Genomic DNA, 229,905 nt, shown 5'->3' on the forward strand with positions numbered 1-229,905 from the left:
GGCCGAGCAATGGCCCCATCCTGGGCGAGCGGCTCTTCGGCTCGCTACCGGGCTACACGGAGCAGGTCGTGAGCTTCAACTCCGGGGGGAACTCCGTGGTGGAGGTGTATGGCGGGCTATGGGCCAATGGGGACACGTGGCTCCAACTCGATGACGTGAGCCTGACTCGGGGGGCGAACCTCGTGGGCCATGCGGGCTTCGAGCAGCAGGCGTCCGCGAGCGCGTCTTCACCGTGGTACGCGGAGGGCAACGCGGGCATCGACCGGGGCCTCGGGTTCGCGAGGACGGGGGCGAACAATGCGTGGGCCCGGAACACGGAGGGGTGGAACGCCATCAAGCAGGAGGTCGGCGTGACTCCGAACACGAGCTACACGCTCAAGGGCTGGGTGAAGACGTCCGGCGCGCACAGTGAAGGCTACTTCGGTGCGCGCATGCTCGGCGGTGGCCCCATCCTCGGTGAGGTCCTCTTCGCCCAGCCGCTGGGCAGCTACACGCTGCTGACGGTGACGTTCAACTCCGGCGCGAACCACAGCGTGGAGCTGTTCGCCGGGATGTGGGCCCACGACACGGATACGTGGATTCAGGTGGATGACGTGAGCCTGACGCGGAACTGAGTGACGCGGCCCGCCCTCATGAGCTTGCTGCCGCGGAGCGCGCGGCAACCGGTGACGCTCGGCATCCGTCAGCTTCAATTCTCCGCCCTGGCGAGGCACTCGCCGTTCCTTTCTCACAACAGCAGGAGCGGCAACTCTGCCTGACAAGACTTAGAGCCCTGACAGAAGCCCTCGCTTGGGTCAGGCGCTCTAAACAACCAGGAAGAGTGGATCATGATGAGCGTCCCACGGTTTCACGGAATCGCGACGGTGGCCTGCGCACTCGGCGTTGCCACCTCGGCACTGGCAATCAGCCCGAACACGCGCGGAGCGGAGGCTGAGCCTCTGGACCGCGCGGGGGTGGCCGCCCGCAAACCGTACAAGCACGAGGCCTTGCTGGCCTCGCCCGCCGAGACGGACTTGTCCGAGAGCACCTCGCCGGAGCTCCAGGCCGAGCTGAGGCGCCTGCCGGCTGCCTATGACATGGACCGCCTGCCAGTCATCTACGACAAGAGCGGCAAGCTGCGCGTCGTGGAGCATACGGCCGCTCCGAAGGGCAACCCGGAGCTCAACCTCAGCAGCTCGAACCGGGTCTCCTTCAGGGTGGGTTTCGATGACTTGAACACCTACCATTGTTGGAACTTCACGCTGCCGAGCTACATGACCGACGTCGACGGTGGAACGATCCGGCTCATCATGCAGCACGAGATCGACGGGCTCGACCAGGTCCGGGTCATCGACGAGCACATCGGTACCGAGTACCACAACAACGACTACGGAAACCGCGGTCGCTTCCATGGTCGGTATGGCTGGACCCGGCAATCGGGCGGAGGCGAGTGGTCCTGGATCCTCGGTGATGGGTCACCCAGCAATCTCGCTGCGGCCTGGGACTGGGCGTGGATCGTGGATTACGGGTTTCCGTTTCACACGGGCGTGCTCGGCGGGGACAACATCCGGATCTGCTCACACCCTCACGTGACCACCCGCGTGAGCCTCATGGACTGATGGGAGTTGAGCGCCGGCCGGCACGCCGGATTCACTGAGGTGTCTTCAGCGAGTCCGGCGTGGTGCGGAAACCGGGAGTCGCTCAGTTCCGTGGCGCTCCCGCACTTCGTGTGGTGGGTAGGCTTCGACGGTGAGCAGCCGTCGCTCATTTGCCGTGGAGTGTGCCGCGGAGAATGCTGACGTTCCGGGTCAGTACACGCGCGGCGCCTTCTTCGCCCACGGGCTCTTCTTGTAGTGCTCGTGCAGATAGCGGAAGGCCTCCTTCGCTTCGGCCGTGCCCTGGCGGCAGCCGCGCCTGCTGGCCCGCACCACGCGGTACAGCGCCTTGGGCGAGCGAGGGTCCTCGGGATGCGCCTTCGCCCAGTCGAGCGCCACGCGCGCGAAGTACGGCACCGAGTCTCCCGCGTCGATGAGCGCCTTCCACTCGGCGGCGGCGGCCTTCTGCTCCGCTTCGCTCGCGAAGGCGAACGGCTGCATGGGCTCGCCCGGCTTGGGCGCGCACCACCAGTTCCTCGCGCCGGCCATGTCCTGCGTCAGGTCGAGCTTCGGGTCCTCGAGCGTCAGCCGCGAGCCACCGGGCTCCAGTCGCGCCGACACCGTGGGCAAGCCCATGAGCAGCACCTGCGCCTCGAACCGGCGCTCCTCGGGCGTCGGCCGCCCGTCGATGACGAGCAGCTCCGCCTTCGCCGCGGGCTCCATCGCCGCGAGCGCCTTCGCCGTGGCCCGCAGCGTCTCGTCGTCGCCCACCACGGTGGCGCGGGCAAAGGCCGTCCAGCTCACCCACCGGCGCAGCGCGGGGGACAGGGCCTCGCTCGCGGCCAGTTGCGCCATCCGCCGCGCCGTCAGCCGGGGCTCCAGGACGGGGAGGACTTCCTCACCAAACGACACCGGCCGTGCCTCGGGTGGCGAGTCCAGCGCATCGCTGAAGCTCTCACTGCTCTGGAGGCCCGCCTGGCGGCGCGTCGAGTCGCGGAACAGCTCCTCCCAGCTCCGGGCCAGCGCGAAGCGCTCCGCGCGCAGCAGGTTGTCCGTGGAGACCTGGTCCCGCGTCAGCTCCAGCGGCACCGCCGCGAGCCGCGCCTGGGCCGCCTTCGTGTCACCCCGCTCGCGCAGCAGGTGCGCGGAGCGGTACGCCAGCGTCACGCCGGCCGGCGACGCGGGAGGCACCTTCGCCGCATCCGTCAGCAGCGCGGCGAGCCCGGCGGAGTCCGGCCGCGCCTTGAGCAGCGCCGTGACGAGCCAGGGCAGGTGCGCCGTCTTCTTCCACCGCACCATCGCCGTGGCATACGCCTCGCGGAGTGCGTCCTCTTCTGTCTGCCCGAGCTGGGTGATTCCTCGGGTGAGGCGGAGCCACTCGCCGAGCTCGGCCGCGGGGGCGGGGAGTCCGGTGCAGCGCTCCGCCCTCCAGCCCAGCAGGTCCAGGTCACCGAGCTCCGCGCCCAGTGATGAGCCCGTGCCCGGCTGGAGCACCCGCCCGAGCAGCTCGCAGCTCCAGGTGTCCGGCCGCAGGCGGACTCGCACGAGGCTCTGGAGTCGCCGCGCCGGGCCATGTACCGGGGCCAGCTTCGGTGTGGCGAGCACGGTGTCGAGCACCCCGTCCGCCTTCGTGAGCCGCGTGAGGAACTCGGGGTCCGTGGAGGTCTCGGCGAGGAAGGAGGTCTCCTTCCGGCTGAACAGCGCCTGGCGCACGTGGCTGCGCGCCACGAGGTAGGCGCCGAGCCCCTGGTACGGACTGTCCGCCGAGGCGGCGATGTCCTGGAAGGCCGCAGCCGCTTCCTCGAAGGCGCCGCAGTAGAAGGAGGACGCGGCGCGCTGGTAGTCGTGCTCGGCCTTCCGCCGCGCCTTCTCCGCCGGCTTCAGGCCCTCGTCGAGCTTCGGGTCCAGCTCCTGCACGATGGCACAGGGACCGAACACCACGTCCTGGTTGCGCACCCACTCCTCCACCAGGGCCGGATGCGCCTTCCACTCCCGCGCGAGCGTGCGCGCGGTGTCCGCGGCCTTCAGGAAGGCATCGCCCTGGATGCGCGCGTATTGGGAGTAGTCCTCCTCTCCGACGGCCAGCGGCGAGGACGCGGGCAGCGCCGGAGCCACCTCTGTCCGCGCGGCGAGCCAGCGCTTCAGCTCTTCCTCCGCGCCAGCACCGGAGACGTCGCCCTGCATGCGCGCCCACGTGTCCACGAGGTGCCGCTGCTCGTCGGCCGTGGTGGGCACGCCCATCATCGAGCGGAAGGCGTAGGCGAGGTACATCGGCCGGTACTTCTCTCGCAGCACGCCCAGGCGTCCGGCGGCGAAGGCCGCGAAGGGACGGTCGGGATGGGTCCTGTGGACGAAGATGGGCGAGCCATCATCGAAGGCACAGGCCTCCGCGGAGGACGTCGGCAGGAGGAGCGCGAGGCCGAGGAGGCCGGAGAGGAACGTCTTCATGGCTTCATTCCCGCCACCGCTCGAGCGAACGCCTCGGGCGTCCACGGGCGGGGGCTGAAGAGGTAGAGGGTGGAGACGCCGGGAGGCACGGCCTGCCACTCATCGAGCGCGAGGCCCACGCTTCCCTTGCACGGACGCGGGAGCCCGCGTGCGAACCGGGTGCGGAAGGCGGGCGCCTCCGGGCCCATGCGGAAGAGCTGCGGAACGACCTCGTCCACTGGCGCGCGTTCCAACCAGCTCCCTGGTGCGCACCAGGAGGCCAGCGCGGTGATGGACAGGGGCATTGCTTGAGGCAGCAGCTCGCGGGTGCGCTGGAGCAGCGTGAGGTATGCATCCTGCTCCGACTCGCGCGCGTCGAAGTCGAGCTGTAGCGCCGTCACGTCGGGGCGGTGGGCGAGGGCAGCGAGGCGCTCGGCGAGGCCGTGAAGGCGCTCGGGTGGGAAGTCCGCGAGCGAGGCTCCCCGGTGCATCTCCAGCCGCACGGTGGCTTTCAGCGACACGCCCGGCGGGAGGCGCAGTGGCTGGCGGCGCGGGTGTTCGAGCACGTCCGTCCCGGTCAGCTCCAGCGTCGACAGCAGGAAGGCCACGTCGGCCGGGTGGCCCGCGAGGAAGCGGAGGTCCTCCGGCCGCTCCCAGGCCCACAGGATGAGGCGCGGAGGCTCGGCGGCGGGAGTGCAGGACAGGAGGGTGCCCAGCAGCAGCGCGGCCCGACGGACACCGCGCGGCGGGGCCGACCCGGGGGAGCGCGGGCCACGAGCGGCGCGGAGCGGCGGGGCTGCCTCGGGCTGCAAGGGACGCTCCGGGAACATGGGGTTGTCGGGCCGCACCTCGCTGGTGGCCCGGGCTTCACGGCGGCATTGTGCAATGCAGGCGCCAGGGATTCATCCCCAGGGGCCACGAGCCGGTGGGGTGCGAACGTCCCCAGCCGTGCGGTGTGGGTCCGGTCGCCGGTGCGTGGGTGTGCCGCCGCCCGGTGGCTCCGGAATAGAGTCCCGCGCATGAGCAAGGATGAATCCCGGAAGCACCTGCTCGCCCGTGTCGAGTGCGCCGTGCGAGGCGGCTTCGAGGGCGAGGAGGAGCTCCTCGAAGGCCTGGAGCAGTGGGTGGAGGACGAGCTGGGCGAGGTCGACGGCGAGCTGGTCGAGGAGCTGGGCGCCCGCGCCCGGAAGCTGCTCCAGGAGCAGCGTGTCCTGGAGGCGAGCTGGAGCGAGCCGACGCTGAATGACGCCCTCGACAGCGCCTTCGAGGAGCTGAACGCGAATGGCATCGTCGCGCTGGAGAACGCGGGCTACACGATGTCCGACGGCTGGTCCGACGTGAATGAGGTCGCCAGCTATCAGGACACTCCGCCGCGAGGCGCGGTCTTCTACCATGGCCAGGACCTGGAGCGCGGCGTCGCCGGCCAGGGGCTGATGCTGGCCTTCGGCGCCTACGAGAGCAACTCCGCGAAGCACGAGGCGGCGAGCCTCGCGATTGCGCGCGAGGTCTGTGACACGCTCGAACGTCACGGTGTGAAGACGGAGTGGAACGGCTCCCTCGAGGAGCGCATCCGCATTCCACCCTTCGAGTGGCGCAAGCGCCGGTGGACCGAGGTGGCGCGGGCGTAGCCGGCCACACGGGGCGGAGTCACCCGTGCTTCGCCCAGCGCTCCGCCCACTCGACGAGCGGCAGGAAGCGCTCCAGCAGCTCCTGGCCGAGCGGCGTGAGCGCGTAGCCGTCCGTCTCGTCGAGGGCCACCAGCTCCCCCTCGCGCAGCTCCTTGAGGCGCGTGTTGAGGACCGTGGGGCTCATGTCCCCGCACGCCTCCCGCAGGGCGCGGAAGGTCAGGGGGCCGCCCCGCAGCTCCCAGATGATGCGCAGCGCCCAGCGCCGGCCCAGCAGGTCCAGCAGCACCATGATGGGCCGGCCGGTGCGGGAGCCTCGGACGGCGGAGCCTGCTCTGGGCGCTCGTGCCACGGTGTCTTCCTTGCGCTACGGAAAACGTAGCATTAGAGATGTGCTGCTACGGAATACGTAGCACCATCGAACGAAGGAGGCGAGACATGACCGGGGCCCGCGTCGCACCCATGGAACCGCCGTACTCGGAGGCCGTCACGGCGGCGCTCGCGCGCATCATGCCGGAGGGGGTTCCACCGCTCGTGCTCTTCCGCACGCTGGCGGGGAACGAGCGCGTCTTCAGCCGGTTGATGGCGGGTGGGCTGCTCGACAAGGGCAGCGTGAGCCTGCGAGAGCGGGAGCTGGTCATCGACCGGACCTGCTGGCGCTGCGGCTCCGAGTACGAGTGGGGCGTGCACGTGGCCTTCTTCGGCGAGCGCGTGCGCCTGACGCCCGAGGAGGTCCGCGGCCTGTGCACGGACGACCCGGAGGCCACGCCCTTCAGCCCCCGCGAGCGGTTGCTGCTGCGGCTGTGCGACGCGCTGCACGCGAGCGCCACCGTGTCGGACGCGCTCTGGACGGAGCTGGCGCGGGAGTGGACGTCGCCGCAGCTCCTGGAGCTGCTCGTGCTGGCGGGCTACTACCACGCCATCTCGTTCCTCACGAACGCGCTGCGTCTGCCGCTGGAGTCCTTCGGGGCGCGCTTCCCGTCGCCCTGAGCGCTACCGCGGCGTCTCGCTCTTCCCCTCGCGGCGCCGCAGCCAGTTCTTGAGGAAGGCCTTCACCTCCGGGTGCTGGGACTTGCGGAACTGCTCGGGCGGGCCGTACTCGACGATGAGCCCCTCGTGCATGAGGGCGAGGGCGTCGGCCATGCCGAAGGCGGACGCCACGTCCGGCGTAATCACCAGCGACGTGGCGCCGAGCTGCTGCTTGCCGGTGAAGATGATTTCGTTGACCGCGGCGGTGGTGAGCGGGTCCAGACCTGCGGTGGGGTCGTCGTAGAGGAGGATTTTCGGCTGGAGGATGGTGGCGCGCGCGAAGCCCACGCGCTTCTGCATGCCGCCGGACAGCTCGCCCGGGAAGCGCGTGGTGGCGTGCGACAGGCCCACCTTGGCCAGCGTCTTGTCCACCGTCTCCTTGATTTCGGCCTCGGACATGGACGTGCGCTCGCGCAGCGGGAAGGCCACGTTGTCGAAGACGTTGAGCGAGTCGAAGAGGGCGTTGGCCTGGAAGAGGATGCCCTGGTGGCGCCGCATCTGGTCCAGCGCGGCCTCTTTCATCTTCGCCACGTCCTGGCCTTCCACCAGCACCGTGCCCCGGTCCGGCTGAAGCAGGCCCATGATGTGCTTCATCAGCACCGTCTTGCCGGAGCCGGACACCCCCATCAGCACGCAGGTGGTGCCCTCGGGCACCACGAGGCTCACGCCCCGCAGCGCCTCCGTGGCACCGAAAGACTTGTAGAGGTCCTTCACCTCGATGGCCAGCTTGCGCGCCGGCTCGCCGCTCGTGTCGCTCATCTCCCCGACACCATACGCGCGGTGGCCCCGCTCCGCTCCCAGAAGACGCGCGCCTCTTCCGCCCCCCCCATGTCCGGCTGCTTGTCTCACGGCGCGTGTGTGGGGCTGCCCGGTCCGTCAACGGGACGACACCCGCCCGCCTCCCGACGGGGACGCGCTTCATCGTCCGCCTGCCTGCAAGGGGGCACGGCGGGCGGTAGCCACGAGACAGGTGGGCGGGCGCGTGTGGCCATCCGCGTTGACCGGCGGTCCGGTGTGAGGCTGGTGTAAGACGTGGTGACAGCCAGCGCGGGAGCTCATCGTGAGGACAGGCGCCGACACCCAGGAAGACACCGGGCCCGGCTCGGAACGCACGGAAGGTGCGAAGCCGCCGAGGCCGGGGCTCGTCGTCATCTTCTCCGGAGGCACGCCGCTGCTGCGTCCGGTGGGGCTGGACGGTGGGCGGGTCATGCTGGGGCGCGAGGACGTGGGCGGACAGCCGCTGCCGGATGACCGCGTGTCCCGGCTCCATGCGGAGGTGGGGCGCGACCCTGGCGGGTGGAGCGTGACGGACCTGAACAGCCGCAACGGCACGTGGGTGGATGGCGTGCAGGTGACGGGGCGGCGCACGTTCACCGCGCCGCGCACGTTGCGGGTGGGCAACACGGTGGCCCTGTTCACCGAGGATGTGCGGCGCTTCGAGGTGTCGGGCGTGACGACCGGACCCGAGGGCGTGCGGGGCCCGGCACTGCGGGCCGTGCTGGAGCGGGTGGCGCTGGCCGCCGCCGCGAACGAGGGCGTGCTCATCACCGGAGAGAGTGGGACGGGGAAGGAGCTGGCGGCGCGGGCGTACCACCGGGCGGGGCCGCATGCGCGCGGGCGCTTCGTGGCCATCCACTGCGCGGCCGTGCCCGCGGCGGTGGTGGAGCGGCTGCTGTTCGGCTCGAAGCGCGGCGCGGAGGCGGGCGTGGAGGGGTATCTCCAGGCTGCGGACCGGGGCGTGCTGTTCCTCGACGAGGTGGGCGGGATGGCGCCCGAGGTCCAGGCGAAGCTGCTGCGGGTGCTGGAGACGGGGGAGGTGCTGGCGCTCGGCGCCTCGCTGCCGCGGCCGGTGGACGTGCGCGTGTGCGCGGCCTCGCTGCGGGACTTGAGCGGGGCCGTTGCCGCGGGGCAGCTTCGCGCGGACCTCTACGCTCGGCTGGCGCGGTGCGAGGTGCACCTGCCCCCGCTGCGCGAGCGACTGGAGGAGGTGCCCTGGTTGCTGGCGCAGGCGATGGACGCGGGAGCGCCGGAGATGCATGCCAGCTTCGTGGAGGCCTGCCTCGCGCGGCCCTGGCCCGGCAACGTGCGAGAGCTGCTGGGCGAGGCGAAGCGGGCGGTGCGCGAGGCCCAGGCGCGGGGTGCCGGCACGCTGCGGGCCGAGCACCTCGCCCTCGGTGCGGGGTTTCCGCTGTCCTCGGAGGATGTGACTCCGTTCATCGGCTTCCGGGGGGCGCCGGTTTCGGTGGAGCTGGACCTGGCAGGCGTGATGCCGGACCGGGCGGCGGTGGAGGCCGCGCTGGCGTCGCAGGAGGGCCGCGTCAGCGAGGCGGCCCGGATGCTCGGGCTGGACCGCGCGCAGCTGTCCCGGTTGATGCGGCGCTGGGGGATGGCGTCCGATTCGGAGGAGTAGGAGGCACGGCGCCGCACTTCCGCCGGGAGTCACGACGGCTGGCTTGAGAGCGCTACTCCTGCTCAAGGTCGCTGAGGGGCGGAGGCCTGCGCTGCCGGGATTCATGGCCTCAGGAGAGCGCTGCTCCTGGTGGCTGTCGCGGAGGGCCGGGGCCTCCGCGGTGAGCTGGCGCGCGGACGGCGGCAGCGGGCCTCCTGTCCACGGGTGCACGGCGGCGTGAGGGAGTGCTTGCCGTGGATGCTGGAGCAGGGGCGATGCTCCGGGCCTATGTGGAAGGTGGACTCATTGAGGCGGTGTCGCGCGTGCCAGGCCCGGTGTCCGGGCTTCGGGGAGGCATAGCGCGTGGCGACCGTGTCCCTGGAGGACGTGCGCAAGGTGTACCGGGGCGGAGTGACCGCGGTGAAGGGCGTGACGCTGGACATCGCGGACGGCGAGTTCGTGTCGCTGGTGGGGCCATCCGGCTGCGGCAAGTCCACGACGCTGAACCTCATTGCCGGGCTGGAGGAGCTGTCGGGCGGCACGCTGCGCATCGACGGCGCGGTGGTGAATGGGATGTCCCCGCGCGAGCGCGACATCGCCATGGTGTTCCAGAGCTACGCGCTCTATCCGCACATGAGCGTGGCGAGGAACCTGGCGTTTCCGCTGGAGGTCTCCGGGTTGGGGCGGGCGGACATCGACGCGCGGGTGCGCGAGGTGGCCTCGGTGCTGGGACTGGAAGCGCTGCTGGAGCGGCGGCCGAAGGAGCTGTCCGGTGGGCAGCGCCAGCGCGTGGCGCTGGGGCGAGCGCTGGTGCGCCGGCCGAAGGTATTCCTGTTCGACGAGCCGCTGTCGAACCTGGACGCGGCGCTGCGCTCGCAGATGCGTGGCGAAATCAAGAAGCTGCATGAGCAGCTCAAGGCCACGTTCATCTACGTCACGCACGACCAGGCCGAGGCGATGACGTTGTCGGACCGGGTGGTGGTGATGAGCCAGGGCGAGGTGCAGCAGGTGGCTCCGCCGCGCCAGCTGTATGACGCGCCAGCAAATCTCTTCGTGGCGGGCTTCTTCGGCTCGCCGCGCATCAACCTGGTGAAGCCGAAGACGCTGGGCCGGCCCGAGGAGAACACGGTGCTGGGCCTGCGTCCCGAGCACCTGGAGGTGGGGCAGGGCGCGGCACCCCCGGGGGCCCTGGAGGGCCGCGTGTACCTGGTGGAGCCGATGGGCGCGGAGAGCTGGGTGACGGTGGAGGTGGCCGGAGAGCGCATGGTGGCGCGCGCGGCCGGAGACTTCCACGCGCCCACCGGCAGTCCCGTGTGGCTGCGGTACGAGGTGGCACGCCTGCGGCGGTTCGACGCGGAATCAGGCAGGGCCATGACTGTCGCCCACCCGTGACAGGTGGCGACAGTCTGGCGGTATCAGGCGTACACCTGATTCCCTTCGAGCGTCATCTCCAGCCGCCGGTTCAGCGCCTCCATCCGGTCATACCTCTCGCGCAGCATGTCGCGAAAGGCGCGCTGGTCGGCATGGGCAATCTCGTCCAGGAGCACGCGCAGCGCCGACTCCAGCGCCTGCTTCAGCTCGCGCGCTTCCACCGAGGACAGTTCCAGCAGCATGAAGCACCTCCTGCGTTGAACGTTAGGCACCGTCGGAAGGGCCGACTCCCCGCGCCTGCTCGGGGCCCGCGACGCCAGCCCGCCTGTCGCAGCGTCCCTTCCTGCCTCCCCGGGGGCGGAACGGAGCGCCTCTCCTCCTGCTCCGGTGCGCGGAGCGCACATGACTCCTCACGGTGCGACGTGCGCGAAGTGGAGGGAAGGAGTCCGGCCGCGGGCCCGTGTCCGTGGCAGGCGGTGACGGCGAGCGCTCCTCTGCCCGGCTTCCGGGCGCTGCCGTCCGCTCGGCGAGCCCGCACTGTTGTGGATGGGGCCCGGATGTCCCGTGCGCCCCGAGCCCGAGGAGGCCCAGATGGTTCAGGCGGAGGAGGTGCGCGAGGGGATGACGGTGCGGACCGCGGACGGGCGCGTGGTGGGCCGCGTGGCCGCGGTGGGCGACATCCACTTCGAGTTGGAGCAGGGGCTCGTGCCCATTCCGCGGCGCGACTACCTGGTCGAGTACAGCGACGTGGACTTCATCCGCGACCAGGACGTGTACCTGGCGAACGCGGACCATCCGCTGCTCACCCTGGAGGAAGACGACGACGGCGGCGCCCTGCCACCGCGCCACTGCGAGGGCATGGACGCCGAGCCGGTGAACGCCGCGCCCGCGACGGAGGGGGAGCCTGTCCGCCACTGACTGACGCGGAGCGCCAGGGTGCCTGGCGCTCCCCACCCCCACGGTCCCGGTTTACAGGAATTCTGACCCATGGGGCGGTGTAAGCGTCGGGAATCACTCAGGTGGGACAAAACAGGAATGTCAGACCGTCAGGGTACATGAGCTCTCTTCGACCAGCCATCCAGGTGGGCTCATGCGACGGTTCTCGACATCCTGCGTCACCATGGCGCTCTTCGTGCTGGTGTTCTCGTGCAGCTCCGGTCCCCGGGCTGAGGAGGGCGGCGCGAACACGGTGGGACAGCCGCTGACGCTGTCCGCGCCGCGCAAGCTGCTGTCCTTCGTCACCCTGGAGGACGGGCGCGTGCTGGCCGTGGGTGGGCATGACGGGCACCGCACGCTCGCGAGCTGTGAGCTGTTCGAGCCCGCCTCCGGCGCGTGGCGTGTGACGGGCGCCCTGCGCACGGCGCGGCGCAACCACGCGGCGGTGCGGCTGGCGGACGGGCGCGTGCTGGTGGTGGGCGGAACGAATGGCGTGGCGCTGGGCGCGCTCGCGAGCGCGGAGGTCTACGACGCGGCGACGGGCACGTGGGCGGAGGCGCGGCCCATGGCCGAGGCGCGCAATGACCCGGCGGCGGTGCTGCTGCGGGACGGGCGCGTGCTGGTGGCGGGCGGCACGGACGTGGACCGGCGGCCGCTGCGCTCGGCGGAGCTGTTCGACCCGATGACGGGCACGTGGAGCGCGGCGGAGGCGCCCGGCTTCGCGCGTGGCGGTGCGCGCACGGCGGTGGTGCTGGCCAGCGGCAAGGCGCTCTTCGTGAGCGGACTGCAGGCGGAGCTGTATGACGCGACGACGGGCCACTGGGAGAAGGCGGGGCTGGCGGGCGGCGCGGCGGGGACGCACCGGCTGGCGCACACGGTGACGTTGCTGCCGGACGGGCGCGTGCTGGTGGTGGGCGGCACGACGGCGCGCGCGGCGGGCACGGCGGAGGTGTATGCGCCGGAGACGGGGGAGTGGACGCTGGTGGCGGCGCCGGCGGTGGCTCGCGAGCACCACGCGGCGGTGGTGACGCCGGACGGCGCGGTGTGGGTGCTGGGCGGCGCGCACTACACGACAGGGGCGCTCGCGTCGGTGGAGCGCTTCGACCCGGCGACGGGGAGGTGGGTGTCGGCGCCCGCGTTGGGGGAGCCGCGCGGGAAGGCCGGCGCGGGGGTGCTGCCGGATGGCGCGGTGCTGGTGATGGGCGGGGAGAACGAGGTGGAGGGGATGCTGTCCGTGAGCGAGCGGTATGTGCCGGGTGACTGCGTGCCGGCGGTGTGCTCGGCGCGTGACGGCATGTGCGGGCCGGTGGCGGACGGGTGTGGTGGGGCGCTCGACTGCGGGCCGTGTGGGGCCGAGGTCTGCGGGGCGGGGGAGTGCCGCGCGGAGGGTGTGCGTGGGCAGTGAGCGGGCGGGCATGTGGCGTCGCGGATGACGGCGGCGCCGCGCCCGGGTGAGATGCGGGCATGGGACGGCTGAAGGAAGTGCTGGTGGTGGGCGCGCTGCTCGCGGGCTGTGGAGGCACGGAGGAGGCGCAGGTCAGCTACACCGAGGTGGCGGAGCGCACGGCCTCGGTGATGTGCACGTACTCGGAGCGGTGCGGCGGGAGCACGGTGCCGTATGAGGAGTGCGTGGCGGAGGTCCTCGCGGCGTACGCGGCGGTGGAGCCGGAGCTCAACGCCGCGGTGGCTGGCGCGAAGTCTGGATGCGTACAGTGCATGCGCATCCGCACCGACGAGCTGGAGGCGTCGCTCGAGAGCGACTGTCAGCGGCCTCCGGATGAAGCGCGGGTGCGCGCGGTGTGCGGCGTCGAAGACGCGGCTTGCGCGGGGGCTCCGTGAGGTGTGAAGCCAGGAGAAAGTCGTTCATCCGGGATGTGCGGTGGGGACACGACACCTCTGCACGCATCGCAGCGGCGCCCCGCCCTCGTGCGTGACAGACTGCGCGCCCATGCGCACCCGCACCCTTCTCGTCGCACCGCTGCTCCTCTCCACCGCCTGTGCCACCGCGCCCGCCGCGCCTCCGGCGGAGCCACTGGCCGTCACTGCCACCCGTGCCCCCGCCCCCGAGCGCCCCTTCGGCACCCTGCGTGAGCAGGCCCAGCGCCAGCAGGCGTGGCTCAACGAGCGCATGGAAAAGGCCCTGCCGCAGCTCATGCGCCAGTACGGCATCGAGCTGTGGGTCGTCCCCATGCGCGAGTACAACGAGGACCCCGTCTTCACCGCGCTGGCCGCCCCCACCACCTTCGCCGCCCGCCGCCGCACCATCTACGTGTTCCATGACCGCGGCCACGAGAAGGGCGTGGAGCGGCTGGCCCTCGGCGGCGGCTCGCAGGGCGGCGTCTTCACCCCGCGTCGCGCGCAGCGCCAGGTCGACGGCGGCGGCGTGAATCGCGAGGCCGAGCTGTGGGGCCCCGAGCAGTGGCAGGTCCTCAAGCAGGTGCTGGAGGAGCGCAAGCCGAAGGTCATCGGCATCAACGTGTCGCGCACCTTCGCCTTCGCCGACGGCCTCACCCACGGCGAGTACGAGGGCATGGCCGAGGCGCTCGGCCCCGACTGGGTGAAGCGCTTCAAGCCCGCCGAGGGGCTCGCCGTGGACCTCATCGCCTGGCGCTCCGCCGACGAGGTCCGCTTCTACGAGGAGGTGACGAAGCTCGCCTGGAACATCATCGAGCGCGCCTTCTCCAGCGACGTCATCACCCCCGGCGTCACCCGCACCCGCGACGTGGAGTGGTGGATGCGGCAGCGGCTGGCGGACCTCGGCCTGGACACGTGGTTCCACCCCTCCGTGGACGTGCAGCGCCAGGGCGTCACCGAGGCGCAGCTCGGCGAGGACCCCGTCATCCAGCGCGGCGACGTGCTCCACTGCGACTACGGCATCACCGCGCTGCGGCTGAACACCGACACCCAGCACATGGGCTACGTGCTGCGCGAGGGCGAGAAGGACGTGCCCGAGGGCCTCAAGGCCGCGCTCAAGGTGTCCAACCGCCTGCAGGACATCGTCTTCGAGGAGCTGCGCCCCGGCCGCACGGGCAACGAAATCCTTCGCGCCTCACGCGAGCGGATGAAGGGCGAGGGCATCGACGGCACCATCTACTCGCACGCCATCGGCCTGCACGGGCACGGCGCCGGGCCGCTCGTGGGCCTGTGGGACCGTCAGGAAGGCGTCCCCGGCAATGGCGACCACAAGGTGATTCCCAACATGTGGTACTCCATCGAGCTCCAGGCGACGAGCCCCGTGCCGGAGTGGAACGGCCAGCCCGTCCGCTCGGCGCAGGAGGAGGACATCACCATCGACGCCGAGGGCAAGGTGCACTGGGCCTGGAAGCGCCAGACGGCGTTCCACCTGGTGCGCTGAGCGGCGGCGGCTCGACGGGGCTCCCATTCACCGGGAGCCCCGGACTCCAACCACGCTCCGACTCAGCGCGCCGCGCCCGTCATCGACTTCAGCAGCTCCACCAGCGCCCGCTTCTCCTCGTCCGACAAGTCCAGCGGGACGATGGTGTCCGTCCGCTTGCCCACGAACGAGCCCGCCGGGTCTCCGCCTTCGTTGTAGAAGTCGATGACGTCCTCCAGCGTGGCCTGCGCTCCGGTGTGCATGTACGGCGCCGTCAGCGCCACGTTGCGCAGCGACGGCGTGCGGAAGGCCCCGTCCAGCTCCTCCTGCTTCGCCTGCGTGCGCAGGGTGTTCAGCCTCCGGGCGTCCGTCCCCGACGGCGCGTCGCTGTACGGGCCCGCGGCGTTGAAGTCCCAGCCCAGCAGCGACTCCAGCACGGCCCACTGCCCGCCGGAGCCGTCCCCGGTGTCCTCCACTCCGATGTTGTGGAACAGGTCATCGCTCAGCGAGGGGCTCTTGTGGCACACGGCGCACTGGCCCTTGCGCACGAAGGTCTTCAGTCCCAGGTACGCCGGGTCCTCCTCCGCCTGTCCGGCCTCCGCCGCCGCGATGAAGCGCTTCACGTCCTCGTCGAAGGGCGCGTCGATGCGCACCAGCGTCCGCTCGTACGCCGCCAGCACCTTGCCCACGTTGGTCATCAGCACGGGGCCCGGCTCCTCCTCCGGCCACTTGCCGAAGAGGGCCTGGTACTCGCCGCGGTACTCGGTGTCGTCCAGCCGCGCCGCCACCACCGTCGCGTCCGAGTCCATCTCCACCGGGTTCGTCAGCGGCAGCGTGGCCTGAGACCAGAGCCGGTCCGCCCGCCCGTCCCACATGAACCAGCGGCTGTAGGCCACGTTCAGCACGGTGGGCGGGTTGCGCACCGTGCGATTGCCGCCGCAGCCCTCCGCCGTCGCCGTGTCCACCGTGCGGCCGTCGCCGCCGTGGCAGCTCTGGCAGGACACCGTCCCACAGCGCGACAGCGCGGGGTCATGGAAGAGCAAATCCCCCAGCTGCTCCGCCCGTGCGACTCCGTCCACCCGGTTGGTGAGGTCCTTCGGCGGCTGTCGCGGCAGGGTGTGCAGGCTGCGGAGCTGGTCCAGCTCGTCGAGGTTGGGAAACGCCTCCTCGGAATCACATGCCAGCCCGAGCCCGCCCAGGGCCAGGGCGAGCGCGGCGGCGCGCAAGCGGTACGGGGTCATCAACAGGTCTTCCTTCTTCACGTCCACGGCGGCCCGGCTCGGCCGGTGCTTCGCGCCACCGCTGGACTGGAGCCCGTCAGCTTCGCGTTCCCACCGGCGCGAATCAATCCCCGCGTCCCCCCTTGACGGCGGAGGGGACGCGAGCACCGGGGCGCCTCAGCTGCCGCAGCTCAGCTCGAAGTCCCGGTTCACCGTGGCGTAGCTGCGCAGCTTCACCGCCGACGGGGCCGGGGAGACGGTGGGCGCGGCCCCGCTCTCACACTTCAGGCCCGAGTCCACTGCCAGTGCCACCTGCAGGTCCAGCTCGCTGGGCAGGCCCGACACGGTGAACGAGCAGCGGCCGCCGCGGCTCGGCTTCACCATGGCCCGGCCCAGCGCGTCCGTCGGGGCGCTCGGCGGAGACACCACCACCTTCAGCTGCTCGCAGGCGTCGCCGGTCTGCATGCCGCTCTGGGGCAGGCGCACCACGCCGGCCACGGTGGCATTGCCCTCGCGGCTTCCACCGCCACCCATGGTGGCGCAACCGGTGGCGGCAAGGACGAGGGCGGCAACGGCAATCCGATACATGAATTCCTCACTTCGTGGGGGAAAGAGCTGGCGGTTCGGCCGCCGTGCAGGCGACCTACGGCGCGGGCCAGATACAATTGCGATGGGAATTCATTCCGATTCTTTTGTTTCACCGCGCTGACGCGGGGATTCGGTAATTCTCCAGGAATTCCGAGCAGTTCCCGACGCCATGTCCGTCCTGCGGACGCACGGGGCGTCACGGAATCAGCGCGCTTCATCGGTGCAATCAAAGACAGACATGACGCGCCGCGGTCGTCCCGGGAATGAACAGGCATGTCCCATTTCCGGGAGTCTTGGAACCTGAGTCCAGGAACTGGGAAGCGGGGCGGGAAGCGCGGCGGCGAGGAGCATGCGGCCGGGACGATGGCCTGCCGCCTGCTGCCAGTCGCCCGGAGCGCCCCCACGGTGAAGCCAGGAGAGGAGACGCGCATGTCGATGCAGAAGCAGGATCAGACCCAGTCCTGGTCGGGGCTGGGGGTGGGGACGGACCGGAAGTCCTTCCTGGACAAGGTGTCGGCGCAGCTTCCGGACTACGAGGCCGAGCAGGCCGCGGAGGCGGTGTTCTGTGCGCTGTCGGAGCGGTTGTCCGGCGGCCTGGTGCAGCAGCTCCGGGACCAGCTCTCCCCGGACGTGAGGGAGTTGCTGAATGCGTGCCACCGGCACCGGGGCGAGGAGCCCGCGCCCCTGGACCGTGACGACTTCTACCTCATGGTCGCCAACCACCTGAACGCCGAGCCGGAGAACGTGCGGCTCGTCCTTCATGGCGTGTTCGCCGCGCTGCACTCGCAAATCGTCGAGGCGGAGGCCCAGAAAATCGAGGGCCAGCTCCCCAAGTGGCTCCAGGGCACCTGGGCCGCGGCGCGCATGCATGTGGACCGGCCGGCCTGAGCCTTCCCGGGCCGGGGAGACTGATAGCGTCCTCCCGGCCCGGTCGCCCGCTTCCAGGGCTCAGTAGGTGCCACCCAGCGACAGCAGGAACGAGACGCGGCCGTCGCCCACGCCCGGGTCGAGCGTGGTGGGGACGAAGTCCTGGTCGAACAGGATGTTGTAGTTCGCGCGCGCGTCGGCGGTGATGAGCTTGCCCACCTGGTAGCGCATGCCGATGCCGGCCGGGACATAGCCGCTGGTGTCGTCGCTGAAGCCGAGAGTCTCTCCCCGGAGGTCGTCCCGGACGTTGAAGGTCTCGATGCCGATGCCGGTGAGCACGTAGGGCTGCAGCCGGGTGTCGGTGAAGCTGCCCACGACGACGGCCTGGCCGCCGTTGCGGATGAGGTCCGCGCCGTCGGAGATGCCGCCGTCACCGCCCGGGTCGATGTCACTCAACCCGCCGCTGTAGCCCAGCTCGACGCCGAAGTAGCCCGAGGGCCGCAGGCCCAGGGTGGCGCCGTAGGACAGGCCGGGGTTGACCGAGGGGGCGAGCTGCCCGGTGTAGGCCTCCGCGCCGCCGCCCACCAGGGCGTAGATGCCGGTGTCGGCCCGGTTCTCCCGGGTGTCCAGCTCCACCGTCTCCACCTCCATTCCGGGCGGTGGGTAGTCCTCCTGGGCTCCCGCCACACCTCCCCAGAGGGCTGCCATGCACAAGCCGCTGAACACGAGTGCCTTCATCTCTCGGACTCCTTTCCTTCGTCCGAGAGGCAACGTGGCCCGCGCGAGAAGTCCCGGCAACGTCCCGCCGCCGGGGCCCTGGTGCTCCTTGTGCCCGCCCTTCCCGCCCCGCGGGACGGGTTGCGGAGGGCGTCACCGCTCACGGCAGCTTCGACAGGGCCTCCAGCGCCTTCTTCGCCTGCACCAGCCCGTGGCCGTAGCCCTCGTCGTAGCCCGCCGTGCCCAGGTCCAGCGCGGTGGTCAGCATGGCGGACCTCACCTGGCCCGGCGTGGCGGACGGGCGGGCGCTGAACAGCAGCGCCGCCACCGCGCTCACGTGCGGCGTGGCCATGGAGGTGCCGGACATGTACGCGTAGTCCGTCGGCTCCACCTTGACGCGCACGCTGTACGTGAGCATCCCGTGCAGCACGGTGCTGCCGGCCTGGTTGACGGTGATGGCGGGCACCCAGTGGCCCCGCTGCGGCAGTGAGAGGATTTCCACGCCGCCCTCCGTCACCTCGTTGACGAAGATGACGGCCGTGGCCCCCTGCATCATCACGTTCACCATGGCCTGGTCGATGGGGACGCGGCCGGGGCGCACGTAGGCGATGAAGCCGTTGCACGTGCTGCCCGCGCACGAGTCCTTCGTCTCCGCCCCGCCACAGTCCACCAGCGTGCGGTTTTGTGCGCCCGACGGCCCGTACAGCAGCGAGCGCGACAGCGGCTGCGTGTCGCGCACGTCCAGCGTGGAGAAGGCGCCGTGGCCGGTGGGGAAGGTGGACAGCACGTCCACGCCCGGGGCCACCAGCGCCAGCCCGTCGCCGCCAGCGGAGAAGTCCGCCCGCCGGTCCTGCGCGTCCACCGCGCCCACCGACAGCACGGATGGGTCCGACGCGGGGTAGGACACCAGCCTGCCGCCGTCGTTGCCCGACGCGGCCACCACCAGCATTCCGCTCTCGTACGCGGCCCGGAAGGCCTGCAGCGTGGTGCGCGACGCGAAGCCGCCACCCAGCGACAGCGAGGCCACCTTCGCGCCCTGGCTCGCGCAGTACTCCAGCGCCTCCAGCACCAGGCTCATCTGCGTGCGGCCGTGCACGTCCAGCACCCGGGCGATGACGAGCTGCGCCTCGGGCGCCACGCCCACCACGCCGCGCCCCGACACCAGCACGTTGCCGCCCCGTCCGCCCCCGCCCGGCCGCGCGGCGATGATGCCCGCCACGTGCGTGCCATGGCCGCTGCCCCACGCGCCGGGGCTGCCGTCACCCGGCGCGTCGTCACCGTCCAGGAAGTCGCGCCCGGCCACCACCGCGTCCTTCAGCTCCGGGTGCTGGAGGTCCAGGCCGCTGTCGATGATGCACACCTTCACGCCCCGGCCGGTGGCCTGCTCCGGCTCCGGCAGGCCGTCCCCGTTCGTGTCCCAGACCTCGTTCGCCTGCACCCGGCGCACCCCGTCGGTGTACTCGCCGGAGACGCTGCCCCGCGTCGCCGCGCCCGCGAAGGCCAGGGCGGGCAGCCGCGACGGCCCCAGCGAGTGCCACACCTGGTCCGGTTCGATGCTCTCCACGCGCGAGTCTTTCGCCAGCTCGTGGCGCTCCTGCTCCGTCAGGCGCGCGGCCACGGCGGGCACGCTGCTGTAGGTGGCCGTCACCCGGCCGCCCAGCCGGTGCACGCGCGAGGCAGCCGACACCCCGTCGTCCCGGTACCGGACGATGAAGGACTCGCGCCCGTCCGCGTCCCGTCCGCCCGGCACGTCCCCCAGGGCCTGGGGTGCGGCCTCCAGCATTCCGGCCGAGACACCAGGGCACGCGCCACCCTGGGCGTCCGTGTACGACGTGTTCTCCGGCGCGCATGCCACCATCGCCACGAGCCCGACGAATCCCCAGCGCTTCATGAGCCACTCCTTCCGTCACCGCCACCTGGCGACACCCACGCGCTTCAGGCAGGACTGCTCCCTGCCAGCCGAGCGCGCATGCCCTGAGGGAGTGCATCCCCTTCCGCCTCCGCAACGGCTTGCGGGAGGCTCCGCGTCGGGAGGTGCGCGGGTTCACATCGCGTGTGTTGGGGGCCGGAACCGGCGCTTCCGACCCTGGTTGCCCCCAGGGCACACCCCTCCGTTACCCCCATGGGCGCACATCCCGTCCGAGGGGGTGGGCCCGTGACTCACTCGTGGAAGCTCTCAACGACTTGAATCCCGGGACGTATTGGCCGTTTCACGGACAGTTGTGCCTCGGGGGTCTGACACCCTCCCCGGGGAACGACCTTTCTGTTCAGGTCGTCAGAGGTGTCCATTGGGAGGAAGTCCGGTCGGTTGCTTGATTCGCCCAGGGCCGGGTGCTTCGCTGCCAGGAGAAGCCATGAGCACCGCACCTACAGAGTCCCCACGCTTTCTCGGGCGTTACGAGCTCGTCCACCCCCTGGGCCAGGGCGGCATGGGCGAGGTCTTCCTGGCGAAGATCAGCGGCGCGGCCGGCTTCGAGAAGCCGTGCATCGTCAAGACGATTCTTCCAGCGCTGCTGAAGGACCGGCAGTTCCTGGACCGGTTCCATCACGAGGCCAAGGTGCTGGTGCACCTCGTCCACTCGTCGATTGCCCAGGTGTACGACATGGGCGAGACGGACGGCACCTACTACATGGCGCTGGAGTACGTGGCCGGCGTGGACCTGGCGTACCTGCTGGAGCAGGCGCGGGCGCAGGGCGTACAGGTGCCGGCGCCGGTGGCGCTGTTCCTCGGCCAGCGCATCGCCGAGGGGCTGGGCTACGCGCACCGCAAGACGGGGCCGGACGGCACGCCGCTGGGCATCGTCCACCGCGACGTGTCCCCGCACAACGTCATGGTGTCGTACGACGGCGAGGTGAAGGTCATCGACTTCGGCCTCGCCAAGTCCGCGGCGCGCAGCAAGTACACGCTGCCGGCCACGGTGATGGGGAAGCTGGGGTACATGTCCCCGGAGCAGGTGCGCGCGGAGCCCCTGGACCACCGCAGCGACATCTACTCGTGCGGCGTGGTGGTGTGGGAGATGCTCGCGGGCCGCTCGCTGATTCCCCACGGGACGGTGGGGGAGATGATGGCCGCCATGTCGCAGCCGGTGGTGCCCGCGCTGCACGAGGCCCGGCCGGACGTGGACGCCGCGCTGGACGCCGTCGTGCGCCGCGCGCTGGAGGCGAAGCCGGACGGGCGCTATGCGCGCTCGGATGACCTGGCCCGCGCGCTCAACGGGGAATTGGTGCGCTCGGGCGCCGCGGTAGGCGCCGAGGAGGTGGGCCAGTTCGTCCGCACGCTGTGCCCTGAGGCCTTCGCCGCGCAGCGCAAGCTCGTCTCCAAGGTGAGCTCGTCCTCCAGCCACCACCGCACCCCCACGCCGGGCACCGGCACGGGCCAGTTCGGCACCGGCCCGCAGCCCGCCGCGCCCGAGGGCGACGTTTCCGGTTACGGCTCCACGGTGGTGCGCACCGCGAGCGACGTTCAGCCGACGAAGCCCCGCTCCGGCGGCGTGGCCCGCCCCGATGCCGTCTACGCGGAGGACGAGGAGACGGACACCGGGGCCACTTCGGTGCGCCAGCCTTCCGGCGGCCAGCCTTCTGGCGGCCAGCCTTCCGGCGCCGTGCTGGCCCCGCGCCCTGGCAGTGGTGGCCATGGTGCGCGCAAGCCGTCGCGCCCGGTGCCGGCGGTGGAGGTGGACGCGGATGCCGCGGATGCCGCGGAGGCCGCGGAGGCCGCGCTGGAGGAGCGCGCGGCCCGCCGGCGGCCCATGGGGTTGTACGCCGCCATCGCCGTGTTGCTGGTGATTGCCACCGCCGCCGTCACCGCGCTGTTCGTCCGCCAGCCGGCGGGCCCGGCGCCCGTGACGACCACGCCTGGGGCCACCGTGGCCACGGGGAAGGACGTCCAGGCTCCCGTCACGGGCGCGCCGGGCGACAAGCCGGGCACGGTGGTCACGGGGACTGCCGCGACGGGGACTCCGGGCACGGAGACGGGGACTGTCGCGACGGGGACTCCGGGCACGGAGACGGGGACTGTCGCGGCGGCGACTCCGGGCACTTCACTGGCGGACGCCGGGGTGGCGAACACGACGGAGACGGCGGCGGTGCCGGCCGGTGGCCAGGGCACTCCGGCGGCGGCGGCCGTGCCGTCCGCAGGCAGCGTCGTCGCGGGCAGCGTGACGCCCGACAAGCCGGCGGCGACGGAGGACCCGCGCCCGGCTACGGCGAAGGCGCCCGGGAAGAAGAAGCCCGTCACCGCGCCGGCTCCCGCGCCGACGGTCCAGTATGTCTCCCCTGCGGCGGTGCTGCCGGTGGTCGAAGAGGACGGGAAGTACTACGTCGAGCGGGGACGGGGCGCGGGGCTGCGGCCGGGCATGGAGGTGCAGGTGTTGGGGTCTGCGAAGAATGGCCAGCGTCCCGTGCTCGGGCAGGCCACGGTGCAGGGGCTTCCCAAGGCGCTGCTGAAGAAGTTCCAGGGCAGGGTGTACCTGGATCTCGACCACGAGGTCCTCGGCTCCTCGGGTGATATCTACGTGCCCGTGATGGGGCGCCTGTCGGCCGCTCCCGGGAAGACCGAGGACACCGGGACGGAGACGGAGGAGGAGCAGGCCGACGAGGAGCCTGTGAAGCCCGAAAAGAAGGTCCTGTACGGCACTGCGTCGAGGCAGACGGGCTTTGCGAGCCTCACCGGCGCGGGCATCAAGGTCCGCAACCTGGGCACCACGCCGTGGACGCAGTGCACGGTGGTGAAGAACGGGCGCTATGCGGCCTGGCTCGGCAACGTCCAGCCCCACGAGGAGCGCTCGGTCGACAAGGATCGTTTCAAGGTGAACGTGAAGTTCGACGTGGGTTCCAGCAAGGTGGGCGTCTTCTGCAACGAGGGTGAGCTCGTCGTGGAGCTGAGGTAGCCGGGCTCCTCCGCCAGGGCCCGCCCGTCCCGCTCGGGCCCTTCCCTCACTCCCCCAGGCGCTTCGCGGCCACGGGGCAGTCGGCCACCAGCGTCCGCACCGCCGGGTCGCCGCCGCGCGCGCTTCGTACCGCCCGGTCCAGCGAGCGCTGGCACCCCCACGTCATGTCCCTTGTGCCGTGGCAGCAGTGCCAGCCGGTCAGCGTCTTCCCCAGGTAGTCCAGCGTCTCCACCTTCGTGGGCGTGACGAGCAGCCACAGGGCTCCGGCCAGCACCGCCAGCCACGGGAGCTGCGCGGCCACGCCCTTCAGCCGCGGGCCCGCGCCCGGCTTCACCGGCTCGGCGTGCACGCCCAGCTTGTGGTCCAGGGGCCGCCGATGCAGCACCGCCGTCATCAGCAGCTCCAGCGGCGCGGTGAAGGCGCGCGCCAGTCCGACGGGCAGGCCTGGTGCTTGCTCGCCCCGAACCAGCCTCACGCCGGCCACCTGACGCCACAGCGTCCGGCCGGTGAGCGCGCCCACCACGGAAGCGACGAGCCACGCCAGCGCCATGGCGAGCAGCAGCAGTCCCGGCGTGCGCTCCACCTCCAGCGCTCGCAGCGCGGCCCAGCCCACCAGGGCCGCCGTCGTCAGGTCCAGCAGGTCCGCCAGCCAGAGGTTCCACTGGTACCGGGACTCGGGGGTCACCGAGTCCGTCGAGAACAACACCCCGTCGCTCATCCACCCTCTTTTCGGGAGCGGCAGCATAGACCGGCCGGCCCGGTCGGGTTGAACGGACCTTCACGCGTGACGTGCGGGGAACATCCCCTCCGTTCGCCGCGCGCGCTTCGCGCTGACGCCCCCGCACCCTGGCGGGGCCTTGGTGGAGCGCGGCGGGTGCGCCGCCGCTCCGGCCTCGCCCCGCACCCGAGCGTCCCATGGGACCCGGGGCCGATGCCGGAGGGCCTGCAAGGGCCCACCCTCCCGCCCTCGACGGGAGGCCTGCCCATGGAGGCAGCCCCGGGTGAGCGAGACGACGGGCGCCTTGTGACTCGCCAGGTTCGACCGCGGGACATGCCTCGTGTCGCCTTCCCGCAGTGGCGTCGGCGGGGCACGGCTCTCATCTTCAGCCCAGCGCGATGCGGCGAGGCCTCCGTCACCACCCGGGCCTCGTGACTGGAAGCGCGGTGGCCATGGCCAGAGGGAGTCGGGGGGACGCTCCCGACGTGGTGGGTGGTGGCGGACGAGGCGGCAGCGGCGGGAGAGGTTGGGGGGCATTCCGGGGATGGAGGTCGCTCCCCGCCGCTGCCGCCAAGGCTGTACCACTCAACGTTCCACCCTGGGTGAAACATACCGTGTTTGTCCTCATGGCCGGTTCTGCCGGACACTGGGGGGGACATGCACACGCCGGGGTACAGAAGCCGGGCCGGGTGGCGCCGGCTCGTCGGGCTTTTTTTCCTCGCGGGACTCGTCCTGGCGAGGCCGGGCATGGCCCTGGACCCGTCGCGCCGCGTCTCGCAGTTCAGCCAGGACTCCTGGCGCAGTGACGACGGGCTTCCGCAGAACAGCCTGCTGTCGATGGCGCAGACGCGCGACGGCTACCTGTGGCTGGGCACGTGGGAGGGGCTGGTGCGCTTCGACGGGGCGCGCTTCCTCGTCTTCGACAAGCGCAACACGCCGGCGCTGCGCAACCACACCATCAAGGCGCTCGCGGAGGACGCGTCGGGCACGCTGTGGGTGGGCACCGAGAGCGGCCTGGTGGCGTACCGCGACGGCCGCTTCGAGCGGGCCCCGGGCGCGGCGGCGCCGCTGGACGGACCGAAGGTGGAGCGGTTGCTGGTGGGCGAGGGCGTGCTGTGGGTCGGCTCGTCCATCGGCCTGTGGCAGGTGCCGCTGAGCGGCGGCGGGGCGACGCGCCAGTACACCATGGAGAACGGCCTGCCGAACCCGTACGTCACCGCGCTGACGCACGGCGAGGGCGGCGCGCTGTGGGTGGGCACGAAGGCGGGGCTGGCGCGGGTGACGGACGGAGAGGTGGAGCCGAGCCCCTTCGCCATTCCGGGACCGACGCCCCGGCCGGAGGTGATGGCGCTGAGCCGGGACTCCGCGGGCCTGCTGTGGGTGGCGACGCCCGTGGGCCTCATCTCCTGGAATGGGACGCTCGCCCGGCGCTACTCGACGGAGGATGGGCTGCCGGCGGCATACGTCACCGCGCTGTACACGGACCTCCAGGGCAACCTGTGGGTGGGCATGCGTCGCGGCGGCCTGGTGCGGCACAACGCGGAGGGCTTCAGTCCGCCGGTGCCCGGCACGGGGCTGATGGAGGCCGAGGTCCTGTCCCTGCTGGAGGACCGGGACGGGCACCTCTGGGTGGGCACGTACTCGGGGCTGTTCCGCCTGCGCGACGGGCCCTTCTCCACCTACGGGCTGCAGGAGGGGCTGGGCCAGGAGGGGACGGTCAGCGCGGTGATGGAGGACCGGCGCGGCACGCTGTGGGTGGGCACGGTGGGTGCCGGGCTGTACCGGCTGGAGCAAGGCACCTTCCGCCCGGTAGGCGCGGAAGAGGGGCTGCCGGAGAAGGTCATCCCCGCGATGCACGAGGCCCCCGACGGGACGCTGTGGGTGGCCACCGGCAGTGGCGTGTACCGGCATGACGGCACGCGCTTCACCCGGATGTCGCGCGAGCAGGGCGGGCCCCAGGAGGTGGTGACGGCCCTCCTGGTGGACTCGCGAGGCGATGCGTGGCTGGGGACGCAGACGACCCTGATTCACCTGCGCGACGGTGTCGCCACCGTGTACGGCCCGAAGCAGGGCATCACCCATCCCATCATCGTCATGGCCGAGGACCCGAAGGGCCGGGTGTGGTTCGGCACGGAGACGGGGCTGCTGCGCTGGGAGGAGGACAAGAAGGGCCTGCGCCGCTTCACGCAGAAGGACGGGCTGCCCGGAGACCTGGTGCTGGCGCTGCTGATGGACGAGGACGGCACGGTGTGGGTGGGCACGGAGACGGGGCTGGGGCGGTGGCGCGACGACACGTGGGCCCGCTTCACGGTGCAGCAGGGGCTGCACGACGACGCGGTGTTCAGCCTGGTGCCGGACGCCGACGGGCACCTGTGGATGAGCAGCAACAAGGGCGTGTCCCGCGTGTCGCGGCGCGAACTGGACGCCGTGGCCCGGGGCGACCCCGAGCACCCGCGCCTGAAGCCCGTGCACTTCGACCAGCGCGACGGCATGCGCAGCGCGGAGTGCAACGGCAACACGCAGCCTTCCGGCTGGCGGGCGAAGGACGGGCGGCTGTGGTTCGCCAACTTCAGCGGCGCGATTGTGGTGGACCCGGTGCGGGTGCGCGCCAGCCGCCAGTCGCCCGAGGTGCGGATTGAAGAGATACGGGTGCAGGGGCAGCCGGTGCCGGTGGAGGGCCGGGTGGAGCTGCCGCCGGGAGGCTCGCGGCTGGAAATCCGCTTCACGGCCTTCGCGCCGGTGGACGCGGCGCGGCTGCCCTTCCGCTACCGGCTGAAGGGCCATGACGACGGCTGGGTGAACACGGAAGTGCGGATGGCCACGTACACGGGGCTTCGTCCGGGCACCTACACCTTCGAGGTAGAGGCGGAGGCCCGCGACGGCTCGTGGTCTTCGCCGGTGACGCTGGAGGTGGTGCTGGAGCCGAAGCTCTGGCAGCGCACGGGCGTGTGGCTGCTGTTCGTGCTGGGGCTGGGGTTGCTGGGCATGAGTGCGTACCTGCTGCGCGTGGGGCAGTTGAAGGCGCGCGAGCGGTGGCTGGCGGAGCGGGTGCAGGACCGGACGCGGGCGCTGGCGCGGGCGAACGAGGAGCTGGAATCGCACATGCGCACGCTGCGGCAGACGCAGGCGCAGCTCGTCCAGGCGGGGAGGATGGCGGCGGTGGGGCAGCTCGCGGCGGGGGTGGGGCACGAAATCAACAACCCGCTGGCGTACATCGTGTCCAACCTGGAGCACGCGAGCGAGGAGGCGGACCTGCTCTCGCGCGAGCTGACGGACGTGCGGGGCGCGGGGCCGAGGCTGCGTGAGGTGAGTCAGGCGCTGCGCGAGGCGTTGCACGGGGCGGACCGGGTGCGGCGCATCGTCCGGGACTTGAAGACCTTCTCGCGGCCGGACGACGAGAAGCAGGGGCCGGTGGAGCTGCACGCGGTGCTGGACTCGGCGGCGAAGATTGCGATGGCCGAGCTGCGTCCGCGCGCGAAGCTGGTGAAGGACTACGGCGACGTGCCGAGGGTGGAGGGCAACGAGGCGCGGCTGGCGCAGGTGTTCCTCAACCTGCTCATCAACGCGGCGCAGGCGCTGCCGGAGGGCCGGGCGGAGCAGAACGAGGTCCGGCTCGTCACGCGCGTGGCGCCGGATGGAATGGTGGTGGCGGAGGTGCGCGACACGGGCGTCGGCATTTCGCCGGAGTCGCTCGCGCGCATCTTCGACCCGTTCTACACGACGAAGCCGCTGGGCGTGGGCACGGGGCTGGGGCTGTCGCTGTGCCATGCGTACGTGACGGCGATGGGCGGCAACATCACCGTGGAGAGCGAGCCGGGGCAGGGCGCGGTGTTCCGCGTGACGCTGAAGCGCGCGGCCCGTGAGTCGGGGGCCATGCCCGCGCTGCCCACGCAGGAGTGGCGTGGCCCGCGCGAGCCCGGGGCAGTGCAGGCCCAGGGAGGCACCCGCGAGCCGAGGCCGATGCCCACGGTGCAGGAGTGGGGCCCGGCGCGCGATTTGATGTCGACGCCCGCCGTGCAGCCACAGGGCACGGGCCGGATATCCATGTCGACGCCCACCGTGCAGCCACAGGGCACGGGCCGGATATCCATGTCGACGCCCACCGTGCAGCCACAGGGCACGGGCCGGATATCCATGTCGACGCCTACCGTGCAGCCACAGGGCACGGGCCGGATATCCATGTCGACGCCCGCGATACCGGTGAATGAGCGGGGTGGCGCGGTGCTCCCGGGTGCGGAGACGGCGCGCACGTCGGGTCCGGCGGCGTTGCACCCGGAGGCGGTACCTCCGGGCGTGGCGTCCCGCTCGCAGGCGGATGGGGCGCGGGTCGGCCTGCCGGTCACCGCCGTTCCAACGGGTGGCCTGGAAGCAGGGGTGGCCCCGCGAGGTCCGGAAGGAACGTTCGTTCCGGCGAGCAGTGCGGAGGCGAGGTCTGCCCCGCGAAGCCCGGAAGGAACGTTCGTTCCAGCGAGCAGCACGGAGGGCCGGGCGCCGCCCCGGGAGCCGGAAGGAACGTTCGTTCCACCTGGCAGCCCGGGCCCATCGCAGCTCACGTCGAGAAGCCAGGCGCCCGTGGCTGCCCCCGTGGCCGTGGCGGCTCAAGCCAGCGAGCCGTCCCGGGCCGTTGAAGCCAGCACCCCTGCCGCGAAGCCGCAGGCACTCGGAGAGGAAGCCGGTGCGCAGGCGCACGACGAGAGCACGGTGCCCGTGCGTGGACGGGTGCTGGTGGTGGACGACGATGCGCTGGTGAGCGGAGCCATCCGCCGCACGCTGTCGCGCGAGAACGACGTCGAGGTGCTGGTGAGCGCACGGCAGGCGCTGGCGCAGCTGAGCGCGCCGGAGCTGCGCTACGACGTGGTGCTCTGCGACCTGATGATGCCGGAGATGACCGGCATGGACCTGTTCGAGGCGCTCCAGAAGTCGGCACCAAGGGTGGCGGAGCGGGTGGTCTTCATCACCGGAGGGGCCTTCACCCCGGCGGCACGCACGTTCCTGGACCGGGTGGAGAACCCCCGGGTGGAGAAGCCCTTCGACCCGGAGGCACTGCGCACGCTGATCCGCGCCGAGGTGGCCCGCGTGCGCCGCGCGGCCTCCGAGCGGGCCGCATAGTCACCGGGCCCCGGGTTCCGGACTCGGGGGCCCGAGCGGCTACAAGTCCAGCACGAGCCGCTTGGAGCGGGCGCGAGACACGCAGACGAGCATGCGCTTGTCGCCCGCGGGCTCCTGCTGGAAGAAGGTGTCCCGGTGCTCGGGCTGGCCGTCGCAGACGCGGGTGAGACAGGTTCCGCACGAGCCGGCCTCGCAATCGCTGGCCACGCGCACCCCGTTGCGGCGGAGCACGTTGAGCACGGACTGGCCGGCGGGCACCTTGAGCACCTGGCCGGTGCTGCGAAGGGTCACCTCGAAGTCGGTGTCCTCCAGGCCGGTGGCGGCGTTGGTGCCCTCGGCGGTGAAGGACTCGAAGTGCACCTTCTCCCAGGGCCACCGGTGGTGGGTGGCGGCATCGCGCACCACCTTCATCAGTCCCCCGGGGCCGCAGCAGTAGAGCCGTGCGCCGGGACCCCGCGTGGCCAGCAGCGCCTTCACGTCCAGACCCTTCGTCGGGTCTCCGCCGTCGAAGTAGAAGTGCACGCGGTCCGCGAAGGGCGCGGCGGAGAGCAGCTCGCGGAAGGCGGTGCGCTCGGGCGTGCGCGAGCAGTAGTGCAGCGTGTAGTTCGCGCCGGTGCGCTCGAGCAGCCGCACCATGGCCAGCATGGGGGTGATGCCGATGCCGCCCGCCACCAGCACGTAGCTGCGCGCGAACAGCAGGGGGAAGTTGTTGTTGGGCGGGCCGACTTCCAGCACGTCACCCACGTGCACGCGCTCGTGCATGGCGCGCGAGCCGCCGCGGCCCTTGTCATCGCGGTGCACGGCGATGACGTAGCGGTGCGTCTCCTCCGGGTCGTTGCAGAGCGAGTACGAGCGGACGTAGTCCCCCGGGCCCGGCACGCGGACCTGCAGGTGGGCCCCGGCCTCGAACGCGGGCAGGGCGCCGCCCTCCTCGGAGACCAGCTCGTACGACAAGATGTCCTCGGCCTCGCGGTTGATGCTCGCGACCCGAACACGCAGGGTGTCATTCACCATGGTGGTTCCCCTTCCCCTTGCTCGCCGCCGGCAGGACGCCCCCATCCCGGTGACATTGGCCCGGACATTGGGCAGCAGCCGGCCGGCCGGTGATTGCACCGGAGTACAGGGTGTCTGTCGGCTTCAAGTTGGCGCAACCTCGCGGAGGCTCGTGAAATGGAGTGAAAACCCCGCCTCCTCCGCAACTCGGAGGTGACTTCGTCACGGTGCCGCGACACCGGGGCCTCCCGGCGGGGCAGGGCGATCGGCACCGCGGGCCGATGGGTGACTGAAGCCGGGGACGCACGGCTGCCTGCCGGGCGTGCGGGGCAGCGAGCCATTCCCGAGCCCCTCCAGCATCCGGTTGGGGCCGTCCCCACCATGGAGGACGTGCCGCGCTGCGCCAGGAGCCACGGGCTCGGGAGCGGCGAGTGCGCGGCCCCACGACCTCAGGGAGGTGAATTCATGGATGCCATCGCGTTGCTGAAGACGGACCACAAGACGGTGGAGCAGCTCTTTCGCAAGTACGAGAAGGCGGGCCCCAACGCCCACAAGCTGAAGCGGAAGCTGGTGGACCAGCTGGTGCACGAGCTGTCCGTGCATGCCGCCATCGAGGAGCAGGTCTTCTACCCGGCGGTGCGTGCGCGCGCGGAGGAGCTGGGCGACGACGTGCTGAACGCGCTGGAGGAGCACCATGTGGTGAAGCTGGTGCTGGCGGAGCTGGACGCGATGCCGCCGGAGGCGGAGCGCTTCGATGCGAAGGTGCACGTGCTGATGGAGAACGTGCGCGCGCACGTGCTGGAGGAGGAGACCGAGCTGTTCCCGGCGGTGAAGAAGGCCTTCCGGCCGCAGGAGCTGCGGACGATGGCGGACGTGCTGGAGATGGCGAAGAAGGCGGCGCCGACGCGGCCGCACCCGGCGGCGCCGGACACGCCTCCTGGCAACCTGGTGGCGGGCGCGGTGTCGGCGGTGATGGACATCGGCCGGGATGCGCTGCGGGCCGCGCGCCGGAAGGCGACGACCAAGGTTCGCTCGGTGGCCGGGCTCCGCCCGAGCCCGCGGCAGGGCACTCCGGCGTACGAAGCGGGTGGCGACGCGGCGAGCCCGTGACACTGCCGGGCCGGAGTGCCTGAGGTGCGAGAGGCCGGCGAGAGGAAGGCGAGCGGCCCCTGAACAGCGGAATGAATGCTGCGGGGGTCCTCGCCGTCCCAGGGGGTAAGGACGTCGCAACCCGACCCCCGTAGCTCTGGATTCGCCCGAGGAGGCGCCATGCTCCACCCCCGACCTGTTCGTCCCTGGATTCTCACCGCGCTGTTGCTCACCGGCATGGTGGCCGCGGCCCAGCCCGCGCCTGTGTCCGCGCCGCGTCCGCAGGTGGACCCGACGGCGCGGACGATTCGCGTGGAGGGCACGGGCGAGGTGAAGGCGCAGCCGGACGAGGCCTTCATCGACCTGGCGGTGGAGACGCTGGCGCCGACCGCGAAGGCGGCGAGCGAGCAGAACGCGAAGCGGATGGAGAAGGTGATTGCGGCGCTGACGTCCGCGGGGATTGCGCGGCGGGAAATCCAGACGCGCAACTACGCGGTGTATCCGGACTACGGGCCGCCGGCGCCCAACGAGACGGAGCCGAAGCTGCGGGGCTACCGGGTGAGCAACGTGGTGAGTGTCCACGTGACGGAGCTGTCGCGAGTGGGGAGCCTACTCGACCAGGCGTTGGCGGCGGGAGCGAACCGGGTGGACCAGGTGCGCTTCGGGCTGAGCCGTCAGGACGCGGTGCAGGGCGAGGCGCTCCGGCAGGCGGTGGCGCGAGCGCGCAAGTCGGCGGAGGTGCTGGCGGCGGCGCTGAACGTGAAGCTCGGCGCGGTGCTGGACGCGAGCACGGTGACGGAGCCGCCGAGGCTGTACCCGGCGAACTTCGCCATGGCGGAGATGGCGGATGCCCGCGCGACGACGACACCCATCCAGCCCGAGGAGCAGACGGTGCAGGCGAAGGTGACGCTCATCTTCCTCATCGAGGCCGCGAAGTAGTCCACCGCGGGCCCACCCCTCCGTGTTCTGCCTGCGGAGCAGGGGGCCTGTCCTCCGCTGCCCGCCTGCTCCACCTCCCGGTCGGGGGCGCATGGGTTCTCGGGCGCCTGCACCGTCCGCATGTTGATGGGGAGGGAGCACTTCTTCTCCACGGGCGGGAGGGCACGAGACGATGACAGGCGCACGCGGCTGGACGTTCCTGGCACTCGTGGTGGGAAGCCTGTGCCTCGGTTGTCGCGAGCAGGGCCCTGCGCCGGTAGGTCCCTCGGCGGGCGAGCGGGAAGGGCGCTCCGAGGTGCTGCGGAACCTCATGGCGTCGAAGGAGCAGGCGCCGGACCCGGAAGCGCTGAAGGGGCCCACCGCTTCGGTGCCGGAGGCGGTGCCGCCAGAGCCACCGGGGCAGGGAGGCTCGGGGCGTCCCGAGCAGACCCAGAGCGTGCAGGGCCGCGTGTCCTGGGTCGGAGACGATGAGCTGCTCCTCCTCGACGCTAGCGGAGAGGAGCGAGACCTCGAGGTGACTCCGCGCACGCGGCTCTTGAAGAACGGCGACTCCGTGAGCCTGCGCGCGCTGTACCAGGGCGACGAGGTTCGCGTGAGCTACGAGGAAGGCCCGGGAGGCTGGGTGGCGCACCAGGTGGAGGTGCTGCCAGAGCCGGAGCTCCTCCCTGACTTGAGCACCCGTCCCCGCCAGGGCCGCGCGCCGGAGGGTGGTTCGTCCGCGCCGCTCCGCTGAGCCGGGAGGACGCTCGCGCCGGCTGCCTTCACCCACGCGCCGGGGTCAGCGGCCCCTGCAAGCCCCACCTCAGAAGGTGCCGCCATCCGCGCGCCGGCCCGGTGATGACAGGAGCCCCGAGTTGAGCACGGTGTGGAGGACGAAGCCGGCATCCGGTACGGCCTCGGGCATCCGGTTGATGGACACCCGGTCCACGGTGCTGGTGTAGCTCACCGAGTCCACGACGCCGCCATCCGGAGCCCGGAGGTTGGGCGTGTCGGAGTCGTTGTTGAGCCCGAGCTGTCCGGTGGAGGCGGCCAGGGTATTGGGCGTGCCGACCGGAAAGCCCCGGGGGCCGCCGAAGACGACGAAGGCCTGGCCCGCGGCCAGCGACGTTCCCGAGGGGAAGACGTGTCGCACGACGGCCGAGTCCCACAGACTCCAGCCGGACAGGTCCGCGTGGGTGGCGCCGATGTTGACCACCTCGATGAACTCGTAATCGGTGTCCACCACGCCGCCATCGACGGCGGGCTCGTTGGCGAGCACCTCGTTGATGAGGAGGTCCGGAGCGGGCAGGGGGCCCGCGCCGCCTCCGCCAAGGTCATATTTGCTGACGACGGGGTAGTGGTCGCTGACGACGTTGCCGTAGTCGGGAATCCAGCTGTCGGGGCGCAGCACGCGGACGGAGCCGGACAGGTAGTTGTCGGCCAGCTCGTTGGTGGCGAGCGTGTGGTCGATGGCCTCGCGGTAGTTGACGGTGGTGCGCTCACCAGCGAGCGACAGCGGCCGGGTGATGAAGGTGTACTGCGAGGAGTCGAGCACGAAGGACTCGAAGGGGCTGGCCAGGTAGTTACCATCACCGCCACGGCTGATGGAGCGGTCGACGTCATCGTTCCAATCGCCGATGACGAGCACGCGCTCGGACGCCATGAGCGTGTCGAGGTGGTCCTTGAGCGCGTCGCTGGCGCGTTGCCGCTGGCCATAGGAGACCTCGTCCTCGAACGCCTTCATGTGGAGGACGATGACGACGAGTGACACATCCGCGCCCTGGACGCGCAGGGTGAAGTCCACGCGGAGGGGAGGCCGTCCGCCGAAGTCCGCGGCCTGGGCGGTGAGGATGAGCTGGGCGCTGCGGAATGTGAGGGAGTTGTCGTAGAGGATGCCGGGCTTCTGCTCCCCGTTGCTGTACCAGGACGAGCCGCCGGGGACGAAGGACACGTCATTGGCGAGGAAGCCGCTGTAGCCGGGAAGCTGGGCCTTGAGGGTGGCGAAGTCCTGGGAGTCCACCATCTCCACGAGTCCCCACACGTTGACCCCCGCGTCGCCGAGGATGTCGCGCGCGTAGGCAATCTGCAGGTCATCGCTGGTGCCGCCATCGGAGGTGGAGTTCGGAGGCCCCTGGTTGGCCGCGCCGAACCACTCGAGGTTCCAGTGGCCCACGGTGAGCGGGGCGCTCGCGCTGCGCACGTTGAGCGACAGGACGCGAGAGTCCTGACGTGTCTCGGCATCGCGGACGGTGACGGTGAAGCTCGCGGAACCAGTCGCCGTGGGAGTCCCGGAGAAGACGCCCGAGGAGGACAGCGACAGCCCCGCGGGCAGTGAGCCCGTGTGGCTCCAGGACAGCGGGGCCCGTCCGCCAGTGGCGGAGAGCGAGGCGCTGTAGGGCTGACCGAGGAAGGCGTCGGGGAGCGAGGCCGTCGTCACGCGAGGAGGCACGTAGACGGGCAGCGTGAAGGTGCGCTCGCCGATGCGGCCATTGGCGTCGGAGACGCGCGCGGTGAAGGACGTGGTGCCGCTGTCAGGCGTGCCGCTGAGGTTTCCCGAGGACGACAGGGTGAGCCCCGAGGGGAGCGAGCCCGAGGCGACGCTCCAGAGCAGCGGAGGCTTGCCGCCGGAGGCGAGCAGCGAGGTGGAGTAGGGCTCGCCGCTGCGGGCCTCGGGAAGCGGGTTGGCGGTGATGGAGGGGTACGTGTACGTGGAGAGCGAGAAGCTCCGCGAGTGGGTGCGGCCATTGGCGTCGGAGACGATGACCTGCCCGGAAGTCGTGCCCGTGGACGGAGGCAGCCCGGAGAGCTGGCCGCTGCCGGAGAGTGTCAGCCACGCGGGCAGGACCTCCGGCGTGAAGAAGGAGTAGGGCGCTTTCCCGCCGGTGACGACGTACGTGGCGCTGAAGGGCTCGGACACATAGCCCTCGAGCTGGAGCGCCGGGCCCGAGAGGACAGGCGGCCGATACACCGCGAGGGAGAGCGCGCGGGTGGAGGTGCGCCCGCCGCTGTCGGTGACGCGGACCGTGAACGACGAGGACGCAGCGCTGGCCCCGGGAGTACCGGCGAGGGTATTGCCGCCAGACACCAGGGCAAGGCCCGGAGGCAGTGTGCCCGAGTCGATGGACCAGGAGTGCGGCGCGCGTCCGCCGGTGGCGGTGAGGCTGCCGACATAGGACAGGCCCACGTACGCATCGGGAAGCGAGGTGGTGGTGACGGTGGGCGGCCCGTAGATGGTGAGCGACAGGAGGCGGCTGTCCGTCCTGCCGCCGCCATCGGTGACGCGAACGGTGAAGGAGGCAGCGCCGATGGCGGAGGGAGTCCCGCTCAGCGTGCCATCCGAGGCCAGGAGCAGCCCCGAGGGAGGGGTGCCGGAGGCGAGGGACCAGGTGAGCGGGCTCCGGCCGCCCGAGACGGAGAGGCGGGTGCTGTAGGGCAGGCCCGGGTCTCCATCCGGAAGCGAGGTGGTGGTGATGGAGGGAGGCGCGTGGACGGTGAAGGAGACGGAGCGCGCCACGGAGCGGCCGTTGGCGTCACGCGCGATGACGTCGAACGCGAAGAGTCCTGCCTGGGTGGGGCTGCCATGGAGGAGCCCTTCCTCTGCGAGCGTGAGTCCCGGTGGAAGCTGTCCCGAAGCGGTGAAGCGCAGGGGCGCCTTGCCACCGGAGGGAGAGAAGGGGAGCACGACGTTGGCACCGGCGTAGACGCTCTGCGCGGACACGGCGGCGAGCGAGGGCGGTGCATACGTGGTGAGAGACACCTCGCGCGTATCGGTGTCGAGCTCGGCGTCGGTGACGCGCACGGTGAAGGCGGTGGTGCCGACGGTGGACGAAGTGCCGTCGAGCGCGCCCGAGTCGAGGAGCCGGAGTCCGGCGGGCACGGAGCCCTCCGTGAGCGCCCAGGTGTATGGAGGCTGTCCGCCCGCGGCGGAGAGCCCGTGTCCATAGGCGGCATCGGTGTACGCGTCTGGCAGGGTGGTGGGAGTGACGGTGAGCCCGTCCCGGACGGTGAGCAGGAAGGATGCGGAGGCGCTGCGGTCGTTGACGTCCTGGACCTCGACGGTGAAGAACGCGGCGCCCGCGGCGGTGGGAGTGCCGAGCACGGAGCTGCCCTCCAGCCGGAGCCCCGAGGGCAGCGAGCCCGAGGCGATGCGGAGGGAGAGCGGGGCCCGGCCGCCCGTGGCGTGCAGGGAGGCCGAGTAGGGCACGCCAACGACGGCGAGGTCGAGCGAGGTGCTGGAGAAGGCCGGAGGCGCGAAGACGGAGAGCGTGAAGTCGCGCTGGGCGGAGAGGCCGGAGGCGTCCTGGACGCGGAGGGTGAAGGCGAAGGTGCCGGCGCCCACGGGTGCACCGGAGAAGCGACCATTCGCGCCCAGCCGCACGCCCGAGGGCAGTGAGCCGCTGGCCAGCACCCAGGTATAGGGGAGCGTGCCGCCGGAAGCGGCGAGCAGAGAGGTGTACTCGCTGCCGAGATACGCATCCGGAAGCGCCGAGGTGATGAAGTCAAAGCCAGCACCGAGGACTTCAATGCCAAGCGTTCCACGAGCGGACCGTCCGGCCGAGTCACGGACCTCGACGGTGAAGGAGACCGTGCCCGGGGCGGAGGGAGTGCCGGCGATTTCGCCCGAGCTGGAGAACGTCAGGCCCACGGGCAGGGCGCCCTCGACGAGGTGCCACGAGTACGCGGGGGAGCCGCCGGAAGCGGCCAGGGTGGCGCGGTAGGGCTGGGCGACGGTGGCGGCCGGGAGCGCCTCGGTGGACAGGGTGAGGGAGGAGTCCCCCCCGTCCGTGGAGTCCGTCCCCGCGTCCGTGAAGGGAACGAGCGGAGCGACGGGCGTTGAGCCAGGACACGCGGTCAGCAGCAGGGCGAGCAGCAGCGAAAGGGCGCGGGGGAACCGCATGAAGACTCCGGCCCACCAGTGCAGGGCCCACGGAAGAAAGTGCCCGACACTGTAGTGCCTCCCTGTGAACAGTGGGCACGGGTCCCTACTCACCCACCCACAAAAGAAAAGGGCCGCGGTTCCCTGGGGAACCGCGGCCCGGATGCTTCAACCGTGGGAACTCAGTCCCACAGCGCAGTCTTCACTACGGAGCCCCGGTGCCCGGCGTGGAGGGCAGGAACGCGAAGTCGTAGTCGTTGTTGTTGGTGTCGCCGCCATTCGGGACGCGCTGGAGCGAACCGGCCACCGTGTTCGAGTCCGACGCCGACGTACGGGTGCCCTCCAGGAAGTTGAGCAGCCTGTCGCCAGCACCGGTCGCGATGGTGAACTGAGGGTTCTGGGCGCCGGGCTCATAGAACACGGAGTCGATGAGCGTACCCGTCGTGTTCTGCACAAGGCCAACGCCATCACCGCTGCCGTTCTGGATGATGTCTGTCTGTCCCGTGCCCGTGGCCCCCGCTCCAATGACGAGCCGCAGCACCCCCGCAGGCGGGGGGGTCGCGGTGAAGTAGGTCGTCGAGGCCGCGATGATGTAGCCACCCGCAGGCAGCGAGGTGGTGGCCGTGCCGGCCGCGTCCGTCACGGCGCTCAGCGGGAACTTCAGGTACTCACGACGGGGCTGGGCTGCAGCGGCATCGCCGTTGACGAGCACCAGCACCACGTCTGTCAGGTCCGCTGCCGCACCACCCCGGTTGTAGATCTCGATGTACTCCGCGTTGTCCGTGCCCACCGTGTCGTAATCAACCTCGTTGATGACGAGCGCGGCCCCAGCGGGGGGAGGCGTCACACCAAAGAACACCGCGGTATCAGCCGTGTCGTTGATGGGCTTGCCAGCGAGGTCCGTCACCTCTCCAGACACCGTCACGGTGTACTCCGTGCTCGCGGTCTGCTCGGAAGTCGTGAGTGTCACCTGAGAGCCGTTCACCGTGGCCCCCGTGACGGTGAGGGTAGCGATGGTGAAGTCGGTTGCCTGCACCGAAGCGGTAGCAATCCTTCGGTCGAAGGTGAGCCGGACCTCGGTGGTGCTCAGCGCACGCGCCACCAGGAGCTTGGGCGCGGGGCAGTTCGAGATGGTGAGCTGGTTGGGGTCGAAGACAGACACCTGGCTCTGGGTGGTGAAGCGCCAGACCGCACCTGCCTGCACCGTGACCTCGCACGTGTCGACGAGGTCCCGCTCCGAGGCAATGCCAGTAGGAACCCGGAGCCGCAGATTGTTGCTCGGCGTCTGCGTGCCCGTGGTCCTGAGCTGGTAGGCCATGAAGCCGACGCCGCCACTACCCATGGCGCTGACCGTGCCACTGACGGTGACAATCTCGTTCTCGAGCGCAACCGACCTGCTGGTGGCGAAGTCCAGGCTCGAGATGTCGACCTTCAAGCCGGCCGGGGCAAGCGCCTGCACCGGATGGCCCTGGCTGATGGGCGTGAAACCCGTGACGGTGCTTGCAATCCGCTGCTGGTTGTTCGTGGCGGGGTCAAGCTTCCCAGTGACGGACAGGCTCACTCGGTTACCCACGGCAACCTGACCGAAGGCTGCCGCATCCGTCACGAAAATCGCGGGCCCGTCGGACTGGGCCTGGAGGAAGAAGCCAGCGGGCTCGCTGCTCCCGGCAACCGCAGGCTTGATGTAGGTGACGAACGCGCCGTCGATGGGAAGCGCAGGATTGATTGTGGTGCCGGGAGCATCCAGGACGGCCTGGATCTGTGCGCTGGTCTGCTCCGGAGTCGTGGAAACGGTCGAGTTCTCACAGGTGTTCGTGGCGTTGCACACCTGGGTCAGCGAGCAGTTGGCGTTGGTGACGCACTGGACGCAGGCCGTCCGGTTGTTGCAGATGGGGCGGTTCGGGTCGAGGTCCGCGCAGTTGGCATCCGTGACGCACACCTCGCACTGGCCGCGACCGTTGTTGGCCACGGTGTCGCAGAAGTCGCGGTTGCTGTCCGGCGCATCGGCGCACTGCGTGTTGGAGGAGCAGCCGCAGAAGTTGTCGTTGCAGGCAGGCTTGCTCGCGTCACAGCGGGCGTTGCTGGTGCCGGTGCACTCGACGCAGCTGGTCGGCAGCGGGTCCAGGCGGCAGACCGGGGTCTCCGGAGCGCAAGAGGTGTCATCCGCGCAGCCCTCGCAGGCCGTACCGGCGGCGTTGCAGGTCTGGCTACCCTGGCAACCGACCGTGGTGCCATCGGTCGTCGTGCAGACCTTGCACTCGCCGCCAGCCACGGTGGTGTCGCAGATGTTGGTGGGGGAGGCGCAGCCCTGGTCCAGCGCGTTGCCCTGGGCCGAGTCGACGCACACCTTGCACGCGCCGCCAGCCACGGTGGTGTCACAGACGGGCGCCGAGGCCTCGCAGCCCGTCGCCGTGCCAGTGCCCTGGGCAGGGGGGATGCACACCTTGCACGTGCCATCCGTCGTGTCGCAGACGGGGGTCTGCACGGAGCAGCCCTGGTCCTGGCCACTACCGGCGGCAGTGTCGGTGCACGTCACGCCCGCGTCCGTGCCGGCATCCGTGCCCGCGTCGGTCCCCGCGTCCGTGCCGGCATCCGTGCCCGCGTCGGTTCCCGCATCTTCCCCGGTGCCCGCGTCCGTGCCCGCGTCCACAGGCGGGGGCTGGGTGACGTCGCGCTCCTCGCACGTGCCGTCGTTGCAGGTCCACTCCTTGCCCGAGGCCGGCTGACCCTTCTCAGCGCGACAGTCGAACGCGTCTACGCACTCGTCTCCACAGCCCGTGCCCACCGTGACCAACACGGCAGTCAAAAGAGCCGGAAGCCAATTCCGTCTCAGCATGCGTTCCCCTCCAAGGGATTCAGGTTCTGGCCTCCCTTACACCCGAAGCCGGAGGGGGTCCATTGTGCTACTCCCGAGTCACGGGTATTTCACTCGGGATTGGCCTGAATTGTCAGGTGTTCAAGGACTGGCGCGGGGGGCCCGCGCCGCCGGGCCCGCATAGAGGTCGATGACCTCGGAAATCGCGCTCTGACACACCGCGCAGAACGGCACCCTGTCTCTGGTAAACATCACACAGTCGAGCTGGGGTCGGTAATACCCACGCGGCTCATACATCGCGCCCTCGAAGGCACCCACCCGGCCTGAGTACTTTTGAGAGGATAGGAATTTCTCCTCCCAGTCCCGCTGGGCCACGAACAGGGCGTCCATGTCCGACTCCGGCTTCCGCTGGGAGCGAATCTGGCGGCGCTGCTTCTGCACGGTGGTGGAGTGATTCTCGTAGCCCTCCTTGTTCCACGGCGTGGGGAGGGGCGTCCCCGGCGTCACCAGGTGCTTCCACTTCAACTGCTCCGGAGCATGGAGCGCGGTGACGTTCTTCTCCCAGGGCTCCAGGCGCTCGGCGGCGGGCGCGTAGACGGACTCAGAGGTGTAGTACTCGTCGGCCAGGCCCGCGAAGTGGTGGCCGAACTCGTGGACGAAGACGTACGGCGCCCACAGGCTGTCCGCGGCCACGGTGCCGTAGAGGCCGAAGATGCCTCCACCGCCATAGGTGTTGCCGTTGGCCAGGATTTCCACGAACTCGTAGGGCGCGAAGGCGGCGGCCTCCCGGAAGGCCTTGTTGTCGAACGTGAGGACATAGCGTTCGCTACCGAACGCGTCATAGGTGGCGCCCACGGGCGAGCGCCGGTGGATGCCGGTGGACGGACGGGAGATTCCGGACTGCACGGCAGCGGGGACGAGCCCCCAGACGTTGAAGTCCGCCTTGCGCTCCTTGAAGGGGGAGAAGGTGAAGAGGATGTCCACCATGCGGCGGGCGTCCTTCTCGAACTTGGGGCGCTCGGCCTCGGTGTAGCCGTCGCCGAGGATGAGCAGGTCCACCTTCTGCTCCGGCGGCCCGTTCTCCAGCAGCTTCAAGAGCGGACCGGGCGCGGGCGGCGAGGACGTGTCCACGAACATGTCCTTCGGGTCCACCACCAGCGACCACACCTCGCGGAAGGCGTTCTGCGCGTCGCGCTTCTTGAGGAGGACCTGGACGGGGCGCTCCGGCGCGGGGAAGCGCAGCGACTCGTGGAAGGTGCGGTTCGCGCTCTTCGCCTCGGCCGTGATTTCCCACTCACCGTAGATGGAGGCGAAGCCGCGTGAGAACACGAGGCGATTGGTGTCCCTGTCTCGCACCTCGAAGAGGTACTTGCCCAGGTTCGTCTCATCCACGGCGCGAGCGGGATGGCCGGGCCAGGGCAACGGCTCGACAACCAGCCGGTCGAGGCTGAAGCGCTCCTCGGTGGCATTGCCGGTGTGGAAGTAGTCGACGCGGAAGGTACGGGGGGCCGCGGCGGAGGCGCTCGTGGCCAACAGCAGGACGAGGAGGGCACGCATCATGGGCGCACTCTACGCGCCCGGTGGGGCCTGTGCGGTGCCCTTCCCTGCGCCGTAGCGCCCCGAGGTGTCCTGGCGAAACTGGCGAGGGCCGAGTTCGCCAGGACGCGTCACGGTGGGCGCCTCGGGGTTGATGGAGGCAGAGCCCTGTTGTCAGAAGGAGCCGGACAGGGTGGCCGACGCGCCGTCACCGTCGGCGGCGATGCCCACGGAGACCGGCGGTGGAGTGGTCGATGACGGAGACAGGAGGAAGAGCACCGCGCCGGTGGCAACCGCGGCGCCTCCTCCAACGAGCAGCCCTGTCAGGACATTGCCCTTCTGGGCCAGCGAGTCCCGAAGCACCAGCGCTTCCCTATCGCTGGAGAGGATGCGGCCATTGTCGAGCCTCGCCTCCAATTCATTCAGGTCCTTCTGGGCCATGAGCCGCACCACGCCCGCTCCGCCCAGTGCCGCCGCACCCACCCCGAGCGCCACGTAGGACGCCACGCGCAGTCCCGAAGTAGAGCCGGGGGCCCCCGCAGTCTCCTCGCCTTCCGAGAGGCGGTTGGGTGCGCTGAGGTCCATTCCGCCCTGCGAGCCACCCGACCTGTCCACGCCGCCGGCTTGCTCCCACGGAGCCTTGCCGTTGGCGTTGTTCATCACCACGAGGTTCGACGGGGAGCGGCCGGTGGTGACGAAGTCCACCAGGGCGGACAGCGCCTCGCCTGGGGCATCCAGACCCTGTGTCTTGAAGCCACCCTCGCGCAGCTTCTGGCCACCCTCGACGTTGAGCACCGTGGCGGCGAACCACTTCGGTCCGCTGCTTGGCCGCTCCAGTCGGACGACGATGACCTCCTCCACGCCGAGTGTGCCGCCGAGGCGGACAGCATGGCTGAGCGTCCGCTCGTCGTTGCCATTCCGAGAGGCGAGGCACGGAAAGGGACTGGCGGACACGGAGCCTTCGTAGGCCACGTCGATGAGCAGGGGCATGTCCGTACCCTGGACCTGGACCTGACGCGGGAAGCTGGTGGTGGTGCCCTTCGCCAGGGTGATGTCGTAGGTCCCGGCAACCACCTCCACGGTCAGCGGCGTCTGCCCGACCTTGAACCCGTCGAGGTACACATCCGCTGTGGGCTGCGTGGACTTCACGGACAGCTTGACCTTGCGTGCCTGCTCCAACTCGCGCCGCAGCTTGTCGAAGCCCTGCCGGACGGAGGGCGCGAACTGGTCCGGGTCGAGCTCGTAGTCGGGCTGGAGCCGCAGCACGTTGCGGAACGCTGTGTCGCTCTCCTTCGCCTTGCCCAGGGCTCGGTAGTTCAAGCCATGGAGCAACTGGGCGTCCACGTAGAGCTTCCAGCGCGGGTCGCCCACGGGGAGGCGGGTGATTTGCTGGAGGGCTTCGTCGATGACCTGGGCAGCCTTGCTGTTCCGGCCTTCGTAGAAGTGGTCCTGGGCGGCTTCGAGCTGCCGCTGCAGGTCCTCGAAGCTCTTGGAGGACTGGGGGAATAGCCGTTCACCGAACTCGGTGGCGCTCAGGGCGTCCTGCTCGGGGCGGGACGTAAGTGTGTCCAGGAACGCCTTGGTCTGGCCGCCCAGTTCCGCGTCCGTGCAGTCGCCGCTGGCCACCACCATGCGGCGGGGCGCGGCATGAGCCAGTATGGAAACGAGACATACTGCTATTGTGATTGGGGCTTTCAAGTTCGGGTCTCTTTGGTGCGGAATGGTTGCAATGGGCGGCTTGGTGCCGTTAGCGGTTCATGCGGTATGTGACAATTTCTTGTTGTCCAGATCTCTGTGCGGTCCAGGCAAGGGCGATGTTGCCGCGGGGGTCCGCATCCATGGATGGATGAGAAATATAGAGGCCGTCATTGCTGAGGGCCTTGTCCGAATTCCATACTTGTATCCATGTCTCTGCCGTTCGGCGGTATGCGCGGATCGTGCTCTTTGTATCGTCGAATTCATACCAGGCGGCGAGAAGGTCCTCATTGGAGTCGAGGCAGGCAGCGGGGTTGGCTGTGCCTACGGAGCCTGTGCTTGAGGGGGCATCAAGGGATATCCATTCGCTGCCATTCCAGGCGCTGGCAAGTAGGCCCTGTTTTCCGGTGTTGGTGTTTCTGTCGACCCAGAAGGTGATTGGTTGCCCGTTGCGAGCAAGAATCAGGGAGACGGCTTCTATGGTGTGGAAGTCTTTGCGTGGGTTGACGGGGCTTGCGAGGTTGTGCCAGTTGTTGTTGGTCCAGCGCCAGGCATGGATTTTCTTCCAGTCCTGTTGGCGGAATGCGACGGTGGGATTGTCGTTTGCATCCAGCGCCAGCACCGGGGTTGATGCACTCGCTGAAGCGTCGCCGTAAACGGAGGAGCCGACTGGCTCCCACTCAGTCTGATTCCAGCGGTACACCAGTACATGTCCGCCGCTGTAGGCGTCCTCGTAGTCCATGTTGAAGGCCACGACGGGCCGACCGTTTTGGGTGAGGGCTAGCGAGACTCCAAGCGCGTGTGGCCGATTCGGCAGAATGCCTTGGTCGCCACCAAGTCGCTCCCACGTCGTGCCTGTCCACCGAGCGACGTAGATGTGGTTGTCGAACTCGGTGCCAACTCCCTCCTGCCACGCGACGATAGGATTGTCGTCGGGGGCAATTTGGATGGAGGGGGAATTCACTTCGAAGTTTGCAGGGCTCTTCTTCAGCCCGCCTCCAAGATTTTCCCAGGCGGCTCCGGTCCAGCGGGAGACGAATAGGTTGACGGACTGGCCATCAAACTCCCGAACCAGAACGACGGGATTGCCACTCTTGTTGAGCCGGAGATGGACCTCTCTGCCGTGGAGGGGCTCTGTAGGCTTGCTGGAGTGCAGCGGGTACGGAACGAACTCCGGCACAGCCCAAGTCCAGTTGCCGGAAGGCATGGATGCTTTATTTCCTGCCAGGTCTGTCACTCCATCCGTCATGGCCAAGGTCAGCAAATCGGGGGCGACCACTGCTGTCGTGGGCTCCACCGTCACCGTCCTACCATCCGCCGACAGTGACACCGTGCGCGCCACTTCCACGGTGCCCACCGTCAGGCGCACGGACGCCTCGTTCAGCGTGCTCGCCTTCACCGGCTCGGAGAACACGGCCTGAATCGGGCTCTTCACCCAGACATCCTGAGCCCCCGGCTCCGGCGTCCGAGACACCACCTGCGGCGGCGTCCGGTCCACCACCACCTCCCGGGCCTCGCTGGCGAAGACCACCTCCCCGAACACCGCCCGCGCCACCAACTGGTGCGTCCCTTCCGCCACCCCCACCGTGTCCCACGCGTACGTGTACGGTGCCTCCAACTCCGCCAGCACCTCGCCGTCCTGGAGCAGCTCGACCCGGTCAGGCACATGGCCCGTCACCGAGAGCCGGACCTCCAGGACTCCATTCGTGTACGCCACCCCCTCCGGCGAGGTGATGCGCACCTCCGCCTTCGCGGGCTCGATGTCCGGCACTTTGATGCACGCCGGTGAAGACAGCAGGACGACAGCCACCCAGGGCAGCAGCAGGAAGAAAGGTCTTGGGGAGTTCATGGCTCGGAGCCGGTGCAGGGAGCGTTCCGTCTGCTAGCCGACAGTCGACCGCACATACCAAGCCCGCCCACCTTCCTCCAAACCGCCTCCCCTCCTGAAAACCTGAGTCCTTTCCACCCCTTGGCCGCCCACACCGCTGCGTCCACTCCCACTGGAACCGACTCCGCAACCCCAACCCCCGTCCCGACCCTGGACCCCCCGTCCCGCCCGGGAGCCCGTCCCCTCCTCTATAGGGTCGCTCCCCCGCCTGCCCCCCAGCCGAGCTTGCGATGGCCGGGTGCGTCGCAGCGTGCCATCCCCATCTTGGCGGAGGGCTGGGGCCATGGGGGCTGGGGCTCGGCCCGGCAAGGAGACCGTGGCTTATGAAGCGTGCTTGGAAGGACCGGGTCATCGTCATCACCGGCGCATCCAGTGGCATCGGCCGCGCCACCGCACTGGCCCTGGCGAAGAAGGGCGCCCACGTCGTACTGGCCGCCCGCCGCGAAGACCCCCTGGATGACCTGGCCCGCGAGTGCGAGGCCTTCGGCGTGCGCGCCCTCGTCGTCCCCACCGACGTCTCGGACGCCGCCGCCGTGCACCACCTCGGCGAGGAGGTCCTCGCCGCCTTCGGCCACTTCGACGCGTGGATCAACAACGCCGGCGTCTACCTCATGGGCCGCCTCGAGGAGACTCCCGACGACGCCTTCCGCCAGCTCATGGAGACCAACTTCTTCGGCACCGTCACCGGCACCCGCGTCGCCGTGACGCAGTTCCGCCGCCAGGGCTACGGCACCCTCGTCAACGTCTCCTCCACCTTCGGCACCGTCGCCGCGCCCTACGTCAGCGCCTACGTCGCCTCCAAGCACGCCGTGCGAGGCTTCTCCTCCTCCGTCCGCCAGGAATTGCTCAACACCGGCATCGACGTGTGCACCGTGCTGCCCGCCGCCATCGACACGCCGCTGTGGCAGCACACCGCCAACTACACCGGCTGGCGCATCCGCCCCGTGGAGCCCATCTACACCCCCGAGCGCGTCGCCCGCGCCATCCTCCGCGTCCTGCGCAGCCCCAGGCACGAAATCCTGGTCGGCCCCGCCGCCCGAGGCTTCGCCGCCATGCACGGCCTGATGCCGGCCACCTTCGAGCGCACCATGCGCGGCGTCACCGAGGCCCAGCACTTCGAGAAGGTGCGCCAGAAGCCCACCTCCGGCAGTCTCTTCCGCCCCATGGCCGAGGGCACCGGCACCTCGGGTGGCTACCACTCGGCCGGCAAGCAGTGGCTGCGCCGCCTGCTCTTCGCGGGAGGCCTGGCCGCGGCGGCCGTGTCCTTCCGGAAGGGAGGCACCGGACGAAGACTTGGAGTGCGTGTGGCCCACGCGCTCACGAGCTGAAGCGTCGATTTCGCGTCACGCCCGCCCCCGGTTGCAGGGCTGTGACGGGGCCATGACACAGCCTGGGGAGAGTCCGCGTGCCATGACCGACATCGCCGTCCTCGTGAATCTGCGCGCCCGTCGAGGCACCGAAGGAGTGGGAGGCCTCGTGGAGCGCTTCCTGCCCCGCGCCCGCGTCGCGCTGACCCGCTCCCTCGAGGAGGCGCGGGAATGGATTTCCGGCACGCTCCGGCCCAATCCGCCCTCGCTGCTGCTCGCCGGAGGAGGGGACGGCACGATTACCGGGCTCCTCAATGAGCTGCGCACGGCGGGTGTGGCCCTGCCGGCCATTGGCGTGCTGCCGCTGGGCACCGGCAACGCCTGGGCCCGCGTCACCGGCGCCCCCCGGGCCGCGGTGGCGCTGAAGCAGATTGCCGCGGTGGGCGAGCGCCTGCCTCCCCTGCGCCCCTTCTCCCTGGTGCGCGTGGAGGGCAAGGTGGCCCCCTTCGCCGGCACGGGCTGGGACGCGGAGATGATTCAGGACTTCAAGAACCAGCTCTCCGCCGCCGGACCGCTGGCCAGCACGCAGGCCGGCCTGCGGGGGTACCTGGGCGCCATGTTCACCCGGACGGTGCCCCGGCATGTCTTCGGCGAGGGCAACCCGCAGGTGTCCGTCTACAACATGGGCGACCCCGCGCTCACGGTGGATGCACGGGGCTCGGTGCAGCCGGTGAGCCATGCGGACAAGGGCGCGCTGCTGTACCGCGGGCCCGCGGGCGTGGCCGGCGCGGCCACCACGCCCGAGTGGGGCTTCGGCTTCAAGGCCTTCCCCTTCGCGCAGGCGGTGCCCCACCGGCTGTCCGTGCGCGTCTACGGCGCCAGCGTGATGGAGGCCACGCGCAACATGTTCAAGCTGTGGCGGGGCGAGCACCCCATGCCTCGCATGCACGACTGGTTCGTCCAGCGCGTCCGCATGGAGTTCGACCGCGAGGTGCCCTTCCAGATGGGCGGCGACGTCATCGGCATGCGCCGCACGCTGGAGTTCGACCTGGCCGAGGAGAGCGTCCAGCTCGTCGACTGGCGCCAGCTGTCGCGCATGGTGAGGGTGTAGGACTCTGGCCCAATCCGTGGCCCCGGCTTGACCCGGGTGTGCGCAGGACACTATGCGTGCGCCCGGAGCGAGCCCGCGAACGGATGGAGCTGTGAGCCACACCTACGAGTACCCAAGGCCGGCGTTGACGGTGGACTGCGTCGTCTTCGGCCAGGATGACGAAGATTTGAAGGTGCTGCTCATCCAGCGGGGCGTGGAGCCCTATGCGGGGCGCTGGGCGCTGCCTGGAGGCTTCGTGCGGATGGACGAGGCCCTGGACGTCGCCGCCCGCCGCGAGCTGGAGGAAGAGGCCGGCATCCGCCCCGTGCACATGGAGCAGCTCTACACCTTCGGCGAGCCGGGAAGAGACCCGCGCGGGCGCGTCATCACCGTGGCGTACTTCGCGCTGGTGAAGCTCAGCGACCACAAGCTGCACGCGGCCACGGATGCGCGCGAGGCGGCGTGGTTCTCCGTCTGGGACACGCCGAAGCTGGCGTTCGACCACGCGGACATCCTCGCCACCGCGCTGCAGCGGCTCAAGGGCAAGGTCCGCTACCAGCCCATCGGCTTCGAGCTGCTGCCGCCCAAGTTCACCCTCACGCAGCTCCAGCGGCTGTACGAAATCATCCTGGAGCGGCCGCTCGACAAGCGGAACTTCCGCAAGAAGATTCTGGCCATGGACCTGCTGGAGGAGCTGGACGAGGTGGAGCAGGACGTCTCCCACCGCGCTGCGCGCCTCTATCGGTTCGACCACAAGAAGTACAAGCAGCTGGAGAAGGCTGGCTTCAACTTCGAGCTTTGAGTACGGCTCAGCCCAGGTCCTTCGAGAGCACCCAGGCATCCTCGGCGGGCACGTGGACGTCGCGCGACTGTTCGGGCTCGCCTGAGCTCACCTCGAGCGGGTAGGTGTCCCAGGCGCGCATCACGAACGCGGGCAGCCGCACCCGCCGCGCCGGTCCATGGAGGGGAATGAGGACCTCGTCCGCGCCCGCGGCCATCCGTGCCGCCGCCTCGACTCCCGCGTGGACGACGTCATCCTCCACGACCTCATCGAGCTCTCCGTGCCCGTTCGCGAACAGCAGCCCCGGCTCGGTCACCGCGCCGTCACTCAGCGCCCGGAACATCCGGTCGAACCAGCGCGTGCGCCAGAGGGCAAAGTACTTCTCCTCATCCATCCATCCCGGAGGCGCTTCGCCTGACTCATCCTCACGGATTTCAGACCACCTGCTGACCGAGGCCCTGAAGGGGGAGGGCCCGCCGATGCGATGGACCCACAGCATGCTCGAGTGCCGCGTATACCCGGCCAGCCAGTAGCCGTACCCGTGGGCCGTGAGCACCCGGCGCGCACGGACGTCCAGCGGAGCCATTCTCGCCCGCTGCTCGACGGCCAGCTCCGCGAGCGTCCGCTCATCGGCCGCGAGGTTGAAACAGGAGGACAGTCCCAGGTCGGCCATCTCCCGGTCCTGGGCTTCCAGCTCGGCGCGCTCTTCCTCGGGTAGCTGGATGCCGGCTTCGCTCCGCACCTCGGGTGGGAGTGCGCGCACGTCGGCCAGGGCCAGGTCTCTCTTCCAATCATCCATCGGCTGGGACTCGGGAAACCCCGCGTCAGGTCCGATGAGCACGTGTACCGACCCGTTGAGGGGGATGCCGTGCGGGTCCCGTACCCCGATGATTCCTGGCACGGCCAGGCGGCGGCCAACGATGCGAAGGGGACGGATGGCGGGCTCCTCGTGACTCACCGCCATCCTACGCGCGGCGAGTGGCCAGGCTACAGGCCAGGCCCCGCTTCCAGGACACCGGCCTACGGCCCCGCTGAGGGCAGGCCATGCCGGAGTGTGCACGGGCCCACGCTGGCCCAGCCCTCCAGGGCAGATACCCCCGATTGAGTTGACATGGTGTCGTTCGGACACTATGTTGGTGTCGTAGAAACACGAACCTGAAGCGAGGCACCGCCCGCCGCGCCACGAGAGGAGAGGCGCGCTCGCGGCGCCCGCTTCAGGGAGCGTGAGGCGGCCGCCGTCCGTGGGGAGTCCACGGACGAGGCGCGCCGCCCTGTGCGTCGTCCCGCCGTCCGTGCCCGCAGAGGGCCACGGGAGAGTCATGTCCGCGCTGCCCTTCGACATCGCCGCCGCCTCGGTGCAGGGCCGGGAGCACGCTCGGGCGGGGCGCAACAACCAGGATGCGCTGTGCCTCCGCGTCAGCGAGCACGGGCTGGTGGCCGTCGTCGCGGACGGGTGTGGCAGCCAGCCCTGCAGTGAGCTGGGCGCACAGCTCGGCGTGCGCAGGTTGGTGCAGGCGGCGCAGCAGCGGCTCGCGGAGGGCGAGCGCGTGGACGAGGGCAACTTCCTCCCAGGCCTGCGTGAGGACGTGCTGTGCCTGCTGGGCGAGCTTCGGGGGGAGCTGGGCCGGGACGCGGTGGGGGACTTCCTCTTCACGCTGGTGGGCGCGGTGGTGACGCCCTCGAAGACGCTCATCTTCTCCGCGGGGGACGGAGTGTGGGCGCTCAACGGTGAGGTGCACCCGCTCGGGCCCTTCCCGGGGAATGCGCCGCCGTACCTGGCCTACGCGATTCTGGGCGGAGCCGACGTGCCGTTGACGGCGCAGGCGCTGGTGCCCACGGAGGACGTGCATGCGTTGATGCTCGGGACGGATGGGGTGGCGGACCTGGCGCGGCTCGCCTCGGCGCGAGTCCCGGAGAAGGACGAGCCGGTGGGCCCGCTGTCGCAGCTCTGGACGGACGACCGCTACTTCACCAACCCCGATGCGCTGCGGCGCCGCCTGTCGCTGCTCAACCGCGAGTCCGTGCGCGCCGACTTCGAGGCGCGCCGCGTGGTGCGCACGCCAGGACTGCTGCCAGACGACACGACGGTGGTGGTGCTGCGCCGCCGCATGGGGAGGGCGTGACGCCATGGACGTATGGCTCGAGGGGAAGAAGGTGCGGGTGGACCCGGCGAAGGCGCTGGGCAAGGGCGGCGAGGCGGATGTCTTTGATTTGGGCGATGGCCGCGCCCTGAAGCTGTTCAAGCCGCCCGAGCACCCCGACTACACGGGGCTGCCCGCGGAGCAGACCGCCGCGCGCATCCGCCTGGACGAGCACCAGAGCAAGCTGCGCGCCTTCCCCGTGGGAATGCCCGGCCGCGTGGTGGTGCCGCAGGTGCTCGCCACGGACAAGAAGGGCAAGTCGGTGCTGGGCTACGCCATGCGCAAGCTGGACGCGGTGGAGCCGCTGCGCCGCTTCGCGGAGCCGTCGTTCCGCCGCGCTGGCGCCACGTCCGCGCGAGTGGTGGACGTGCTGCGCGGGCTGCACCGCACGCTCGACGCCGTGCATGCGTCGGGCGTGGTGGTGGGGGACTTCAACGACCTCAACGTGCTGGTGGCGGGTGTGGCTGACGCGTACCTCATCGACGCGGACAGCTTCCAGTTCGGCGCCTACCTCTGCCCGGTGTTCACCGAGCGGTTCCTGGACCCGCTGCGACTCGCGAACGGCGGTGCGGGGGGCCTGGTGCCCGCTCGGCCCGCGTCGGTGGAGAGTGATTGGTATGGCTTCGCGGTGACGGTGATGCAGGGGCTGCTGTGCGTGGGGCCTCATGGGGGCGTCCACCGTCCGAAGACTCCGGCGGGGAGGACGACGCCCGCGGGCCGGGTGCTCCAGCGCGTCACAGTCTTCCACCCGGAGGTGCAGTACCCCAAGCCCGCGCTGCCGCTAGCCACGCTGCCGGACGACGTGCTGCACCACCTGCACCGCGTCTTCGTGGAGGACCTGCGCGGAGCCTTCCCCCTCCCGCTGCTGGACGGGCTGCGCTTCACCGCGTGCGCCTCGTGCGGCGTGGAGCATGCGCGCGGGACGTGCCCCACGTGCCAGCCGAACGCCACGGCGGCGGCCACGCCCGTCACGTCGGCGCGCGGGCAGGTGACGGCGACGCGGCTGTTCTCCACGCGCGGAGTGCTGGTGCACGCCAGCGCCGAGGACGGCGTCCTGCGCTGGCTGTACCACGCGGACGGTGCGTACCGGCGCGAGGACGGGCGCGTCGTGCTGCGCGGGCCGTTGGACCCGTCGCTGCACTGGGCGCTCCAGGGGGACGTGACACTGGTGGGGCGAGGCGGGGAGGTGGCGGTGCTGGTGCAGGGACGGACGCCGGAGCGCGTGGGGGTGGACGCGCCCGAGGGGAAGCCCGCCTTCGCCGCCAACGCGCGACACCGCTACCAGGCCGTGGGGGGCGGCCTGTGGCGGGACGGGGCGTATGGGCCGGAGCGCATTGGCGACGTGCTCGAAGGGCAGACGCGGCTGTTCGTGGGGCCTCGCTTCGGGCTGGGCTTCCACCGGGCGGGCGGGCTGCGCGGGGCGTTCGTCTTCGATGCGGTGCGCTCGGGGTTGAAGGACGGGCTCGCGCTGCCATGGCCGTCGGGACAGCTCGTGGATGCGGACTGTGTCTTCGACGGGCCGAACGCGTGGCTGTTCCTGGTGGAGCAGGCCGGTGGGCGCACGGTGCACCACTGCGTGGTGGTGGGCTCGGACGGGACGGTTCGTGCGAGCGCGGTGGCGGACGCGGGGGACGGCTCGTGGCTGGGCAGCGGGACGCGAGGCCGGTGCGCCGCGGGGGACGCGCTGTTCTGTGCGACGGACGCGGGGCTCACGCGGGTGGAGTTGCGGCAGGGGCGGCTGGAGGCGGTGAGGGAGTTTCCGGATGCCGAGCCCTTCGTGGACTCGGGCAGCCACCTCTTCCTGGTGAAGCAGGGGCTGGCGGTGGTGGGGCGGAAGGACATCGCCGTGCTGCGGATGTCTTGAGCGGAATGAACGTTCCTTTCAACGCGCGCGGGCCGGGGGCCCTCGCGCCACACAGGGGGTAGGACGATGAGGACGCAAATCAAGGAGCTGCCGCTGCCGGGGTTCTACAAGGCGGACCACGCGGCGCAGTACGGCTACGGGCCGAACGCCGGGAAGCTGCAGGAGGCCGCGGTCAACTGGCGGGCGGCGAATGACCTCTCCGTGGCGGCGACGGACAAGTTCAACCTGCACCTGCTCCTCATCGACGTGCAGAAGGACTTCTGCTTCCCGGAGGGCTCGCTCTACGTGGCGGGGCGCAGCGGGCGCGGGGCGGTGGACGACAGCCGCCGCATCGCCGAGTTCATCTACCGCAACCTCGGCGCGCTGACGAACGTGACGACGACGCTCGACACCCACTTCGCGTACCAGATTTTCTTCCCGTCCTTCTGGGTGGACCAGGACGACAAGCCGCTGACGGCGTACCGCGAGGTGACTCGCGAGCAGATTGAGCGCGGGCAGGCGCGGCCGAACCCGGCGATGGCGAAGTGGCTGTGCGGAGGCAACTACCCGTGGCTCCTGAAGCAGGTGAAGTACTACTGCGAGGAATTGGAGCGGGCGGGGAAGTACACGCTGTACCTGTGGCCGCCGCACTGCCTGCTGGGCAGCGACGGGCACGCGCTGGCGGGCGTGGTGCAGGAGGCGCGGCTGTTCCACTCCTTCGCGCGCGGCATGCAGTCGTGGGCCGAGGTGAAGGGCGGCAACCCGCTGACGGAGAACTACTCGGTGATGAGGCCGGAGGTGCTGTCGCGGCATGACGGGCAGCCCCTGGCGCAGCGGAACACCCAGTTCCTCAAGACGTTGCTGACGGCGGACGCGGTGGTGATTGCCGGCCAGGCGGCGAGCCACTGCGTGAAGAGCTCCATCGATGACTTGCTGGGGGAGATTGTCGCGCAGGACGCGGCGCTGGCTCGCAAGGTGTACCTGCTCACGGACTGCATGTCGGCGGTGACGGTGCCGGACGGGAAGGGCGGCTTCGCGGCGGACTTCACGCCGCAGGCGGATGCGGCGCTGAAGCGCTTCGCGGACGCGGGCATGCACCTGGTGAGGTCCACGGACCCGCTGGCGAGCTGGCCGGACCTGCGCATCGCCTGAGCGGAGCCTGACGTCAACCGAGTGAATGCGGGACCTGCTCCCTCGCGGGAGCGGGAACGGCGGAGCCATGCCCTCGGGGAGAGGGCGAAGGAGCGAGGGACATGGGAAGCAAGGCGAGCGGTGGGCACGGCACGAGCATCCAGAAGCTCTTCGATGACGCGCACGCGGAGGGAGTGCTGAGCCCGGCGGGGTTGCAGGCGCTGACGGTGGTGGATTTGGGGGCGCAGATTCAGGCGGGGCTCGGCGTGTGCGTGGAGGACGTGCAGGCCAGCGAGGTGGTGCTGGTGACGGTGATGCCGGATGACTCGGGGAGCATCTCCAGCGCTGGGCAGGAGAAGACGGTGTGTGATGGGCACAACCTGGTGCTCGACGCGCTGCTGGCGAGCAAGCAGAAGGACGGCGTGCTGTTCCATACGCGGTACCTGAATGGGAATGCGCTGAACCCGTTCCGGGCGCTGGAGGACGTGGTGCGGATGCACCCGGGGAACTACCGGGCGGACCAGGGGACTCCGCTGTACGACCAGACGGTGGTGCTGCTGGGCACGGTGCTGGCGAAGGCACAGGAGTTCAGCAGCAACGGCGTGCCGGTGCGGACGGTGACGCTGTTGATTACGGACGGCGCGGACATGCACTCGCAGAAGGCGAGGGCGAAGGACGTGGCGGCGCTGGTGAAGGACCTTCAGCGGGCGGAGAACCACATCATCGCGGCGATGGGGATTGATGACGGGAGCACCGACTTCCGCCGCGTGTTCCGGGAGATGGGCATCGAGGACAAGTGGATTCTCACGCCGGGACAGAATGCGCAGGAGATTCGGGCGGCGTTCCAGGTGTTCAGCCAGAGCGCGGTGCGGGTGAGCCAGGGGGCGGCGAGCTTCAGCCGCACGGCGCTGGGCGGATTCGGGCGGTAGGTGCGGCCTGATGCTGCTGGGCGCGCTATCTTGTCGGGGTGGACGACTACCTCAAGGTGTTGCTGCTGGTGGGTGCCCGGCTTGAGCAGGCGGGCATCCCGTACATGTTGAGCGGCTCCACGGCGATGAACTTCTACGCGCGGCCCCGCATGACCCGGGATGTCGACATCGTCGTTGAGTTGGGGAATGCGGATGTGGAGCGGGTGGTGACGCTCTTCCAGGAAGACTTTTCGGTCGATGAGCAGGAGATTCGTGAGGCGCTTGCTCGCCCGTCCCTCTTCAACCTCATCCACTACGACACCGTGGTGAAGGTCGACTGCATCATCCGCAAGAAGACTGCTTACCGGCAGGAAGAGTTCAAGCGACGGCGAACAACGGAGGTCAAGGGCCAACGCATCTGGCTTGTATCCGCAGAGGATCTCATTCTCTCCAAGCTCCACTGGGCACGTGACAGCCTCTCCGAGATGCAGTTGGGCGATGTGCGCAATATCCTGGATGCGGTGCCTGACCTCGACTGGGCGTATATGGAGTATTGGGCCCGGGACCTCGGAGTCGAGCCTCTGCTGGAAAAGGTGAAGCGATGAACGACACCCTTCCTCGTGCCGAAGCGCTCGTTCGCACGTTGCTGCTCCGGCGCTCCGGAGAAGAGCGGCTCACGATGGGCGCGGACATGTTCTCCGCTTCTCGCGCACTCATCGCCGCGTCTCTGCGGGAGGAAGGACTGGTGCCAGGCTCGGTCGAGTGGAAGCTCCGGTTGCTCGACCGGACCTACGGCTCAGAAATCTCGCCTGCTCAGCGTCAGCGGTTGCTGGAGCGTTGGCGCTCGGAGTCGGCCGGCCCGAGAGTTCATCGGTAACTGATGGTCCACGCTCCGTCTGGGCGCGGGAGAGGGCATTGAGGGCGAGCAGAACTTGACGACCGGCAACGTGCCCAAGCGCTGCGCTCGGCGTTCCAGGTATTCAGCGATTGGGCTGCGCACGTAAGCGTTGATTTTCCGCAGAGCGGGAAGCTGGCCTCGAACGCTCCGAGACCAGCCTCCATAAGGCATGAACATCAGCCATGCCATGCTTATGTCTCGGCCCTATTCGTGGGCGGGAAAGGTCACCAATCTTCGGGAACCTCGAAGCAGGGCGGCGGAATAGGCTCCTCGTACAAGCTCGAAGACGAAGTCATGAAGCTTGAAGAAGGGCTCGATTCAGAGCTCAGCGGGTAGTAGCTGAGGCATTCACAATTGGGTTCATCTGTAGCTGCATCACAATCATTGTTGATGCCGTCGTTGCAGACCTCAGTGTACCCAGGGTAGGCCCTCTTGCTCCCGTCGTTGCAGTCGGTGTTCGTGGCAACGTATCCGGAGGGTTTCGAGCAGGCTTGGATTGGGGTGCCTCTGCCGTATCCATCGCCATCCGCATCGCGATACCAATTCGAGCCGACACCGTCGTCCACTGCCCCATTGCAATTGTTGTCCACGGAATCGCAGACTTCTGAAGCTCCAGGCCGGACGGCCGCGCTGGAGTCGTTGCAGTCGCTCGCGTTGGTCACATAGCCGCTGGGCTGGCCGCAGGCAGAGACCGGCGAGTTCGCGTTGCCGTCCCCGTCCCCGTCCGCGTCACGGTAGAAGGTCGACTGCACGCCTTCGTCGACTCCTCCAGCGCAGTTGTTGTCGATGCCGTCGCACACCTCCGTGACTCCCGGCCTGACGCTCGCATTGGCATCATTGCAATCCGTGGTGTTCGACACGTAGCCGCTCGGCTGTGAGCACGCCTGCGTCGACTGACCTGCGCTGCCGTAACCGTCACTGTCCGCGTCACGGTAGAAGGTCGACTTGACGCCCTCATCCGTCAAGCCGTTACAGTTGTTGTCCACCCCATCGCAGCTCTCCGATCCGCCGGGTCGGATGCTCGAGCTGGAGTCGTTGCAGTCGCTGGCGTTCGACACGTAGCCACCGGGCTGCGAACACGCAACCGCCGGTTGGCTCGCGTTGCCATAGCCGTCGCCGTCCGCATCGCGGTAGTACGTGGAGCCCACGCCCTCATCCGTCGTGCCATTGCAGTTGTTGTCGGCGTTGTCGCAGACCTCTGTCCCTCCGGGCCGGATGTTCGCGTTCGCGTCGTTGCAGTCCGTGCTGTTCGACGCATAGCCGCCGGGCTGTGAGCACGCGTGGGCCGGTAGACCCACGTTGCCGTAACCGTCGCCGTCCGCATCGCGGTAGTACATAGAGCCCACGCCCTCATCCGTCGTGCCATTGCAGTTGTTGTCGGCCCCGTCGCAGACCTCCGCCACACCGGGCTTGATGCCCGCGCTGGAGTCATTGCAGTCGCTGGCATTCGATACGTAGCCAGCGGGTTGGCTGCACTTCTGCAGGGTGTTGGTCGAGGTGCCGTAGGTGTCCCCGTCCGCGTCGCGGTACCAGGTCAGGGTCGCGAGGCCCTCGTCCACCGCGCCGCTGCAGTTGTTGTCCACCGAGTCGCACACCTCCGTCGCTCCAGGCTTGATGGCCACGTCGGCGTCATTGCAGTCGGTGCCGCTCGCGACGAAGCCCGCAGGCTGCGCGCAGGCCTGGGTCGACTGTCCGCTGCCGAAGCCATCCCCGTCCGCGTCGCGGAACCACGCGTTCATCAGCCCTTCGTCCACCTGCATGTCACAGTCGTTGTCCACGGCGTCGCAGACCTCCGCCGCGCCAGGCTTGATGGCCGCGCTGGTGTCATTGCAGTCGCTCGCCACCGAGACGTAGCCCGCGGGCTGCAGGCAGTTCTGGACGGACTGGCTCGCGCTGCCGAAGCCGTCGCCGTCCGCGTCGCGATACCACGCCTGGGTGGGCAGGCCCTCGTCCACCTGGGAATCGCAGTCGTTGTCCACGCCGTCGCAGGACTCCGGGGCCCCCGGGTGGAGGCTTGCCTGGGCGTCATTGCAGTCCCCGGGATTCAGAGCGTGCCCTGCAGGCTGCATACACTCCTGCACCGCCTGGGCCGTCAGGCCGTAGTTGTCGCCGTCCTGGTCGCGGTACCACGTCTGGAACGTCAAGCCGTCATCCGGCTGCCCGTTGCAATCGTTGTCCTTGCTGTCGCACACCTCCGCCGAGGACGGCTCCTTCTGCACGCACTCGATGGCGCCGTGGGTGCAGTACGTCACGCCCTCGCCGCACACGCCCTGCTGCCCGGTGGAGCACGTCTCCAGGCCGCCCGGGTTGCCGTCGTCCACCTCTCCGTCACAGTCATTGTCGAGGCTGTCGCACTCCTCTGCGGACGCGGCCTCGTTCTGCTGGCAGACCACGCTGCCGTCAGCACAAGCCGTGGTGCCCGCGGCGCAGATGCCCTGCTGCCCCGTCGCGCAGTTCTCACCACCGCTCGGGTTGCCGTCGTCCACGACTCCGTCGCAACTGTCGTCTATGCCGTTGCACTGCTCCGGTGCACCTGGATACGTCGTCGGCATGTAGTCGTCGCAGTCGAACTCCTCCACGAAACCGGGAGACGGGTCGCAGGCCAGCTCGGAGATGTACTCGTCTCCAAAGCCGTCCATGTCGCCGTCGAAGTAGAACGTGTTGATGAGCAGGGTGGATGCCGCAGCCGTCACAGGCGTGCTGGAGGTGCTGCCCAGACCGAGCTGTCCCTGGCCGTTGTTGCCCCAGGCCCATACGGGACAGCCAGGGCGCAGCGCCAGTGCGTGCTGGGCGCCCGCCGCGATGGCCTTCGCATCCGCGAGCCCCGTCACATTCACGGGCGAGGCGCTGTTCACCGTGGACCCATTGCCGAGCTGGCCGAAGGCGTTGTGCCCCCAGGCCTTCACCAGGCCGTTGCCCATGATGACCAGCGAGCTGTTGTGTCCCGCCGTGATGGCCGTGGCCGCGAACACGCTGCCCACGGGAGTGGGGGACAGCACGGGCGTGCTGCTGGTGCTGCCCGTGCCCACCTGCCCGAAGGTGTTCTGACCCCAGGCCCACACGTTGCCGAACTGCTCATCGATGATGAGCGAGTGACCCACACCCGCCGCAATGGCCTTGGCCTGCGGCAGCCCCACCACCTGCACCGGCGACAGCACCGTGGTGCTGGTGCTCCCGGTACCCACCTGGCCGAAGGTATTCATGCCCCAGCCCCACGCCTTCCCAGCCGCGTCCAGCGCCAGCGCGTGATTCACACCGGCGGCCATGGAGCGAATCGTGGGCAGGCCCGCCACCACCGTGGGATTGGGCACCGAGGCGCTGGTCGCGCCCGTGCCCACCTGCCCGGAGGCGTTCTGTCCCCAGGCCCACAGCCGGCCATCCGTGCCGAGCGCGAGCGAGTAGTTCCCGTTGGCCGCGATGGCCTGGATGCCGGACAGTGCCGCCACCTTCGTCGGAACCAGCACCGTGCCACCGGCAGTACCGATACCCGCCTGTCCGGAGGCATTCTGCCCCCACGCCCACACGTTGCCGCTGACATCCAGCGCCAGCGAGTGGCCGACACCCGCGGCAATCGCCTTGATGGCGGGGAGCCCGCTCACCGGAGACGGCTGCGGCAGGGGCGTGCTGCTGGTGCTGCCCGTGCCCAGCTGCCCGGCCACGTTCTGGCCCCAGGCCCAGACCTCTCCATCCTTCCTCAGGAACAGCGAGTGATAGGCCCCCGAGGCGACCGTCTGCGGCACCCGTACCGAGGTGAGCCCCTGACGCGCCGTCGCGGTGTCGACCTCAACGTCAGCCGCTGTAGGCGGCTCTCCACAGCCCATGGACACAAAGAGGAGGACGGCCGCACAACCCGTGAGCCTGTTCCTCAGTCCTGCCAAGCCTTGTCTTCTCAAGTCACTGCTCCTGCGGTCATCCAATCGCCCTGCCTCTCTCGGGCTGGTGGATGACGTTTCAGTCGGGGGGTTCCCCTCATGGGCAGTGGGTCACTGATGCTGTCCCGGTGGGTTGAGTCCAACCCATGGGATGGCTGTCCATGGCTCCGGTCCAGGAGGGAAACGAGAGGCGGAGCCTTTGTCGTCCTGGACGGATTTCTTGGGACAATTGCCACGAATTTGTTTTCTGTGACCTGCTTGCAAGAGCTTCACGTTTCAAAATACAAGAAGGCCATTCGCCGCGTGTCTGGGGAAGGACGACGGAGCTCCGGTCGACCACGGGCACATGGCTCAATGCGCCCCGGCCCCGGCGTCCCGGAATCCAGTCATGCCATCACGACCCACGCGGCTCACGCCGCAGGTAGGGGCATGTCCTCCGTCCGAGGCTCGGCATTGGCCGGCTGTCTCGGGCGCGGACCTCAGTGCGCTCTATCGCCATCACGGGCGTGCGCTCCAGCAGCGGGCAAGGGCCCTGCTCGGAAGCACGGACGAGGCCGAGGACGTACTGCAGGAGGTCTTCCTGGCCATGCTGGCCAGCCCAGGGATGTACCGTGGCGAGGCCTCCGTCTTCACGCTGCTGTACCAGATGGTCACCCACAAGGCCCTGGACCGGTGCCGCGCGCGGGCGCGCAGGCGGGGCTGGCTCGAACAATTGCGCAGGGGAATGGCCGAGCCTGTGGCGGGCGGAGGGCAGGGAAGCATCGAGAGCGTCGAGGCGGCCCGGGACCTGGGGCGGATGGCACGCGCGGAAGCCCCTCGGGTGCTCACCGCGGCCCTGCTGCACTTCGTGGACGGCCACACGCAGGGCGAAGTCGCCCAGGTGCTGGGCGTGTCGCGGAAGACGGTGGTGCGCATGCTCGGGCAGCTCACGGTGAGGGCGCGCGGCTGCTCCACGCAGCGTCATTGATGAGAAGATAGGGGGCGCTCAGGGTCGGACCCTGGGAGTCGACCCTCTGCCGGAGAAGGTGAAGCGATGGACGACACCCTGCCTCGTGCCGAAGCACTCGTTCGCACGTTGCTGCTCCAGCGCTCCGGAGAAGAGCGCCTCAAGATGGGGGCGGGCATGTTCTCCGCTTCTCGCGCGCTCATCGCCGCGTCGCTGCGGGAGGAAGGGCTGGTTCCGGGCTCGGTCGAGTGGAAGCTCCGGCTGTTGGACCGGACCTACGGCTCGGAAGTCTCGCCTGCCCAGCGTCAGAGGTTGCTCGAACGCTGGCGCTCCGACTCCGCGCCATCGATGAACACGGCCCCCGGTAAAGACGAGCTCCCTGCGTCGTGAGCCCCAGCCCAGTCGGCCCCGATGCCCGGAGGGCTCCGCCGCGCCCGAGTCACTCGGGCCGGTAGACGTTCGCGACAGCTCCCTTGTCGAACCGGGTTGAGTTCACCAGTCGCAGGTTCAGCGGCTGCTCGCGCTCCGGGAACAGGCGGAGCCCGCTACCAAGCACTACGGGGTGGATGAGGAGTCGGTACTCGTCGATGAGCCCGTGCTTCACGAGGGACTGCACGAGCCGCGCGCCTCCGTGGACCAGGAGGTTCTTGCCTGGCTCCCGCTTCAGGCGGGCCACCTCGTCCGCGAGGTCTCCGCTGGCCACCCTCGAATCCGTCCAGGTCGCTTCCTTCAGCGTCTTCGAGAACACGACCTTGGGAATCTCGTTCATCGGCGCTGCATACGGCTCGGTCGACGTGGGCCAGTGGGCTTCAATGAGGATGGCTGGGATCGACACGCCGGGAGATTCGCCGGCAAGTGCCCGGAATCGTTACGGCCGGGTGTTCTACCCGGGGAGCAATCCGCTGCTCCCCGGGCACCTCCACCCCGCTCAGTGCACGCGGGCAGGCGGCAGGTTGGACGGCGCCAGCTCACCCGACTTGAGCTGCGTGGCCGAGGGGCAGACCAGGGCCTTCAGGTCCGCCGCGCGGCGGCCCAGGTCGTCGAACACTCGCGTCGACCGCGTCACCGGGTCTGTCACCGTCGTCCCCTTCAGGTAGGGCGACAGCACCGCCACCCGGCCCGCCGCTCGCGGCGCCACGTGGACGAACTCTGTCTGCGTCTCCCCCGCGTGGCACCCGCTGCACGTGTTGATGGAGAACTTGTGCCGTGCCTCCGTCGACACGCCCGGTGCACGCCAGAAGAAGTCCAGCGGCGTCGCCGCCATCGCTCCCAGGAAGGGCACCCCGCCCAGGCTGTTCGGCACCGTGTGCCGCTCCGCGATGATGTCCGCCTGGTTCTGCTGGATGAAGCTCGCCAGCGTGGCCGTGTTCTCGAAGTGCATCGCGGGCGTCAACTTCACCGTCTCGGGCATCAGCCCCTGGGCCGTGAGCACGAACTCACGCATCTCCCACGGCTCCGCCAGCTCGATTTCATTCGTCCGAATCTGGTTCAGCGCGCTGCCCGCCTGCCGGCCCGTCATCACTCCCGCCTTCGCGAACCGGTCCGTCAGCGCCTGGAGCTTCGCGTTGTAGCCCGTGTTCCCCACCTTCAGCTTGCCCAGCTCGTGCCAGTCCGTCGCCCATTTCTGGATGGCTTCCGGCGTGCCGCCCGGCAGCGCGTACTCCAGGATGACCGTGAACTCGAGCGGCGCTCCGTTCGCATCCACCACGCCGAAGACGAAGCGGCCCTCTCCCGCGTGGGCGCCCGGCTGGCGCAGGTCCATGCGGTTGACGATGGCCAGCAGCCGGAACGGCGCCTTGCTGAAGTCCAGCGGCTTGCCCGCTCCACCGCTGCGCGCCTCCCACGGCCCCAGCACCCGCGTCTGCATCTCCTGGCGCGCCGGCAGGTTCAGCCCGTTGACCACCTGCTTCGTCAGCCACGTCTTCAGCCACGCCCGCGCCAGCGGCGAGGGGTCCTGGCCGCCCGCCATCTCCCGCAGCAGCGTGCCGATGTGCCAGGCGCCTCCGGGCGCCGTGCGCACCGGGTCCTCCACCACCGACAGCGCCGTCACCATCAGCTCGCTCGGGCGGTCGATGGTGCACGTCGTCGCCTGGCACGCATACGTGGACTCGCAGCCGTTGGCCGTGTTGCCGTCGCAGTCGTAGTAGCCCGGCTGGCAGGTGTTGCCACACGTCGCCGCCGTGCACACGCCCTGCGCATAGGGCCCGTCCTGGCACGTCGTGCCGCAGGCACCGCAGTGGTCCTCGTCCGTCGTCAGGTTCACCTCGCAGCCGTTGGTCGAGTTGCCGTCACAGTCCGCCGTGCCCGCGGGGCAGCGAATCTCGTACGCGGGCCCCTCCGTGCAGGTGGACTCGTTGGCCAGCGCGTCCCTCGCCGCGACGAACACCCGGTGGCTGCTGCCCGCGCCGAACGGCATCGTCGCGCTGAAGCGGCCTTCCGCATCCGCCTGCACCGTCCGCACCGGAATCCCCATGCACGCGACGTCGATGAAGATGCCCACCGTGGCGCGGGGCTCCGCCGTGCCCGTCACCGTGAGCTGACGGCCGGTGCTCGTGTACTGCCACTTCGTGTCCGTGACGACCGGTGGCGGAGGCGGCGTGTTGTCGTTCTGGTACTCCACGGAGTTGGAGCAGCCGGACGTCGTCTGGCCGTAGCCGCTCGAGTCCTTCGCCTGGGCGGACACCGTCACCTTCGCGTCCTTCGCCACGCTCGTCTGGTAGGAGAAGGCGCCCACGGCGTCCGTCGTCAGCACCGTGTCCACCGGACCCTCGCAGTTCGCCTGCTTGAAGATTTCCACGGTGACGCGCGGCCTGGCGCGCCCGTCGAAGATGGGCTGCTGGCTGAGCCCCGGCGAGCCGGGCCGCGTGCCCAGCAACACCGGCGCCATCAGCGTGTCGCCCGTGCCGCCACCGTACGGGTACTCCAGCGTCGGGCTGCACTGAGAGGGATTGCCGGCCGTGTCATACGCGCGCACGGAGTACGTGCCACCCGGGGCGCTCGACGGCCCGCTGATGGGCACGTCGCAGTGGTAGCTCGACCCCACCTCCGTGGTCGACACCACGCTGCCGTTGCAGTCCGGGCCGTTGTAGACGTGCACCGTGGCGCCGGACTCCGCTTCGACGGTGAGGCCCCGGCCCTGCGTCGAGCCCTCCTCGCCCCACGAGGGCACCGGTGTCGTCGGCGCGGTGCGGTCCACGATGACGAACGCACCCAGGCGGAGGTTGTTGCTCTCGCTCGTCTCGAGGACCTCGTCGTCCGCGTCCACCTGGGCGGCCAGTTGGTAGCTGCCCTCGGGCATGGGCGGCGCGGTGACCCAGGCGCTCACGTCCTTGCACTCTCCCGGCAGCAGCACGGCGCTGGGGCTCTGCGAGAGCCTCCAGTCCTTTCCGTTGATGACGCCGTCCGCGGACAGGAAGAAGGCCACCTCCGTTATCCCGTAGTCCGTGCCCGTGTTGCAGACGCGCGCCTGCACCCTCCGCGAGCCCGCGCCCAGGTCCGTCGGGCCCGTCAGCGATTCGAGCCGGAAGTCGAGCGTGCCGGTGGTGGTGTCGGGCCACTCCGAGGTGGGGGGCCGGTCGACATCCCAGTCCATTTCATCGCCGGGAGGCTCGATGACACAGCCCATGAGGGTTCCCGCGAGCGTGAGTGCCCACCAGCGCCTTGCGTGCATGTGCGTTGCCTCGGGGAGCCAGGGGAGATCCGGCCTTGGGGTTGATGCGATAGCTCCGCCGTGCCTCTGGACGGGGGGGCGTGGGGTTTATTCACGGAAAGGAGCGCCTTCACCGCACCCCCCGTCCTCCACCCGAGACCGGCGCCCCTGGCCCGCGTGCGCCAAGGTAGGTTTACGCACCCATGGCCACCCATCCCCGCGTCCTCCTCCTCGCCGAGCGCTTCCCTCCGGACATTGGCGGCCTGGCCCGCAGTGGCGCGCGGACGGCGGGCTCGCTGGTGAAGCTGGGGGCGCAGGTGGACGTGCTCGCGTGGACGCGGACGGCGGCCCCCGGCTCCCTTCAGACGGTGGACGACGCGGGGAGCGTCACCCCCTTCGCGCGGGGCGTCACCCTGCACCGGCTGGGGCTGTTCGGCAGCCTGGACCTGTCGATGCAGCACACTCTCGACGTACTCGGGTACCTGCATGCGAAGCGGCGGTATGACCTGGTGTGGGGCCACTACCTGTCGCCGCCCGGGTTCCTCGCCGTCGTCTTCGCGGAGTCCGCGGGCATCGCCTCCACCGTCAGCGCCCGGGGCAATGACGTGGACCAGCTCATGTTCCCTCCCGGGGACTTCGCCAGGCTGCTGTGGACGCTCCAGCGCGCGGACGTGCTCACCGCCGCGTCCGCGGACCTGGGGCGGAAGATGGCGATGCTGCTCGGGAAGGACCCGGGCGTCGAAGTGATTCCCAATGCCGTGGACACCGAGGTCTTCTCTCCGGGGCCCGCGGACCCGGCGCTCCGCGCGCGCCTGGGGATTGCGGACGGGGAGGTGGTGCTCGGGTTCTCCGGCGAGCTGCGCCACAAGAAGGGGCTGCCGTTCCTGCTCTCCGCGCTCACGGAGGTGCGGCGTGCGCGGCCGGCGTGCCTGCTCGTCATCGGTGAGGTCCGGCCTCGTGACGCCGAGCACCTCGTCGCCTTCCGCGCCGAGCACCCCGAGGATGCCGCGCGCATCCTCATCTCCGGGCCGCTCGACACGCCCGAGGCCATTGCCGCGCACCTGCGGCTCTGCGACGTGTATCTCCAGCCGTCACTCTGGGAGGGCATGCCCAATGCGTTGCTGGAGGCGATGGCGTGCGCGCGTCCCGTCATCGCCAGTGACGCCGGGGGGATTCCCGAGGCGGTGGACCATGCGCGCAGTGGCTTCATCGTGCCCAAAGCGCTGCTCAACCACCTGGGGCAGGCGTGCCTGGATGTGTTGTCGCTTCCTCCCGAGCACCGGGCCGCGCTCGGCACCGCCGCGCGCCAGCGAATCGAGGCGGGCTTTCAGGCCGATGCCGAGGCCGAGGTGCTCCGGCGTGTGCTGGCTCGTGCCCTGCCGGAGGGGCGACGCTCTTCCTGAGCGCGCCTCGCGTTCTAGCAGGGCCCCGGAACCACGGGTGGGTTCCGGGGCTCTTGCTGCTCACCCCCGTCAGGGGACCGAAGGCTCCTTCAAGCAACAACCCGAGGGCGGGTTAAAAACAGGCGGGAAGTCCTTCGTCTGCCACCCAGTTACAGTTGTTGTCCAGGCCGTCGCACACTTCGATTCCGCCTGGGTACATGTTGGCGTACGAGTCATTGCAGTCCGTGTTGTCCGTGACATGGTTGGGAGGGGGGCGGCAGTCCTGATGAGGATGACGGCTGACGGGGTTGCCGAATCCATCGCCGTCACCGTCGTGGTAGTACCAGTTCTGGGGCGTGCCTTCGTCCGCCTGCCCGTCGCAGTCGTTGTCCAGCCCATCGCAGACCTCGGGGGCTCCGGGATGGATGCTCGAATTGCCATCGTGGCAGTCGGCGCCATTGCTGCTGTCCCTGTAGCCCCCTGGGCTCGAGCAGGCATACAGCGCCTGGCCCGCGTGGTCATAGCCATCGTTGTCGAAGTCCTTGTACCAGAGGCGGGGCTGGCCGGTGTTCGCGTCGCTGTCGTTGCAGTCGCTGGCGTTCACCACGTAGCCGGCAGGCTGAAAGCAGGCGTAGGTCGGCCGCTGGCCGTTGCCCCAGCCGTCGCCGTCCGCATCGCGATAGAAGACCTGGCTGCCGTTCTCGTCCGCCGCGCCATTGCAGTTGTTGTCCACCCCGTCGCAGACCTCGGCGGCACCAGGACGGATGCTGGCGTTGGAGTCGTTGCAGTCTCTGTCGTCCGAGACGTAGCCCGAGGGCTGCGAGCAGCGGTCCCGGGAGTTGCTCGGATTGCCGTAGCCATCTCCGTCCTGGTCCCGGTACCACGTCGAGCCCACGCCCTCGTCCGCCGCGCCGTTGCAGTTGTTGTCCGCTCCGTCGCAGACCTCGGAGGCGCCGGGACGGATGCTGGCGTTGGAGTCGTTGCAGTCACCGGCGACCGTGACGTGGCCGGACGGCTGCTGGCAGCTCTGCATGGCGGTGGCGGCGTTGCCGTAGCCATCCCCGTCCTGGTCCTGGTACCACGTCTGACTCACCTGCCCGTCGTCCACCGCGCCATCGCAGTTGTTGTCGAGCCCGTCGCAGATGTCGGAAGCGCCGGGCCTGACGGCCGCGTTGGAGTCGTTGCAGTCGCCAGCGTCGGACAGGTGGTCGGCGGGCTGTGCACAGCTGCTCGTCGCCAGGTACTCGATGTCGCTCCCGAAGCCGTCCCCGTCCGCGTCCCGATGATAGATTTTGAGGAGGCCCGCCACCGGAGCCGTCGTCGGCGCGGAGGCGGTATTGCCAGTCGCGAGCTGGCCCTGGGTGTTGTCGCCCCATCCCCAGACTGGAGGCTTCGCGGGGTCGAACGGTGACGGCGGCTCGCAGTCGTCATGCAGCACGAACGCGTGATTCGCGCCGGCGAAGAGGGCCTTCCCGTACGCCAGCTGGTTCCCACCCACCAGCACATTCACCGGATTGGGACTGTCCACGGTGTCGCCAGCCCCCAGCTGTCCCTCCGCGTTCCGGCCCCACGCCTTCACGAAGCCGACATCCGCCATGATGAGCAGGGAGAAGGACTCCCCCGCGGCGATGTCCGTGACGACGAACACGTTGTTGCTCACCCATGCGGGCTGCAGCACGGGAGCGGCGCTGGCGACGCCGTTGCCCACCTGCCCGTAGTCGTTCCGGCCCCAGGCCCACAGGCGGCTGTCGGGGCCGTCGTCGGCAATCAGCAGGGAGTGTCCTCCGCCCGCTGCAATGGCCTTGGCCAGCGGGGCGCTCGCCATCAGGGTGGGGGACACCACCGGAGAGCTCGTATTGCCAGTGCCGACCTGGCCGTAGGTGTTCTGACCCCAGCCCCAGATTCGCCCGTCCGTCCCCAGCGCGAGCACGTGGTTCCGGCCCGCGGAGACGGAGCGGATGACGGACAGCCCCGCCACGAGGCCAGGAGAAGCGACAGCGGCGCTGGTTCCGCCATTGCCCAGCTGTCCTTCCGTGTTCTGTCCCCAGGCCCACACCCGCCCGTCCGTTCCCAGCGCGAGCGAGGTGTGGCCTCCCGCCGCGATGGCCCGGATGCCGGAGAGGAGGGGCACCTGGATGGGGGCCAGCACGGCGGCCCCCACCTGCCCGTTGCCCACCTGTCCGGAGCCATTCGCACCCCAGGCCCACACCCGGCCATTCACGTCCAATGCCAGCGAGTGGGCGGCGCCCGCTGCCGCCATCCGGATGGCGGGAAGCCCTCGCACCTTCCGGGGCAGGGGAACGGGAGTCGTGCTGGAGGCTCCGGTGCCCAGCTGTCCCTGCGTGTTCTGGCCCGAGGCCCAGACCTCGCCATTCGTTCGCACGAACAGCGAGTGGTGGTCGCCCGCGCCCACCGACATCCGGTCATTCACCGGAGCCAGTGTCTGGCTTGTGCTGGTCAGTGCTGACCCATCCTCGGCCTTCAGGCTGGACTCGCTGCAGCTCATGACCGCCAGCGACACGGCCACCACGTAACAGGGGAAGTAGCGCTGCCCCGCGTTGGGACTTCGTTTTCTCACGGCACGGCTCCTGGGGACATCCCCGGACCCGGCCTCTCCCGGATGGGGATGCGGTGGGGGGACAGACTCCCTCTTGCTCACGCGGTGGCAGGAGTTACCCGTGTACGGATTGACTCATGTGGTTGAGTCGCGTGGTTCAAACGCCCCGGCTCGGGTGGAGTGAGAGGCTGCGCCCTTGTCGGGCGAGCCGGATTCTCAGACATCTTCCCGGTGCAAGTCATTTGTAATCGTGTTGAAGATGACCCGGTGATGCTGAAGTACCTCTCACTACGAAGGGCGGGGAGTGCTCAGCCCGCCGCCCAGCCGGGGCTGTCCTGGAGCGGCGTCTTCCGCGTCAGCCCGAAAGCCTGCTCATAGGCGCTCACCAGCGCGTCCTGCGCCCGGCCCCAGGGGAAGTCGCGCTCCACTCGCGCTCTTGCCCTCGCGCTCAGTGCAGGCCCGAGCGCCGCATCCGCTCGCAGCGCCTTCACCGCCTCGGCAATCGCCTTCGCCGAGCCCGGGCGGATGAGCAGCACCTCCTCCGGCCCGGCCAGCGTACGCACCACGGGGAGGTTGCTGGCCACCACGGGGGTGCCCGTCGCCATCGCCTCCAGCAGCTTCAGCGGGCAGCAGCCCTGCTCGCAGTTGCGGTCGTTCACCGGCAGCGGCACCAGCACCACGTCACACGCGTGGTGCAGCCGCGCCAGCTCCGCCTGCGGCAGGGGCTCCAGCAATTCCACCGCGCCCTCCAGCAGCAGGTCTCCGCAGCGCTCCAGCAGTGCGCGCCGCCCGTTCCTCCGCAGCGGGCCCACCAGCGTCAGCACCGTGGGCAGCTCGCGCCGCAGCAGCCGGCACGCCTCGATGGCGTGGTGCACGCCCTGCCACGACGTCATCGTCCCGCTGTACAGCAGCCGCACCGGCCGGCCTGCCTCCTGCGCTCGCGGCGGCGCGTAGCGGAACACCTCCAGGTCCACCCCGTTCGGAATCACCCGCACGCGGCTCGCGTCCGCGCCTCGCTTCACGAGGTACTCCGCCGTCACCTCGCTCGGCGTCACCAGCAGGTCCGCGCGCGCGAGGCACAGGTCCTCCTGCGCCACCAGCTTGCGCAGCAGCTCCATGTCCTCCGCCACGTCCGGGTGGTGGTACTTCAGCTCAATCGACGGCAGCCCGTTCACCTCGAAGACCAGCGCGTCCGTCAGCGACTCCTTCCTCCGGGCCACCGGGTAGCCCTCGAAGATGGAGCGCACGTGCACCACCGCCGCCCTCGGCCTCTCGCGCCACCAAGCCGCCAGGTGCGAGCGGAAGGACAGCGCCTGCTCCACCAGGTTCCTGCCCCGTGCCTCCAGCGGGTGGTACGTCACGCCCTCGGAGAGTGCGAGCGGGCCCGCGCTCGCGGTGCTTCCGTCCCGGAGCGCCAGCAGGTCCACCCCGCCGAACGCCGCGCCCAGCGCCTCCACGAAGGCGCGGATGTGCACCGCCGCCCCTTTCGGCGCGGGGAAGCGGTCGAACGATGCGTAGACGATGCCGGTGCCGGGCGGGGTGGGGGAGGACACGCACGGTTGCTACCGCGCTCCACCCCCGGCGGGCAAACGGGGGCGTTTGACCCTCGCGGCGGCGCGCCCGTACGCTCCCTGCTCTTCCGTCGCTCCGAGGGGGAGCTTCACACCGTGGCCTTCGACTTCGACCGTTTCCGCTCCGAGCAGGTCTATCGCAGCAGCGCTCCGGTGCGGATGGTGATGGCCGACCTCGGCCGGCTGAAGCTCTTCGACGCGGAGCTGGACCGGCGGCGGGCCCTGTGGAGCAAGGGCTCCCTCTACAGCGGAATCGCCGCGGGCGTGGCCTTCGTCGGGACCTTTCTGCTCGCGCCCGTGGGAATCGGCCTCCTGGGCTTTGGCCTGGTCCCGGTCTTCCTCGTGGCATGGCTTGTCTGCAGTCTCATGTCCTCGCGCTACCGTCGGCTGGACCTCCAGGACCGGCGCTACGAGCTGGTGGCGCACCTCCTCCAGCGGCTGCGCAAGGACATCGCCCCGGACGAGCCCGTGACGCTGGAGCTGGACTTCCACCTCCCGGAGCACGAGCGCAACCTGACGGGCCGGGGCACGGTGGGCCCGTGGAAGACCGAGTCCTTCGTGCAGCGGTGGCTGTCCCTTCAGGTGCGGTTGATGGACGGCACGCACCTGCGGCTCGGCATGGACGAGCGACTCCAAGTGCGGCGCCGCACGAAGATGAACCCCCGGGGCAAGCTCAAGAGCAAGCTCAAGCGGAAGGGCTCGACGCTCCTCCACGTCCAGCTCCGGGTGAAGCCGGAGCGGCACCCCCAGCTCGCCCAGCTCGGCTCCCGGGCGAGGACGGCGGTGCGGCTGCCCAAGGCCTTGAAGCTCGGGCGGCTGGACGTGGCGGCGGACCGCCTGTCGATGCGGGCCGTCACGGCGTCCGACTGGAAGGTGACGGTGGCGCAGGGTGAGCCGTCGTTGGATGCTTCCCGCGCCTACCTGATGATGCTGCTCAGTCTCTACCAGGTGCTCAACTACTCCACCTCCCTGCGCAAGCGGGATGCTGCGAGGATTGCTTCATGATGGCTCGGCTCCTCCTTCTCTCCGTGCTGGTGCTCATCGGGAATGCCGGGTGCTCGCGCCAGGAGTCCTCCGAGGCACAGGCGCCTCGCGCCCAGCAGACGACCACCGTCCCGGGTGAAGAGGCCGCCGCTCCCAACAAGCTCAAGTTCAAGGATGCCGACGACCGCGAGCGTTTCTCGCTCAAGCCCAAGGACGATGGCGCCAAGCTGGTGGACGGCGAGGACCGCGAGCTGGCGCGGTACAAGTGGAAGGGCGTGGCGCTCAAGGTCTCCGGCCCGGACGATGCCGTGCTGGGCCATGTCGTCAGCTCGGCGGGCGGAGCGCTCGCCGTGCGAGATGCCGAGCAGCGGCAGATTCTCTTCACCTTCGCGCGCCAGGGCACGGGCTGGCGCCTCAACGATGCGAAGGGCACGCTCCTCTATGCGGTGTCGCCGGACGACGAGGGCGCCAGCATCCAGGACGCCACCGGCACCGAGGTGGCCCGGGTGAAGGTGCGCGAGGGCAAGGTGTCCGTGCGGGACGCGACGGGACGCACGCTGCTGGCCACGAAGTCGCTGGTGCGCGCCGATGCCGCCGCCTGCCTCGCCTTCGAGCGGATGGAGTTGCCGCTGCGCATGGGGCTGCTCTTCCACCTCCAGTCCTCGCCCGGCGAGGGCCGTCAGCCATGAGCCCCTCGCCCATGTCCGAGGGGCTGTGTCAGGAGAGCACCGGGTTCCTCTTCTCGCACGAGTGCGGCCTGCCCGCGGGGGCGGGGTGCCCGCGGTGCGGGAAGCGAGTCTGCGACGCACACCTCACCTCGGCGGGCGGGGAGCTGGTCTGCGCCACGTGCGCCGAGGACACCGAGGAGGGCGACGAGTCGGACTCCGACTCGGACTCCGACTCGGGCCCGGATTCGGACTCGTCCCCGGCCGAGGACGACCCGAGCTACTACTACAAGGACTATGGCTACTACGGCCCCGGCTCGTCATGGGCCGGGAGCGGAGCGAAGGACCCGAACGACTTCACCGAGGCCGACGGTGAGAGCCTCCGCCACGAAGGGGACTCCTCCTTCGAGGAGGACCTGGGCGGGAGCTGATGGCCGCGCTTCGCTGGCTCATCTATGCGCTTGGCGGTGGGATGGGGCACCTCACCCGCGCCAGTGCGCTCGCCCGGCGGGCCGCGCGCAGTGGCCACTCCGTGTCCCTGCTCACCAACAGCCCGTTCGCTCCCGGCCTGCCGCTGGAGGACGTGCTGGGGCCGGGCGTCCACGTGCGGCGACTGGAGGCGACGCTGAGCAAGCGCGCGGTGCGCGACGTCGTGGAGCGGTGGCTCGCCGACGAGCGCCCGGACGTGCTCGTCGTGGACACCTTCCCTCGCGGACTGGGCGGTGAGCTGGTGGCGCTGCTGCCGGAGCTTCGCGCCCGGAAGGTGCTCGTCCACCGAGACTTGAATCCCGTCTACGTGGCGCGGTTCGACGTGGCGCGCGCGGTGGAGGCGTTCGACCTGCTGCTCGTCCCCGGTGAGGACGCTCCCTTCGCCGCGCATCCCCGGGCCGTCCGGACGGCGCCGTGGTTGTTGCTGGAGCCCGGGGAGCTGCTGCCGCGCGCGCGGGCCCGGGCCCTGCTCGGCGTACCGGTGGAGGAGTCGCGGCCGGTGGTGGCGGTGATGGGGTGTGGCCAGGCCTCGGAGGTGGAGGAGGCGGGGGCCATCGCCGCGCGGCTTCACCCGGTGCTGGGCGACGCGGCCCTGGTGCGGTGGTTGGTGCCTCCGGTGGCCGGGGCTTCACCCCCAAAGGCCAGGGGCGCGCGGCGCGGCGCGTTTCCCGGAGTGCTTCGCGTGCCGGTGTGGCCGGCGCTGGCCGTGCTCCCGGGCGTGGACGTGCTGGTGGGGGCGGGCGGGTACAACACCGTCCAGGAGGCGCGCGCGACGGGCACTCCGCTGGTGGCCCTGGCGCGCCCCCGGCTGTACGACAGGCAGGCGCTGCGGCTGCGTCCGGAGGAGCTGGCGGGCTCCGTGGCGGAGTTGGTGGAGCGGGCCGTCCTGCTCGCCCGGGCCCGTCCCGTCGGAGGCCCCGTGCCCTACGCCGGTGGCGCCTGTGACGCGGTGGCGCTCATCGAGGGCGTCCTGCTCAGTGCTTGAGGTCCTTGTGGCCCGGCGCCGGGTCGATGCCGTGCGCCATGACGAAGTGGTAGAGCACCTGCGGGTCTTCCTTCGGTCCGCCCATCAGCTCCACCAGGATGTGTCCCTGGGTGCCCGTGTCCGGGTCCGGCGCCACGTTCACCTCGGTGACTTCGCGGCCCGCCATCACCAGCTCGCCCACCAGCACCTTGCCCTTGAGGACCTGCACCACGTACTGGCGCTCCTCTTCCAGCAGCGCCCAGTGGAAGTCGTCGTGGTCATAGAGCATGGCGTCGACGGAGCCACACCGCAGGATGCAGTGCGTGTGTTCCTGGAGCCAGCGCCAGAAGCCATCGAATTTCAGGGTGCGTACCGGCTGGGAGATGATGTCCATGGAGACCTCGCACGTGGCGCTGGCGCTTGCCTGCCACTTGCGTCCTCCCTAGCACGCCCGGAGCCGGTCGGCGCTGGCGCCGTGCAGGGAACCTCTCCCCGAGCCTGCCTGCTGTCCAATCCGTGAATCCCTCCCGTGGCGGGCTTGTTCCTCCACTCAGGAGGAGGCGCGGCTGTGGACCGGCCCGTCCTCCGGGAGGAGCGCACGTGAGATTCCCGTCCGATGGCCTGGTGTCTCACGGCCCCCCTGCGCCAGCGCGGGAGGCCGCATGAGCCTCCGTGCGTGGCTCGCTGCCACCATGGGCCTGCTGGCCCTGCTGACGCTGATGGCCGCCACCTCGCTCGTGGTGCTGACGGGCGTGCTGGACCGCTCCGCGGCCACGCTCGGCAACTCCGTGGAGGGCGTGCGGCTGGCGGAGGAGGTGGAGGTCCGCCTGCTCTCCCATGACCGGCTGCTCCGGGAGAGTCTCCTCTCGGTGCCCATGGACACCGGCCGCGCCTCGCGAGCGCAGCTGGAGGCGACGCTGCTGCCGCACCTCGACGAGATCTGGCACATCGCCGCCTCCGATGCCGAGCGGGCGCTGGTGGACGCGATTCGCGGCCACATCGAAACCTACCTCGCGGAGCGGCGGGTCCGGTCCCAGGGGAAGGTCGGGCCCTCGCTCGAGGCCGCGCTGGATGGGCTGGAGCAGGTCATCGAAATCAACGTGGCCGAGGCCCGGGCCGCGCGCGAGGAGGCGGCGCGGTGGAACAGCCTGGCCAACACGGTGGGGCTGGCGTTCTGTGTGCTGCTGCTGGCGGGCGTGGTGGCCGGCACCTTCCTGCTGAGAGGCATCGCCCTGCAGCCCCTGCGCGACATCAGCCAGGCCATGCGCCGCTTCGGCTCCGGCCGCAAGCGCACCCGCGCGCCCGAGGCGGGGCCGACGGAGCTGCGCGACATGGCGCGCACCTTCAACGAGATGGCCAACAGCCTGGCCCACCAGCAGGAGCAGCAGCTGGCCTTCCTCGCCGGGGTGGCCCACGAGCTGCGCAACCCGCTGTCCGCCCTCAAGCTGTCCACCGCCCTGCCGGGCCGGGGCGGCGCCCCGCTCACGCCGGAGCGCATGGAGCGCACCCTGGCGCTGGTGGGCCGGCAGGTGGACAGGCTGGACCGCATGGTGGGGGATTTGCTCGACTCCACGCGCATCGAGGCCGGCAAGCTGGAGCTGCGGCCGGAGGTGCGTGACGCGCGGGAGCTGGCGCGGGAGGTGGTGGAGCTCTACCGCTCGGGGGCCAGCGGGCATGTCCTCCAGCTCTCCCTGCCGGACACGCCGGTGCTGGTGCGCGGGGACCCGGCGCGGTTGGAGCAGGTGCTGCACAACCTGGTCAGCAATGCGCTGAAGTACTCGCCAGGGGGAAGCCGCGTGGACGTGGCCGTGCTCCGCGTGGGGGAAGAGGTGCTCCTGTCGGTGAGGGACGAGGGCATCGGCATCTCCGAGGACGAGAAGCGCCTGCTCTTCGCTCCGTTCCAGCGCGCGGGGAACGCGAAGCAGCGGGCGCCCGGGGTGGGGCTCGGGCTGTCCGTGGCCCGCCGCATCGTCGAGGCGCATGGGGGGTACATCGAGGTGGACAGCCAGCCCGGCACCGGCTCCGTGTTCAGGGTGCGCCTGCCGCTCGCCTCCGCGGAGGTCCGGCTCCCCGAGGGGATTCCCGGTCCGTCCAGCCCGCAGCCTCCGGAGGGGACGCTGCACTGAGGCGGGGTGGCCCAGGAAGCGTTGCCTGACGCGCGTCGGCCCGTGGATGCAGGATGCGTCCTTGCATGCCCCGACGTACCTTCGGGTCCACACCATGGGAGTTTCCCGGAATATGAAGACCCTGCGCCGAGTCGCGTCGCTCGCCGCCCTGCTGGCCCTCGGGGGCCTGGGGGCGTGTGCCTCCCGTCAGCAGGCGCCGACCGCCTCCACCCCGCCCGCGCCCACCCAGGACGCGGCCTCTGTCGTCCAGTCCACGGAGGGTGGCTTCTCCGTCTCCATTCCAGGCCCCGTGAGTGAGGAGCGCCGCACGCAGACCACCGAGGTCGGCGAGGTGACACTCCACACCTTCATCGCCGTGCGCCCGGAGGCGGACACCGCCTACTACGTCTCCTACACGGACTTCCCCGCCGCCGCCGTGGCCCAGGCCGACCCGCGCGACGTGGTCGCCCGCGCCAGCCATGGCGCCCTGGAGGCCCTGGGCGCCACCGGCCTCTCCTCGCGCCCGCTGATGATGGACGGCTTCCCCGGCTGGGAGGTGGAGGGCGTCTCCGGCCCGCGCCACCTGCGCGGCCGCTTCTTCCTCGTCGGCCCACGCCTGTACCAGCAGCTCCTGCTGCACCCGGACGGCAAGCCGCCCCACGACGCGGACCGCTTCTTCGAGTCCTTCAAGCTGGACCCTCAAGTCACCGCGATGCTCACGGGCGCGCGCCGCTCCTGACGTCCCAGCGCGCCGCTACCGCGACGCCAGGTGCAGCGGCAGCCGCACGGTGAAGGTGGTTCCTTCCTCCCCGGCGGAGCGCACGGCGAGACCTCCGCCGTGCGCACGCACGATTTCGTGGGCGATATAGAGCCCCAGGCCCAGCCCCCGCCGTCCCGGCGTGTGCTCGCCGCGGCGGAAGGGCTCGAAGAGGTGCGCGCGCAGCTCCGGAGGAATCGCGGCGCCCTCGTTGTGGACCTCCAGCACCGCCAGGGAGCCCTCGGCCCGCGTCGTGACGGTGACCGGCGTGCCCTCCGGGCTGTGCTGGAGCGCGTTGCCCACCAGGTTGGACACCACCTGGGTGAGCCGGTTCCGGTCCCACCGCCCCGGAGGCATCGGCGCGAGCAGGCCGCGCAGCTCGCGCGCGGGCCAGGCCACCTCCAGCTCTTCGAGCACCTCCAGGCACAGCGCGTCCAGGTGCGTGGGCACCGGCTCCAGCGGGAAGCCGCCTCCCAGCCGCACGCGGGTGAAGTCCAGCAGATCGGCAATCATGCGCTCCATGCCGGCGGCGCTCCGGGCGATGCGGGCCACCACGCGGCCCTGGCGCTCGTCCAGCGTGCCCGCGTGCAGCAGCGCGTTGGCCCCGAGGAGGATGGCGCTCAGCGGGTTGCGCAAATCGTGGCTCACCACGCCGAGGAAGTGCTCCCGGAAGCGCGAGGTGCGCTCGCGCTCCTCCTCCGCGCGGATGCGCTCGGTGACGTCCAGCACGGTGCTGACGTAGCCCGCGACGTAGCCGTCCGGCTGCACGTGCGGCACATAGGTGGCGTTGATGCAGCGCGTGCCGCCGCTGTAGGGCACGGGCCGCTCGAAGTGGACGCGCTGGCCCGCGAGCGCGACGTGCACGGCGGGGCGCAGCAGCTCGTAGGCCGCGTCTCCCACCACCTCGCGCACGGTGCGGCCGAGCATCGCCTCGCGGGGGAGGTTGAACCACGCCGCATAGGCCGTGTTGGCGTAGAGGTAGCGCTCCGCCGCGTCCACGTACGCCAGCATCACCGGCGCCGCGTCCGCGACCACGCGCAGCCGCTGCGCGAAGGTCTCCAGGTCCTCGGCGGGCGGTGGCGGAAGTGGGGGGCGCAACACATTCCGGCCGTAACATGGCCGCAAGTCCAATGCTCACGGCCGGGTCCGGAAGTCCAAATCCAGACGCTCCGGGCGTAGGGCAGAGGTCAGTCCGGTGTAGGCTGTCTTCCGGCGGGCAACGCGCAGGCGCGCCACGGCGAGACGACGACGCTCAGGCGGCCCGTAGCAGGGGCAGGCCCGCTCGAAGACGGGCGACGATGCGCCGCTCCGAGAGGCTCCCTTCGTCGTCGAACAGCGAAGCATCGAGGACGCGGCGGCGCTCCTCGTCGTTCATGCCCTTCAGCGCCGCCACCCGCACCTCCACCCCTCCGTGGGCGGAGACGACGTTGCTCAGCGAGAGGGCGGCCTCTCCCGACAGGCGTCCCAGCGTCTCGAAGAAGTGCCCCTTCTCCAGCAGGCACCGCGCGGTGAGGTTCCCCTTCACCACGCACACCTCGTTGGAGAACGAGTTGCCGTACAGGTCTCCGACCACCATGTCACCCAGCACGACGAGCTTCCCCATCGTGAGCACGGCCCCGGCGCGCAGCGAGCCGGTGACGATGAGGCTCGTGTGCGGAGGGTTGACCAGCAGCCCGTCCACCTGGAGGTCTCCGAGGATGAGGCGGGACTCGAACTCGGGCTGCTCGAAGTCGGGCAGGTGCACCGGCCCCGGGACGACGGGCACTCCCTCCGGGACGGGACCGAAGTAGTCCCCGAACTGGGAGGGAATGCTGGCATTGAGGCTCGCGGCTTCATCGGCGGACAACGGGCGCGGGGTGGGGAGGCTCATGGGCGCCGCTCTATAACACCTGCTATTGAGTGACGTAGAGGTACGCGAGACACATCTCGTCTTCCGTGCCCTCGCCCCAGCGCACTGTGCGCTGCGTGAGGTTGTCCCAGACGCAGGTGAGCTGCAGCCGGGAGCGGCCCGACTTGAACTTCACGGGCTCCTCGTAGAAGTACATCTGCTGCCAGTGGAAGTCCCAGGCGGGAATGTCGATGAGCGTGTCCGCCTCCCGCTGCAGGACGATGCGCCGCCCCAGCGTGTGCATGTGCGGAATGACGCCCCACAGCGTGCCCGCATTCACAATCTGCTGGAAGGTGTACCGGTAGCCCTGCCCACCCGGTGGAATCGAGAAGCCGTCACCCGCCACGAGCAGCAGCGCGGCGGGGTTCGGCACCGGCTCGCGCGCGAACTGCAGGTCCACCGAGGTGCGGTCTGCCACGCGGGGGCCGTTGTTCAGGTTGTAGTGCACCTGCATCACCACCACACTCCCCGGCTGCACGCGCACGCCCGTGCCCTCCGGGTAGCGGGTGGGCGGAGTGCCTGGCGCCCACGCGCCCAGCACCGTCTGGTTCTCCACGCCGGAGTCTCCGAAGCACGTCCACCCCGGCCCGGGCTCGCTGGCGTCGGCCTGGCGCGCGTCCGCCTCGGGCACGTTGAAGAGCAGCACGTGGTGCACCTGGTGCGTCGTCCCCGGCAGCACCTCGAAGCCGATGACGTCTCGCGCAGTGGTGAAGCCCGGCTCCAGCAGGAAGCAGTGGTAGTCGTCCTGCTGGCTGCCATTGGGGGTGTACGCGTTGGCGGGCTCCAGGCGCGTGTCCACCCAGGACAGTCCTTGCGGCGCGGGCGCGGGCGGCGGCGCGGTGGCCGGGTCTCCCTCCGGCGCTCCCTGCGCGGACCACGCGGCCAGGAGGTCCACCTCTCCCCGCGTCAGCCGGCGCGAGTCCTGGAAGCGGTGCTCGCCCGGCGCGGGCATCCACGGCGGCATGCGCAACTGCGTCACCGCGCGGGCCACCTCCCCGTGCCGGACGGACGCCTGCGAGTACGCGCCCAGCGCGAAGGGCGCCATGCCGTCCTCGGCGTGGCAGCCCTGGCAGCGGCGCTGGACGATGGGCGCCACGTCGCGATGCCACGTCACCGGGCCTCCACTGTAGCTGGGGCCTCCCTCCTCGGGCTCGGGGGCACGCCCCTCGGGAAGCGGGAAGGCGTCGGAGTCCTCGCTGTCATCCTCCTTGTTACAGCCCACGGCTCCCAGTGCCACGGCGCCCGCAAGCAGCCCCATCCACAGTCGATTCATCCTTGAATCCTCCTCGTCCGGCGTCCGGCCCCGCGTGTCACGTCACCCTGACAGCGACGCGCTCCGCGCACATCCGTCCCCGGGTGGAGGCGGTTGCCCGCCTGGGGACGGAGGCCCCGCACCTCCTCTCGTGACTGGGGCTCCGCGGGTCGGCTCCCGAGAGGACTCAGTCTGGAGGCGGAGGGGGCGCTCCGCCTCCAGACGGTGGAGCCACGGGGGCGGGCGTGCCAACCTCCGCTGCATCCATGCGTCCCTTGCGTCCCTGGCAGCGGTTGCAGTGGCGGCTCACGCTCGCCTGCGTGGGCGCCACGCTGGGCCTCGCGTTGCTGCTCGTCGGGGTGCTGCTGGCTTTGGCCGGCAACTACCTGCTCCGCTCGCAGGGCATGGCGGTGGACGTGGCGGCGGAGGTGCTCGGCAAGGGGATGGTGCTGGCTCCGGCGCTGGCGGCGACGCCCCCGGACGTGGGCGCGATGGAGCGCATCCTCTTCCGCGAGCTGGCCCAGGAGGATTCGTCTTCGGTTGCGCAGGAGAACGCGGTGGAGGTGGAGATTCGCCTCGGCGGCCCCAGCGCGGGCACCGTGGGCGTGCTCGATGCGAAGGGCACGCCCTTGCTGGCGGTGGACTTCTCCCGCGCGGGCGTGTCGCGCGCGGAGGCCTTCCGTCCGTCGGCGGAGGAGGCGGTGCTCATCGGCCGGGCGCTGTCCGGCGTCACGGCGCCGGAGTCCCTGGGGCTGCGCGGTGAGAATGGGGGCCTGGTGGCGGCGGTGCCGGTGCGGGGAGCGGGCGGCCAGGTGCTGGGCGCGGTGGTGGCGCGGATGACGCCGCCGATGCGGCCGAGGGACTTCGTGGGCTCGGTGCTCGGGTTCGTCCTCGCGCTGGGCGTGCCGCTGGTGCTGCTGGGCACGGCCGTGGGGCTGGTGGTGGGTGCGCTCAGCGCGCGCCGGCTGCTGGCGGGGCTGCGGCCCCTGACGTCCGCCGCGGATGCGTGGGCGCGGGGGGAGCTGGACGTGGTGGCGTCCGTGCCGCCCGGGGACGAGCTGGCCGTGCTGGCCGACAGGCTCAACCAGATGGCCGGGCAGCTGCGCGCCGTGGTGGGGCTGCGGCAGGAGCTGGCCGCCCGAGAGGAGCGGGACAGGCTGGCGAGGGACCTGCACGACACGGTGAAGCAGCACCTGTTCGCGGCGGCGATGCAGCTGGGCGCGGCGAAGGCGCATCTGCCGCGCCAGCCCGAGCGCGCCGAGGCCTGCCTCACCGAGGCCAGTGAGCTGGTGGGCACCTCGCAGCGCGAGCTGGTGTCCCTGCTGCAGGAGCTGCGGCCCCGCTCGCTGGAGGGCCCGTGGCCCGAGTCGCTCCGTCAGCAGGTGGAGGCGTGGTCCGCGCGCACGGGGATTTCCGCCGACGTGCGGCTGGACGCGGGGGCGCTGCCGCCGCCTGTCGCGGAGGCGCTGCTGCGCATCCTTCAAGAGGCGCTGGCGAACGTGGGGCGGCACAGCGGCGCGAGCCGGGTGCGCGTGTGGCTGGGGAGCACCGGGCCGTCACGCCAGGCGCTCGTGGTGGAGGATGACGGGCGCGGGCTGCCGGCCGAGCGCCGTGGCGGCATGGGCCTGGACATCATGCGCGAGCGCGCGGAGGCCCTGCCGGGCGGGCACTTCCGGCTGGGGCCGGGTGAGGCCCTGCCGGGGCTGCGCCTCGAGGCGGCCTTCACCGCGCACACCGGACCTCAGAGGGGGGCGTGAGCCGTATGACCCAGGCATGACTGTTAATTCATGAATTTCCGGATATAAACCCAGACGCGCAATGAAGCGCTGGCGCTCAACGCTTCCTCCGGGAAGCCGAACCGGGAGCACGTCATGGTTGAGATGAGAATGCAGTGGAAGGCCGGACTGGCCGCGCTGCTCGCGGTGGTGGCCCTTGCCGTTCCTGTCCCGGTCATGGCGAAGCCCTCGGACGGCTCCATCGCCGCGGCTCGTCAGCAGCCCCTGGGCACCACCGTGACGGTGGTGGGGGTGGCGACGTCATTCACGGGAGGCTTCTTCCCCAATGACAACGGCTTCGCCATCCAGGACAAGAAGGTCGGCATCTACATCCTCGACTCGCTCGCGGCGAACATCGAGGTCGGCCAGGTGGTCCGTGTGACGGGCACGCTGACCAACTCCTTCGGGCAGGTGCTCAGCGTGGTACCGACGTCCATCGAGGTGCTGGGAGAGGCGCACGAGCCCCGACCCCACCCCGTGAAGACAGGCGACGTGAGCGAGGAGACCGAGGGCCGCCTCGTCCGCATCAAGGGCACCATCGTCAGCGACATCGAGGATGACTTCCCCTACGGGTTCAAGTTCGAGGTGGATGACGGCACCGGCCCCACCGTCGTGTTCATCAATACCGGCACGGGCATCGACGTGAGCGGGCTGGAGCAGGGCCAGCGTGTCGTCATCCAGGGCTTCAGCGGCCAGTTCCTGGACCACTACGAGGTGGACCCCGTGTTCCCTGAGGACATCCGCGTCCTCCCCTGACCGGGAGGGCTTCGCGAGACGACATGCCGCCACTCACCGTCCTCATCACCGATGACCACACGCTGGTCCGCCAGGGCATCCGCGCGCTGCTGGCGGCGCAGTCCGACATCGAAGTGGTGGGCGACGCGGCCACGGGCGAGGCCGCCGTGGAGCTGGCGCGCGAGCACGCTCCGGACGTGGCGCTCGTGGACGTGCTGATGCCGGGCATGGGAGGCATCGAGACCACGCGGCGGCTGAAGGAGGCCAGCCCCCGCACCCAGGTGTTGATGCTCACGTCCTCGCACGACGCGGAGCACATCGTCCCCGCGCTGCGTGCCGGTGCGCTCTCCTACCTCCTCAAGGACGCGAGCGCCGAGGAGCTGGTGCAGGCCGTGCGCCGCGCGGCGGCGGGTGAGGCCACCCTGCACCCGCGCGTCGCCGGCCAGGTGGTGCGCCTGCTGCGCGAGCCCTCACGGGAGCGGCCTCCCGCGCACTCGGAGCTGAGTGAGCGTGAGCGCGAGGTGCTGCTGCTCATCGCCGACGGCGCCTCCAACGCGGACATCGCCACGCGGCTGGGCGTGTCCGAGAAGACGGTGAAGTCCCACGTGAGCAACATCCTGGGCAAGCTGCACCTGGATGACCGCACCCAGGCCGCCGTCTTCGCCTGGCGCGAGGGCCTGAAGCAGCGCTGAGCCTCTCGCGCACCGGCCAGGCACGCGCAGGTGGCGCAGCGGCCGTCCAGGCTCCGGCTCAGCTCACCGCCGACGGCCCGTGTGACGAGTCGTTGGCCCCGGTGATGTTTCATGAGGTATGGAATCACCCCCATGAATCTCTCGGCGGTGGACCTGAACCTCTTCCTCGTCCTCCACGCGGTGCTGGAGACGGGCAGCGCCACGGGGGCGGCGCGACAGCTCCACGTCACGCAGTCGGCCGTGAGCAATGCGCTGGCGCGGCTGCGGGACGTGCTGGGGGACCCGCTCCTGGTGCGCAGCGGGCGCGGGCTCGTGCCCACGCCCCGGTGCGAGGCGCTGCGGCCCCTCATCGCCTCCGCGGTGAGTCAGCTCCAGATGGCGGTGGACGACAACCGCTTCGAACCCTCCGAGAGCACGCGTCAGTTCACCCTCTCCTGCGGTGACAACCAGGACCTGTGCGACTTGCCGCTCATCGTCGAGGCCTTCTCCCGGCGCATGCCCAGGGCGCGGCTGCGCGTGGTGAGCATCGACTACGTCGTCGCGACGGACGGCGTGGCCACGGGGGACGTGGACGTCGCACTGGGCCCGGTGCAGGTCGCCTCACGCGAGGGCTTCTTCGCCGAGCCCCTCTACCTGGATGAGGTGGCGTTCGTCGCCCGGAAGGACCACCCGCGCCTGCGCGGGACGACGCTGACGAAGGAGGCCTTCTGCGCCGTCCAGCACGTGGACATGAACATCGCCGGGGGACGCCCGGGCGTGGGCCACCGCCTCTTCGCGGAGCTCATGAAGGAGCGCGGCCTCACCCGGCACGTGGCGCTCTCCGTGTCCCACTTCATCGCCGCGGGCATCGCCGCCAGCCGGACGGACTACGTGGCGGGAATGCCCGGACGCACGGCGGACGCACTCTGCGCCATGCTGCCGCTGAAGCGGCTGGAGCTGACTCCCAAGGTGCCGCCGATGGTCATGGCGCTCATCTGGCACACCCGCACGCACGAGGACCCGGGCGCCCGCTGCTTCCGGGAGCTGGTCATCGACACGCTCAGGGATGGCAGTGTGCAGCGACCGCCGCCAGCAGCTCGTCCATCTCGAAGGGCTTCTTGATGATGGTCTTCACGCCCGGGAACATGCCCCGCCCGCTCGCGGTGACGAGGATGACGGGCAGCTCGGCCAGGGCCGGAACCTTCTGGAGGTGCCCGACGAGCTCCTCTCCGTCCATCACCGGCATCATCAAATCCAGGAGGATGATACAGGGGCGCAGCGGCGGCTCGCTGCTCAACAGCGCCAGCGCCTCCCGGCCGTTGTCGGCCTGCACCACCCCGTAGCCCTCGAAGGAGAGGATGTCCTGGACGGCTTCCCGGATGTCGGGGTCGTCGTCCACCACCAGGACGGGGTTCGATGCGGGGCTCACGCGGGCATTCTCGTGAGAATGCCGGGAATGGGAAGAGGGAACGCCCGAGAATGTCTCAGGGCACGCGGTGCTCCCGGAAGGTGACACGCAGCGTGTATCCCCCGGGGGCGGACTCCACCCGGACGAAGTCGCGAGGCTGGGGTGTCTCCAGGCGCAGCATGCCGCCTTCGCTGTCGCGCTCCCAGGCCACCACCGCCAGGTCGTCCATGGCGAACAGGCCCACCCCCCTGGCGGGTGGAGCGCTACGGAGTGACAGCTGCAAAGCCCATGGCGCGTTGTAGAGGTCCGGCCGCGCGGGGGCCGTGGGGAACGTCAGGTCCGTGTCCACCTGCGTCCAGTCGAACGTCCCGCCCGGATGCCGCAACACCTCCTGCTCGCCGAGTACTTTGTAGAACTGGATGGGTTGGTACTGGACGGTGACGTGGAACGCGCCGGCGCCGGTGCCCCTCAGCCAGCCCACCACCGTCAGCGACTGGCGGGGCCGGCCCTCCGCGAAGCCCGGCAGGCGGAGCCGGTTGCGCAGGTCCACCACCGCCGGCTTGCGCTCACTGGCGGCGCGCGTCTGGCAGAGCGCCGCGGCCCCCCGGTGCGGTGAGTCCTGGCACACGAAGCCCGCTCCGCCCTCCAACTCCCAGCGCACGGCCTCGTTGGCGTCGCCGTCCACGTCGTGGTCCTCGAAGTCGCCGTGCAACAGCACGTCCCGCCCGGCGCGCAGCCGGCGGACATCCACGCGCTGGCCACCCGAGTCCACCACTTCCACCACCGCCAGGGACTCGCCCTCGCGACGGAAGGGGCGCAGGTCCACCGTCGCCCTGCCGCTCGCGTCCACCGTCACCGGCACGTCCACCTTGCGCTCGGCCACGGCTGCCTCGGTGCCCTCGGGCAGCAGCTCTCCGGAGGCCAGGTGCGGCACCAGCGTCACGTCACCCTCGCGTGACAGCTCGGAGAGGTTGCGCAGCGTGAGCTCCGCCAGCTCTCCCGTGACGGGGCGGGGACGGTAGTCCTCGAGGTAGACGGGCAGGGCGCGCGCACGGGACACGGTGGCGCCGCGCAGCTCCACCTCCGTCAGCAGGCCCACCATGGTCTCCAGGCGGTCCTGGTCGAAGGCGAGGTTGCCCAGGGACTGGGCCACCAGCACGCCCCGGTAGCGCAGGAAGCCCTGCGGCGTGTGCGGGTGGTGCGCGATGACGAGCGCCGCGCCCTGGTCCACCGCGTTGCGGAGTTGATGCTTCGTGAAGCCGGCGGGCCGCTCGCTGTACTCGGTGCCCGTGTGCAGCTGGGCGATGGGCACCCGTCCCGCGGCACGCTCGCCGCCAAGCGTCGCCGCCACGCGCGCGCTGTCCCGCAGGTCCGCCGCGCCGCCCTGGGTGGCCGTGGCCACGTAGGTGTGCTCGTGGTCGCTGCCGCTGATGGAGCACATGGACACGAAGCTGTAGGGCGCTCCCGCCAGGCTGGTGCGCCACGGACGGAAGGCCTCGTCCGGCGTGCGCCCCGCGCCGCTGTGCGAGAAGCCCGCCGCCGTGACGTGGCGGAGCGTGTCCTCCAGGCCCGAGGCGAGGTAGTCGTAGACGTGGTTGTTGCCCAGGCTCACGTAGTCCACGCCCAGCCACTTCAGCGCGGGCAGCGAGCCGGGCAGGGTGAAGAAGGCGAAGTCCTTCGAGCCGTGGGGCGTCTTCGGCGCGTCCGTCACCGGCGTCTCCAGATTCACGACGCGGAACTCCGCCACCTGGAAGAAGGGCCGGATGTGCGTGAAGACCTCCTTCGTGCCGGGCAGCGGGTCCGACGCGCGGATGAGGGCGTCCGGGTGGTCCTCGGGGACGCGGTCCCTGGGCGTCTGCTCCGACGGGTCCAGGAAGCGGCGGCCGAGGGAGACGTCTCCGCCGAAGAGCATCCGCACGCCGCCATCCTTCGGCGTCAGCCGCAGCGGAGGCAGGCTCACCTTCGTCTCGGGCAGCCCGCGCCGCAGCTCCACCGCGACGATGGAGGGACGGAAGCCCTCCGCCTCCACCTGGAGGAGCGCGTTGTGCCGGGCGAGCACGCGGAAGCGGAAGCGTCCGTCCGTGCCGGTGCGCTCGGTGGCTTCACCCAGGCGCACCGTCGCGCTGGCCACGGGGGCTCCCGTGGTGGAGAGCACTGCGCCTTCCAGTGCTATCGCGGTGCAGGCGTAGGCCTTGCGTGCCTCGCGCTCGGCCTGGGGCACGGAGGCGGAGTCTCCGGTCGGCTCGGGAGCGCAGGTGGTCAGGGCCGGCGTGTCCTCGGGCGGGACTTCTTCAGGCGTCGGGTCAGGCGTCGGCTCGGGCGTGGGATTCGGGAAGGGGCTGGGCGCCGGGGCCGGCGGCGAGCCCGCGTCGGGCTCCTCCACGGAGGGGGCCGTTGTCCCCGGAGCCTGAGGTGCACCGGGCTCACTCGAGCAGGCCACCAGACACAGCGCGAGCCCTCCGGCGGACAGCCACCGATGCCACATCTCCGTCCCCTCCCTTGCACGCCTGACCCTCCCCAGGGTGTGGGCCGCGGCAGGCAGGTGCCAGGAACGTTCAGTCTTCGGGGGCTGGTTGCCTGCTCTGCGGTCGGACCGACATCGTGCGTTGGTTAGAGTGGAGGCATGACCGCTCGCCTCCTCCTGCTCCTCGTCGCGCTGCTACCCGCCGTCGCTTCGGCCCAGGCGCCGAAGCTTCACAACTACGACATCATCATCGTCGGCGGTGGGAAGACCGAGGCGGAAGCGCAGGCCGTGTTGGACCGGCTGAAGGCGAAGGTGCTCTGGGTGCGCCTGACGACGGGAAGCTGGGACTACCCCGGCGTGAAGAAGTCCGACGACTACCCCGGCCTCAACAAGGGGCTGTACATCGCCGTCCTCGGGCTGTGCAGCCGCGGCAAGGAGTCCGGGAGCAGGCACCTCCTGAAGGCGGTGAAGGCGCTGGAGCCGGGCGCGTACTCCAAGCACATCCGGGGCCAGTATGGAAACCCGTGCCCGCCGGTTGGCGCCTTCACCCCGCCGGATGCCGAGGAGAAGAAGCACCTGGACCGCATCGCGAAGGAGCCCCGCTCGGCGGATGCGTTCTACGCCTATGGCCTGTACCTCAAGGAGGGGGGACGCCTGGAGGAGGCGCGCATCGTCACCGACGAGGCGGTGGAGATTGATCCGAACCATGCCGAGGCGAAGGTGCTGGCCCAGACGCTCATGGTGCTGCTGACGGACTGAGCTGCGGCGGGGTGCCAGGAAGTCCTTCTGTTGCGCTCATCTAACGGTGAGCGACCGTTAGTCGCTTGCGTATGTTCATGCTGTTAGGCCCCCGAGAATTCTTTCCATATCCACTGTAGATCGGTGGGGCTTAGGGGGGATTTCTTGGGGAGGCTATTCCTCCAGTCGCCCTCGCTAAGGTCTCCTACCCAGCTACGTAAGTCATCGAATGATTGAGGGGCTCGCCCAGTGCGAGTTTTCCACAAACGCCCTAGTCCTTCAGCCACCACACGCGGAACCCCGACCATTCGGAACCAGACTGCCTCTTTGTGGCTAACCCCGAAGTAGAGCATAGAGGGGACATGTTCCGCTTCTTCCCGGCCAGCGTCTGTCGTCCCAGCAAGACAAATAGACTCTAGTGCCCCAATGCCCCACGATGCTCGGCCTAGGAGCTTTGAGAAGAGATATTTTGAGAATTCGGAGAGTTCCTTGTCTGGATCTTTGACGATTCCCGGTGTTTCTCTGACATGGCGCCGCGCAATAGCGTCTAGTGGCTCCCCCCGAACCCAGTCGCGTAGAATAGATGCTACACGCCTTGCATCAAAAGGCCCGACGTCGTCGCTACCAAGCTGGATTTCGGGCAGGGAAGCAATGGCAGAAATGCGCGATGTGAGTGGCGCTAGGTCCTCACCGAAAAGCCGGGTGGGCATCCATTCAGAGGCCTTCTGAAACTCAGGAGTCCCGCGCTTTCGTTGCAATAGGTTGAGAACGCTTGGAGTGGCGAAGCCAGTCTGATCAGCTAGGACCAGAGTGCCTCTGGGCAATCCTCGAACCTGTTCTAGATAAGCGCGGCAGAGCGCAATAAGACGCTGTACTGCCGGTTCACTCTGGGCACGAACTTGGTGGTAGACGAGGCTTGAACGCAGGATGTCCTCTACCTCGTCAACATGTGCGGCAAAATCGTCACTGCCTGAGACACGTAGCGCATGCGCCAAGAACTGGAGTAGCGGAGAGAGTTCCGGCACATTGAAAAGTGTGTTGATGTCAAACTTTGTGCCTATCTCATCGATGCGCTTGATGAGGATGGCGAGTTGGCTGGAGATGGCAGAGGCTTCGCCTTTTAGAAAATCAGAGAACTTTGTTACAGCCGCCGTCGTTGGGGCTGGGAACGCTACAAGCCCCACTGGATCTACCAATGTTCGTCCTGCGCGCCCCGCGATATTCCAAAACTCAGAGTAAGTAAGGTCATCATTTCCCTTCTGTAGAGTCTCAATGATGACCGTTGAAATAGGGAAATTGACACCTTGAGCCAAGGTCGTAGTCCCACATACGACCTTGATATGACCTCGACGAATAAGTCCTTCAAGGAGGGAACGAGCTTCTAGCGAGAGGCCGGCATGGTGGTAGACGACCCCATGACGGATGCACTCGGAGAGTGCCGATTTCCTGCCGATTTCTGCCTCAAGATAATGGGAAACAGACTCGCATTCGGGGGTTAAGGGGACCTCTGGAAGTACCTTTGCGAGTTCTCGCGCTCGGGTGACCGCAGTGCCTGGGCCTCGGCAGAGAACAAGTGTTGAACCCTTGGTGCTCAATGCCTCTACGGCTTCGCGGACCAATGAGCGGATCGATGCTTGACCTGACGTGCCATTTTTTCTGGCAAGGGTAATCTTCAGTCCAGCGCGAACGTCAACGTTATCTGCCGCCGATAGGGTTTCCAGTATGAGTTTCTGAGTCCCCTTTTTCTTCTCTGCGCGGAGCGCGCCTACTACGCGGCGGGACGGTCGCCAGTTAACTCTAATGGGAGGAATGGTGCGCTCATCGCCCAGCCACGTGAGCAGGTCCTGGGACTCCGGAATGAATGGGGAGAGAAGAAGGAAACGTACGCCAGGCTTGTCTCGCTTGATTGTTCCAAGGAGAAGCTCAAGTCGTGGCCCTCGATGTCGCTCCGCAATGCTGTGTGCCTCATCTGCTATCACTAGTGCTAGGTTCTTAGTGATAACGTGATCCTTCCGGACTAGGAGGTCGAGCTTCTCAGGGGTCGTGACAAGAATGTCAGTACCACTTTGGAGAAGACGATCCTCGGTAGGATCCAGTTCGAAGGCTGGAACTGCCTGTTCAACTCGCAGCTTTAGGTCGCGGAAGTCTGCTCGGAGTTCGAGAGTAACCTGGTTGACTAGTGCACGAGTGGGAACGATATATGCAATGGTTCCATGGCTCAGTGCTCGCGTCTGGACAATGGCAAACTTTGCAAGCAGCGTCTTGCCAGCGCTTGTAGGCATTTCAACAGCGATAGCGCGAGGGTAGGGATCAAGAAGGCGATCCCGAAGGGCGGTTTGCTGCGCTGGCCAGAGTTCGATTACAGGCCGCTCCGCTCCGCGGCGAGCTAAGTGACTTGCAAGCTCCTTCGCAGGCTCACCTAAGCCCTCCACCTGTGCCCAAATGCAGTTTTGGACAAGTTCTCTGCAGCCTAAGTGGAGGAGACGCGCGAGGTGCGCAGAAGGTTGGTCTCCCACTGATTCGAACGCTGTCGTTGCTTGATCTTGATGCCGTTCAAGGCGAGTCAGAGTTCGGCTTGCCGCATCCTTGCCAGTGCTAAGGTAGTCGCCACATAGGGTGACAAGTTGGGCGAGATGGTAGAGACCCACCAGTGAGAGGGCGGCCTGTACAGAGGTGCTATTGTCGTCAGATTGTTTGAGCCAAGTGTCCTCGAACTGCGCTTGTAGTTGGCGTAGCTCAGCTATGGATTGGAGGGCGTCGTCAATATCTTTCCATCCACCTTGTTTCCGAACAAGGAAAACAAAGGCACGAAAAACATTTGATGCAACGTGATTTTTCCAGTCGCGAGGGCCTGGTATGTCCGAAAACGTGAACCGGCAGAGATCCAGACGCGCCTCTGCAGAACGGCCGCAAGCAATGCTCGCAACTCCAAGGTGAAGAGCTAGGGCGAGTTCGGGCGAAATCAATGCCTCTGGCATCTCGATGGCCATCAAACTCTTCCCTTGGGTTGAGACTATTCGAGAGGACCCTTTGATATCCTCTTCGCTTGGTAGGCCTATTAGCCCGCGCCAACAGGCAGAAGCCATGCCGAAGGCTGCCTGAGCGGACGCACGATCAGAGACGGATTTTCGTGCGGTCCATTTGCGGTAAGCGCCAAGGCCTTGAATCTCATATAGAAAACCTAGCCGTGGCAGTCGCTCAGGCTGAACTGGGATGGTGGCCGAAGTGGGCTCGGATGCCAACGTCGCCGCTATCGTGGCTTCGACTACTTGCTGTATGTCATCGGCAGCTCCCGTCTCTCTCAGGATTGCTGTGAGATCGACGTGGTTCATGCTGCCTCCACCGAGATGCAGTGCTTGTACCAAGCGTCAACCGTTGGATCGATTTCATCTGGAGTACATACAATCCAGAAGCGGACTTGAGAGGGTTGGAAAGCCCCTGGCTTTTTTAGGAACTTTCCGAAGTCGGTTTTCTTATGGCAGTGTTTTGGTCGGACCAGCACGCAGTATGAGATGATTTGCAGACGGTCCCATTGCTCTTTATCTAAGAGGAGTGCAGCTGCGAAGAGGTAGTTTCGGATATCTTCATCGCGGACGTGTCTCGCTAGGTCGAACAGTTTATTGCGTGTCACTTTGAGTTCGGTGCGATGGAAGAGTTGTTGTTTGTGTAGCGAGTCGTTTGACTTTTCGACCACCTGCGGGGGGGAGACATTCTCTCCAGATACTTTGGTTTCACCAAGCACTAGTGTGAGAACCGGTCCCAGCTCTACTCCCACAAGATCAATGCCCCTACCCGGTAGACTCACGAGTTCACGGTCGCGGATGCTGCGATACCCGAAACGAGTGGCATACTCTTGCTCTAGGAGCATGTATGCGATGGTTTCGCCGAAATCGCTGCGAGTGACATCAAACGTGTCGCCCGTGCGCTTAGGAATGCAGGCCGTTGATAGTCTCGCCTTTAGGCCCGCGACATCGAGGATCTGGATGCCGTCCAGTTGCACCTCTGACAACGGCAGCGCTGTCTCTGTGCGCAGACGACAGTATTCCTTGGCAACAGCCTGCAGGAACGACTCTGGATCCTGCGGGGTCACGACTCGGAAATGATGGCTCCCGTTGTCGTAGTTGGCCACCTGTGTCAACACGATGCTCATAGTGGGGCGTGCTCACCGAGAGGTAGGCTGTTGGATGGAACGTTCTGGCCTCGACTAAGGCGCACTTTAGCACACTGCGAGGCCTGCTATTGAGTTTAGCCATGTTCTCTGCTTAGAGCGGCCTCCAATCGTTGCGGCCACGTCCATCCTGAGGTGTCAGGGCCGACCGCGATACTCGTCCTCCAGACAGTCCCGGAGGTGGCAGCCCATGTCGAGCCCGATGACCGGTGTTCACGCCGCGCAGGTCCTCACCCCGCCGCACCGCCCCGAGCTGGCACCCCAGGCTCCGGTGGATACGCAGGGTGCGTCGAGGTTCGACGGCGTCCTCGCGGACAAGGCCCGCGCCGCCAGCGAGGTCCAGGCCACGCCCGCTGCTCAAGCCGTGCACACGGTGGAGGCGGTCGCCCCGACGGAGCGGCCCGTGCTCAACGCCGTCTCCCACGTCGTGCGCGCGCTGGAGCAGGGGCAGCGTGATTTGGACCGCATCATCCAGGAGGCCAGCTCCGGCAAGCCGTTCTCCAACGCCGAGCTGCTGTCCCTCCAGGCCTCCATGTACCGCTACACGCAGGAGCTGGACCTGGTGAGTCGCGTCGTGGAGAAGGCCACCACGGGCCTGAAGGACGTGGTCAAGACGCAGGTGTAATCGGTGCCGCGCGAGGTCGCTGCGCGGCGCTGAGCCCGAGGCCCAGCAGCACGCCGGCCGTGTAGCAGACGAGGTCGCTCCACAGGAACCCCGCGCCCAGCACCAGCCGCCCGGGGAGCGTCCTTCGCACCGCGTTCAGCCAGGGCGCTTGATAGAGCTGGCTGCACTCCACCGCGAACGAGAAGGCCAGCGCCGCACCCGCGACGTGGAGCACCGGGCGCGCGGGCGCCACGAAGCGCAGCAGCAGGAACACCAGCAGCGCCCACAGCGTGTCCCCCGCGTAGGCCGCGAAGAACGGCGGCCACGGCAGCGCCTTCGAGCGCGAGGCCAGTCCCAGCGCCAGCACGAGCACCGCCAGCACCAGCGAGGTGAGGCGCACCCAGCGCGTCGAGGGGGGAGGGGCGGAAGGAACGTTCATTCCACCCAGGTCTACACGGTGGCCGGCGCGGTGGGGAGCGGCCCGTACGTCCTGGTTCCCGGGCCGCGGGGAGGCCGAGGCCGCGGGAGTCCGAGGCTCCGGTGGTTCTGACCTCTATCTGTCCACGCTTCACGCGTCCGGTGCCTCCGGGCTCCGGCGCGGGTTGGCGCGAATCCTCACTCGGGGTGCTAGGGTACCCACCGGTTTCGCGCCGGAGGTGCCGAATGGGGACCCCCTCCCTGCATCTGAACTCTCACGAGCAGGGGCTCGTGCTGGAGATGGTGGAGGCCCTGGGCAGCTCGCTCAAGCTGGGCGAGGTGCTCGACCAGGCGTATGGGCTGCTGGCGCGGCTGCTGCCCGCGGACTGCGCGGCCATGTGCGTGTCCCAGCCGGAGCTGCCCGGCGGCTACGACTGGGTGGTGACCCAGATGCCGGAGGCCTTCGTCACCCACTACGGCGAGCTGTCCGCCGTGGACTTCGTGCGCGAGGCCGTCGTCCACCAGCCCAATGTCGTGCTGCGCGACTCGGAGATGGTGGCGCCCAGGGCGCTGGAGCGCACCGCGCTGTACCAGCGCTGCCATGAGATTGGCTTCCCCATGGAGCACGTCATGTCCGTGCTGCTGGACCCGCGCGGCGACTGGCATGGCGGCCTCACGCTGTACCGCGAGCGGCAGCGGCCCTTCTCCGACAAGGACCGCGCCCTGCTCCAGCGGCTGACGCCGCTGCTCGTCAACACGGTGCGCAACTGCCGGCTGCTCGGCCACGAGTCGCGCCGGGCCACCCTGCTGGACACCCTCTTCCACCACCAGGGCGCCGAGTGCGTGGTGCTGGCGGCTCCCGGCCGAGAGGTGATGCGCACCGAGCACGTCACCCCGCTGCTGGAGCGGTGGTTCTCTCCGCTGGAGCGCGCACCGGGCGGACTGCCCCTGGCCCTGCTGGCACCCCTGACCCGGCCCTCCAGCGCCATGGGGCTGGAGGCGCCTCCGCCTCCGCCGGCCTGGCTGCGCGAGGGCCCGGTGATGGACCTGCGCGTCACCTACGTACCCCTGCCACCGGATGGCCAGGGCCGGCGTGAGTGGGCGCTGCTGCTGCGGGAGACTCCGCACGGCACACCGCTGCCCGACGCGTGGCGGGAGCGCCTCACGCCTCGCGAGATGGAGGTGGTGGCGGGCGTGCTGCGCGGTTGGGACAACCAGCTCATCGCGGACGACTTGAAGTGCTCGCTGGGCACGGTGAAGAAGCACCTCCAGCACGTCTTCGACAAGCTGGGTGTGTCCAGCCGCGCCGCGCTCCTGCACCACGCCGCGCGGAAGCGGTGAGCGTCGTCAGTGTTCCTCGAACATGGCCTGGATGACCCTCCAGGCTCGCTGCACGTCCCGTCCCGAGCGGTGGGCCAGGAAGTCGCAGACCTCCGCCACGGCGTCGGTGCGCTCGCGCTCGAAGCCCTGGAAGAGCGTCTTGAGCGACACGTCCAGGCCCACTGCCAGCTTGCCCAGGGTGTCCAGCGAGGGTGAGAACGAGCCGCGCTCGATTCGGCGGATGCCGTCAACGGAAAGGTCGCTGCGTTCGGCCAGGGTCTCCTGGGTCAGCTCGCGAGAGTTTCTCAGCTTGCGTATGTGGTCGCCGAACCGGCGATGCAGCCGCGTCCAGTTCGCTACCCTGTTCTTTGGTTTCTCCATAAGTCGCGGCGGATAATTTGGGGCCTGGGTGCCCCAAGTGAAGGGAGGATGTTCGGGGCTTGACCTTGCATGTTTGCAGGGCTCCTTCTCGTAGGTTTGGGTTGTTCGGGAGCGGGCGAAGCAAGGGCTACCCGGTTGCGAAAAGCACCGCGCCCGGGGTGAGGACGCCAGCGGGCAGGGGAGCACGGTCGCCGGCCGGGAACATGCGTGGGCGGGGGCTTTCGTCTACGCTCCCGGCCGCATGACGTCTTCGGAAGTCCGGTGGAGTGGACGGCGGGCCTGGCTCCCCGTTCTGGCCTGTGGCCTGCTGACCGCCTGTGAGATTGGGTCAGACCCACGGCGCCTCACGCCCACATCCATCCTCCCAGCGGTGCCCGCCACGCCTCGGGAGGCTCCCGTCGCCCCCCAGGCTCTGCCCGCCGTGCGGGAGCTTCCGCTCGCACCCGCGTCCGGCCGGGTGATGCCTGCCCGGCCGCCCCGCACCCAGGCGCTCCAGGAACTGGCGGAGCGGCTCGGTGCGCCCGGCGCGCGGGTGGATGACCCCTGCGTGGCCCCGGCCGGCAGCGGCTGCGCGCGCACGGCGCTGGCTCCCTTCTTCGACTCGCTGGACTCGCTGGCGGTGGGCAGGGCGTCCAGCCCCACCGTCATCGAGGCCTTCGGCAACTCGCTGATCGCCGGCGACCGCATCGTCGACGTCATCCGCGAGGACCTGGACACGGCCTTCGGGAGCGCGGGCCGGGGCCTGCTACTGGTGGACCGCATGGCGCCCTACGGGGGACGGGGCCGCGCCAGCCAGAGCGCCAGCGGGTGGCAGCCGCGCACGCTGGGAGAGCTGCGCGCGCCGCCGCTGTCCTTCGGCATCACCGGCGTGTACCACGTGGCCACCACCGCGAAGGCCCGTGGCCGCTTCCGCCTGGACGGGGAGTCCCGGGGCACGCTGTGGTGGCTGGACGTGCCGCAGGCGGGCGCGCTCACCGTGTCCAGCGGCGGCCAGGTGCTGGCGCGGACCGAGCCCGCGGGAGACGGCGCGCCGCGCGCCACCCGCTTCGAGCTCCCCAAGGACGCCACGTCGGTGGACGTCATCGCGGAGGGCAAGGGCGCGGTGGTGCAGGGCGTGGTGCTCCAGCATGCGCGGCCCGGCATCGTCCTGGACATGCTGGGGGTGCCCTCGGCGGACGCGGGGCTGTACGCGCGCGTGGACGACGCCGCGCTCCGGACGCAGCTCGCCGAGCGCGAGCCCCGGCTGATGCTCTTCTTCCTGGGCGGCAACGAGTCGAAGCGAATCGAGTGGAAGCGCATGGACCTGGAGAAGCTGCGGACGGACCTCCAGGCTCTGCTGCGCCGCGCGCGCGCGGCCGCCCCGGCCAGCGCCTGCATGGTGGTGGGGCCCATGGACGCCGTGAGCGGCAAGCCCGGCCAGAGCCCGACGCTGAAGCAGCGCCCCTTCCTGGAGGCCGTCGTCGCCGCCGAGCGCGAGGTCGCCACGGCGGAGGGCTGTGCCTTCTTCGATACCTTCACCGCCATGGGCGGCCGGGGCTCGCTGGCGCGCTTCTACAAGGCGGGCTTCATGCACGACGACCTCGTCCACCCGCGCGGGCAGGGGTTGGACCTGCTCGGCCACCTCGTCACGGACGCGCTGCTGCGCGCCTGGGTGGAGACGCCACCTCCGTCCGGCAGGGTGGCCTCCCTGAGCCCCGGGACGGATTCCCGGGCTCCCTCGCCCGCCCCCACCGCGGAGGCCGCGCCATGAGCGCCTCATCCTCGAAGTCCCTGGTCGCCGCCTTCCTGCTGCTGCTCGGGCCCGTCACGTCGCTGGCGGCGCCGCGCGGCGCTCCGGTGTGCGAGCCCGTCAACGCGGAGGCCGGTGCCGAAGCGCCTGGGACTCCGAGCCAGCTTTCGCGCGAGTTCCCTCCCGAGGTGCAGCGCGCGCTGGACGGCATCGTCCGCTCCGAGCTGTCCGTGGGGCCCGTCGCCGGCATGTCCGTGGGCATCACCCGGGGCGAGCAGCGCTGGGTGTGCGCCTACGGGCACAGGGACTTGACGCGCAAGCTGCCGGCGACGCCTCGCACCACCTACCGCATGGCGTCCGTCACCAAGTCCTTCACGGCGGTGGCGGTGCTCCAGTTGGCGGAGCAGGGGAAGCTGGACCTGGACGCGGACATCAGCACGCTGGTGCCGACCTTCCCGCGCAAGCAGTGGCCCGTCACCGTGCGGGACTTGCTGGGCCACCTGAGCGGCGTGCCCACGTATGACGGCGTGGCGTCCACCCACAACGTGAAGCCGGTGAGCACGACGGAGGCGCTGGCCGTCTTCGCGGACAAGTCCCTCACCTTCGAGCCGCGCAGCCGCTACCTGTACACGACGTGGGGCTACAACCTGCTGGGCGCCGCGGTGGAGGCGGCGTCCGGCCAGTCCTACCGTGACTACCTGCGCGAGCACGTCTTCAAGCCCGCGGGCATGGCGCACGCCGACCTGGACATCACCGCCACGCGCGACGAGCACCAGGCGGCGGGCTACCGCGTGCTGGGCGGGGTGCTGAAGCCGTCGCGCTTCCTGGACGTGTCCAGCCGCTTCGGCGGCGGCGGCACCCGCGCCACCGTGGGAGACATGCTCGGCTTCGGCCGCGCGGTGCTGGCGCACACGCTGGTGTCGCGCGAGACGATGGGCCGCATGCAGTCGTCCATGGCCACCAGCGACGGGCGCCTCACCGACTACGGCATGGGCTTCGCCACCTATCCGCTGCGCGGCCACTACCTGGTGGCGCACGCGGGCGGACAGAACGAGACGACGACGCTGCTGGTGATGTTCCCCGCCGAGGACACGGTGATTGCCCTGGCCACCAACGTGGAGGGCGAGGCGAAGCGGCTGCGGCGCCTGTCCATCCGGCTGATGGAGCAGGTGCTGGAGGACGGCGTCACCCGCCGCGACGCGCACCTGGCGGACGCGGTGGATTCGGTGGTGTACGAGGGCCTGGGCCGCATCGCCAGCTACGGGCTGGCGTACCACCAGTGGGCCACGCGCGGGCCGGGCTCGCTGCCCGCCGACGCGGACCTGCCGGGCGCCTTCGCTCGCGTCTCCGAATTGCTGGACCGCAAGGAGATTGCCCGCGACGCACGCGCGGCGCTGGAGCGCATCAAGGGAGCGCATGACCCGCGCCTGGGCTCCGTCTTCATCCGCGTGGGCGCGCACATGGCCCGCACGCTGGAGAAGACGCACGGCGCCGCGCGGCTGCGCACCTACCCCGCCGAGGGGCCGCTGTCCTTCTTCGCGGACTACCTGGCCGCGTGCGATGAGCAGGGCCTGCCCGACACGGAGCGCTTCGGCGGGCCGCTGCGCGAGGACCTGCTGCGCTTCGTCGCGAGCTGGAAGCGCGCGGAGGTGCCCGCGCTGCGCCGCCTGCGGCTGGATGAAATCAAGGACGCGGAGCGCCACTGGCCCGCGCTGCGCGAGGCGGCGGCCCGGGCTCCCGAGGTGCGGCCGGACTACTCGGACGAACTGCTGCGCATCGCCGAGGGCCATGCGCTGAAGAAGCAGACGCCAGCACGACTGCGCTGGCTGGAACGCGCGGTGGAGTTGCAGCCACGCAGCGTGGACTCGCAGGTGGCGCTGGCGCAGGCGCTGCTGGTGGCGAAGCGGGACGCGGAGGTGCTGCCGCACCTGCGCGAGGCGCTGGCCACGCCCCAGGGGGCCCTGACGCTGACACCCGCGGGGCTGATGAAGCGCGCGGGCGAGGCGGAGTCTCCGCAGGTGGGCCTGGGCCTGCTGCGCGCGGGCGTGGCATTGCACCCGGACTCGCCCGAGTTGTGGGAGGCGCTGGCGAAGCGCGAGGGCGCGCAGGGGCACAAGACGCAGGCGAAGGCCGCGCTCCGCCAGGCCCGCCGCGCGCGTGAGGCCCCGCCCGCGCCCACGTCTTCCGCGAGCCGTGGTGGTGGAGAGCGGAGCTCCAGCGGCCCGGTGCCGGATGACCACGGGCTCGTGAAGCCGCGCCAGCAGGCGCCCTGAAGCGCTCGCCCGGGCCGCGATGTCCGGAGGGTTTCCTGCGCTGGGCGTGCGGGCACCATTGCCCCTGAGTGCCACCGCCCGGGGGCTGGAGACACCCGGCGCCCGCGAGGGCGGCTCCGTGCGAGGATGCGCTCGCTCATGGCCCTTTCCTGTCCCCATTGTCCGGCCTTCGTCGTCCCCGGTGCTCATTCCTGCGGCATGTGTGGCGCCTCGCTGCTGACGGAGGCAGTCCCCGGCTCCGGAGAGGCCGTGTGCGCTGTCCACCCGGAGCTGCGGAGCCTGCACTCGTGCAGCCGCTGCGGCAGCTTCGCGTGCGCGCAGTGCCTGCGGCAGAGCGAGCGGGGCGAGCTGCTCTGCGCCACGTGCCACGCGCGCACTCCGGTGGGACTGGTGGCGTGGGACCGACGTGAGGAGCTGGGGACGCCGAGGGCGTTCTGGGACACGTGCATGGACATCATCCTCCGCCCGGAGGCCACCTTCGAGCGCATCCAGCCCTCGGGAACGGTGGGCAGCTCGCTCGGCTTCGCGGCGCTGTGCTCGTTCGTCGGCATCTTCACCACCGCGTTCATCTACATGGGCATCATGGCCGTGACGCCCGGGGCATCACCGGCCATGGAGGGCGACGGCGTGAATCCGGGGGCGGCCCGCGCCATTGGCGTCGGAGTCTTCGGCACGTGGATTGTCATGGCTCCCATCGTGGGGCTGTGCTCCACGCTGCTCGTCTCCGGCGTGGACCACCTCATCCTCCGCGTGGCGGGCAACACCGAGCACCCCTTCGCGGTGACGCTGCGGGGCAATGCCCTCTCGCAGGCGCCGTACCTGCTGGGGCTGATTCCCTTCTGCAGCATGTATGTGGTTCCGTTCTGGGCCATCGGACTGCGCGTCATCGCCTACCGGAACCTGCACGGCCTGAGCTGGGGTCTGGCGGCGCTCGGCGCGCTCGCGGGGCCCATGCTCTCCTGCTTCGTGTGCGGCGGTGGGTACCTTGCGCTCATCCTGGGCATGGCGACGCTCGCGGGGAAGAGCTGACGCGGGAGCGACGCGCAATGCCACGCCGTCAGACGACCGAGGCCGACTACCAGCGAAGGCTCCTGCGCGCCCAGCAGCTCCTTCAGGAGCGCCTGGACGAACCGCTGGAGCCCACCACCCTGGCCCGGGCGGCGCATTTCTCCCTGCACCACTTCCACCGCATCTTCCGCGCGCAGATGGGAGAGACGGTCATGGAGCACGTGCGCCGCCTGCGTCTGGAGCGGGCAGCGCGAAGGCTCCGCGCCACGGACGTGCGCCTGCTCGACCTCGCGCTCGAGGCCGGCTACGAGTCCCACGAGGCCTTCACGCGGGCCTTCATCTCCCGGTTCGGCGTGCCCCCGTCCGAGTTCCGCGAGCAGCCCTCATCGCGAGTCCTCGCCTGGAGCCAGGCGCAGTCCCGCGCGCCCGGAGTAGACGTCCAGGTGCGCGACTGCCCGGCGCTGCGCGTGGCCTTCATGCGCCACCGGGGCAGCTACGCGGGCGTCGGGCCCTTCTGGGAGCGGATGATGGACTGGGCCACGCGCCACGGGCTCCTCGGTGCGGAGCCCGTCCTGTATGGCGTGTGCCCCGACGACCCCGAGGTCACCGCGGAGGAGTTGCTGCGCTTCGATGCCTGTGTCGCTGTCGGTCAGGCGTTCGTCGCCGATGACGCGGTGGGCATCATGGACCTCCCCGCCGGTACGTATGCCGTCGGGCTGCATCGCGGCTCCTACGCGCGGCTCAACGAGACGTACCTCGAGGTCATCGGACGTTGGTTCCCCACGAGTGGGTACGAGCTGGCCCCGGATGCAGTCGTGGAGCACTACCTCAACGACCCCGCGCGGACTCCCGAGGAGGAGCTGCTCACCGAGGTCCGCGTCCGCGTCGCCGACTGAGGACCCATGGATGCCCTGCTGGCGCACGCGCGATACAGCGCGGCGTGCCTCATGCGGGAAGGATGCGCTGCCCATGATTCAGCCATGATGTGACTGGAGGCGGACCTTGCCATCATCACGCAACATGCGCTCCCGTTCCTGCTCGCTGCTGGCTTTGCTGCTCCTCTGCGGCTGCTCCCATCCCTCCATCACATCGCCGAAGACTGGAGGGGAGGGCACGCCTGCCGTCGCGGCCCGGCCCCCGGAGGGTCCGCTGTCCAAGGCCGCGCTCGAAGCCGTGCGCAAACGCGCGATGTACATCGTGGACGCAGAGCGCGCCGCCATCCGTGCCACAGACCTCCTGCTGGAGATGAAGGAGCACGACAAGTCGAAGCTGGGGAGCTTCCTTACCGTGCCGCGAGGCGACAGCTGGTACGGCATGTTCGGAAAGCTGGATGACAAGGGCACCTTCGTGCCCGCGTATGCCTTTCACTCGCCGCGCGCGGTGCCCGAGAAGATGGAGCCGTTGCCCCTGAGCGCGCTGCCCGGGGACTTCAGCGCCGAGGCGCGCGCGGTGGCGACGGCCTTGAAGCGGGCCTATGCCGCCCATGGCAGGCCGCGGCTCAATCCGGTGGTCCATGCGGAGGACGGGGGCCTCTCCGTCTACGTGCTGCAGGGCTTCAACGAGCGAGGGCTGTACATGCTCGGCGGTGACTTTCGCTTCGACTTCAGCCGGGATGGGCGCAAGGTCCTCAAGGAGGTCGCCCTGCACAAGAGCCTCATCCAGGTGGACCTCCGCGAGGATTCGGAGGAGCAGCGCACCGAGGCCTCCTTGCACTCGCACATCCTGTTCCCCGGGCCGGTGGAGACCGAGTGGGCCCTGCTGATGCTCTACCCGGAGCTCAAGACGCTGTACGTGGCCGCCCAGGGCTCGCGCTGGATGTACGCGATGCACCCGGACGGTAGGGTCCGAATCATCGATACGAAGGAGGAGAAGACGGTCGACCCGGAGTGAGCCCGGGACGATGCACGGATGCGCTGGAGCCTCTTCGTGGCGTCGCTCGTCACGACGCGATTGCAATCCCCTGACTTGTCGTGGGGCGAGCTTCAGGAAGGCCGCGGCGTCTTGCGGCCTGGGGTTTCACCCACCTGTCAGGCGCTCCCGGACAGGCCCACCACCACCTCGGCTTCGACGAGGCCCTGGCCCAGGGAAGCCAGCGCGTATCGCTCGTAGTCGGCGGCGTAGCGCCGCTCTCCGCGCCGCTCCCACGCCTCCCCCACGTGGGCCCAGGTCCGCCAGAGCGCCTGGGCCGGGTCCCCCCGGGCCATGAACCGCGCGTAGTTGCCACGGGGGATGACCACCTTGCGCATCCCCTCGGGGACGGGCGCCGTCGCGTCGGCCTGGACGCCGAGGAGCATCGTGTAGGCGCCGCGGTAGTCACTCTCGTAGTCGCAATAGACGGCGTAGACGTCGCGCGCGCCCGGCAGCGCCGGCAGGGACTCCTGCATGAACCGCTGCCAGAACGCGGGGATGTCCCGGGCGGCCTGCTCGGGCGAGGTGCGCAGCGCCGGACCGAGGATGACGAGGTCTTCGTCCTGCTTCAGGTACTCCGCATGCATCTTCGCTTCTCCGCGCTCGTGTGGAACGACGCGGAGGAAGGTAGCGGGAGCGTCCGGAGCCCATTTGATGGCCCGTGCTTTTTTCACACGGGCGGGCCCCCGGCCCTCTCAGCGGCTACTGCGCGGAGGCCGCGTCGGACGGCGCCGCGGCGGTGACGGTGCGCTGCTTCGGCCAGAAGCGCGCGGCATGCACTCCGTCCAGCGCGAAGACGCGCGCCTTCGTCTTGGCGTCGTACACGCGCACGGCCTTTTCGGCGGAGACCAGCAGCAAGGGCCCGCGCATCCGCAACTCCACCGCCGACGCGGGAGCCACGGACAGCGACTCCGGCTCCGCGAGCCGGTCCTGCACCTCCCAGCGCAGCGGAGGCATCAGCGTGGACAGCTCGCCGGTGGCGCGCCACGCGTACAGGGGGCCACCGTCCGTCTCGACAGACACCCACTCGCCGTACTTCGCGTGGCCCTTGTCCTCCACCACCGCGTCGAGCCGGGCCGCGTCCTCGCTGCCTTCCGGTAGCTCGGTCGCCGTGGGAGCGTCCGGGTCCACCCCCGACGTGGAGGACACCAGCAGGCCCGTGGTGGCCAGCGCGCGCGTGCCAGCCGCCGCGTCCGACTCATAGACGGTGGCCACCGTCTCGAGTCGCTTCCACGTGTCGCCCTCGCGGCGGAAGGCGTGCGCCAGCCCGGGGCCGCCCTCCGGCTCGGCGATGGGGATGCGCTGGCCCTCGAAGAGGAAGTACTCCGCGCTGCCCTCGGACTTGCGGACCAGGTCCTCCACCTGGGACACCAGCGCGACGGCTCGACCCGCTGCGTCGAAGCCGACCGCGTCCGTGCTGCCCGCCTCCGGTAGCACGAGCACGGCGCCCTGGCCCGCCTGGAGGTCCACCAGCCACGCGCGCGGCTTCACGGCGCCGCTGCCCCGGTCCACCATGGCGCCCCGCCGGCCGTCCGGGCTCCACGCCAGGCGAAGCCGCTCGCACGCCGCGTCCACGGTGAAGAGGGGCTTCTTCGCACCGGCGGTGTCCTCGCGCGTCCACGTGCAGCCCGAGGGCTTCGCGTCCTGGAGGTAGGAGAGGGTGAACGCGGGCACGGGCGCCACGGCCTTCACCTCCACCGGAGCCGGGGAGGGGGGCACGGGGGCGGGGTCCTGGGACTTCTTGCAGGCACCGAGCAACAGCGCGGAACCAATGAAGAACGCGGGGCCGAGACGGCGGTCCATGAAGCTCTCCGGGGGAGGTACGACTCCACCATGGCAGAACGGTGGGAGTGGGAGGAAGTCACGCACGGAGTAGCCGGTGGTACACAAAACTTTTGCCCACCTGGCCCGTTGAACCCGCCTGCCTGCCCTGTTCCCCTGCTGGAGGCGCCGTTCCCATGTCACTCGCCCGTACCCTGCGCGCCGCGCTCGTCGGCGTGCTCTGCCTTGCTTTGCCCGCGCTCGCCGAGGGCCCGCTGGGCGACCCGAAGATGTCCACGGCCAACAAGGCCGCGGCCAAGGTGCTCAAGGCCCGCATGCAGGAGGAGCGGCCGGAGGACTACGCCGTCCTCCAGAAGGTGGAGGCCGCCGAGGTGGTGGTGGTGTCCGGCGAGTACGACCGCGTCCAGGACGTGCTGCGCGAGGTGGGCGTGCCCCATGTCGTCGTGTCACCCACGCAGCTGGCGCGCACGCCGCTCAACGCGAAGCAGCTCCTCATCATCAACTGCTCGGGCAGCCTGGGGCCCCGGGGCATCGAGAAGGTGCGCCGGTTCGTCAACGCGGGCGGCTTCCTCTACACCACGGACTGGGCGCTCACCCGCGTGGTGGAGAAGGCCTTCCCCGGCTTCATTGCCTTCAACGGCCGCGAGACGGGGGACGATGTGGTGGAGGTGCAGGTGAAGGAGTCCAGCGGCAGCAACCTGCTCAAGCACCTGCACCTGGCCAACGCGAATCCCAAGTGGTGGCTGGAGGGCTCGTCCTACCCCATCCGCGTCCTCAAGCCGGACGCGGTGGAGGTGCTGGTGGAGAGCAAGGAGATGAAGCGCAAGTACGGCGCCGCGCCCATTGCCGTGCTGTTCCGCTACGGCGACGGCAAGGTGATGCACATCGCCAGCCACTTCTACCTGCAGCGCAACCAGGTGCGCTCGGTGGCCGAGGCGAAGAAGGGCGGCGCGTACCTGAAGGAGGACGCGAAGCTGTCGAAGAAGGCGGCCGAGGCGCTCGCCAATGACGTGGATGTGAAGAACTCCCAGGCGGGAGACATCCAGAGCGCTTATGCGGCACAGCAGATGACGAGCAACCTGGTCATCGAGCGGAAGAAGGACCAGGCGCGCATCGACCAGATTTACAGCAGCACGCTGGCGGCGCCGGCTCCGGCGGCCCGGGGGCGGGGGGCGCTGGACCTGGGGACGCGCGTGAAGGTGGTGGAGAAGAAGGAGGGGAAGGTGAAGGTGCGCTCCATGGAAGGCGAGGAGGCCTGGGTGGACGCGGCGGCGGTGAAGTAGCAGCCTCGCGGTCCATGGCTTTCGAGCTGACCGCACCCGAGGTAACCGAAGAAGTCATCTCCCTGGGCACGATCATCGTGGACCTGGTGGGCGTGTTCGCGGGCGCGGTGCTGGGCGCGTTGCAGGCCGAGCGCCGGAAGATGGACCTGATGGGCTTCCTGGTGCTGGGGCTCGTCTCCGGTGTCGGGGGCGGCGTCATCCGCGACACGCTGTTGCAGGCGGGGCCCCCGCTGGCGCTGGTGCGGCCGAGCTACCTGTCCGTGGCGCTGCTCGGCTCGTTCGCGGCCTTCCTCTTCGAGCTGCGGCGTGGGCCGGGCGTGCGGCTGCTGGCGACGCTGGACGCGCTGACGCTGGGGGCCTTCGCGGTGGCGGGGACGCAGCGGACGCTGGAGGTGGGGCTGCACCCCGGCACGGCGCTGTTGATGGGCGTCATCACCGCGGCGGGAGGCGGCGTCGTCCGCGACGTGCTCACCCGGCAGACACCGACGCTGATGCGGGCCGTGCCCGGGTACTACGCGACAGCGGCCCTGGCGGCGAGCATCGTCTGCCTCGCGCTCTCCAGTGCCGGGCATCCCAAGCTGGCGCTGCTGGCGGGGATGCTGGTGGGTGGGGCGCTGCGGCTCGTGTCGCTGCGCTTCGGGTGGAGGCTGCCCGTCAAGCGGACGCGGACGCCGGAGTCGCGGGAGGCGGAGCGCCGGGAGCCTCCGCCGTAGCGAGGGCTGGCGCTGTTCGCGCTCAGATGATGCAGCGAAAGGTCAGGCTCATCCGAGGAGGCGCGGTGGGCTCGGGCGGTAACGCGTGCTGCCATGCGTCCTGGATGTGTTGCTGCATCACCAGGAGCGAGCCACTGCCGAGCCGCAGGTCCACGAGGTGCTCCCTCGCGTCCTTCCTCCGGAAGCGGAGGGTCCTTGGCCCGCCCAGGCTGATGATGGACACCGTGGTGCCGGGCTCGAGGTGCTCGTAGGAGTCGGAGTGGAACCCCATCGAGGAGGCACCCTCCGGGTAGAAGTTGATGAGGCAGTTGGTGATGCGGTGCCGCGCCACGCCTTCAACCGCTTGCGCCATTGCGCGGAGGTCCGGCGGCATGGGAACGGGCGGGTAGGTGATACCCGAGTAGTCATAGGGTGCGCCGAAGCTCGCGGTGAGGCGCGCACGCATGCGGGTGTCCCAGGCGATGTTGCGCTGGAAGTGCTCCAGGAGCCGGGAGGACTCGGGGGTGAAGTCCTCGATGAGCTCGACGCCTTCAATCGGTGAAGTGGGCATGGGGGCTGAGTACGGCACCACGGGGCCAGACAGGTCAAAGCGGAAGAGCAGCTCCCAGGGGCCAAGGTGCGCGGAAGGAACCGTCATTCCACCTGCCTGCTATCCGGGCGAGGGGCTTCCGCGTGAGCGGAAGGGAAGACGCCCGGTCACCGTCACCCACGGGTTGCGAGCACGAGGAGTGCACCCGTCGAGAGGAGAGTCCACACCGCGAGCGGGCCGTAGCGTCGCGACCGACGCGCTCGCATTCCGAGGCGGAAGAGCACGAGCCCCAGCACGGCGGCAGCGAGCCCGTTCGCCGCGCGGAGGACCCACGGCGCCGCGTCCTGCGCGATGCTCGCTCCGAGTCCGAACGCGGACAGATAGACCGCAATACATACCGGGCACTTGGGCAGCAGCGCGGCCACGAGCGTCGGCAGAAGAGCGGCGCCCGCGAGCGGGGTACTTCTTGGGAGATGCCAGGTCCGCATGCTCGCCTCCGGGGATGTTCAATCCATAGCCACGGGCGCAGCCCCCGGGGAGTAACAAGCGCGGCGCGAATCCCCGGGGCGGAGGTAGCGTTCAGGGATGGACTCCCTGATTGCCGCGGCCGCGCGGGCACTGTCCGCCGGCGACGCGCTCGGTGCCTTGAAGCGCGTCGCCCTTCGAGACGATGCCCCGGCGCTCGCGCTGCGCGGGATCGCCATGGCCCAGCTCGGTGAGCACACGCGGGCTCGCGAACTGCTGCGGCGCGCTGCTCGCGCCTTCGGCACGAACGAGGAGCTTGCTCGCTCTCGCTGCAAGGTGGCCGAGGCGGAGGTGGCCCTGGCCGTTCGCGACCTGACCTGGTCACCGCGCGCGCTGGACTCGGCACTCCTGACGCTCGAGGCCCACGGGGACCGGGTGAATGCACTGCATGCCCGATTGATTGCCATCCGCCGGCTGCTGCTGCTCGGGCGCATCGACGAGGCCGGGAGTGCGCTCGCACGGCTGGATACGCGTGGCATGCCGCCCTCGTTGGTCGCCATTGCCGAGCTGGCCTCGGCGGAAGTCTCGCTGCGGTTGATTCGGACGCGCCCCGCGCGTGAGGCGCTCGAACGGGCTCACGAGGCCGCGCGGCGGGCTCGCATTCCTCCACTGCTGGCCGAGGTGGAGCAGGCCCGCGCGGTGCTCGACCGCCCCGCAGCGCGGTGGATTCGCGCCGGCTCCGAGCGGGTGCTCCTGCTGGAAGAGGTGGAGGCCGTGCTCGCCTCGGGCGAGCTCGTCATCGACGCCTGCCATCGCACGCTGCGAAGCGGCACCCAGGGGGTGTCGCTGGCCAGGAGGCCGGTCCTCTTCGCCCTGGCGCGTGCGCTCGGCGAGTCCTGGCCGGACGGCGTTGCGCGCGAGGTCTTGATTGCACGTGCCTTCGGAGTGCGCCGCGTGAACGAGTCGCATCGAGTCCGCCTGCGAGTGGAGGTGGGCCGCCTTCGCGCGGTGCTCGCGCCCCTGGCCCAGGTCGAGGCGACGAAGACCGGCTTCGTGCTCACTCCGCGCCCCGCCCGTCCTGTCACCGTGCTCCTGCCGCCCATCGAGGGGGATGCGGCTTCGCTGCTGGCGCTGCTCTCAGACGGAGAAGCCTGGTCGACCTCGGCCCTCGCGCTCGCGCTGGGCGAGAGTCAGCGCAGCGTCCAGCGGGCGCTCGCTGAGCTCGAAGCCTCGGGACGGGTGCAGGCGCTCGGGCGTGCCCGGGCGCGGCGCTGGCTCTCTCCGCCGCTGACGGGATTCACGACGACGTTGTTACTCCCCGCGTCCGCGCCCGGTGGGTACTAGTTGTCCTGGATGGCGCGACGCAGCGCCCGAAGAGGAGCCACGATATGAGCCACACCCAAACCCAGGCAGCGAAGCCGAAAAGGCCGGCACGTGTGCAGGCCGCCGAGGTCGTCCGGGAGTACGGCCCGTTCCCGGGCGCCGAGAGCGTGCACGGCGTCACGCACGACGGCAGCCGCGTCTGGGCCGCCACCGGCACGAAGCTCATCGCCTTCGACCCCACGAGCGGCGAGCCCGTGCGGACGCTGGACGCCGCGTCGGACGCGGGGACCGCCTTCGACGGCAAGCACCTGTTCCAGCTCGCGGAGAGCCGCATCGACAAGATTGACCCGGAGACGGGGCGCGTCGTCTCGTCGATACCGGCTCCCGGCAACGGTCGCGACTCGGGACTCACCTGGGCCGAGGGCACGCTCTGGGTGGGCCAGTACCGAGACCGCAAGATTCATCAAATCGACCCGGAGACGGGCGCCATCCTCCGCACCATCGAGTCGAACCGCTTCGTCACCGGGGTGACGTGGGTCGATGGTGAGCTGTGGCACGGCACCTGGGAAGAGGACGTGAGCGATATCCGCCACATCGACCCGGACTCGGGCGAGGTGCTCGAGCGGCTGGAGATGCCGCGCGGAGCCGGCGTGAGCGGGCTCGAGTCGGACGGCGGGGAGCTGTTCTTCTGCGGAGGCGGACCCGCGGGGAAGGTCCGCGCCGTGCGCCGACCGAAGGGAGCGACGCCATGACCTCCCACAAAATCGTTTCACGGGAAGAGTGGCTGGAGGCCCGCAAGCGCTTGCTGGCCAGGGAGAAGGAGTTCACCCACCAGCGCGATGCGCTGAGCCAGGAGCGACGCGAGCTCCCGTGGGTCAGGGTGGAGAAGAACTACGTCTTCCAGGGGCCCAACGGTGCGGAGACGCTGTCGGACCTCTTCGCGGGGAGAAGCCAGCTCGTCGTCTACCACTTCATGTTCGCCCCGGAGTGGGACGCCGGCTGCAAGAGCTGCTCGTTCTGGGCCGACAACTTCAATGGAATCACCACCCACCTGGAGCACCGGGACGTGACGCTGGTGGCGATTGCCCGCGCACCGTTTCCGAAGCTCCAGGCGTACGAGCGCCGCATGGGGTGGAGCTTCAAGTGGCTGTCCTCCTTCGAGAGCGACTTCAACTTCGACTTCGGCGTCTCGTTCAAGCCCGAGGACCTCGCCCAGAAGCGCGCGACCTACAACTACGGGCCGCTGGAGAACTCCATGACGGACATGCAGGGCATCAGCACGTTCTTCAAGGACTCCGACGGCGCGCTGTTCCACACGTACTCCTGCTACTCGCGGGGCGTCGACATGATGAACACGGCCTACCAGTACCTGGACCTCGTGCCCAAGGGACGCGACGAGCAGGGATTCTCCTTCTCGATGGAGTGGCTCAGGCGCAGGGATGAGTACGCCTGATACCGGCAAGCCGTGGCTCAGCCCACCTGCGGCGGCTTGAAGCACAGCCGCACCACGTCACCGCGCTTCAGCGGCGCGAGGTACTCGGGCAGCTCGCCCTGCACGCGGAAGGACTTCACGTAGTAGCTGCCGCTGTCCACCACCGGCAGCCCGCGCTCCGCGAGCCACGAGCCCACCCAGGCGCGGCGCTCCTCGTCCACCGCCTGCATCCGCTCCAGGTCCACCGCCAGGAAGGCCCGGGCCGCCAGCGCGTTGAAGAAGTACGTGTGCCAGTTCCACTGCGTCTCGAAGCGCTTCCGGTACGGGTGGTCCTTGTGCACCAGCGCCACGCCGAGCTGCGACGCAGTCAGCCCGAAGCCCCGGCTGAAGCTGATGGACAGCACCGACTTCGGCAGCAGCGGGAGTAGCTGGCCCGCTATCTCCGTCCGGTCCGTGGCGGACATCGTCGGGTAGAGGTTCAGGTTCAGCAGGCAGTGCGACGACGCCCCGAGGAAGCCCAGCATCTCCTCCGTGACGTGGCCATTGCGCACCGAGGGGATGCACAGACACGCCAGCGCTCCGGGGGACTCCGCGTCCCAGCGGATGCCCTCCTGCTGCGTGCAACCCACCGAGAAGCCGTGCCAGTCCCCGGGGTACAGACGCACCGGCTCCCGGGCCGCCACCGCTTCCACCAGGTGGCTCATGAAGTCGCAGTCACTGCCCGCCGCGAAGGCCACGTAGTCGTCGAGCCGCCACACGCCGCCGCTCAGCGCGCTCAGCCGGGCCTTCACCTTCGGCACCAGCTCGTCGTGGAAGAAGCGCAGGCCCCGCGTGTAGTGCTGCGTCAGGTCGTCCGCTGTCAGGCCCTCCGCCGCTCGGCGATACGCCTCCGCTCCCGCCGCGTACCCCACGGGCAGCAGCGGGCGGAACGTCTCCACCATTTCTGGAGGCACCGCCTTCGCTAGCTGGTCAGCCGATACAACAGGCTCCGCGAGTCCTCCAGTGACGCGTACACGCTCCCGTCCGACAACAGATTCAGCGAGCGGCACAGCCCGTTCTCCTGCTCCCAGTGCGGCGTCGGCTCCCGGTAGTAACAAACCTGCACCTCCTCGATTCTGCGAATGACCGGGCCCCACGGCAGGCGTCCCACCACCTGGCCCTGGCCCTCGAAGACGTCTTCTTCCACCTGGTGCTCGCGCGCCCACCTGTCCGCCGGGGACTCGCGGAACACCGACTGCTCGTAGGCCACGTACGTGTGCTTGAAGGTGAACTCGCGGACTCCGAGTGGCTCCAGCGCTCGGATGTAGCGCCACGCTTCTCGCGGCCCGTCCACGTGGCCTCTGGCCATGACACAGGTGGCCCGGACCTTGAGCGGCTTCGCGGCGTCCAGGAAGGACTCGCGCAGGGGGGCCTGCTTGCCCATCAGCGCGCGGTTGTCCGCGTCGTCCACAGCGTGACGGGACCAGCAGACGTAGGTGAGGCCCGCGTCCGCCAGTTCCTCCGCCAGCGCACGGGTGAGGAACGTGCCGTTGGTGAAGAGGGCGACCTCGTTGAAGACGCGGCGGCCCTCGCGCACCAGGTGCACCACTGTCTCCGGGCGGAGGAGGGGCTCTCCGCCTCCGGTGATGACGAGACGCGTGGCCCCGCGCTCGCTCGCGTCGCGGTAGTAGCGCGCTACGTCGAGGTGCAGGAGGTCCGATTTCTCGTGCTGGAGCGCGCTGATGGACGAGCGCGAGAAACAGAACGGGCAGCGCAGGTTGCACGCCAGCCGCACGGGCAGCACGCTGCACGTGAGGGCGCGGCAGGACTCCCAGGGGAATACCGTGGGCAGAGGCTTCGCGGCGCTCATGTCAGCGAGCCTCCTTCGAGGACCCACGCCAGCTCCAGCGCTCGTGGCAGGATTCCCATTCCTTTGGGCGGAGGCTTCACGGCGCTCATGTCAGCGAGCCTCCCCAACAACTCTCGCCAGCTCCAGCCGGGGCAGGGCTTCCTTCAACATCGCGCGGCGCTCTCGCGGCAGGTGGTGCCACGCGGCGCACAGGTCGTTCTCCTGCACGCCCAGCCGCTCGAGTTCCTCGCGCGCCCGCAGCCGCACGTCGCGCTGGTGTGACTGGAGCGCCCGCCGCAGTGGCTCCGCTCGCGTCTCCGCCGCCTCCAGGTCCGCGACCAGTCCGTCCAGCGCGTGCAGCGCCCCCTCCACCTTCACGTCGTAGTCACGCCCGCCGAGCGCCTCGCGCAATTCGGCCGCGTCCTTCACCTCGCGCGCCAGCGGCTCCACCGCCTCCAGCGGAATGGAGCCCGGGCAGTACGCCACCGTCTTTATATCTACCGGCCTTGTGGCCCTCGCCACGAAGACTCCGGGCACTCCCGAGCGCCACGGCTGCACTTGCAGCGGCCTCAGGAAGACGAGCCGGCCCGTGTTCTCGTAGTCCGTGTACGGCTCGCGGAAGTCCACCGTGCGCATGTAGAGCAGCGGCGTCAGCGGGCCCGCGAGCCTGGGCAGCGTGCCTCGCAGGTGACGGCGCAGGGCGGCCGGGCCCAAGTCCCGGTACAGCACCGGGCATGGCTCATCCGGCCTCAGCGCGGACAGCGCCGCCCCGGTGTGGAACTGGTAGCGGCGCAGGTCCTCGGCCGGGTACGCCGTGCCGGCGCTCGCGGGCGTCTCGAGCATGGCTACCACTTCCCCCGATTCGCGAGCCTGGCGTCCTGCTCCTCGCGCAGCTTCTTCAGCTTCTCCTGCCGCGCCTCCGCTGCCCGCTTCGCCCGGTCCGCCTCCTTCAGCAGCTTCGCGTAGTCCAGCCGCGCCAGCCGCTGCGCGCTCTCCTCGTCCGACTCGCCCTGGAAGCCCGCGCCCAGCGCCTGGGCCCAGCGGCGCGCCAGCTCCTCCAGTCGCAGCGGACTCTGGCCGAGCAGCTCCAGCGTCAGCAGCCGCGCCTCCCGCGCGAAGTCCGCGAAGCCCTCGCGCACCAGCGGCAGCACCCCTCGCGTCCTCGCCACGGAGACCACCACCGGCCCCACCGCGCCCTCCTCAAGCACGCCCGTCACCAGCGCGAGCCTCCGCCAGCCTTCGGCGTCCAGGGACTCGCACAGCGTGGTGAAGGTGTCCGGGGGCACCGGCTCCAGCCCGTGGTCTCTATGAAAGTCCGCCAGCCGCGCGCGGACGAGCAGGGGCTCCACGTCCTTGCGCTCCAGCGCGGGACGCCGCCGGGTCAGGGCCTCGCACAGCGGGGCCAGCTCCAGCCGCGGTTGCTCATCGTTGGGCACGCCCTTGCGGCCGAACAGGCGCTCAAAGCGCGACATGGCGCTCCTCCTGGAAGAGGGCGTGCGCGAGCGCCGCCGCCACCTTCGGAAAGTCCTCCAGCTCCATCACCTCGGCCACGCGGGCACCCTGCCTCCGGTACTTCGTCACCCGCTCGGGGTCGGGCTGGTGCAGCAGCAGCACCAGTGGCGCCGAGGTCTCGGCAGCTTCGGAGAATACGCGCGCGTGGCCCGGTTGGGAGTCGTGGTTTTCGTCGAAGTCCCGGTCGGTGATGACGACGCGGGTGGGCTGCCGGCCCCGCTGCTCGCGCACGGAGTCCGCCAGCCGCTCGAAGGGGAACTCCGTGCCTCCGCCGATGTAGTGCATGAGGAAGCGCGACATCTCCCGCTCGGAGCGACACCACGTCCAGTACTCCACCGTGTTCGTCGAGTAGAGCAGCGCCCGCACCCAGCCTCCCGCGCGCACCGCGCCCACGCAGAGAATCTGCGCGGCCAGCGTCATCGCGTTGAGCGTGGTGCGCGGGTCCGGCATGGAGCCCGAGACGTCCAGGTAGATTTCCACGCGCGGCTGCCACAGCGGCACGTCCTGGCCCTCGTAGTCGGCGATGCGCTCGCGCTTCAGCGGCAGCACCGCGCCCAGCTTGTCGCCGCGCAGCGCCAGCGTGGCCAGCCAGTCGACCGAGGGCAGCGCGTCTCCCAGCTCCCAGTCGTCCAGCGTCGTGGGCACCACCGCCTCGCCCAGGTGCAGCCGGTCCGGAGGGCGCAGCAGGTGACGCTCCGCCTCCTGCCGGTAGTACGCGGCCATCACCTCCGGCACGCCCTCCGCGTTCGCCGTTCCCTGCCCCGGCAGGCCGGCGATGCGTCGCTCCCGCGACTCCTTGCCCACGAGCCGGTCCGCGTCCTTGTCATCGAGCCAGCCTTCCGCCAGCGCGCGGCGCACCGCTTCCTTCTCCCGTGCTCCCGGGGTGAGCGCCTCCGCCCAGTCCTCCGGGCGCGGCTCGTCCTTGCAGCAGGCCTGCGGGTCCGTGCTCTCCGGCATCTCGCCCTTCAGCGGCTGCACGTAGCGCGTGCAGATGGAGAGGAAGTAGAGGAACTGCGTGTAGACGTTGGGGCCCAGGTGGAAGAGGTTCTGCGCCACCAACTGCGCGTCCGCGCGCGCGGAGGGGAAGCGCTTCGTGAAGCCCGGGGACCCCGGCCCCAGCAGGTGCCCCGGCTCCAGTCGCCACAGCTCCTCGTAGACGCAGAGGTAGAAGAAGAAGGCCGGGTCCTGCTTCCAGCGGTAGCCCTTCTGGAAGGCGCGGTAGATGGCGATGAGCTGCGGGCGGAGGGCCTCGTCGGCGCCGAGCTGCTCGTTGATGAGCAGGTCGTAGAAGACGTTGAGCAGCGAGTAGTCCCCCAGCGGCAGCAGCGTCTTCTCCATCATCCGCAGGCGCGCGGAGACGCCCAGGCTGCCGGGGTAGCGCACGTGGTGCCCCACCTCGTGCGCGAGCACCGCCTCCAGGCTGCCGAGCAGCTGCTTCTCGCGCAGCTCGCGGGCGTTGAACCAGACCTGCCGGGTGATGAGGTTGATGTGCGCCAGCGCGCAGCCCTGCTTCGCCGCGCGCGGCTCGCCCAGCAGCAGGAAGTGCGACCAGTGCCCCCGCGCGAGCTGCCAGCACGCGTCCACCTGCCGCTGGAGTTCGGGCTCCAGGGCCTCGGGCACGGGCTCCTGCTTGAGGGCCGCGTCCGTCATGGCGTGTCCAGCACCCACAGCCGCTGCGAGTCCACCGCGCTGGCCACCACGAAGCCGCTGCTCGCCACGAGCGTCCGGTGGGGCGTGCCCAGCAGCGGCAGCGGGGCCTCGCGCCCGTTCACCCGCACCGCGTTCGTCCCCAGCTCCAGCGCGGGCGCCTTCTCCTCCGGCCCGGAGCCGAGACAGGGCTGGAGGCCGAGGAAGCGCGCTCCACCCTCGGGCGCGAGGAAGATGCCCACCTTCACGTCCTCGGAGCGCCGGTCATGCACGCAGAGGACGGACGGCGCCGCGAGGTGCATGTCCCCCGGGAGGAACTCGTCCGTCAGCTTGCGCGTGTCCAGCATCGCCAGCGTGAAGGGCCCGGTGAAGGTCGCCGCCCGTGCCGGCGCGAGGGCCGGGGCCAGCGTGGTGGCGAGGAACTCGTCCAGCTTCTCCAGCGCCGGAGCCTCCGCCGCCGCCGAGGCGACATAGCGGTTGAGCCACAGGGGCTGCGTCGCCAGCCCTTCGCACAGGTTCCAGGTGCGCGCGAGCAGGGACACCGCGCGCTCCGCCGGGTACGCGGGGAGCTGCGCGGGCGCGAGCTGCAGCAGGCAGCGCCCCACCAGGGTCAGCGACTCCGGCACCGGCCCCTTGCGGTTGAGGAGGTGCTTCGCGCTGGCCCGGTCGAGCTGGCCCAGTCCCACCGCTTCCGCCACCAGCTTCAGCCAGGCGCCCATCACCTTGTCGCGGCGCGGCTCGGCGTTGAGCGCATGGCGCAGCGCCGTGGCGGGGCCCTTCACCAGCGCGTGGAAGAGCTCCGCGTCCCAGTCCGAGTGCTGGCGCGGGCCCTGCGTGGCCAGCTCCTGCACGAGGGCTTCCCAGGCGTCGCTCATACGCCCCCCACCTTGCCCCGCCGCTCCAGGCTTCGCAGGTACGCGCCATAGCGCCCATGCAGGTTCTTGAGGAGGACGAGGTCCTCGTGGACGGGGCCGTTCAGCTCCTGCTTCTGGAGCACCTGCTCCATCACCTGCTGGATGTCACTCATCCGCCGGCGGACCTCTCCCGCGTCGAGGCCGGCGGGGCCCGCCTCGGCCTGGACCTTCAGCCGGGCCACCGGTTCGCGCACCTTGGCGTAGGCCGCCTGCTGCACCACCGCGGCGTCGAAGAGCTGGCGCACCCAGCCCACGCGGTCCAGCAGGTGCACCGCGTGCTCGGGCTTCTGGAAGAAGGCGCTCTGCGGGTTGGGACGGAGCTTCTCGTGCAGCGCCCAGGGGAGCACCTGACGCAGGTCCTCCACCGTGACTTCCTCCACGCCCCGGAAGTACGCCAGCGCCTTGGCGAAGAGGAGCACTGCCTGGTACGCGCGGGCGGAGACGCCGTTCTCCGTCTGGGTGCAGAGGTTGACGCTCTTGTCGAGCGGGCAGTCCTCCGTGCACACGTGCGACACGCGGCGCCCGGCGAGGTGCAGCGTGTCCTTCAGCATGTACTCGAGCTGCCCGGACGCGCGCTGGCAGAACTCGAGCTGCCCGGCGAAGAAGCCCAGCAGCTCCAGCACGGTGGACGGCACGGGCACGGCGCGCACCTCGCGCTCCAGCGCGTCCAGCTCCTCGGAGGTGAAGACGAGGTCCGTGGGGACGAATTGCCCCGGCGCCGTGCCCTCGGCCACGCGCTTCGCGAGCGTCTCCAGGTGGTGCGAGTGGAAGGGCATGCTGCGCACCACGAGGTCGATGCGGTCCTTCAGCGCCTCGATGACGGGGAAGGTGCCGCCGCCCTGGTCGTCGTTCGCGGTGAGGAACCACGCCGAGCGGCCGCACTCCACCACCTGCTCGAACATCTCCGCGTAGCCCTCCGCCATGAGGGACAGCAGCGCGGACTGGGTCTTGGTGGGGATGCGGTTGTACTCGTCGACAATCTTCACGCGCTGGGTGAGCCAGCGGCGCCACGCGACGCGGATGCGGCTGGCGTCCTCGGCGCGGATCAGCTCACTGGGCAGCGGGCTGCCGAGCAAATCCGTCAGCGTGAGCTGCGGGTGGCCATGCTGCACGGAGCGGCGCACCTCGTCCGGAGCGCCTCCGGCGATGAGCGCCACCAGCGTGGCCATGGTCGTCTTGCCGCGTCCGGGCGCGCCGATGAAGAGCAGGCGCTGCGAGGTGGCGAGGTTGAGCAGCGGCAGGAGCACGTAGGCCGAGTAGCCCACCGGGCCCAGCTCCACGCGCGTGCCGCCGCCGTTGAGGACGACGGGGTCCCCGAACTGCACGTCATGGTACGGGCTGACGAGCGCCTGGGTGGCAATCCACGTGTACGCGCGCCGGAGCTTGGCGGCGAGGGCGGACACCGTGCGGGGCGCGAGCCGGAGCTCCAAATCTGGACCGAGGGACGCACGGCCCTGGAGCCATGAGGCGACGAGCTGGGAGGATTCCATGTGGGACGCGCGCGAGTAGAGCACGCGGCCGGGGATGGGGACCAGATGGGCGCCCCCGTCCCACGGGGAGGGCTCTACGGCGCGTGCGGGTTCCCGCCCCTCCCTCGTGTACGGACGGGCGGGAACCCGGAATCAGCGGTGACTCAGGGCTCGGTGAAGAGCTCGGCGGAGGAGTACCACTCGGGCTCCTCCTGGCTGGTGCCGCCCACGACGAGCACCTGACCGGATGGGAGCAGCGTCGCCGTGTGGCCCGTGGTGGGCTGGTCCTGGCCCACGACGTACATTCCATTGTCATTCGGGTCGAACAGCTCCGTGCTGCCGCCCACCTGGTTGCGTGTACCGCGCGCGACGAGCACCCGGCCCGAGGAGGGCAGCAGCGTCAGCGAGTGGCCCCGGCGGCGCGTCTCGTTGGCGTAGGCGACGTACTCCCAATAGTCGTCCTCCGGCCAGTACAGCCACGCGCCGCTCTCGTACTGGAAGTTCTCCTGGCCCGTGGCCAGCACCGCGCCCGAGTCCAGCTTCACCGCCGCATGCCCGAAGAAGGCCGGTGGGGCCGACGCTTGCGTCCACGTGCCGCTGGACGGGCTGTACACCTCGGCGGCGGCCACGGCGCCGTCGTCATTGACGACGAGCACCCGACCATCATCGAGCACCGTGGCGGTGACTCTTCCCGAGGCAACCGACAGCGAGCCCGTGGCCGTCCACTGGCCGGTGGAGGGGGTGTAGAGCTCGGCGCTCTTCAGGGCGCTGTTATACGAGGTGGTGCCGTAGCCGGCGACGACGAGCACCTGGCCTGTATGCAGCAGCACCGCCTGGTGGTTGCGGCGCGCCGTCACCAGGGCGCCCTTGGCGGTGAAGGTGTTGGTGTAGTGGTTGTACTCCTCCGCGCTCGCGTGGACCGTGGTGGTGTTGCTACCGCCCGCGATGAGCACCCGGCCCGACGGCAGCCGTGTCGCGGTGTGGCCCGAGCGGGACACGCTCAGGTTCGCGGACGCAGCCCACGTGTTGGTGGCCGGGGTGTACGTCTCGGTCGTCGCCGTCGGCCCGCCCGAGCTGCCACCGCCGGTGATGAGCACCTTGCCCGAGGGCAGCAGCGTGGCGGTGTGCGAGTAGCGGTAACGGCTCATCGACGCGGCCGGGCTCCAGCCCGACGCGGCCGCCAGGGTGCTCCACAGGGTGAGTCCGAGCCAGAGCCACGTCTTCGTTGCGGATACTCGTGTCATACGGTCCTCGTGGTGGGGGAGGCCCGCATTGTGGAGGCAGAGGCCGACAGCGTGCGCGTCCTTCGCGTCAACACCGTGTGACGGTGTGGGTGCGGTGGCTCGGTTTTGCATTGATATTGCAGTTGTACCTCCAGAAGTGGATGGCGCGGGGCGCCGGTGGCGCGAGCGCCAGCCTTCATCGGCCTCGCGTCGCCGTGGCAGTCTGTCCCGCGTGAGTGAACCCCTCTTCGATGACTTGCTCGGCCTCGCGTGCTTCGCGCGCGTCGTGGAGCTCCGCTCGTTCACCCAGGCCGCCACGGCGCTCGGCGTGTCGAAGTCCGTCGTCAGCTCTCGCGTGGCCCGGCTGGAGTCGCGCGTGGGCGAGCGGCTGCTCATCCGCACCACGCGCAAGCTGACCGTCACCGACGCGGGCCTGGGCGTGTATGCGCACTGCGCGCGGATGCTCCAGGAGGCAGGGGCGGCCACTCGCGGCGCTTCCGATGCGGGCCGGGGCACGCTGCGCCTCAATGTGCCCGTCAGCTTCGCGCAGCTCTACCTCGCCGCGCCGCTGGCCCGGTTCCTCACCCTGCACCCGGACACCACGGTGGACGTCGTCCTGAGTGACCGGCTGGTGGACCTCGTCGAGGAGCGTGTGGACGTGGCGTTGCGGATTACCCGCCTGCGGGACTCCAGCCTCGTGGCCCGCAAGCTGGCCACCACGTCGCTGCACGTGTGCGCGGCGCCCACGTACCTGGCGCGCAGGGGGACTCCCGAGCGGCCCGAGGACCTCATCCACCACGACTGCCTGCGCTATACGCACCTGCGCACCGAGGACGAGTGGCGCTTCTATGGCCCGGAGGGCCGCATCCGCGTGCCGGTGTCCGGCTCGCTGGCCACGGGCAACGGCACCATGCTCCGCGAGGCGGCGGCCCAGGGCATTGGCCTTGCCATGCTGCCGCGCTTCATGGTGGACGCGGACCTGCGCTCGGGACGGCTCGTCACCGTGCTGGAGGACTTCGCTCCCAGGCCCCTGGGCATCTATGCCGTCCATGCGTCCGGACGGACTCCCGCTCCGCGCCTGCGGGCCCTGCTCGATGTGCTCGCCGCGGAGTTCCGTTCCCCGAAGTGGGGATGATTGTTCGGCTGGCAGAACGATTCGTTCGCGAGCGGTACCTTCCGAATGAGCCGTGAGGACGGCATTCCATGGAGCGTCCGAGGGGCAATCGTTCCTCTCGTGCTTCCAGGAGTCACCGTCATGAGCCGCATCGAAACCGCTCTGTCCTCCTCCGTTGCCCGGGAGGCGGGCGCCACCGTGCTTCGCGTTGCCCTGGGCGCGGTGTTCCTCGCGCACGCGGGGGCCAAGGCGTTCATCTTCACCTTCGCGGGTACAGCGCAATTCTTCGAGGCGCACGGCTTCCCCGGGTGGACCGCGCTGCCGGTGTTCTTCGCGGAGTTGCTCGGTGGGCTCGCGCTGCTGGCGGGGTTCCGCACGCGCCTCGTGGCGCTCGGGCTGGTGCCGGTGATGCTGGGCGCGCTCAAGCCTCACATGGCCAACGGGTGGATGTTCACCAACTCCGGCGGCGGCTGGGAGTACGTGGCCTTCCTCATCCTCGCGCTGGTGACGCAGGCGCTGATTGGCAGTGGGGCGTTCGCGCTGGACCGCCGTTCAGCTTTGGGACGCGGGGCAAGCCAACACATCCGGCAAGCTCTGGTTGGCGGCGCCACCGCTTCCAGCGAGGATGCTCGGGGCCGGGGCCCACAACACAGATAGGTATGTCGATGCGCAAGCTGGCGCTGTTGCTGCTCGTGGGAGCGTGGCTGGGCTGCAGTGGGACTGACTCCAAGGACGGCACAAAGGATGCGGGGCCAGGGGATGGCGGTCCGGTGTCAGTGGAGTGCGTGGCGGCCGAGAAGCCCACATGCTGCGAGGGGTGTGGAGACATCCTGTTGCAGCCGGTGTGCACGGAGGGGAGCTGGAGCTGCCCGGCGGGCTCGACGGACCAACGTCAGTGTCCGAACGCCACCTGCTCGCTGCCCCTGCACCCCCAGGAGACGTACACGTATCCGGGGTGCGCCAACGAGGACTACCACTGCCCTCGCCTGAAGACGGTGTTCTGCGCGCTGGAGAGCCTGCGCACGGAGCGCGACAGCTGCCAGCAGGACAGTGACTGCGTGGCGGCCACCGTCAACGGCCGGTGCGCGAGCTATGGGCAGTGTCCCCCGGCCATGGTGAACTCCGCCGGCCGAGCGGACTTCCAGACGAAGGCCAACGCGGAGCTGCTGCGCTACTGCAGCGAGTCTCCCATCTGCGCCAGCATCGGCCAGTGTGCCGTCCCGTCCTTCGTGCCCCGCTGCAAGCAGGGACACTGCGTGGCGGAGGCGGCCGACGCCGGTTCCTAGGCGCTGCGCGTTCCTGGCGTCAGCGGAGCCCGGGCGGCGTCATGCCTCCATCTGGAGGTGATGATGACGGAACCGTGAGCAACGGGCGGGCGCCGCGTGGCACATATCTCCCATGCGCGCGCTACTCCCGAGGGGGTCGGGAGGCGGTCCAGCGGGCACTGCTGTGTCACCCCGGTTCCCGTGCCGCGCCCCAGGACCTTGGAGCTGGGGCCGCTGGCACGTCCGGACGTGAGGCAGCAGTGCCCGCCTGGCCCGTTCAGGCAGGGGCGGCGTCGGGCCGTGGGCTCAGGTGCGCGCGAACAGGTTCGCCTCGGGCGCGGAGGACGCTCCCCCGCGCAGGTGCACCGCCATCCGGCCCACCAGGACGATGAAGCGCACCGTGCCGACGAGCGCGCCGAGCCACGCCACGGCGGCGAGGACTCGCAGGACGCCCTGCTCCGTGTCGAAGAACACGAGGGGAATGGCGACACCTCCGGACACCGCGAGCAGGCGCCCCACCTGGAACGCGCTCCGGGCGAGCTCCGCCGCCTGGCTCGCCGTGGCCGCGTGGTGGAAGGACGCCAGGAGGAAGAGCACCGCGACGAAGCTGAGCGCCCCGGCCACCCCCGTGCTCAACATGGGGCCCGACATCGGCCCGTGCTCGAACCCGCGGAAGGACTGGAGGCTGTTCGTGAGGAGCAGCGTCGCCGCCACCAGCATGAAGCCGAGCGCCATCTGGGAATGGGTGGCGGCGCCGGGCACCTCCAGCCGGAGCGAGTACCGCACGAGGCCGGCGACCATCAGCATGAAGCACGGGAGCGCCGCCATCGCGATGAGTCCTCCGAGCAGCTCGCCGGCGCCGTACATGTGGAAGGCGGAGAAGAGCCAGGGAGTGGCCACGCTCAGGATGGCCACGGCGATGCGGCCGCGCAGGCCCCAGTTGTAGAGGGAGAGCCCGCTCGCGGCCGACGTCCACGACGGGCTCGTGGCCGGGGCGTCCTCGGGGCGGACGAGCGCGGTGTGCAGCTGGAAGAAGAGCCCGGCGATGGCGGCCTGGAGCGTGAGGCTCACCGCGCTGCGCAGGTTGTTCACCGTGCTGGCGAGCGCGGAGCTCGAGTTCATCAGCTCCCGGCTCAGGTCGCTTCCCGGAGCCAGGACGAAGAAGCCCGCCAGGTCCACCACCCACGCGCCCGTGGCGAAGAGGAGCAGTCCCCGCGCGTGATGCGCCCGCAGCGCCCTGCCCGCCAGCCACCCCATCAGGAGCAGCGCGGCGAAGCTGAGCTTCAGGACGAGGCCGGGGAGCATGCGGACCCAGGCGTCCACCGACATGGGGTTCCACCCCATCAATGGAAGGACCTGCAGGCCCGCCACTCCGACCAGGCCCAGGCCCCGGAGGCCACCGGCGACGTACCCCCAGGGCCGGACCCGGGCGTCCGCCAGGGCGGCGGCGAACCGTGGCAGGCCGAACGCGAGGACACCCATGGGAACGAGGTTCACCATGACGAGCACCGTCATCGCCGTCCGGAAGGACTCGCGGCTGTCGCTGGAGCCGAGGGCGGAGTGGAGGTCCCTGACCACCTGGGAGACGGTGGAGAGGCCGAGCAGGGCGACCTGGGCCCACAGCAGCAGCTTCATCGCGGCGGCGGCGCGGGCGTGGGAAGGCGGTGTACCGCGGTCGTCGGTCATGGAATGGGTCCCCCCAGGGATGCTGGAGCGGGGAGTGTATGCCGGGGAGAAGGCACGTTCCCAGGGCGCCCCCGCGTGGCCCTCGCGGACGCGGCCCGTGGGCGCGGTGGGACGGGGGCGGCTGCCTCCCTGCTCCGCACCCAATGACAGACGCACGCGCGCCGTCTGTGTGGCTTCCACGCGTGGGACGGGTCGAGGCTGTCACTTGTCACGCAGACATGGGCTCGCATAGAAGGCCACGCATGCTTCGCAAGCCTTTGCTCTCCCTGTTGCTGCTGCTCGGCGCGCCTGTCTTTCTCGCCGCGTGCTCCGACTCCGACGAACAGAAGCCGGACCCGGCCGTGCTCATCATCGACCGGCCGTCGCTCGACTTCGGTGAGCTGGAGGTGGGCCAGTCTTCGCCCGAGTACCTCTTCACCGTGCGCAATGCCTCCGCGTATGCCGTGGAGTCGGTCTCCGTCGTGGTGGAGGGCAGCGGGTTCTCCATCGCCACCAACACCTGCGAGCGCTTCCTGGACGCGGGCCTGGAGTGCGAGGTGCGGGTGAAGTTCACGCCCCGGCTGGCGGGGCCGAACGAGGCTCGCCTCAAGGTGCAGGGCGCGCCCGACGTGGACGAGGCGGTCCTCACGGGAATGGCCGTGGCCTGGGTGGACGTGCAGGACCTGCCCGGCGGCGGGGCGCGCGTGGTGGCCGAGGCGGGCGAGGCGGACGAGTGGTCCTGCGGCCAGCCGTGCAGGATGGCCGTCCGCAAGCCGCAGCTGACCCTCCGGGCCGCGCCGACGGGGTTCCCCACCTGGGGTGGGGACTGCACCGTGGCGGCGGGCGGCGGCTGCTCGCTCGTCATGGACGGGACGAAGGTCGTCTCCCTCCAGGAGATTGCCTCCGCCATCCGGTGGGAGGTGCGGCGGGAGGCCCATCCGCGGAGCGTGGCGGTCGCGACCGACGGTGACATCCTCGTCCAGGAGGTCGGACAGCTGCTGAGGTTCAGCAGCACCGGACAGGTGCGCTGGTCGGTTCCCCTGAGCGGCGGGGGGCAGATGGCCGTGGACGGCCAGGGCCACATCTACGTGGCGGACTTCTACGGGCAGGTGACCCGGTACGACGCGAACGGGCAGGCGCAGTGGGTCTCTTCACGGCCTGGCGAGAGTTCCAGCTGGAATGGCCTCGCGGTGAGCGCCAGCGGGCATGTCTACGTGCTGGTGAGCCTGGGCCAGTCCGAGACTTCGCGTCAGTTCAAGCTCATCGCCCTCTCGCCGGAGGGCGGCGAGCGCTGGAGCGTGCTCTTCGATGAGGGCCACTTCAACTACTCCTACGGGATGGGGGTGGACGCCCGGGGTGAGGTCTTTGTGTCCGGCGGCGCGTACAACCGGACCGCGACACCGGGGGAGAGGGTGTTCGTGAAGAACTACTACCGGAAGTACAGCGCCGAGGGCGCCCTTCGGTGGGAGACGCCGGAGTCCTGGGGCAACTTCGCCGTCAACGCGGAGGGCGCGACGAGCGTCGTGTCCTACAACCCCCAGTCCCCTGGAGGCTTCTCCCAGTGGTGGATTGGCGCGAGTGGGACGCTCCAGTGGAACTCGACGGTGCCGAGCTCGCCGGGCGTCATCGCCCTGCAGACCTTCTCGTCCTCGGGCGCGCTGCTCATCGGCGGGCACGAGACGTCCGCCGGCAGCACGGAGAATGGCAGGGGCTGGTTCGCGGCGATGAACCTCACGACTCGCGCTTTGGGTCAGGCGGTCTACGTCGAGGCGCCCACGGGGGGCCCTGTCCGTATCAGTGGTCTCACGCTCACCCCGACGGGAAATATCGCGGTGATTGGCGGCTTCGGCTCCCTCTCGGGCCAGGGCGAGGGCTACCTCCGGATGTACGATTCGCGCGTGCTGACGACGAACCCGGGCGCGCGGTAGCGCCCTCACGGCTCGGGGGACCACTCCTCCAGCTGTCGCTCGCGCGCCCGCTCCAGCTCCTTGCCCAGCTTCACCGGGTACGGCGGCCGTGCGGGCGCCAGTGCCCGGACCTCGGGCGGGAGGCGTGCCACCTCGCGCCTCGCGTAGTCCCTCACGGCCACCAGCGGCGGGGAGGCCCCGGGCAGCCGCTTCCCCGCGCGCATCACCGGCCGGAGCAGCGGCCTTCCGCGCACCACGTCCCCGCGCCGCGTGAGCACGTCCCCGCACGTCACGCCGTCCTCCTCCCGCCGGTACACCTGCTTGGCTCCCGGCAGGAGCACCTTGCCCTCGGACAGCTTCACCCGCTCGCGCCCCGCGTACTCCACCAGCTTGTAGGCCATGTCCAGCGAGGGCGCGTCCGCGGACACGCCCATGGCCGTGCCCACGCCGAAGCTGTCTATCGGCGCGCCCCCGGCCACCAGCCGCGCCACCGCGTCCTCGTCCAGCCCACCGCTCGCGTACAGCCGCACCCGCTGCAGGCCCGCCGCGTCCAGCATGTCGCGCGCGGTGCGGGACAGCGCGAGCAAATCGCCCGAGTCCAGCCGCAGCGCGCGCACCCGGAAGGCCTCGCCCTGCTCGCGCGCCAGCCGTATCGCGTGCTGCACGCCGTGCAGCGTGTCGTAGGTGTCCACCAGCAGCGTGGCGTCCGGGTACACGCGCGTGAAGGCACGGAAGGCCGTCAGCTCATCGTCGTGCGCCTGCACGTAGCTGTGCGCCATGGTGCCCGCCGCCGGAATCCCGTACCGCTTCGCCGCCAGCACGTTGGACGTGGAGTCCACCCCCGCGAGGTACGCCGCGCGCGCCACCTTCATCCCCGCGTCCGTGCCGTGGATGCGCCGCAGGCCGAACTCCATCACCGGGCGCCCTGCCGCGGCCTCCACCACCCGCGCCGCCTTCGAGGCCGCGAGAGTCTGGAGGTGCAACTGGTTGAGGAGGTACGTCTCCACCAATTGCGCTTCCGGCAGCGGCGCGCGTACCTCCAGCAGCGGCTCGCCGGCGAAGACGGGCGTGCCTTCGGGCATCGCATCCACGTCCCCGGTGAAGCGGAAGCGCTCCAGCCAGCCGAGCAGCCGGTCCGAGAAGCGCCCCTGCGACGCGAGCCAGGCCAGGTCCTCCGCGCCGAAGCGCAGGTGCTCCAGCAGGTGCAGCGCGTCCTCCAGCCCCGCCGCCAGCAGGTAGTTGCGCCGCTCCGGGAGGCGCCGCGTGAAGAGGCTGAACACCGCCTCGTCCCCGAGCTCCTCGTCGAGGTACGCCTCCGCCATCGTCAACTGGTAGAGGTCCGTCAGCAGCGCCGCGCCTTCCTCCATGACGTGCCTCCTCGCGAGCCGTGGCCGCGCGCCGGGTGGCTCACGCGGTGGCGCCCGCGCCTCCCTGGGCCAGGGAGTTCATCACCCACCGCTCCAGCTCCGCGCGGGGCAGGACGCCGCTGCGCCGCGCCACCTCGCGTCCGCCCGCGAACACCACGAAGGTGGGGATGCCCTGCACCCGCAGCCGGCTGGAAGCCTCCGGGTGCTGGTCCGTGTTCAGCTTCAGCACGAGCAGCCGTCCCGCCTGCGCCCGGCCCACCGCGTCCAGGATGGGTGCCGCCGTCCGGCACGGCGCGCACCAGGGCGCCCACAAGTCCAGCAGCACCGGCACCGGCGAGCCGAGGATGGCCCGGTCCAGCGCCTCGCCATCCACCTCCTGCGGCGCCCCGGAGACCTCCAGCACTCCGTGGCACCGGCCGCACTCGGGGGTGCCCTGGGGGCGCGGCTCTCGCACGCGGTTGAACGCTCCACACGTGGCACAGCGGAACATGGCACCTCCCGTCGCGACGTCCTGTCCTCAAGGTAGGCGCCGCCCTGTTCCCGCGCCCCGAAATGGTTCTTCGCAAGCTCGCTTCCTGGCCGTCCGGCGCCCGGCCGGCGCGCAGCTTTTGCCGACCCCACCCGGCGTGCGCAGCTTTTGCGCGGCCCGTGAGAACCCCGGGGGAAGGGCGGTGTGGAGCGAGCATTGCAGTGACACCGGCCATGCCCGGCGGGCCTTGCAGCCGGGCAGGGGAGCAGACATGCGGCTGGCCGTCTTCGACACACACCGGTATGACCGCGACGCGCTGGAGAAGGCCAACGCGCGCTTCGGGCACTCGCTGACCTTCTTCGAGGCCCGGCTGACACCGCAGACGGCGCGGCTGGCGGATGGCTTCCCGGCGGTGTGCTCCTTCGTCAACGACAAGGTGGACGCGGCCACGCTGGCGGCGCTGCAGGTGGGCGGGGTGCGGCTCGTGGCCGCGCGCTCGGCCGGCTACAACCACGTGGACCTGGAGGCCGCGCGCCGGCTGGGCATCCGCGTGACGCGCGTGCCCGAGTACTCGCCGCACGCGGTGGCCGAGCACGCGGTGGCGCTGGTGCTCTCCCTCAACCGCCACATCCACCGCGCCTTCGCGCGCGTGCGCGACTGGAACTTCTCCCTCGATGGGCTGGTGGGCTTCGACCTCGCCGGGAAGACGGTGGGAATCGTCGGCACGGGCCGCATCGGCCGCGTGGCCGCCCGCATCTTCCACGGCTTCGGCTGCCGGGTGCTCTGCTACGACGTGCAGCCGGACCCCGCCTTCGAGCGGGAGCTGGGCGTGCGCTACGTCCCGCTGGAAGAGCTGTTCTCCGCCTCCGACGTCATCTCCCTCCACGTGCCGCTCACGCCGGGCACACGCCACCTGGTGGACGCGGCGGCGCTGGCGCGGATGAAGCAGGGCATGCTGCTCATCAACACCGGCCGCGGGGCGCTCATCGACAGCCGGGCCCTGCTCGAGGCGCTGAAGTCAGGCCGCATCGGCGGCGCCGGCCTGGACGTGTACGAGGAGGAGGAGGGCATCTTCTTCCAGGACCTCTCCGGCCAGGTGCTCCAGGACGATGTGCTGGCGCGGCTGCTCACCTTTCCCAACGTGCTCGTCACCTCGCACCAGGCCTTCCTCACCCACGAAGCGCTCGCGAACATCGCCGAGTCGACGCTGGCCAGCGTCCAGGCCTTCGAGCGCGGCGAGCCCCTGGTGAACGAGGTGCGCGCCGAGCAGGTGATTCGTCCGCCCACCGCCGAGCGGTGAGTGCTGGCACGCAAGGTGAAGAGGAACCGGGCTCGAAGCCGAGTCCCATACTGAGTCCAGGAGCCGCCATGTCGATTGTCTGCGCCACGAACTTCTCTGATGCCGCGCTGCGCGCGTCCACCCTGGCCGCGGAGCTCGCCCGGAAGACAGGGGAGCCGCTGCGCCTGGTGCACGTGCTGAACGCGGACTCCGCGCGGGCCTTCGGGCGGGCGCTGACGGACGCCGCCCAGGCCGCCCTGGCCGACGAGGTGAAGCGCCTGACGAAGCTGGGCGCGAAGGTGGAGCCCGCGCTGCTCACGGGGGAGCCCGCGACAGTCCTGGACGCCTATGTCCGGGAGCAGCGGGCCTCGCTGGTGGTGACGGCCGCGCCGACGTACGAGGCGCCCTTCCTGGGCGTGGGTGGGATGGTGGACCGGCTGGCGCAGATGCTGGGAGTGCCGCTGCTGGCGGTGCGCGAGGGGGCGTCGCTGGAGGCGTGGGCCCGGGGGGAGCGGCCGCTGAAGGTGATGCTGGGCGTGGACCGCTCGCTGCCCTTCGAGGCGGCGCGCGAGTGGGTGCGCACGCTGCGCCGCTGGGGTGCGGTGGAGGCGGTGGGCGCGCGCGTGTACTGGGCGGAGGAGGAGTACCAGCGGCTGGGGCTGGCGCGGCCACCGGCCTTCGGAGAAATCACCGATGAGCTGAAGCAGGCGCTGGAGAAGGAGACGGCCGCGCTGATGGCACCGCTGGCGTCCGCGGAGGGGCAGGGGGCTCGCATCCACGTGGAGGCGGGCGTGGGCCGCATCGCCGACAACCTGGTGGACCTGGCCGCGCGGGAGAAGGTGGACCTGCTGGTGGTGGGTTCGCACCACCGCCGCGCCCTGGGCCGCCTCTGGAGCGTGTCGCACCACGCGCTGCGGCTGGCGAGCATGTCCGTGGCGTGCGTGCCGGCCCAGGCGACAGCTGCCCCGGCGGACGTGGCACTGCCAGCGTTCCGCGAGGTGCTGGTGGCCACGGACTTCTCGGAGACGGGCAACCGCGCGGTGGCCCACGCCTGCGCGCTGACGCCCCCGGAGGGCACGGTGCACCTCGTCCACGTGGCGGAGGGCAGCCTCTCGGCGGCGGAGGAGGCCGGGCTGCGCACGCGGTTGCTGGCCCTGGTGCCGAAGGCGGCGGAGTCCGGCGGGAGGCGCGTCCAGGTGGAGGTGCTCGCGCAAGGCGGCAAGGACGTGGTGACGACGCTGGTGCAGGCGTCGGAGCGGCTTGGCGTGGATGCCATCGTCATGGGGACGCACGGGCGCTCGGGGCTGAAGCGCGCGGTGCTCGGCTCGGTGACGCAGGCCCTGTTGCTTCGCACGGACCGGCCCGTGCTGGTGGTCCGGCCGCCCCAGGCGTGACGGGCCAGGGCTCGGGAAGGCCCGGGGCGCTCGGGTACACTGGGGAGGTGAGTGAGACCCTGAATGACCTTCTCCGACGCGCGTGCGAGGCGTTCGAGCGCCACGCGGAGGAGGAGGCCCTGGTGCGCCTGCTCGAGGCCTGGCGCGAGGCGCGTACCGAGGAACTGGCCACGCTGGTGGAGCGGCTGTCGAAGCGACTCACGCAGGGGCTGTCTCCGCTGGAGTGCGAGCCCGGCTCCCTGACGATGCGGGAGTGCCGGCCGTTGGATCTGCCCCGGCTGCTCGTCAGCGTGCGCGAGGGTGCAGAGCGGGGCTACGCCGGCTCCGTGCGCCGGTCGCTGCTGGGACTCCAGCAGTGGCCCGTGGATCCGCGCTTCACGCCCGTGCTGCTGGACATTGCCCGCATGCCCATCTCCGGCGACGTGGGTGTCCCCGAGGTGCTCTTCGCGCTGCTGGAGCAGGTGGGGGACCCTCGCGCGCTGGAGCCCCTGCGGGAGCTGCGCCGGGAGCTCGCTTCGGGCGTGGCGCGGGCCGCGCGGCTCGACGCCATCCTCCAGCGAATCCCCCATCCGGGCCCTCCGCTGGAGGCGAGCGCTTCCAGCCGGTGCACGGAGCTGGACGAGGCCCTCACCGAGCGTGAGGCCACGGAGGCCCGGAACGCGCCCCTGCGCGATGCGCTCCTGGCCCGCGTGTACGCGGACCCGGACGATGACGCCGCGCGCATGGTGCTGGCCGACCACCTGCTGGAGCAGGGTGACCCGCTGGGCGAGTTCATCACCCTGCAGTGCCTGCCCCGGCCCGAGGTAGCGCGCATCGAGCAACTGCTGGAGGCGCACCGGGCTCGGTGGGAGGCCCCGCTCGGCCCCTACGTGGTCCAGGGCATCACCCGCTTCGAGCGTGGCTTCCCGGCGGTCGTCCAGCTCGACAGGTGGTGGCGCGAGCTGCTGCCGGAGCCCGGGCCGTGCTGGTCCACGGTGCGCGAGATTGACTGGGCCGCCGCGATGTTCCCGGACGTGCCGGCCTGGCTCTCACACCCGCACCTGCGCCACGTGACGGTGCTGCAGCGCCTGGACGCGGAATTGGCGCGCGGGCTGGGCGCGCGCGGGCTGGGGCTGAGGAGGCTGGGCCTGCTGGGCTCCGTGTCTCGGAAGTGCCCCGACTTGTTCAGCCGGCTGGCCGGGCTGACCCATCTGAAGCACGTGCGCGTGGAGGACGCCGACGCGAAGGACGTGGCGCTGTGCGCGACGTCGCCGCTGGCCTCGCGGCTGGAGCGCTTCGACGCGGGGAACGAGGGCGGGTGGGCGCTCACCGTCAGGCCCGAGCGGCCCATGCCCGTCCAGGCGACGCTGGAGCACGAGGACAGCGCCACCGCGCTCGCGGAGGCACTTCACGGAGCGCTGCGCTTCGGCGCCCGGGCCGGGCTCCACCTGCGGGTGGAGCATGACACCGAGGTGTCACGGCGGGTGCTGGAGGCGGCGGCGAAAGGCTACGAGCGCGTAGAGTGGAGCTGAGATGGCGATTCCCACCCTGAACGTGCTCCTCGGCTTCGCGCTCGAGGCCTTCGACCGTCACGAGGAGGCCGAGGTGCTCACGCACCTGCTGGGGGCGTGGCGCCAGTCGCGCGCCGAGCCCATCGCGCTGCTCATCGAGCGGCTGTCGAAGCGACTGACGGGGGGAATGCCACCGCTTCAGGTCGAGACACACGCGGACCTCTTTCAGAGACCCCGGCCGCTGGACCTGCCCCGGTTCCTGCCCCGGTTCCTGGCCCACCTCGTGGTACTGGCGGACCAGCGGCATTGGGACACCGTGATCTACGTACTGGGCGCGTTCCGCCAGCAGCCCGCGGACCCCCGCTTCACCGCGCCGCTGCTGGACCTGATGCAGCGGCCCGCCGCCTTCGAGAAGCGGGTCTTCATGGCGTTCTGCGGAGTGTTCTCGGCCATGTGGGACCCGCGCGCGCTGGAGCCGCTGCGCGCGCTGCGAAAGACGCTGTCTCCCGGCTCCGCCCAGGCCGAGTGGCTGGACATGACGCTGCTGTCCTTCGTTCCCGAGCTACCCCTGGGCGCGGAGGACGCCGCCACGTGCGCGGCCCTGGAGCGGACGCTCTCCGCGCGCGAGGCCGCCGAGACGTATCGCTCCCCCACCCATGAAGCGCTGCTGGCCCGCGTGTACGCGGACCCCGGGGACGTGGCCGCGCGCATGGTGCTGGCCGACCACCTGCTGGAGCAGGGCCACCTGCTGGGTGAGCTCATCATGCTCCAGTGCTCGCCCGCCGCGGATGAACCCCGAGTCTCCCGGCTGGTGGAGGAGCATGGGTGGCGGTGGGCGTCGGCGCTCGGACCTCACGTGGACGCCGGGGCCACCCGCTTCGAGCGGGGCTTCCCCGCCGCCGTCCGGCTGAGCCCCCGGTGGCGGGAGCCGTTGCCCGAGCCCGGGCCCGAGTGGGCGACGGTGCGCGAGGTGGACGTGGCCGGAGCCCTGTTTCCGGAGCTGGCGGCGTGGCTCGCTCACCCGAGACTGCGGGGAGTGACGGTGCTGAAGCGCGTGGAGCCGACGCTCGCGTGGGGCTTTGGAGCGCGGGAACTCGGGGTGCGGCGGCTTGGCTTGCTGGGGCCCGTCTCACAGAAGGCGCCCCTGCTGTTCGCCGAGCTGGAGCGGCTGCCGCACCTGGCGCGACTGCTCCTCCACGATGCGGACCCGGAGGACGTGCAGCTGTGCGCGGCGTCCCGCCTGGCGTCGCGGCTGGAGCGCTTCGAGGCTCGCGGCGTGGAGAAGGCCTGGGCGCTCGTGGCCGCTACGGCGAAGGAGGCGCCCCTCAGAGCGACGCTGCTGCGCGAGGCCGGGGTCGAGCCGCTCGCCCGCATCCTTCGTGGCGCGGTGGGCTTCGGGAGGCGGGCGCTGCGCGTCCGTGTGACTCACTCCGCTACTCCCGAGGCACTGCGACTGCTGCGGGCCGCGGCGTCCCCCTACTCGCGGGTGGAGTGGTCCTGAGATGGCGGAGAGTGTCCTGAACGGTCCCCTGGCGCGCGCGCTCGCGGCCTTCGAGCAACGCGAAGAGGAGGAGGCATTGCTGCGCCTGCTGGAGGTCTGGCGGGAGTCGCGCTCGGAGCGCATCGCCGCGCTCGTGGAGAGGGTGTCGGACCGGCTCATCGCCGGGATGCCACGGCTCCCATGCCAGCCCTTCTCTCCCGCCATGCAGCAGCAGCGGCCCATCGACCTGCCGCGGATGCTCGATGGGCTTCTGGAGACGGCGAAACAAGGGCTCGTGGAGCCGTTGTGCCGCCAGCTCGAGGGCTTCCGCAAGTGGCCCGCGGACCCCCGGCTCACGCCCGCGCTGGCGGCCATTGCACGGCTCAACGTCACGTATCACCGTCAGGTCCTCCAGGACCTCTGCGGGCTCTTCATGTACCTGAGGGATTCGCGCTCCCTCGAGGCCCTCCGGCGTCTGGGTGCACGCCAGGGCGCGGAGGACCGGCACGGCGGGCAGTTCGAGGGCGTCATCGAGCTCATCACCCTGCAGGAGCTTCCGCCGCTGGACGCGGAGACACGGGCCCTGGTCGACGCGCTGGAGGAGGCCATTGGCGCGCGGGCCGAAGCCGAGGCGCGGAGCGCTCCTGTCCGCGAGGCGCTCCTGGCGCGCGTCTATGCCCATCCGGAGGACGACAGCGCGCGGCTCGTGCTGGCGGACCACCTGCTGGAGCAGGGCGACCCGCTGGGGGACTTCATCATGCTCCAGTGCGCGTCCCAGCCCGACGAGGCCCGGGTCCGCGCGCTGCTGGGAAAGTACGCGGTGCCGTGGCAGGCCCCGTTGGGGCCGCTCATCGCCCCGTCGCAGACCCGCTTCGAGCGCGGCTTCCCCGTCGCGGTCCAGATGGCCGTCGAGCGCCGGCAGCCGCTGCCTCCTCCCGGGCCGGCCTGGGGCACGGTGGAGGCCATCGATTGGAACTGGTCGGGTCCACCGGAAGGCGCGGCCTGGCTCGCGGACCCGCACCTGCATGCCGTGACGCAGTTGAGCCGGACGCGGGCCGCCATTGGCCGGCGGCTGGGCGCGCATGCACTGCGGTTGCGGAGCCTGGAGCTGCAGGGGAGGCTCACCGTCGAGGCGCCGGAGATATTCACCGCGCTGGCCGCGCTGCCCCACCTGACCCGGGTGGACCTTCCCGACGCGGACCCTCGCGACGTGAGCCTGTGCGCCAATTCACCCCTGGCCCGAAGGCTGGAGCGCTTCACTGCCTCGGTGCTCGGCGCCTGGACCCTGGCTGCGACACCCTCGGAAGAGGTGACGGTGGCGGTGACGCTGCTGAGCAGTGAGCGCTTCGGGCAGCTCGCCGCGGTCATCCGCGACGCGGTGGGCTTCGGCACCCGGGGCCTGCGCCTGCACTCCCCGCACCCGCTCGACAGTCAGGCGCTCGCAATGCTGGAAGGCGCGGCAGCCGCCTACGCGCATGTCGAGTGGGTGTGAGTCCTCACCCCGAGGAGTCGACGTCCACGTAGGCGCGCTTCGCCAGCACCGACACGAGGCGGCCCTCCGGCAGCACGTACGCCGACAGCCGGCCGCCGTACACGCAGCCCGAGTCCAGGCCCAGCGCATGCGGGTGCCGCTGAATCCCGCGCATGGCGTCATGGCCGAAGATGACCAGCTCCGGCCCCTTCCAGTGGCTGCCCCACGGCTCACCGCCGTCCACGCGCTTGGAGGGCGTGCCTTCCGCGGTGATGCTGCGCAGGTTGAGCAGCTCGTCTTCCTTCTGATGTTCCAGCGGCACGCCCGGCACCAGCCCGCCGTGCACGGCCACCACGTTCAGCTCCGGGAAGCGCCGGTAGAGCGGCTGGGCCTCCAGCCACGCCCAGTCCTCGGCGCACAGCGTGTCCAGCACGTGCTGGTGCTCGGGCTTGAGCTTCTTGCCCTTGGGCCCCCGGCCCGCGTGCCAGCGCAGCACGTGCGCGTCATGGTTGCCCCGCACCGCGAGGAAGCCGCGCTCGCGGGCCCGGCGCACCACGCCCGCCGAGTCCGGCCCCTTCGCCACCAGGTCGCCCACCAGCACCACGCGGTCGCCCGGCTGCCAGCCGCACTCGGCGAGCAGGGCTTCCAGCTCCTCCACGCACCCGTGTACGTCCCCGATGAAGAGCGTTCGCATCCCGCTCCTCCTTTAATGCGCTTTACCCATGTGCGGGAACCCCACCGCACGGCTTTCGTCATCCGCCGTGTGGACTAACGGGCGCTGGCGGCGGGGACCTGGGCTGGCAGGGGCAGGCGGGCCCGCCACGCGTCCAGCTGGGCCAGCGGCTTCACGTAGCGCTCTCCCATGCCGGCGAACATCTCCCGCGCCTCCCCGGCCAGCTGCAGGGCGCGGGGCCGGTCCAGGTTCCCATCCCACAGCGCCTGGGCGAGGTAGAAGCGGGAGTAGGCCCGCTCCCCTGGCGTCTGCTTCGAGTCCGGCCGGCCCGCCACCGCCCGCTCCAGCACCTCGGCGGCCTTGCGAGGCTGCTTCAGCTCCATCCACACGCGGCCCAGGTCAATCCACGTGCCCGTCAGGTAGCCATACGGGTCATCCTGGCGCGACTCGAGGATGGTCCGCGCGCGCTGCAGGTAGGGCAGGGCCTCCTTGTAGCGCTTCAGGTCCGTGTGGATGTTGCCGCACGCGCGAATGGCCAGCGCCAGGAAGGGGTGCTGGGGCCCGAGCCGCTGCTCCAGGGGGGCGATGGTGGACTTGTAGCGAGAGAGGGCCTCCTCGTGGCGCCCCATCCGCGCCAGCAGCGTGGCCAGGTTGCCCATGGTGATTTGCGTGCCGGCGCTCTCCAGGCCCTCCGCCTGGATGGTGATGTCCAGCGCGCGCTCCTGCAGACGCAGGGCCTCCTCGCCCCGGCCCAGGCGCTCCACGACGGCCGCCAGCATGTTGAGCGCGGAGGCCACCGCGGGGTGCCCGGGGCCCAGCGCTCGCTCGAACACGGCCAGCGCCTTGCGCGACAGCTCCTCCACCTGCGCATGGTTGCGCTGCCGCCAGTGGACATAGGCCACGTCCAGCTGGGCGCGCGCCACGTCGGGGTGGTCCGGGCCCAGCGACTGGCGCCGCGTCTCCAGCGCCTGCTCGAAGAGCTTCAGCCCCTCCTCGGGGCGGTGCTGGGCCAGGCGCGTGGCGCCGAGCCCCAGCCGGACGTCCGTCGCCTCCAGGCTGTCCAGCCCATACGTCTGCTCCAGCCGCGCGAGCGCCGCCTCCTGCTGCTCGGCGGCCTCCTTGTAGCGGCCCTGTACGAAGAGGAGCGCGCCCGTGCGGACCTGGAGGTGCGCGCTCAGCACCGCGTCTCCGCCCAGTCGCTCAATCGCCGCCTCGGCGCGCTCGCTCCAGCGCCACGCGAGGGCGTGCTGCTCCAGCACCTCGCCGGAGATGCGCACCAGCTCCGTCCACGCGCGCGCGGCCGCCACGTCGTTGCGTCCGGCCTCCGCGGCCCACACCGCCTCGAAGAGCGTCGTCTCCGCCTTGCGCGAGTCGCCAGCGTCCTCGCGCAGCTCGCCCAGCAGCAGCAGCACGTCCGCGGCGCCGTAGCGGTCTCCCGTGTCCTTCGCCGTCTTCGCCAGGGGCTCCAGCAGCGCCACCGCCTCGGTGTACTTGCCGGCCGCCTTCAGCGCGCGGGCCCGGACCAGCGTCTGGCGCAGCGCCTCCGTCCGGGCGCGGGCCTCGGCGTCCACGGGCTCGGGCTCGCGCGCCGCCAGCGCCGACAGGTCCGAGCAGCGCTGCAGGGGGGGCAGCGCCTCGGCGGCGCGCGCGGCCAGTTCCACGGTGCCCGCGTCGGCGCGGGCGAAGAGCTGCGTGAGGGCGGCGACTTCCGCGAGCCGGCCGTCCAGGCAGTGCATGCGCCGGGCGAGCACCTCCTCGGGCTGCTCTCGCCGCACGCGCGTGGCCTCGCAGGCCGTGGTGCGCGTCGTCACCCACTCGGCGGTGTACACGTCCAGCGTGCGGCGCACGCGCTTCCACGCCGCCGCCGCGAAGGGCTTGCCCGTGGCGAGGAAGGCGGACTCGATGGACGCCTGCTGCGCCGGCCCCCACACCGTGGCGAGCGACTCCTCCGCGCCCGCGCAGACCTGCTCGCGGCGCGAGTGCACCGCGTGGGTGATGCCCACCGCCGCCAGCAGCAGCGCCACGCTGCCGGCCACCTGGAGCCGCCGCGTCCAGCGCGCCGCCGGGTCATGCTGGAGCGCGGCGAGCAGCGCCTCCATGGAGCCATGCCGGTCCATGGGGCTGACGGACAGGCCCCGCACCACCACGCGCCGCAGCCACGGAGGCACCGGCGAGCCCCGGGGCGCGGGCTTCACCCGCCCGGCGCGAATGTCCGCAAGCAGCTCGCGCACCGTGGACGCGGGGAAGGGGCGCTCGCCATGGAGCGCCTCGTACAGCGCCACGCAGAAGGCGAACTGGTCGCTGCGCGCGTCCGGATGCGCGTCCGGGTCCAGCTGCTCCGGCGCCATGTACGCGGGCGTGCCGCCCGCCACGGGCGTGCCGGGCGTCTCCGCGCCTGGCGGGTTGGCGCTGCGCGCGAGGCCGAAGTCGGTGACGCGCACGCGGCCGTCTCGGCCGACGAGGAGGTTCTCCGGCTTGAAGTCGCCGTGCACCACGCCCGCCGCGTGCGCCGCGGCCAGCCCCCGGCCCGCGTCCAGGAAGAGGGAGAGCACCTGGCGCCACGGGCGCGCCGCGGCCTTCAGCCACTGGCGCAGCGTCTGCGCCTCCACCAGCTCCATGGCCAGGAAGATGTGCTCGCCGAAGGTGCCCACGTCGTAGACGGGCACCACGTGCGGGTGCGACACGCGGGCCATGGCCTGGGCCTCGCGCAGCAGGTGGGCGCGGCCTTCCTCCGCCTCCAGGCCCAGCACGCCCGCGCGCAGCAGCTTGAGGGCCACGCGCCGGTCCAGCTCCGGGTCATACGCGCTGTAGACGACGCCCATGCCTCCGGCGCCCAGCCGCTCCAGCACGAGGTAGCGGCCCACGGCGGTGCCCTTCTCCAGCAGCGCCTCCTCGGCGCGGGCGGGGCGGGGCGGCGTCAGCGCGGTGATTTCGCCGGGCAGGCCCTCGTCGGGCGTCTGCGCGCGCAGGCCGTCCGCGACGAGGCGCCGGCACGAGGCGCACGTGTCCAGGTGCGCATCCACCTCCGCGGCGCGCGCGGGAGGCAGGCCGCCCACCAGCAGCTCGACGAAGGTGCTCTCGTCCAGACAGGCCACGGCGAGGGGCTTTCGTCAGTCCAGCCGCGAGCGCAGCAGGCGGCTGAGGCTCACGTCGAGCTGGCTGGAGATGAGGCGCAGCACGCTGTCGAGCTGCGAGCGGGTGAGGCGCAGCCGCTCGGTGAGCAGCTTTCGCGTTTCCAGGAGCAGCGCCTCCTGCGCGCCCACCACCCAGCGCGCCGCCGTGGAGCGGTGCACGCCGTACAGCGCGCCGAGCTGGTCGATGCTCAGCCCGTCCAGGTACTTCAGGCGCAGGAAGTTGCGCTGGCGTGGCTCCAGGGCCGCGAGCGCCGCGGCGAAGGACGCGTTGAACTCGGCACGGTACGTGTTCTTGAGGTACGCCAGCTCCGGGTCGTCCCCGGGCGCCATGAGGACGGACAGGTCCGCGTCATCCGCCTGTATCTGCCCGCTGCGCTGGCGCTGCCAGTCGAGGGCGAGCCAGAGCGCCGCCGCGCGCACCCAGCCGCTCAGCGGGCCGGTGCCCGGGTAGGCGGCCAGCCGGGCGGGCGCGTCCGCGCTGCCCACGAGCATGCGCTGGCGCAGCAATTGGCGCACCTCGTCCAGGCCGGACGGAGGCAGCTTCAGCCGCGCCACCGCCGCGTCGACTTCGGGGAGGAAGCGCGCCTCGAAGGCCTGGAGCGCGGAGGGCAGCCCGTCCGCCGCCGCGCGGGCGAGGTACACGTCCGGGAGGTTGAGCTTCTCCACGTCCTCGGGAGGGGCCTCTCCGGCGAGCAGCCGCGCCAGGTGGCCGACGAAGCGCGGGCCTTCCAGCGCCACGTCGGGCCACGACGCGCGCGCGGACTGCAGCACGCGCGTCAGTCGCTCCTGCAAGGAGGACAGCGCCTCCGGAGGCAGGGTGCCTCCGCGCGCCGCCACGAAGGCCTGGGCCAGGGAAACGTCCGGTGTGGACACGGCCGGGAAGATACCACCCCCATCTGAAATCCGGTTTCAACCGTTTCGCTGTGAAGTGCTTGCACGCCTCCCCAGCGGCCTTCAGAGGAGGGAGTCCGGTGTGGGGGGCGGGCGCAGTGGAGCCCACGCCGGCTCCCGTCCGCCTGCCCCGCGCGCGGGCGCGTGTGGCCGGGGTGCCGCACACCCCCTGGCCCGCGCATTGCTGGTAAGGGACGCGGAAGTGGAGGTGGACGTGGAGTTGGAGTCAATCGGTGGTGGGCCGGGAGACGCGGCCCATGCCTCGTGGTTGGAGCTGAGCGCGTCGGCGCTGAAGCACAACGTGGCGGTGTTCCGGGCCCTGGAGGGGCAGGGGGCTCCGCCGCGCTGCCTGGGCGTGGTGCTGAAGGGCAACGCGTACGGGCACGGGCTGGCGCAGGTGCTGCCGCTGGTGCACGGGCAGGTGGACGTCCTCTACTTCATCGCCCCGCAGGACGCGCTGAAGGTGCGCGAGCACGAGCGGGCGCACGGGCTGCCGCCGCGGCAGGTGGTGGTGTTGGGGGCGGTGGGGCCGCGCGAGGCGGTGGTGCTGGCGCGCGAGGGCGTGGAGGTGGTGGTGGCGGACCGTGGCTGGGCGGACGCGGTGCCGGTGCTGCGCGCGGCGAAGCTGGAGAAGCCGCTGCGGGTGCACGTGCACATCGACACGGGCCTGGGGCGCGAGGGCTTCACGCTGGACGTGCTGCCGCGCGAGTCGCACTTCCTGGTGGAGTCGCGGGACGTGCTCGAGGTGGTGGGGGCGCTGAGCCACTTCGCGAACACGGAGGACGTGACGGAGCAGGGGTACGCGCTGGCGCAGGTGGACGCGTTCGAGTCGGGGTTGGCGTTCCTGGAGTCGCAGTTGAAGCCGGCGAAGCCGCTGCAGCGGCACATCGCCGCGAGCGCCGCGACGCTGGTGCTGCCGAGGGCGCGCTACGAGGCGCTGCGGGTGGGGATTTCGCTGTATGGGCTGTGGCCCTCGCCGGAGACGCGGCTGTCGGCGCGGCTGGTGCTGGGCGAGGTGCCGGTGCTCAAGCCGGTGCTGACGTGGAAGTGCCGCAGCCAGGTGGTGAAGTGGCTGCCGGCGGGCAGCTACGTGGGCTACGGCTGCACGTACCGGTGCCCGGAGCCCACGCGCATCGCCGTGCTGCCGGTGGGGTACTACGACGGCTACCCGAGGCTGGCGTCAGGCAAGGCGCACGTGCTGGTGAACGGGCGGCGGTGCCCGGTGCTGGGCCGGGTGATGATGAACCACCTGATTGTCGACGTGACGCGCGCCACGTCCGACGAGCGTCCCGTGACGGCGACGCTGCTCGGCAAGGACGGCGAGGAGGCTGTGTCCGCGGAGTCGCTGGCGAGCTGGGCGCAGACGATTCACTACGAAGTCGTCACGCGGCTGGGCTCGCACCTGAAGCGGGTGGTGGTGGAGTAGGTTGGGGATGTTGCTCCGCGGACACGCCCGCTGACGCGAGAGCCAGAGGGTAGGGCGCGGGGTGCGGAACCGGGTGATGCTGTGCCCCGGGCCGGTGGCGATACCGGCCGGGAGGGCGCATGCGACCTTGTGCCGCCGTTCTGACGCTGCTGCTTGGGTGGTGTGTGCTCGGCGCGCTGGGCTCAGGCTGCGCGGCCGGCGTTGCCGGGCGGATTCCTCCTGCTGCGTTCCAGTTCCACGAGGTGGTTTCCCGGAGCGGTCGTGGAGGCGGAGGATGGAAGGTTGCGCAGACCACCATCACCCTCACTCGTGTTTCGCACACCCAACCCGTCCAGGCGCAGTGTGATGTCGAGATAGGCGTCCCTCTCAAGAACAAGAAGGGGATTGTCTCCGACGTCGTCGCTCAAGGGGCGGCAGCCATGGCAGCTGATGAGGCCGCCCGTCTTGCCCTGGGCAGGCGGCCGGCAACAAGCGCTGAACTCTGTCTGCTGTTCCTGGCTCACATGCGCAGCCTCTTGGAGACGAAGGTTCCAGGAGTCAGGGTCCGTCGCTTCATCGAGCCCGGGATTCCTCAAACGAAGTTCGTGCCCGAGTAGCCGAGTGTCTCTGCGTCAGTCCGCATCGCCACTGGCCTCACGCGTGCCTATCTTCGAGCAAGCAGGGAGTCATCCTCATGAGCCAGCCCCTCACCGCAGAGTCCCTCCTCCGACTTGTCCATCGGTACTACCCGGCAGGCATCTCTGAGTATGAGCCGCGATACGAATCAACAGAGGAGTTCAAGCGGCTCGACAAGCTCCGGCGCGCTGCCGTGGACGACGCCACTGCGTGGAACGCTTTCCTCGACCGCGTCGAGAGGGAACTGCCGGAGTGCAGCGTGTGGGACTATCCCAACATCCGCTACGACCCTGCCTATTCAGTTCGGTTGACGCTGCCGGACTATCCCGTTGGCGCTCCGGAGCACAAGGAGGTGGTGCTGATGGTCTGCATCCTGGCGCCCGTGCACATCATCTATGCGGACCACAGCAAGCACATGGGCGGCAGCTCAGAGGTCATCACCTACCAGCCGCCGCTCCCCGCGGAGTTCCAGCCGTTCGCGGAGAAGCTGGAGACCCTCGGCATCGAAGCGTTCGGAACCACGCGGCTGGCCCAGGATGTGCTCTCCATTCCCGTGCCAGACCTTCAAGTGGGTACGACCGGATTCGGCGAGGTAACCCTCGCCGACTGCCTCTTCGGCGACCACCGCTGGTAGCCCGCGCTCAGCCCTTCGCTTCGAGCGCCGCCGCCGCGCTGCCCGGCGCCACCGCCGGCTCCGGCTGGTACTTCCACCGCCGGTGCAGCCACATCCACTGCTCCGGATACTTCCGGATGCAGCGCTCCATGGCGGCCGTCACCCGCGCGGTGTGCTCCGTGAGCGGGTCTTCCGACTCACCCGGCGCGGGCGGAAGAATCGGCCCCTCCACCTCGAGCCTCAACCGCGCCCCGCCGCGCCCGTTGCGCACGCCCATCACCACGAACACCGGCGCGCCCGTGCGCTTCGCCGCCACCGCCATGGCCGGCGTCGTGGACGCCAGCTTCCCGAAGAAGGGCACGAACACGGCCGCCTTCGCCGGCAGCGCCTGGTCCAGCAGCATGAACGGGGACTCGCCCCGCTTCACCGCGGCGATGATTTCCTGGATGGCTCCGCGCGGGTAGATGAGCCCCGCGCCGCAGCCCACGCGGTTCACCGCGATGCGCGTGTTGAGCGCACCCTTCAGCGGCCGCACCAGCGCGTCCAGCGGAATGCCCCAGCGGATGAGCATGTCCCCCAGCAATTCCCAGTTGCCGAAGTGCGCCGTCACCATCAGCGCGCCCTGGCCCGTGGCCACGTGCGCCTTCAGTGCCTCCCACGCCTCCCCGCCCTCCACGCCCTGCTCGGCCCAGTCCGCTGGCAGCCGGTCGCCGCCGGGCAGCGACTCAATCACCACGCGCGACATGTTGATGTAGGCCCCGCGCGCGATTTCCCGCCGCTCCGCCTCGCTCTTCTCCGGCATCGCCATGGCCAGGTTCTCCATCGCCACGCGGCGGCGGATGCCCAGCGTGTAGGCCAGGTTGCCCACGAAGCGGGCCAGTGCGTCACGCGACTCCGGCGACAGCCAGGTGATGAACGCCCACACGAAGCGCGTGAGGAAGCCCACCACCCTGCCGGGTGGCGTGCCGACGATGCGGAGGAGGTGCTCGGCGGAGTGCTTCGGCTTCACGGGCAGTGGGGCCTGGGGGACGGGGGCGGTCTGGGACACGGGCGGCACTCCACCCTGAAGCCGCCGTGACGGCAAGAGCACACACCCTCGCTCCGCGCTACCTCGCCTGCCCGCCATGGGACACACTGCGCGCCATGCCCAACCTGCTCCGTCCGGCGGCCCTGGCCGTCGTCACCCTCCTCAGCGCGTGCGGCGCCCGGCAGAGTCCCCCCGCCGAGCCGCCCGCCGCCGCCGCCGCGGCCCCGCAGGCCGCGGCCCCTGCTCCCACCCCGCCCGACCTGCGCCTCCCCGGCGACGTGCGCCCCACCGGCTACGCGGTGGAGCTCACCCTGGACCCGAAGGTCTCCGCCTTCCAGGGCGTCGCCGACATCAACCTGGAGGTGGTGAAGCCCACCTCCGTCGTGTGGCTCCACGGCAAGAGCCTCACCGTGAAGGAGGCCACCTTCACCCAGTCGGGTGCCACCGTCGCCGCGAAGCCCGTGAAGGGCGGCACCGACTTCCTCGGCTTCGCGATGGAGAAGCCGCTGGCCTTCGGCACCGCGAAGCTGCACGTCGTGTACGAGGGCATCGCCTCCGAGAAGGAGACGGACGGCGCCTTCCGCGTCAACGAGGGCGGTGACTGGTACATCTACACCCAGTTCGAGCCCATCGACGCCCGCCGCGTCTTCCCCTCCTTCGACGAGCCCGGCTTCAAGGTGCCCTGGCAGCTCACCTTCAACGTGCCCGCCGGCAACGTGGTCGTCACCAACACGCCGCAGGAGTCCGAGGAGGCCCGCCCGGACGGCGGCCGCACCTTCCGCTTCGCGCGCACGCAGCCGCTCCCCAGCTACCTCATCGCCTTCGGCGTGGGGCCCTTCGACTTCCTCCCGGCCGCGGACTCCGGTCAGAAGAAGGTGAAGACGCGCATCATCACCCCGCGCGGCCGAGCCGCCGAGGGCGCCTACGCCGCCGAGACGACGCCGCAACTCCTCGCCGCGCTGGAGGACTACTTCGGCATTCCCTACGCGTACGAGAAGCTGGACGTCATCGCCGTGCCGCTGCTCGGCGGCGCCATGGAGCACCCGGGCCTGGTGACGTTCAACTCGCGCCTCCTCCTCTCCAAGCCGGAGGAGGACACGCTGGGCCGCCAGCGCGGCTTCGCCCGCACGCAGGTGCACGAATTGGCGCACCAGTGGTTCGGCAACCTCGTCACCATGGCGTGGTGGGACGACCTCTGGCTCAACGAGGCCTTCGCCACGTGGATGACGCCGCGAATCGTGGAGACGTGGCGGCCCGCGTGGGACGCACCGGTGGAGCGCGTGGATGACCGCAGCCAGGCCCTGGACGCCGACAGCCTCCTGTCCGCGCGCCGCATCCGCCAGCCGATTGAGAGCGCCAACGACATCCTCAACTCCTTCGACGGGATTACCTACGGCAAGGGCTCCTCGGTGCTCTCCATGACGGAGGAGTGGCTGGGCCGCGAGGTGTTCCGCAAGGGCATCCAGCGCCACCTGCGCCAGCACGCGCACGGCAACGCCACCGCGAAGGACTTCCTGGACGCCCTGGACGCGGAGTCCGGCAAGGACGTGACGGGGATGATGGGCACCTTCCTGGACCAGGGCGGCGCGCCGCTCGTCACCGCGTCGCTGGAGTGCGGCGCGCAGGGCGCGAAGGTGGTGCTCACCCAGCAGCGCTACCTGCGGCTGGGCACGAAGTCGCCGGGCCCGCAGTCCTGGCGCGTGCCGGTGTGCGTGGACTACCCGGTGGGCAAGAAGGAGTCCCGCGCGTGCACCCTCATGGAGGGCGAGCGCACGGAGCTGGCGCTGACGGACGCGAAGACGTGCCCGGCCTGGGTGTTCCCCAACGCGGAGGGCGCGGGCTACTTCCGCATGCAGCTCACCGGCGAGGCGGCGGCGAAGCTCACGAAGTCGGGCCTGGACAAGCTGTCGCGCGCCGAGCGCGTGGCGCTGCTCGGCGACGTGCGCGCGCTGGCCATGGCGGGCGCGCTGCCCGCCGGAGAGGCGCTGGCGCTGGCGGCCCGCACGGCCAATGACCCGGACCGCATCATCACCGAGGCCTCGCTGGAGCTGCTGGAGCTGGCCAGCGCGCGGCTGGTTCCGGAGGCGCAGCAGGAGGCGCGCGCCCGCTTCCTGCGCGAGACGTATGGCCCTCGCGCGCGCAAGCTCGGCTTCACCCCGCGCAAGGGCGAGGACGAGGACACGCGCCTGCTGCGCCCGCGGCTGGTGCGGCTGGCCGGCCGGGACGGCGCCGACCCGAAGCTCGTCGCCGAGGCGCGCGCGCTCGCGAGCGCGTGGCTGAAGGACAAGCGCGCGGTGGCCCCGGAGATGGTGGACACGGTGCTCTCCATCGCCGCCGGCCACGGGGACGCGGCCTTCCAGCAGCAGCTCGCCACCGCGGTGCGCGCGGAGAAGGAGCGCAAGCCGCGGCAGCAGCTGCTCGGCGCGCTGGGCAGCTTCACGGACCCGGGGCTGGCGAAGCAGAGCCTGGCGCTGGTGTTCGACAAGAACCTGGACCCGCGCGAGTCGATGTTCATGCTGTACGCCGCCTCGCAGAACCCGAAGACCCAGGGCGTGGCCTTCGACTTCGTGAAGGAGAACTACGAGAAGCTGGTGGGGGACTCGCCCGACGCGCTCCTGCCCGTGGAGGTCGCATCGCGCATGTCCTTCGTGGGCGCCGGCTTCTGCGGCGCGGAACAGCGCCAGCAGGTGGCCGACTTCTTCACCGAGCGCAGCGCGCGCGCCCCCGGCGGGCCTCGCATCCTCGCCCAGGTGCTGGAGCGCGTGGACCAGTGCACCACGCTGAAGGAGGCGCAGGCCCAGAGCATCCAGTCCTTCCTCGACCCGCGCGCTCCCCGCTCGCCGAAGGCGCCGACCTCGCGCTGAGGCACGGATGAACGAAGGGCCCGGCGCCGTGCTTCCGGCGTCCGGGCCCTGTATCCCACCCGCGCCTACTTCTTGGCTCCGCGGGCCATGAAGGCCATGAAGGCCTCCTGGGCCTCGGTGGACTGGAGGCGCTGGACGAACTCGGCGCCCTCGCGGACCAGGGCGGCGTGGACCTCGGCGCGGAGCGGGTCTCTCACCAGGCGCTTCGTCACGCGCACTGCCTCGGCGGGACGGGAGGCCAGGGCGGTTGCCCGCTCGGTGGCCACTTCCAGGAGGTTGGCGGGCGGCACCACCTTGTTGACGATGCCCGCGCGCAGCGCGGTGGCCGCGTCGAAGGGCTCGCCGAACAGCAGCAGCTCGCTGGCCAGCGCCGTGCCCGCCATCCTCGGCAGCAGCAGGCTGCTCGCGCCTTCCGCGCACAGCCCCAGCTGCACGAAGGGCATGTTGAAGCGCACGCGCTCGCTGGCCACGACATAGTCACAGTGCAGCAACATCGTCGTGCCAATGCCCACCGCCGGCCCGTCCACCGCCGCGAGCACCGGCTTGGACGCGTCCACCAGGGCGCGCAGGAAGCGGAACACCGCGCTGTCCTCGCCCGTGGGCGGGTTCTCCATGAAGTCGCCAATGTCGTTGCCCGCGGTGAAGACGCCACCCGCTCCGGTGAGCAGCACCACGCGGACGTTGGCGTCGGCTTCGGCCTGCCGCAGCGCGTTGGCGGCCGCCTCGTACATGGCGACGGTGAAGGCGTTCTTCTTCTCGGGGCGGTTGAAGGTGACGGTGAGGACCCCGGACTCCAGCTTCGTGAGCAACGTGTCGGACATGACCCGGAAGCCTAGCCCAGTCCCCGGGGGCAGGAGGGGGAATGGCAACTTCCGCGCCTGAGCTGCGACAATCCCGCATACCGATTTTAGCGAGGCAGCCCATGAGCGTCCGCAGCGCCACCGCCAGTGCCCCTTCCTTCCGTACGGCCGAGGCCCCTCCGCGCTTCGATGGCAGCAAGCCGGCTCCCGGCACCACCAACACGAACGCCGCCCAGGTCACCAACCCGCCGCTCAAGGGTGACCCGAAGAACCGCAACGCCGACACCTACAACCAGGTCATCAACCAGTTCGGGGTGGGTTCGAACCCGCGCTACACCCCGCGTGACTCCAGCGGCGACGGCGTCCGGGACACCTTCTGCAACATCTTCCTGTGGGACGTGACGCGCGCCATGGGCGCGGAGATTCCCCACTGGGTGGACACCAACGGCAACTCCGTCGCCCCGGGCAAGGGCCGGGAGATGAACGCCAACTCCACCGTGGACTGGATGCACAAGCACGGGGAGCGCAACGGCTGGCGGAAGGCGACGCCCGAGGAGGCGCAGAAGATGGCCAACGCGGGCCACCCCTCCGTCGCGCTGTGGAAGAACCCGCGCGGCATCGGCCACGTGGCGGTGGTGCGCCCCGGTGAAGTCACGTCGCAGGGGCCGTCCTCGGCCCAGGCCGGCGGGAAGAACTTCAACAACAAGCACATCAAGGACGGCTTCGGCGGCGCCCAGCCCGAGTACTGGGTGAACGACAGCGGCAAGGCCACCGGCAAGCCGCCCACCGAGCCCACGAAGCCGCCCACCACGCCTTCCAAGCCTCCCTCCACGGGGAATGTGAGCGTCCCGAAGACGAACCTGCGGCGCGAGGCGGAGGGCCCCGAGGTCCTCAAGCTGCAGAACGCGCTCGTCAAGCTGGGCTACATGACGCAGGCCCAGGTGAACACCGGCCCGGGCATCTTCGGCCCGAAGACGGAGGCGGCCGTCGCGAAGTTCCAGAAGGACCAGGGCATCAGCCCCAACTCCGGCATCTTCGGCCCGAAGACGCGCACGGCGATGACCGAGGCGCTCAACGGCAAGGGCGGCACGGAGAAGCCGGGCGGCCCCGGCCCCGTCACCGGCCCGACGAAGCCCACGGGCTCGGACGCGACGAAGGCGGCGAACATCGACAAGATTCTCAAGGGCACGGGCCTGGCCGGCCAGGGCGCCCACATCGTGGCGATGTCGAAGAAGTACAACGTGCCCCCGGAGCTGGCGCTGGCCATGTTCCGCAAGGAAGCGTCCTTCATGACGGCCGGCTCGGCCGTGAAGAACAACAACCCGGGCAACCTGCGCTTCGCGGAGTGGGAGAAGCAGTTCGGCGGCAAGCCCAACGGCAACTTCGCGCACTTCCCCGACGTGAAGAGCGGCGTGGAGGCCTACTTCCGGCTGCTCGGCGGCCCCGCGTACCGCGGCTTCATCGACAGCGGCGACTACAAGGGCCTCATCAACAAGTACGCGCCGCCGACGGAGAACGACAGCGGGCTGTACCACAAGCAGGTGCTCCAGTGGATGCAGGAGTACAAGGCGAAGGTCGGCTGAGTTCCGGACACGTCTGGCTTTAGCGGAGGGGTGGAGGGCGCTCGGCGGCCTTCCGCCCCTCTGTCGTTGCGGGGTGCACGGCCGCGCTACCGCCGCAAACCCCTCACGGCCGCAGCGCGCGGGCCACCAGCGGCGCGAGCGTCACCACCTCCTGCGGGAAGGGCAGTCCCGCGTGCGGCTCCACGCTGTCGGTGCTCACCAGCCGCGTCAGCGGCAGCGTGCGCAGGCGCTCCACGGCGGGGCCCACGAGCAGCGCGTGCGACGTCACCACCGTGAAGTCCTCCGCGCAGCCCGCCTCGCGCAGCGTGCCCGCCGCCGCCGCCAGCGTGCCGCCGGTGGACACCATGTCGTCCACCAGGATGGGCCGCCGGCCCCGCACCTCGCCCATCAGCCCGCTGGCGTGGACCTCGTCGCCGCTCAGCCGCACCTTGTGAATCACCGCCCACGGGCAGCCCAAGAGCCGCGCCAGCGCCTCCGCGCGCTTCACCGCTCCCAGGTCCGGCGCCACCACCACCGACGTGTCCGTCACGCTCGCCCGCAGCGCGTCCGCCAGCAGCGGCAGCGCGGTGAGGTGCTCGAGCGGCGCGCCGAAGCAGCCCTCCAGCGCGGGGCTGTGCAGGTCCACCACCAGCACCCGCGCGAAGCGCCCCTGCGACAGCAGGTCCGCCACGAGCCGTCCACCCAGCGGCTCGCCCGGCCGCCCGCGCCGGTCCTGACGGGCGTAGCCCAGGTACGGCACCACCGCCTCCAGCCGGGCGGCCCCGGCCCGCCAGCACGCATCCGCCATGAGGAGCAGCTCCAGCAGGTGCTCGCCGGTGGGCGGCGTGGTGGCTTGCACGATGACAGCGGTGCGGCCCCGTACCGAAGCCGGCACCTCGAGGTGCATCTCCCCATCCGGGAAGCGCTCGAAGTGGCAGTCGGAGGGAGCCACGCCCAGCGCGGCGCCCAGGGCGCGGCCCAGGTGGGGACTGGCGGTGCCTACAAGGAGGACAGGGTCCATGCCCTCCAGCCTAGCGCGCCTTCCCGCCCCGGGGCGCGGGGCCGGTGCTCCCCCCGGAGGCAATCCAGCGGGAGGGCCTCTGCCCGTGCCTTCGCCGCCACCCGGGCCCGGCGTGCTTCACCTTGGGAGGTGGAGGACGACTCATGCGGTTTCGGGACCGAGCGGATGCGGGCCGCCAGCTGGCGACGCGGCTATTGCCCTACCGGAGCACGGGCGTGCGCGTGCTGGGCCTGGCGCGCGGCGGGCTGCGCGTGGCCTTCGAGGTGGCACGGGCCCTGGAGGCCCCCCTGGACGTCTGGGTGGCACGGCGGGTGGGCATCCCAGGGAGGATGACGACGCTGGGCGCCGTGTCCGAGGGCGGCGGCCTGTACCTGGACCCCGAGGCCCTCCAGCTGGTGCCGGAGGTGGAGCTGCGCTCCATGGCGCGCGAGGAGGCCGTCGAGCTGGAGGAGCAGGTGCAGCGGCTGCGCGGGCGGCCCACTCCGGACCTGGGCGGCTGTCTGGTGTTGCTGGTGGACGACGGGCTGGTGACGGGCTCCACCGCCGCCGCCGCGCTCCAGGCCCTGCGGCGGCAGCGGCCAGGCCGGCTGGTGCTGGGCGCCGGGGTGGCCACGCCGCACGCGCTGGACGTGGTGCGCGGCCTGGCGGACGCGGTGCACTGCGTGTCCACCCAGGAGGGCCTGCGCACGGTGTCCGAGGCCTACGACGACTTCCGCCCCCTGCCGGACGCGGACGTGCGGCAGTTGCTGGAGCGCGCGCGCGAGCCGGGGCTCCCGCGCGAGGTGCTGGAGTCCACGGACACGGGTGGTTTCTGGATGTGAGACGAGGAGGCATGGACACATGAGGCCTGGGAGGCACACGGACCCGGACGTACGAGAGGTGAAGGTGGAGGCGGGGAGCACGGAGCTGGGCGGCAGCCTGGGGCTGCCTCCCGGGGCGCGGGGGCTGGTCATCTTCGCGCACGGCAGTGGCAGCAGCCGCTTCAGCCCGCGCAACCGCGCCGTGGCGCGAGCGCTGCGTGACGCGGGGCTGGGCACGCTGCTGTTCGACCTGCTGAGCGAGGAAGAAGAGGCGCGCGACGAGCGCACCGGCGAGCTGCGCTTCGACATTCCCTTCCTCGCGCGGCGGCTGGCGGCGGTGACGGAGTGGGCGCGCCTGCAGGACGAGCTGGCGGGGCTGCGCTTCGGCTACTTCGGCTCCAGCACGGGCGCGGCGGCGGCGCTGGTGGCGGCGGCGCTGCACCCGGACCTCATCCACGCGGTGGTGTCTCGCGGCGGGCGGCCGGACCTGGCCGGACCGGTGCTGGCGCGGGTGCAGGCGCCCACGCTGCTGCTCGTCGGAGGCAACGACGTCGGCGTGCTGGAGATGAACGAGGACGCGCTGGCGCGGCTGGAGGGACTGAAGGACATCCGCATCATCCGCGGCGCCACGCACCTCTTCGAGGAGCCCGGCGCGCTGGAGGAGGTGTCGCGCCTGGCGGCGGAGTGGTTCACCCGCTACCTCGGCGCCGCCGGGCCGGAGGTGCATGCATGAGCCTGGGCACCCGGGGCGGCACGGACACGCCACGAAGTACCGAAGAAGGAGGAACGATGGAGACTGGACTCGCGCCCGGAACGGGGGCCGCGCCCCCCCACTGGGAGCACCTCACCCGGGGCACGGAGCAGCGGGTGCGCGGCAACGGCCGCACGCCGGACGAGGCGCTGGAGCAGGCCGCGGTGGCGCTGTGCGCGCTGGTGGCGGACCCGGCGGCGGTGGAGGTGCGCGAGGAGGTGGAGGTGGAGTGCGACGCGCATGATTTGGACTCGCTGCTGGCGAACTGGCTGCGCTCCATCGTCCACAACATGGCCGCCCGGCGCCTGCGCTTCCGCTGCTTCGCGGTGCGGCTGGACGGCTGGCACCTGTTCGGCCTCGCCTACGGCGAGCACCTGGACCCGGAGCGGCACCAGGGCGCCCTGGGGCTGCGCGGCGTGTCGCTCGTCGAGCCCACGGTGCGCAGGACGGAGGACGGGCGGTGGACGGCGGAGTGCAAGGTGGAGGTCCGGCCCCAGCGAGACGCGTGAGAGGAGCAGCACATGGGGAGCCGGGCGGTGGAGCTGCGGGGCGGCGGTGGAAGTCCGGTGACGGCGAAGCTGGAGCTGCCACCCGGAAGGCCCGTGGCCAGCGCGGTGCTGGTGTCGTGCTTCGCGTGCCTGGGCCAGTCACCCGGGCCGGCGCGGCTGTGCCATGCGCTGGTGTCCCGGGGCTTCGCCGTGCTGAAGCTCGACTTCACCGCGCCCCCCACGGGTGACGACGGCGCCGAGGCCCGGCCGGACACGGTGCCCTCGGTGGACGCGGTGGTGGAGGCGGCGGCGTGGCTGCGCGAGCGCTACCCTCCGGCCCGCCTGCTCTTGGGGCACAGCCTGGGAGGCACGGCCGCGGTGGCGGCGCTGCCCCGGCTGCCCGAGGTCGCCGCGCTGGTGCTGGTGAACGCGCCCTCCGGGCCGGAGCCCATCCTCGAGCGGCTGACGGCCGCCGAGCGCGAGGCGGGTGAGGGCGAGGTGGCGCTGGGCCCCGGCCGGCTGCGCGTGCTGCGCGGCTTCGTGCACGACATCGCCCCGGCGCGGGTGGCCCAGGCGCTGGGCGGCTTCCCAGGCGCGGTGCTGGTGTTGCAAGCGCCGGAGGACCGGTACGTGGCGCTGGAGCACGCGCGGCGACTGGTGGCGGCGGCGCGGCGCCCGGCCAGCCTGATGCTGCTGGACGGCGCGGACCACTTCCTGTCACGCGAGGCGGACGCGGGCTTCGCGGCCGATGTGCTGGGCGCATGGGCCGGTCGGCACGTGACGCCGGTGACGGAGCGCGAGGCGCCGCTGCCCCCGGGCGTGGTGGAGGTCCACGAGTCGGGCGAGGGCCGCTTCGCCCAGGACGTCCGCGTGGGCCGGCACCGGCTGCGCGCGGATGAGCCGCTGAGCGTGGGCGGCGAGGACTCGGGCCCCACACCCTATGGCCTGCTCACGGCCGCACTGGGAGCGTGTACGGCCATGACGCTGCGCATGTACGCGGAGCGCAAGGGCTGGCCGCTGGAGCACGTCCACGTGCGGCTGAGCCACGACAAGGTGTACGCGAAGGACTGCGCGGAGTGCGAGACGAAGAAGAGCCGGGTGGACCAGCTCAAGCGCTCCGTGAAGCTGGTGGGCCCCCTGACGCAGGAGCAGCGCGCGAGCCTGACGGCCATCGCGGACCGCTGCCCGGTGCACCAGACGCTGGAGTCCGAGGTGGATGTCGTGACGGTGCTGGAGGAATGAAGGTCCCGCCCGGGCGCGGGACTGGTAGGGTCGCCCCATGATTTCGCGTGAGCAGCGCTTCGTCTGGTTGGACCTGGAGATGACGGGGTTGGACCCGGAGACGTGCGCCATTATTGAGATTGGTGTCGTCATCACCGGGCCGGATTTGCGGCCGATTGCGGAGATGGACCGTGTCATCTGGCAGCCGGAGGAGGTGCTCCTGCGCATGGAGCCCGTCGTCCGGGAGATGCACACCCGCAACGGGCTGCTGGACAAGGTGCGCGCGTCCACCACGTCCCTGCGGGTGGCCGAGCGCGACATCACCGCGCTCATCTCCGAGCACTGCGCGCTGGGCGAGGGCGTGCTCGCCGGCAACTCCATCCACACGGACCGGCGCTTCCTCTTCCGCTACATGCCCATGCTGGAGCGCTACCTCCATTACCGCATGGTGGACGTGACGAGCCTCAAGGTGCTCGTGCGCGCCTGGTACCCGAACCTCGTCGAGCCCCGCAAGCCGCCCGCCGGGCACACCGCGCTGGCGGACGTGCGCTCCAGCATCGCGGAGCTCCAGTACTACCGGGACATCCTCTTCCGCGCCACGCCGGGCTGAGCGCGAGCGTCCCCGCCTTCCGCTCCGGAAGCTCCGGTGCGGAAGACGCGTCCTCGCTTCAGTGCGGGCGCTCCGTGTCTTCCGACTCGGAGCGCGGGTCGCCGAGCAGCTCGGAGATGGTGTCGAGCAGCAGGTCCAGCTCGAAGGGCTTGGCGAGGAAGCGCGCGCTGGAGCGGCGCTCCTCGTCGGAGATGCGGCCGGCGCTCATCACCACCACGGGGATGGAGAGCAGCGCCGGGTTCTCGCGCATGCGGCGCAGCATCTCCCGGCCGTCCATGACGGGCATCATCAAGTCCAACAGCACCAGGTCCGGCTTCGCCGCCGCCATGCGCTCCAGGCCCTCCGCCCCGTTGAAGGCGGTGACGATGTCGTAGCCCTCCACGGAGAGGATGTCCTGGAGCGCCTCGACGATGGCGAGCTCGTCGTCGACGATGAGGAGCCGCTTCATGCGCCGCCCCTCCTGCGCCGCAGGAGGCCCCTGCGCTTGCCGGGCTTGTCCGCCTTCTTCTTCACCGACGACACCAGCGGCCGTGCCTGGCCGGTGAGGATGGCCTCGGCGCTCTCGAAGGTCTCCGCCACGTCGATGCCCTCGGCGGTGATGGAGAACAGGCGCAGGGCCGGGTCATTGTCGCTCTCGCGCATCTTCAGCACGGACAGCATGCGGTACAGCTGCGAGCGCAGCTCCACGAAGCGCAGGAGGAGGATGTTGTCGATGATGGCCTCCACCCGCTCCAGCGGCGCATTCAGCTCCGGGCCGAAGAGGGTGTTGGTCTGCTGCGTGGCCAGGGTGGTGACGCCCAGGGCGCGCAGCGCGTTGGTCATCGCGGTGAGGAAGCGCGGGGTGCGGTGCGGGTCCGTGGACTCCTGGATGAAGGGCTCCAGCCCGTCCAGCACCAGGCGCTGGATGCCGAGCTTCTTCACCAGGCCGAACAGCTCCTGCACCAGCGCGTCGGGCAGCGACTCCACCGCCAAGCGCGACTCCAGCTTCACCAGGCCCGCGTTCGCGTACTTGCGCAGGTCCAGGCCCACCAGGTCCGCCTTGTTGAGCAGGCGCTGCGCCGTCTCCACGAAGCTGAAGTAGAGGCCCGGCTCGCCCCGGCGCGCGCCCTCCGCGAGGAAGTGCAGGCACAGCAGCGTCTTGCCGCTGCCCGGTGAACCGAAGACGAGCGTGGACGAGTAGCGCACCAGCCCGCCGTAGAGCATCTCGTCCAGCCGGGGAATGCCGAAGGCCAGCCGCTGCTTCAGCTCCGGCACGCGCTCCGTCGCCTCCGAGTAGAGGGCCTCGGTGCGCGGATAGACGACGACTCCGTCATCGGTGATTGCGAAGCTGTGCCTGCCGACCAGCTGCGAGCCGCCGCGGAACTTGGCCACCTCGAGGGAGCGGACGGACTTCACGCCCAGCGTCTCCATGGCCAGCAGGACGACGCCGTCCACCATGGCGAACTGCGGGTCGGCCGGGTCATCGCGCTTGCCGGTGAGCAGCAGCGTGGTGCAGCCCGCCAGCGCGTTGTGGACGCACAGGCCATGGAGGAACTCACGGAAGGCCAGGCGTGACTCGGCGCTCTCCTCCACGGCGGACAGGCCGTCCACCACCAGCGCGGTGGCGCCGTGCTCGCGCACCGCGCGGAAGATGAGCCGGCTCAGGCCCGTGAGGCCTTCCGACTTGAGGGGGGAGTAGCCGCTCTCGTAGAGCAGCGTGCGGCCGACCTCTTCCTTTCGGAAGAAGCTCATGCCCTGCAGGTGCAGCACCATGCGCGCGTGCGACTCGGCGAGCACGGTGAGGTAGATGGCCTTCCCACCCTGCGCGACGGTGGCGAAGCAGAACTGGTTGCCGAGGATGGTCTTCCCCGTCCCAGGGACGCCGGTGATGATGTAGGTGCCGCCGCGCAGCCAGCCGCCGCGCAGGAGGGTGTCCAACCCTGGCACGCCGGTAGGGACCCGTGGGCTGGGTTCGGCCGGCAGGTCAGAGGTGTCCGTCACGGGTCCGCGTTCCTCCCTCGCTCGCGAAGGTAGGCCAGGGCGGGGCGCCAGCCACGGAATTGAATTCGCTGTGTTCGGAATCCTGCGATGGACGTGGAGGACCGAGCCGTGGAGTGCACGGAAGGGCCTCACCTGCGAGAGCGAGGGGCAAGCGCCTCGGGAGAAGCGAAGCCGGCGAAGAGCTCGCCGGTGACATAGGCGCGGTGCTTGCGGGACGCGCGGCGGAGGTAGTCGTTGAGCACCTCGCGGTTGGCGCGGGCGCGGTGGGTGGCGGGCCAGCGCAGGTGCATGCGTGCGCGGACGATGCCCTTGCTGCCCCGGTGGACGAAGGTGACGAGGCCACCGGGGGACACGCGCTCGACGACGCCGACGTGGGTGAGCCCGTCATCGCGGCGCCCGTCGTTGTCCCTGTCATACGTCTCGCGGAAGAAGACGAGGTCTCCCGGGCGCGGCTTCGTCCGGTGGAGGGCGCCCTGGCGACGCACGGCGCGGTAGATGTGGGTGACGCCGTTCTCACCCTTGCGGCCCGGGCCCGACATGAGGTCGATGCCGGCGCTCGTGTAGGCCAGCCGCGCCAGGCCCGTGCAGTCATCTGGCACGGTGTTGCTCACGGTGCGCAGGGAGGTGACACCGACGAGGCCGGTGGCCTTCTTGGCGATGCGCTCGCCCACGCGCGGGCGGGGTGGGGACGTGGCGCGGGAAGGCTTCGACTTGCGGCCGGTGGACGCGGGCTCCGCCTGCTTGCCCTGCGCCGGCTTCACCGCCGCGGGATGTGCTGACACGGGCGCCGCGGTGCGCGTGGCGGCGTGTGCGCTACCGCAGGCCAGCGGCCCGAGTACTGCTGCGACGACCAGGAGGACGTGACGGAGCATTGCTCCGCCGGACGTGGCCCTCCGGGCGGTTATTCACTTCGGGCCCGGGCGACTTTCCCGGGCCGGAGCCCCGCGCCGCCACCCGGGCGGCACGGTTGCTCGGGCACCGAGCAAGCTCACTCGGGGACTAGGCGATGATGGGGCGCAGGTAGCGCAGGCGCTCGGGGTCCAGCGCGTTGTCGCGCACCTTGTTCACGAGCCGGTCCACATCGCGGCGGACCTGATTCACGTCGCCCTTGTACTCGGCCAGCTTCTCGTCCGCGAAGTCCTTCGTCCCGGCGCCAATCTCCAGGCTGCCGCCGTTGCCGCCCGCGCCGACGCTCAGCCCGCCCTCGATGCCGGTGGTGCGGAAGCGCTCCAGCGAGGCCTCCACCACGAGCCCGCCCTTGTCCGAGGGCACCCGTCCCAGCTTGTCCAGCGCGCCGTCGAAGTTGCCGCGCAGGATTTCGCCGCCCGCGCCGCTCTCCAGGATGGCCTGGGGGTTGCCCTTGACGGAGGCGGTGGCCTTCACGCCCTCGCCCTGGTTGAGGCTGGCCTCCACCGGCCCGCTCGTCACGCCCACCGCGCGGCCACCCTGCAGCTCCGCCTCGAAGGTGACCTTCGCCTCGGCGTCCTTGACGAGCCTGCCGCGGCCCTCGCTCGTGGCCAGGTCGCTGAGCTGGAAGTCCTTCGGAATGTTGAACCGCTCCTCCACCTCGATGCTGCCGCTCACCCCGCCGTTGACCTCGCCGCTCACGCCGCCGCCGGTGCTGACCGCGCCCTCGGCGTTGCCGGAAATCTTCTGCTTGAGGACCACCGCGCTGGGCTGACCGTTCTCGAACTCCACCCGGGCCGTGTGCTGCGCCTGGACGTCGGCGCTGCCGCTCAGCCCCTGCAGGCTGGTGCCGCCCTCGGCCGAGATTTCCGCCGCGATGTTGCCCTGCACCTCCACCGCGCTGATGTTGTCGCGCAGCTTGCCCAGGTCGCCGGGCGAGGCGCCGAAGATGTGGTCGATGACGCCCAGCTGGTCCGCCGCGGCGCCAGCCGGTCCGGCGGCGGCCGTGGCCGCGGTGGCCATCATGGTGTCCACCGCCTCCTTCGCTTCCTTGGCGCTGCCGAACTTCAGCTCCACCTTGCCGCCCACGTTGGCGGTGGCGCTGCCGCTCAGCTCACCCTTGGTGCCCTGGGTGAGGATGCCGCCGATGCCGCCGCCCACCTGGGCATCCACGCTGACGGTGTACTCGTCCTTGCCGCTGTCGTCCTTGCCGCGGGAAATCTCGATGTTGCCCTCGGCCTTGCCCGTGAGGCCCGCGCCGCTGACGCTGCCTCCGACGTGCAGGGTGTGCGAGTCGCCGTCACCGAGCCCGTCGATGGCGCTCCGGTATTGCCCCACCTGCTTGACGGCCTCCACCGTCTCCGGCAGGTCCTGGATGCTCTGGCCGGAGGTGCGCAGCAGGTCCGCCGAGTTGAGCACCGGCCCCAGCGGCGTGAAGGTGGTTGCATTGCGGATGGGCTCGGGGATGTGGTCCGTCACCGTGCCAATGGCGTCGCCGGTGCCCTCGATGATGCCGCCGCCCTTGTCAGCGGCCTGCTCGAGGAAGCCGGGGCGGCCGTTCGTCGCCTCGTCCACGGCCTGGCGGATGTTGTCCTTGGCGTCGGAGCTCTTGTCCATCGCCTCCAGGTTGTTGGCCAGCTGCGTGCCGAAGTCCGGCGGCGCGCCGTCTTCAATCTGCTGGCGCAGCGCTCCGCCGAACTGGTCATTGTCGTCCACGTCGGTGAAGCGGTCGCCCTGGTGGAGCGCGAAGCTCTGGGCGATGGCGGCGCCGCCCTCGGGGCCCGCGGCGCGAGTGGCGTAGGACAGGTCGCGCAGGGTGTTGTTGAGGTCCGTCTCACCGGGCCGGTCGTCGTAGTTGTTGACGGCCTGGCTCATGCGCTCCACCTGCGGCGCGGCGGTGCGCGCGATGTTGGCGCGCTGCGCGGGGTCGCTGGTGAGCTCCAGCTGGCGGCGCAGCTCGGCGGCGCCCTGGGCGGGGCCCGCGTCGGTGGCCGCCTGGATGCGGCGGGTGCTCTCGATGGCGGCGTCCTGGGCGGACACGGGGCCCGGGCCACCGAAGAGGCGGGCCTGCTCCTGCGGGTTCAGGTTGCCGGCCTCGTAGGCGTCGCGTACGCGGTCCGCGGCCGCGAAGGGCGCGGGCTTGCCGGCGGCCTCGGCGGTGCGGTTGGCGGTGCGCGCGGCCTCCAGGGACTTGTTGGCCTCGTCGATGGAGCGCTGGCGCTCGTGCTGGGCGGTGGCCTCGGTGCGGCCGGCAGTCGTGTCCAGGCGCTTCGCGCGAGCCTCGGCCTGGTCGATGGCCTGCTCCTGGGCCTGGCTGGGATTGGGGCCCGCCTTCTTCTGGACCTGCTGCGCCTGCTGCTGGGCCTCGTTGGCCTGTGCGCGTGCCTTCGCGGCGGCCTCCGCCTGCGCCTGGGCGGCTTTGCGAGCGGCCTCGGCGGCCTCCGCTGCGCGACGGGCGGCCTCCGCGGCACGACGGGCGGCCTCTGCGGCACCACTGTTACTCACCGGGGGCGGGGGCATGCGGGAGTCCTTGAGGGGGGTGTGGGAGACGCCGGCCCCAGACGCAGGGGCGCGATCATCGTGAGGACGTCTCCATTTTCCGCCCCGGGCCCGCGCGGGTTGCGTGGCTGTGACACATTTTTCGCGATTCTTGAGAGTCCAAACGGACACCCGTGTGCCTGTGCAGGTCCGGGTGGGCCCTGGGCCGCGTGTCGCCGGCTAGGGAGCCTTGTCCCGGAGCTGCTGGGCGTAGCGCGCGACGGAGCGGTTGTAGCGAGGCAGGTATTTCGAAAGGGCCGTGAGGGCCACGGCCACCGCCTCCCGCTCGCGTCCGAGGTCGACGAGCACCAGGGCCATGAAGGTCGCCACCGCGCCATCGAGCGCATCGGACGCGGCGTCGGCTTCGGTGGTCAGGAGCTTCAACGCGTCCTGTGGCTTCCCAAGGTTGCGGAGCGAGCTGGCCAACTGGATGACAGCCCGCCGGCGGCGCTCACCCGCCAGGCCCGCGTCGAGCGCGGCCGAGTACAGCTCAACCGCCCGCGCGGGGTGGCCGGTGGAGTCAAACGCCGAGCCTCGCTCGAACAGTCCAATCGCGTTTCCCGGTGGGAGCTCGGCGACCAGCGCCTCCATGCGGCCAACGAATGCGTCCGCGTCATGGCCATCCATCCCGGCCCACAGCTCCGAGACACACTTCTCCCAATCGGCACTCGGGACAGTCATGGGCGGAGTATGGCCGACGGCCACGGGGCCCATTCCGGGGATGCGTGGGCGTAGGCCGGCTGACTCCGGATGCTTCCCGATGGGACGCAGTCGTGTTTCCTGAAGACGCAGCCGCGCGGAAGTCGCTCTGCGTCACGACACGTGCTGCAGGTATGAGTGATTCATACGCGAAGTGGCTCGCCGCTTGCTGGGGCCGCCGCCCGGTGGCCGACCGGCCCCGAGTCCAACGCAACGCAAGAAAGGCAGCGATGAGGAACTCCCATCCTGACGCACGAAGTGTATCGAGGCTTCTCACGGTACTCGTGGCACTCGCCACGAGCCTGGGAGGGATGTCCGCCCACGGGCAGACGCCACAGAGCCAGACCTTCAACTACACGGGCGGAACCCAGACCTTCACGGTACCCGCCAACGTGAGCGTGCTGACCATCAATGCCGTGGGAGCTCGCGGCGGAAACGCCTTCAACAACTCCACGGCGGGCCTGGGTGCCTCACTGCAAGGCAGCTTCGCGGTGACGCCCGGAGAGCAGCTCACGCTGCTCGTGGGCGGCCGGGGCGCGGACGGCACCAACGGTGGTGGCGGTGGTGGCACCTTCGTGTGGCGGGGCACAGGAGCTGCGTCCACGTCGGCGCTGCTGGTGGCCGCGGGCGGTGGCGGTGGAGCGGGCTGCAACGGCTTCAATGGCATCGGCGCCTCGCTGAGCAGCAGCGGCACGTCCGGTAACGGCAGCCCGGGTGCCGGTGGCGGAGCCAGCGCCGGAGGAGGAGGCGGTGGTGCGGCCGGCTTCCACGGTGGCGGCGGCGGCGGTGCGGGCCTGACGCAGTCGGGCGGCGCCGGAGTCAACGGCGCCGGCTCGGGTGGTGGCGGTGGAGGTAGCGCCATCAGCAGCGGCGGTGGTGGTGGCGGTGGCACCCTCAACGGCAACGGCGGCTTCGGTGGCGGAGGCGGCGCGGCGGGCGCGGCCGGCGGTGCGGGTGGCTACAGCGGCGGCGGTGCCGGTGGCGCGTCCTCCAACTGTGGCGGTGGTGGTGGCGGTGGCTCTGCCAACGGCGGCGCCAACCCCGTCAACCAGGCCAATGTCGGCGGTGGCAACGGCCAGGTCGTTCTCAACTACCTCCAGTAGCTCTGACAACGGGCCTCCGCCCGGCGAAGTCGTGACCTGGGGAGGATCCGCGAGTGCCTGCGGATCCTCCCCGCATCTTGAGTTTCCAGGGCGTGCGCTCCAAGGTGCCGGCTCCACTGAAGGGAGTCCGCCATGAAGAAGCTGCTTGGAAGCCTGTCCGCCGCCCTGTTCCTCCTGCTGCCGGCCGTGGCCGCCGCGGAGACGACGTGGGTCATGAGCGCGAGCGTGCCCGTGGTGGGCGCGGGAGGCGGTTACGTCTTCTACCAATTCCAGCTCACCACCGGCGTCTGGCCCGTGGCCCCGGGGCACACCGCGGGCGTCGTCTACACCTGGGACAACTGGCAGACCACGCAGTCGGCCACGCTCGCGTGGCAGAGCAACCAGCCCAACGCCTACGGCAGCCAGGACGAAGTATGGAACGGCCGCTTCAACATCCCGCCGTACATCTCGTTCAGCGCCGTGCAGTACGCCATCTACGTGGATGACGCGTCCGGCAACCGCACCTGGAACAACAACAGCGGGCAGAACTTCGTCGTCGCGAAGTAGCCGTAGCGAAGCCCCCGAGGGAGAAATTCCCGGAAAAATCAGCAGGGGGAAGATCTCCCGAGCCCCTCGTTCACTGTCTGCCGCAAGCCACCAAGGGGCATTGAACACATGCGTCAGCGAGCAATCGGAATGCGCTCCCACGTGCTGGGAGCGCTGCTGGGGAGTCTTGTCTTCGCATCAGGCTGTGGGCCCGCCGAGCAGCAGGAGCCGCGGGAGCTGGACCCGGCCTCCCTGCCCGGCAAGGAGTCCAAGCCCGACGAGGAGCTGGGCACGCGCAGGGACTCGGTGGTGTATGGCGTCGACAACCGCCAGGACGTGAACCTTCACACGGACGCGTACCTGCGGGCGCGCGCGCACCAGTCCACGGTGGCGCTGATGCGCCCGACGGCCATCAACGCGACCAACCCCGACAACGTTACCTTCACCGGCAACACGCTGCAGGTGGACAACAACCTCTGCGCCACCGAGCGCTTCCTGAGTGACCCGAGCCCGGCCTTCTGCTCGGGCACGCTCATCGACGACGACCTGGTGCTGACCGCGGGCCACTGCATCACCGCCGCGAACTGCGCCAACACCCGCTTCGTCTTCAACTTCTACCGTGCGACGCCGCTCGCGCTGCAGACCGTGACGACGCAGGACATCTTCAGTTGCTCGTCCGTGGTGGCGCGGCAGCTGGCGGTGGTGAACGGGCAGAACCTGGACTTCGCCGTCGTCCGGTTGGACAGGTCCGCCGTGCCGCGCTTCACCCCGGCGCCGGTGCGCTCGGAGAACGCGGCCCTGCCAGTGGGCCAGGGCGTGGCCGTCATCGGCTCGGGCAGCGGCATCCCCTACAAGATTGACTCTGGCGGCTCGGTGCGTGACTCGCGCACGGCCACGCTGGACTTCTTCGTGGCCAACACGGACACCTTCGGCGGCAACTCCGGCTCGGGTGTCTATGACCTGCTCTGGCAGTCGGTGGTGGGCATCCTCGTGCGCGGCGAGACGGACTACGTCGCCAACGGGAGCTGCAACATCGTCAACGTCTGCTCGGAGACGGGCTGCCGTGGCGAGGACATCACCTACGTGCGCCCGGCCCTGGACGCCTACTGTGCCGTGGCCACCAGCCGTCGGCTGTGTGGTGAGACGTCCCTGGCCAACGCGCTGACCTATGACCGCACCAACACCAGCTCCGCCTCGGTGAACGCGGCCACCGCCACGCTCTCGCTGGTGGAAGGGCAGACGGTCCATATCGGCACCTGCGGGCTGCCGGGCGCCGCCTACGCGGGTGACACCTACCTGCGGCTGACCAACGCGGCGAGCACGCTCGTGGCCGTCAGCGACGACGCCTTCGGCACCTACTGCTCGAACATCAAGTACACCGTCCCCGCGGGCGGTGGCGGCAACTACCAGCTCAGCGCTGGCTGCTACCTGAACCGGAGCTGCCGTGGCACCGCCGTCTGGAGCGTGAGCGCCGGCACCTATGCCGCCGCCAACACCACCTCCGCCACCATCAACACCGTCAACCGTCGCTTCGCCCTCACCGAGGGCCAGGTGCTCAACGTGGGCACCTGCGGCGTGACGGGCGCGTCCTTCACCGGTGACACCCTCCTGCGGCTGTACGACGCGGCGGGCGCCCAGGTGACGGCGAGCGATGACGCCTGCGGCGGCACCGGCTCCAACATCAAGTACACCGTGCCCGTGGGCAAGGGTGGCATCTACGAGCTGCGCGCCGGCTGCTACTCCAGCACCGCGTGCAGCGGCAACCTGGCGTGGGGCACCAGCGGCGGCAGCGGCTCCGTCGTCTACACCGCCACGAACACCGCCAGCGCCACCACGGGCACCGTGAACCATGACCTCATCCTGTCCGCGGGCCAGGTCCTGACGGTGGGCACGTGCGGCACGCCCAACGCCTACACGCCGTCGGACACCTTCCTGCGGCTGGTGAACGCGGGCGGCACTGAGGTGGCCCTCAGTGACGACGCCTGCGGCAGCGGCTCGCGCATCACCTATACGGCGCCCGCGGACGGCATCTACCAGCTGCGCGCCGGCTGCTACTCCGCCAACGCGTGCAGCGGCACGGCGTCCTACCGCACCAACTGACGCGCGGGCTTCTGGCCCTCGCGCACCTCCGCCTCCTCCGGGCTGGTTCCCGGGGGAGGCGGTTTCGTTTCGCGCCGGGAGGCCATCCGGGCCTCGAACGCGGAGCCCGGGTGTCTGCCTGCGTGCCAGGCAGCGCGCCAGCCGCAGAAGGTGCGTGGCTGTCTGGCTGTTCCGACGTGGGGCCGGACGGCACGAACGAGATTGATATCGAGTTCGCGAAGTGGAGAGGCAGTCAGTGGGACGTACTCCACGCACCGCTTCAAGTGGTCGTCGAATCAGGCGTAGGCGTCAGGCGCGAGTTGCACGGAGCTGAGCTTCGACCCGGAGCGGGAGGGTGCGCTAACCTGGGGCCGTGGCCATCCAACGCTCCATCCTGCTCATCGCGGACATCGGTGGGTACACCCGTTTCATGCGCACCCACCGCATGTCGCTTGCCCACGCTCAAGAGGTGGTGGCGACGCTGCTCGAGGCCGTCATCGACGCGTCCAGGCCGCTCAAGCTGGCGAAGCTGGAGGGGGACGCGGCGTTCCTCTACGTCCCGCTCGAGAGCGAAGCCCAGCTCGCCTCCGTCGGACAGACGGTGGCCGACATCCGCCGCGCGTTCCTCGCCCGGCAGCAGGACATCGTGGCCAACCGGTTGTGCACCTGCCACGGGTGCATGGAGGTCGAGAGCCTCAACCTCAAGTTCGTCGCCCACGTGGGTGACGTCGCCTTCCAGAAGGTGAAGCGCCACAAGGAGCTGGCGGGCATGGACGTCATCCTCCTGCACCGCATGCTGAAGAATGAGGTGCCGGCGCGCGAGTACCTGTTGATGACCGACGAGCTGCTGGGGAGCCTGGAGCCCACCCTCGGCCGGTCCGCGCGCGCCCTCCTGCACGACTTCGAGGGCATCGGCCCGACGCAGACCCACTACATCGACCTGGCGGAGCTGGCCGCGGACCTGCCGCCCGCCCTGGTCAAGAGCCTGCCCGTGCGCTGGTGGGACCGCATCGTGATGAACGTGAAGGTGCTTCACTACTACTTCGGCATCAAGGAGCCGTGCCAGGACTTCCGCAACGTCGAGAAGACCTGAGCGTCACGCCGCGAAGGCGTCGCGGCCCTGGAGAGCAGGGGCCGTGGACGCCCCGCCGCTCACGGTGCCATCAACTTGTCGCGCAGCAGGTGCTTCTGCACCTTGCCGAGCGCATTGCGAGGCAGCGCCTCCACGAAGACCACGCGGCGCGGCTTCTTGAAGCTGGCGAGCCGGTCCTTGCACCAGTCGACCAGCGCCTGGGCCTCGGGCGCGGATGCACCGGCGGGCGGCACCACCACGGCCACCACCTGCTCGCCGAAGTCCGCGTCCGGCAGGCCGAGCACCGCCACCTCCGCGACGCCGGGGTGTGAGGCGAGCACCTCCTCCACCTCGCGCGGGTACACGTTGAAGCCGCCGCTGATGATGAGCTCGCGTGCGCGGCCGGTGATGCGCAGGTAGCCGTCCGCGTCGTGCTCGCCCAGGTCTCCGGTGCGGAACCAGCCCTCCGAGTCGAAGGACTCGGCGGTGGCCTCCGGACGGCGCCAGTAGCCGGAGAAGACGTGGGGGCCACGCACTTCAATCTCGCCCGTCTCCCCGCGAGGCAGCACCCGCCGCGAGCGCACGTCCACCACGCGCGCCTCCTGGCCGGGGTAGGGGAAGCCCACCGTGCCGGCGCGGCGCTCACCGTCATACGGGTTGGTGGTGTTCATGATGGTCTCCGTCATCCCGTACCGCTCCAGGATGCGCGCGCCGAGCTCGGCCTCGATGTCGCCAAAGAGCTGCGGGCTCAGGGGCGCCGACCCGGACACCCACAGCCGCAGCGAGCGAGGCTTCATCCCCGTGCGGCGCGACTCCTCCAGCAGGCGCCCGTACATGGTGGGCACGCCGAAGAACATCGTGAGCGAGGCGTCGTCGCGCAGCGCCTCCAGCGCCTCCGAGGCCACGAAGCGTCGGCGCAGGTCCACGCTGGCGCCGGTGTAGAGCGTGCCGTGCAGGCCCACCATGAGGCCGTGCGTATGGAACAGCGGCAGCGCGAGCAGCAGCCGGTCGGCCTCCGTCCACCGCCACGCCTCGGTGACGGCCTTCACGTTCGCCAGCAGGTTGCGGTGCAGCAGCATGGCGCCCTTGGAGCGGCCCGTGGTGCCGGACGTGTAGCCGAGCACCGCCAGCTCCTCGGGGCGCGGCAGCTCCAGCGGCTCGGAGGACGCCGCTGCGCCGCGCGAGAGCAGTCCGTCGAACGGCACCACCGTGAGGGACGCGGGAAGCGCGGTGGCCGGAGGCTCCACGGTGACGAGCCACTGAAGGGACGGAAGCTGCTCGCGCAGCGGCGCCAGCTCCGAGGCCCCCGAGGCGCCGGTGACGCACGTGCGCACCTCCGAGTCGGAGAGGATGTGCGCCAGCTCCATCTGCCGGTACGCGGTGTTGACGAGCACCACCGCGCCGCCCGCGTGCTGCACGCCGAGGTAGGCGATGGCGAACTCGGGGCTGTTCTCCAGGAAGAGCGCCACGCGCTCGCCGCGCTGAAGCCCGAGGTGCCTCAGGCCGCGAGCGAAGTCGGCGACGCGCCCGGCGAGCGCACCATAGGTGTACGCGCTGCCCTCGAAGGTGAGCAGGGGCCGGGAAGGAGTGCGGTGGGCGTGGTCCAGGAAGGCTTCGAGCAGGGAAGACGGCATGGCGGGCGCAGCCTACTTCCGGCACCCCGAACGGAGGCACCTCAACCGGCCCTGCTCCAGTAATAAATGGATAACCTGAATATCAAGTTCCTGGCTAGGGTCGCCGACGGCCCCGTGGGCATGCCGCCTCGGGCCATTCCACGTTCTCTCTGGGAGCCTTCCCATGACTTTGGAGTTCCGCCGGTGGAGCCGGGCCCTGCGCCTGGCGCTCGCAGCCGTCCTGTCTCTCGCGGTGCTGGTGCCCGAGGTGGCGTCGGCGAACCTGCCGTACCCCACGCGAAGCGCGTACCGCCTCAAGGGCGTCCAGCCGGACTTCTGGCCCAGCTACGACGAGTTGGTGGGCAACAACACGGGCGGCGTGGCGATGAACCTCGTGTGGGCGCAGTGGGAGCCATCGGTGCAGGCGCCGCCGTGCACGGGCGGCCGGGTGGAGTACGGCGGGCGCTGCTTCGCGGTGGACGGGGCGGTGGACGCGGCCATCCGTGAATGGACGGCGCGCGGCGTGGTGGTGACGGCGGTGGTGTACGGAGTGCCCGCGTGGGCGCGAGCGGGACGGGTCTGTACGCCCGCGGCGCCAGGCTTCGAAATCTTCTGCGCACCCAACAACGCGGCGGACTACGGGCGCTTCGTGGGCCTGCTGTCGCAGCGCTACAACGGGCAGAACGGCCATGGCCGCATCGCGGACTTCGTCATCCACAACGAGGTCAACTCCAACGACTGGTTCGACATCGGCTGTGGGCAGGGCGCGGGGGCGTGCAACGTCACGGCGTGGCTGGACACGTACGCGGCCAACTACAACGCGGCCTATGACCAGGTGGTGGCGTGGCAGCCCGCGGCGAAGGTGCTCATCTCGCTGACGCACCACTTCGGCACGGAGTTCGACCAGCCCTCGGCCCACAGCCCGCTGCTGTCCGCCATCACCGTCATCAACGGCGTCGCCGCGCGGGCGGGCTCGCGTGCATGGCGGGTGGCGTATCACCCGTACGCGCCGGACCTCTTCAAGCCCCAGTTCTCCGCGGACGACTACCCGCGCGTGACGTTCGGCAACCTGGGTGTGCTGGCGGGCTGGCTGCGCAAGACGTTCCCCGGCCGGCCGCACGCGTGGGAAATCCAGCTCACGGAGAATGGCATCAACTCGACCAGCCCGCAGTCCTCCGAGGCCGCGCAGCAGGCGGCGGTCTGCGACACGTTCCGCAACGTGCTCGGGACGCCGGGCATCGAGAGCTACATCTACCACCGCATGCAGGACAACGCGGCGGAGGGCGGGCTGGGGCTCGGGCTGCGCCGGACGGATGGCAGCGCGAAGCCGGCGTGGTCCACGTGGGCGCTGGCGAACCGCAATGACCTGAACCCGAAGCAGCTCTCCTGCGGCTTCGAGGACCTGCCGTACACGCGCCTGCGCCGGGCGTATCTGTCTTCGCGGGGCCACTGGGCCTCGTCGCGGCTGCCGCCTCCGGGCTTCCGGGTGGAGAACTCGTGGCGCCTGCTGCGCGACGCGGCGCCGGGCACGCGGATGCTCTACGAGTGCCGCGTGGGTAACCACAACCTCATCTCGCCGGATGTGAACTGCGAGGGGCTGCTCGCGATGGGGCCGGTGGGCTACATCTACACCTCGCAGGTGGCGGGCACGGTGCCGCTGTACCGGTGCCGCATCGGCCAGGGGCAGGACCACTTCATCTCCGGCGCCTCCAACTGCGAGGGCCAGGTGACGGAGCAGCTCCTCGGCTACGCCGTTCCGTAGCGGGCACACGCGTTTCAAGGAGTCCCCTGTCATCCATTCACGGCCCTCGGAGCACGGACCAGGGGCAGGGGACTCGCCGCATGACGCTGGAACTCCGTGGCGCAGTGCGCGGAGAACACGCTCACCTCGGCCGAGTGGTTCCGCACCAGCTCCCGCAGCCGAGCCTGGTTCGCCACCCGCGCCGCGTTGTCCGCCGAGCGGAGTCGCTGGAACAGCGCCAGTCCGAGCGGGCTGCTCGGGGCCACCGGGGCGACTTCGCGGTGGCTGAAGTACGCATCGCCCGCGTGGAGCAGCCAGCGTCCCCCGCTCTTCACCGCGACGCCGCAGTGCCCCTCTGAGTGGCCCACGAGCGGAACGAGCAGCACCTCGTCGCCGAGTCCCGGAAGCGGGCGCACCGCCTCGAAGCCGAACCAGCGCTCACCGTCCACGGCATGCGGTGTCCACCGGGGCTCATGTGCCCACTGCCGGGGCCGGTAGCCGTACTTCTTGCTGCGTCCGGTGGGGTTCATCGCCGCCTCGTACTCGTCGCGGAACACGTGCACCTCGGCGGAGGGGAAGTCCGACAGTCCGCCGGCATGGTCCAGGTCCAGGTGCGTGGGGAGGATGTGGCGCACGTCCTCGCGCTTGAAGCCAAGCTGCTCCACCTGGGCAACGGCCGTCTCCCGCGAGTCCAGCCGGGGAGCGTTGCGGCGGATGAAGCGCCGGCCCAGGCGGGAAGGGTCCTGGAGGTCCTGCGTGCCCAGGCCGGTATCGACGAGCACGAGCCCCTGCCGCGTCTCCAGCACCAGGCAATGACAGACCATCCGGGCGCGAGCGAAGAGGCTGCCCTCGCCCAGCACGAGCCAGGCTCCGGCGGGGCACAGGGTTCCGCAGTTGATGTGGTGAACGCGCATGGTCAGCTCCTGGCCCTGAGGTGGCGGGCCTGTGTGGTTTCCATGCGCCACAAGTAGAGGAGCGCCCCCGGAGGCGATTGGAGGAATCGGCCATCTCGCGTGGGCCCCCGGCGCCGATGGGTTGAAGCCGGTACGCCCGTGCCCCATGCTTGGCGTGTGACTGTGTCTGCCATCCACCTCGCGCCGACGCGGGAGCTCGCGCGCTTCGTGAAGTCCTTCCGCGTCGTCACGCGCGGGCCTGACGCGGACCCGTACGTCCAGCTACCGGATGGCGAGGTGGACCTCGTCGTCCGAATCTCCTCCAGCCTGGGCGAGGTGCACGCCATCGGCACGCGGCTGCGTCCGCTGCGCAAGACGGTCGATGTCCAGCGGACCCTCGCCGTGCGGTTCAAGCCCGGGGGCGCCTACCCGTTCTTCGGCGTGCCCATGTCCGAGCTCACCAACCGCATCGTGTCCATCGACACGCTCTGGGGTGCGGACGGCGCGCGCCTGCGAGAAGCGCTCTCGGAGGCCCCCTCGGTGGCCGCGAGGCTGCAGGTGCTGGAGGAAGCGCTCACCGAGCGGCTCCACCGGGGAGACCTCTTCGAGCCGGCGGGAGCCTACGTCGTGAGGCGCGCCGTCCGGCTCATCACCGACTCCACCGAGCTGCCCCGGGTGGAGGGGCTCGCGCGCGAGCTGGGCATCAGCACGAGGCACCTGCGCCGGGCCTTCGAGGACGTGGTGGGCGTGGGCCCCAAGGAGTTCGCGCGCATCATCCGGTTCCAGCGCGCGGTACGTGCCTCCGAGCGCACCGCCGCGCCGGACTGGGGTGCCATCGCGGCGGCGGTGGGCTACTACGACCAGTCCCACCTCATCACCGAGTTCAAGGCGCTGACGGGCGCCACGCCGCGCGCCCTCGTGCGCCCACGGACGCTCAGCGCGTCTCCTGCTGATACGTCTTCACCAGCGCGTTGATGCGTCGCCCGGTGGGGTCCTCCTTGCGAGGGTCGGAGATGACGAGCACCGTCTTGCCCGAGACGACCGCGGAGCCGACGGCGTTGCCGACGAGCTTCCAGCCGGCCTCCTCGGCCTGCTGGGCCTTCTCGGCACCGTCGAAGACGCACACCGTGGCCTCCAGGCCACTCACCTTGCCGGCCTGGCACTTGCCACCGGGCAGCTTCTCGCCCGCGTCGGTGAACGCGGAGGGCGACTCGCCCGCGGCCTTCCACGCATCAATCACGTCGTCCGCGCCGCTGGAGCAGCCCGCCATCAGCAGGGCCATCAGCGGATATGCCGCGCGCCGCATCATCAGTCCCGGTCCTTGTGCTTCTTGTGCTTGTGCTTCTTGTGCTTCCCGTGGCCGTGGTGCCCGCAGTGGTCATCGTGGTCGTGGTGCTCATGGACGACGCGCTCCTCGCGGATGATGACCACCTCCCGCTCGGGCGGCGGAGGCGGAGCGCCCACCGTTACCTCCACGCGCGGTACCGGGAGGTTGAGGCTCACCTGGAAGATGGGGCCGTGGTACTCGGGCGGAGGGGCCACTCGCACGACAGGGCGCGGGGCGCTCCAGTTGCGGTAGACGGTGTTGACGCGCACCAGCTTCGGGTTCTCCTGCTTGTACTCCTCGGGGTACTCGCCCGCGTAGTAGGAGACGTCTTCCTTCTCCACGAACTCCTGGCGCGGCGGCGGCTCATAGGCGTGGTAGTGCGGCCCGTCGTGGTAGCAGTACTCCACCACGTCCACGTCGACCTCGATGTGGATGAGCACGTTGAGGACCACGGGGTGGTGCCCGTAGTAGGCGTGCCGGGGGCCTTCGTAGCCGAAGGGCGTGGGGTCTCCGATGAAGACGTAGACGTTGTCGCGCGTGCGGTAGAGCACGTCGGCGTGCAGCGGCGCGGCGGTGTGCACGTGGGTCGTCTCGATGTGGCACAGCCCATCCGCGGGCGTTCCAGTGCGCGGGTGCAGGCCCGCGTACTTCCACTGCTTCGCCTCGGCCACACCGGTGGCGGTGAGCAACAGCACCGCGGACAGGCCGGCCAGCTTCATCAGTCGTGACATGGTGGGGTTCTTCCTCGGGATGCGGACGCCATCCCAGACCCCGCCAGTGTGGGGTTGGGCACACCCGGGAGCGCGGCTCCCACTCTCGGTGTCTGCCTGCCTGCTCCGGGAGCGACCCACGGACAGCCGGCGCGAAACATTTCGACCCCGCGACACGCAGAGCCCGGTTCAGCCCTGTCAGTGGGACGAGGCCCTTGCTGCCCTACGCGCTCGCTCCATGACGTGCGCCCGCCCTGGCGGGTGTCACACCACGGACCGGCGCCAGGAGCGAGAGACGTGCGTGAGGCCGTCCTGGTTGAAGCGCCGCACCAGCTCGTCCCGCCCTGTCTTCCCGTGCTCCACGAGGTAGGCCACTTTCGCGGGCATGAGCGCCTTGACGGTGAACAGCCGCACCTGGCCTGAGGGCACGGTGAAGTGGTGAGGCAGCGTGCGCGTCTCCACACCCAGCAACACGCCCACCCGGCCTTCCTTCGTGACGAGGGGCTCGGGCAGGCCCTTTCCGGAGACCTCCATGGACAGCGAGCCCGTCATCAACCGCTCGCGCAGGTGCGGGTGCGAGGCCACCTCGTTGGAGACGCGCTCCAGGAGAAGCGGGGGCCAGCTCTTCGCGATGTCTCCGAGAGGTTCGTTCGTCTCCAGGGCGAGCTCCAGGCCGAAGCCGACGGAGGGCTCGGGCCGCAGGTAGAGCGGGTCGGAGAGTCCGTCCGTGACCAGCAGGGTGTGTCCGTCGGGACGGTGGATGACGCGCCATGCCTGCCGTTTGCTCGGCCAGTCACCGCCGACGACGAGGGGAATGAAGTCCTCGGCTTCCACCTTCCCAAGGCCAGACCATACTGCTTCACGCGCGGCGTGGGCCTGGTCCCACAGTTCGCGGAACTTCCGGTCCCGCTCACGTTCCTCGGGACTGATGGCGCTTGGACCGGTGACTTCCTCGAACCGCGTGCCCGTGATGCCCTCGCGCTCCAGGGCAGCCTTGATGTCCTCGGAGACGATGAGCGCGATGCTCCATCCCCAGGTGCGGAACACCTTGGCATCGCCCACCTTCGTCGGGTCGATGCGCATGCCATAGACCACTCTGTACCTACCGACCTTGTCCGGCCGGCCATCCTCCGGCTTCCAGTAACGCACCTCTTCGGAGGACTCGTCGTCGATGCATCTGATGGTGCGCACAGCGTTGACGAGGAAGTACGGCTCGGACTCCGAGCCGACCGTCACGGGGAAGAGCTGAACGTCATTGGGTGCCAGGCGGGTGAGGATGGACGCCACCCTGGCGTGGACAACGGGCGTGGCGCCGACACCGGCCATGGAGAAGTCCAGCGGCCTGCCTGGATGTTGGAAGGGGATGCGCAAGGACTCATCAATTCGAACTGGCTCTCCCCTTCTGAACATCCACGGGTTGTCGACTTCCCTACCGCTTTCGTCGGTCGGGTCGCTCAGGTGCCAGCGTCCGGGGACGTAGACATCGTCGGACAGGTCGAAGTAGCGCATCGGCATGAAGGAACTCCAGCGCGCCTAGGTCCGGGTGACCAGCTTGTTGAGTCTGGTGCCCGAAGTGGAAATCTCCCCAGCAAGGTCTTGGAGTGCGCGGGTGAGTGACTCACGGCACTGTTGGATGCTGCTACAGTCCTTCATGGCTTCATTCAAGCGCCTGAATACCTCGCGATGGTACCCCTCGGGGTGGGGTCCCTTATGGCCCGTAATGCGAACCTTGTTCGCAGGGTCGTCCAGGGACATGCCTGCTCTGTCAAAGAGCTTCTGAAACTTGGGCGACCACGGACCACCCTGGTTCGTGGACTCCCACCACTTGTTGGTGGCGATGTGGTGCTCATGCCCCTCGGGCTGCACCGGCGCCGACGTAGCGTCGCTCGGGCCCTGGGCCACTACGGCCACCGCTTCCGGGGCCAGCGCGATGGTCACCACGCCGCCCGAGGACACCGCTACGGCGTTCACCTGTCCGGCCGCCGAGAGCCGGAAGCCTCCCTGGCTCGCGCCCACCAGTGACGCCTGCGCGGAGCCGGGCAGGGTAGGAATCCTCCCGGCGAGGGTGTGCGCCGTGCCGCCCAGCGCGGCCATGGTCAGCATGACGAAGGCCCGTGCGGCGTTCTTCCCCATTACCTCGCCGTACTTCTCGCCCGCGTCGCGTAGCTCGTCGAACGTGGTCGCCGTCTTCACCTCCGCCGCCAGCACCCGCCAGCCCTGGACGAGGCTCCACACCGTGTCCCATCCCAGGTAGGCGATGAGGGCCACCGTCAGCGTCGCGGCGATGCCCTTGGACAGCAGCGGCTCCGGTATCAACCACAGCCCCAGGTAGACGGCGCCAGTCGTGGCGAGCATCGTCACCATGGCTTCCCTGTCCGTCAGTTCCTCCAGGGCCTCGGCCGTTTCGTCCCAGACCGAGTCCAGGGCCAGACGGAAGGCCAGAGTGCGCTTGCCCTCCTCGTCCAGCGTGAGGCCTTCGTCCAGCAGGTGCAGGCAGTCACCGGGCAGCTGCTTGCGCTGACACCAGCGTCCGTAGGCGCTCGCCAGCTTCGTGTCCGTCTCCGGCTCGTCAGGGACGAGAAGCCGGCCCCGCTCAGGGTCTTCGACGGAGACCAGTCCCAGGCGGCCGCGCGCCTGCGAATACGCCCGCGAATTCCCCGAGCCGAAAAGCCGGAGCGCCGCTTCTCTCGGCTGCGAGGAGACAGGTGCTGTGGGCGCGAGTTGCCGGACGGCTTGCTCGAACTCCCTGCCGCTCAGCACCACGGGCTCCACGTCCGTCCGTGGCGTGAAGACGAAGGGCCGGCCCTCGCCCGTGTCCAGGTGCACCACACGCGAGGTCGCGCAGCCCGTCCCCAGCAGCAACAGCAGCATGGCCACCTGGCGCAGCGTCATGTCCGCCTCCGCATCAGCGCTCGTGGCTCGCAGGGCGTGGCGCGTGAAGTATCACGCGCGGCCTGTCACCCCACGGCCCGCCTCCAGGAACGGGACACGTCCCTTCCATAGGCCCCTCCTCCGCCCTCGTCCTCCACCGCTGCCAGCTCCACGGGCCCCAGGGTCCGCGGCAACTGCAGCAGGACCTGCAGGGGGTGGAGCTGCTCTCTCGAGCGCATGCGCGCCGCACCTTGCGACCCCGCGTCCTCCCACGACAAGACCTCTCGCGCCTGCCCTCCCGCCCCTCCCGCACCCGGGGTGACAGGCGCCTGTTGATCCGCCCCCAACCCACTGTCCGCTTCTGGGACGCCACTTTCCGCAACCGGGCACCGCCCCTGGGACAGCCCCCCACATCCCGAACAAATCCAGGGCTTTGAGCGGCGAAAAGCAATTGGCACGAGGCTCGCTCTTAGAGAGCCCGTGGACATCCCCAAAGCCAAGAAGAAGACCCGCAAGCCCTGGGTCCTCGCCATCGCCGGAGCCTCCGCGCTCCTTCTCGTGACGGTGGGCCTGTCCCGGCTGCGCCCCGCGGCGCCTTCGGTGGAGCGGGCGTCGGTGTGGCTCGACACGGTGAAGCGCGGGCCCATGGTGCGGCAGGTGAAGGGCGCGGGCACGCTGGTGCCCGAGTACATCCGCTGGCTCACGGCCGACACGGCGGGCCGCGTGGAGCGCATCCACGTCCGGCCCGGCGCCACGGTGACGGCGGACACGCTGCTCATGGAACTGGCAAACCCGGACGTGCAGCTCCAAGCGCTGGAGGCGGAGCGTCAGCTCGCCAGCGCGCAGGCGGACCTCATCAAGCTGCGCATGGAGCTGGAGACGCTGCGGCTGGGGCAGGAGGCCACGGTGGCCACGCTCACCTCCGAGTCCGCGGACGCCGTCCGCCGCGCCGAGGCCAGCCACGCCCTGCACCAGAAGGAGCTCATCGGCGACCTCGAGGTGAAGCAGACCCGCGAGAAGGCCGGTGAGCTGTCCCGCCGCCTGGAGCTGGAGCGCAAGCGGCTCAACGTCGTGGCGTCCAGCATGAAGGACCAGCTCGTCGCGCAGCAGGGCCAGGTGGAGCGCTTGAAAGCGGTCGCCCAGTTCCGACGTAACCAGGTGGAGTCGATGAAGGTGCGCGCCGGGGAGGACGGGGTGCTTCAGGACCTGCCGCTGGAGCTGGGACAGTGGGTGACGCCGGGCGTGCTGCTGGCGAAGGTCGTCAAGCCCGAGCGGCTGAAGGCGGAGCTGCGAATCGCTGAGACGCAGGCGCGCGACATCCAGCCCGGCCAGAAGGCGCTGATCGACACGCGCAACGGAGTGGTGGAGGGCACGGTGGCGCGGGTGGCGCCGGCGGCGAGCCAGGGCACGGTGCGGGTGGAGGTGTCGCTGCCCGAGGAGCTGCCCCGGGGCGCGCGGCCCGACTTGACGGTGGAGGGGACGGTGGAGCTGGAGCGGCTGGGCAACGTGCTCTCCGTGGGGCGCCCCGCGGGCGCGCAGCCGAACGGAACGATGTCCCTCTTCCGGCTGGTGTCGGGGGGCGACGAAGCGATTCGGGTGCCGGTGCAGCTCGGCCGGGGCTCGGTGAACGCCGTGGAGGTCGTGCAGGGTCTTCAGGAAGGCGACCAGGTAGTGCTCTCGGACATGGCCGCGTGGGACGCGGTCGAGCGGGTGATCTTGCGATGATGACGACGAACAATGTGGATGCGCCCGCTTCGACCGAAGAGGGGGTGCTGGCCGGTGGACCGAAGACGGACGCGGGCAAGTCCCTCATCCAGCTCGAAGGACTGACGAAGGTCTTCGAGACGGAGGAGGTGGAGACGCACGCGCTCTCCAACATCCACCTCAACATCCGCCAGGGCGAGTGGGTGGCGATTGTCGGCCCCTCGGGCTCCGGAAAGTCCACGCTGCTGGCGGTGCTGGGGTTGCTCGACACGGCCTCGCGCGGCGCGTACCTGCTGGACGGGCGCAGCGTGCTGGAGCTGTCGCCGTCGGACCGGGCGCTGGTGCGCAACCGGCACATCGGCTTCATCTTCCAGAGCTTCAACCTCATCGGCGACCTGACGGTGTTCGAGAACGTGGAGCTGCCCCTGACGTACCGGGGCATGCCCGCGGCCGAGCGCAAGCAGCGGGTGGAGCGCGCGCTGGAGAAGGTGGGCATGGCGCACCGGGCGCGGCACATGCCGGGCCAGCTCTCCGGCGGTCAGCAGCAGCGCGTGGCGGTGGCGCGCGCGGTGGCGGGCGACCCGCTCATCCTCCTGGCCGACGAGCCCACGGGTAACCTCGACTCGAAGAACGGCGAGGCGGTGATGCAGCTGCTCTCCGAGCTGCACAAGGGCGGCGCCACCATCTGCATGGTGACGCACGACCCGGCGCACGCGCGCACCGCCACGCGCACGGTGAGCCTCTTCGACGGCCGCATCGTCCAGGACGAGCAGCGCCGCTAGTCCCCGCCTTCACGCTCCGTCCCGCTCTGCCCCTGAAGAGGCGCGGAGGCTGGCCGGAGTGCGCCCGTGCCCTTCACCCCCTGTCGTTCTGGAAACCCCATGGAAACCCTCCTGCAGGATGTCCGCTACGCGCTGCGCACGCTGGGCCGCAGCCCCGGCTTCACGCTGGTGGCGGTGCTCGCGCTGGCGCTGGGCATCGGCGCCAACAGCGCGGTGTTCAGCGTGGTGAACGGCGTGCTGCTCAAGGCGCCGCCCTTCGCCGAGCCGTCGCAACTGGTCCACCTCTGGGGCAACTTCTTCAAGGCGGACCTCAAGGACATCTCGGTGTCGGTGCCGGAGTACCGGGACTACCGCGAGCTGCCGCGCGTCTTCGCGTCGGTGGCGGCCTACGACACCGACGATGCGACGCTCACCGGAGGAGACGTGCCGGAGCGGCTCAGCGTGACGACCTCCACGGCCTCCTTCTTCGCCACGATGGGCGTGTCCCCGGTGCGCGGCCGGGCCTACACCGAGGAGGAGGAGACGCCGGGCAGGGAGCGGGTGCTGGTGCTCACGCACAAGGCGTGGCGCACGCGCTTCGCGGAGGACGAGGGCGTGCTGGGGCGCACGCTCCAGCTCGACGGCAACACGTACACGGTGGTGGGAGTGCTGCCGCCGGACGTGGAGTACCCGGCGGGCACGGATGTGTACGCGCCCCTGGCCCCCACGCCGGAGCAGGCCTCGAACGAGCGTCGTGGGAGCCGCAGCCTCAGCGTGCTGGCGCGGCTGAAGCCGGGGGTGACGCTGGAGGCCGCGCGGACGGACCTGGCGCGGGTGGCGTCGGAGATGGAGCGCACGCATGAGAACAACTACAAGGGCGGCGGCTGGGCCATCACCGTGAATTCGCTGGAGGACCAGGTGGTGGGCGACGTGCGCGGCACGCTGTGGCTGCTGCTGGGCGCGGTGGGCTTCGTGCTGCTGGTGGCGTGCAGCAGCGTGGCCAACCTCCTGCTGGCGCGGGCGGCGGCGCGAGGGCGCGAGGTGTCCATCCGCGCGGCGCTGGGCGCGGGCCGTCAGCGGCTGGTGGCGCAGTTCCTCACGGAGAGCCTGGTGCTGTCGCTGGCTGGCGGGGTGCTGGGCCTGCTGCTGGCGGTGTGGGGTACGGACGTGTTGCTGGCGGTGGTGGGGGAGGGGCTGCCCCGTGCGGCGGAGGTGCGGCTGGACGTGCCGTCGGTGCTCTTCACCGCCGGGGTGTCGCTGCTCACGGGGCTGGGGTTCGGCCTGGTGCCGGCGCTCCAGGCCAGCCGCGCGGACCTGAACAGCGCGCTGCGCGAGGGCACGCGCGGCACGGACGGGAAGAAGGCGGGCAGGCTGCGCGCGGGGCTGGTGGTGGCGCAGGTGGCGCTCGCGCTGGTGCTGCTGGTGGGCGCGGGCCTCTTCGCGAAGAGCCTCCATGCCTTGAGCGACGTGGAGCCGGGCTTCACCCCCGAGGGCGTGCTCACCGGCCGCGTCGCGCTGCCGCGCTCGAGCTACGCGGACACGGCGCGCCGGTCGTCCTTCATGGGTGAGCTGCTCGCCCGCCTCCAGGCCCTGCCCGGTGTGGAGGCCGCGGGGGTGACGAACATGCTGCCGCTCGGTGGGCGTACCGACAACAGCTTCGACATCGAGGGCCGGACGAAGGCACCGGATGAGATGTGGCCGGCGGTGGAGACGCGCTTCGCCAGCGCGGACTACCTGCGCGCGCTGCGGGCGCGGCTGCGTGAGGGCCGCATGCTGGCGGAGACGGACGGGCAGGACGCGCCGGGGGCGGTGGTCATCAACAAGAGCTTCGCGGACCTCTACTGGCCCCAGGGCAACGCGCTGGGCCAGCGGCTGAAGCTGCACCGCCAGGAGACGCGGTGGGCCACGGTGGTGGGCATCATCGACGACCTGCGCGAGTGGGGCCTGGACAAGCCCTCGCGCCCGGCGGCGTATTACTCGGCGGCGCAGTTCCCCCTCTACAACCTGAACCTGGTGGTGCGCGCGAAGGCGGGCACCCCGGAGTCGCTGCGCACGGCGATTGAATCCGAGGTGCGCGCGCTGGACGGCAACCTGCCCCTGTTCAACGTAGCGCCCATGGTGAGGCTGGTGGACGACTCCATCGGCTCGCGCCGGCTGTCGGCGATGTTGATGGGGCTGTTCGCGGGCACGGCGCTGCTGCTGGCGGCGCTGGGCATCTCCGGCGTCATCGGCTACTCGGTGGCGCAGCGTACGCGGGAGATGGGCATCCGCATGGCGCTGGGCGCGGCGCGCCGGGACGTGCTGGCGCTGGTGCTGGGCCAGGGCCTCAAGCTGGCGGGCCTGGGCGTGGCGGTGGGCCTGGTGTTGTCACTGGGACTCGCCCAGCTCCTGAGCGCGCTGCTGTACGGGGTGACGGCGTATGACCCGTGGACCTTCGTGGGCGTGGCCGCGCTGCTGTGTGGCGTGGCCCTGCTGGCCACCTGGCTGCCCGCGCGCCGCGCCACGCGCGTGGACCCCATCATCGCCCTGAAGGCGGAGTAGGCACCCGAGAACGCCATGTCCCAGCCCCTCATCTCCCTCCGTAACGTCGAGAAGTCCTATCCCCTGGCGGGCGGCCGCGCCTGGGTGCTGCGCCGCATCGACCTGGACATCCAGCCCGGTGAGTTCGTCACGCTGATGGGCCCGTCCGGCGCGGGCAAGTCCACGCTGCTGTCGATTCTGGGCATGCTCGACGCCGAGTGGACGGGCGAGTTCGTGCTGGACGGCAACCCGGTGCACACGATGAAGCAGAAGGAGCGCGCGGAGCTGTCGCGGCGCACCATCGGCTTCGTCTTCCAGCAGTACCACCTGCTGGACAACCTCACGGTGGCGGAGAACCTGGAGGTGCCGCTGTCCTACCGCAACCTCAAGCGCGGCGAGCGCGAGGCGCTGGTGGGCGACATGCTGGACCGCTTCAGCCTGGTGGGGAAGAAGGACCTCTTCCCCTCGCAGCTCTCCGGTGGGCAGCAGCAATTGGTGGGCATTGCCCGCGCGCTCATCTCCAACCCCAAGGTGCTGCTGGCGGACGAGCCCACCGGCAACCTCCACTCGGCGCAGGCGAAGCACATCATGGAGGTCTTCCAGGGCCTCAACCGGGACGGCACCACCATCATCCAGGTGACGCACTCCGACGCCAACGCGGCGTATGGCCACCGCGTCGTCCAGCTCGCGGACGGGTGGCTGCAGAAGCCCTGAACGAAGAAGCGCCGGAGCCGGGAGACCCGCGATGCTGAGCGACCTGAAGATGGACCTGCGGTACGCGCTGCGCACGATGCGCCAGTCGCCCGTGTTCACCGTGGCGGCGGTGCTGGTGCTGTCGCTGGGCATCGGCGCGACGACGGCGCTCTTCAGCGTGGTGGACGCGGTGCTGCTGCGGCCGCTGCCCTTCGCGGAGCCGGAGCGGGTGGTGATGCTCGGCTCGGAGAAGCAGCAGCGGGTGCCTCCGCGCTACAGCCTGATGACCTTCGAGGACCTGAAGCGCCAGTCCACGCAGCTGCGCTCGCTCACCGCGTACTCCAACAACCTCTTCAACCTCACGGGTGAAGGGGACGCGCAGCAGGTCCGGGGCACCCTGGTGGCGGGCGACTTCTTCGGCGCGTTCGGCGTGCAGCCCGTGCTCGGGCGCACCTTCACGCTCGAGGAGCAGCGCACGCCGGTGGTGGTGCTCTCCCACTCGCACTGGCAGGCCATGGGCGGCGGGGCGGACGTGCTGGGCCGCACGCTGACGCTGAGCGACCAGCCGTACACGGTAGTGGGGGTGATGCCGCCGTCCTTCCAGGTGCCCCAGGCGTCGACGGCGCTGTGGGTGCCCTATGACAGCCAGCCGGGCGCGGCCACCTCGGAGCCCCGGACGCAGCGGGGCTTCCGCGCGTTCATGGTGGCGGGACGGCTGGCACCGGGGGCCACGCTGGAGACGGCGAAGCAGGAGCTGGCGGCGCTCGCCCCGTCCCTGCTGGCGGAGGACGCCGCCCTGGAGCTGGGCGTGGTGAGCTACGCCGAGCAGCTCACCCGGGACGTGCGCCTGGCGCTGTGGGTGCTGTTGGGCGCGGTGGCGCTGGTGCTGCTGCTGGCGGCGGCCAACGTGGCGCACCTCCAGCTCGCGCGGGCGGCGTCGCGGCAGCGCGAGCTGGGCATCCGCGTGGCGCTCGGCGCGTGGCGGGGGCGGCTGGTGCGGCAGCTCCTCACGGAGAGCCTGATGCTGGCGCTGCTGGGCGGCGTGGGCGGCGTGCTGCTGGCCCTGTGGGGCACGGACTTGCTGTTGCTGCTGGGAGCCAACGCGCTGCCGCGCGGCGGAGACGTGGCGGTGCAGGGGCGGGTGCTCCTCTTCACGTTGGCGGTGACGCTGCTGACGGGCGTGGGGGTGGGGCTGGCGCCCGCGCTGCAGCGCAGCCAGCTCTCGCCGGGGACGGTGCTGGGCCGGGGCGCCACGGAGGCGTCGCGAGGTCGGACGCACGCGGTGCTGGTGGTGGCGGAGGTGGCGCTGGCGCTGGTGCTCATCACCGGCGCGGGGCTGATGCTCAAGAGCTTCTGGCGGCTGCACCAGGTGGACCCGGGGCTGGACGCCGAGGGCGTCTTCGTCGCGCGCCTGTCCATCTCCCGGGAGCGCTTCCGCGAGCCGGAGCGGCTGGCGGCCTTCCACCGCGAGCTGATGGCCCGGCTCAACGCGCGCCCGGAGGTGGCCGCCGCGGGCCTGGGCCAGAGCCTGCCGGGGGGCGGGGACATCCGCCGCTCGGGCTATTGGGTGGAGGGGACGGTGGACGCGCCCAACCGGCCGAACGCCCTCGTCAACACGTCCACGCCCGGCTTCTTGGAGGCGCTGCGCGTGCCGCTGCTCGCGGGCCGCCGGCTGGCGGACACCGACCGGACGGATGCGCCGCTGGTGATGGTGGTGAGCGAGCACTTCGCCCGCGAGGTGTTCCCGGGCCAGGACCCGCTGGGCCGCAGGGTGACGTTCGGCGGGGATGACGCGCAGGGCAATCCCCTCTGGGTCACGGTGGTGGGCGTGGTGGGAGACGTTCCGTACGCCGGAGTGGAGGCGGGCCACGAGCCCACGGCGTACGTGCCCGTGGAGCAGGGCGGAGCCCAGGGGCCGGTCTCGGGCGGGCAGCTCGCGGTGCGGGCCGCGCCGGGCCTGTCACCCCTGGCGCTGGAGTCCGTGGTGCGCGAGGAGCTGCGCGCGCTGGACTCGACGGTGGCGCTCGCGCAGGTCGCCACGCTGGAGGACCGGCTGGCCGCGGACCTGAACCGGCCGCGCTTCCGCACGGTGCTGCTGGGCGCCTTTGGCGTGCTGGCGCTGGTGCTGGCCGCCGTGGGCATCTACGGCGTCATGTCCTACGCGGTGGCGCAGCGCGCGCATGAGATGGGCGTGCGGATGGCGCTGGGCGCCCAGCGCGGGGACGTGCTGCGGCTGGTGGTGGGGCAGGCGCTGCGGCGGGTGGCGCTGGGGCTGGGGCTGGGGCTTGCCGGGGCGCTGTCGCTGCACCGGGTCATGGAGGGGCTCTTGTACGGCGTGGGCTCGCTGGACCTCACGGTGCTCTGCGCCGTGGCCTTCCTGTTGCTGGGCACCGCCTGGCTGGCGAGCTGGCTGCCGGCTCGTCGGGCGGCCAGCGTGGACCCGGCCTCCGTCCTTCGTCGCGGCTGACGCCGCCCGTTTTCTGGCGCATTCTTCCTTCAGGTACCCCCGTGTCAGAGCCTCTTCCCACCGCATCGAGTCTTCCCGCCCCCGTGCCGGCGTCCACCGCCCGGCCCGCTCGCATCCTCATCGCCGACGACCAGGCGGACGTGCTGGAGGCGCTCCGGCTGCTGCTCAAGCGCGACGGGTACTCCGTCGTCACCTCCCAGTCGCCCCAGGGCGCGCTGGCCACGCTGGAGTCGGAGGACGTGGACCTGGTCCTGATGGACCTGAACTACGCGCGCGACACCACGTCCGGGCGGGAGGGCATGGACCTGCTCGGCCGCATCCGCGCGCAGGACGCGTCGCTGCCGGTGGTGGTGATGACGGCCTGGGGCAGCGTGGAGGGCGCGGTGGAGGCCATGCGCGGCGGAGCGCGCGACTACGTGCAGAAGCCGTGGGACAACACGCGCCTGCTGGCCACGCTGCGCACGCAGCTGGAGCTGGGCAGGGCCCTGAAGCGCAGCCGGCGGCTGGAGGAGGAGAACCAGCACCTGCGGCGCGGGCAGGGCGGGCAGCCCGCCATGGTGTCCGAGTCGCGCGCCATGCAGCCCATCCGCCGCCTCATCGAGCGCGTGGCCCCGTCCGGCGCCAACGTGTTGGTGACGGGCGAGCACGGCACGGGCAAGGAAGTGGTGGCGCGGCTGCTCCATGCCTCCTCGACGCGGGTGGACCGGCCCTTCGTGGCGGTGAACTCGGGTGGCCTGTCGGAAGGCGTCTTCGAGAGCGAGCTGTTCGGCCACGTGAAGGGCGCCTTCACGGACGCGAAGGCGGACCGCATCGGCTGCTTCGAATTGGCGGATGGCGGCACGCTCTTCCTGGACGAGATTGGCAACATGCCGCTGTCGCAGCAGGCCAAGCTGCTGCGCGTCTTGCAGACGGGCGAGCTGCACCCGGTGGGCTCGTCGAAGACGCGCCGGGTGGACGTGCGGGTGGTGAGCGCCACCAACGTGGACCTGTCCAAGGCGGTGGCGGAGGGCCGCTTCCGCGAAGATTTGCTGTACCGCCTCAACACGGTGGAGCTGCAACTGCCGGCGCTGCGCGAGCGGCGCGAGGACATTCCCCTGCTGGCGGCTCACTTCCTGGCGGAGCACGGCCGGCGCTACGGACGGCCCACGATGCGGCTGTCGCCTGGAGCGCTGGAGGCGCTGCTGTCCTATGCGTGGCCGGGCAACGTGCGCGAGCTGGAGCACGCGGTGGAGCGCGCGCTGCTGATGGCGGCGGGGGACGAGGTGACGGCGGATGACCTGCTGCTCAAGCGCGCCACGCGAGAGGGCCAGTCGCGGCTGGAGGAGATGACGCTGGAGGAAGTGGAGCGCTACCTGATTGAGCGGGCGCTGGCGCGGCACGAGGGCAACGTGAGCGAGGCGGCCAAGGGGCTGGGCCTGTCTCGCAGCGCGCTGTACCGGCGGCTCCAGCACTACGGCATCAAGGGAGCTCGGTGAGTCGGTGAAGAAGAAGCGCGGGCCCCCGCAGCATGACCTGCAGGTGCTCGGCCTGGCGTGGCTCGCGGGCCTGCCGGGCTCGGCGGCGTCGCTGCTGCTGGTGTGGACGGGGGATTTCTCGGCCAAGGTGCAGTGGACGCTGACCACGCTGGTGGTGGGCATGTTCCTGGGCGTGGGGCTGCTGGTGCGCGAGCGGGTGATGCGGCCGCTGCACGCGGTGGCCAACCTGCTGGCCGGCCTGCGCGAGGGTGACTACTCCGTGCGCGGACGCGGTGCGCGAGCGGGCGACGCGCTGGGCGAGGTGTTGCTGGAGGTGAACGCGCTGGGAGACACGCTGCGCGAGCAGCGGCTGGGAGCGCTGGAGGCGGGCGCGCTCCTGGAGCAGGTGATGGAGGAAATCGACGTCGGCGTGCTGGCCTTCGACGGCGAGGGCACGCTGAAGTTGGTGAACCGCGCGGGCGAGAGGCTGCTGGGGCAGTCGCGCTCGCAGTTGGTGGGGAAGGTCGCGGGAGCGCTGGAGCTGACCGACCTGCTGGAGGGCCCGGTGCCCCGGCGGCTGACGCGCACCTTCGCGGAGGAGGGCGGCCCGTACGAGCTGCGGCGTGGCTCGTTCCGCCAGGGCGGGCTGCCGCACCACCTGGTGGTGTTGGCGGACCTGCGGCTGGCGCTGCGCGAGCAGGAGCGCGAGGCGTGGCGACGGCTGGTGCGCGTGCTGAGCCACGAAATCAACAACTCGCTGGCGCCCATTGGCTCCATCGCCGAGGCGCTGCGGGACACGCTGGTGCAGCAGCCGCGTCCGTCGGACTGGGAGGACGACGCGAAGAGCGGCCTGGGCATCATCGCCCGGCGCTCGGAGTCGCTGGCGCGCTTCATGTCGGCGTACGCGCGGCTGGCGAGGCTGCCGCCTCCCGCGTTGGCGGACGTGGAGGTGGACGGCTGGGTGCGGCGGGTGGCGGCGCTGGAGAAGCGCCGCCCGGTGGGCGTGCGCGCGGGGCCGACGCTGGTGGTGCGTGGGGACGTGGACCAGTTGGAGCAGCTCCTCATCAACCTGGTGCGCAACGCGGTGGACGCGGTGCTGTCGGCGGAGGGTGGGGGCGACGTCTGGGTGTCCTGGGCGGTGCTGTCGCCGGGCGTGGTGGAGGTGTGGGTGGAGGACGAGGGCCCGGGGCTGGCGGACACGGGCAACCTCTTCGTGCCCTTCTTCACGACGAAGCCGCAGGGCAGCGGCATCGGCCTGGCGCTGAGCCGGCAGATTGCCGAGGCGCACGGTGGGGCCTTGCGGCTGGAGAACCGGCCGGAAGGGCGAGGCTGCCGCGCGCGGCTGAAGCTGCCGCTGGACACGCCGGGGCTGGTGGCCAGTCAGGGCTGAGCGCCCCCATTCGACGGATGCACGACCATGACCCGAATCGTTGCGGAGAAGCTCACCTGTTCCGTGTGTGGCGCCAAGAGTGAGCAGCGCGTGCTCTGCAGCCTGAGCGAAGGCGGCTCACCGGACCTGGACGGGCGCCCCTCGGATATCGGGCACGCCGCGCTCGACTCCTGGATTCAGGAGTGCCCTGCCTGCGGCCACTGCGCTCCTGACCTCTCCCGGGGGTATCCCTCCTCGCCCGCCGTGGTGCGGAGTGCCGGATACCAGTCGCGTCTCCACTCGGAGGGCAGCCCGGCGTTCGTGAACAGGTTCCTGTGTGCCGCCATGCTGGACCAGACCGCCGGCAAGGGGGCCGCGGAGGCCAACTCGCGGCTGCTTGCCGCCTGGGCCGCGGAGGAGGTCGGGAACGAGGCCTTGGCCCGGGAGTGTCGCTCGGCGTGTGCGGACCTCCTGCTGGGTCGCCGCGAGCTGCTGCGGCGCTGGATGGCCGACACCGCGGATGGGAAGGGAGCCCACTGGGTCTTCCTGGCCGACGTGCTGCGGCGGGCCGGACGCTTCGACGAGGCGCTGCGCGAAGTGGATGGCGCCCTGGGAGCCGGCCCCTCCACCATCATGACGCAGGTGCTCCTCTTCCAGCGGACGGCCATCTCCTCGGGCGATGCCGGCCGCCATTCCATCAATGAAGCGGTGGGGAACGCCCGGCTGCGCCTGATGCCGTATGAGCTGAAGGACCCGCTCCTGGAGTACCTGCTGAGGCACTACCGGGACCTGCTGTCGGAGTCGGAGCAGAAGGCCGCGACGGTGGGGCGCATCCAGACCGCCGACGGTGAGAAGTGGGCCACGGACGACCGCGAGTCGCTGTCGCTGCTGGCTCGAGGCCGGGAGGCGCTCGCCGCGAACCTGGAGGCGCGGCTGCTCGCGGAGCATCCGGGGAAGGTCGTCATCAACCGCTGCCCGAAATGCGGGGGTGTCGCACGGACGCCCCAGGCGAAGCAGTGCCGCTTCTGCCAGCACACCTGGCGCGAGGTGAAGTGAGCAGGGGTTGGCCCGGGGCGGGCGGGAGTCGAGCCGTGCTCCCTCGCCTGCTCGGCCGCGGCCTCGGAGGGGCCGGCAATTTGGTGGCTGGCGGGCCCCGTCCCTAGGATGGCGGGACGTGGGGCGTCATGGCCGGGAACTTCCGGGGCCGGGTCCGTTCCCCTGGGGTGAACGTCATGAATGCAGGACGGATGGCCGTACTCGTCGTGGTGTGGGGACTGATGGGGACGGCGGTGGCGGCGGAGCCCTCGGACGACACGGACGACGCGCTGGAGAAGCTGTCGACGGGCCTGCTCCAGGCGCGGATGGCCTCGGAGCAGAAGCGGCTGGAAGCGGCGGAATCCGAGCTCACCGCCCTCCGCCATGAACTCCAGAAGGCGCGGGCGCGGCAGACGGACGTCCGGGCGCGGAAGTTCGACGCCGCGACGGTGGCGCCCCTGCTCGCCCGGTTCCAGAAGGACTTCGCCGCGGTGACCGAGGTGACCAGCCGGGGCGGGCTCCCGGTGAAGGACGTGTACGCACGCCTCGAACGCTCCGCGACCGAGCTGTACAACGCCCAGGCCTTCGCGCTGGACTCTTACTTTCCCCAGACGATGACCCAGGGCCAGCGCACCCCGCTGTCCGACGAGCTCTATGGGGATGCGAAGGTGGCTTCGCTACCCAGCTGGAACGAGCTGCAGGTGCTGCAGTTTCCCCAGCTCGGCCGCGACAGTGGGATGACGCCGGACGTGTTCATCGAGCAGATGAAGGAGTCCCTCTCCTCCGCCACCGAGCGCGCGAAGACCCTGTCCATGGGAGAGCTGGAGCGGCTGTTCGCCCAGGACCAGGAGGCGGTGGCGAAGGTGTGGCAGGGCGTCATCGACCGCACGCAGGCCACCATCGACCTGCACGGCAAGCAGGTGAAGGACTCCCAGTCCGCCATCGACAAGCTGAGCGTGGCGCTGGACGCGCGCGAGGTGCAGAAGTTCGAGACGGACGGGCGGCTGACCTGGGCCATCATCATCATGGTGGTCGTCCTGCTGCTGCTCTACCTGGCCACGCTGCTGTTCAAGCCCGAGGTGCAGCAGACCATCTTCCAGCAGCGCATCCTGGTGGAGATGATTGGCATGGCCTTCCTGCTGCTGACCATCATCATCCTCGGCACGGGAGAGAAGATTGACCGCGCGGTGCTCGGCACGCTGCTGGGCACGGTGGGCGGCTACATCTTCGGCCAGCAGCAGGCGCGGCGCGGCGCGGACCCCCAGCCGGCCGCGCAGCCCGTGGCCTCGGGACCGCCGCAGCCCACGGCGGAGCAGCCGGCCACGCAGCCCGTGGCGTCGGCGCCGGCTCAGCCCGTGGCACAGCAGCCGGCGCCGGTGAGTGCACAGCCCCCGGTGGTGGCGCCCGTGCAGCCCGCGCCGGTGAGCGCGGCACCGGCCCAGGCCGCCGCGCTGTTGCAACAGGCCGTGCAGCAGGGCGACACGCTCGCGGCCTCTCCCGGAACCACCGTGCCGATCGCCACGGATGACAGGGTCCCGACGTCCGCCACGCCTCCTGCCAGCAAGTAGGCCCACGCAACCGGACGGGCCCGGGAGCACTTCGTCCCGGGCTCCGGCGTGCACGACGAGCCCAGGCGTATTTCCTCCCAGACTCCAGAAACGCCAAGGGCCGCCACGGACCTGGGGAGGTCCGGAGCGGCCCGGGGGTCAGCTCATCCGTGGTGCGAGGCTCAGGCCGTCTGGACGCCCAGGTCGGGCGGCGCGTCGTAGGCGGGGGTGAGGTCCACCATGTTGACGGTGAGCAGGTGGTAGACGATGCAGTTGCTCAGCCAGAAGAAGAGGGCGCTGTAGTGGACGTAGACGAGCGGTGAGCCGGGCCACACCTGGAGCGGATGCCCGAAGACGTTGGCGGCGACGTACCCGCCGAACCACTCACCCGCCCAGCACAGGACGGTGCCGATGGCCATGCGCGTCCAGACCTTCATGCGGCGCGGGTAGAACCAGCAGAAGTGGAGGCTCCACAGCAGCGTCACGCAGCCGGCCCAGAGGATGAGGCTGCCGAAGGAGAACCAGTGGTAGGGCGACTCGGGGAAGATCCACCCCCAGTCTCCGTTCACCTGACGCCAGGCGATGTTCTGGGCCAGCTCCATGAACCAGAACAGCGGCGCGATGTAGAGCACCTGCGTCATCAGGACGCGCAGGTAGGTCGAGACCCTCTTCCAGAACTGCCCGGCCGGCCCGGCGAGCGAGATCATGCGTTCCCCTCAACCGCGGCGGGGGTGTGGACGAACGCCGCGCAGAATCAGGAACGGAGTGGGTCTCATTCCTTGGTAATTCCCCGGCGCCAATGACTTACGAAAGTGCGCCAGGATGTCAGGCCGGCCTGCACGGGAATTCAGGTTCCACGCGGCGCGCGAGCAGGAAACCCGAGGAGTCCCGGAGGGTTGTCCCGTCTCGACGCGGAGGGCTCACGGGCCCTGGCCACGCATGACGCCATTCTCATGAACGAAGGTGCCGTTTCCGTGAGCGTGGCCGCCGCAAGGCTCGAGCCAGATGACGCTTGCGGAACCAGGGCCGCATGCTAGTCAGATGCCTCCAGGTAAATCATGTTTTCCATGTAAGGACGGGCCTGCCTCCGGGCGTGCCCGCTCGCGGCAATTACAATCAGGAGGCCGGTCCAGATGAGCGTACCTGCGTCGAAGTCGCTGGGAGTCCTGGGTGCTGTCGTCTTCTCGGTGGTCTGCACCGGGGCCGCGCGGGCGCAGACGGAGGGCGCGCGCTCGAATGAGCGCGTCACCCTGCGGGTCCCCATCTATCCGTACATCCCGGATGCGGCCGGTGACCAGTTCGCGTCCATGCTCACGCGCATCGAGACCGAGTTCGAGCACCAGCACCCCGACGTCGACCTCGTGCTGAATCCCTCGTGCTTCCAGGATGACTTCTACGAGCCGTCGATGCTCGCCCGGTCCCTGAAGGGCGAGGGCGAGTGCAGCTACGACGTCGTCGAGACGGATACGGTGATTCTCGGCGAGCTCGTCGCCACCGGAGCGGTGCGGCCGTGGTCCCGGCTCCCGGCGCAGGCCGTCTGGCACCCTGCTGGCGTCGCCGCCTCGGTGCACGAGGGACGCCTCTACGGCATCCCTCACTGGCTCTGTGGCCACTTCATCATCTCGCGCGACGAGGACGTGAGCCGGGCCAGGACGGTGAGCGACCTGCTGCACGCGCTGGAGGCCCGACAGACGCCGGAGCCAGACCTCGCCGCGGACCTGCTCGGGAGCTGGAACCTGCCCGCCCTGTACCTGGATGCCTGGGCCGACACGAACGGGGCGTGGCGCATCGAGTCCGCCGTCACCACGGCCCGCTATGACGCGAACGTGCTCGACGGCCTGCGCCGCTTCACGCAGGCCTGCGAGTCCAACGGGGCCAACCCCTGCGTGGATGGGACCTACAACGACGACTTCGACCTCCCGGCGAAGCGCTTCGCGCAGGGTCAGGCGGACGCCACCATGGGCTACTCGGAGCGCCTGCACGTCATCCTGAAGAACCTGCCCGCCGGCCAGCGCGCGTCCGAGCTGAAGCTGTCCTCCGCTCCGCTCGGCAATGGCGACCGCCCCATCCTCTTCACGGACTCGTACTTCCTGTCGGTCCGCTGCACCGGCGCGTGCGAGCAGGCGGCGCGAAGGTTCGTGGAGTACATGAGCCGGCCGAGCACCTTCGAGTGGATTCTGATGAGCGAGGACGCTCCGGCCGGGGCTCGAGTGCCGCGCTACCTCGTGCCCGCCACGCTGGATGCCTACGCGATGCCGAAGGTCCGCCAGGACCCCTTCTATCCCGTCATCGGCCTGGAGGTGCTGCAGGGCATGCCCTTCCCCAACGAAGGGCTGCTGGACATCCGCGGGCAGATGCGTGACGACATCCAGGAGGCCATCACCCGCTGAGCAGACGGAGCGTGCCCCGGGGCTACCGTCCCCGGGGCCTCGGCTGTCTCCCCACCCCGCCGAGCACGGTGCCGCGGTTGCCGGACTCGAAGAGGGCCACGTACACCTGGGGGCTCGCGGCGTTGACGCCCCGGGCGCGCTCCACCCACACTGGTAGCGCAATCGGCTTGCCAGTCAGTGCTGACTATTCACTGAATATCTGACCCTGAACGCCGGGCCCCGGCCCCGGCTGCGGGGCCCGTCGCGGAAGGTGCGGAGAGGGCCCTGCCGCCCCGCGTCGGAGCCCCGCCCCGAGCGTCTGGCGTGTGCCCGTTGGCCCCGGGCCGGAAGCACTCCAGAATCCGGCGCATGCAACCCCTTCCCAGCCAGTACCGCCGCTCCGGGTGGGTGCCCTCGGGCGTCCTCCGCGCGGTGCCCCTCGTCCTCACCTTCCTCTGCGGCGTGGCGCCGAGCGCCCGCGCCGAGGTCGCCATCCAGCGCACCTTCCTGCGCCTGCCCTCGTCCAACGGCCATGGCGCGGTCATGTTGGACTTGGAGCAGAAGAAGGTGTCGCACTTCCGCGAGCACCTCTTCGCCACCGAGGAGCCCATCATCGACACGGTGGGCGCCGACGTCTTCGAGCGGGGCCAGCCGAAGGTGGTGCACTCGCGCGACTTGCTCTTCGACGCCTTCTTCGGCCTGCGCTCGGGCGGCTCGCAGCGCTGGCTGAGCACGCAGGCGGCGGACCTGGAGGCCAGCGGCTACGCGGCCTGGGCTGCGGGGAAGACGGGCGGTACGGGCCTGGCGACGCTGGTGCAGAAGGTGGGCGCGCTGGAGGTGACGACGTACGTCTTCGCGCCGCAGGCGCTGCCGCACGCCTCCTTCGTCATGGCGCTGCGCGTGCGCAACACGGGCACGGCGGCCGTCACGGGGGTGAGCGCCTTCTCGCTGCACAACTTCCACCTGGGCTTCGGCAGGCCGGGCGTCATGGCGGAGACGGACGAGAATGGCGAGACGGTGGAATTGACGGGAGACGTCTTCTCGGAGAAGGGCTTCGCGGGCGTGCTGGCGGCGAGGCCGCTGGGCGCGGTGGCGCGCAAGGCGGCGTGGCTGTCCACGGCCACGGGCTCGCAGAATGGCTTCAACGTGGTGAACGGCGGCGGTGGGCAGGACCTGCAGGAGTTCACCGCGCAGCCCTCGGCGGGCAATGGCTGGGCGACGGCGTACCAGTTCAACCTGGGCGACATCGCGGCGGGCGCGGAGAAGTGGGCGGGCGTGGTCTTCGCGCACCATGCCAATCCGGAGGCCGGCGCCACGGCGCGGCAGTGGCTGACGGACTACGCGGGCGCGAGTGACGCGAAGACGCTGGTGGACGCGGAGGTCGCGCGCTGGGCCACCTTCCAGCGGGACACGGTGAAGCTGCCGGCGGGCGTGGCGGAGGACGAGGAGTCGCTGGTGCGCCACTCGGCGGTGGTGCTGCACATGGCGCAGGTGCGGGAGAGCGAGGCCTACCTGCGCGAGTCGCTGACGCGGGACGGAGAGACGCGCCGCACGCGCTTCAAGGCGCCCAACAGCAACACGCCGGTGACGCTGCCGGGCACGGTGCGGCACGCGGGCAAGGGCGCGGTGCTGGCCAGCCTTCCGCCGGGGCAGTGGACGTACGCGTGGATTCGGGACGGCGCGTATGCGGCGGCGGCCATGGCCACGCTGGGGATGAACAGCGACGCGAAGGATGCGCTGGCGTACTACCTCAACGCGGACAGCGGCCGGTTCCGCGACTGGCGCGAGCTGCAGTCGTACAGCATGCCGCCGTACATCATCACGTTGACGCGCTACCACGGCTTCGGAGTGGAGGAGACGGACTTCAACGAGTCGGGCCCCAACCTGGAGTTCGACGGCTTCGGCCTGTTCCTCTGGTCGCTGCGGCACTACGAGCGCACCACGGGGGACACGACGCTGGTGGACCAGCACTGGGACACGGTGTCGACGAAGGTGGCGGACGCGCTGGTGGCGCTCATCGACCCGGCGACGGGGCTCATCCGCGCGGACTCGTCCATCTGGGAGACGCACTGGAACGGGCGGCAGCGCTCCTGGGCGTACACCAGCCTCACGGCGGCGCGCGGCCTGTGTGACGCGGCGGTGCTGGCGGAGCGCCAGGGTGACGCGGACCGCGCGCTGCGCTACCGCAACGCGGGCGAGTCCATTCGCCGGGCCATGGCGGAGAAGCTGACGGACGCCAACTACGCGCTGGCCTCGAACCTGGAGGAGCTGAAGGTGGGCCGTGGCTACTGGGACGCGGCGGTGTTCGACGCGTTCGCCTTCGGCCTGTTCGACCCGGCGGGGAAGATTTCGAAGGCCACGCTGCGCGCGCTCGACTTGCGGCTGTCCTCGCCGGCGGGAGCGGGCTGGCAGCGCAATGACGACAGGTATGACCACTCGGGTGGCGCGGACGTGAGCCCGTGGGGCAGCGAGTACGACAGCGCCGAGTGGGTCATCGTCAGCCTGCGGGGCGCGGTGGCATCGCGGCTGGCTGGGGATTCGGCGCGGGCGGACCGGGTGCTCAACTGGGTGAAGGACCAGTCGCTGAAGAACTACCTGGCGGTGGCGGAGACGTACGACGAGAACAACGGCACGTACAAGTTCAACTCCCCCATGGTGGGCTTCGGCGCGGGAGCGTACGCGCTGGCACTGGCGCAGCGGGCGGACGCGACGGAGGACCCGGCGTGTGGCGCGTACTTCGACGAGAGCACGCTGACGAAGGAGCCGGACGCGGGCACGCTGGATGCGGGCACGCAGGAGCCGGACGCCGGCACGCAGCAGCCGGACGCGGGCACGTCGACCGACGGTGATGGAGACGTGGGCGGCGGTGGCTGCAACACGACGGGGCCGGGCGCGATGGCCATGTGGCTGCTCGTGGCCTTCTCGGGGCTCGTCCTGGCGCTGCGCCGCCGCGGCACCTGAGCTTCCTCAGCGTCCTGGGGCCCGCGTGGGCGACACCGCGCGGGCCGCCAGCATCCCCTCTCTACATGGGGAGGCTGCAGGGGAGTCCCCTGTAGGTGATGGCGGAGACGGCGCCAGTGGCATCCACCGCGTAGGCCTCCACCCTGAGGGACCAGAAGTACTCCTCCCCGCGGTTGCCGGTGCGCGGGCAGTAGAAGTACTCGGTGCTGGAGCCCGTGTACCAACCGCTGATGATGGTGGAGCCGTCCCAGGCGCGCTGCTCGGTGCTCTGCCAGTAGTAGGTGAAGGGCGGAGTGCCGGCGCTGACGGTGTTCGTGAAGTAGGTGTCTCCCGTAATGGGGTTACGGCTGGGCAACGACAGGGAGGACGTCAGCGACTGCTCCATGGAGGCGTACTCGGGAGCGGAGCCCTCTTCCAGCTCCGGAGCACCACACGCGAGCAGCGACGCACCGAACACGAACAGGAGCGCCTTGCGGGACTGACGGGACACGGCCTTCACCATGGTGGGTTCTCCTGGAGGAAGCGGCGGAGCACGGCGCCGTGGCGGCAGCTCGGGCGGCCAAGCCGGTAATGTCTCACACCTGCTGCCCGGGGTTCGACGCCCCACCAGGTGAGGACGCCTCGAAGGACGTCACACCCGGCCCGTCTCATTCGAGCGTGCGGAGACAGGCGTCGCGCTTCCGTCGAATCGCTGCCCGATACACCCGGGGGCTTGAAGGTCGCTACACGCGCTCCCGTCGTTCAGCCGATGGCGTCGCGCGTCCACTCTTCGCGGCCGTAGCGCTCGGCGACGAGCGCCTCTGCTCGGGCACGAACATGAGGCGCGAGCGGGGCAGGGGACAGCGTCACGCCGAGGCGCTCCGTGAAGCCCTGCACGAGCGCCTCGCCGGCCTCGGCATGGCTCACCTCTCGTCCGGCAGCCTCCGTCAGGTCCATCATGGCCCCGCGCAGTCGCTCCGGCGTCAGTCCGAACAGGCGGGCATGCAGCGCGTAGTCCGTCGCGAGTGGCAGGGCGCCGTGCTGCAGGAAGGCACCGCGTTGCCGCCGCTGCGCGCTGCCCACGAGCTTCCGTCCGGCCACCTTCAATTCCTTGAGGGCGGGCGTGAGGAAGCACGCGCCATTCGCCGGGCTGCGCTCGGGGCGCGAGGGCTCCAACTCGGCATGGACTCCGAAGCGGCGGGTCAGCCCTGCGGCGATGGCCTCCGACAGCAGCGTGTAGTTCTGCTCGATGCTGTCGGTGAAGGGCGGGGCGACACGGGCCACGAAGCTGTACGTCAGCTCACCGTGGTGCAGCACGCCCGAGCCACCTGTCACCCGGCGGACCAATTCGAGCCCCTGCTCCTGAGCCGCGTTGGCGTCGACACTGGCGTAAGCCTGCGTGCGCCCGAGGCTAAGGCACCCGGGGCGGAAGACATAGAGGCGCAGGGTGGGGACGAAGTCCTCCCGCGCGGTGGCGTCATCGAGCAGTGCCTCATCGAGCGCCATCTGCCAGGCCCCAGAGGACTCCTCGATGGGCTCGATGACGTTCCACGCGATGGGGGCTGAGGACGATGAGGACGCAGGCATGGCGCCATCCTCTCCAGTTGGTCCTGGAACGCAATGGCCCGATGCGCCCCTCCCGGTAGCACAGGAAAGCCGGAATCGAGGGGGGCTCCCGGGCGTCGAGTGCACCCTCGTGGCTCGCCCCGGAGCCGAGACGCTGGAAGGAACGTCCGTTCCACAAGGCGGCGCGCCCCGGCGAGGAGAGGCCGGAAGGAACGTTCGTTCCACGAAGCAGCCCGTCCTGATGCGGAGGGGGCCGGAAGGAACGTTCGTTCCACGAAGCAGCCCGTCCTGATGCGGAGGGGCCCGGAAGGAACGTTCGTTCCACGAGGCAGCCTGTCCTGACGGTGGGAGGCCGGAAGGAACGTTCGTTCCACGAGGCAGCTCGCCCTGACGGTGGGAGGCCGGAAGGAACGTTCGTTCCACGAAGCGGCGCGTCCTGACGCGGGGACGCCGGAAGGAACGTTCGTTCCACGAGGCACCCTTCCCGGCCCCGGCCGGAGGGCGCGCCTGTCAGAGCGCTGCGGCAAACTTCGCGGCAATGGGAGCGGCGACCCGGCCACCCACGCCGCCGCCCTCGACGAGCACCGCGAAGCCAACTCCGTTGCGGAAGCCGATGAACCACGCATGCGTGGGCAGTGGAGTACCGGTGCCGAACTCGGCCGTGCCTGTCTTGCCGGCAAGCTCCGGAACACTCGCGGCGGCCCTTCCCGTTCCCTCCGTGACGACGGCGCGCATCAGCACGTGCAGGGCCCCCCGGGTGCCGTCCGCGAGCGAGGCGCTCGGGCCATCGTCCAGGTCCGTCACGAGATACGGCGCCCGCCACCGGCCCGACTCCGCCGCGGCGGCCACGGAGGCCAGGTGCAACGGCGTGGCCAGCATCCGTCCCTGGCCGATGGCGGCGGCGGCCAGCTCGACGGCGTCCCGAGGCACGGGGAACGCGCCACCGGGCGAAGGCAGCCCGGCGTGGTACTCCACGTTGAAGCCAAAGCGACGGGCCGCCTCCCCGAGCGCCTCATCTCCGAGACTCGCCGACAGCAACACGAAGGCCGTGTTGCACGAGTGCACGAAGACACCCCGCAGCGTGGTGTTCCCCAGCGCCTCGCCCTCGAAGTTACGGAAGGACTTCCCCTTCACCGCAGCCGTGGGAGGGCACTGTGCCGGAGCATCCACGCCCATGCCGCGAGCGAGCAGCGCCTCCGTGGTGACGACCTTGAAGGTGGAGCCGGGCGGATAGCGGCCGGTGAGCGCGCGGTGCAGCGGCTGGGAGAGCGGCCGGCTCGCGACGGCCAGCACCGCTCCCGTCTCGCTGTCCACCGCGACGAGCGCCGCCGGCTGCGCCACGCCTTCGAGCGCGGCCTCCGCGGCCATCTGCAAGTCGGGCCGCAGCGTGGTGGTCACCGGTGTGCCCGGCTTCCCCTCGAAGCGGAACAGGACGAGCGCCTCGCCCGAAGCGCGCGTGAGGACCACCTCGCCCGAGGGCGTCCCCGCGAGCTGCGGCTCGAAGGCCCGCTCCAGTCCGGACAGGCCCACGATGTCTCCCGGCTGGTAGAGCGAACCCAGTTGCGAGAGCAGCTCCGCCGTCACCTCACCCACCCGGCCGAGCGTGTGCGACGCAAAGCCCTCCGAGGGAGAGAGCCGCGCCGTCTTCTTGCGGAAGAAGATGCCCGGCACGGGCGCCAGCGCGGGGCGCACGAGCTGGTAGCGCTCGGGCCGCACGTCGATGATGGGCACGAAGCGCTCCGCCGTCCCGCCCAGCGCCTTCTCCACCCGTTGCGGGTCCACGTCGAGCTCCACCTGCAGCGCCGCGATGACGTCGGCGCGATTGCGCACGCGTGAAGGGTCCACGCCGATGGTGATGACCTCTCCGACGTGGGTGAGCGGCTCGCCGTAGGCGTCCTGCAACCCGGCCCGCTCCAGCCACGTCCGGGTGCGCGAGAAGCGGTCGCCCTCGCGCGCCTCCGGGTGGAGCACGGCGGGAGCCCAGCGCACCAGCCAGCGTCCCTCGCGCCGCACGAAGGGCAGTGTGCCCTCAATCTCCCACTCACCCAGCCCGCGCAGCACATGGACGGCGCGGAACGTGGCCGTCGCGCTCTCTCCCTCGCCCTCGCGCTCGACGCGGCCAAGCTCGAAGCGGGAGGAGACGATGCGCAGCCCGTCCCGGAAGCGCTGGTGCTGCTCCTCGAACCCCGCCGGAGGCCCGTCCACCGCGCGTCGCAGGGCGGCCACGTCTCCACCGGCCCACGCCTGCAGGTACGCCTCGGCCTCGTCCACCGGTCCATCCGCGGGCCGTCCTCGCACGGAAGCACAGGCCGTCAGGAACACGGCCACCGCAACGCTGACTCCAACCCTCCACCCTTGCCATGACATGCGGCGCACTCTGCTGCGCGCGAGCCATGACGTCCACGCACGAAGGGCGCGGAGCACTTGCACGGACCGCGACGGCCCTGGCGCCCGCGGCGCAGCGACACTCCGGTGGGTGGCGGGCACCGGAGCCCCGTGTCAACACGGGGTCCGGTGCCGGCTTCACACGGACGTACGGGTGGGCTCTCTCGTTAGTTCGGAGACCAGCAGGCGAAGTTCTCCTGCACCACGTTCGACACGTAGCCGTTGGTGTCGACGACGCGGAAGCGGATGTACTTGGTGAAGTACGTCCCGTAGGTGAAGAAGCCGAACTTGCAGTACTCGGAGCGAGTGGTGGTGCCGTTGTACCAATAGGGACTCGTGGAGCCGCCGCCGAAGTCGTCCACCACCTGCCACTGGTAGGTGTACGGCGTCACTCCGCCGCTGCCGCCGCCAGAGCAGGAGATGTTCGTCCCGAATTTGTCGCACGACATCGTCGCGGCCGGAGGAGGCACCTGGGCCTGGGTGACGGCGGGCGTCTCCTGCTCCAGCGGTTCCTCACCATCAACGGGCTCGCCGCAGGCACCGAGCATGGCGACCGCGGACATGAGCACTGCCCCAAGCTGAAGGCGCTTCACGACACTCTGAATGGACATGCGGGACTTCCTCCGGGTGAGGGTGGGACGGTGACAGGCTCTCACCCGCTCTCTCGGGAAGACAAGCAGGTCCGTAATTCCCCTGATGGCGGCTCAGTGCGCGGCGTCATCACAGCAGCGCCGAGTGAGCGTCCCGCGCCCGTGTATGCCCACAAGGCCGCTACTCGAACAGTGACACTTCTCCGAGCTTCCACAGCCTGCCGGCGAACTGCATGTCCTCCGTCCTCACGCTCAGCCGCACGTGGCGCACCGAGGCCTCGCCGGTGAGTGGGGCGTCGAGGAACACGGGGGGAGTGAAGAGCTCCATCGGTCCGTCGAAGGGGCTGTCCGCGTCGGTGTCCACCAGCGAGTACTGGTAGATCTGCCGGCCCCGGTCCTCCGGGTCGAAGTTCACGAAGGTGAGGCTCTCGAGCGGCGTCCAGGTGGCTCCGTCCAGGCTGCCCTCCAGCACCACCTTCACGCGGGGCACGTAGTTGAGGGTCGTCTCCAGCCCACGCACCACCACCCTCCGGGGACGCACGGGGGCATCCAGCGTGAAGGTCAGCGCCTCCACGCCGAAGCCCTCGGGGTTGCCCGGCCCGGGCTGCGTGCTCCCCGGCCGGGTCTCCACGGCGGCGGCCTTCCCGTCAGTGAAGGGGCACGGGCCCGGCGCCGGCAGGGGGCTGCACGTGGCGCCACGGCTGAGGGGCCGGAGTCCTCCGGCGGGCAGGGCGAGGCGCGGGCTGCGCCACTCCAGGCGGAACGTCAGCTGGCTGAACTGGGCACCCAGCGGCTCGAAGTACCACTGGCCCACGCTGGCGGCGCGCACCTGGGCCTCCACCCCGGAGAAGTCCTCCAGCACGTAGGGGCTCGGCACCCACGGCGAGGCGGCGTGGAGCTGCTGCCACACCACCCCGTCCGCGGCATGGAGCTGCACCACCGGCGCGGGCGTGCTGGGCGGCACCTGCTCCGTGCTCATGCCCTCGTTGTCGTACGACTCGGGCAGCGACGCCGACGGAGGCAGCGTCGGCGCGGGCGGCGCGGGGGCGAAGGTCAGCCGCGGCCCTTCGGGCCCGTCACCCACACTGAAGCCCGAGGCCCACTGCTGGAGCGGTGGCAGCTCCACGTCATCCTCCAAGAAGAAGGCTACGAAGACCCCGTGGCCGTCCTCCGCGAGCGGTGGGGCCACGCGGAAGCGGTGCTGCAGGTAGCCGTAGTAGCCCTCCGAGAAGTAGCGCTCCGTGTAGAGGTCTCCGGCGAGGGCCTCCAGCGTGAAGTAGCCCGACGCCTCGCTGGTGCCCGCGGAGTACGGCGCGTAGTCCCAGGTCCGTCCCTCCACTTCCTCGGGAATCCCGGACAGGTCGCTGCGCGTGTCCAGCGCGCGCTCCATCTTCAGCGGGCTACCCGCCGCGGGCGCGCCGTCAGCGTGCAGCACCCGGCCGTAGATGAAGACGGGGTCCTCCGGCATCCGCTCACAGCCGGTGACGAGGAGCGCGAGCAGGGACAGCTTCGTCAACGAGGAGCGCATGTCAGTAGGTCCCCTTGAGGCCGAACATGGGAAGCACGACGGGCAGGCGCAGGGGGGAGCGCACCGGGCCGGCGACGTCATGGTAGTAGTCGTAGCCGAACACCTCCTGCTGGACGGAGATGTTGAGCACGTCCAGGTACGCGTCGAGCGTGAAGTCCTCCATGGCCCAGGACTTCGCGGCGCGGAAGTCCACGCGGAAGAAGTTGCCCAGCCGCTCGACGCGGTCCTGGTCCTGGCGCACCCATTCCTGGCTGCCATCCGCGCGTGGCACCAGGCGGTGCGTCTGGGTGGAGACCTGTCCGGACTCGGGCCGGCCGGTGTTGAAGTGCACCACCGTGCCGAACGTCCAGGTGTCGAACTTGTAGCTGAGCGCGGCGTTGAAGACGTGAGCCTGCTCGAAGGCGAAGGGCAGGGTGCCCTCCACGGACTCCACCACCCGGTTGTCGTCGCCGTACCTGTCGATGCGCACGCGGCGCCGGCTCTGGAGGAAGCTGTACGACGCCCAGCCGAACCAGTCGCGGCCCAGTGGGTGGCGCGCCATCAGCTCGAAGCCGTACGCGTAGCCGCTGGCGGCCGGGTCCTGTCCGGCCAGTCCGCCGCGGCGCCGGTTCTCCGCCACGTCCAGCACGTCGAACTCCACCGTGCGCGACAGCGGGTTGTAGAAGGCGTCGCCGCTCAGCTCCAGGCCCTCGAAGGCCTTCCACTCGGCGCCTACGTCGAACTGGGCGCCCGACTGCAGGCCGTAGCGCAGGCCGGCGGTGTCCACGGCGGGCAGGTGCAGCAGCACGGTGGGCGGCTGGTGGAAGAGGCCCGCGCCGCCCTTGAGGGTGAGCGTGTCCGTGAGCCGGTGGCGCACGGTGAGGCGCGGCTCCACGGCGGTGTGGGTGAGGCCGGGCACCAGGTGGTAGGCGTCCACGCGCAGGCCGGGCTGGAAGAGCCAGCGCTCCGCCGGGCTCCACGTCGCCGTGGCGTACGCGCCGGAGAAGGTGGCCAGCGACGAGGGACTCTTCAGCGGGTCCTGCGCCACGTCCGGCCGGTAGCCCGGGGCAATCGCCTGGCCGGTGATGACGGTGGCGGCGCGCCGGTGCTCCACGTCGCCGCCCAGGGCGACCTCCAGCGTCTCGGACAGGCGCCGCTTCCAGCCCGCCCGCAGCGCGAAGCTCGTCTGCTCCAGCCCGTACTGGCCCGCCTCTTCCACCGCTAGCGCGCCGCCGGGCCGTGCCACCGTCGTCTCGCCCGTGAGGCCCACCTGGTCCCAGCCCACCGTGAAGCCCACCTCCGCCTCACCGCCCGCCAGCGGGTGCGTGCCGCGCAGGTCCACGCGGTGGAAGCGGGACACCACGCCTCCGCCCGTGTCGCCCGGGTACTGCAAGGAGGGGCTCACGCCCACGTCGTCCGAGCTGCCCAGCGCGAACAGCCGCAGCCGTCCCTCGCCCACCTTCTGCTCCACGCGCGCCTGGTAGTCCCAGAAGTTGGCGCGCACGTTCTCCGCGCCCGGCTCGTTGAGGAGGTTGGCCCCCAGCGAAATCAGCAGCGCGGAGTAGCTGACGCGGCCGGCGACGCTGACGGAGGTGCCCGTCTCCTCGAAGGGGTACTCGATGAAGCCGCCGCTGTTGAGCAGGTCCGCGTAGGCGGTGAAGTGCAGCCTGTCTTCCCGGGGCCGCGACAGCCGTCCCTCCACCGCGCCGCCCAGCACGCGGCCGAACTGCACCGGCGGCGTGCCCGGGTAGAAGTCCACGGTGTCGATGAAGTCCGGGTGGATGACCGCGGGCCCCAGCAGCAGGTGGTACAGCATGGGGATGCGCACGCCGTCGAGGAAGAAGCCCGTCGCCGCCGGCTGGCTGCCGCGCACCACCGGGTAGCTGATGCCGGAGGCGATGCTGCCCACGCCCGGCATCAACATGATGACGCGGAACGGGTCTCCCAGCGTGCCGGGCACCTCGCGCAGCTCCTGCTCGTGCAGGCTGATGCGCGTGACTTCCGTGCGGGGCCGCTCGTCGCGCACCACCGTCTCATACGGGCTCACCCGGCCGGGCTGGAGCCGGTAGACGACCTGCACGGACTGGCCCTCCGTCACCGTCTCTTCAAAGGTCGCCGGCTGATGGCCGGGCGCGCGCACCTCCACACGGTGGGGGCCGGGCGCGACTTCCAGCGTGAAGCGCCCCCGCGTGTCCACGGTGCCCGAGGGCTCGGCGCTCCCGTCCAGGAAGAGGGTGGCGTCGGCCAGGGGGCGGCGCGTGCCCCGGGCGCGCACCTCGCCCTGGAGGCGCGCGGTGGTGGCGGGCCGCTGCACGGGCGGCTCGAAGCGGTAGACGAACGGCAGGCGCACCGCCACGGGCGTGCCGCCCAGGGTGGCCGGGGTGAAGCGCAGGCCGGGCGCGGCCTTCAGCGCGGCCTCGGTGAGGCGCGGCTCGGTGGGGGCCCGCACCACCTTCACCTCGGCCACCGCGCCCTGCGCGTCCACGAGCAATTCCAGCGTCACCTCGCCGGGCGTGCCCTCCAGTCCTTCCGGCCACGCGGCGGGGGACTCCGTCACCAGGGCGGGGGGCACCAGCTTCGCCTCGGCGCCCTGGGAGTCGAGGCCCAGGCGGGCCGCGTCCTCGGCGGACACGGCCGTGCCTCCGTCGGTGGCCTGGACGTCCACCTCCACCGCGCGGTGCTCGCTGGAAGGCGAGGGCACGCCCTGGGCCCACGAGAGGCCCGGCACCACCGCCAGGAGCAGCAGGAGAAGGCAGAAGCGTTGCTGTCGCATCACACGCACCGACACCGAGGCTCGCGAAGCAGTCACTCCGGCCGGTGCGGTTCGCGGGCGCCGCTATATCAGCCTGGGGAATCGCTCAACAGACCCCCCAGCGCGCCCGCGCGGTCAGCCGCCCCCTCAATTTTCTTCCGGAGCCTCGTTCGACGGTGCCCCGGGCGCCACGGGCAGGGGCGCCTGTACCGGGCGGGGTGGCAGCGGGGGTGGGGCGAGGAAGTTGGTGCTGCTCACGTAGAGCCCCGTCCGGGGCAGCTCATTGGCGCGGGGGCCCTTGTAGCGCAGCACGTACAGGCCGCTGTTCTCGTCGGTGATGTAGATGAGGCCGTTGTAGAGGATGGGGTGCGGCCACATCCACACGTCCGGGCTGTCGCGGAAGCGCTCCACCACGCGCGAGGCGGGCTTCGGCACGTAGACGCCCACCTCCATGGGCAGCACGGGGTTGGCGATGTCCCACACCCGCAGCCCCGCCGAGTACCAGGACACGAAGAAGAGGTTGGGGAAGACGAGCTGCTGGTGCGGGGAGAACTCGCGCAGCAGCACCGGGTCTCCGGGACCGCCGACCACGCAGTTGGGCTCCAGGTTCTCCGGCAGCATGTAGCGGGCGATGACCTGCGGCCGCCGCTCGTTGGAGATGTCCAGGATGTGCCCCCAGCTCCACGGGCAGGTGGTGGTGCCGTTGCGCTCGCCGGAGACGACCAGGTACGGCCGGCCCGGCACCGGGTACACCGAGTGCTCCGTCCACGCGTACGGCGGCGTGAAGTCCACCCGGGCGTCCGGGTCCGGGTTCACCTTGCGCAGGCACAGGTTGGGGTCCGTGTTGCTCGTCTCGTCCACCGTCACCGTGTCGCGGATGCACGGCTCCCGGTTCGCCAGCCGCGAGCTGTCCAGCACGTAGTAGCCGCCGTGGATGTTGGCCACGTACACGCGCGTGCCGTCCCGTGAGACGGACATGGAGTGGACGTTGTTGCGCTGGACGGGGGGCTTCACGGTGTCGAAGACGAAGTGGTCATCACGCCACTCGAACGGCTCCACCGGCTCCACGCGCGGGACGGCGGGGGTGAGGGTGAAGGTGGCCACCGGCTCGGGGCTGATGGGGCCGTCCGGAGGCGCCATCAGCTCGAAGACGCGCAGGGACGGCTCGCGCACGTCGCCCAGGTGGATGGAGGTGTAGATGAGGAAGCGCGCGGGCTCGCGAGGGTCTCTCCACAGGAAGAACTCGTGCGGCCGGTCGACGCCCAGCGACAGCGTCTGCCGCAGCACCGGGCGGCGGCAGTTGGTGATGTCATAAATCTGGAAGTTGTTCACCGCGCCGCTGTCCGGGCCCACCTCCCGGAAGTTCATGACGATGAGCGTGTGCGCGTCGGGGATGGTGCGCAGCTCGCGCGAGGTGGCGTCGAGAATCGTGGGGAACGCGCCCACGGTGCGCGGCTTGCGCGGGTTGGAGATGTCGACGATGAGCACCTCGGGCGGCAGCGGCGGCGTGCCGAACAGCGGGCCGGTGCCGGGCCTGCGGCCGATGCGGCTGCCCACGTAGAGACAGTCGCCGGAGATGCCGGTGGGCCCGTTGCGGCCCCGGGCAATCGTGTCCCCGGGGTTGGGCAGCGGGTGGTAGCCGATGAGCTCGAAGTTGTCGTTCTGCGGCAATTCGTGGAGCGGCTGGCGCAGGGCGCCGATGATGGGGCGCGGCACCTTCTTGAACGGCGTGTCCACGACGGGCGGGAAGCGCGGGTGTCGCGAGCTGGAGTCCAGCGCCTGCTGGGACTCGACTCGCGCGGGCCACGCGAGCGCCAGCAGCCCGGCGAATGTCAGCCACCTCATCACTGCTCCGGCCATGGGTCCTCCCCCAGCCGCGTGTGCTCGCCTGCTTCCGGGCACCGCGGGAAGGGGCGCACGGTAGGGATGGCCGGCGCGCGCAACGATGGCCCGTGGGTGGCACGCCACGCGGGGCCGACGACAACCTTCCTGGCTCGCGGGATGAGCAGGTCTCTCTGACTTCAGGCCCGCGGCGCCGACGGGGGCTTCACCTCGTTTTCCGTCGGCGTCGTACCTCCGTCGCAGGACAACGTGGAGGGGTGGACCTTCCCGCCGGCCCCACGGGGCCTGCGCGTGTGTGGCAGCCCACGAAGGAGGGGCGAGCGTTGACCGTTCCTGGCTGCGCGCTCAAGAGCATCACTACCCTTTTACAAAATCAGTGAACGCACGCGGTGCTGGGAACGGGAGGGAAGCCCATGCGCACGCCGAAGGACGAGCTGCTGCTCCAGGGGTTGGAGCATGCGCTGGCGGGCCGGCACGCGAGTGCCGCGGATGCGCTCGACGCCCTGCACGCGCTGCTGGACGTGGAGGGCGTGGCGGAGGACCTGCACTACCTCCTCTTCGCGACGGCGCTCTCCCGCAGGCTGGCGGGCTCGGGCGCGGTGACGCGCAACCCCTACCTGCACCCGGAGCCGGAGCAGGGGCCCCGGCAGATTGATTTGTTCCGCCTGCTGATGGCGCACATGCCGCTGGCCTCCACGGCGGACGCGGTGGCCAACGCGGTGCTGATGGGGCTGTTGCGCGGGCACACCGAGGCCACGCTGCTGGACGTGGGCATCGGCCAGGGGCGCCAGGAGCGCGGGCTGCTGCGAGCGCTGGCGCGAGCGGGGGCGCTGCCGCGCCGGCTGACGCTGGTGGGCGTGGACCCGAGCGGCGCCAGCCTGCGACAGGCGGAAGTCACGGTGGCGGAGGTGGCGCGCGAGGTGGGCACCACCGTGCGCTTCGTGGGGCTGGAGTCTCCGGTGGAGGGGCTGGCGGACGCGACGTGGGCGGCGCTGCGCGGCGTGCCCCGCCCGCTGGTGGTCAACGGCGCCTTCGCCCTGCACCACGTGGCGGAGACGGCCGACAGCGGCGGTGCGGCGCGCGACGCGGTGCTGCGGCGCCTGCGCGCGCTGGAGCCCTCGGGGCTGGTGCTCTGCGAGCCCCACGTGGACCACCACCGCGCGCCGGTGCGCGAGCGCTTCCGCAACGCGTGGAACCACTTCACGCGCGTCTTCGAGCTGCTGGACACCCTGGACGTCCCACGCGAGGAGCGCGCCGCGATAAAACGCTTCTTCGGCCGGGAGGTGGACGACATCGTGGGCACGGTGGACGAGTCGGCGCGCTGCGAGCGCCACGAGACGGCGGCCTCGTGGATGGACCGGCTGCGGCGCGCGGGCTTCGTGCCGCTGGAGGCGCTGGAGCGGGTGCGGCCCGCCGAGGTACACCCGGCGGTGGCGCTGCGGCGCGAGCGGGGCTGCGTGGGCATCTGCTACAGGAACGACATGCTGGTGGCGGTGCTGGGCGCACGGCCGGCGGAGGGCCGCGGATGACGAGCGAACCCACGGACGTGCTGGCGGGACAGGTGCTGCTGCGCTGCCGTGAAGCGGGCGTGCGGCTGGTGCTGGTGGAGTCCTGCACGGGCGGCCTCATCTGCGCGCGGCTGACGGACGTGCCGGGCGCTTCCGCGGTGGTGGAGCGAGGCTTCATTCCGTACTCGAATGAGTCCAAGGTGGAGCAGCTGGGCGTGCCGCTGGAGCTGCTCGTGGCGCACGGCTCGGTGAGCGCCGAGGCGGTGGAGGCGCTGGCCCACGCCGCGCTGGAGCGCTCGCGCGCGGACTGGGCGGTGGCGGAGACGGGCATCGCCGGGCCGGGCGGAGGCACGCCGCAGAAGCCGGTGGGCCTGGCCTTCCTCGCGGTGCTGCGCCGGGGCAGGCAGGCCACGGTGGAGCGTCACGTCTTCCCTGGAGAGCGTCGCGAGGTGCGGCGCGCGGTGGCCGAGCGCGCGCTGTCGCTGCTGCTGGAGCGGCTGGGCTCGGAATCGTGAACTGAACGCTCGCACCGCCCTGGTGGACGCCTATCGGCACCCGCCCCGCTTCTCTACTCTCGCAACCTCGCCAGAACGGCTCACCCCGTAATTCCCTGCGTTAAAGGAGAGCCCGGTGTTCCAGATAGAGATCGACCGGAAGCACGCCATCGTGGACTTCATCCTCGACGGGTACATCCGCGTGGAGGAGATGCAGCGCTTCGTGGCGGAGCTGCGGGGCGCCACCGACTCGCTGTCGGGGCAGAGCATCAAAATCAAGGCGGACGTGCGCACCTTCAAGCCGGCGTCACCGGAGGCGGCGGACATGATTCGCCGCGTGCAGGAGTACGGGCTGCGCTCGGGCGTGGTGCGGGTGGCGGAGATGGTGGAGAGCCAGATTGTGGCGCTGCAGCTCAACCGGATTGCGCGGGAGAGTCACACGGACCGGATTCTGCGGCGCTTCTGGCAGGAGGCCTCCGCGCGCCAGTGGCTCATCCACGGCGACGAGGACATGGGGATGCACCCGGGGGTGTGAGGCGCTAGTTGATTTCCACCGAGCCACCCTTGATGCGGTGGGTACCGGTGGCGCGGGATTCCAGGTACGTGCCCTTGATGATGACCTTGCCGTTTCGGCGAAGGGTGATGCTGGCCTCTCCGCACTTGAGGACGACTTCGTCCTTGCCCTCGATGACCACACGCCTGCCGTCCACGTGGGCCTCGGTGGGGGCCGCGGGGGCTGCTTCGGGGGGCTGCTCCAGCAGGGCGTCCAGCAGTGGCGTGGCGCTGGGCGGCTCCTGGATGAGGCCCATGAGGAAGGGCAGGCCCGGGTCGCCATTCTCGAAGAGGAGGACCACCTTCTGCTTCCGGGCGACGGCTTCCTGGAGGGCCTTGGCGTCGAGCACCATGGCCAGCCGTGCCGGCACGGGGCCGGTGGTGCTTCCCGGGAAGTCGACGAGCGGTGCTCCGGACGCGTCGAGCCCGGTGAGGTGGCCGGCCCGGCTTCCGAGGATGGGCTCCCGCGAAGGGGACTCCCGGAGGGACGGCGTGTTGTCGGGGAGCGCGCTCACGGACGGACCTCTGTCTGGGACGGGTTGTATGGAGCGTACCGCGCCAGGCCCATGTGAGGCGAACGGGGCAGGCAGGCGGGCGCGTGCTCCTGCCTTCCCGGCGGAGGCAGGGCCGCTTCAGGCGGGCACTGCCAGGGCGGGGTGCAGCCAGGAGTCGGCGGGAGGCGGTGTACGTCCAGGGGGGATTCGGGCCAGCCGGGGCAGGGTGGGGTACTCATGGAGCGTCTCCATGTCCCGCAGCTCCGCGAGCCGTATGAGGGCGAGCCCCGTAATATGGACGTGGGCCTCGGTCAGCGCGGCATCCTTCGGGCCCGAGTCGTTCTTCTGCTCTTTGAAGGCCGCCGCGCGCTGGGTAATGGCGTCCTTCAGGGCGCGGTTGAAACGCTGCGAGTCGCGCGTGTGCAGGGCCTGGCAGAGCTCGAGGTGGCAGGTGATGTCGGTGCCGACCACCGCCTCCCAGCGCGCCAGGAGCGGCTGGAGCTCCACGGCCGCGCCGGCCAGCTGGTGGAGGAAGTGGTGGAGCAGGAAGTCCTCCTCGTACTCCTGGGTGGGCTCATGGCGGTCCGTCGTCAGCCGGGCCAGCTCCGAGGCCAGCCCGAGCTGCCCGGCGGCGAGGGCATCCATGAAGGAGAAGTTCTTGCTCGCGCACGTATAGGGCTTCTGGGCGGGGTGGCCTCCGGCGACGCGCTGCAGGAGGGACAGCCGCACCTGAGCGGACTTGCACAGGTAGACGAAGAAGCGGTCCGTCCGGGCGTCCGCGAGCAGCTCGCACAGGGCCACGCGCCGGTAGAAGTAGGCGGCCTCGACGTAGGGCCTGCCCGTCTGCTCATAGGCATCCTGGTTGCGGATGCTCTCCAGCGCCTCCTTCAAAAGGTAGAGGGCGTTGGCGCGGACGGTGTCCAGGGCCGGCGAGCTGAGGGGCGTCATGGGCGGGCAGGGCTCAGACGAAGAGGCATGGCTCGCCCATGCCGACGTAGTGGGTGCCGGTGATTCCGGCCTCCTCCAGCCTGGCGCGCAGGTCGCCCCGGACGATGAGGAGGGCGGGCATGTCCTTGAGGCGGAAGAGCCGGGCGTCCGGTGGGATGCGCTCGGGGTCGAGCTGGAGGCGCTTCAGGATGGAGAGCTGCCCCGGCTTCATCGCGGACTCGGTGAACTCGGACCGGCTCCTGTCGACACAGTCCACCGCCTTGAAGACATTGGCGATGTAGCAGTCCTCCGCCGCGACGCGTCCCTTGTGGTTGTAGATGGAGACGGGAAGGTACTCGCCCTCGGCCTCACCCTCCAGCAGGGGCTTGAGCCGGTGGCTGATGATGTACAGGTGGAAGGTATTGGTGACGAGGTCGGGGACGACGTGCCCTGGATAGCGCTTGTCCATGTCCAGCCGGGCGCGCGCCGGATGGTGCTCGCCCATGGGCTGGCCCTTGGTGATGCGCCACTTCTGCCGGGCGAGCTGGTCGGGCAGGGGACCAATCGTGCAGGTCTCGGGTGCGTCAGACGTGGTGAGGATGAAGTAGTCGTGCATGGGGTGAGTCACTCGAGGATGTCGAGGGAGTGGGAGAGGAAGTTGCCGGGCTCGCGCAGCTGGTTGGCCTTGGACCGCGCGACTCCCAGGTCCCTGAGGCTCTCGCGCATGACCTTCGAGAAGTCCTCGAGCTCCGTCTTCAGGCCCCCGACGTTCTCCTCGGTCAGGGCGGGATGGTCCTCCCCCTGGGCCTCGGCCTCGCGGATGGGGTCCATGATGGTGTCGAGCCGGCCCTCGACGAGTCGATTGTAGGCGTCGTGGTTGTTGCTCTGCTTGCCCTTCGCGGTCGGCGCGCTGAGATGGGCCGGAAGCTCATACAGCCGCGCGTAGACCTCGGTCACCGGCAGGAAGATGATGTTGAGCCCGTGATTGACGTTGTATTTCGCGGCGTGCTGGAGCAGCAGCAGCTTGCCCGGGCCGTCGTCCAGCTTGAAGAAGGCGTTGTGCAGCGAGCCAATGGGAATGATGTGGTGGGCGTTGAAGCTCCACGGCTTGCTCTTGCTCCGGAAGTTTCCTCCGGTGCCCTTCATCCACCAGGTGGCCTTGGCGCGGGCCCTGCGGGGGTCTGGCTTCTTTGGATTGAGGAGGAGGTTGGCGGAGCGGAACTCCCGCTCGAAGCGGGACTGGGCAGGCCCTTCGATGGAGAAGTCGAGGTTGTACCAGGCCGTGTCATTCGCCAGGTGGTAGTCGAGGCCGTTCTTCCGGTGGTCATGCCCCTCGAAGGAGCAGACCATCCGGTAGCCCCCGTTGGGGTACATCTGCTTCTCCCACGTGCAGCGGGTGACGCACCCCTCGTTCAGGCCGGGCTTGTGTTTGTCGGGGCCCTTGAGCTCCTCGATGTGGTCCTTCTTGCTCTTCTCCTCGCTCATGGTGCCCCCTGCCGTTCCTGGGAGGGGGGCGCCTCCAGGACGAAGGCCCCCCGCTGTTCATCATCGTCGAGTAGTGCGACCAGGAGGTCCTGCGTCCCGGCGTAGTTCCTGGCGAAGCCCCGGAGGCCCATGCACATGGAGGAGGCTCCCGTCGCGGCGCCTATCTCTCCGAAATGCTCGGGCGGATACCACTGCGGGAAGGTGGCGGGAAGCTTCGCATCCGCGAGCCGGACCAGGGCCGTGCCGAAGTCCCGTGCCCGGACGTTGTCTCCATTGAGGTTGACGAGGACGAGTCCCACGTCCCGCGTCGAGGGGCTCGGTGCCGTCAGGCAGGCCGCCATGGCATCGAAGAGCGCCGCGCCGAGCGGCGGCGGGCTGGAGAACCGGTGCTGTGTCTCGCGCGTGGTGGCGTGCGGGCCGAGCAGTCCCTGCACCACCGCTCCCCGTGCGTGCGCGGCATCCACCCGCTCCAGCAGGACGAAGGCGGAGGCCTCCCCCGGGAAGAAGCCGGTGACGCTCCCGACTCCCCGGGTGAGCCCCAGCTCATGGACCCGGGTGAGGGGCTCTCCGTAGACGCATGAGTCGATGCCACCGAGGATGCACCGGTCCAGGGTGCGTGACTGGAGCCACTGCACGGCCTGGGCAAGGCCGTGCATGAAGCTGGCGGCGCCTCCCGTGAAGCAGGCCTGGGCCTGGGCGGGAATCGCGAGAGAGCGCAGCGCGAGCAGCTCCCGGGGCATGCGCTGCTTCAACCGCTCCCGGCTCTCGCGGACCTCGGCGAGCAGTTCCTCCTGTTCAGCCGCGTCGGCCTCGTCCTCGGGCGGTGTCGCCGCGAGGCTGGAGCGCAGGTGGGCCAGTTCGTGGAAGTCACCCGGAAGGTTCAGGACGAGGCCGGTCCGCGCCAGGTGCTCACCCTGGAGCCCGGACTGTCCGAGCAGGTCTCCCAGGGCGGCCTCTCCGAGCCGGAGCAGGCGGGCGAAGCCATCGAAGCCCTCCGTGAGGCCCCGGACGACGTGGCCCTTGAGCGGAACGCTCTCGACGGTGTCGACGTCGGTCTCCTCGAGGGTGAGCTCGGAGCGGCGGCTCAGTCCCGCCCGAGCCGCGGAGCAGCTCGCGATGACATCCAGCCCGAGCGGGGTCACCATGCCCAGGCCGGTGATGGCGATGCCCCGGGGGACGTGGGCCTGGGGGCGTGAGGAGGCCTGTGTCATGCGTGGAGCCCCTCGGTGAAGGACCGACTGAACGCTTCAGGTGGCGCGGCGCGGAGGGCCCGCAGCGCCGCGAGCTGCCGGGGGCCGGGGGCTTGGGTCGGTGGCCAGAAGGCTCCGCGGCTGCGCAGCGTCAGCTCCAGCGCCAACGCCTGACGGCGCCGCATGGGGGCCTCCACGAGCGCTTCCTGCAACAGCGCCGGGGTGAAGGGCCGGCCATGGAGGTAGCGGCGTTCCGGCTCGAACTGCTTGCGGTGCTCGGACCACCACGCGGCCACTGCTCCGGCATGGGGCCGCGGCAGTGCGTCCTCTGGGCGGGGCGACAGGTCCTTGTCGGGGTCGTCCTCCTCCTCGCCGGGTTCCTCCGCCTTCATGACGAAAGACCCCTCCAGGCGCAGTCCGGTGATTGCGCCAAGGGCTTCGGCAGCCAGGGGGGCGCAGCGCGGGTCCGCCAGCCACTCCAGACAGGCTCCGGCGCTGGAGACCCGGCCGCTGAAGCCCAGGGCCCAGAGCGCATCGGGACGGTGCTCGGGCTCGGCGAGCAGGCGTCGGAGCCGCTCCAGGTCCCGCTCGTCACCGCCCAGGGCCAGGAGCAACGCCGGCAGGCGGAGCCTGGGCGCCCGCGCTTCGACGGCCTGCTGGCACGCTGCCCACGCGGCACGACGTCCTTGCAGCAGCCCCACTTCGATGGCGGCATCCCGTACTTCAGGCAGGGGCGCGTCCAGGGCACGCGCGAGGACCCCCAGCTCCACGCGGTGGCCAAGGCGTCCACTGGCGCGCAGGGCCGCGGCGAGGACCTGGGGGGCTGCGTGGTCCAGGAGGCGCGACAACCTCGGGCCCGGGTCGACGCCGTGGACGCGCATCACCTCCAGTCCCAGGGCCTGCAGGGGCGCCTCGTTCCGTTCCAGCAGGTCCGGCACCCAGGCGGGCAGGGCCCGGGTGTCGAGGACCTCCAACGCGCGGCGGATGGCGGCGAGCGCGGGAGGCTCCGCCGAGTCGAGCGCCGTGCGTACCGCTTCGCCACCGCCCGCGGGAGTCTCCTCGGTCAACAACACCAGCGCCGCGGCGCTCAGCCGCTCCGCCTCATCGGATTGCAGGGCAGGCACCAGGAGTTGCTCGGCGACCGTGGCACCTCCGAGCCGCAGCGCATCCATCCTCGCGAGCAGCCGCTCCTCATCCGCGAGGACCTCGTGAAGCACATAGTCGGGCGCAACCAGGGCGCGCTCCCACTGGCTCCAGAGGAACGCTGCCTCATCGAGGTGCTCTTCGTAGTGCTCCCAGTTGATGTCGAGTTCCGCGCGCATGGCGGTACGGGCCTTCAGACGTGCTTCTTGCACACCCCGCACTTGGGTTCCTCTTCCGTTCCGCTCGCGGCCGCAACGGGCCCCTGCATGACGGGGAAGGGCGGCGTGTTCTTGTCGTTGTGGAGCATGAGGTCGAAGGCGCGCGCCACGTTCTTCCCCTCGAACTTCACGTCGAAGGAGAAGTTGACGAACTCGGCCTTGCCCTTGGTCTTGCTGGAGGCGACGCCGCCACCGGCAGTGCCCGCCTCGTCGCCGGTGCTCGTCTTGAAGTTGGAGTCCTTCACACACACCGGGTTGCCGGCCACGGACACCTTCTTGGTGCCCTTATCGGTGTCCGAGGACTGGGCGATGTTTGGGTATGGAATGGGCACGGGCCCGGCGGGGCTGGGCGTCTTGCACACGTCCGGGAAGGCCGTCGTGACACCGCCACTGTCCTTGGTCACCACGGACATCTTGTTCACACCGGTATTGACTGGCATGGCGTCCACCCCCAGAGGGAAGAGTCTACTCTCATGGGACCACATGGCGCGAGCACCCGCCAGACATTTGCAGGATGTACGACGGTGCTGGAGTCAATCCCAGAAGTCCGTGGGACCTGCGTGTCCTTCAGGCCTTCTTCGGCGCGGACACACCCTCCGCCATGATGCGCAGGCTGCGCACGTCATGGAGTCCTTCATCCAGCACCACATGCCCGCGCCACAGCAGCAGCACCTGCTGTGCGTCCGTGTCGAGGATGACGGTGTCCAGGCGCATCTCCGGATTGGAATCCGCACCCCCCACCAGCCCCACGGTGATGACCGGGGCCGCCTGGCCGGGAAGCGCGAAGGAGAGCCGGCCCTTCGGCGAGGCACCCGCGATGATGACCGGCTCATTGCCCTTCAAGTAGCCGGGAGCGACGAGCCCGGGTGCCGCCGCGTTGAAGAAGCGTCGGTCGAAGTCCTTGGGCAGCAGCGGCTTGCGCGTCTTGCTCCACGCCTCGTCATAGGTGCCCGCGAGCTTCGCGCGCGGCTGCCAGTGCGGCGAGGTGAAGCCGAAGCCCACCGGTGTCACCCGCTGGCCGAACTCGCGCAGCGGCTCCGCCGGGTCCTCCAGGTTGGGCAGCTTCAGCCCCTCCTCGAAGTGGCGTGGGCTGGCGCGAAAGCCCGTACCCACGGGGTTGCGCGGCTCGAAGGTCGGCTTCGCCGCGTCCGTCCGGTCCCAGCCTCCGAAGGCGCGCTCCCAGGTGAGGGGCAGCGAGTCGAAGGGCAGCGGCCTCGTCGCGGTGACGTGGCCCATGCTCCGGAACCACGTCCGCTCGCCCACCACGCGCACGCTCTTCTTCAGCGGGCCTACCTGCAGGGCCACCAGTCCCTCCGTGGCGCCCTTCTGCGGCGGGTACGCGTGGCCGAGGAGCACCACGTCCGTGGCCGGCTTGATGAAGGCGGCCTCGGGTTCGTACCTGTCGCTGGACTCACCGGGCTTGCCCCAGGACTCGCCGCCCCACTTCACCGGCACTTGCGTGTCCGCGAGCTTCAGCCCGGAGTCACCGAAGCCGTAGGTGGCCTTGACCACGAGCAGCAGCAACGGCCGCCCCTCCTCGTCGGCGAGGCCCATCATGTCGAAGGCGAAGGGGGTCTCGTTCTCGAGGGTCGGGTGTCCCATGGCGTGCCAGGTCCTCCTGGATGGGGCCGAGCCATCGAGGGGACTTCGCAGTGTAGCACCCGCCCTCAATGCCTCGGAGCCAGCCCTCGAATTCCTTCCGTGGCCTGGCAGGCAACAGCTCCACCTCCCTGTGGACGCCCGGTCCACAGGTGCCCCTGCTCCAGGGGGAGTTTCCCGCTGTGAGGACCCGTTCACCCGCGCTCCGGTATGGAACTGGCACAGGCCTGGGGTCCCCCCCTGGAGCTCCTCATGCCCGGTCGTCTCCTGTGTCTCCTCCTGCTCCTCCTCGCGCTGCCGGCCACCGCGCAGGAATTCGGTCCCGCCTGGCCGCTGTCGCTGCCAGGGGGCTCCTCCATCCCCATCGGCGTGGGAGTCGACCCGGCGGGCCGGGTGCTTGTGACGGACAGCAGCGGGGCGCGGGTCCTCTTCGTCGGCCTCGACACGCTGACGTCCGGGCCCACGTGGTCGGACTTCGGCCTCGTCATGGACTTCATGTCGCCGGACCGGCTGCACCAGGCGGTGGGGGTGGCGGTGGACGGCGGCGGCAACGCCTGGGTGGTGGACTCGGCGCGGGGCGAGGTGCAGCGCTACCGGTACGACGCCGTGCTGGGCTCGTACGTGCTGGCGGCGGTGCTCCAGCCCGTGGTGGACGGCCTGAACGTGCGGGGCGCCCAGGACGTGGCGGTGTCCGGGGCGGGGGCGGTGTACCTGCTGGACACCGTCAACTTCCGCGTCCTCAAGCTCGACGGGCCGAAGGACACCACGTGGAGCGTGTGGCGGGCGGACCCGGCCTGGGGCACCTGCAACGGGCTGGACGTCGCGGAGGACGGCGAGACGGTGTACCTGGCGTCCCGGGGGCGGCACGTGGTGTTGCGGGTGCCGTTGACCGGCCCCGAGCAGGTGTTCGGTCGTCCCGGCTCCGGGGACGGGGAGCTGAACGGCCCCCGCGACGTGGCGGTGCTGCCCGAAGGGCGGCTGCTGGTGGCGGACACGGACAACCACCGCGTGGTGGTGCTGGAGCCGGGCGGCGCCGGCTACACGCTGGGCGCTGAGCCCCTGTTCGACCGGCCCGAGCGCGTCGCCTTCGATGGGACGAACCCGCACGTGGTGGACTCCACGCGCCGCCAGCTCATCTCCTTCCTCGTGGGGACGACGCCGCCCACCGACGTCTTCGTCAGCGACTACGCGGGGGACCCGGGCCACGAGGAGACGCCCACCACGCTGGTGCTCGCCTCGCCGGACCTGCTGGTGCGCAACGCGCCGGACGTGGACGTGGACGCCGCGCGTGTGGGGGGCCTGGGGGGCTATGCCTTCCAGCAGCCGCGCGCCGGGCAGAACAACTTCGTCTACGTGGCGGTGCGCAACCTCGGGGCGCTGCCCGCCTTCGGCGTGCAGGCGCAGCTCTCCTGGGCGGACCCGGTGTCCCTGCTGAGCTGGCCCTCCGACTGGAAGACCGAGGGCTTCTACACCGCCTACGAGGACGCTGAGAGCAACCTGCCCGGCCACACGCTTTCGGTGGAGGTGGTGCCGGCCGCCACCACGTCGGGCGGCGTCACCCTGCCGGGCTTCACCGTGGTGGGCCCGCTGGTGTGGCGTCCGGCGGCGCCGGGGGATGCGCGCACCTGGGACGGGCGGCTGGAGCTGCTGGTGCGCCTGGTGCAGGCGGGCTCGCCGCTGCCGGCGGTGACGACGGGGCTGGAGCAGGTGCGGCTGAGCAATGACGTGGGCCGGCGCGCCGTGGTGGCCAGCCGAGGCCCGGCGCGCGTGGGGCCCCAGGACACGCTGGTGGTCCGCGCGCGCTTCGCGGGCTCCGGGGATGCGGCGCCGCTGGAGCGGGTGCAGGCCCGCCTCGCCGCGCTCCAGGCCTGGCTGGAGGAGGTGAGCTACGGCCGGGCCACGGTGCGCTCCGCGCCCGCCGGTCCCTTCGTGCTGGAGCACGACGCCGCGTACTACGCGCGGCCGGAGCAGGACGCGCTGGTGGACCTGACGCAGGAGCTGCTGGAGGAGGCCTACGCGGCGGACCCCACGCTGCTGGACGGCACCACGACGGACCCCTCGGACGACGTGGACCGGGTGGTGGTGGTGCTCAACGACGCGGCGCTGCCGGACGGCGGCACCTTCCCGCTGGACCGCGCCACGCCCGGCGAGTGGGAGTACACGGTGGCGGGCACGCCGCGGCGGCTGACGGTGTCACTGCATGGCCCGGACAGCGAGCTGCCCCAGTACGCGCACGGCTACGCGCACCAGCTCGGACTGGAGGACCTGCACGTGGACGCGCCGCGTGTGGGCATCGACGGCGGCGTGCTGGCGGTGCCGGGCGGGCGCTGGGACGTCATGGCGCTTCCGGCCGCCACGGCGGTGCACCCGCTGGCCGCCTCCAAGGCGCTGGCACCCTGGCTGGAGGCCGGCTCCGACATCCACTTCATCCCCCGCCCGCATCCGTCCGTGCCGCGCACCGGCCTGCCGGTGATTCCGCTGCACTACCAGAGCGAGCTGCAGCCGGGCCAGTACGGCGCCATCGCCATCGGCCTCACGCCCGGTGTCACCACCTTCGAGCAGGAGCGCCAGTTCTACTGGGTGGAGGCGCGCACGCCCACGCTCGGCAACGCGGACCTGGACGTTCCGGCGAACGGCGTGCTCGTCTCCTACGTCAACCGCGACATCCGCCCCGGCTATGCGCCCGTCCTCCTGCGCGACGCCACCCCCGCCACGCCCACGCTGGACGACGCGGTGCTGACGGCGGGGCAAAACATGGTGGTGACGGGCCTGGGGCTCACCGTGGCGGTTCCTTCCGCCCGCACCGACGCGCCGGGCGGCTTCAACGTGCGCGTCGACTACGCGCCGCCTCCCGGCACGGACGTGTACATCCGGGCGGGGGAGCCGCGCTCGAACAGCCCGGACATCTGGGTGGACTTCCCGGGCAACGGCGAGCACGCGGACCCGAGCAGCACGGACGAGGCGGTGCCCGGCACGCAGAACTGGGTCTACGCCCGCGTCCACAATGCCGGGGACCAGCCCGCCTACGACGTGGAGGTGCGCTTCAGCTTCTCGGACCCGTTCTACAGCGTGAGCGACGAGGACCAGTTCGTCTACCTGCGCAGCGTCATCCTCCCCTATGTGCCCGCCCGGGGCTTCGCCGACGCCCGCATCCAGTGGACGCCCGCCGGGGTGGATGACCCGCACCGCTGCGTGAAGGTGGAGCTGCGCCGCCTCTACAACGACCTCAACCTGGAGAACAACGAGGCGCAGAAGAACCTGCACGTGGCCACCAGCACGGCGGGTGAGACCGCCAGCAGCGCCCGGCGCCTGGTGGGAGCCAGGGCCCTGGCGACCGCGGAAGCGAGCTTCACCCCCGTGGGCCTGTCCTTCCAGATGAAGAACACGCGGGCCAGGGGCGAGCTGGTCCTCTTCCGCGTGGAGGACGCGCCGCCCGGCTGGGAGAAGTCCATCACCCCCGAGCGGCGCTTCCTGAGTCCCGGCGCGACGGTGACGGGCTCGGTCAAGGTGACGCCGCCCCCGCACGCGCAGGTGTGTGACAGGCGGGAGCTGCAGGTGACGGCCTGGGCCTCGCGGGGAGACACCCTGGTGCGGCTCGGCAGCTCCACGCTGGACGTGGGGCTGCGCGAGCCCACGGGGCTGACGCTGCAGCAGGCGCTCTCCGGCAAGTGCGAGCGCGTCTGCGTGGGGAAGACCTGCTACCCGGCCGACAACCAGAAGTGCGCGCGGCTGGAGGTGAAGGCGTGCGTGACACCGGCGGAGCCGGGCGTGGTGTCCTGGGTGGAGTTCCGTGAGGACAAGTCCGGCGTGGTGCACCACGCGCCGGGCGTGACGAATGAGGATGGCTGCTTCACCGTCTCCCATCAGGCCACGCAGGGCGGCGTGTGGCGCACCACCGCCGTCTTCCCCGGCAGCAAGTGCCTGGCCCCCGCGCGCGCGGAGACGAAGGCCACCCTGGCGCTGCCCATCTCCACGGACCAGGACAAGGACGGTGTCCCGGACAAGGAAGAGCTGCACGGCGACTACGACAAGGACGGCCTCCCCAACGTGGTGGACCCCGACAGCGACAACGACGGCATCCCTGACGGGCAGGAGAAGTCCGGCGAAGACCACGACATGGACGGGCTCCCGGACGTCATCGACCCGGGCAACGGCAACTGGTGATGCGACCGACCCGAGCCCCTGGAGAGCCCCCCATGCACCGCGCCTCGCTTCGTCTCCTCCTGCTGCCACTCGTGCTGCTCGCGTCGCTGCCCTCCACGGCCCGGGCCCAGCTCAACCTGGGCACCGTCAACGTGGGCCAGACCGCGTCGTCCTCGATGACCGCACCCGCCCTGGGCGTGTTCCTCCAGCTCGGCGGGTGCTCGGTGACGGGCTTCACCTCGGGGAGGCCGGTCCGCCCCGCTGCCGGAACGTCGGTGGTCCGCACGGAGGCGCCCGCCTCCTCTCCCTGCCCCGCCGCGACCTTCGACCTCTACGGGGTGGCCTACGCGCCGACCCGGCACTTCAGCTTCCGGTTCCCCTCGCTCGGGGACGTGGGCACCTGGTCCCTGCGGTGCACGGGCTACTCGCTCCCCGTGGGCGCCTGTCGCCAAAACGTCTACTTTCCGTGCGGCTACGAGTGCCCCGATACAGGCGGCCTGGCCACTACCACCATCCAGGACGTCACCATCAGTGTCGTCAACGGGCTCCCCTCTGGCACGGTGACCTGGTCCGGCGAGCCCCGGCACGGCGGCACCGTGTCGCTGACCACGGGCGCGGTGGACCCGGATGGCGGCGCGCTGCGCTACCAGTGGAACGTCATCGCCCACCCGTCGGGCAGCACCGCGGGCGTCACCAACCCCGCCTCCGCCACGGCGTCGCTCACCTTCAATGGCGAGGCCAACTTCGGCGACTGGGTGATGCGCCTCACCGTCATCGACGACGAGGGCGAGCAGGTGACGCTGCCCGACGTCCCCTTCACCGTGCGCAACCAGCCGCCGCGGCCGCTCGTGACGGGGCCCATGCGGGTGGACGTGCACAGCCCGGTGTCCCTCTCCATCCCCGCCACGGATGATGACGGCGGCGACTACAGCCTCGTCTCCTGGCAGGTCCAGGCCCCCTTCGACACCGGCTGGCGCACGCTGCCGGCCGGGACGCCGCGGCACCAGCTCTCCCTCACGCCGAACGTGCCCGGGGAGTGGCGCTTCCGCGTCCAGGTGCGCGACAACGACGCGGAGAACCAGGACGGCACCAGCCCCGAGCACGTCCTCACCGTGGACAACCCGCCGCCCGACGTGAGCGTGACGGGCGCGCACCTCGTGCCCCTGGGCGCCCCCGTGCTGCTCACCAGCGTTGCGTCGGACCCCGACGGCGGCGGCGTCACCTACGACTGGGAGCTGCTCCAGGCGCCGGTCAGCTCGGGCGAGCTGCCCCGGCGCGGCTTCGCCACCTCGGCGGACCTCACCGTCTTCACCGCCTCGCCGGGCAGCGCGGGCACCTGGGTGTTCCAGCTCCACGTCTCGGACGAGGAGGGCGGCACCACGGACGCCATGCCCTTCGAGGTGCTGGTGGACGCGAAGCCCACGGTGGAAATCAGCGGAGGCAGCTCGCGCGTGGAGTCGGGCTTCACCCTCACCACCACCTCCGAGGACCCGGACTCCCCATGCCCGACGCGCGCGGACCGGTGCCACCGCGTCGCCCCGGGCCGCACGCCCGTGGTCTCCGGCGGAGTCCTCCACCACGCCTGGTACGTGGACGCCGTGCCGTACGAGCTGCGGCTGACCCACCTGCCCGGTCTGGTGGCCAACACCTTCCCTGGCGTCATCGCCTTCAACCCCTCGCTGACCTTCGCGCCAGGGCGGATTCCTCCGGGCATCTACCGCTTCCGCGTCGAGGTGAGGGACGCCGAGGGCAGCGTCGGCGAGGACTCGGTGACGGTGGAGGTGATGCCCGGGAACGGCGCCCCCCTCGCCCTCCTCAGCCCGGCGCGGCGCTACTACCCGGACGCGGACGGCCGCCTCACGGAGGCGGTGGTGGTGAGCGGCGCCGCCAGCGTGGACCTGGACACGGTGCTGTCCGGAGGCTCCCCTGCCTGCGAGCGCGGCATCTGCAACTACGCCTGGGTGGCGGATGGGCCGCTCGGCTGCCCCGCCTCCACCGCCGTGGGCGGGCCCGGGCTGCACTCCCTCATCCTCTTCCCCGCGGGCGCCGTGGTCCCCGCGAGCTGCCTGGGGCCCTGGACGGTGTCCCTGCTGGTGACGGACGACGACGCGCCCGCGAAGTCCGGAGGCGCCAACGTGCAGCTCTTCGTCGGAAGCTGCGCGGGGCACATCTGCATTGACTCGCCCACGCAGGCCCGGCCGCGCGTCGTCAGCAGCGCCAGCGCCCTGCGCGTGCCCATCACCTACCACGTGGACCCGTCTGTGTACGCGTGGCAGGAGCTGGAGTACGGCTTCTATGCCCGCATCGAGGTGCTGCGCGCGGGCACCCTCGAGGTCATCTACACCGCCTTCGACTCCAACCCCGCCTTCGCCGCCCCGGGCGAGGTGCTCTCCTTCGACTGGAACGGGCGCAAGGCGGACGGGACGCTCGCCCCCGCGGGCAGCTATGACCTGCGCCTCACCCTGGTGGACACCAACTTCACCCCGGTGGTGGGCACCCTCCAGCGCATGGCCATCCTCTACGAGCCGGTGGCCCTCACCGTGGGGCCCGCGAGCGACCGCTTCGTGCGGCATGCCTCCCTGGTGGCGGGCTCCGACACGGTGGACGTGACGTACGCCGTCACCGGCGCCATCGGCCTGGACCGCATCCGCTACACCGTGCGCGGCGCGGCGGCGGGCTCGCCCGTGGCCGCGGACGTGTCGCGCGCCACCTTCGCCACCTCGGGCGCGCTGAGCTGGAACGGACGCTCCGGGACGCTGGTGCAGAACCCGGGCGACTACGTCTTCACCGTCATGGCCTATGCGGGCACGAGGCTGCTGGCCAAGGCCGAGCACGCCTTCGCCGTGTACCGGCTGGGGCTGGGGCCCGTGACGCCGCCGCCCGCTCCGGGCCTGCGCGTGGTGGCCAACCTGGACGACGACAACCTGGACGGCGTCCCCGACTTCACGCAGGTGGGCGTGGCGGACCTGGACCTGGCGCGCGTGGAGCTGCGCGTGGAGCCCGCGTCCATGCGCGGCACCGTCACCGTCGCGCGGGAGGGCACGGACGTGTCCCCCGTGGCTCTGTGGAGCTCGACCTCCAAGCTGGCTGGGCACGCCCTGCCGCTGGACATCCAGCGCCCGGCGCAGCCGCTGCCCGCGGCGGTGTACGTGGAGGGTGTGCGCGGCGCCACCACCGCGCTGGAGCTGCGCTTCACCCCCGAGGGCCACGCCCCCCTGGTGCCCGCGCGCCTGCCGCTCAACGTGGTGGCCGTGCAGGTGCTCCGCGACTTGAGCGAGCCGCTGGACAGCGTGCCGGACGCACCCGTGCTGTCGCTGGTGCCCGGGCTCTGGGAGTCCGCCTACGACGTCACCGGCTCCACCCCGGAAGGCCAGGGCCTCGGCACCCTGCGCAACGCGGGCTTCGGGACCGGCGCTTTCGTCGGCTGGGACCCCCAGGCCTTCACCGTGCGCGTGGTGGACGCGGCGGGCAACCTGGACCCCGGTGCGGTGGACGAGGTGATGGTGGTGCTCGGCACCCTGCATGACGTGCCAGCGCCCGCCGGAGGTGGGGGCGGCTACACCGACAACCCCACCCTGCTGACCCTGTTCGAGACGGGGCCGGACACCGCCACCTTCGAGTCGCGCACGCAGCTGCTCACCGCGGATGCGCTTGGAACCGCCGTTCTGGATGACGCCTTCGCGGTGTGGGACCCGGTGGCGGGGCTGGCCGTCCCGGACGAGGACCCCGATGACAGGACCCACAACCTGGGCCGCGACGGCGACGACTTCCTCCTGGGCGGAGTGGAGGTGACGTACGTGCCGCCCACGGGCACGGTAGCGGAGCGCCCGCGGGTGGTGCTGCCCACCTGCGAGCGGGGGGTAGACGCCCGGCGCGACGTGCACCTCCGCGTGCACATCTGGGACGAGCCCTACAAGGACATTGGCTACGTGCACCCGACCAAGGGCTTGGAGGGCGCGGGCAATGACAAGTTCGACTGGATGGAGGGCACCGGCGTGCTGGCCAACGGCACGCATGACCCGGGTGAGCTCAGCGAGCCGTACCAGGACTTCAGCTCCGGCGTTGTCGGCTACGTGCATGGTGGGTCCCTGCCGCCGCCCATGGACGGCTGGGGCCCGACGGAGTCCGAGTCCACCGTGCTGGAGGAGGTCCTGCGCGCCAATGCCTCCTGGGCGCCCGCGTGCATCCGCGTCCGCGTGGTGGGCCCCATCAAGCACGAGCCCGCTCCGAAAGACGCCTCGGGGGTCAGCATCATCGCGGATGGGCACATCCTGGGTGATGCGACTGCCGGGACGGACGACCTCCGCGTCATCGAGTCCTCCCCCGTGCCCTTGAACCCGGGTCTGGTGTACGTCTTCTACGGGGCGCCGACCATGATCATCGACGGGGAGGGTGCCTATGCGGTCGCCGCGATTCCAGGCGTGTCGTGGCGGATGACGGAAGCGTCCTTCACCGTGCTCACCACCAATCTGGACCCGGCGCTGCGCGTGCTGTCGCACGAGCTGGGCCATCTGCTGTCCAACCGGTTCGACGCGTTCAACCCGGAGTGGCAGTTCTTCCCCGCCCTGTTCCCGCTGCGCCCGGACGACTTCCCCACGATGAACCGGCGCTTCCCGGCGAACACGCTGCGCGAGGTGCTCACCCCACGCCTGGGCGGTGCGGCGCACAGATACGACGTGGGCAACACCCTCCTGCACCCCTTCGAATGAGGCCACGCACCATGTCCCTCCGCTCCCCGCTGCTGCTGGCCGCCGTCCTGCTGCTGGCTCCTCATGCCCGGGCCGAAGACGGCAAGCCCGAGCACGTGCTGTCCCTGCTGCTCACCACCTTTCATGGCGCGTCCGAGCTGGGCGGCCCCGAGGTGTTGTCCGCGCTCGCCCGCGTGAAGCAGGAGCCCGACACCTTCATCCCCCTGCTCCTCCAGGAGCTCGAGGAGGCCCGCCTGGAGGAGGCCGCCGGGGACGCCGAGGCCGCCCGGCGCATGTCCAGCGCCGCCGGCCTCCTCGCCGGCCGGGCCGGACCCAAGGGCCGCGACGCCCTCGAGTCCCTGCTCCCGGAGTGGCAGAAGGCGCGCGATGAGCACCAGGCCTTCATCGAGGCGAAGCGGAAGGAGGCCCCCTCGAAGCCGTCCGAGGCGCTCATCGAGGAGCTGCGCAAGCACGAGCGTGCCCTGCGCCTGCTCGCGAGGCTGGAGCACTCCGTGCTGCGGGCCATGTCGGGGACCGGGGACGCGCGCTTCGCGGAGGTGCTGCTGGAGCGCCTGCTGTCGGAGGCCGAGCTGGCGCTCGTCTACGTGGACCACCTCATCCTCGTCGCCCCGAACAGCTCCAAGGTGCAGCAGGCCCTGGCGGAGCTGATGGAAAAGACGGAGGACCCCGACGTGGCCCTCCGCATCGAGTACCTCCTGAAGCACGGCAAGGTGCCGTGAGCGAGCAGGTGCTTCAGCGGGCCACGCCCAGCCCCATCGCCAGCAGCACCGCCAGCCCCACGTACAGCGGCACGTTGAGCGCCAGCGTCAGCCGGTTGATGCGGCGGAAGCGCGCCTGCTCCTCGTCCGCGAACCAGATGCCCTCGTCCCCCGTGGTGCGCCCCTCCACCGCGTGGAAGAACAGCGCCGCGTACGCCACCTCGACGAACAGGCTCACCAGCACCAGCCCCACGAAGGCCAGCGCCCATACGTCCACGGTGCTCAGCGCGCCCATCCACCGCGCCCTGCTCCAGAACAGGCCCCCGAGCACCAGCGCGATGCACGCCACGTCATGTGCCACGCCATACGGTGGCCGCCAGCTCTTGGTGACGTAGAGCAGGTACAGCTCCGCCGCGCCGCGCAGCCACATGAACGCGGCGAAGGCGCCGAGCATCGCGCGCGCCTCCACAGGCACCGCCGTGTCCATCGCCACCAGCGGGCAGACGAGGAACCAGAGGAACACCGCGTAGAAGAGCCACGCCACCTTGGGCCCGGAGATGCGCCCGCCGCGCGCGCCCTTCGCGTTCTGCGCGCGGCGGAAGTAGAGCGCGGCCCCGGCGCAGACGAGCGCGAGGACGGTGAGCAGGACGCGGGTATGCGGGGAGAGCATCAGAAGCGCCGGGGCGGGGGGTAGTGGGTGGGAAAGCGCTCCAGGTACCACGCGCGCAGCCGGGGCAGGTGCTCCAGCGAGACTTGCGGGTGGAGGTGGTGCACCACGTGGCAGCCCACGTTGCGCGGCGCCAGCCCCAGCCGGCCCAGCCACCCGAGCCCGTGGTCCGCCGTCACCGCGAGCACGTCCTCCAGCGTGCGCCCGCGTGCCTCCTCCGCGGTGTGCTCCGCCAGCAGTCGGTACGCGTTGAAGCCCGAGGCCACCAGCAGCGGCAGCCCGTAGCCCCACGCCACCGCCTGCGGCCACCGCCACGCCAGCGCCAGCACGCCCAGGTGGAAGAGCACCTGTCCCGCCTCCGAGCGCGCGCAGGCCCGCACCTCCTCCGGGTCCGCGGGCCCGGTGGCCGCCGGTGCCTGGAGGAACACCCGCGCATACGGGACGCGCAGCGCGGGCACCGCCCACGCGAGCAACCCCACCAGCCCGCGCAGCACCCAGTAGGGCACCACGCCCACCAGCAGCAGCCATGCGCGCGCCAGCCGCCACCCATGCAGCGGCCTGCGGCGGTACGGGTCCGAGGGCAGGCCCGCGTCCTGGTGGTGGCGCAGGTGGTGGTAGCGCGTGGACTCCCAGGTGCTGGCCACCGGGTAGCCGGCGAGCACCTCCAGCAGTCGCAGCCCCGCGCCCTTGCGCGGCGCACTGAGGTGGACGGCGTCGTGGAAGATGACGCCCAGCGCATGCAGCCGCCCGGCGATGACGAGCACCGCGAGCGGCGCCACCACCGGCCACCGGGCCATGGCGAGCCAGCACGCGCCCATCCACGCCCACTCGACGGCGGTGAGGCGCAGCAGTGACGGCACCGTGGCACGCACCAGCAGTGTGCGCGGTACCGCGGCGCGCGGGGGAAGGGAGACGGGCGCTGTGCCCGGGGCTTGCAGTGAGACGCTCATGGAAGGTTCGGAAGGCAAGGTGAGCACATGCGGGGAGGGCTGTTGCAAGCCCCAGCCCTGAATGGACAGCACGCGGGCGGCGGGGCACGCTCGGGGCACCTGCCCGGGCTGAAGCCCTGGCGCACGTCGCGCAGGGCCGGAGGCGGAATCCCATGAGCGTTGGACCCGGGGGGAACCTGGCTGCACAGGTGTATGCCCCGCTGCACACGACACCGCGCGTCGAGCGCTGGGGCTGGACGTGGCCCCGGTGGACGGACCCGCGCCTGCCCTTCGCCGCGCTCCTCACGCTCTACGGGGTGCTGGGCTTCACCTTCTTCGGCTTCAACCGCAGCCCGTGGCAGATGGCCACGATTGTCGTCACGGGCAGCGTGCTGGACGCGGGCCTGGGATGGCTGCTGGAGCGGCGGAAGGTGGTGCCGCTGAGCGCGTACATCTCCTGCTGCTCGCTGGCGCTGCTGCTCAACTACTCGCACTCCAGCTGGCTGCTCTTCCTGCCGGTGTGGCTCGCCATCGGCTCCAAGTACGTGCTCACCTTCGAGGGCCGGCACGTCTTCAACCCGTCGATGTTCGGCGTGGCCCTGTCGCTGCTGCTGTCGCGCGAGCTCATCACCGCCGCGCCCGCGTACCAGTGGGCCAACGGTGAAATCGCGCTGTCCGCCTTCATCCTCATGGCGGCGCTGGTGCTCTTCCTCTTCCGCGTGGGGCGGGGCTGGCTGGTGGTCAGCTTCCTCTTCTTCTATGCCCTGCAGACGGCGGCGCGCGCGTATGTGATGAGGCACCACCTGCCGCCGGAGGTGCTCTTCCTCGGCACGCTGGGCGCGCCGTCCTTCTTCATCTTCGTCTTCTACATGCTCACCGACCCGGCCACCTCGCCGGGCACGCGACGCGGGCAGGTGCTGCTGGCCCTGGCGATAACGCTGGTGGACGCGGTGCTGCACTTCAAGGAGAGCGTCTACACCTTCTTCTACGCGGCCCTCACCGTCGCCTCCGTGCGCTTCCTCTTCCTCCACGCGCGCGCGGCCTGGAGGCGCGGCGCGGGCGAGCACCTCAAGGGGCTGCTGTCGCCGATGTGGTTGAAGCGCGCGGCGCTGGTGGGCGGGCTGGGCGCCGTCATGGCCGGGGGCTTCACCCTGGCCGCCACGCAGTCGGTCCGCGCGGCGCCGCTGGCCTTCCGCATGGAGCGGCTGGACGCGGCGGCGGTGGGGCTCGGCTCCCGCATGGGCCACACGCTGGACGAATTGGACCCGCGCCTCGCGCACGTGGCGAAGTGGCTGGTGGCGGTGGGAGACGCGGTGGCCACGGGGGACTACGACGGGGACGGGCGGCTGGACCTCTTCCTCGCGCACCCGCTGGCCACGCCGGAGCACCACGCGGGCCTCTACCGCAACCTCGGCGACTTCCGCTTCGAGCGCGTGCCGGTGCCCGCGCTGGAGCGCTTCGCCACCTTATATAAGGAGGAGGGGCTGGCGGGCGGCGGCACCTTCGTGGACTGGGACGGAGATGGGGACCAGGACCTGGCGGTGGCGGTGGCCTTCGGGCCGGTGCGCCTGCTGCGCAACACGCTGCGCGACACGGGCGTGGCGGGCTTCGAGGACGTGACGGTGGCGGCGGGCGTCGCGGACCACGCGGTGAGCCTGGGCCTCACCTTCCTGGACTACGACCGCGACGGGAACCTGGACCTCCTCGTCCTCAACGCGATGACGACGCACCTGCCGGACTACACGCCGCCGGTGCCGCTCAACCTCTTCCGCCTGCCCCCGGCCGAGCACCCGGAGGACCGGCGCATGTTCCGCTTCATGCACGACGGCTGGCACAACGCGACGAACGGCGGCCTCAATGCGCTGTACCGGGGCCGGGGCGACGGGACGTTCCAGAAGGTGGACGTGAAGGCGCTGGGCCTGGGGGACACGCACTGGTCGCTCGCGGTGAGCACGGTGGACCTCAACCGCGATGGCTGGACGGACCTCTACGTGGCCAACGACTTCGGGCCGGATGACGTCTACCTCAACGAGGAGGGGCGCCACTTCCGCCGCGTGGCCGGGCGGCTCTTCGGGGAGATTGGGAAGGACACGTACAAGGGGATGAACGCGTCCGTGGCGGACTTCGACCGCAACGGCTGGTTGGACGTGCACGTCTCCAACGTGCACCACTCGCTCCAGGCGGAGGGAAGCCTGCTGTGGATGGTGGGGGAGGGGGATGAGCCCTTCGTCCCGGCGTTCCGCGACGAGGCCACCTTCCGTGGCGCGCTCAACGAGCGGCGCTTCGGCTGGGGCGCGGCGGCCGGAGATTTGGACAACGACGGCTGGCCGGACCTGGTGCAGACCAACGGCATGGTGGACGACCGGCTGGACGGGGCGGAGTGGCGCATCCCCGACGGCCAGCGCAAGGACTACTGGTACGTCAACCACAAGCTGATGCAGTCCGGGCCGGAGATGCACACGTACGCGGACAAGTGGGGCGACATTCGCGGGCGCACCATCTACCCGAACGAGGCGCGGCGCGCGTACCTCAACCTGGGTGACGCGAAGCCGGGACACTTCGTGGACGTGGCGCGCGAGCTGGGGCTGGACGACCCGGAGAACTCGCGCGGCGTGCTGCTGGCGGACCTGGACGATGACGGCGACCTGGACGCGCTCATCACCAACCAGCACGCGCCGGTGTCCGTGTACCGGAACACGCTGCGCGGAGGAGCCACGCCGGACGCGCACTTCGTGGGCGTGACGCTGGTGGGGAACGGCGGGGGCACGCACCGCAGCGCGGTGGGCACGCGCGTCGTCGTGGCCTACGAGCAGGGCGGCCAGCGCGTGGAGCAGGTGCGCGAGGTGGGGCTGATGGGCGGCTTCTCCGCGTCGGCGGACCCCCGGCTGCACTTCGGCCTGGGCCGGCACGCCGGACAGGTGAGCGTCCGGGTGCACTGGTACGGCGGCGCGGTGCAGGAGGTGACGCTGGAGCCGGACCGCTACCACGAGCTGCGGCAGCCCGCGGACGGGGCGGTGTTGCGCGGGAGTGCCACGCCATGATGTCTCCCCTCAAGGGCTCCACGGTGCGGCGCGAGTCGCTCACGGAGGCGCAGCGGGCGCAGATGCTGGCGCTGATGCAGCTCTGCTACGCGGGCGTGTCGCCGGAGCAGTTCGCGGAGGACCTGGACGGCAAGCAGTACGTCATCCTCATGCACGCGAGGCGCGGCTCGGAGCTGGTGGGCTTCAGCACGCTGCGTGTCGCGGAGGAGCGCGCCGGGGAGCGGGTGGTGGAGGTGGTGTACTCGGGCGACACCGTCATCCACCCGGACTGGTGGGGCCACAAGGTGTTGCAGGTGTGCTTCGGGCGCTTCCTGCTGTCGCGCAAGCTGCGCAACCCGCTGCGCCCGCTGCACTGGCTGCTCTTGAGCGCGGGCTTCAAGACGTACCTGCTCGCGGTGAACTACTTCGCCCGGACGCTGCCCCGGAGGGACTGGACGCCGCCGCCCGGACGCGAGGACTTCCTGCGCGAGCTGGCCACTCGCTGGTTCGGCGCGCAGTACGACGCGGGCCGGGGCACGCTGCGCTTCCACGGCGCGCACTACCGCGTGCGGGACGGCATCGCCCCCATCGACCGCGCGGCCGCGGCGCACCCGCACATCGCCTTCTTCGCCGAGCGCAACCCCGGCCACTCGGATGGCGAGGAGCTGGTGTGCCTGGTGGAGATTCGCTGGTGGGATTTGACGAAGGCCCTGGGGCGCAGCGTGTGGGGTCAGCTCCGGGGGCTGGCCCGGCGCGGGCTGCGGCAGGTGGGCGTCCGCGTGGGGACTTGAGGGAGCGTGCCGTGACTGCATCCGCAAGGTACGCACGTGGAACGGAGGCATCACCGATGCTCGGTTCCGAGGCGGCCGGATTCGGAGGTGCAAAACTCATGCTCGGCGGAAGCGCGGGCACTCCAGGACCGCGCCTGGGGGCCTCCCTCGTGGTGGCATCTTCCGTGTTGGATGGCGGCCGGGGGCGGGCGCCCGGTGTGCAGTCGACTCTGTGTGTCGAGGCCGCGTCATGATTCCGTCCTCGGTGCTCCTGGGAGGGCTGCGTGCCGCGCTGGCCCCCTCCGCGCTGCGCTTCCGCCGGGCCCTGCACGACCCCGAGGCAGCGCAGGCGGAGTGCCTCGCCCGGGTGCTGCGCGCCGCTTCGGGCAGCCAGCAGGCAGCGCGCATCCAAGGCTTCGACCGGCTGAGAACCGCGCGGGATTTCCAGGGCGCAGTGCCAATGGTGACCCCCGACGGCGTCGCACCCGACGTGGAGCGAATCGCGGCCGGTGAGGCCCGGGTGCTCACCCGCGAGCCGGTGACTCGCTTCGAGCCGTCGGGCGGTTCCTCCGGTGCCAGCAAGCTCGTGCCCGTGACGCAGGGCCTGCTGGACGAGTTCCAGCGCGCCCTGTCGCCCATGCTGTTCGAGCTGCTCCACCAGAGGCCCGTGCTCCGGACGGGGCCGAGCTACTGGTCCATCTCCCCCATGGGCCGCAAGCAGGGGCGCACGGCGGGTGGGCTCCCGGTGGGAAGCGTGGAGGACAGCGCCTACTTCTCGCGTGCGCTGCGGCCCCTGCTCTCGCACGTGTTCGCGGTGCCGGGAACCGTGGGCGCGCTGCCCGACGTGGAGCGCTGCCGCTACGTGACGCTGTGGCACCTCGTCGCGAGCGGGGACCTGACGCTCCTCAGCGTGTGGAACCCGAGCTTCCTCACGCTGCTCATGGACGCACTGGAGCAGCACGGAGAGCGACTGGCCGAGGACCTGGAGCGTGGCACCTGCCGACCACCCGTGCCAGGTGAATGCCGGGCGGAGCAAGCGAACCTGGAGCAACCGCCCCCACTTCGAGAAGACGGGGCAGCGTGGGCGGACGTGGAGCGAGGCGCCTACGGAGTACGGGGCCCGGAGTCTCCCACCGGTACTGCGGCCCGCCCTGGAGTGCCGCTGGCGCAGGCGCGCCAACAGGCCATCCATCTGGCCGACGAGGACGCTGTACGCGCGGTCCTCGCTAGCATGCGCTTCACTCCCCAACCTGAGCGCGCCGCCGCGCTCCGCTCCGCCCTGCGGCACGGACTCCAGGGCCGTGCACTGTGGCCCCGTCTCTCGCTGCTCAGCATGTGGACGGATGCGCAGGCCGCGCACGCGGTGCCCGCCGCGTGCCGCCGCTTCACGGGCGTCGAGGTCCAGGGCAAGGGGCTGCTGGCCACGGAGGGCGTCGTCACCGTGCCGCTCCTCGACGCGCCCGCGCCCGTGCTCGCCGTCCGCAGCCACTTCTTCGAGTTCCTCGACACCGAGCACCCCGATGCGCGCCCGCGCCTCGCGCACGAGCTGGAGCGGGGCCACACGTACTCGGTGCTCCTCTCCACCTCCGGAGGGCTGCTGCGCTACCGCCTGGGGGACCTGGTGCGCGTGGAGGGCTTCCGGCACGCCACGCCCTGCCTGCGCTTCCTCGGCCGCGCGGACGCCGTCTGTGACCTCGTGGGGGAGAAGCTCTCCGCCACCCGCGTGGCCGCGGTGCTGGACGCCACGCTGCCGTCCCTCTTCGGCGGCGCGCGCCCCGCCTTCGCCATGCTCGCCCCCGAGTGGCCTGAGGCGCCGGAGCCCCCCGCCTACCGCCTCTTCCTCGAGACCTCCGCCCCCGACACGTGCCTCGCCGAGGCAGCCGCCACCGTGGAGCGCGCCCTCCGCGAGGGCCACCACTACCGCTACGCGCGCGAGCTGGGACAGCTCGGCCCGGTGCGCGCCGTGCGCGTCTCACAAGGCGCCCGGCGCTACGAGTCTCGCTGCATCGCGCTCGGCCAGCGTGCCGGCGACATCAAGCCCATGGACCTGCACCGCCAGCCCGGCTGGTCCGCCCACTTCTCCGGAGCCGCCGCGTGAGACAGCCCCTGCACCTGCAACCCCCGGACGCCCGCCCCACGCCCAACGTGGACCTGGAGGCGGAGGCCGACCTCGCTCGCTGTGGCGCGCTGAAGGACTACTGGTACGTGGCCTGCCTCTCCACGGAGCTGAAGGCGGGCCAGCCCCTGGCGCGCACCCTCTTCGGCACGGGCGTGGTCCTCTTCCGCGACGAGCACGGCCAGCCCACCGCGCTGCGTGACAGGTGCCTGCACCGCAATGCGCGGCTGTCGCGCGGGGCCGTGTTCGACGGACGAATTGGCTGCCCGTACCATGGCTGGGTCTACGACGCGGCTGGCGCGGTGGTGGAGGTGCCCTCGCTGGGCCCCACGCAGCGGAGCGAATTGCTGGATGCGGACACCTGCGCGCGCGAGGGCCTCCAGCCCGAGCCCTGCAAGCTGGGCCGGCTCCAGCGCTTCCCCACGGTGGAGCAGGACGGGCTCGTCTACGTCTTCATGGGCGGCCCCGACGCCGCGCGCGCGCGGGCCGAGCCCTTCCGCGTCCCCTACTGGGGGCAGCCCGGGTGGACCGTCTACTTCATGGTGACGCGCTTCCCGAACGGGGTGACGAACCTCGTCGAGAACTTCATGGACGTGCCGCACACGCTCTTCGTGCACCCGGGCTGGTTCCGCAAGCCCGCGCGCAAGCGCGTGCCGGCCACGGTGCACCGCACGGCGGGCAGCGTGCTGGTGACGTACAAGCAGGAGCACGACACCGTCACCGGCCTCGGCCGTCTCTTCAATCCGAGCGGGCGACCGCTGCTCCACACGGACAACTACTACGTCCCCAACGTCACCCGCGTGGACTACCAGTGGGGCGACCACGGCTTCGCCATCAACTCGCAGTGCACGCCCATCGGCCCCACGGACAGCCTCGTCTACACGGCCATCAGCTACCGGCTCCCGGTGGACGTGCCGGGGGCGCTGGTGGGGCGGGCGCTGATGCCGCTGGTGCGCTGGTACACGCGGCAGGTCATCCAACAGGACGTGGTCATCATGGGCATCCAGCGCGAGGCGCTGCTCGACGGGCCCGGCGGCGGCGTCTACGCCGGCACGGAGGCGGACCTGCACCACGCGGACATCGAGGCGTACCGCCGCTGGCTGCGCGAGGGCGGCCACGGCGCGGGCCCCGAGGACGCCCGGCGCGACATGGCCTTCTGGATATGACCTACCCGGAGCGGTAGGGGAGCTCGACGATGAAGGTGGACCCGAGTCCCGGCTCGCTCTGGAGCTGGAGGCTCCCGCCGTGCGCCTCCACCAGCCGCCGGGTCATCCAGAGGCCCAGCCCCAGTCCTCCGAAGTGGTCCTTCGGCGCGGCGCGCTCGAAGCGGCGGAAGATTCGGTCCTGGTGCTCGGCGGGAATCCCGATGCCGTGGTCCTTCACGACGAGCCGCGCGCGCTCCGGGCCGCCGTCCACCTTCACCTCCACGGGGCGTCCCCGGCCGTACTTGAGCGCGTTGTCGAACAGGTGGAGGAACACCTGCTCCAGGCGCTGCCGGTCCCACTGTCCGAGCACGGGCCCCTCGGCCATCACCGCGACGAGGCACTCCGAGCGCTCCACCGTGTCGGCGGAGCGCGCGACGGCCTCTCGGACGAGGCGGGCCAGGTCGACCTCCTCCGCCTCCAGCCGGAGCTGGCCGCCGCTGATGCGGGACACGTCGAGCAGCCCGTCCACCCGGATGGCGAGCCGCTCGACATAGCCCAGGGCCTTGGTCAGGCGCTCGTGGAGCCGCTCCCCTGGGGCCTCGTCCCCGGCGGACGAGGACATCCGATGGAGCGACTGGAGCTGGAGGCGCAGGGCCGTCAGCGGCGTCCTCAGCTCATGGCTGGCGCCCCAGAGGAAGTCGTCGCGGCTGCTCAGCGCCTCCAGCAGTTGTTGCTCGACCTGCCTCCGGTGGGAGACCTCATTCTCCAGCGCCTGGGCACGCTGCTGGAGGAGGGTGACCTCACGCAGGCGGCAGTCCGGGTCCTCCAGCCCGGCATAGCGCTCGGTGGGGACGACGTGGGAGTGCGCCCGGCAGATGTCGCGGAACGGCCTGGCGTGGGCCTCGTCGCCGAAGCCGCCGAGCGCGTAGGTGCACAGCAACGAGAATGGGTACCGCGCGGCGAGGTCGTTCCACAGCTCCTCGAGCGCCACGGCCGCGTCCGGATTCCCCTCCCGCCAGAGGAGGTCCACCATCTCCCCGTAGGCACGGACCCGGCGTCCGTGGCCCTCCGCGAGGGCCCTCGTGAGTGCTCCGCCGACCACCTCCTGGAAGCGCCCTTCGTCGGGACTGCCATTCACCATGAACCGGGACAGCGTCTCCCGGGCGTCGAGCAGGGTGAGCTGGCCGCTGCCGCATGCGGCCTCGACGTCCACGCCCGCCGCCGCGAGCCGCTGGAGGATGGCCCGCCGGTGTGGCTCCGTCGCGATGACGATGAGCGGCTCCCCCGCCGCCAGGCCTGCCCCCAGGTACTGGTCGAGGACGTCCAGGAGGAACGCCTCGTCCTCGTAGAACTGGACGATGTGGCTGTCGTTCGCGGGGTGCCGCAAAAGCTCCTTCCCCAGGTGGTACGCGGAGCCTTCGGGCGGGGGAGGCGTACTGGGAAGACGCATGGTGTCACCGGGTACGACAGGGGCTCCAGTATCCCCCCCGGGTTGAAGGCCCGCCAAGTTACGGCCGGCTCGCGCGACTTCTGGCCGGGGACTGTGTGCGCCAGCCAACCGTGTTTCAGGGTGGGGTTGTTTCACTCCACCTGGGGGCGACGGGGCCGCGAGCCCAGAGGGCCCGCGGCCGTCGAGTCTGACTCACCCACGCCGCGAGTCGTGCGCCGGGCGGCGATGCGTCGAGCGCTCCCACTCCCACCGCTCGCGCTCCAGTCGCTCCTGACGCTCCCGCTCCAGGCGGGCCAGCCGCTCGCGCTGAATCCGGGCCTGGCGCTCGCGCTCAATCCGAGCCTGACGCTCCTGCTCCTGGCGCTCGCGCTCGATTCGAGCCTGACGCTCCCGCTCCTTGCGCTCGCGCTCCAGCCGCGCCTGCCGCTCCCGTTCCTGCCGCTCGCGCTCCAGCCGCGCCTGCCGCTCGTGCTCCTGGCGTGCGTGCTCCGAGCGCTCGCGCTCCGCACGTCCCTGGCCTGACGGGGGCTGGATGCTGGAGGCGCCATGCACGCCCTGGGCAAGCACCGGACTCCCGACGGACATCGCGAGGACCACGAGCACCCGAATCAGCTTCCCCTTCATGACGGCCTCCAATCGAGCGGCGGTAGGCGCCGCGTTCTGTCCCTTCTGACGGGAGGCTCCACGGCCGATTCTTCCGGCGCCCATTTCCGTTCATTACGGGACCGGGAGCGGCCTCCCGGCACAATCCCTTTCATGGGAAAGTCGGGGGTTTCACGCCACACTTCGGCTGGACGTTTCTCGCTCGTCAGGGAAAATAGCGTAAATGTTGCTTACGAAGTGGGGGTCTCAGTCCTCGGATGAACGGACCCGCGAGGTATCGAAACACTTTGAAACAGAAAACACGCACTGAGGATTTGAAATTCATATTCCAGGTGTGTCACGAATAGCGGGCCTTTCTCCCTGGAGGTATTTCGTTGGCTATTCGAGTCTTGAAGAAGTTTGGCGCGGCATGGCTGGGCCTGGCGCTCACTGCGTGTGGAACGGTCGACCCGGCGGCGGGTGACGAGGCGCAGAGCGGGCAGAAGGCGGGAGAGGACATCCAGGCCTCGCTGGGCGACCTGGGCAAGGCCGGCGTCGCTGGCGTTCACGAGGACGGCATCCCGTCCACGATTCGCGGTGAGCTCGGCATGGTGGCGCGCCCGGTGTCGGGCATGTCCGTCGGCCAGGCCGCCGTCGCGGTCGCTCCGGCGCTGGCGGCGGTGTCGCCCGTGTTCCGGCTGAGCGCCGAGGACATGTACCTGCGCAGCGCGCGCACGGACGAGCTGGGCAACCAGCACCTGCGCTACCTGCAGACCAAGAACGGCCTCGAGGTCGTCAACGGCGAGCTCCTCGTCCACGTGCGCCCCAACGGCACGGTGTACCTGGCCAACGGCTCCGCCCGTGACGGCGTGAACCTGCCCGCGAAGGCCACCGTGGCCGCCAACGCGGCGGCGCAGGCCGCGGTCCGGGCCACGCCTGGCACCGGCATCGCCTCCTCCGGCACCCCGCGCCTGGTGTACGTGCGCGACGAGGCGGAGAAGCTGCACCTGGCCTGGGAAGTGCGCGTGACGGGCGTACAGCCCGAGGGCATGCCCCTCGTGGACATGGTGTACGTGAACGCGCGCGGCGGTGAGCTGGTCGCGCGGCACCCGAAGATCCACTCGGCGCTCAACCGCCGCGTGTACTCGGCCAACAACGGCACGAGCACCCCGGGCACCCTGCGCCGCAGCGAGGGCGGGGCCGCCACCGGCGACAGCCACATCGACATGAACTACGACATGCTCGGGTTCACGTACAACTGCTACAAGACGCTCTTCAACCGCGACTCGTACGACAACGCGGGCGTCACGCTGACCAGCACCGTGCACTACAGCACCAACTACGTGAACGCCTACTGGGACGGCACGCAGATGGTGTACGGCGACGGCGACGGCGTGAACTCCATCGAGCTGGGCAAGGACGCGGACGTCACCGTCCACGAGCTGACCCACGCCGTGACGGAGCGCGAGTCCAACCTCACGTACTCCGGCCAGTCCGGCGGCCTGAACGAGGCCATGTCCGACACCTTCGCGGCCATCTGCGAGAGCTGGCAGTCGGGCAGCTGGAGCACCGCGGCGGCCATCTGGATGGTCGGCGAGGACATCTGGAC

The 229,905-nt window shown here is 70.6% G+C and carries 182 protein-coding genes (2 of these 182 only partly in view); 97 read left to right on the plus strand and 85 right to left on the minus strand.

What is annotated here, in order from left to right:
* Together G4D85_RS14240 and G4D85_RS14245 are read left to right on the plus strand one after the other, a co-directional pair.
* Positions 1-614, plus strand: partial view of a DUF4185 domain-containing protein gene (locus tag G4D85_RS14240; RefSeq protein ID WP_164012138.1) — the final stretch only. The gene continues 1,354 nt to the left of window position 1, outside the view; the window shows 614 of its 1,968 coding nt (coding positions 1,355-1,968); the start codon falls outside the window, past its left edge; the stop codon is at positions 612-614.
* 213 nt (positions 615-827) lie between these two features.
* Positions 828-1,598, plus strand: coding sequence for a hypothetical protein (locus G4D85_RS14245; RefSeq protein WP_164012140.1), 771 nt, complete (start codon positions 828-830; stop codon positions 1,596-1,598).
* 189 nt (positions 1,599-1,787) lie between these two features.
* On the opposite strand, the gene G4D85_RS14250 is transcribed toward G4D85_RS14245, so the two are convergent.
* On the minus strand, positions 1,788-4,022 hold the full coding sequence (locus G4D85_RS14250; RefSeq protein ID WP_164012142.1) for a hypothetical protein: 2,235 nt from the start codon (positions 4,020-4,022) through the stop codon (positions 1,788-1,790).
* Positions 4,019-4,831: a hypothetical protein gene (locus G4D85_RS14255; protein WP_240359259.1), complete on the minus strand. Its 813-nt coding sequence runs from the start codon at positions 4,829-4,831 to the stop codon at positions 4,019-4,021. Before G4D85_RS14255 ends, G4D85_RS14250 begins: the two co-directional genes overlap by 4 nt.
* Before the next feature lie 189 nt (positions 4,832-5,020).
* Here G4D85_RS14255 and G4D85_RS14260 point away from each other — a divergent pair, with 189 nt between their 5' ends.
* Entirely contained in the window at positions 5,021-5,629 is a 609-nt protein-coding gene (locus G4D85_RS14260; RefSeq protein ID WP_164012144.1) for a DUF6891 domain-containing protein, read from the plus strand.
* Between the two features lie 19 nt (positions 5,630-5,648).
* Here the strand turns inward: G4D85_RS14260 and G4D85_RS14265 are convergent, their stop codons facing one another.
* Positions 5,649-5,978, minus strand: a complete 330-nt coding sequence (locus tag G4D85_RS14265; protein ID WP_240359260.1) for a winged helix-turn-helix transcriptional regulator — start codon at positions 5,976-5,978, stop codon at positions 5,649-5,651.
* Positions 5,979-6,064: 86 nt separating this feature from the next.
* On the opposite strand from G4D85_RS14265, the gene G4D85_RS14270 reads away from it, so the two are divergent.
* Positions 6,065-6,616 (plus strand): carboxymuconolactone decarboxylase family protein, encoded by a 552-nt coding sequence (locus G4D85_RS14270; RefSeq protein WP_164012146.1) that lies wholly within the window; start codon positions 6,065-6,067, stop codon positions 6,614-6,616.
* 3 nt (positions 6,617-6,619) lie between these two features.
* Here the strand turns inward: G4D85_RS14270 and G4D85_RS14275 are convergent, their stop codons facing one another.
* Positions 6,620-7,414, minus strand: coding sequence for an ABC transporter ATP-binding protein (locus G4D85_RS14275; protein WP_164012148.1), 795 nt, complete (start codon positions 7,412-7,414; stop codon positions 6,620-6,622).
* A gap of 301 nt (positions 7,415-7,715) precedes the next feature.
* On the opposite strand from G4D85_RS14275, the gene G4D85_RS14280 reads away from it, so the two are divergent.
* Both G4D85_RS14280 and G4D85_RS14285 read left to right on the plus strand, forming a co-directional pair.
* Entirely contained in the window at positions 7,716-9,065 is a 1,350-nt protein-coding gene (locus tag G4D85_RS14280; protein ID WP_164012150.1) for a sigma 54-interacting transcriptional regulator, read from the plus strand.
* A gap of 342 nt (positions 9,066-9,407) precedes the next feature.
* Positions 9,408-10,436 (plus strand): ABC transporter ATP-binding protein, encoded by a 1,029-nt coding sequence (locus G4D85_RS14285; RefSeq protein WP_164012152.1) that lies wholly within the window; start codon positions 9,408-9,410, stop codon positions 10,434-10,436.
* Between the two features lie 23 nt (positions 10,437-10,459).
* Here G4D85_RS14285 and G4D85_RS14290 read toward each other — a convergent pair whose 3' ends face one another.
* A complete protein-coding gene (locus tag G4D85_RS14290; protein WP_164012154.1) occupies positions 10,460-10,657 on the minus strand; it encodes a hypothetical protein in 198 nt (65 codons plus the stop codon).
* A 349-nt stretch (positions 10,658-11,006) separates the two neighbouring features.
* Here G4D85_RS14290 and G4D85_RS14295 point away from each other — a divergent pair, with 349 nt between their 5' ends.
* The 4 genes from G4D85_RS14295 to G4D85_RS14310 all read left to right on the plus strand — a co-directional run bounded on the left by G4D85_RS14295 (position 11,007) and on the right by G4D85_RS14310 (position 14,706).
* Complete coding sequence (locus G4D85_RS14295; RefSeq protein WP_164012156.1) at positions 11,007-11,333, plus strand: DUF2171 domain-containing protein; 327 nt, start codon at positions 11,007-11,009, stop codon at positions 11,331-11,333.
* 172 nt (positions 11,334-11,505) lie between these two features.
* Entirely contained in the window at positions 11,506-12,756 is a 1,251-nt protein-coding gene (locus G4D85_RS14300; protein WP_164012158.1) for a Kelch repeat-containing protein, read from the plus strand.
* A 59-nt stretch (positions 12,757-12,815) separates the two neighbouring features.
* Complete coding sequence (locus tag G4D85_RS14305; RefSeq protein WP_164012160.1) at positions 12,816-13,190, plus strand: hypothetical protein; 375 nt, start codon at positions 12,816-12,818, stop codon at positions 13,188-13,190.
* A gap of 109 nt (positions 13,191-13,299) precedes the next feature.
* The gene (locus tag G4D85_RS14310; RefSeq protein WP_164012163.1) at positions 13,300-14,706 is read left to right on the plus strand and encodes a M24 family metallopeptidase; all 1,407 of its coding nucleotides are present in this window, start codon (positions 13,300-13,302) and stop codon (positions 14,704-14,706) included.
* Positions 14,707-14,768: 62 nt separating this feature from the next.
* Here the strand turns inward: G4D85_RS14310 and G4D85_RS14315 are convergent, their stop codons facing one another.
* Together G4D85_RS14315 and G4D85_RS14320 are read right to left on the minus strand one after the other, a co-directional pair.
* Complete coding sequence (locus G4D85_RS14315; protein WP_164012755.1) at positions 14,769-15,926, minus strand: cytochrome-c peroxidase; 1,158 nt, start codon at positions 15,924-15,926, stop codon at positions 14,769-14,771.
* Positions 15,927-16,082: 156 nt separating this feature from the next.
* Positions 16,083-16,493: a hypothetical protein gene (locus G4D85_RS14320; RefSeq protein ID WP_164012165.1), complete on the minus strand. Its 411-nt coding sequence runs from the start codon at positions 16,491-16,493 to the stop codon at positions 16,083-16,085.
* 429 nt (positions 16,494-16,922) lie between these two features.
* Between G4D85_RS14320 and G4D85_RS14325 the strand changes: the two genes are divergently transcribed.
* Positions 16,923-17,381 (plus strand): DUF2267 domain-containing protein, encoded by a 459-nt coding sequence (locus G4D85_RS14325; RefSeq protein WP_164012167.1) that lies wholly within the window; start codon positions 16,923-16,925, stop codon positions 17,379-17,381.
* 60 nt (positions 17,382-17,441) lie between these two features.
* Here G4D85_RS14325 and G4D85_RS14330 read toward each other — a convergent pair whose 3' ends face one another.
* Positions 17,442-18,098 (minus strand): outer membrane beta-barrel protein, encoded by a 657-nt coding sequence (locus G4D85_RS14330; protein WP_164012168.1) that lies wholly within the window; start codon positions 18,096-18,098, stop codon positions 17,442-17,444.
* Between the two features lie 139 nt (positions 18,099-18,237).
* Complete coding sequence (locus tag G4D85_RS14335; RefSeq protein WP_164012170.1) at positions 18,238-19,968, minus strand: S8 family serine peptidase; 1,731 nt, start codon at positions 19,966-19,968, stop codon at positions 18,238-18,240.
* Between the two features lie 463 nt (positions 19,969-20,431).
* On the opposite strand from G4D85_RS14335, the gene G4D85_RS14340 reads away from it, so the two are divergent.
* Positions 20,432-22,966, plus strand: coding sequence for a serine/threonine protein kinase (locus G4D85_RS14340; RefSeq protein WP_164012172.1), 2,535 nt, complete (start codon positions 20,432-20,434; stop codon positions 22,964-22,966).
* 46 nt (positions 22,967-23,012) lie between these two features.
* Here the strand turns inward: G4D85_RS14340 and G4D85_RS14345 are convergent, their stop codons facing one another.
* Positions 23,013-23,684, minus strand: a complete 672-nt coding sequence (locus tag G4D85_RS14345; RefSeq protein ID WP_240359261.1) for a hypothetical protein — start codon at positions 23,682-23,684, stop codon at positions 23,013-23,015.
* A 657-nt stretch (positions 23,685-24,341) separates the two neighbouring features.
* Here G4D85_RS14345 and G4D85_RS14350 point away from each other — a divergent pair.
* Positions 24,342-28,793, plus strand: a complete 4,452-nt coding sequence (locus G4D85_RS14350) for a two-component regulator propeller domain-containing protein (RefSeq protein ID WP_205525548.1) — start codon at positions 24,342-24,344, stop codon at positions 28,791-28,793.
* Positions 28,794-28,832: 39 nt separating this feature from the next.
* On the opposite strand, the gene G4D85_RS14355 is transcribed toward G4D85_RS14350, so the two are convergent.
* Positions 28,833-29,807: a PDR/VanB family oxidoreductase gene (locus G4D85_RS14355; RefSeq protein WP_240359262.1), complete on the minus strand. Its 975-nt coding sequence runs from the start codon at positions 29,805-29,807 to the stop codon at positions 28,833-28,835.
* A gap of 444 nt (positions 29,808-30,251) precedes the next feature.
* Between G4D85_RS14355 and G4D85_RS14360 the strand changes: the two genes are divergently transcribed.
* The 3 genes from G4D85_RS14360 to G4D85_RS14370 all read left to right on the plus strand — a co-directional run bounded on the left by G4D85_RS14360 (position 30,252) and on the right by G4D85_RS14370 (position 32,547).
* Entirely contained in the window at positions 30,252-30,896 is a 645-nt protein-coding gene (locus tag G4D85_RS14360) for a hemerythrin domain-containing protein (protein ID WP_164012178.1), read from the plus strand.
* Positions 30,897-31,055: 159 nt separating this feature from the next.
* A complete protein-coding gene (locus G4D85_RS14365) occupies positions 31,056-31,814 on the plus strand; it encodes an SIMPL domain-containing protein (protein ID WP_164012180.1) in 759 nt (252 codons plus the stop codon).
* Between the two features lie 172 nt (positions 31,815-31,986).
* Complete coding sequence (locus G4D85_RS14370; protein WP_164012182.1) at positions 31,987-32,547, plus strand: hypothetical protein; 561 nt, start codon at positions 31,987-31,989, stop codon at positions 32,545-32,547.
* A 69-nt stretch (positions 32,548-32,616) separates the two neighbouring features.
* Here the strand turns inward: G4D85_RS14370 and G4D85_RS14375 are convergent, their stop codons facing one another.
* From G4D85_RS14375 to G4D85_RS14395, 5 genes are all read right to left on the minus strand, one after another.
* On the minus strand, positions 32,617-36,690 hold the full coding sequence (locus G4D85_RS14375; protein WP_164012184.1) for a putative Ig domain-containing protein: 4,074 nt from the start codon (positions 36,688-36,690) through the stop codon (positions 32,617-32,619).
* Between the two features lie 184 nt (positions 36,691-36,874).
* A complete protein-coding gene (locus G4D85_RS50565) occupies positions 36,875-39,505 on the minus strand; it encodes a lamin tail domain-containing protein (protein WP_164012186.1) in 2,631 nt (876 codons plus the stop codon).
* A gap of 120 nt (positions 39,506-39,625) precedes the next feature.
* On the minus strand, positions 39,626-41,044 hold the full coding sequence (locus tag G4D85_RS14385) for an IgA Peptidase M64 (RefSeq protein ID WP_205525549.1): 1,419 nt from the start codon (positions 41,042-41,044) through the stop codon (positions 39,626-39,628).
* Between the two features lie 150 nt (positions 41,045-41,194).
* On the minus strand, positions 41,195-42,652 hold the full coding sequence (locus G4D85_RS14390) for a PEGA domain-containing protein (RefSeq protein WP_240359263.1): 1,458 nt from the start codon (positions 42,650-42,652) through the stop codon (positions 41,195-41,197).
* 115 nt (positions 42,653-42,767) lie between these two features.
* Entirely contained in the window at positions 42,768-44,564 is a 1,797-nt protein-coding gene (locus G4D85_RS14395) for an Ig-like domain-containing protein (protein ID WP_164012188.1), read from the minus strand.
* 362 nt (positions 44,565-44,926) lie between these two features.
* On the opposite strand from G4D85_RS14395, the gene G4D85_RS14400 reads away from it, so the two are divergent.
* The 3 genes from G4D85_RS14400 (at position 44,927) to G4D85_RS14410 (ending at position 47,802) form a co-directional block, all read left to right on the plus strand.
* Positions 44,927-45,931: an SDR family NAD(P)-dependent oxidoreductase gene (locus G4D85_RS14400; RefSeq protein ID WP_164012189.1), complete on the plus strand. Its 1,005-nt coding sequence runs from the start codon at positions 44,927-44,929 to the stop codon at positions 45,929-45,931.
* Between the two features lie 82 nt (positions 45,932-46,013).
* Positions 46,014-47,021, plus strand: coding sequence for a diacylglycerol/lipid kinase family protein (locus G4D85_RS14405; RefSeq protein WP_164012191.1), 1,008 nt, complete (start codon positions 46,014-46,016; stop codon positions 47,019-47,021).
* A gap of 91 nt (positions 47,022-47,112) precedes the next feature.
* Complete coding sequence (locus tag G4D85_RS14410) at positions 47,113-47,802, plus strand: NUDIX hydrolase (protein WP_164012193.1); 690 nt, start codon at positions 47,113-47,115, stop codon at positions 47,800-47,802.
* A 7-nt stretch (positions 47,803-47,809) separates the two neighbouring features.
* On the opposite strand, the gene G4D85_RS14415 is transcribed toward G4D85_RS14410, so the two are convergent.
* Positions 47,810-48,739, minus strand: a complete 930-nt coding sequence (locus G4D85_RS14415) for a hypothetical protein (RefSeq protein WP_205525550.1) — start codon at positions 48,737-48,739, stop codon at positions 47,810-47,812.
* A gap of 361 nt (positions 48,740-49,100) precedes the next feature.
* Here G4D85_RS14415 and G4D85_RS14420 point away from each other — a divergent pair, with 361 nt between their 5' ends.
* From G4D85_RS14420 to G4D85_RS14440, 5 genes are all read left to right on the plus strand, one after another.
* A complete protein-coding gene (locus G4D85_RS14420) occupies positions 49,101-49,904 on the plus strand; it encodes a protein phosphatase 2C domain-containing protein (protein WP_164012197.1) in 804 nt (267 codons plus the stop codon).
* Between the two features lie 4 nt (positions 49,905-49,908).
* A complete protein-coding gene (locus G4D85_RS14425) occupies positions 49,909-51,786 on the plus strand; it encodes a hypothetical protein (protein ID WP_164012199.1) in 1,878 nt (625 codons plus the stop codon).
* A 66-nt stretch (positions 51,787-51,852) separates the two neighbouring features.
* Positions 51,853-52,917, plus strand: coding sequence for a cysteine hydrolase family protein (locus tag G4D85_RS14430; protein WP_164012201.1), 1,065 nt, complete (start codon positions 51,853-51,855; stop codon positions 52,915-52,917).
* Positions 52,918-53,018: 101 nt separating this feature from the next.
* Positions 53,019-53,825: a hypothetical protein gene (locus G4D85_RS14435; RefSeq protein WP_164012203.1), complete on the plus strand. Its 807-nt coding sequence runs from the start codon at positions 53,019-53,021 to the stop codon at positions 53,823-53,825.
* A 38-nt stretch (positions 53,826-53,863) separates the two neighbouring features.
* Positions 53,864-54,409 carry a nucleotidyltransferase family protein gene (locus G4D85_RS14440; protein ID WP_164012205.1) on the plus strand — a complete coding sequence of 182 codons (546 nt, stop codon included), beginning with the start codon at positions 53,864-53,866 and terminating at the stop codon, positions 54,407-54,409.
* 517 nt (positions 54,410-54,926) lie between these two features.
* Here the strand turns inward: G4D85_RS14440 and G4D85_RS14445 are convergent.
* Complete coding sequence (locus G4D85_RS14445; protein ID WP_240359264.1) at positions 54,927-58,442, minus strand: MopE-related protein; 3,516 nt, start codon at positions 58,440-58,442, stop codon at positions 54,927-54,929.
* Between the two features lie 520 nt (positions 58,443-58,962).
* Here G4D85_RS14445 and G4D85_RS14450 point away from each other — a divergent pair.
* Together G4D85_RS14450 and G4D85_RS14455 are read left to right on the plus strand one after the other, a co-directional pair.
* Positions 58,963-59,541, plus strand: coding sequence for an RNA polymerase sigma factor (locus tag G4D85_RS14450; protein WP_164012209.1), 579 nt, complete (start codon positions 58,963-58,965; stop codon positions 59,539-59,541).
* A 66-nt stretch (positions 59,542-59,607) separates the two neighbouring features.
* Positions 59,608-59,910 (plus strand): hypothetical protein, encoded by a 303-nt coding sequence (locus G4D85_RS14455; RefSeq protein ID WP_164012211.1) that lies wholly within the window; start codon positions 59,608-59,610, stop codon positions 59,908-59,910.
* Between the two features lie 49 nt (positions 59,911-59,959).
* Here G4D85_RS14455 and G4D85_RS14460 read toward each other — a convergent pair whose 3' ends face one another.
* Both G4D85_RS14460 and G4D85_RS14465 read right to left on the minus strand, forming a co-directional pair.
* Positions 59,960-60,355, minus strand: a complete 396-nt coding sequence (locus tag G4D85_RS14460; RefSeq protein ID WP_164012213.1) for a dihydrofolate reductase family protein — start codon at positions 60,353-60,355, stop codon at positions 59,960-59,962.
* A 93-nt stretch (positions 60,356-60,448) separates the two neighbouring features.
* Positions 60,449-63,190 (minus strand): CARDB domain-containing protein, encoded by a 2,742-nt coding sequence (locus G4D85_RS14465; RefSeq protein WP_164012215.1) that lies wholly within the window; start codon positions 63,188-63,190, stop codon positions 60,449-60,451.
* Between the two features lie 182 nt (positions 63,191-63,372).
* Between G4D85_RS14465 and G4D85_RS14470 the strand changes: the two genes are divergently transcribed.
* Positions 63,373-64,572, plus strand: coding sequence for a glycosyltransferase (locus G4D85_RS14470; protein ID WP_164012217.1), 1,200 nt, complete (start codon positions 63,373-63,375; stop codon positions 64,570-64,572).
* A gap of 112 nt (positions 64,573-64,684) precedes the next feature.
* Here the strand turns inward: G4D85_RS14470 and G4D85_RS14475 are convergent, their stop codons facing one another.
* Together G4D85_RS14475 and G4D85_RS14480 are read right to left on the minus strand one after the other, a co-directional pair.
* Entirely contained in the window at positions 64,685-67,129 is a 2,445-nt protein-coding gene (locus G4D85_RS14475) for an RCC1 domain-containing protein (RefSeq protein ID WP_164012219.1), read from the minus strand.
* 287 nt (positions 67,130-67,416) lie between these two features.
* Positions 67,417-68,661, minus strand: coding sequence for a glycosyltransferase family 4 protein (locus G4D85_RS14480; RefSeq protein ID WP_164012222.1), 1,245 nt, complete (start codon positions 68,659-68,661; stop codon positions 67,417-67,419).
* Positions 68,662-68,775: 114 nt separating this feature from the next.
* Here G4D85_RS14480 and G4D85_RS14485 point away from each other — a divergent pair, with 114 nt between their 5' ends.
* From G4D85_RS14485 to G4D85_RS14500, 4 genes are read left to right on the plus strand one after another with little or no spacing between them, the layout of a single operon-like run.
* Positions 68,776-69,684 (plus strand): hypothetical protein, encoded by a 909-nt coding sequence (locus tag G4D85_RS14485; protein WP_164012223.1) that lies wholly within the window; start codon positions 68,776-68,778, stop codon positions 69,682-69,684.
* The gene (locus tag G4D85_RS14490; RefSeq protein ID WP_164012225.1) at positions 69,681-70,352 is read left to right on the plus strand and encodes a hypothetical protein; all 672 of its coding nucleotides are present in this window, start codon (positions 69,681-69,683) and stop codon (positions 70,350-70,352) included. The genes G4D85_RS14485 and G4D85_RS14490 overlap by 4 nt, the downstream gene beginning before the upstream one ends.
* Positions 70,349-70,759: an FYVE zinc finger domain-containing protein gene (locus G4D85_RS14495; RefSeq protein ID WP_240359265.1), complete on the plus strand. Its 411-nt coding sequence runs from the start codon at positions 70,349-70,351 to the stop codon at positions 70,757-70,759. The genes G4D85_RS14490 and G4D85_RS14495 overlap by 4 nt, the downstream gene beginning before the upstream one ends.
* On the plus strand, positions 70,759-71,802 hold the full coding sequence (locus G4D85_RS14500; RefSeq protein ID WP_164012227.1) for a hypothetical protein: 1,044 nt from the start codon (positions 70,759-70,761) through the stop codon (positions 71,800-71,802). The genes G4D85_RS14495 and G4D85_RS14500 overlap by 1 nt, the downstream gene beginning before the upstream one ends.
* Here G4D85_RS14500 and G4D85_RS14505 read toward each other — a convergent pair.
* Positions 71,792-72,175: a serine/threonine protein kinase gene (locus G4D85_RS14505; protein ID WP_164012229.1), complete on the minus strand. Its 384-nt coding sequence runs from the start codon at positions 72,173-72,175 to the stop codon at positions 71,792-71,794. The two genes, G4D85_RS14500 and G4D85_RS14505, sit on opposite strands and share 11 nt — an antisense overlap.
* A 268-nt stretch (positions 72,176-72,443) precedes the next feature.
* On the opposite strand from G4D85_RS14505, the gene G4D85_RS14510 reads away from it, so the two are divergent.
* Entirely contained in the window at positions 72,444-73,907 is a 1,464-nt protein-coding gene (locus G4D85_RS14510; RefSeq protein WP_164012231.1) for a HAMP domain-containing sensor histidine kinase, read from the plus strand.
* A gap of 112 nt (positions 73,908-74,019) precedes the next feature.
* The gene (locus G4D85_RS14515; protein ID WP_164012233.1) at positions 74,020-74,625 is read left to right on the plus strand and encodes a tudor domain-containing protein; all 606 of its coding nucleotides are present in this window, start codon (positions 74,020-74,022) and stop codon (positions 74,623-74,625) included.
* A 15-nt stretch (positions 74,626-74,640) separates the two neighbouring features.
* On the opposite strand, the gene G4D85_RS14520 is transcribed toward G4D85_RS14515, so the two are convergent.
* The 3 genes from G4D85_RS14520 to G4D85_RS14530 all read right to left on the minus strand — a co-directional run bounded on the left by G4D85_RS14520 (position 74,641) and on the right by G4D85_RS14530 (position 77,804).
* Positions 74,641-75,741, minus strand: a complete 1,101-nt coding sequence (locus tag G4D85_RS14520; protein ID WP_164012235.1) for a sensor histidine kinase — start codon at positions 75,739-75,741, stop codon at positions 74,641-74,643.
* 154 nt (positions 75,742-75,895) lie between these two features.
* Positions 75,896-76,513 carry a hypothetical protein gene (locus G4D85_RS14525; protein ID WP_164012236.1) on the minus strand — a complete coding sequence of 206 codons (618 nt, stop codon included), beginning with the start codon at positions 76,511-76,513 and terminating at the stop codon, positions 75,896-75,898.
* Between the two features lie 22 nt (positions 76,514-76,535).
* Complete coding sequence (locus G4D85_RS14530) at positions 76,536-77,804, minus strand: monooxygenase (protein WP_164012238.1); 1,269 nt, start codon at positions 77,802-77,804, stop codon at positions 76,536-76,538.
* Positions 77,805-78,049: 245 nt separating this feature from the next.
* Here G4D85_RS14530 and G4D85_RS50290 point away from each other — a divergent pair, with 245 nt between their 5' ends.
* The 4 genes from G4D85_RS50290 (at position 78,050) to G4D85_RS14550 (ending at position 82,086) form a co-directional block, all read left to right on the plus strand.
* The gene (locus G4D85_RS50290; protein WP_164012240.1) at positions 78,050-79,540 is read left to right on the plus strand and encodes a sensor histidine kinase; all 1,491 of its coding nucleotides are present in this window, start codon (positions 78,050-78,052) and stop codon (positions 79,538-79,540) included.
* Between the two features lie 114 nt (positions 79,541-79,654).
* Positions 79,655-80,314, plus strand: coding sequence for a single stranded DNA-binding domain-containing protein (locus G4D85_RS14540; protein WP_164012241.1), 660 nt, complete (start codon positions 79,655-79,657; stop codon positions 80,312-80,314).
* Positions 80,315-80,337: 23 nt separating this feature from the next.
* Positions 80,338-80,985, plus strand: a complete 648-nt coding sequence (locus G4D85_RS14545) for a response regulator (RefSeq protein WP_164012242.1) — start codon at positions 80,338-80,340, stop codon at positions 80,983-80,985.
* 132 nt (positions 80,986-81,117) lie between these two features.
* Positions 81,118-82,086, plus strand: coding sequence for a LysR family transcriptional regulator (locus G4D85_RS14550; protein WP_164012243.1), 969 nt, complete (start codon positions 81,118-81,120; stop codon positions 82,084-82,086).
* Here G4D85_RS14550 and G4D85_RS14555 read toward each other — a convergent pair.
* The gene (locus G4D85_RS14555) at positions 82,025-82,393 is read right to left on the minus strand and encodes a response regulator (protein ID WP_164012244.1); all 369 of its coding nucleotides are present in this window, start codon (positions 82,391-82,393) and stop codon (positions 82,025-82,027) included. The genes G4D85_RS14550 and G4D85_RS14555 overlap by 62 nt on opposite strands.
* A 55-nt stretch (positions 82,394-82,448) precedes the next feature.
* Positions 82,449-84,857 (minus strand): CapA family protein, encoded by a 2,409-nt coding sequence (locus G4D85_RS14560; RefSeq protein ID WP_164012245.1) that lies wholly within the window; start codon positions 84,855-84,857, stop codon positions 82,449-82,451.
* Positions 84,858-84,995: 138 nt separating this feature from the next.
* Between G4D85_RS14560 and G4D85_RS14565 the strand changes: the two genes are divergently transcribed.
* Positions 84,996-85,595 (plus strand): hypothetical protein, encoded by a 600-nt coding sequence (locus tag G4D85_RS14565; protein WP_164012246.1) that lies wholly within the window; start codon positions 84,996-84,998, stop codon positions 85,593-85,595.
* 83 nt (positions 85,596-85,678) lie between these two features.
* On the opposite strand, the gene G4D85_RS14570 is transcribed toward G4D85_RS14565, so the two are convergent.
* Together G4D85_RS14570 and G4D85_RS14575 are read right to left on the minus strand one after the other, a co-directional pair.
* Positions 85,679-88,906 carry a DEAD/DEAH box helicase gene (locus G4D85_RS14570; protein WP_205525551.1) on the minus strand — a complete coding sequence of 1,076 codons (3,228 nt, stop codon included), beginning with the start codon at positions 88,904-88,906 and terminating at the stop codon, positions 85,679-85,681.
* Positions 88,903-89,724 (minus strand): Hachiman antiphage defense system protein HamA, encoded by an 822-nt coding sequence (locus tag G4D85_RS14575; RefSeq protein WP_164012248.1) that lies wholly within the window; start codon positions 89,722-89,724, stop codon positions 88,903-88,905. Before G4D85_RS14575 ends, G4D85_RS14570 begins: the two co-directional genes overlap by 4 nt.
* A gap of 208 nt (positions 89,725-89,932) precedes the next feature.
* Between G4D85_RS14575 and G4D85_RS14580 the strand changes: the two genes are divergently transcribed.
* A complete protein-coding gene (locus G4D85_RS14580) occupies positions 89,933-90,367 on the plus strand; it encodes an ATP-dependent helicase HrpB (protein ID WP_240359266.1) in 435 nt (144 codons plus the stop codon).
* On the opposite strand, the gene G4D85_RS14585 is transcribed toward G4D85_RS14580, so the two are convergent.
* Positions 90,351-90,785: a ribosomal maturation YjgA family protein gene (locus G4D85_RS14585; protein WP_164012249.1), complete on the minus strand. Its 435-nt coding sequence runs from the start codon at positions 90,783-90,785 to the stop codon at positions 90,351-90,353. The genes G4D85_RS14580 and G4D85_RS14585 overlap by 17 nt on opposite strands.
* 224 nt (positions 90,786-91,009) lie before the next feature.
* On the opposite strand from G4D85_RS14585, the gene G4D85_RS14590 reads away from it, so the two are divergent.
* Positions 91,010-92,104 carry a helix-turn-helix domain-containing protein gene (locus G4D85_RS14590; RefSeq protein WP_164012250.1) on the plus strand — a complete coding sequence of 365 codons (1,095 nt, stop codon included), beginning with the start codon at positions 91,010-91,012 and terminating at the stop codon, positions 92,102-92,104.
* A 6-nt stretch (positions 92,105-92,110) separates the two neighbouring features.
* Here G4D85_RS14590 and G4D85_RS14595 read toward each other — a convergent pair whose 3' ends face one another.
* The gene (locus G4D85_RS14595) at positions 92,111-92,464 is read right to left on the minus strand and encodes a helix-turn-helix domain-containing protein (protein ID WP_164012251.1); all 354 of its coding nucleotides are present in this window, start codon (positions 92,462-92,464) and stop codon (positions 92,111-92,113) included.
* Positions 92,465-92,705: 241 nt separating this feature from the next.
* On the opposite strand from G4D85_RS14595, the gene G4D85_RS14600 reads away from it, so the two are divergent.
* The 5 genes from G4D85_RS14600 (at position 92,706) to G4D85_RS14620 (ending at position 99,364) form a co-directional block, all read left to right on the plus strand.
* Positions 92,706-94,214, plus strand: a complete 1,509-nt coding sequence (locus tag G4D85_RS14600; protein WP_164012253.1) for a GDSL-type esterase/lipase family protein — start codon at positions 92,706-92,708, stop codon at positions 94,212-94,214.
* On the plus strand, positions 94,211-96,466 hold the full coding sequence (locus G4D85_RS14605; RefSeq protein ID WP_164012255.1) for a serine hydrolase domain-containing protein: 2,256 nt from the start codon (positions 94,211-94,213) through the stop codon (positions 96,464-96,466). Before G4D85_RS14600 ends, G4D85_RS14605 begins: the two co-directional genes overlap by 4 nt.
* A gap of 138 nt (positions 96,467-96,604) precedes the next feature.
* Positions 96,605-97,495 (plus strand): YIP1 family protein, encoded by an 891-nt coding sequence (locus G4D85_RS14610; protein ID WP_164012257.1) that lies wholly within the window; start codon positions 96,605-96,607, stop codon positions 97,493-97,495.
* Positions 97,496-97,512: 17 nt separating this feature from the next.
* Positions 97,513-98,370 carry an AraC family transcriptional regulator gene (locus G4D85_RS14615; RefSeq protein ID WP_164012259.1) on the plus strand — a complete coding sequence of 286 codons (858 nt, stop codon included), beginning with the start codon at positions 97,513-97,515 and terminating at the stop codon, positions 98,368-98,370.
* Positions 98,371-98,494: 124 nt separating this feature from the next.
* Positions 98,495-99,364: a hypothetical protein gene (locus tag G4D85_RS14620; protein ID WP_164012261.1), complete on the plus strand. Its 870-nt coding sequence runs from the start codon at positions 98,495-98,497 to the stop codon at positions 99,362-99,364.
* A gap of 137 nt (positions 99,365-99,501) precedes the next feature.
* Here the strand turns inward: G4D85_RS14620 and G4D85_RS14625 are convergent, their stop codons facing one another.
* Both G4D85_RS14625 and G4D85_RS14630 read right to left on the minus strand, forming a co-directional pair.
* Complete coding sequence (locus G4D85_RS14625; RefSeq protein ID WP_164012263.1) at positions 99,502-99,969, minus strand: GyrI-like domain-containing protein; 468 nt, start codon at positions 99,967-99,969, stop codon at positions 99,502-99,504.
* A gap of 115 nt (positions 99,970-100,084) precedes the next feature.
* Positions 100,085-101,185, minus strand: a complete 1,101-nt coding sequence (locus G4D85_RS14630) for a hypothetical protein (protein ID WP_164012265.1) — start codon at positions 101,183-101,185, stop codon at positions 100,085-100,087.
* Between the two features lie 155 nt (positions 101,186-101,340).
* Here G4D85_RS14630 and G4D85_RS14635 point away from each other — a divergent pair, with 155 nt between their 5' ends.
* Complete coding sequence (locus G4D85_RS14635; protein WP_164012267.1) at positions 101,341-102,447, plus strand: hypothetical protein; 1,107 nt, start codon at positions 101,341-101,343, stop codon at positions 102,445-102,447.
* Positions 102,448-102,461: 14 nt separating this feature from the next.
* Entirely contained in the window at positions 102,462-103,160 is a 699-nt protein-coding gene (locus G4D85_RS14640; protein ID WP_164012269.1) for a trimeric intracellular cation channel family protein, read from the plus strand.
* A gap of 22 nt (positions 103,161-103,182) precedes the next feature.
* Here G4D85_RS14640 and G4D85_RS14645 read toward each other — a convergent pair whose 3' ends face one another.
* Positions 103,183-103,797 carry an alpha-ketoglutarate-dependent dioxygenase AlkB family protein gene (locus G4D85_RS14645; protein WP_205525552.1) on the minus strand — a complete coding sequence of 205 codons (615 nt, stop codon included), beginning with the start codon at positions 103,795-103,797 and terminating at the stop codon, positions 103,183-103,185.
* A gap of 65 nt (positions 103,798-103,862) precedes the next feature.
* Positions 103,863-104,177 carry a hypothetical protein gene (locus G4D85_RS14650; protein ID WP_164012272.1) on the minus strand — a complete coding sequence of 105 codons (315 nt, stop codon included), beginning with the start codon at positions 104,175-104,177 and terminating at the stop codon, positions 103,863-103,865.
* A gap of 97 nt (positions 104,178-104,274) precedes the next feature.
* On the opposite strand from G4D85_RS14650, the gene G4D85_RS14655 reads away from it, so the two are divergent.
* The 3 genes from G4D85_RS14655 to G4D85_RS14665 are packed head-to-tail and all read left to right on the plus strand — an operon-like array spanning position 104,275 to position 106,930.
* Entirely contained in the window at positions 104,275-105,498 is a 1,224-nt protein-coding gene (locus G4D85_RS14655; protein ID WP_164012274.1) for a helix-turn-helix domain-containing protein, read from the plus strand.
* A gap of 44 nt (positions 105,499-105,542) precedes the next feature.
* Complete coding sequence (locus tag G4D85_RS14660; RefSeq protein WP_164012276.1) at positions 105,543-106,229, plus strand: Vgb family protein; 687 nt, start codon at positions 105,543-105,545, stop codon at positions 106,227-106,229.
* The gene (locus tag G4D85_RS14665) at positions 106,226-106,930 is read left to right on the plus strand and encodes a DUF899 domain-containing protein (RefSeq protein ID WP_164012278.1); all 705 of its coding nucleotides are present in this window, start codon (positions 106,226-106,228) and stop codon (positions 106,928-106,930) included. The genes G4D85_RS14660 and G4D85_RS14665 overlap by 4 nt, the downstream gene beginning before the upstream one ends.
* A 17-nt stretch (positions 106,931-106,947) precedes the next feature.
* On the opposite strand, the gene G4D85_RS14670 is transcribed toward G4D85_RS14665, so the two are convergent.
* From G4D85_RS14670 to G4D85_RS14705, 8 genes are all read right to left on the minus strand, one after another.
* On the minus strand, positions 106,948-107,850 hold the full coding sequence (locus G4D85_RS14670) for a PLP-dependent aminotransferase family protein (RefSeq protein ID WP_164012280.1): 903 nt from the start codon (positions 107,848-107,850) through the stop codon (positions 106,948-106,950).
* A 20-nt stretch (positions 107,851-107,870) separates the two neighbouring features.
* A complete protein-coding gene (locus G4D85_RS14675) occupies positions 107,871-108,758 on the minus strand; it encodes a radical SAM protein (protein WP_164012282.1) in 888 nt (295 codons plus the stop codon).
* Positions 108,759-108,848: 90 nt separating this feature from the next.
* Positions 108,849-109,580, minus strand: a complete 732-nt coding sequence (locus G4D85_RS14680) for a hypothetical protein (RefSeq protein WP_164012284.1) — start codon at positions 109,578-109,580, stop codon at positions 108,849-108,851.
* 2 nt (positions 109,581-109,582) lie between these two features.
* Positions 109,583-110,209 (minus strand): DUF1682 domain-containing protein, encoded by a 627-nt coding sequence (locus tag G4D85_RS14685; protein ID WP_164012285.1) that lies wholly within the window; start codon positions 110,207-110,209, stop codon positions 109,583-109,585.
* The gene (locus tag G4D85_RS14690) at positions 110,196-111,899 is read right to left on the minus strand and encodes a hypothetical protein (RefSeq protein WP_164012287.1); all 1,704 of its coding nucleotides are present in this window, start codon (positions 111,897-111,899) and stop codon (positions 110,196-110,198) included. The genes G4D85_RS14685 and G4D85_RS14690 overlap by 14 nt, the downstream gene beginning before the upstream one ends.
* Positions 111,896-112,771: a hypothetical protein gene (locus tag G4D85_RS14695; RefSeq protein WP_164012289.1), complete on the minus strand. Its 876-nt coding sequence runs from the start codon at positions 112,769-112,771 to the stop codon at positions 111,896-111,898. Before G4D85_RS14695 ends, G4D85_RS14690 begins: the two co-directional genes overlap by 4 nt.
* Positions 112,768-114,300, minus strand: coding sequence for an AAA family ATPase (locus tag G4D85_RS14700; RefSeq protein ID WP_164012291.1), 1,533 nt, complete (start codon positions 114,298-114,300; stop codon positions 112,768-112,770). The genes G4D85_RS14695 and G4D85_RS14700 overlap by 4 nt, the downstream gene beginning before the upstream one ends.
* A gap of 143 nt (positions 114,301-114,443) precedes the next feature.
* On the minus strand, positions 114,444-115,523 hold the full coding sequence (locus G4D85_RS14705) for a Kelch repeat-containing protein (protein WP_164012292.1): 1,080 nt from the start codon (positions 115,521-115,523) through the stop codon (positions 114,444-114,446).
* Between the two features lie 211 nt (positions 115,524-115,734).
* On the opposite strand from G4D85_RS14705, the gene G4D85_RS14710 reads away from it, so the two are divergent.
* From G4D85_RS14710 to G4D85_RS49425, 3 genes are all read left to right on the plus strand, one after another.
* Positions 115,735-116,637, plus strand: a complete 903-nt coding sequence (locus G4D85_RS14710) for a LysR family transcriptional regulator (RefSeq protein WP_164012294.1) — start codon at positions 115,735-115,737, stop codon at positions 116,635-116,637.
* 120 nt (positions 116,638-116,757) lie between these two features.
* A complete protein-coding gene (locus tag G4D85_RS14715; RefSeq protein ID WP_164012296.1) occupies positions 116,758-117,273 on the plus strand; it encodes a DoxX family protein in 516 nt (171 codons plus the stop codon).
* A 2-nt stretch (positions 117,274-117,275) separates the two neighbouring features.
* On the plus strand, positions 117,276-117,902 hold the full coding sequence (locus tag G4D85_RS49425) for a hypothetical protein (RefSeq protein WP_240359268.1): 627 nt from the start codon (positions 117,276-117,278) through the stop codon (positions 117,900-117,902).
* 285 nt (positions 117,903-118,187) lie between these two features.
* On the opposite strand, the gene G4D85_RS14725 is transcribed toward G4D85_RS49425, so the two are convergent.
* Positions 118,188-119,567, minus strand: coding sequence for a hypothetical protein (locus G4D85_RS14725; RefSeq protein WP_164012299.1), 1,380 nt, complete (start codon positions 119,565-119,567; stop codon positions 118,188-118,190).
* A 242-nt stretch (positions 119,568-119,809) separates the two neighbouring features.
* Here G4D85_RS14725 and G4D85_RS14730 point away from each other — a divergent pair, with 242 nt between their 5' ends.
* Complete coding sequence (locus G4D85_RS14730; RefSeq protein ID WP_240359269.1) at positions 119,810-121,474, plus strand: NHL repeat-containing protein; 1,665 nt, start codon at positions 119,810-119,812, stop codon at positions 121,472-121,474.
* A 5-nt stretch (positions 121,475-121,479) separates the two neighbouring features.
* Here G4D85_RS14730 and G4D85_RS14735 read toward each other — a convergent pair whose 3' ends face one another.
* Complete coding sequence (locus G4D85_RS14735) at positions 121,480-122,820, minus strand: nicotinate phosphoribosyltransferase (RefSeq protein WP_164012303.1); 1,341 nt, start codon at positions 122,818-122,820, stop codon at positions 121,480-121,482.
* Positions 122,821-122,860: 40 nt separating this feature from the next.
* Positions 122,861-123,310: a thioredoxin family protein gene (locus tag G4D85_RS14740; RefSeq protein ID WP_164012305.1), complete on the minus strand. Its 450-nt coding sequence runs from the start codon at positions 123,308-123,310 to the stop codon at positions 122,861-122,863.
* 250 nt (positions 123,311-123,560) lie between these two features.
* Between G4D85_RS14740 and G4D85_RS14745 the strand changes: the two genes are divergently transcribed.
* The 5 genes from G4D85_RS14745 to G4D85_RS14765 all read left to right on the plus strand — a co-directional run bounded on the left by G4D85_RS14745 (position 123,561) and on the right by G4D85_RS14765 (position 130,424).
* A complete protein-coding gene (locus tag G4D85_RS14745) occupies positions 123,561-124,589 on the plus strand; it encodes a 2-hydroxyacid dehydrogenase (RefSeq protein WP_164012306.1) in 1,029 nt (342 codons plus the stop codon).
* A gap of 68 nt (positions 124,590-124,657) precedes the next feature.
* Entirely contained in the window at positions 124,658-125,962 is a 1,305-nt protein-coding gene (locus G4D85_RS14750) for a universal stress protein (protein WP_164012308.1), read from the plus strand.
* 47 nt (positions 125,963-126,009) lie between these two features.
* Positions 126,010-127,473 (plus strand): TIGR02996 domain-containing protein, encoded by a 1,464-nt coding sequence (locus G4D85_RS14755; RefSeq protein WP_164012310.1) that lies wholly within the window; start codon positions 126,010-126,012, stop codon positions 127,471-127,473.
* Position 127,474: 1 nt separating this feature from the next.
* Complete coding sequence (locus G4D85_RS14760; RefSeq protein ID WP_164012313.1) at positions 127,475-128,953, plus strand: hypothetical protein; 1,479 nt, start codon at positions 127,475-127,477, stop codon at positions 128,951-128,953.
* Between the two features lies 1 nt (position 128,954).
* On the plus strand, positions 128,955-130,424 hold the full coding sequence (locus G4D85_RS14765; RefSeq protein WP_164012315.1) for a TIGR02996 domain-containing protein: 1,470 nt from the start codon (positions 128,955-128,957) through the stop codon (positions 130,422-130,424).
* 4 nt (positions 130,425-130,428) lie between these two features.
* Here G4D85_RS14765 and G4D85_RS14770 read toward each other — a convergent pair whose 3' ends face one another.
* The 3 genes from G4D85_RS14770 to G4D85_RS14780 all read right to left on the minus strand — a co-directional run bounded on the left by G4D85_RS14770 (position 130,429) and on the right by G4D85_RS14780 (position 135,083).
* Entirely contained in the window at positions 130,429-131,097 is a 669-nt protein-coding gene (locus G4D85_RS14770) for a metallophosphoesterase (RefSeq protein ID WP_164012317.1), read from the minus strand.
* Positions 131,098-131,171: 74 nt separating this feature from the next.
* Positions 131,172-134,171 carry a tetratricopeptide repeat protein gene (locus tag G4D85_RS14775; RefSeq protein WP_164012319.1) on the minus strand — a complete coding sequence of 1,000 codons (3,000 nt, stop codon included), beginning with the start codon at positions 134,169-134,171 and terminating at the stop codon, positions 131,172-131,174.
* A gap of 15 nt (positions 134,172-134,186) precedes the next feature.
* Positions 134,187-135,083, minus strand: coding sequence for a sigma-70 family RNA polymerase sigma factor (locus G4D85_RS14780; protein WP_240359270.1), 897 nt, complete (start codon positions 135,081-135,083; stop codon positions 134,187-134,189).
* A gap of 232 nt (positions 135,084-135,315) precedes the next feature.
* Between G4D85_RS14780 and alr the strand changes: the two genes are divergently transcribed.
* The 3 genes from alr (at position 135,316) to G4D85_RS14795 (ending at position 137,776) form a co-directional block, all read left to right on the plus strand.
* A complete protein-coding gene (gene alr / locus G4D85_RS14785; protein ID WP_420821707.1) occupies positions 135,316-136,527 on the plus strand; it encodes an alanine racemase in 1,212 nt (403 codons plus the stop codon).
* A 119-nt stretch (positions 136,528-136,646) separates the two neighbouring features.
* The gene (locus tag G4D85_RS14790; protein ID WP_164012321.1) at positions 136,647-137,123 is read left to right on the plus strand and encodes a hypothetical protein; all 477 of its coding nucleotides are present in this window, start codon (positions 136,647-136,649) and stop codon (positions 137,121-137,123) included.
* A gap of 77 nt (positions 137,124-137,200) precedes the next feature.
* Positions 137,201-137,776 carry a hypothetical protein gene (locus tag G4D85_RS14795; protein WP_164012323.1) on the plus strand — a complete coding sequence of 192 codons (576 nt, stop codon included), beginning with the start codon at positions 137,201-137,203 and terminating at the stop codon, positions 137,774-137,776.
* Positions 137,777-137,783: 7 nt separating this feature from the next.
* Here the strand turns inward: G4D85_RS14795 and G4D85_RS14800 are convergent, their stop codons facing one another.
* Positions 137,784-138,803, minus strand: a complete 1,020-nt coding sequence (locus tag G4D85_RS14800; protein ID WP_476705373.1) for a lysophospholipid acyltransferase family protein — start codon at positions 138,801-138,803, stop codon at positions 137,784-137,786.
* 95 nt (positions 138,804-138,898) lie between these two features.
* Between G4D85_RS14800 and G4D85_RS14805 the strand changes: the two genes are divergently transcribed.
* Positions 138,899-141,646, plus strand: coding sequence for a M1 family metallopeptidase (locus tag G4D85_RS14805; protein ID WP_164012326.1), 2,748 nt, complete (start codon positions 138,899-138,901; stop codon positions 141,644-141,646).
* A gap of 65 nt (positions 141,647-141,711) precedes the next feature.
* On the opposite strand, the gene G4D85_RS14810 is transcribed toward G4D85_RS14805, so the two are convergent.
* Positions 141,712-142,467 carry an enoyl-CoA hydratase gene (locus tag G4D85_RS14810; protein WP_164012328.1) on the minus strand — a complete coding sequence of 252 codons (756 nt, stop codon included), beginning with the start codon at positions 142,465-142,467 and terminating at the stop codon, positions 141,712-141,714.
* Positions 142,468-142,568: 101 nt separating this feature from the next.
* On the opposite strand from G4D85_RS14810, the gene G4D85_RS14815 reads away from it, so the two are divergent.
* Positions 142,569-144,029, plus strand: coding sequence for a peptidoglycan-binding protein (locus tag G4D85_RS14815; protein ID WP_164012330.1), 1,461 nt, complete (start codon positions 142,569-142,571; stop codon positions 144,027-144,029).
* 103 nt (positions 144,030-144,132) lie between these two features.
* On the opposite strand, the gene G4D85_RS14820 is transcribed toward G4D85_RS14815, so the two are convergent.
* Positions 144,133-145,038: a ribose-phosphate diphosphokinase gene (locus G4D85_RS14820; RefSeq protein WP_164012771.1), complete on the minus strand. Its 906-nt coding sequence runs from the start codon at positions 145,036-145,038 to the stop codon at positions 144,133-144,135.
* Between the two features lie 134 nt (positions 145,039-145,172).
* Here G4D85_RS14820 and G4D85_RS49430 point away from each other — a divergent pair, with 134 nt between their 5' ends.
* The 5 genes from G4D85_RS49430 to orn are packed head-to-tail and all read left to right on the plus strand — an operon-like array spanning position 145,173 to position 148,899.
* Entirely contained in the window at positions 145,173-145,850 is a 678-nt protein-coding gene (locus G4D85_RS49430) for a phosphoribosyltransferase (RefSeq protein WP_240359271.1), read from the plus strand.
* A gap of 19 nt (positions 145,851-145,869) precedes the next feature.
* Positions 145,870-146,562: a dienelactone hydrolase family protein gene (locus G4D85_RS49435; RefSeq protein ID WP_240359272.1), complete on the plus strand. Its 693-nt coding sequence runs from the start codon at positions 145,870-145,872 to the stop codon at positions 146,560-146,562.
* 56 nt (positions 146,563-146,618) lie between these two features.
* On the plus strand, positions 146,619-147,089 hold the full coding sequence (locus G4D85_RS14830) for an archease (protein ID WP_240359273.1): 471 nt from the start codon (positions 146,619-146,621) through the stop codon (positions 147,087-147,089).
* A 12-nt stretch (positions 147,090-147,101) separates the two neighbouring features.
* Positions 147,102-148,310: an alpha/beta fold hydrolase gene (locus tag G4D85_RS14835; protein WP_164012334.1), complete on the plus strand. Its 1,209-nt coding sequence runs from the start codon at positions 147,102-147,104 to the stop codon at positions 148,308-148,310.
* Positions 148,311-148,347: 37 nt separating this feature from the next.
* Entirely contained in the window at positions 148,348-148,899 is a 552-nt protein-coding gene (gene orn / locus G4D85_RS14840) for an oligoribonuclease (protein ID WP_164012336.1), read from the plus strand.
* Between the two features lie 58 nt (positions 148,900-148,957).
* Here orn and G4D85_RS14845 read toward each other — a convergent pair whose 3' ends face one another.
* The 5 genes from G4D85_RS14845 to G4D85_RS14865 all read right to left on the minus strand — a co-directional run bounded on the left by G4D85_RS14845 (position 148,958) and on the right by G4D85_RS14865 (position 155,004).
* The gene (locus G4D85_RS14845; protein WP_164012338.1) at positions 148,958-149,347 is read right to left on the minus strand and encodes a response regulator; all 390 of its coding nucleotides are present in this window, start codon (positions 149,345-149,347) and stop codon (positions 148,958-148,960) included.
* Positions 149,344-150,879, minus strand: coding sequence for a DUF7125 family protein (locus G4D85_RS14850; RefSeq protein ID WP_164012340.1), 1,536 nt, complete (start codon positions 150,877-150,879; stop codon positions 149,344-149,346). Before G4D85_RS14850 ends, G4D85_RS14845 begins: the two co-directional genes overlap by 4 nt.
* A gap of 128 nt (positions 150,880-151,007) precedes the next feature.
* Positions 151,008-151,661 (minus strand): CHAP domain-containing protein, encoded by a 654-nt coding sequence (locus G4D85_RS14855; protein ID WP_240359274.1) that lies wholly within the window; start codon positions 151,659-151,661, stop codon positions 151,008-151,010.
* Positions 151,662-151,878: 217 nt separating this feature from the next.
* The gene (locus G4D85_RS14860) at positions 151,879-154,305 is read right to left on the minus strand and encodes a hypothetical protein (RefSeq protein WP_164012344.1); all 2,427 of its coding nucleotides are present in this window, start codon (positions 154,303-154,305) and stop codon (positions 151,879-151,881) included.
* Positions 154,306-154,503: 198 nt separating this feature from the next.
* Positions 154,504-155,004, minus strand: a complete 501-nt coding sequence (locus tag G4D85_RS14865) for a tetratricopeptide repeat protein (protein ID WP_164012346.1) — start codon at positions 155,002-155,004, stop codon at positions 154,504-154,506.
* A gap of 329 nt (positions 155,005-155,333) precedes the next feature.
* Here G4D85_RS14865 and G4D85_RS14870 point away from each other — a divergent pair, with 329 nt between their 5' ends.
* From G4D85_RS14870 to G4D85_RS14885, 4 genes are all read left to right on the plus strand, one after another.
* Complete coding sequence (locus tag G4D85_RS14870; RefSeq protein WP_164012348.1) at positions 155,334-156,125, plus strand: hypothetical protein; 792 nt, start codon at positions 155,334-155,336, stop codon at positions 156,123-156,125.
* Positions 156,126-156,257: 132 nt separating this feature from the next.
* Complete coding sequence (locus G4D85_RS14875; protein WP_164012350.1) at positions 156,258-156,671, plus strand: carbohydrate-binding protein; 414 nt, start codon at positions 156,258-156,260, stop codon at positions 156,669-156,671.
* 108 nt (positions 156,672-156,779) lie between these two features.
* A complete protein-coding gene (locus tag G4D85_RS14880; protein ID WP_164012352.1) occupies positions 156,780-158,750 on the plus strand; it encodes a trypsin-like peptidase domain-containing protein in 1,971 nt (656 codons plus the stop codon).
* Between the two features lie 352 nt (positions 158,751-159,102).
* Complete coding sequence (locus tag G4D85_RS14885; protein WP_164012353.1) at positions 159,103-159,822, plus strand: DUF2652 domain-containing protein; 720 nt, start codon at positions 159,103-159,105, stop codon at positions 159,820-159,822.
* 59 nt (positions 159,823-159,881) lie between these two features.
* Here G4D85_RS14885 and G4D85_RS14890 read toward each other — a convergent pair whose 3' ends face one another.
* On the minus strand, positions 159,882-161,435 hold the full coding sequence (locus tag G4D85_RS14890) for an AMP-binding protein (RefSeq protein WP_164012355.1): 1,554 nt from the start codon (positions 161,433-161,435) through the stop codon (positions 159,882-159,884).
* A 163-nt stretch (positions 161,436-161,598) separates the two neighbouring features.
* Between G4D85_RS14890 and G4D85_RS14895 the strand changes: the two genes are divergently transcribed.
* Entirely contained in the window at positions 161,599-163,176 is a 1,578-nt protein-coding gene (locus tag G4D85_RS14895; RefSeq protein WP_164012357.1) for a DUF5722 domain-containing protein, read from the plus strand.
* A 29-nt stretch (positions 163,177-163,205) separates the two neighbouring features.
* On the opposite strand, the gene G4D85_RS14900 is transcribed toward G4D85_RS14895, so the two are convergent.
* Positions 163,206-164,069 (minus strand): MBL fold metallo-hydrolase, encoded by an 864-nt coding sequence (locus G4D85_RS14900; RefSeq protein WP_164012359.1) that lies wholly within the window; start codon positions 164,067-164,069, stop codon positions 163,206-163,208.
* A gap of 156 nt (positions 164,070-164,225) precedes the next feature.
* On the opposite strand from G4D85_RS14900, the gene G4D85_RS14905 reads away from it, so the two are divergent.
* Positions 164,226-165,023, plus strand: a complete 798-nt coding sequence (locus G4D85_RS14905) for a helix-turn-helix domain-containing protein (RefSeq protein ID WP_240359275.1) — start codon at positions 164,226-164,228, stop codon at positions 165,021-165,023.
* On the opposite strand, the gene G4D85_RS14910 is transcribed toward G4D85_RS14905, so the two are convergent.
* The 4 genes from G4D85_RS14910 to G4D85_RS14925 form a co-directional block, all read right to left on the minus strand.
* A complete protein-coding gene (locus tag G4D85_RS14910) occupies positions 164,983-165,357 on the minus strand; it encodes a hypothetical protein (protein ID WP_240359276.1) in 375 nt (124 codons plus the stop codon). The two genes, G4D85_RS14905 and G4D85_RS14910, sit on opposite strands and share 41 nt — an antisense overlap.
* Entirely contained in the window at positions 165,357-166,106 is a 750-nt protein-coding gene (locus G4D85_RS14915) for a hypothetical protein (protein WP_164012361.1), read from the minus strand. Before G4D85_RS14915 ends, G4D85_RS14910 begins: the two co-directional genes overlap by 1 nt.
* Before the next feature lie 243 nt (positions 166,107-166,349).
* Positions 166,350-167,600 carry an imm11 family protein gene (locus G4D85_RS14920; RefSeq protein WP_164012363.1) on the minus strand — a complete coding sequence of 417 codons (1,251 nt, stop codon included), beginning with the start codon at positions 167,598-167,600 and terminating at the stop codon, positions 166,350-166,352.
* Between the two features lie 18 nt (positions 167,601-167,618).
* Entirely contained in the window at positions 167,619-168,977 is a 1,359-nt protein-coding gene (locus G4D85_RS14925; RefSeq protein ID WP_164012365.1) for an AHH domain-containing protein, read from the minus strand.
* 459 nt (positions 168,978-169,436) lie between these two features.
* Here G4D85_RS14925 and G4D85_RS14935 point away from each other — a divergent pair, with 459 nt between their 5' ends.
* From G4D85_RS14935 to G4D85_RS48850, 9 genes are all read left to right on the plus strand, one after another.
* Positions 169,437-170,681 (plus strand): efflux RND transporter periplasmic adaptor subunit, encoded by a 1,245-nt coding sequence (locus G4D85_RS14935; RefSeq protein ID WP_164012369.1) that lies wholly within the window; start codon positions 169,437-169,439, stop codon positions 170,679-170,681.
* Positions 170,678-171,442, plus strand: a complete 765-nt coding sequence (locus tag G4D85_RS14940; RefSeq protein WP_240359277.1) for an ABC transporter ATP-binding protein — start codon at positions 170,678-170,680, stop codon at positions 171,440-171,442. The genes G4D85_RS14935 and G4D85_RS14940 overlap by 4 nt, the downstream gene beginning before the upstream one ends.
* A 99-nt stretch (positions 171,443-171,541) precedes the next feature.
* Positions 171,542-173,962, plus strand: coding sequence for an ABC transporter permease (locus G4D85_RS14945; protein WP_164012371.1), 2,421 nt, complete (start codon positions 171,542-171,544; stop codon positions 173,960-173,962).
* Between the two features lie 15 nt (positions 173,963-173,977).
* A complete protein-coding gene (locus G4D85_RS14950; protein WP_164012373.1) occupies positions 173,978-174,655 on the plus strand; it encodes an ABC transporter ATP-binding protein in 678 nt (225 codons plus the stop codon).
* A 31-nt stretch (positions 174,656-174,686) separates the two neighbouring features.
* The gene (locus tag G4D85_RS14955; protein ID WP_164012375.1) at positions 174,687-177,101 is read left to right on the plus strand and encodes an ABC transporter permease; all 2,415 of its coding nucleotides are present in this window, start codon (positions 174,687-174,689) and stop codon (positions 177,099-177,101) included.
* 83 nt (positions 177,102-177,184) lie between these two features.
* Positions 177,185-178,576 carry a sigma-54-dependent transcriptional regulator gene (locus tag G4D85_RS14960; protein WP_240359278.1) on the plus strand — a complete coding sequence of 464 codons (1,392 nt, stop codon included), beginning with the start codon at positions 177,185-177,187 and terminating at the stop codon, positions 178,574-178,576.
* Between the two features lie 4 nt (positions 178,577-178,580).
* Positions 178,581-179,945, plus strand: coding sequence for a sensor histidine kinase (locus tag G4D85_RS14965; RefSeq protein ID WP_164012377.1), 1,365 nt, complete (start codon positions 178,581-178,583; stop codon positions 179,943-179,945).
* A gap of 27 nt (positions 179,946-179,972) precedes the next feature.
* Positions 179,973-180,980, plus strand: coding sequence for a hypothetical protein (locus tag G4D85_RS14970; protein ID WP_164012379.1), 1,008 nt, complete (start codon positions 179,973-179,975; stop codon positions 180,978-180,980).
* 191 nt (positions 180,981-181,171) lie between these two features.
* On the plus strand, positions 181,172-182,527 hold the full coding sequence (locus G4D85_RS48850; RefSeq protein ID WP_205525555.1) for a hypothetical protein: 1,356 nt from the start codon (positions 181,172-181,174) through the stop codon (positions 182,525-182,527).
* A 161-nt stretch (positions 182,528-182,688) separates the two neighbouring features.
* Here the strand turns inward: G4D85_RS48850 and G4D85_RS14980 are convergent, their stop codons facing one another.
* Positions 182,689-183,213, minus strand: a complete 525-nt coding sequence (locus G4D85_RS14980; RefSeq protein ID WP_164012381.1) for a hypothetical protein — start codon at positions 183,211-183,213, stop codon at positions 182,689-182,691.
* Positions 183,214-183,639: 426 nt separating this feature from the next.
* On the opposite strand from G4D85_RS14980, the gene G4D85_RS14985 reads away from it, so the two are divergent.
* Entirely contained in the window at positions 183,640-184,896 is a 1,257-nt protein-coding gene (locus G4D85_RS14985) for a type 2 periplasmic-binding domain-containing protein (RefSeq protein WP_205525556.1), read from the plus strand.
* Between the two features lie 22 nt (positions 184,897-184,918).
* On the opposite strand, the gene G4D85_RS50295 is transcribed toward G4D85_RS14985, so the two are convergent.
* On the minus strand, positions 184,919-185,041 hold the full coding sequence (locus tag G4D85_RS50295) for a hypothetical protein (RefSeq protein WP_275900289.1): 123 nt from the start codon (positions 185,039-185,041) through the stop codon (positions 184,919-184,921).
* A gap of 203 nt (positions 185,042-185,244) precedes the next feature.
* Here G4D85_RS50295 and G4D85_RS14990 point away from each other — a divergent pair, with 203 nt between their 5' ends.
* Positions 185,245-187,836 (plus strand): glycoside hydrolase family 15 protein, encoded by a 2,592-nt coding sequence (locus G4D85_RS14990; protein WP_164012383.1) that lies wholly within the window; start codon positions 185,245-185,247, stop codon positions 187,834-187,836.
* Between the two features lie 61 nt (positions 187,837-187,897).
* On the opposite strand, the gene G4D85_RS14995 is transcribed toward G4D85_RS14990, so the two are convergent.
* From G4D85_RS14995 to G4D85_RS15025, 7 genes are all read right to left on the minus strand, one after another.
* A complete protein-coding gene (locus G4D85_RS14995) occupies positions 187,898-188,338 on the minus strand; it encodes a hypothetical protein (protein WP_164012385.1) in 441 nt (146 codons plus the stop codon).
* Between the two features lie 239 nt (positions 188,339-188,577).
* A complete protein-coding gene (locus tag G4D85_RS15000; protein ID WP_164012386.1) occupies positions 188,578-189,402 on the minus strand; it encodes a lipoate--protein ligase family protein in 825 nt (274 codons plus the stop codon).
* Between the two features lie 489 nt (positions 189,403-189,891).
* Positions 189,892-191,748: a penicillin-binding transpeptidase domain-containing protein gene (locus G4D85_RS15005; RefSeq protein ID WP_164012388.1), complete on the minus strand. Its 1,857-nt coding sequence runs from the start codon at positions 191,746-191,748 to the stop codon at positions 189,892-189,894.
* 185 nt (positions 191,749-191,933) lie between these two features.
* Positions 191,934-192,377, minus strand: coding sequence for a hypothetical protein (locus G4D85_RS15010; protein WP_164012390.1), 444 nt, complete (start codon positions 192,375-192,377; stop codon positions 191,934-191,936).
* Between the two features lie 160 nt (positions 192,378-192,537).
* Positions 192,538-193,884, minus strand: a complete 1,347-nt coding sequence (locus G4D85_RS15015) for a hypothetical protein (RefSeq protein WP_164012391.1) — start codon at positions 193,882-193,884, stop codon at positions 192,538-192,540.
* A 1-nt stretch (position 193,885) separates the two neighbouring features.
* The gene (locus G4D85_RS15020; RefSeq protein WP_164012393.1) at positions 193,886-196,636 is read right to left on the minus strand and encodes a TonB-dependent receptor domain-containing protein; all 2,751 of its coding nucleotides are present in this window, start codon (positions 196,634-196,636) and stop codon (positions 193,886-193,888) included.
* A gap of 126 nt (positions 196,637-196,762) precedes the next feature.
* Positions 196,763-198,460, minus strand: a complete 1,698-nt coding sequence (locus G4D85_RS15025; protein WP_164012395.1) for an LVIVD repeat-containing protein — start codon at positions 198,458-198,460, stop codon at positions 196,763-196,765.
* Positions 198,461-198,870: 410 nt separating this feature from the next.
* Between G4D85_RS15025 and G4D85_RS15030 the strand changes: the two genes are divergently transcribed.
* The 3 genes from G4D85_RS15030 (at position 198,871) to G4D85_RS15040 (ending at position 200,994) form a co-directional block, all read left to right on the plus strand.
* On the plus strand, positions 198,871-199,986 hold the full coding sequence (locus G4D85_RS15030; RefSeq protein ID WP_164012397.1) for a GRAS family protein: 1,116 nt from the start codon (positions 198,871-198,873) through the stop codon (positions 199,984-199,986).
* The gene (locus G4D85_RS15035; protein ID WP_164012399.1) at positions 199,983-200,480 is read left to right on the plus strand and encodes a CinA family protein; all 498 of its coding nucleotides are present in this window, start codon (positions 199,983-199,985) and stop codon (positions 200,478-200,480) included. The genes G4D85_RS15030 and G4D85_RS15035 overlap by 4 nt, the downstream gene beginning before the upstream one ends.
* A gap of 115 nt (positions 200,481-200,595) precedes the next feature.
* Positions 200,596-200,994, plus strand: a complete 399-nt coding sequence (locus tag G4D85_RS15040; protein WP_164012401.1) for an STAS/SEC14 domain-containing protein — start codon at positions 200,596-200,598, stop codon at positions 200,992-200,994.
* A gap of 4 nt (positions 200,995-200,998) precedes the next feature.
* Here the strand turns inward: G4D85_RS15040 and G4D85_RS15045 are convergent, their stop codons facing one another.
* The 8 genes from G4D85_RS15045 to G4D85_RS15080 all read right to left on the minus strand — a co-directional run bounded on the left by G4D85_RS15045 (position 200,999) and on the right by G4D85_RS15080 (position 208,070).
* Positions 200,999-201,526 carry a DUF6484 domain-containing protein gene (locus G4D85_RS15045; RefSeq protein ID WP_164012403.1) on the minus strand — a complete coding sequence of 176 codons (528 nt, stop codon included), beginning with the start codon at positions 201,524-201,526 and terminating at the stop codon, positions 200,999-201,001.
* Between the two features lie 117 nt (positions 201,527-201,643).
* Complete coding sequence (locus G4D85_RS15050) at positions 201,644-202,453, minus strand: Imm49 family immunity protein (protein WP_164012405.1); 810 nt, start codon at positions 202,451-202,453, stop codon at positions 201,644-201,646.
* Between the two features lie 13 nt (positions 202,454-202,466).
* Entirely contained in the window at positions 202,467-203,048 is a 582-nt protein-coding gene (locus G4D85_RS15055) for an imm11 family protein (RefSeq protein WP_240359279.1), read from the minus strand.
* An 8-nt stretch (positions 203,049-203,056) separates the two neighbouring features.
* Positions 203,057-203,917 (minus strand): AHH domain-containing protein, encoded by an 861-nt coding sequence (locus G4D85_RS15060; protein WP_164012407.1) that lies wholly within the window; start codon positions 203,915-203,917, stop codon positions 203,057-203,059.
* Positions 203,914-205,128, minus strand: coding sequence for a hypothetical protein (locus tag G4D85_RS15065; protein WP_164012409.1), 1,215 nt, complete (start codon positions 205,126-205,128; stop codon positions 203,914-203,916). The genes G4D85_RS15060 and G4D85_RS15065 overlap by 4 nt, the downstream gene beginning before the upstream one ends.
* Positions 205,125-206,429, minus strand: a complete 1,305-nt coding sequence (locus G4D85_RS15070) for a TIGR02270 family protein (RefSeq protein ID WP_164012411.1) — start codon at positions 206,427-206,429, stop codon at positions 205,125-205,127. The genes G4D85_RS15065 and G4D85_RS15070 overlap by 4 nt, the downstream gene beginning before the upstream one ends.
* 14 nt (positions 206,430-206,443) lie before the next feature.
* Complete coding sequence (locus tag G4D85_RS15075) at positions 206,444-206,908, minus strand: DUF4150 domain-containing protein (protein WP_164012413.1); 465 nt, start codon at positions 206,906-206,908, stop codon at positions 206,444-206,446.
* A 127-nt stretch (positions 206,909-207,035) separates the two neighbouring features.
* On the minus strand, positions 207,036-208,070 hold the full coding sequence (locus G4D85_RS15080) for a DUF2169 family type VI secretion system accessory protein (RefSeq protein ID WP_164012414.1): 1,035 nt from the start codon (positions 208,068-208,070) through the stop codon (positions 207,036-207,038).
* 249 nt (positions 208,071-208,319) lie between these two features.
* Between G4D85_RS15080 and G4D85_RS15085 the strand changes: the two genes are divergently transcribed.
* Genes G4D85_RS15085 through G4D85_RS15095 form a run of 3 tightly spaced genes read left to right on the plus strand, consistent with a single transcriptional unit; the run spans position 208,320 to position 217,638 of the window.
* Positions 208,320-212,231, plus strand: coding sequence for an NHL repeat-containing protein (locus G4D85_RS15085; protein WP_164012416.1), 3,912 nt, complete (start codon positions 208,320-208,322; stop codon positions 212,229-212,231).
* A 32-nt stretch (positions 212,232-212,263) separates the two neighbouring features.
* Positions 212,264-216,919: a hypothetical protein gene (locus G4D85_RS15090; RefSeq protein WP_164012418.1), complete on the plus strand. Its 4,656-nt coding sequence runs from the start codon at positions 212,264-212,266 to the stop codon at positions 216,917-216,919.
* Between the two features lie 11 nt (positions 216,920-216,930).
* Positions 216,931-217,638 (plus strand): hypothetical protein, encoded by a 708-nt coding sequence (locus tag G4D85_RS15095; protein ID WP_164012419.1) that lies wholly within the window; start codon positions 216,931-216,933, stop codon positions 217,636-217,638.
* A gap of 13 nt (positions 217,639-217,651) precedes the next feature.
* Here the strand turns inward: G4D85_RS15095 and G4D85_RS15100 are convergent, their stop codons facing one another.
* Both G4D85_RS15100 and G4D85_RS15105 read right to left on the minus strand, forming a co-directional pair.
* The gene (locus G4D85_RS15100) at positions 217,652-218,287 is read right to left on the minus strand and encodes a hypothetical protein (protein WP_164012421.1); all 636 of its coding nucleotides are present in this window, start codon (positions 218,285-218,287) and stop codon (positions 217,652-217,654) included.
* Positions 218,287-219,234 (minus strand): fatty acid desaturase family protein, encoded by a 948-nt coding sequence (locus G4D85_RS15105; RefSeq protein WP_164012423.1) that lies wholly within the window; start codon positions 219,232-219,234, stop codon positions 218,287-218,289. The genes G4D85_RS15100 and G4D85_RS15105 overlap by 1 nt, the downstream gene beginning before the upstream one ends.
* A gap of 152 nt (positions 219,235-219,386) precedes the next feature.
* Here G4D85_RS15105 and G4D85_RS15110 point away from each other — a divergent pair, with 152 nt between their 5' ends.
* The 4 genes from G4D85_RS15110 to G4D85_RS15130 all read left to right on the plus strand — a co-directional run bounded on the left by G4D85_RS15110 (position 219,387) and on the right by G4D85_RS15130 (position 226,285).
* On the plus strand, positions 219,387-222,254 hold the full coding sequence (locus G4D85_RS15110) for an FG-GAP-like repeat-containing protein (protein WP_164012424.1): 2,868 nt from the start codon (positions 219,387-219,389) through the stop codon (positions 222,252-222,254).
* Positions 222,251-223,024 (plus strand): hypothetical protein, encoded by a 774-nt coding sequence (locus tag G4D85_RS15115; protein ID WP_164012426.1) that lies wholly within the window; start codon positions 222,251-222,253, stop codon positions 223,022-223,024. The genes G4D85_RS15110 and G4D85_RS15115 overlap by 4 nt, the downstream gene beginning before the upstream one ends.
* A gap of 229 nt (positions 223,025-223,253) precedes the next feature.
* Positions 223,254-225,101, plus strand: coding sequence for a GH3 family acyl-acid amido synthetase (locus G4D85_RS49440; RefSeq protein ID WP_240359280.1), 1,848 nt, complete (start codon positions 223,254-223,256; stop codon positions 225,099-225,101).
* Entirely contained in the window at positions 225,098-226,285 is a 1,188-nt protein-coding gene (locus G4D85_RS15130) for an aromatic ring-hydroxylating dioxygenase subunit alpha (RefSeq protein WP_164012428.1), read from the plus strand. Before G4D85_RS49440 ends, G4D85_RS15130 begins: the two co-directional genes overlap by 4 nt.
* A gap of 1 nt (position 226,286) precedes the next feature.
* On the opposite strand, the gene G4D85_RS15135 is transcribed toward G4D85_RS15130, so the two are convergent.
* Positions 226,287-227,714, minus strand: coding sequence for an MEDS domain-containing protein (locus tag G4D85_RS15135; protein WP_164012430.1), 1,428 nt, complete (start codon positions 227,712-227,714; stop codon positions 226,287-226,289).
* A 192-nt stretch (positions 227,715-227,906) separates the two neighbouring features.
* Complete coding sequence (locus G4D85_RS15140) at positions 227,907-228,338, minus strand: ATP-dependent DNA helicase (protein ID WP_164012432.1); 432 nt, start codon at positions 228,336-228,338, stop codon at positions 227,907-227,909.
* 353 nt (positions 228,339-228,691) lie between these two features.
* Between G4D85_RS15140 and G4D85_RS15145 the strand changes: the two genes are divergently transcribed.
* Positions 228,692-229,905, plus strand: the 5' portion of a protein-coding gene (locus G4D85_RS15145; protein ID WP_164012434.1) for a M4 family metallopeptidase. 1,027 nt of this gene lie beyond the right edge of the window; only the first 1,214 of its 2,241 coding nucleotides appear in the window; its start codon is at positions 228,692-228,694; its stop codon lies off the right edge, out of view.

Origin of the sequence: Pyxidicoccus trucidator, assembly GCF_010894435.1 — a bacterium.
Taxonomy (GTDB): domain Bacteria; phylum Myxococcota; class Myxococcia; order Myxococcales; family Myxococcaceae; genus Myxococcus; species Myxococcus trucidator.

Bases quoted from the DNA above. Each gene is read 5' to 3' on its own strand.
- G4D85_RS14245 (WP_164012140.1), top strand. From the start codon at position 828: ATGATGAGCGTCCCACGGTTTCACGGAATCGCGACGGTGGCCTGCGCA.
- G4D85_RS14250 (WP_164012142.1), bottom strand. From the start codon at position 4,022: ATGAAGACGTTCCTCTCCGGCCTCCTCGGCCTCGCGCTCCTCCTGCCG.
- G4D85_RS14255 (WP_240359259.1), bottom strand. From the start codon at position 4,831: ATGTTCCCGGAGCGTCCCTTGCAGCCCGAGGCAGCCCCGCCGCTCCGC.
- G4D85_RS14260 (WP_164012144.1), top strand. From the start codon at position 5,021: ATGAGCAAGGATGAATCCCGGAAGCACCTGCTCGCCCGTGTCGAGTGC.
- G4D85_RS14270 (WP_164012146.1), top strand. From the start codon at position 6,065: ATGACCGGGGCCCGCGTCGCACCCATGGAACCGCCGTACTCGGAGGCC.
- G4D85_RS14275 (WP_164012148.1), bottom strand. From the start codon at position 7,414: ATGAGCGACACGAGCGGCGAGCCGGCGCGCAAGCTGGCCATCGAGGTG.
- G4D85_RS14290 (WP_164012154.1), bottom strand. From the start codon at position 10,657: ATGCTGCTGGAACTGTCCTCGGTGGAAGCGCGCGAGCTGAAGCAGGCG.
- G4D85_RS14295 (WP_164012156.1), top strand. From the start codon at position 11,007: ATGGTTCAGGCGGAGGAGGTGCGCGAGGGGATGACGGTGCGGACCGCG.
- G4D85_RS14300 (WP_164012158.1), top strand. From the start codon at position 11,506: ATGCGACGGTTCTCGACATCCTGCGTCACCATGGCGCTCTTCGTGCTG.
- G4D85_RS14305 (WP_164012160.1), top strand. From the start codon at position 12,816: ATGGGACGGCTGAAGGAAGTGCTGGTGGTGGGCGCGCTGCTCGCGGGC.
- G4D85_RS14310 (WP_164012163.1), top strand. From the start codon at position 13,300: ATGCGCACCCGCACCCTTCTCGTCGCACCGCTGCTCCTCTCCACCGCC.
- G4D85_RS14315 (WP_164012755.1), bottom strand. From the start codon at position 15,926: ATGACCCCGTACCGCTTGCGCGCCGCCGCGCTCGCCCTGGCCCTGGGC.
- G4D85_RS14320 (WP_164012165.1), bottom strand. From the start codon at position 16,493: ATGTATCGGATTGCCGTTGCCGCCCTCGTCCTTGCCGCCACCGGTTGC.
- G4D85_RS14325 (WP_164012167.1), top strand. From the start codon at position 16,923: ATGTCGATGCAGAAGCAGGATCAGACCCAGTCCTGGTCGGGGCTGGGG.
- G4D85_RS14330 (WP_164012168.1), bottom strand. From the start codon at position 18,098: ATGAAGGCACTCGTGTTCAGCGGCTTGTGCATGGCAGCCCTCTGGGGA.
- G4D85_RS14335 (WP_164012170.1), bottom strand. From the start codon at position 19,968: ATGAAGCGCTGGGGATTCGTCGGGCTCGTGGCGATGGTGGCATGCGCG.
- G4D85_RS14340 (WP_164012172.1), top strand. From the start codon at position 20,432: ATGAGCACCGCACCTACAGAGTCCCCACGCTTTCTCGGGCGTTACGAG.
- G4D85_RS14345 (WP_240359261.1), bottom strand. From the start codon at position 23,684: ATGAGCGACGGGGTGTTGTTCTCGACGGACTCGGTGACCCCCGAGTCC.
- G4D85_RS14350 (WP_205525548.1), top strand. From the start codon at position 24,342: ATGCACACGCCGGGGTACAGAAGCCGGGCCGGGTGGCGCCGGCTCGTC.
- G4D85_RS14355 (WP_240359262.1), bottom strand. From the start codon at position 29,807: ATGGTGAATGACACCCTGCGTGTTCGGGTCGCGAGCATCAACCGCGAG.
- G4D85_RS14360 (WP_164012178.1), top strand. From the start codon at position 30,252: ATGGATGCCATCGCGTTGCTGAAGACGGACCACAAGACGGTGGAGCAG.
- G4D85_RS14365 (WP_164012180.1), top strand. From the start codon at position 31,056: ATGCTCCACCCCCGACCTGTTCGTCCCTGGATTCTCACCGCGCTGTTG.
- G4D85_RS14370 (WP_164012182.1), top strand. From the start codon at position 31,987: ATGACAGGCGCACGCGGCTGGACGTTCCTGGCACTCGTGGTGGGAAGC.
- G4D85_RS14375 (WP_164012184.1), bottom strand. From the start codon at position 36,690: ATGCGGTTCCCCCGCGCCCTTTCGCTGCTGCTCGCCCTGCTGCTGACC.
- G4D85_RS50565 (WP_164012186.1), bottom strand. From the start codon at position 39,505: ATGCTGAGACGGAATTGGCTTCCGGCTCTTTTGACTGCCGTGTTGGTC.
- G4D85_RS14385 (WP_205525549.1), bottom strand. From the start codon at position 41,044: ATGATGCGTGCCCTCCTCGTCCTGCTGTTGGCCACGAGCGCCTCCGCC.
- G4D85_RS14390 (WP_240359263.1), bottom strand. From the start codon at position 42,652: ATGGTGGTGGCCAGCGGCGACTGCACGGACGCGGAACTGGGCGGCCAG.
- G4D85_RS14395 (WP_164012188.1), bottom strand. From the start codon at position 44,564: ATGAACTCCCCAAGACCTTTCTTCCTGCTGCTGCCCTGGGTGGCTGTC.
- G4D85_RS14400 (WP_164012189.1), top strand. From the start codon at position 44,927: ATGAAGCGTGCTTGGAAGGACCGGGTCATCGTCATCACCGGCGCATCC.
- G4D85_RS14405 (WP_164012191.1), top strand. From the start codon at position 46,014: ATGACCGACATCGCCGTCCTCGTGAATCTGCGCGCCCGTCGAGGCACC.
- G4D85_RS14420 (WP_164012197.1), top strand. From the start codon at position 49,101: ATGTCCGCGCTGCCCTTCGACATCGCCGCCGCCTCGGTGCAGGGCCGG.
- G4D85_RS14425 (WP_164012199.1), top strand. From the start codon at position 49,909: ATGGACGTATGGCTCGAGGGGAAGAAGGTGCGGGTGGACCCGGCGAAG.
- G4D85_RS14430 (WP_164012201.1), top strand. From the start codon at position 51,853: ATGAGGACGCAAATCAAGGAGCTGCCGCTGCCGGGGTTCTACAAGGCG.
- G4D85_RS14435 (WP_164012203.1), top strand. From the start codon at position 53,019: ATGGGAAGCAAGGCGAGCGGTGGGCACGGCACGAGCATCCAGAAGCTC.
- G4D85_RS14450 (WP_164012209.1), top strand. From the start codon at position 58,963: ATGCCATCACGACCCACGCGGCTCACGCCGCAGGTAGGGGCATGTCCT.
- G4D85_RS14455 (WP_164012211.1), top strand. From the start codon at position 59,608: ATGGACGACACCCTGCCTCGTGCCGAAGCACTCGTTCGCACGTTGCTG.
- G4D85_RS14465 (WP_164012215.1), bottom strand. From the start codon at position 63,190: ATGCACGCAAGGCGCTGGTGGGCACTCACGCTCGCGGGAACCCTCATG.
- G4D85_RS14470 (WP_164012217.1), top strand. From the start codon at position 63,373: ATGGCCACCCATCCCCGCGTCCTCCTCCTCGCCGAGCGCTTCCCTCCG.
- G4D85_RS14490 (WP_164012225.1), top strand. From the start codon at position 69,681: ATGATGGCTCGGCTCCTCCTTCTCTCCGTGCTGGTGCTCATCGGGAAT.
- G4D85_RS14495 (WP_240359265.1), top strand. From the start codon at position 70,349: ATGAGCCCCTCGCCCATGTCCGAGGGGCTGTGTCAGGAGAGCACCGGG.
- G4D85_RS14500 (WP_164012227.1), top strand. From the start codon at position 70,759: ATGGCCGCGCTTCGCTGGCTCATCTATGCGCTTGGCGGTGGGATGGGG.
- G4D85_RS14505 (WP_164012229.1), bottom strand. From the start codon at position 72,175: ATGGACATCATCTCCCAGCCGGTACGCACCCTGAAATTCGATGGCTTC.
- G4D85_RS14510 (WP_164012231.1), top strand. From the start codon at position 72,444: ATGAGCCTCCGTGCGTGGCTCGCTGCCACCATGGGCCTGCTGGCCCTG.
- G4D85_RS14515 (WP_164012233.1), top strand. From the start codon at position 74,020: ATGAAGACCCTGCGCCGAGTCGCGTCGCTCGCCGCCCTGCTGGCCCTC.
- G4D85_RS14525 (WP_164012236.1), bottom strand. From the start codon at position 76,513: ATGAGCCTCCCCACCCCGCGCCCGTTGTCCGCCGATGAAGCCGCGAGC.
- G4D85_RS14530 (WP_164012238.1), bottom strand. From the start codon at position 77,804: ATGAATCGACTGTGGATGGGGCTGCTTGCGGGCGCCGTGGCACTGGGA.
- G4D85_RS50290 (WP_164012240.1), top strand. From the start codon at position 78,050: ATGCGTCCCTTGCGTCCCTGGCAGCGGTTGCAGTGGCGGCTCACGCTC.
- G4D85_RS14540 (WP_164012241.1), top strand. From the start codon at position 79,655: ATGGTTGAGATGAGAATGCAGTGGAAGGCCGGACTGGCCGCGCTGCTC.
- G4D85_RS14545 (WP_164012242.1), top strand. From the start codon at position 80,338: ATGCCGCCACTCACCGTCCTCATCACCGATGACCACACGCTGGTCCGC.
- G4D85_RS14550 (WP_164012243.1), top strand. From the start codon at position 81,118: ATGAATCTCTCGGCGGTGGACCTGAACCTCTTCCTCGTCCTCCACGCG.
- G4D85_RS14560 (WP_164012245.1), bottom strand. From the start codon at position 84,857: ATGTGGCATCGGTGGCTGTCCGCCGGAGGGCTCGCGCTGTGTCTGGTG.
- G4D85_RS14565 (WP_164012246.1), top strand. From the start codon at position 84,996: ATGACCGCTCGCCTCCTCCTGCTCCTCGTCGCGCTGCTACCCGCCGTC.
- G4D85_RS14570 (WP_205525551.1), bottom strand. From the start codon at position 88,906: ATGAACCACGTCGATCTCACAGCAATCCTGAGAGAGACGGGAGCTGCC.
- G4D85_RS14575 (WP_164012248.1), bottom strand. From the start codon at position 89,724: ATGAGCATCGTGTTGACACAGGTGGCCAACTACGACAACGGGAGCCAT.
- G4D85_RS14580 (WP_240359266.1), top strand. From the start codon at position 89,933: ATGTCGAGCCCGATGACCGGTGTTCACGCCGCGCAGGTCCTCACCCCG.
- G4D85_RS14585 (WP_164012249.1), bottom strand. From the start codon at position 90,785: ATGAACGTTCCTTCCGCCCCTCCCCCCTCGACGCGCTGGGTGCGCCTC.
- G4D85_RS14590 (WP_164012250.1), top strand. From the start codon at position 91,010: ATGGGGACCCCCTCCCTGCATCTGAACTCTCACGAGCAGGGGCTCGTG.
- G4D85_RS14595 (WP_164012251.1), bottom strand. From the start codon at position 92,464: ATGGAGAAACCAAAGAACAGGGTAGCGAACTGGACGCGGCTGCATCGC.
- G4D85_RS14600 (WP_164012253.1), top strand. From the start codon at position 92,706: ATGACGTCTTCGGAAGTCCGGTGGAGTGGACGGCGGGCCTGGCTCCCC.
- G4D85_RS14605 (WP_164012255.1), top strand. From the start codon at position 94,211: ATGAGCGCCTCATCCTCGAAGTCCCTGGTCGCCGCCTTCCTGCTGCTG.
- G4D85_RS14610 (WP_164012257.1), top strand. From the start codon at position 96,605: ATGGCCCTTTCCTGTCCCCATTGTCCGGCCTTCGTCGTCCCCGGTGCT.
- G4D85_RS14615 (WP_164012259.1), top strand. From the start codon at position 97,513: ATGCCACGCCGTCAGACGACCGAGGCCGACTACCAGCGAAGGCTCCTG.
- G4D85_RS14620 (WP_164012261.1), top strand. From the start codon at position 98,495: ATGCGCTCCCGTTCCTGCTCGCTGCTGGCTTTGCTGCTCCTCTGCGGC.
- G4D85_RS14625 (WP_164012263.1), bottom strand. From the start codon at position 99,969: ATGCATGCGGAGTACCTGAAGCAGGACGAAGACCTCGTCATCCTCGGT.
- G4D85_RS14630 (WP_164012265.1), bottom strand. From the start codon at position 101,185: ATGGACCGCCGTCTCGGCCCCGCGTTCTTCATTGGTTCCGCGCTGTTG.
- G4D85_RS14635 (WP_164012267.1), top strand. From the start codon at position 101,341: ATGTCACTCGCCCGTACCCTGCGCGCCGCGCTCGTCGGCGTGCTCTGC.
- G4D85_RS14640 (WP_164012269.1), top strand. From the start codon at position 102,462: ATGGCTTTCGAGCTGACCGCACCCGAGGTAACCGAAGAAGTCATCTCC.
- G4D85_RS14645 (WP_205525552.1), bottom strand. From the start codon at position 103,797: ATGACGGTTCCTTCCGCGCACCTTGGCCCCTGGGAGCTGCTCTTCCGC.
- G4D85_RS14650 (WP_164012272.1), bottom strand. From the start codon at position 104,177: ATGCGGACCTGGCATCTCCCAAGAAGTACCCCGCTCGCGGGCGCCGCT.
- G4D85_RS14655 (WP_164012274.1), top strand. From the start codon at position 104,275: ATGGACTCCCTGATTGCCGCGGCCGCGCGGGCACTGTCCGCCGGCGAC.
- G4D85_RS14660 (WP_164012276.1), top strand. From the start codon at position 105,543: ATGAGCCACACCCAAACCCAGGCAGCGAAGCCGAAAAGGCCGGCACGT.
- G4D85_RS14665 (WP_164012278.1), top strand. From the start codon at position 106,226: ATGACCTCCCACAAAATCGTTTCACGGGAAGAGTGGCTGGAGGCCCGC.
- G4D85_RS14670 (WP_164012280.1), bottom strand. From the start codon at position 107,850: ATGGTGGAGACGTTCCGCCCGCTGCTGCCCGTGGGGTACGCGGCGGGA.
- G4D85_RS14675 (WP_164012282.1), bottom strand. From the start codon at position 108,758: ATGAGCGCCGCGAAGCCTCTGCCCACGGTATTCCCCTGGGAGTCCTGC.
- G4D85_RS14680 (WP_164012284.1), bottom strand. From the start codon at position 109,580: ATGCTCGAGACGCCCGCGAGCGCCGGCACGGCGTACCCGGCCGAGGAC.
- G4D85_RS14685 (WP_164012285.1), bottom strand. From the start codon at position 110,209: ATGTCGCGCTTTGAGCGCCTGTTCGGCCGCAAGGGCGTGCCCAACGAT.
- G4D85_RS14690 (WP_164012287.1), bottom strand. From the start codon at position 111,899: ATGACGGACGCGGCCCTCAAGCAGGAGCCCGTGCCCGAGGCCCTGGAG.
- G4D85_RS14695 (WP_164012289.1), bottom strand. From the start codon at position 112,771: ATGAGCGACGCCTGGGAAGCCCTCGTGCAGGAGCTGGCCACGCAGGGC.
- G4D85_RS14700 (WP_164012291.1), bottom strand. From the start codon at position 114,300: ATGGAATCCTCCCAGCTCGTCGCCTCATGGCTCCAGGGCCGTGCGTCC.
- G4D85_RS14705 (WP_164012292.1), bottom strand. From the start codon at position 115,523: ATGACACGAGTATCCGCAACGAAGACGTGGCTCTGGCTCGGACTCACC.
- G4D85_RS14715 (WP_164012296.1), top strand. From the start codon at position 116,758: ATGAGCCGCATCGAAACCGCTCTGTCCTCCTCCGTTGCCCGGGAGGCG.
- G4D85_RS49425 (WP_240359268.1), top strand. From the start codon at position 117,276: ATGTCGATGCGCAAGCTGGCGCTGTTGCTGCTCGTGGGAGCGTGGCTG.
- G4D85_RS14725 (WP_164012299.1), bottom strand. From the start codon at position 119,567: ATGACCGACGACCGCGGTACACCGCCTTCCCACGCCCGCGCCGCCGCC.
- G4D85_RS14730 (WP_240359269.1), top strand. From the start codon at position 119,810: ATGCTTCGCAAGCCTTTGCTCTCCCTGTTGCTGCTGCTCGGCGCGCCT.
- G4D85_RS14735 (WP_164012303.1), bottom strand. From the start codon at position 122,820: ATGGAGGAAGGCGCGGCGCTGCTGACGGACCTCTACCAGTTGACGATG.
- G4D85_RS14740 (WP_164012305.1), bottom strand. From the start codon at position 123,310: ATGTTCCGCTGTGCCACGTGTGGAGCGTTCAACCGCGTGCGAGAGCCG.
- G4D85_RS14745 (WP_164012306.1), top strand. From the start codon at position 123,561: ATGCGGCTGGCCGTCTTCGACACACACCGGTATGACCGCGACGCGCTG.
- G4D85_RS14750 (WP_164012308.1), top strand. From the start codon at position 124,658: ATGTCGATTGTCTGCGCCACGAACTTCTCTGATGCCGCGCTGCGCGCG.
- G4D85_RS14760 (WP_164012313.1), top strand. From the start codon at position 127,475: ATGGCGATTCCCACCCTGAACGTGCTCCTCGGCTTCGCGCTCGAGGCC.
- G4D85_RS14765 (WP_164012315.1), top strand. From the start codon at position 128,955: ATGGCGGAGAGTGTCCTGAACGGTCCCCTGGCGCGCGCGCTCGCGGCC.
- G4D85_RS14770 (WP_164012317.1), bottom strand. From the start codon at position 131,097: ATGCGAACGCTCTTCATCGGGGACGTACACGGGTGCGTGGAGGAGCTG.
- G4D85_RS14790 (WP_164012321.1), top strand. From the start codon at position 136,647: ATGCGACCTTGTGCCGCCGTTCTGACGCTGCTGCTTGGGTGGTGTGTG.
- G4D85_RS14795 (WP_164012323.1), top strand. From the start codon at position 137,201: ATGAGCCAGCCCCTCACCGCAGAGTCCCTCCTCCGACTTGTCCATCGG.
- G4D85_RS14805 (WP_164012326.1), top strand. From the start codon at position 138,899: ATGCCCAACCTGCTCCGTCCGGCGGCCCTGGCCGTCGTCACCCTCCTC.
- G4D85_RS14810 (WP_164012328.1), bottom strand. From the start codon at position 142,467: ATGTCCGACACGTTGCTCACGAAGCTGGAGTCCGGGGTCCTCACCGTC.
- G4D85_RS14815 (WP_164012330.1), top strand. From the start codon at position 142,569: ATGAGCGTCCGCAGCGCCACCGCCAGTGCCCCTTCCTTCCGTACGGCC.
- G4D85_RS49430 (WP_240359271.1), top strand. From the start codon at position 145,173: ATGCGGTTTCGGGACCGAGCGGATGCGGGCCGCCAGCTGGCGACGCGG.
- G4D85_RS49435 (WP_240359272.1), top strand. From the start codon at position 145,870: ATGAGGCCTGGGAGGCACACGGACCCGGACGTACGAGAGGTGAAGGTG.
- G4D85_RS14830 (WP_240359273.1), top strand. From the start codon at position 146,619: ATGGAGACTGGACTCGCGCCCGGAACGGGGGCCGCGCCCCCCCACTGG.
- G4D85_RS14835 (WP_164012334.1), top strand. From the start codon at position 147,102: ATGGGGAGCCGGGCGGTGGAGCTGCGGGGCGGCGGTGGAAGTCCGGTG.
- orn (WP_164012336.1), top strand. From the start codon at position 148,348: ATGATTTCGCGTGAGCAGCGCTTCGTCTGGTTGGACCTGGAGATGACG.
- G4D85_RS14845 (WP_164012338.1), bottom strand. From the start codon at position 149,347: ATGAAGCGGCTCCTCATCGTCGACGACGAGCTCGCCATCGTCGAGGCG.
- G4D85_RS14860 (WP_164012344.1), bottom strand. From the start codon at position 154,305: ATGCCCCCGCCCCCGGTGAGTAACAGTGGTGCCGCAGAGGCCGCCCGT.
- G4D85_RS14865 (WP_164012346.1), bottom strand. From the start codon at position 155,004: ATGACTGTCCCGAGTGCCGATTGGGAGAAGTGTGTCTCGGAGCTGTGG.
- G4D85_RS14870 (WP_164012348.1), top strand. From the start codon at position 155,334: ATGTCCGCCCACGGGCAGACGCCACAGAGCCAGACCTTCAACTACACG.
- G4D85_RS14875 (WP_164012350.1), top strand. From the start codon at position 156,258: ATGAAGAAGCTGCTTGGAAGCCTGTCCGCCGCCCTGTTCCTCCTGCTG.
- G4D85_RS14880 (WP_164012352.1), top strand. From the start codon at position 156,780: ATGCGTCAGCGAGCAATCGGAATGCGCTCCCACGTGCTGGGAGCGCTG.
- G4D85_RS14890 (WP_164012355.1), bottom strand. From the start codon at position 161,435: ATGCCGTCTTCCCTGCTCGAAGCCTTCCTGGACCACGCCCACCGCACT.
- G4D85_RS14895 (WP_164012357.1), top strand. From the start codon at position 161,599: ATGACTTTGGAGTTCCGCCGGTGGAGCCGGGCCCTGCGCCTGGCGCTC.
- G4D85_RS14900 (WP_164012359.1), bottom strand. From the start codon at position 164,069: ATGCGCGTTCACCACATCAACTGCGGAACCCTGTGCCCCGCCGGAGCC.
- G4D85_RS14910 (WP_240359276.1), bottom strand. From the start codon at position 165,357: ATGATGCGGCGCGCGGCATATCCGCTGATGGCCCTGCTGATGGCGGGC.
- G4D85_RS14915 (WP_164012361.1), bottom strand. From the start codon at position 166,106: ATGTCACGACTGATGAAGCTGGCCGGCCTGTCCGCGGTGCTGTTGCTC.
- G4D85_RS14920 (WP_164012363.1), bottom strand. From the start codon at position 167,600: ATGCCGATGCGCTACTTCGACCTGTCCGACGATGTCTACGTCCCCGGA.
- G4D85_RS14925 (WP_164012365.1), bottom strand. From the start codon at position 168,977: ATGACGCTGCGCCAGGTGGCCATGCTGCTGTTGCTGCTGGGGACGGGC.
- G4D85_RS14940 (WP_240359277.1), top strand. From the start codon at position 170,678: ATGATGACGACGAACAATGTGGATGCGCCCGCTTCGACCGAAGAGGGG.
- G4D85_RS14945 (WP_164012371.1), top strand. From the start codon at position 171,542: ATGGAAACCCTCCTGCAGGATGTCCGCTACGCGCTGCGCACGCTGGGC.
- G4D85_RS14950 (WP_164012373.1), top strand. From the start codon at position 173,978: ATGTCCCAGCCCCTCATCTCCCTCCGTAACGTCGAGAAGTCCTATCCC.
- G4D85_RS14955 (WP_164012375.1), top strand. From the start codon at position 174,687: ATGCTGAGCGACCTGAAGATGGACCTGCGGTACGCGCTGCGCACGATG.
- G4D85_RS14970 (WP_164012379.1), top strand. From the start codon at position 179,973: ATGACCCGAATCGTTGCGGAGAAGCTCACCTGTTCCGTGTGTGGCGCC.
- G4D85_RS48850 (WP_205525555.1), top strand. From the start codon at position 181,172: ATGGCCGTACTCGTCGTGGTGTGGGGACTGATGGGGACGGCGGTGGCG.
- G4D85_RS14980 (WP_164012381.1), bottom strand. From the start codon at position 183,213: ATGATCTCGCTCGCCGGGCCGGCCGGGCAGTTCTGGAAGAGGGTCTCG.
- G4D85_RS14985 (WP_205525556.1), top strand. From the start codon at position 183,640: ATGAGCGTACCTGCGTCGAAGTCGCTGGGAGTCCTGGGTGCTGTCGTC.
- G4D85_RS14990 (WP_164012383.1), top strand. From the start codon at position 185,245: ATGCAACCCCTTCCCAGCCAGTACCGCCGCTCCGGGTGGGTGCCCTCG.
- G4D85_RS14995 (WP_164012385.1), bottom strand. From the start codon at position 188,338: ATGGTGAAGGCCGTGTCCCGTCAGTCCCGCAAGGCGCTCCTGTTCGTG.
- G4D85_RS15000 (WP_164012386.1), bottom strand. From the start codon at position 189,402: ATGCCTGCGTCCTCATCGTCCTCAGCCCCCATCGCGTGGAACGTCATC.
- G4D85_RS15005 (WP_164012388.1), bottom strand. From the start codon at position 191,748: ATGTCATGGCAAGGGTGGAGGGTTGGAGTCAGCGTTGCGGTGGCCGTG.
- G4D85_RS15010 (WP_164012390.1), bottom strand. From the start codon at position 192,377: ATGTCCATTCAGAGTGTCGTGAAGCGCCTTCAGCTTGGGGCAGTGCTC.
- G4D85_RS15015 (WP_164012391.1), bottom strand. From the start codon at position 193,884: ATGCGCTCCTCGTTGACGAAGCTGTCCCTGCTCGCGCTCCTCGTCACC.
- G4D85_RS15020 (WP_164012393.1), bottom strand. From the start codon at position 196,636: ATGCGACAGCAACGCTTCTGCCTTCTCCTGCTGCTCCTGGCGGTGGTG.
- G4D85_RS15025 (WP_164012395.1), bottom strand. From the start codon at position 198,460: ATGAGGTGGCTGACATTCGCCGGGCTGCTGGCGCTCGCGTGGCCCGCG.
- G4D85_RS15030 (WP_164012397.1), top strand. From the start codon at position 198,871: ATGCGCACGCCGAAGGACGAGCTGCTGCTCCAGGGGTTGGAGCATGCG.
- G4D85_RS15035 (WP_164012399.1), top strand. From the start codon at position 199,983: ATGACGAGCGAACCCACGGACGTGCTGGCGGGACAGGTGCTGCTGCGC.
- G4D85_RS15050 (WP_164012405.1), bottom strand. From the start codon at position 202,453: ATGACGCCCCTCAGCTCGCCGGCCCTGGACACCGTCCGCGCCAACGCC.
- G4D85_RS15055 (WP_240359279.1), bottom strand. From the start codon at position 203,048: ATGCACGACTACTTCATCCTCACCACGTCTGACGCACCCGAGACCTGC.
- G4D85_RS15060 (WP_164012407.1), bottom strand. From the start codon at position 203,917: ATGAGCGAGGAGAAGAGCAAGAAGGACCACATCGAGGAGCTCAAGGGC.
- G4D85_RS15065 (WP_164012409.1), bottom strand. From the start codon at position 205,128: ATGACACAGGCCTCCTCACGCCCCCAGGCCCACGTCCCCCGGGGCATC.
- G4D85_RS15070 (WP_164012411.1), bottom strand. From the start codon at position 206,429: ATGCGCGCGGAACTCGACATCAACTGGGAGCACTACGAAGAGCACCTC.
- G4D85_RS15075 (WP_164012413.1), bottom strand. From the start codon at position 206,908: ATGCCAGTCAATACCGGTGTGAACAAGATGTCCGTGGTGACCAAGGAC.
- G4D85_RS15080 (WP_164012414.1), bottom strand. From the start codon at position 208,070: ATGGGACACCCGACCCTCGAGAACGAGACCCCCTTCGCCTTCGACATG.
- G4D85_RS15085 (WP_164012416.1), top strand. From the start codon at position 208,320: ATGCCCGGTCGTCTCCTGTGTCTCCTCCTGCTCCTCCTCGCGCTGCCG.
- G4D85_RS15090 (WP_164012418.1), top strand. From the start codon at position 212,264: ATGCACCGCGCCTCGCTTCGTCTCCTCCTGCTGCCACTCGTGCTGCTC.
- G4D85_RS15095 (WP_164012419.1), top strand. From the start codon at position 216,931: ATGTCCCTCCGCTCCCCGCTGCTGCTGGCCGCCGTCCTGCTGCTGGCT.
- G4D85_RS15100 (WP_164012421.1), bottom strand. From the start codon at position 218,287: ATGCTCTCCCCGCATACCCGCGTCCTGCTCACCGTCCTCGCGCTCGTC.
- G4D85_RS15105 (WP_164012423.1), bottom strand. From the start codon at position 219,234: ATGAGCGTCTCACTGCAAGCCCCGGGCACAGCGCCCGTCTCCCTTCCC.
- G4D85_RS15110 (WP_164012424.1), top strand. From the start codon at position 219,387: ATGAGCGTTGGACCCGGGGGGAACCTGGCTGCACAGGTGTATGCCCCG.
- G4D85_RS15115 (WP_164012426.1), top strand. From the start codon at position 222,251: ATGATGTCTCCCCTCAAGGGCTCCACGGTGCGGCGCGAGTCGCTCACG.
- G4D85_RS49440 (WP_240359280.1), top strand. From the start codon at position 223,254: ATGATTCCGTCCTCGGTGCTCCTGGGAGGGCTGCGTGCCGCGCTGGCC.
- G4D85_RS15135 (WP_164012430.1), bottom strand. From the start codon at position 227,714: ATGCGTCTTCCCAGTACGCCTCCCCCGCCCGAAGGCTCCGCGTACCAC.
- G4D85_RS15140 (WP_164012432.1), bottom strand. From the start codon at position 228,338: ATGAAGGGGAAGCTGATTCGGGTGCTCGTGGTCCTCGCGATGTCCGTC.